Source organism: Duganella fentianensis (genome assembly GCF_009857835.1).
Lineage (GTDB): Bacteria > Pseudomonadota > Gammaproteobacteria > Burkholderiales > Burkholderiaceae_D > Rugamonas > Rugamonas fentianensis.
This window is the reverse complement of sequence record NZ_WWCL01000002.1, coordinates 399445-630130: the sequence shown is the minus strand read 5'-3', so window position 1 is coordinate 630130 and position 230686 is coordinate 399445. Positions and strand designations below refer to the sequence as shown.

The following is a 230686-nucleotide window of genomic DNA, read 5'->3' as shown; positions in this document are numbered from 1 at the left end:
GTACCGGGACGGAATTTGACTTCCTTCACGGAGATGACTTTCTGCTTCAATTTCGCTTCGTGAGCCTTCTTCTGCTCCGAATACTTGAACTTGCCGTAGTCCATCAAACGGCAGACCGGCGGGACCGCAGTAGGTGCGATCTCGACCAGGTCAACGTTTGCCTCTTCCGCCAGGCGGAAGGCTTCGGCCAGACTCACGATCCCGAGCGGCTCGTTATCAACCCCGGATAAACGCATTTCAGGGTGAGTGATTTCGCCATTGATGCGATGCGACTTGTCAGTAGCTATGGTGATTCCTTTTAATGTCTGATGAAATGCTGCGCACTCAGGCTTTGTTGGCGACGTCTTGCTGGAGTCGCTCGATCAGGGCTTCGACGGACATGACGCCCAGATCGACATTGCCCCGTGCCCGCACAGCAACGGTATTGGCATCCCGCTCTTTGTCGCCTACCACTAAAATGTAAGGCAGTTTTTGGACGGAATGTTCGCGTATTTTATAGGTAATTTTCTCGTTGCGCAAATCGGTCTGCACGCGGAACCCGCACCGGCGCAGCTTTTCAGCCACTTGTGCCACATATTCGGCCTGCGCGTCGGAGATGTTCAGAACCGAAACTTGTACTGGCGACAACCAGGTTGGCAGTGCGCCCGCATAGTTTTCGATCAGGATACCGATGAAGCGCTCCATCGAACCAACGATGGCCCGGTGCAGCATGACCGGTACCTGACGGCTGTTGTCAGCGGCCACGTATTCGGCGCCCAGACGCTCAGGCATGAAGAAGTCCACCTGCATGGTACCGACCTGCCATGGACGACCCAGCGAATCCTTCAGGTGGTACTCGATCTTAGGACCGTAGAACGCACCCTCACCCGGCAGCTCCGTCCACGTCACGCCGCAGGCGCGCAGGCCGGAGCGCAGCGCTTCTTCCGCTTCGTTCCAGATTTCGTCGGTACCGATACGGTTGTCCGGACGCAGGGCCAGCTTGACTTCGATGTTGTTGAAGTCGAAGTCTTTGTAGACTTCCATGGCCTGGGTGTGGAAAGCCACCACTTCCGGCTCGATCTGCTCTTCGGTACAGAAGATGTGACCATCATCCTGGGTGAAGCCGCGCACGCGCATGATGCCGTGCAGCGCGCCCGAAGGCTCGTTGCGGTGGCACTGGCCGAACTCGCCGTAGCGCAGCGGCAGATCGCGGTAGGAGCGCATATTGCTGTTGAAGATCTGCACGTGACCCGGGCAATTCATAGGCTTGAGCGCATAGGAACGGTTTTCCGATTCCGTCACGAACATGTTTTCGCGATAGTTATCCCAGTGACCGGTCTTGCCCCACAGGCTGGAATCGAGAATCTGCGGTGCTTTGACTTCCTGATAGCCATTCACCTGATACTTGTTGCGCATGTACTGCTCCACCTGCTGCCAGATGGTCCAGCCTTTCGGATGCCAGAACACCAGACCCGGCGCTTCGTCCTGGAAGTGGAAGAAGTCCAGCTGCTTGCCCAGTTTGCGGTGGTCGCGCTTTTCCGCCTCTTCCAGCTGGAACAGGTACTGCTCCTGATCTTCCTTCTTGGTCCATGCCGTGCCGTAGACACGCTGCAGCATTTCGTTCTTGCTGTCGCCGCGCCAGTAGGCACCGGCCAGCTTCATCAGCTTAAACACTTTCAGCTTGCCCGTCGATGGTACGTGAGGGCCACGGCACAGATCGGTGAAATTGCCTTCCGTGTAGAGCGACACATCCTGATCGGCAGGAATCGATGCGATGATCTCGGCTTTATAAGCTTCGCCGATGGACTTGAAATAAGCCACGGCTTCATCACGTGGCAGTACTTTGCGGGTGACCGGCTCGTCTTTCTTGGCCAGTTCCGTCATTTTCTTTTCGATCGCTACCAGATCGTCCGGGGTGAACGGACGCTTGTAGGAGAAGTCGTAGTAGAAACCATTGTCGATGACCGGGCCGATAGTCACTTGCGCATCAGGGAACAGCTCCTTGACGGCGTAAGCCAGCAAGTGGGCGGTCGAGTGACGGATCACTTCCAGACCTTCCGGATCCTTGTCGGTGATGATGGCCAGATCGGCATCCTGCTCGATCAGGAACGAGGTATCCACCACTTTGCCATTGACCTTACCGGCCAGTGCGGCTTTCGCCAGACTGGTGGCGATGCTGCCCGCCACTTGAGCCACGGTTACCGGGCCGTCGAATTGACGGGACGAACCATCAGGAAGGCGAATTGAAAGCATAGTGATCTCCATTACGGCGCACAGGCCAGGGTGTCAATGAATTTATACGGACGAAAAAAAACGCGGACTAGCCGCGTTTTCTCTTTTTTTGAGCAAAAGGATCCCGTTCGACTAGCGTCACTCACCAATACTGGTAGTAGTTCGCGGTGTCATAACCGGATTGCCTTTCTCGCTCTTACATGTTCTGGTGGGCGGTGCAGAATTCGAATCTGCGACCCCTTGGATGTCGACCAAGTATTCTAACCAGCTGAACTAACCGCCCGAGGTACTTCTATCGTTATAGTGATGTACTGCCTGCTCCACTACCTACTGCTTATTCTGGTGGGCGGTGCAGAATTCGAATCTGCGACCCCTTGGATGTCGACCAAGTATTCTAACCAGCTGAACTAACCGCCCGAAGACCAGCATTATAGAGAGCGATGCGAAGAAACACAAGGGCATGGATGCGAAACATTTACAGAAAGCACTATCTTGCTGATTTGACTGCGCGCTGGCGGCATAACCAGCCGCCATAGCGGCAGGAAAGCGCGTGATCCATTAAACTACGGTTTTCCCTACACTCCGCCTCAACCCATGCCCCAGAATTCCGTGGCTGGCAGCCAGCTGCCCGACTCCCCTTCCGCCCACCTGCACGCGCACCGCGATGGTGACGCCCTGCACGTCCACTACACAGAACAGCGCAGCCAGTCCGTACTGGCATGGTCGCTGGTGCTGACGCTGGGCTTCGCCGTGGTGGAGGTGGTGACGGGCTTTATCTCGAATTCGCTGGCCCTGATTTCCGACGCCGGCCACATGGTGACGGATGCCGCCGCACTGGGGCTGGCCCTGCTGGCCCAGCTGATCGCCAAACGCCCGCCGTCGGCACGCAACTCCTTCGGCTTTGGCCGCGCCGAAGCGCTGGCCGCCTTCGTCAACAGTCTGGTGCTACTGGTACTGGTGGGCTGGATCGTGGTGGAAGCCATGCACCGCTTCTCGCAGCCGGAACAGGTGCAGGGCGCCATGGTCACGGTGGTGGCCGCCATCGGCCTGCTGATCAATGTGGTGCTGGCCTACATCCTGTCTCGCGGCGAGAGCAATATGAATACGCGTGCCGCACTGGTCAATGTGATCGGTGACCTGCTCGGCTCCGTGGCCGCACTGGCGGCCGGTGCCGTCATCTATTACACGGGCTGGATGCAGATCGACCCGCTGCTGTCCATCTTCGTCGCCATGCTGATCCTGAAATCCACCTGGAGTGTGCTGCGCGAGTCCTACCACTTCCTGATGGAAGGCGTGCCCGAACATATCGACTATCTGCAGGTGGGTGCCGATCTGGGCCAGATCGATGGCGTGCTGTCCGTGCACGATCTGCACGTGTGGGATATGTCACCGGGCCAGCCTGCCCTGATCGGCCATGTGGAAATCACCGACTTGTCGCGCTGGCCTGCCATCCTGCAGAATATCAAGACCATGCTGCTGGATAAGCATGGTATCGACCACATCACCCTGCAGGCAGAAGTCCCCCACGATGCATAATTTCGAGAAACGCCGTGACCGCTACAACGGTTACACCCAGTTCGCCAACCCGCTGATCAACCTGAGCTTCACGCTCACCGTGCCGGATCTGCGGCCCTACTGCAAAGCGCAGCAGCTGCCACCGTTCCACGTATTCCTGTATTGCGTGCTGCGCGCTGTCGCCAGCATCGACAATTTCATGTACCGCGAGCTCGATGGCGAAGTGATCCGCATCAAGGACTTCATGGCCTCGTACACGGTGCTGAATAGCGATAACAACCTGAATTTTGCCCGTTTCGATATGACGGACGATCTGGCGCTGTTCGTCGAACGCAGTCTGGCAGCGAAAAAAGTGGCGGAAGCCAGCGCAGAACTGATCAACACCAGCGCCGGTCTGAGCCCGCTCGACCACAAACGCAATGTCTACATCACCTGCATGCCGTGGCTGGAACTGACGGCTATCGAGCACCCCATCTACCTGCACAAAACGGCCGATATTCCCGCCCTCGCCTGGGGTAAATTCGGCCCGCCGCAGGACGACGGCATGATGCGCCTGCCCTTATCGGTACAGGCCCACCACGGTTTTGCCGACGGCTACCACATCCACCTGCTGGGCGAGGCTATCAAAGCCCAGCTCGCCCAGCTGATCGAAGCTTAAAGCCATCAGGCGCGGCGTGCTTCCTGTACGCCGCTCACTTCCGTAATCGCCGTCAAGGCCTTCTGCAACTGCGCCGTGGCGCCGATTTCAGCCGTGAAGGTCATGCGCGCGAAACCTTTGGCGCTCTGGGTATTCACACCTATCACATTGATTTTCTCGCGCGAGAATATCTCCGAGATATCGCGCAGCAGACCCTGACGGTCACCGGCCAGTATGAAGATATCGACCGGATACACGGTATCGGCGGCCGTGCGCCCCCATTCCGTGACGATGACGCGCTCCGGTGCCTGCGCCCGCATTTCGGCAAAGTTCTTGCAGGTGGTGCGGTGGATGGATACGCCTTTGCCACGCGTGACGAAGCCGACGATGCCATCCGGCGGCGCCGGCTTGCAGCACTTGGCCAGCTGCGTCATCAGGCCATCCGTGCCGACCACCAGCACGCCCGACTTGGCGCCCTGCTCCACACTGGAAGCACGGCTGCGGTTGAGCACCACGGCATCTTCCGGCTCGACCGGCTCGCCCGTATCGTTGAGCGCCTGCTCGACCTGACGCAGACTGAATTCATCCTTGCCCACCGAGAGGAACAGATCGTCCACCTTGGCGAAGCCCAGCTTGTTGGCCAGCGCTTCCAGATTGACGGCCGTCTTGCCTTCGCGCTGCAAGGTCTTTTCCACCATGGCGCGGCCATCGGACAGCGTCTGCTGCATGTCGATGGCGTGGAACCAGGCGCGGATCTTGGAGCGCGTGCGCGTCGCTACCGTGTAATCGTTATTCAGCCAGTCACGCGAAGGCCCGGCCGTACCGGGCGCGCCTTTGGCCGTGATGATTTCGCAGGTCTGGCCGTTTTTCAGCGGCGTATTCAGCGGCACCATCACATTGTCTACGCGCGCACCACGGCAGCGGTGGCCCACATCCGTATGCAGGTGATAGGCAAAGTCCACCGGCGTCGCACCCACCGGCAGTTCCAGCACGCGCGCCTGCGGCGTCAGCACGAAGATGCGGTCATCCAGCGCGGCTGATTTGAGCTTCTCTACCCATTCGCGCTGCTGCTGTTCTTCCTGCCCCACCACGGCATCGGCCACGTCGGTTTTCCACGCCAGCAGCTGGCGCAGCCAGGCGATCTTCTCGTCGTACTTCTGCCCCTGGAAGTTGGAACCGCCTTCTTCCTTGTAGCGCCAGTGCGCCGCCACGCCGTATTCGGCGAAGTTGTGCATTTCCTGCGTGCGGATCTGCACTTCCAGTGGCCGGCCATCTTCCGCCGTCACCACCGTGTGCAGCGACTGGTAGCCGTTAGGCTTAGGACGGGAGATATAGTCGTCGAACTCTTTCGGGATCGGCGTCCAGATATTGTGCACCACGCCCAGCACCGTGTAGCAGGTCTTGACGTCGGCCACGATCACGCGGAAGGCGCGTACATCGTACAGATCGGTGAAGTCCAGCTCCTTGCCCTTCATCTTGTTCCAGATGGAGTAGATATGCTTGGGCCGGCCGAACACGTCGGCCTGTATGCCGGCGGCCGCCATTTCCGACTGCAGGCGCGCAATCGCCGAGGTCACGAAGCCCTCGCGCATCATGCGCTTCTCTTCCAGCATCTTGGCGATACGCTTGTAGGTATCCGGTTCGATGAAGCGGAACGACAGGTCTTCCAGCTCCCACTTGAGCTGCCAGATACCGAGGCGGTTGGCCAGCGGTGCGTACAGATCCAGCGTTTCGCGCCCGTAGGCACAGGTCATCTCGTTGAACAGTTTGATCTCGGCGAAATAGCGCAAGGTGGTCACGCAGGACGCCAGCCGCACCAGCACCACGCGCATATCCGAGGCCATGGCCAGCAGCATCTTGCGCAGAGTTTCCACCTGCGCCACCGCCTGCTGCGCCGCATTGCGCCCGCGCGCGGCGGCCTGCGGGTCCTTCTGGCCCAGCGTCAGTTCGCGCAGCCGGATCAGCTGGCGTACGCCGGAAGCCAGATCGCACACATCCTTGCCGAAGCGCGGCTCGATCAGCGGCGCATGGGCCGGATCGAGCAGCGTCAGCTCGAACATCAGACCGGCAATCCGTGTCTCGACGTCGGTACGCATGAAGGCCAGCGTGCTGGCCACGCCCACGGCGAAGTCGAAGGCAGCCTGCCCGGTGCTACATATCCGTTCGCCGTAAGCGTCGCCGGCATAATCCAGAGCTGCCAGCATGCGGGCGCCGTCGTCGACGGACAGGCCCTGCACCAGATGTTCCGAGGTGGCGCTGGTAATGGCGGTGGTGGAAACCATGGGACTCCTAGCGCTGTGCAGCGATGACGACGATCTCGACGCGCCAGTCGGGATCGGCCAGCTTGGCCTCCACCGTCGCACGGGGCGGCGTGTGGCCGTTCGGCACCCACGCATCCCACACTTCGTTCATGCCGGCGAAATCGGCCAGATCGGCGATGTAGATCTGGCAGCTCAGGATGCAGGTCTTGTCGCTGCCCGCTTCGCCCAGCAGGCGGTCGATATGGGCGAGCACTTCACGCGTCTGGCCCTGGATATCCAGGGTTTTATCGTCGGCGATCTGGCCCGCCAGATACACGGTGCCGTTATGAATCGCCACTTCGGACAGGCGTTTGCCCACATGCAGTCGTTTGATTTCCATACTCTTCTTCTTGGTAAATTCTGCTCAAGCCAGTACGCGAGCATACTGTTTATTCTTTAAATGCCGCTTAGTGCAGCTTACGGTGCAACTCAGCCCAGCAGGAACTGGCGCACGATAGCGATCTGGTCTTCATGCACAAAGGTCGGCGCATGGCCCACACCGGCAATCTCCACCAGTTTTGCGCGCGGGCCGCGCTGGCCCATCTGCTGCGCCGTCTCGGCCGACAGCAGATCGGACTCGGCGCCGCGGATCAGCAAGGTGTCGCAGCGGATCGCATCATAGGCAGCCCACAGCGCGGCCTGATCGGCATCGACGGATTCCGGCGTGGCCGAGCGGAAGGGCTGGGCCAGTCCCATATCGTAATGGCGCACCCATTTCCCATCCTTGTCCTGACGCAGCACATCCCGCGCCAGCTTGTCCCATTCCGCTTCCGTATGCGGGCCGAAAGTAACGGAAACATCACGGATGAACTGGGCCGCTTCTTCATAGGTATCGAAGCGCATGTCCTGACCGATGTAGTCGCCGATGCGCTGCAACGCGGCCGGTGCCAGCACGGGACCGATATCGTTGAGGATCAGTTTGCCGATAGGGTTGCCGGGCAAGGAGGCCAGGCCCAGACCGATCAGCCCACCCATGGAAGTGCCGAACCAGTCCACCTTGGCCGCGCCATGGTCGGGCAAGACGCGCGCCAGCAAAGTCACGATGTCGCTAACATACTGGGGAATGCGGTACAACTGGGGGTTGAGCAGGCGGCCCGAACGGCCACGGCCCACGATATCAGGGGCGATTACGCGGTAATCGGCGGCCAGCACCTGCGCCATTGCATCAAAATCGTCGGAAACCCGGGTGACACCGTGCACACATAACAACACACGGGGATTGTCGGCATCGCCCCACTCCTTGTAGGACATGGTATGCAGACCGGCCATCGACAGGCACTGAACAGACTTTATTTTTGCTTCGAACATGCGGCTTCCTTGGTGATTTTTATTCGATTTATGTAATGATGTTCTGAACTAACATTTTACTGGGCAATGCGCTTAAAATCCTACACAAGTGTAGCGCAGCGCGACTTTAATCTTCAACCCTGCAGAGGAACTATGGCAAACAAGACTTTGAGCGGCAAAACGGCACTGGTGACGGGATCGACTTCCGGCATCGGGCTCGGCATCGCACGCACGCTGGCAGCGGAAGGCGCCAACGTACTGCTGAACGGTTTCGGCGATGCAGGCGAAATCGCCCAGCTGCAGAAAGATCTGGCCAGCGAATTCGGTATCAAAGTGGACTACCACCATGCCGATATGTCCAAGCCCGACCAGATCGAAGCCATGATCGCCTACGCCGGCGAGAAATTCGGCGGCGTCGATATCCTGGTCAACAATGCCGGCATCCAGTATGTGGCCAATATCGATGAATTCCCCGTTGAAAAATGGGATGCCATCATCGCCATCAACCTGACTTCGGCCTTCCACACTACCCGTCTGGTGCTGCCGCGCATGCGTGCCAACAACTGGGGCCGCATCATCAATCTGGCATCGGTCCATGGTCTGGTGGCGTCGGCCGGCAAATCGGCTTACGTGGCCGCCAAGCACGGCCTGATCGGCCTGACCAAGACCACGGCGCTGGAAACGGCCAGCACGGGCATCACGGCCAACGCCATCTGCCCCGGCTTCGTGCTGACGCCACTGGTGCAGAAACAGGTGGACGACCGTGCCGCCAAGGATGGCATCAGCAATGAGGAGGCCAAAAAAGCCCTGCTGGCCGACAAACAGCCCTCGCACGAATTCGTCACGCCGGAAGAACTGGGCGCCATGGCCGTATTCCTGTGCAGCGAAGCAGCCCGTCAGGTACGCGGTGTAGCGTGGAATATGGATGGCGGCTGGGTGGCCCAGTAAAGCCGGATCCGGTAAGCCGCCCTTGCGCGCAGGGGTGGCGCTGCTGGCAATACGTGTTATCACCAATCCCCACGAGGATTTCCACAATAGTGATGACAGTTATTTTCACGGATGATAAACGCTTGACCTTGAAGCGTGGAGACACCCGTGAAAAAACCTTTCTATAAAATCCTGTACGTGCAGGTGCTGTTCGCGATTGCGTGCGGTGTGCTGCTCGGCATGTACTACCCCACTGATGCCGTGGCCATGAAACCGCTGGGCGATGGTTTCATCAAGCTCATCAAGATGGTCATCGCACCCGTGATCTTCTGCACGGTGGTGTCCGGCATCGCCGGCATGCAGGATGTGAAGAAAATCGGCCGCGTGGGCGGCAAAGCCCTGCTCTACTTCGAAGTCGTCTCCACCTTCGCCCTCGTCATCGGCCTGTTCGTGGCCAATCTGATGCGTCCGGGCGCCGGCTTCAACGCCGATCCGGCCACGCTCGACACCAAATCGATCGCCCAGTTCACGGAAAAAGCCAAGCAGCAATCGACCATCGATTTCGTGATGAACATCATCCCGAACACCATCGTCGATGCTTTCGCCAAAGGCGATATCCTGCAAGTGCTGCTGATCGCCATCCTGTTCGGCTTCTCGCTGTCGCTGCTGGGTGAGCGCGGCAAGCCGGTAGCCAAGCTGATCGACGAGCTGGCTTCGGCCATCTTCGGCATGGTTGGCATGGTGATGAAAGCTGCTCCTATCGGTGCTTTCGGCGCCATGGCTTTCACCATCGGCAAATACGGCATCGCTTCGCTGAAACCGCTGGCCGCGCTGATGGGCTGCTTCTACCTGACCTGCGGCCTGTTCGTCTTCATCGTACTGGGCGCCATCGCCCACTTCACCGGCTTCTCGATCTTCAAATTCCTGCGCTACATCCGCGAAGAACTGCTGATCGTGCTGGGCACCAGCTCCTCGGAAAGCGCGTTGCCTTCGCTGATCACCAAGCTGGAACGTCTGGGCTGCTCCAAATCGGTGGTCGGTCTGGTAGTCCCTACCGGTTACTCCTTCAATCTGGACGGCACCAACATCTACATGACCATGGCCGCTCTGTTCGTGGCACAGGCCACCAACACCGACCTGACGCTGACGCAGGAACTGACCATCCTCGGCGTCGCCATGCTGACCTCGAAAGGTGCTTCCGGCATCACCGGCGCCGGCTTCATCACGCTGGCAGCGACGCTGGCCGTGGTACCGACCATCCCTGTGGCCGGCATGGCCCTGATCCTCGGCATCGACCGCTTCATGAGCGAATGCCGCGCCCTGACCAACTTCATCGGCAACGGTGTGGCCACGGTGGTCGTCTCGAACTGGGAACACGAACTCGATCACGACACCCTGCACAAAGAGCTGAACCATCCCGGCTCGACCGTGACCGATCCTGATCTGATGCCGCTGCACCGCGCCCACTAAGCGCAGCTGGCACAATAAAAAAGAGCACGCCGCGGCGTGCTCTTTCTGTATCTGCGATCAGCGTTTACACGGCCGACAGGTCGAGCGGCACGCCCGTGGCAGCCTGTATCTGTTCCTTGTTCACGCCCGGTGCCAGTTCGATCACTTTCAGGCCGGCCGGCGTCACTTCCATCACGCCCAGATCCGTCACGATCAGATCGACCACGCCTACGCCCGTCAGCGGCAGATCGCACTGCTTGAGCAGCTTGTGCGAAGTGGAACCATCCTTGGCCGTGGCCACGTGCTCCATCAGCACCACCACGCGTTTTACGCCAGCCACCAGATCCATGGCGCCGCCCATGCCTTTGACCATTTTGCCCGGAATCATCCAGTTGGCCAGATCGCCTTTTTCCGACACCTGCATGGCGCCCAGAATGGCCAGATTGATCTTGCCGCCGCGGATCATGCCGAAGGAATCGGCCGAGCTGAAATAGGCCGCGCCGGGCAGCGCCGTCACGGTCTGCTTGCCGGCGTTGATCAGGTCCGCATCGACCGCATCATCAGTCGGGAACGGGCCGATACCGAGCAGGCCGTTTTCCGACTGCAGGAATACTTCCATCCCGGCCGGCACATAGTTGGCCACCAGCGTAGGCAGGCCGATGCCCAGGTTCACATAGAAACCGTCCTGCAGTTCCTTCGCCGCACGCGCGGCCATTTCATCACGAGTCCAAGCCATAGTTATCTCCGTTATTCTTAGTTGGCGCGCACGGTGCGCTGCTCGATACGTTTTTCCGGCGTCGCGTTGACGACGATGCGGTGCACGAAGATGCTAGGCAGATGCACGGCATCGGGATCGATCTCGCCCACTTCCACCAGCTGTTCGACTTCGACGATGGTGATCTTGCCGGCCATGGCGGCATTCGGGTTGAAGTTGCGCGCCGTTTTGCGGAACACCAGATTGCCCGCCTTGTCGGCCTTCCACGCTTTCACCAGCGACACATCGGCCACCAGCGAACGTTCCATCACATATTGTTCGCCATCAAATTCGCGGATTTCCTTACCTTCGGCCACGATGGTGCCCACGCCCGTCTTGGTGAAGAAGGCCGGAATGCCGGCGCCGCCAGCGCGCAGCTTCTCGGCCAGCGTGCCTTGCGGGGTGAATTCCAGTTCCAGTTCGCCGGCCAGATACTGGCGTGCAAATTCCTTGTTTTCGCCCACGTAGGAAGCAATCATCTTCTTGATCTGGCGGGTTTCCAGCAGCTGGCCCAGACCGAAACCGTCCACGCCGGCGTTGTTGGAAATCGCCGTCAGGCCTTTTACGCCGGAGTCGCGCAAGGCAGCGATCAGCGCTTCAGGAATACCGCACAGACCAAACCCGCCCACGGCGATGGTCTGGTTGTCCTGTACCACACCAGCCAGAGCGGAGGCGGCGTCCGGATATACTTTATTCATGGGTCTCCCTTTTTATGGAATGTTGCAAATTTCAGTGCCCAACTTATGAAAAATGAATCGGCAGCGTAGCGTGTCAGCATAGAATAGGCACATCAAAAGTACAATACCGTAGAAATACCTGCCGCCTTGCCCATGACTGCTGCCCCTGCCATCGACTACGAATCCATCTTTCTGCATGCCCCCGTCGGCATGTGTATTTCGGACCACCGCACCATACAGGCCAGCAACGATGCACTGGCCCAGATGTTCGGCTACACGCGTAGCGCCATGAACGGCATGTCGTTCCAGCAGTTATACCCCACCATGGACGAATTCCTGCGCACGGGTGACCGCATCATCCCCATCATGAATGCCAAAGGCCGCTACTCGGACGAGCGCATCATGCGCCGCGCCAGCGGTGAACTGTTCTGGTGCCACGTGACGGGCCATGCCATGCGTGCGAGCGAGCCGCTGGGCCCGGGCATCTGGACGTTCGAGGATGTGAGCGAGAAGCGCCCCGTGACGGCCGAACTGACGCCGCGCGAACGGGAAATCGCCGCGCTGCTGGTGGAAGGCAAGACCAGCAAGGCGATAGGCCGGCAGATCGACCTGAGCCCGCGCACGGTGGAAATGCATCGCGCCAAGCTGATGCGCAAATTTGCTGCTGCCACCTCGTCCGAACTGGTACACAAGCTGGTCGGGTTGCAGCAGCTGTAGGACTCCAGGATTGCCCTGTCAGGCTGCCGTCATGCCGTCGTCGGCGGAAATGATGGCGCCATTGATGAAGTTGGAGTCTTCACCGGCCAGCAGCAACAGCAGACCGTCGAGGTCTTCCGGCTTGCCCGGACGCTTGCGCGGCAGCATATCGATCAGCTTGCGCCCCTGTTCGCTGGCGAAATAGTCTTCATTGATCTCGGTCGAGATATAGCCGGGGCAGATGGCATTGGTATTGATGCCGTACTTGCCCCACTCGACTGCCATGGCCTTGGTCATCTGCACCACCCCGGCCTTGCTCATGCAGTACACGCCGATCTGCGGCAGCACGCGCAGGCCCGCCACGGAAGCGATGTTGATGATGCGGTGTTTCTTGCTCGGATCACCCTTGGCGCGCGCGATCATGCGCTTGGCCGTCTCCTGCGCCACGAAGAAGCCGCCGCGCAGATTGGTATCCATCACGAAGGCATAATCGTCCGGCGTCACATCGACCAGACGTTGCGTAGTTGATACGCCCGAATTATTCACCAGAATATCGATGGGGCCGGCTTCCGTTTCCGCATGGGCGATGGCCGATTTGATGCTGGCATAGTCCGTCACATCTAGACTGACCACGTGGGCCGCACCACCGTCCGCTTCGATTTCAGCGCGCAATTCCTTCAGCCGGTCGATGCGGCGCGACGCCAGCACCACCTGCGCTCCAGCCTGAGCCAGCACTTTGGCAAACCGGGCTCCCAGACCGCTGGAGGCGCCCGTAATCAGCGCAATTTTTCCCTCAAAGTTGACTTCTATGCCCACGAGCTACTCCTAAATAATTTTGATGGTAACAAACGCCAGCCTAAGGGGTCTAAGCGGGAATGTCTATCCATAATCATTACATAAATCGCCAGTATTAGATTGCGGTGTCTAATAATGTCCCTCAAAATGGCGCCACAATTGCATTTCGGACGAAAAAGAAGCACACTCGTGCTAAAATTTTTTTGATCCTTTCATTCACCACTATAAGAAGAGACTATGACACAGCCTCAAACCCTCCTTGAACAGTATGGCCCACGCGATGCGATGGAGTATGACGTCGTCATCGTAGGCGGCGGCCCTGCAGGCTTGTCGGCAGCAATCAAGATTAAACAGCTGGCCGCCGCGCAACAGCGCGAAGTGTCCGTCGTCGTGCTGGAAAAAGGCGGCGAACTGGGCGCCCACACCCTGTCCGGCGCCGTGATGGACCCGAAAGCGCTGACCGAACTGATTCCTGACTGGAAAGAAAAAGGCGCGCCGCTGAATACCCCGGTGACGGAAGACCGCGTACTGTTCCTGACCGAAACGGGCGCCCACAAGACTCCGAATGCGCTGCTGCCAGCCTGCTTCGAGAACCATGGCAACTATGTGATCTCGCTCGGTAACGTGGTGCGCTGGCTGGGCCAGCAGGCCGAAGCGCTGGGCGTGGAAATCTTCCCCGGCTTCGCGGCAGCCGAAGTCCTGTACAACGACGATGGCTCCGTCAAAGGTGTAGCCACCGGCAATATGGGCGTCAAGCGCGACGGCGAAGCCGGCCCTGACTTCCAGCTCGGTATGGAACTGCACGGCAAATACACGCTGTTCGCCGAAGGCGCACGCGGCCATCTGGGCAAGCAGCTGATCGCCAAATTCCATCTGGATCAGGGTAAAGATCCCCAGTCCTACGGCATAGGTATCAAGGAACTGTGGGAAATCGATCCGGCCAAGCATCAGCCCGGTCTGGTGGTGCACACCACCGGCTGGCCGCTGGACAGCAAAACCTATGGCGGCTCCTTCCTCTACCATCTGGAAAACAATCAGGTGGTGGTCGGCTACGTGGTCGGTCTGAACTACGAAAACCCGTATCTGTCGCCATACGAAGAATTCCAGCGCTACAAGACCCACCCGGCCATCAAGCCTTTCTTCGAAGGCGCCAAGCGGATTTCCTACGGCGCGCGTGCGATCGCGGCCGGCGGCCTGCAATCGCTGCCCAAGCTGGTCTTCCCCGGCGGTGCACTGATCGGTTGCGATGCCGGCTTCCTCAACATGAGCCGTATCAAGGGTAGCCATGCCGCCATCAAGTCGGGTACGCTGGCCGCCGAAGCCGTGTACGAAGCACTGGTAGCCGAACGTCAGGGTGACGAGCTGAGCAGCTTCAGCACGGCCTTCGAACAATCGTGGCTGCACGAAGAACTGCACGTGGCCCGTAACGTCAAGCCATGGCTGAGCAAAGGCCTGTATCTGGGTTCCGTCATGACCTGGATCGATCAGAAGATCCTCAAAGGCAAAGCCCCGTGGACGCTGCACCACAGCTATGCCGACCACGAGTGCCTGAAGCCGGCCTCGCAGTTCAGCCCGATCAACTATCCTAAACCGGATGGCAAGCTGACCTTCGACCGTCTGTCCTCGGTGTTCATCTCCAACACCAACCACGCAGAAGACCAGCCTATCCACCTGACGCTGAAGAACGCCAGCGTGCCGGTGGACGTCAATCTGGCCAAGTATGCAGGTCCGGAAAGCCGTTATTGCCCGGCTGGTGTGTATGAATTCGTCAAGACCGACGAAGGCGCAGACCGCCTGCAGATCAATGCGCAGAACTGCGTGCACTGCAAGACTTGCGATATCAAGGACCCGACCCAGAACATCGTCTGGATCACGCCGGAAGGCGGCGGCGGCCCTAACTATCCCAACATGTAATACCACCGCCCGGGCTTACCCCCGGGTATGCAGTCCGGCCTGCTCAGAAGTGATCGAGTTCAGGCAGGCCGGCTGCGCACAACTGCTCGAACTGTGCCGGCGCCAGCGCGCCCGCATACACATAGCCCTGCACAAAGTCGCAACCCGTCAGCCGCAGCAGCGAACACTGGGCTGCTGTCTCCACCCCTTCCGCTACCACCCGCAAGCCCAGCTTGTGCGCCATGACTACCAGCGCTTCGCACATGGCCAGCTCACCGCTATCACTGACGATGTCAGTGAGGAAGCTGCGATCGAGCTTGAGCTGATCGATGCCGAACTGCTTGAGGTGCGAGAGCGAAGCGTGGCCATTGCCGAAGTTATCCAGTGCCACCTGCAAACCCATTTCGCGCAGGCAGCGCAGGCGCTCCACCACCCGCGTCACGCCATCGGCCAGCACGCTTTCCTTGATTTCGATGACGATGCTGTGCGGGCTGAGCTGTAGCTGCTGCACATAGTCGCACCAGCCGCTGTACAGGTCCGCATCGCCGCGCAGCTGGGCCGCGGAAAAATTCACGCTGATCTGGAACTCGCTGCCATAAGCCTGCTGCCATTGCTGCACCTGACGCGCGGCATGGCGGAACACCCAGTCGCCCACTTCCAGCATCATGCCGCCCGATTCGGCCTGGGACAGAAACTCGGCCGGTCCCAGCAAGCCCCGCTCCGGATGGCGCCAGCGCAGCAGCGCTTCGGCCCGCTCGATTTTACCCGTGGCCAGATTCACGATGGGCTGGTAATGCAGCTCGAACTGCTGGGCCGCCAGTGCGCCGCGCAAGTCCAGCGTGGTCTGCAGGCGCTGCTGGGCCGCCTGCTGCAGCTCGGCCGTGAAATAGCTGTAGCGGTTGCTGCCGCCGGACTTGGCCGCGTACATGGCCTGATCGGCATTGCGCAGTAGCTCTTCCGGTGCGTGGCCATCACTCGGATACAGCGCTATGCCTATGCTGGCCGAGATGCTGGGCACGCCCGTCTCCAGCAGGAAGGGACGGGTAAGCTGGCCCAGCATGTTCTGGGCAATCCGCTCTATGCCGGTAGTCTGTTCCAGACCGGACAGGATCACGGTGAATTCATCGCCGCCGAGGCGGGCCACGGTGTCGGAAGTGCGCACGCAATTGCTGATGCGGCGCGCCGCTTCGATCAGCACGCAATCGCCCTGCTCGTGGCCCAGCGTATCGTTGACCTGCTTGAAATCGTCCAGATCGATGAACAGTAGCGCCAGCTGCAGGCCTTCGCGCTGGGCCTTGCGTACTTCATAGTTCAGGCGGTCGTGGAACATATGCCGGTTGGGCAGGGCCGTGAGCGCGTCGTAATTGGCTTTCTGCCAGATCAGCTCGCTATTCGCGCGGTCGGCCGTGACATCCGTGACCAGCGCCAACGCGCCCAGATAAGCGCCGTCGGCGTCATAGATGGGATTGGTGACCAGCGAAGTCCACAGCTCGCTGCCATCCTTGCGCAGGAATTTGAATTCGTGGCGCTCGGCCACGCCGCGCTGGCGCCGCGCGATATTCTGCTCCAGTATGCCGCGTCCTTCCTCGTCCATGAAGGCCACCAGCGGCTGGCCCAGCATGTCTTCGATGGCATAACCGAGCATGCTGGCCATTTTCGGATTGACGAAACTGGTGCGGGCCTTGGCATCGATTTCCCAGATGCCTTCTTCGGCCGTATGGACGATGCGGCGGAAGCGTTCTTCGCTGCGTTCCAGCGCGGCCAGCTTGCCTTCGGCCAGTTCCAGCACCACGCGGATGGCTTGCGAGCTGGCATCGGCGCTGGCGCGCAAGGTGGCGGCAAAGCCCTGCTCATCCGGATGGCGGCAGATCTGCACGCCGCATTGCTGGGCCTGGCTGGTATTCAGGGCGTTACGCACCATGGCATCGAAATCGTCATGGAAACGCGGCGCCACGAACTGGCGCAACGGCAGCCGTGCGGGATTGCTGCGCGGGACGCCCAGCACATCGGCGCCCACCACATTCATCTGCAAGATGGTGGTATCGAAGCCCAGCACGAAATAGCCGACCGGGGCCAGCAGGTAGATGTCGTTGAAATAGGTCTGTTCCGCGCTCAGCTGGTCGGCGCTCAGGCCTGTGCGTAGGGCCGCAGCCATGGCGCTGCCCTCGAGGCGCTCAATCTGGCCCCGCTGCCCTTCGCCGGTCCCGACCACAGACCGGCGTACTGCCGTCAGCTCTGTCAGCGGCACACGCTTGTCCATACCATTCCTTTGTGAACAGTAGCAAGACTATCATTTTAGCAAGGGAGTGTCGAGCGCCGCGCGAGCCTTTAGCGGTGGGCGCGATTCAAACGTTGTTCGGCGCGCCGCTGCAGGGCTTCGAACAGCAGGCTAAGCACCCAGTAGATGGCGGCCGCAGCGATGTACAGGGGCAGCGGCTGGAAGGTGGTGGCAATCACCTCCTTGGTCGACAGCATCAGTTCCGTCATGGTGATGACGGAGACCAGCGAAGTGTCTTTGATCAGGCTGATCAGAGTGTTGCTCATGGCCGGCACGGCGATGCGCAGCGCCTGCGGCAGCACTACCTCGGCCAGCGTGGCACGGTAGCCCAGCCCCAGACTGTAGGCTGCCGCCCACTGGCCCTTGCTGACGGCGCCGATGGCACCGCGCAGGCTTTCCGACAGAAACGCACCCGAATTCAGGCTCAAAGCCAGGATGCCGGCCGTGACCGGCGTGAATTCTATGCCCACACTGGACAGGCCATAATAGATCACGAACATCTGCACCAGCAGCGGCGTACCGCGCATCAGGCTGACATAGACACTGGCCGGCCAGCGCAGCAGACGGTAGGGCAGCAGCCGCATCAGCGCCACGGGGAAGCCGATGGCCAGCCCGCCCAGCATGGCGGCCAGCGCAAACAGCACCGTGTAGCCGGCGCCGCGCAACATGACCGGTGCGGCTTCCTGCAGCAGTGCGTAGAGTCCCTGCCAGTCCATGCTCAGGGCGCTTTGCTGACGTCAGTGCCGAACCACTTGATGGAAATGGCTTTGAGGCTGCCATCGGCCGCCGCAGCGGCCAGCGCCTGATTCAGCGCCTGCTTGAATTGCGGATTACCCTTCTGGAAAGGGATGCCCATGCGCTCGACGGCCCCCACCTGTGCACCGGCCTTGATGGGCAGCCGCGAAGTTTTCAGCAGATAGGCCGACATCAGGCTATCGTTCAGGGCCGCGTCGATGCGGCCGGCCGCCAGATCAGCCATATTGTCGGGCGCGGCCGGATAGCTGCGCACTTCGATGCCGGGCACGGCCTTGGCCTGCTGCTCGTACACGCTGCCCTGCCCTACACCCAGTTTCTTGCCCTTCAGATCGGCCAGCGATTTATAGTCGGCCTTGTCGTCCTTGCGCACGATCAGCTGCGGCATGGAATAGATATACGGCTGGGAAAAGTCGAAAGCCTGTTCGCGCTTGGGGTTGATGCCCACCTGCGAAATGATCACGTCATAGCGGCTGGCGGCCAGACCGGCCAGTATGCTGGCCCATTCGCTGCTGACGAATTCCACTTTCAGACCCAGCTTCTGGCCCAGCATGCGGGCCACATCCACATCGTAGCCGGCCAGTTCGCCCGTCTTCTGGTCCTTGTAGTTAAACGGCGGATAGGTGCCTTCCATGGCCACGCGCAGGGTGCCGCGCGCCTTGACGGTGTTGAGCAGATCGGCCGCACTGGCTGGCAGGGTCGTCAGCGCCAGCAAGGCCAGCGCGGTGCCCAGCAGTCGAACTGAAAATAGGCGTTTTTGCATAACTTTCCTTGGTCAGGGACTTACCACGCGCCCATGCGCTGTGGCCGGCCAAAACGGTGCCCGACCACCAGCATGGAACTGGCGATCAGGCTGCTCAAGCCCAGCATCAATTGTATGAGTTTATCGTCCGGCAGCACCCACAGCCGTCCGGGCGGCGCTTCATCGAGCTGCGCGGCCGCCATGATCAGCGGTGCGATCCATTCGGCTTCGGGGGTCAGGTCCAGCACTAGCGCGCCATCGGTGGTCTGCAGATACACTTCGCCGCCAGCCGCCAGCGTAAAGCACACGCCATAGCCCGTTTCATTGCGGCCTACGTGTTCCTGCAAGGCCAGATTGTGTTCGGCGATCCAGAGTTCGACATCGGCCGGCGTTTCCAGCGCATGCCATGGCACGGGACGGAAACGGGGCGCATCAGTTTGGTCTTGCATGGAATTCCTGTTTTGAAAAACAGACGCCAGTGTAACCCAGCCTCAGCCTTTCCACGTACGGTTCAAGCCCGTGTCGGTATGAATCCAGCCGCCCTTGGGACCGCTGCGGTAGTAGAAGCCCACCCCGCCCTGACGGAAACTGCGCACCAGCCCGCCCAGCACTTCGGAATTCAGGTTGGCCAGACGGATGTCGGCGGCCCGCCCTTCCATGTGCAGCGACTGGCGCGCGGCCGGCACGCCGGCTTCGCGCAGCTTCTGGTTGGACGCGGGCGTGCGGTAGCCGGACAGGATTTCCAGCGGGGTGTCGATGCCGTAACGGGCCACGAAAGCCTGGGTGCCCCACAGCGTTTCGAACAGTTTGGGATCGATGGCGATGGTTTCCTTGCCATTCACATCGCGCATCAGATGGCACAGGTCCTGATAGGCCGACTGTATCAGCTCGCCATCACGCCAGTACAGCAGCTTGGCCCGTTCGCCGCTGGCCGGACGCACCACTTCGATGGTACGGGGGCGCAGCCAGAACTCCAGATCGAGCGCCTGGGCGTCGAATATATCGGGCGGTGGCGCCAGTTCCGTACCGGACGGCGCACTCTGCTCGGATGCACGGGCCATGGACTTGCTGGCCGTCGCCGGCGGTACCGCATGGCTAGCCGGCTTGCTGACCGATACAGTGCTATGGGGCGCAACGCTGCGGGCAGCACACCCTATCAGCGGCACGGTACACAGACCAGCCCCGACCACACCTAAACCCTGCTGTAAGAAATCTCTGCGCGTTGCCATACACTACCTGTCAAAAGCAATATGGGTACTATAGCCTATGCAGAGGGAATAAAAAACCTCCCCGATACCGATATTGCCTGCTCAGGTTCAGGCGGCCACCGCCCCGACTGCATTCAGCTCCGCCAGCTGCGCGCCCGGCTGGTCCAGCAGATAGCCCTGCCCCAGCACCGCGCCCCCGGCGTCGGCCGCCAGTGCACGCAAACGCTCCAGCGTTGCCGCCGTCTCTATGCGTTTGAATACCAGCGCCACGCCGGCCGCGCGGCAGCGCGCGAACAGGGCCAGTAGCTGGTCCTCATCGGTCGCCACACCCGCATCGAGCTTGAACGCGGCCGGCTGCAAGCGCTCCAGTATCTGCAAGGCTTCCGCTGGCGCCGCCACATTGATGGCGAGGCGGAAACCGTTGCGGCGGTAATTGTCGGCCACATAGTTGAGCAGCCAGCCCTGCTGCGGCGTGGCTGCCGGCAATTGCAGCACCACCCGTGCCAGCGGCAGTTCCAGCGCATCGAGTATGCGGCGGAAGGCGTGGCCGTGGTTGCTGCTGACGGCGCTGAGCAGGCGGTCATGCACGTTCAGATACAGGTCCGGCCCGCCGTCTGCCGCCTGACGGAAGAAGTTCAGTGCATGCAGCAGACGGCACAGGCGGTCCAGCTCCACGGATTCGTCATCGCTGGCTGCGTGGTCGAGCAAGCGCCATAGCGACAGGCCCTGATCCTGCGCCGCGGCGCTGCGCGCCAGCCCTTCGTAAGCCTGTACGCCACCGTCCTGCAAGGCGCGGATAGGATGGAAGGCGCTGCTCAGCGTGCAATTGAAGAAACGCCCCTGCGCGCGGCCCTCGTGATCGAGCCAGATGCTGGACGTGTTGCCGGCCGCACCGGATAGGCGGGCCAGATAGTCCTGGAGTACGGAGAATGACATGCTGCACCTTGTCGTATAGGTATAACAGCGACAGCCTAGCGGAGCGGCAGCAAAAGCTGAACGAATGCTTGCAGCTATGAATATGCAAAAAGCTTCCTTCCCCCGCAAGCAGACGGACGCTATCGTTAGCCATCGTCACTGACTACGGAAGCCCCATGTGCCAATTACTCGCCATGAGCAGCAAACAGCCCGCCGCGCTGGACTTTTCTTTCACCGGCTTTGCACGGCGCAGCGCCGAACATGGCGACGGCTGGGGCATCGCCCTGCACAATGGCAGCGACTGCCAGCTTTACACCGATGCGCTGGCCTGCAGCAGCTCGCTGCTGGCGCAGCAATTCCGCAGCCAGCCCATCAAGGCACGCAATGTGATCGCCCATATCCGCAAGGCGACGCAGGGCCGCGTCTCGCTGGAAAACAGCCACCCGTTCACGCGCAAGCTGTGGGGCCAGACCTGGTCGTTCGCCCATAATGGCGATCTCAAACTATTCCAGCCGCGCCGTGGCCTGTATGCCCCGTGGGGCGATACGGATAGCGAGCTGGCGTTCTGCCACATCCTGTCCGAGCTGGCGCTGCGCTATGAACACCGGCCAGCGCGTCACCAGCTGTTTGCCACGCTGCAGATACTGGCTGCCGGCATCGCCGAATACGGCAGCTTCAATTTTCTGCTATCCAACGGCGAACTGCTGTTCGCCTATTGCAGCACCGAGCTGCACAGCGTGCAGCGCCAGTATCCGTTCAGCGTTGCACAGCTGGTCGATTGCGATCTCAGCATAGACTTCAGCCAGCACAACCAGCCGGATGACCGCATGACGGTGATCGCCACCCGCCCGCTGACCAGCAACGAACAGTGGCAGCGCTTCGCACCGGGCGAACTGAAACTGTTTATACAGGGTGAGGAAGTGGGCGCACAGCCGGTGCGCCAGCAGGAATGGGACTTGCAGATCTGCGCCTAGCGCAGCGGGAAATGCAGGCCTGCATCTAGGCCTGCATCTAGGCCTGATTCAGGTCGGGCTCAGGCCGAATTGCAGTTGCAGAAGCGCTTGCGTTTGCTGCCATCGGCTGCCGGCGCACCCGCTTCGAGCTGCTTCCAGAAGAACACTGTTTCGACGCCGTAGGGCGAGCGTACCTTGCCCGAATCGATGTAGCCGCATTTGGCAAAAAAGCCCTCGCCTGTCGCCGTGCTATGCAGTTGCAGCGCTTTCACGCCCCAGCTGCAGGCCTGCGCTTCGACCCGCTCCAGCAGCGCCTTGCCCACACCCTGACCGCGCACTTCGGGCAGCAGATAACACAGGGCCAGTTTGCCGGCGCCTGTCAGCAGGGCCACGCCGACCACCACGCCATCCTGTACGGCCACCACGGAATAGTTGGTGGGTGAAGCAAACCAGCTGGCCACCATCTCCGGCGTCTTGTTGCCCAGCCATGCGGCCAGTATGGCCGGATCCTGCTTGTGGTCCACGCCACAGCATTCGGCAATGGAACGGCGCAGCACCGTACAGGCAGCGACCGCATCGCTGACCTCGGCCGGTCGGACTTCAAGACTGCGAATTTCAGAACTCATGTACGCTCACAAACATTTCTATTAGCAAAAATGAAGCGTTTAAACGCCTTCTTCAGTGCCTGATTCGACTATACACCAAGCCATGAAAGTCGTTGCGGGCGCCCCCGTTTCTGCGCCGTTCCTGCCTTCACAGCCTAGTAGCTGGCCCTGCTTTTGCCCACGAATCATTCCGGAATTCCTTATGCGGAAATCGAGGAACTGTCGTGCATCTCCTTAAAAATAAGCATATAACGAAAAATTCGTATCTTTTCGGCGCGGAATTTTACACTATGAGCGTCCGTTCATCAGAAAGCCTGCCATGACTACGCACCAAGCTACCCGCCGCCTGTTCACCACCGCCCTGCTGGCCACCAGCGCCGGCCTGTTCGGCCTGTCCATGCCTGCCCATGCGGCCGATACGGTGCTGCTCAATGCCTCCTATGACGTGGCACGTGAACTGTTCAAGGATATCAACCCGCTGTTCGTCGCCGACTGGAAAAAGAGCACGGGTGAAACCGTCAACGTCAACCAGTCCCATGGCGGCTCGTCCAAACAGGCCCGCTCGGTGGCCGATGGCATGGAAGCGGCCGTGGTGACCATGAATCAGGCCAACGATATCGACATGCTGGCCGAGCGTGGGCTGGTGGTACAGGACTGGGCCAAGAAATTCCCCCACAATGCGGCGCCGTTCTACTCCACCATGGTATTTCTGGTGCGCAAAGGCAATCCGCAACAGATCAAGGACTGGGGCGATCTGGCCAAACCGGGCGTGAAAGTCATCATCCCCAATCCTAAAACGGCCGGCAATGGCCGCTACACCTATCTGGCCGCCTGGGGCTCGGTGCTGAAAAAAGGCGGCAATGAAGCACAGGCGCGCGAGCTGGTGACGAAAATCTTCAAGAACGTACCGGTGCTGGACGCCGGTGGCCGTGGCGCTACCACCACCTTCACCCAGCGCAGCATAGGCGACGTGCTGGTGACGTTTGAAAACGAAGTGAATCTGGTACGTGCCGAATTCGGCGACAACTTCGAAGTGGTCTATCCTTCGCTCTCGATACTGGCCGAATCGCCCGTCGCCGTGGTGGACAAGGTGGTAGACCGCCGTAATCTGCGCAAGCAGGCGACCGGCTACCTGAACTTCCTGTACACGGAACAGGCGCAGGACGTGATCGCCAAACACTATTTCCGTCCCCGTTCGGAAGCGGCTTTCAAAAAATACAAGGCCAACTTCCACCAGATCAGTCTGTTTACGGTGGATGATGTGTTCGGCGGCTGGAAAGCGGCGCAGAAAAAACACTTTGATGACGGCGCCGAGTTCGACCGCATTTATCAGAGCAAATAAACCACAGGCTGTATGTCGCCAGCGCAGCGACTGTACTCCCGGTACAACAAGGCCCCGCCACGTTTGCGGGGCTTTTTTTCGCCTGCCTGAGCGCGCCCGGCAGAGTGGGGCCGAAGTGCGCCTGAGCGCGCAGCGGCCAGATTTGCCCGGATTTGCTCAAAATTACCAATAAGCCTAGTGGAATCCGACAGTTACATTCAATAGACGAGAAAGCACTTTAATGTTATCTTCCAGCCTGAGAGAGTATTGCCGTACAGATAGAGGCAATCCGTGGTGTTAGACGCCTGCTCTGCCGAATTTCGCCAGATTTAACCGAATATTGAAACTATGCTCAAAAAAATTGTCGCTGTATTACTGAGTTCTGTCACGGCCGCCGCGCTGGCAGTGCCGCTGGGCTCGCAGTCCGTGCTGGTGGTGGAAGATGACACCGGCAAAGTCCTGCTGGAAAAGAACTCCACCGTACAAGTGCCTATCGCTTCGCTGACCAAGCTGATGACGGCCATGGTGGTGCTCGATTCGCGCGCCGATCTGGAAGCGCCTATCAGCATCGACAAGACCGATGTGGACACGCTCAAGCACAGCACCTCGCGCGTGCCGGTCGGTGCCGAACTGTCGCGCCGCGATGTGCTGCAACTGGCCCTGATGTCGTCCGATAACCGTGCAGCCGCCTCGCTGGCACGCACCTTCCCCGGCGGTCCGGCAGCGTTCAAGGCTGCCGTGAATGCCAAAATCCGCGCGCTCGGCATGAGCCAGACCGTGATCGAAGAACCGACCGGCCTGTCGCCTAACAACCGCTCCACCGCCACCGATCTGGTGCGCATGGCCAGCGCCGCCTCGGCCTATCCGGAAATCCGCCGTATCACCACCGATACCAAGGACATCATCAATATCAAAGGCCGCAAGGTCGAGTACCACAACACCAACCGTCTGGTCGGTGCCAAGGGCTGGGATGTGGGCCTGTCCAAAACCGGCTACACGGAAGAAGCTGGCCGCTGCCTGATCATGCGCTTCAAATCGGCCGGCAAGAACGCCACGCTGGTACTGCTCAATGCCAAGGCCAATTCGGCCCGCATGATGGATGCGCTGAATATCCGCCGCTTCGTGGCCGGCCCTGATGGCGAACCCAAAGTCATGAAGGTCGCCGCCAAAGGCAGCCGCAAAGCCGCCAAGAGCAGCAAGCACCACCGCCGCGCGGCCTGATCAGGCCCGCTTCAAACCGTCAGCAGCGCGCGCAGGCCACTGGCGCGCTGGGTACGCTGGGCGATGGCGTCCAGCAGCACCTGCTGATTCGGCGTCAGCAAAGTAAAGTATTCGCGGGCGCGCGTGATGCCGGTGTAGACCAGCTCGCGCGCCAGCGTGCCATTGCTCTCGCGTGGCAGCACCAGCACCGTGTGCTCGAATTCCGATCCCTGCGATTTGTGTACCGTCATGGCGAACGCCGTTTCGACGTTGCGCAGGCGCGTGGCCAGTACGCTGCGCACCGCATCGCCGTCCGAGAAATACACGCGCATGGCGCCGGGCCGTAACGGGTCCGGCAGCGTCAGGCCGATATCGCCGTTGAATACCCCGGTCGCATAGTCGTTACGCGTGACCATCACAGGCCGGCCCGCATACCATTCGCCGTAGCGGCGCAACAGGCCCGCACTCTGCAGGCGCTGTTCTATGGCTTCGTTCAGCCCCTGCACGCCCCACTCGCCATCGCGCACGGCGCACAGGATGCGGAAGCGTTCGAACGCCACGATCAGGGTTTTCACCCAGTCCAGATAAGCGGCGCCCTCGCCCTCGGGCGCACCGGCCCTGAGCAGCTGCAGATAGCGGCTGTAACCACCGGGCGCGCCGTCGCGGCCCGCCAGCGCCAGTTGCAGCGCATCGGCCGGCAGGGCCGGATCGGTCCACGCCAGCTTGCCATCCGAAGGCTGGCGCAGCACCTGCACGGTGGCCGCACCATCGCCGCGGTTGACGGCCAGCGCCAGTGCGCCGATAGGCCCGCCGAAGCGGCGGCTTTCGCGCAGCATCACAGTCTGCTGGGCGATGGGGCCGGCCTGCCCGGCGTATTCGTCAGGGATGCTGATGCCGCTGGCATCGCGCACATAGCTGAGCGTTTCGGCGTGGTAGCCGCCCGCCTCGGCATCAAAGCACAGATCACCCAGCACGGCGCCCGCTTCGACGGATGCCAGCTGGTCCTTGTCACCCAGCAGTATCAGGGTGGCCTGCGGCGGCAAGGCGGCCAGCAGCGCGGCCATCATTTCGAGGTGGATCATCGAGGCTTCATCGACGATCAGCACATCCACTTCCAGCTGGTTGCCCGCATGGTGGCGGAAGGCGCGCGTATCGGGCCGCGCCCCCAGCAGGCTATGCAGGGTACGCGCGGCGCCCATGCGGCCGGCCAGTTCACGCAGCGGCAGTTCGGCGCCCACTTTCTGGTCCAGTTCTTCCAGCGCCGTGTCGATCGATTGCTTGAGCCTAGCAGCAGCCTTGCCGGTCGGCGCGGCCAGCGCCACGCGCAGGTTGTCGCGGCCATTGCCGGCGCTGGCAAACAGCAATGCCAGCAGGCGCGCCACCGTATAGGTTTTGCCCGTACCGGGGCCACCGGTGATGATGCCCAGCTTGCCCCGCACCGCCACGGCGCAGGCGATCTTCTGCCAGTCCGGGCCTCCGCCACGGCTGGCGTGGGGGAAGAGCAGGTCCAGCCAGCGGCGGATGCCGGCAATGTCCGCGCTGGCATCGCCGGCCAGCAGTTCGCCCAGCGCGCGCTGGCGCACGGCCAGGGCCACCAGTTTTTCATCGCGCCAGTAGCGGCGCAGATAGAGGCGCTCGCCATCGAGCACCAGCGGCTGGTCGAAATCCAGATCGCCCACAGCCCACACCTGTTCGCTGGCGGCCAGCAGCTTGCGCCACCCTGCCCCATCCTGCGGCCAGCCCGCCACGCTGTCGCGCAGGCCGCGCCACAAATCCGGCTGCCAGCCCAGCTGGGTGCTCACGGCACCGGACAAGTCGTCCAGCTTCATGCAGCTATGGCCGCGCCCTTCCAGTTCGGCCAGCAGCACGCAGGCCGCCAGCAGCGGTGCCGTATCCTGCCCCAGAGTGCCGATGAAACGGGCGAAAGTACCGCTCAGGCGGCGCAGATGGCCGGCTTCGGTCAGCACATCGAGCTGCGCCAGCAGTGCTTCGGAACGGCTAGTCAGCATGGTCAACCTCATCCTGCGCCGCAACGGGCGCCTCCAGCAATAGATCCAGACCGTCCAGCAGGCCGAGATCGGGGGTAATCAGATAGCAGCCGCGCGTGTGCTCGTTGGCGATCCCGCGCAGGAACAGGAATAGCGTGCCGCCCAGATGGCGCGCTGCGTCGTAGCACGCACCGAGCCGGCTTTGCAGCAGCCGGTGCAGCGCCAGCAGGTAGATGGCGCCCTGAATGTCGTAGCGGTGTTCGGCCATGGCCGCCACCAGCGCCGCCGTATGGTAAGAAGCATCGCTGCCGCCCAGCGCATTCGATTTGTAATCGAGCACCCAGTAGCGTCCTTCGTGCTCGAACACCAGATCGGCAAAGCCTTTCAGCATGCCGTGCAGCTCGCGTTCGGGCAGTGCTGGCCGGGCCACGCCATCCAGCAGGTATTGCACGCACAGGGCGTCGAGCGCCGTGGTATTCAGCCGCTCGCTGGGGAACCAGAATTCCATTTCGGGCAGCGGCTGGCGGATGGCACTTAGCGGCGCCTGCAGATGGGGCAACGGCGTGCTGACGATCTGGCGCAGCCAGGTCTCGGTATCCTGCAGCCGGTTGCCCCAGCCGGCCCGCTCGACGCGGCGCGCCAGCCGGCTGGCAAAGCTGTCCTGCGCCACCATGGCGAATCCTTCTTTGCCCAGCCATTCCAGCTGCTCGTGCAGGAAGTTGCCCGGTACGGAGCCGCGCGGGAAACGGTGCCAGGCCACGTCATCCACCTTCTGCACAGCGCCGGCCGTGGCCACTTCACCCTGCAGCAGATCTTCCTGCGCGCTGTCGCGCGGCACCGGCAAGGCCTGGCCTATGCTGGCAGTGGGGCCGGTGCGGCGTGCCAGCGAACTGAAACTGCCCACTGCCCAGTCACGTTCGAACGCCGCCGCATAGCCTTGCGGTTCCAGCAGCGCGGGGCGCTGTTCCACCCGCTGCAAACGGGTGACGGGCGCCGTCGCGGTGGCTGCCAGGGTTTGCAGCTCGATGCTGTCGCAGCCGGCGATCGCATGCTGCCAGCGTTCCAGCATCAGCTCCGACGGCAGCGCAGCGCCGCCCGTCAGCAGATAGCCGAGCGCCGATTCGTGCAGCGTGTTTTCGCCTTCCTTGCGGGCCGCCTGCGCTGTCACGCCCAGCCACAGGTAGTGGCGCGCCCGCGTCAGTGCTACGTACAGCAGGCGCAGGTCTTCCTGCAAACGGGCCTGTTCCATCAGGGCCAGCGCTTCGTCGGTGAGTGCCATGTCGATATGGCGTTCACCCTGCGTATCGCTGTATTCGAAGAAGCTGCGGTTGCGCCGCTCCACCTTGCGCGCGGTGACGGCAAACGGCAGATACACGAGCGGATATTCGAGGCCCTTGGATTTGTGCACGGTGATGACTTTCACCAGCTCGGCATCACTCTCCAGCCGTAGCACGCGTTCGTCGCCGCCCGCTTCGCCGCCTTCTATCTGCTCCGCCAGCCAGCGGATCAGCGCCTGTTCGCCATCGAGCTGGCGGCTGGCGGTCTGCAGCAGTTCGGCCAGATGCAGCAGATTGGTCAGGCGGCGTTCGCCGCCGGGCTGCTGGATCAGGGTGGCCGGCAGGTTGAGGTCATGGATGAAACGGCGCAGCATGGCCAGTACGCCCTGCCGCTGCCACACCGCGTGCCAGCCCTTGAGCTGTTCCACCCGGCTTTCCCATGCCAGCTCGTCGGACGAAAGCCGTGCCAGTTCCGCCAGCGACAGGCCGCAGGTGGCGGTGGCAAACGCAGCGCGGGCCAGCGCGCCATCGAGCGGCGTGGCCACGGCCGACAGCCAGCGCAGCACATCGGCCGCTTCTTCGCTGTCCGTCACGGCATCCTTGTCCGACAGGTAGACGCTGGCCACGCCGCGCCGCTGCAGCGCCGTGCGGATGGCCGTGGCTTCGCGCCGGTCGCGCACCAGCACGGCGATATCGGCCGGCTGCAAACGCTGCTGCCCGTGCGGGCCGGCAAAGCCGGTGGCCGCATCGTTAAGCTGGCTGACGATCTGCTCGGCGCACTGCCAGGCAAAGAACTCGCGGTAGGCATCGGCCTTCAGCGGCATGGCGCTACAGGCCAGCACCATGGCCGGCAGCGTGCCGGCGCCATTGCGCAGCTGCTCTTCGCGCCCGCGCGCACCGACCGCTTCGAACGGCAGCGGATTGAAGCCGTCGGCCGGATTGCGGAAGCGGAAAGCGCCTCGGGCAAAGCCAGTGCCACCGGCGCCGCTTTCCGCATGCAGGAATAGCTGATTGACGGCCGCCACCAAGGCCACCGTGGAACGGTAGTTGGTGCCGAGCTGGTAATGGCGCCCCGCCGTGGCAGCGCGCGCGGCCAGATAGCTGTGGATGTCGGCACCGCGGAATCCATAGATGGACTGTTTGGGGTCGCCGATCAGGAACAGGCCCGTGGCCGCATCGTTATCGGCCACACGGTATAGCTGGTTGAAAATCTGGTACTGGTTGGGCGCAGTATCCTGGAACTCGTCCACCAGCGCCACCGGATACTGGCTGATGATGCGCTGGCGCAGCGCCGGCCCATTCTCGCCCTGCAGCGCAGCGTTGAGCCGGTCCAGCATGTCGGCAAAACCGAACTGGCGGTTGCGCAGTTTGAGTTCCGCCATGCGCGCGGCGATCAATCCCACTGCGTGGCGGTAGAGGGCGAACGACAGCGGCTCGATCTGGTCCAGCGCTGCTTTCAGCGGAGCGATGGCGTCAAAGCAGTCCGGCACTGCGGCGCTGAAATCTTTGGCAAAGGCATCGGCGATACCATCTGGCGTCAGGCGGCGCCACGCCGTATCCTTCAGATCGGGATGGGTGGCATGGGCATCGGCCACCCAGGCACGCAGGCTATCGAACCAGCCGGCCACGCTTTCCGGCTTCATCTTCACGCCGTTGAAGCATTTGGGTGCGATAGCGCGCTGCTGATTGATCCACTGCTCCATGGCGGCGATGCGCTCGTCCCAGCCCTGCTTGAGCTGACGCAGCGTGGCCTGCTGCTGTTGCTGCAACTGGACGATCAGTGTGCCCAGCGGCGCATCGCTGCAGCCGGCCGCACGGCTAGCGCCTATCAGGTCGGCACGGCGGGTCAGCTCGCGCAGGCTTTTTTTCAGCGCGCCCACATTGGCCCAGCAGGCCAGCAGTGGCTGCAGAGCGGCCGCATTGAGCGGATACACCTGCTGACGCCAGTAGTCGTGCGCTGCATCTTCGTACAGGGTCTGCTCGTCGCTGAGCAATTCTTCGTCGAACAGGCTGCCGCTATCGAAAGCATGTTCGCGCAACATGCGCTGGCACCATGCGTCGATCGTGAAGATGGCCGCTTCGTCCATGGTTTCTGCGGCCAGCATCAGCCGGTGCGCGGCCTGCTGCTGGGCGGCGGCATCGGGATAGTCCTGCAGGATTTCGTCCAGATAGGCATCACGCGTGCCGGCCAGCGGCATGGCGGCGTAGGCACGGAAGTACGCGGCTGCTTCCACCAGCCGCTCGCGCACGCGGTTGGACAGTTCGCGCGTGGCCGCACGGGTAAAGGTCATCACCAGTATTTCCGATGGCAGCAAGGGGCGCTGATAGCCCTGGGCACCGCCGTGGCCCAGCACCAGCCGCACATACAGGGCGGCGATGGTCCAGGTCTTGCCGGTACCGGCGCTGGCCTCGATCAGGCGCGAGCCATGCAGCGGAAACTCCAGTGCCCTTAACGGGATTGCGCTGCTGCTCATGCTGCCCCTTCCTGATCCAGTGGATGTATGGTGATCGCCGTCCCCAGCCACATCAGCAACGGGCCGTACAGGCGCTCGGCCACGTCGGCAAAACCGGCCTGCGCTTCCAGCTGGGCGAACTCGGGCCACAAGCGGGCCAGACACAGGTCCGCCACTTCGCCGGCCAGTTCGAAACCGCCATCGTAGATAGCGCGTGCATCTTCGTCTTTGAGCAGTGCCAGCGCGGTCTTGCAGGCCGTGGGCAATGGCTGGTCCATATTGCTGCGCCATAGCGCTGCCAGTTGGTCCAGCACGGCCAGAGCGGCCGGCTGCAGCATGGGCTGCATCTGCACGTGGGCGTCGCGCGCGATCAGATGGGCCGCCACGGGCGTGCCGCTGGCGGCCAGCGCCAGCTGGCGCAGCCAGATCTCGATCAGCTTTTCCGCCCGCAGGCCGCCCTGCTTGTCCAACACCTTGGACGATATTTGCCCCAGCCACACGGTGCCATGGCCATCGCTGCGCAGCTGGTCCACCCAGTCTTCCAGCTGCAGGCCGCCCAGTTCCAGCGTCACGGCTACCTTGGGGGCCGGCCGCGGATATTGCTGGCGCAGCTGCAGCCATGCGCTGCGCACGGGCAGCAGTCCGGCCACTAGCTGCTGCTGGTACTGCTGGCCGATCAGGCCTATCGGCAGCCGCCCTTCGCGCGCCAGCCGCGCCGCACGCAGGGTCAGTTGCTCGGCCACCTGTTCGGGCAGTTCGTCTTCGCCTTCATCGGCCAGCAGCTGGTCTTCCAGCTGGTAGCGTTCCAGCCCGTCCAGCGCGAACGGTTCTTCGTCCTCGCCCACCTGCGCGGCATCGCCGAACACCACGCCCAGGCGCTGGCGGAAGAAGTAGCGCACGGGCTGGCGCATGAAGTTGACCAGATCGGCCAGTTTCAAGCGGTGGTCCGGCTCGAGTTCATAGGGCGCCAGCGCGCTGGCGGCGTCCGCAGCGGGCTGTTCGCCGTGTGCTATGCGCCATTCGCGCGCATAGGTCAGCAGACCGTCCTGCTCGAAATAGCGCCGGCTGAATGGCTGCAGCGCGTGTTCGGTGGTCAGCTGTTCCAGCGCAATCTGCCAGCCCGCGCGCAGGTAGTCGCACAGCTGCGCTACCAGCACGGAAGGCGGCTGGGCCGAGTTGTCGCGCACATTGCGTCCCACCCAACTGATGTACAGCTTGTCGCGCGCGGCCAGCACGGCTTCCAGCATCAGGTAGCGGTCATCGTCGCGGCGCGAGCGGTCGCCCGGTCTGGCCATGCCGGCCAGCGCCAGCAGGTCGAAGTCGGCGCGCGGTGCGCGACGGGGGAAATCGCCATCATTCATGCCCAGCAGGCAGACCACGCGGAACGGTACGGCGCGCATCGGCATCAGCGTACAGAAGGTCACGCCGCCAGACACGAACTGGTGGTTCAACGTCGGCTCGTCCAGCAGGCTTAGCCACGCTTCGCGCAATACGGCCAGCGGCACGGCTTCGTCAAAGCCGGCGTTCTCGCAGGTTTCCAGCCAGCGTGCCAGCGCTTCGTCGAGCTGGGCCAGCGTCAGGCGGTCGCCCTCCTCGCCTGCGCTGAAGAAGGCTGCCAGCAGGGCGCGCGCCTGCACCCCCCATTCGGCCGGCGTACGCTGCTGCGCCAGCACGCCGCGCCAGTGCAGCAAGTCCGTCACCAGCTGGGCCAGCGAACCGGCCAGCGCGGCATCCAGCCCGCCCACTTCGCCATACGGTTCGATACCGCCGAAGGCCGCGCCATTGCCGCTGGCGTAACCGAGCAGCATGCGGCGCACGCCGAACAGCCAGGAATTCTGCTCGCCCGCAGCGCCCAGCCCCAGCCCGCTGCGGTGCTCGGGGTCCAGCCCCCAGCGCACACCCACGCCTTCTATCCACAGGCCCAGCGTGGCCATGTCCTCGCTATCGAGGCCGTAACGGCCGGCCACGGCCGGCACGTCGAGCAGATCGCGCACTTCGCTCTGGCGGCAGCGCTGCTGCGGCAGGCGTAGCAGCCACTCCAGCGCCACCAGCAGCGGATTCACGCTGCGGTCGTTGACGTCGCCGATTTCGAACGGAATGTAGCGCGCATCGCTGCGCCGGTACTGGGCGAACACGGCATGGATGGCCGCCGTAAAGGTATCGATGTCGGGCACCATCACCACCACGTCGCGCGGGCGCAGCGTGCTGTCGGCCGCCAGCATGGCCAGCAGCTGGTCGTGCAGCACTTCCACTTCGCGCTGCACGCTGTGGGCAATGTGGAACTGTACCGAGCGGTCGCTGGCCGGCGGCGGCAGACCCGGATGCTCGGACAGTGGCAGCAGGTCACGCACGGCGCCCTGTATCTGCTCCAGCAGGGTGTGGCCGGCGCCATCGCTGAACAGGTCGACCCGCAAAGGCTGGCCATCGCCGTCGCGCAGGCTGGCGCTGGCGGTGTCGAATTCGTCCAGCAGGCGGATGAAGTCACGCCCCTGACGTCCCCAGCTGGCCAGCAGCGGATGGCTGTGCGCATGCAGCTGTTCGAGCGGCAGCGCACCCAGATCGTGGCCATTGCGCGGCTGCTGGCGCTTGTGTGCGGCGCGCAGCAGCTCGCGCCCTTCGATGATGTCGCCCCAGTAGTACTGGCAAGGGTTAGGCACGGCCAGCAGCACCTGGGTGTAGGCCGACAGTGCGGCCAGCGCCTGCAGGGTCTGGAACGGCAGCGCCGAGACGCCGAATATCACGATGCGGCGCGGCAGCCGGCCTAGCGGCGCCTCGCCCGCTGCGACAGCACGGACGAATTCCGTATGGATGGTGGCCCGTCCCAGTTCGCGCTGGTCCGGAGCTACATCGGCGATCACGGCGCGCCACAACTGCGCCTGCCAGCGCTGCTCGGGCGTTAGCGCCAGCGCGGCGCCGGCATCGCCGGCACGGCGCAGCTGGTCGCGTCCGTGCGCCCAGTCGTCCAGCCAGTCGGCGCGGTAGACCTGATACTGGTCGTACAGGTCGGCCAGCCGTTCGGCCAGCTGCAAACGCCGCTCGGGCGCACCATCGGCCAGAAAATGCCGTAGCGGGGCAAACACCGGGTCGGCCAGCAAGCCGGGCAGCAAACGCATCAGACGCCAGGTCAGCGGGCCCTTGTCGAAAGCGGAAATGGCGGGCACCTGCTCGTGGCCCAGCATGCCGCGGTAGGTCTCCCACAGGAAGCGGGCCGGCAGCGCCACGCGGGTGGCGGCGCAGATGCCCAGTTCCTCGGCCAGCGCAATCTTCAGCCATTCCGCCACGCCGTTGGACTGCACCAGAAATACTTCCTGCTCCAGCGCGCCCAGCGGTTGCTGGCGCAGCCACTGGAACACGGCGCTGCGCAGCATTTCCAGCTGGTTGCCATGCAAAACTATCAGTCCGGGCGTTACGCTTGCTTCCATAGGGCTCATCAAGGGAAAGGAGCGTGTATTATCGCTCTAGCTCTCCGAGTAGGCCAGCAGTTCCTGCGTCATCAGCGCTTCCAGCTGGGCCAGCATGGTATGTAGCTGCTGCACCAGCTGCCGGGCTAGCGCCGGATCGCTATCGTGACGCTGCTGTTCCAGCGCCAGACACAGGGCGCCAAAGCGCATCGCCCCCACTGCCCGTGCCGACGACTTGATGCGGTGCCCCAGTTCGGCCAGCTGGGCGCTGTCCTGCCGGGCCAGCGCGGCATCGAGTTCGCGCAGGCCATCACGCGCCGCATCGAGGAATAGCAAGGCGAATTTATGCATCTTGTCGGCCCGGTGGCCGAAGGTCTGGGCCAGCACGGCCAGATCGAACATGGGCTGGGCCAGTACGTCCTCCCCCACCACCGGCTGCTGCGGCAGCGCATAGTAGGATGGCGAGGACGACAAGGACCGCGCGCGCGCCTGCCCGCTGGGTGGACGCTGGCGCATCCAGCGCGCCAGCATATTGAACAGCAGCGTAGGCGCCACCGGCTTGGCAATGAATTCATCCATGCCGGCCGCCAGACAGCGCTCCTGATCAACGATGCCGGCATTGGCCGTCATGGCGATGATCAGGGTGCCCGCCAGCTTGGGGTGGGCACGGATCAAACGGGTGGCTTCGTAGCCATCCATCACCGGCATCTGCACATCCATCAGCACGCAGTCGAAACCTTCCTTGAGCAGCAGATCGATGGCTTCCTTGCCGTTGTTGGCCACGCACACGGTAGCACCGGCATCTTCCAGCAGTTCGCGCCCCACCTGCTGGCTGAAGACATTGTCCTCCACCAGCAGGATGGAACTGCCGCGTATGCTGTCCAGCACCTCCGCCTGCACCTGATCATCGCTATGCTGCAGCAGGCTGCTGGCACAGGCCAGCCGCGCCGTGAACCAGAAGGTGCTGCCGGCACCGGCGCGGCTTTCTACCCCGACCGTACCGCCCATCAGTTCGGCCAGCTGCTTGCTGATCACCAGCCCCAGTCCCGTGCCGCCATAACGCCGTGTGGTGGAAGTGTCGGCCTGATGGAAGGACTGGAACAGCTGCTCGAGCTGCTCCGGCGTCATCCCTATGCCCTGGTCGGACACTTCGAAGCGCACTTCCAGCCCCTCTTCGCAACGGCCACGCAAGCTGGCGCGGATCTGCACCGTGCCCTGCTCGGAGAATTTGATGGCGTTGCTGGTGAAGTTGAGCAGCACCTGTTCCAGCCGCAGCGGGTCGCCGCGCAGCTGGGGCGGCATGCCTTCGGCCACGGCGATTTCCAGCGTCAGCCCGCGCGCAGCGGCGCCCTCGCCCAGCTGGCTGACGATGTTATTGAGCAGTGCATCGAGCGCGAAGTCCAGCACTTCCAGCTCCATCTTGCCGGCTTCGATCTTGGAGAAATCGAGGATGTCGTTGATGATGCCCAGCAGATGGCGGCCGGAATGGAAGATCTTTTCCAGATAGTCGCGCTGTTTCGGGTCGTTCACCGATTTCAGTGCCAGATGGGACATGCCGATAATACTGTTCATCGGCGTGCGGATTTCATGGCTCATATTCGACAGGAACTCGCTCTTGGCCTGATTGGCCGTATCGGCTTTTTCCTTCAGCTCGTGCAGCTCCGTCACGTCGGTCGACAGGCCGATTACGGCCGTCACGCTACGGTCTATCACCACCGGCGCCTTGATGGTCCAGCGGTAGTGGGCACCGCCATCGGCATCGACCTGACGCACTTCGCCGGAACGGGTATGGCGATCGGCAAATACCTGCTGCTCCTGTTCCCAGGCCTCGTCGGCCACGCTGGCCGGCATCAGATCGCGATCAGCCCTGCCTATCATCTGGTCGGCCGTCATGCCCATGGCTTCGGCCATGCGCGCATTGACGTAGATGAAGTGGCGCTTGATATCCTTCATGTAGACGTGGGCATCGACATTGTCGAGCACCGTATCGAGCAACAGACGCTGTTTGATGGCGCGGCGGCGCGAGGAGTACAGTACCAGCACATAGCTGTACAGCAGCACGCTGCCGGCAAAGCCGGTGGCGCCGGCCACCCAGGGCAGGGCGCGGTCGAACGGGGTCAGCAGCTGATCCTTGTGCACGAAAAACTGGGCCTTCCACAGGCTGCCGTGAAAATCGATAGGCAGCACGGCGACAAAATACTCTTCCCGCGCATTCATCAGCTCACGCCTAGGCTGCAGCGAGCCATCATCATTGAACAGCACATGGTCGGCCGCTTCCAGTTCCAGCCGGCGCTGCTCGGCATCGCGGCTGGCATCGGCATACAGCACCAGATGCAGCTGGCGCACCGCCATTTCATCAATCGCCCCCTGCAGCAGGCGCGGTACGCTGAAGCCCACGCCCACCGAGCCCACATAGGCCGCACGGCGCTGGGCCACATCATCCTGCGGCATGCCGGAGCGGTACACGGGCAGCCGTATGCCCATGCCGATATGCGGCAGCGGGTGTTGTACCATCACCGGCTGGCCCGAGGCCATCACCTGTCCGCTATCGCGCGCGGCCATCACCACCCGCGCCACGGCCGGATCGGCGATCACGTCCACCCCCAGCTTTTCCCGCAGTATCAGGGCCGGCTCCAGATAGGTCAGCGGCATGTACTCGGGCCGCCGCCCGGCCGGCCGGATATCGAAAGCAGGATAGCCGCGTGCATCGAGGCTGGTATCGGCGCGCACGCCGGCAATGAAGGCAGCGCGCTGCTCGTCGCGCACCTGCGGCGCCCAGTTCAGCGTTTCGATGGCGGGGAAGTGGCGCGCAATATCGAGGCTGGCCACATACTGGTGGAACTGCAGGCGGCTGATCTGCGGGCCGGTCTGGAACAGCGCCACCAGTCCGCGCGTGATATCGGAATACGATTTGATGCGGGCGGCGATACCGTACTGGGTATTGCGCGCCAGATTATCGAAGCGCAGTGCCGCATTGGCGTCCACCGTGCTGGCAGCCGAGCCATACAGGCCGGCGCCTATCAGACTGGCCAGCACGGCGCCGCCCAGCCAGATCAGCACACGCTGGCTGCGCGTTGCAGATCGGACCTTGGCGTCCCTGAACATGCGCAAGGGTTTAATATGCTGCCTGCGCACCGGGGCGGGCCGCGATGCGGTCGCGCCATGCCTGCAGGTGGGGCATGGCCTCGTCGCCGGGGCGGAATTTGAGCAGGCCGCGGCCGAATTCCAGCGCGCAGAAAGCCGTGATATCGGCAATCGTGTAACGCTGGCCGGCGATATACGGCTGCTGCGCCAGTTGCTGGTCCAGCCAGCGCGCCGTCACGCGCATGCGCTCGCCCTGGGCGGCGCCGAACTCGGGAAACTGCGGCTGTTCCAGCGGCGCCAGTGCCGGATGGGTATGGCGCGCACAATCGGCGATGCCCTGTAGCAGATACAGTTCCACCCGACGGTCGGCCATTTCGATAAAGGCCCGTTCATCATAGCCCTCGCCCATCAGATTCGGTTCCGGCACGTAGCCTTCCAGCCAGCTGCAGATGGCACGGGTTTCCGTCAGTATGCGGCCATCATCGAGTTCCAGCGCCGGCACCCGTCCGAACGGATTCTTCTGCAGATAGCCGGCACTGCGCTGCTGGCCCTGCAGCAGATCGAAGGACAGCAGCTCCACATCCGTGATGCCTTTTTCAGCCAGGAACATGGCCACCCGGCGCGGGTTCGGGGCGCGCGGTGCGGAATACAGTTTCATCTAACACTCCCTTGATTCGGATTACGGCAAGACTGCTGCAGCAACGGCTCAAAACTAGCAAAATACTAGCCAATCAGGCGGCATGCCGCGTAGCGCATGATACGCCGGATTGGCCTGGCGATGTCGTTCCACGTGTACAGACTATCCAGCAAATATTGACATTATGACCAGATCCACTAAGATTGCGCGTTGGCTCACGAAGCCATCCGGACCATTCGTCAGCTCACCGGCTCACTCTCTACAAGGATCCCATGCAACGCACACTGATTTCGCTGGCCGTCATGCTGGCGCTGGCCAGCACCCTGCCCGCCAGCGCGCAGGCCGCCGCGGCCAAACAGACGGCCAGCGCGCCTGTCCAGACCACCACCCAGCTGCCCCGCAACGCCGTACCCAGCCACTACGCGGTTTCGCTGGTGCCCGATGCAGCCCAGCGCAGCTTCAGCGCCAGCGTCACCATCGCGCTCGATGTGGTGCAGGCCAGCGACAGCCTGACCCTGCATGCGGCCGACCTGAGCTTCCGCGGCGCAGCCATCAGCGCCGGCCCCGGCCAGACTGTGCTGGCAGCAGACCATATCAGCATCGATGCCAAGACCCAGACCGTCACCCTGCACTTCCCGCGCACGCTGGCCAAGGGCGGCTACCAGCTCAAGCTCGATTACGACGGCAAGATCAGCACCCAGGCCAGCGGCCTGTTCTCGCTCGACTATGAAAACGGCGGCGCGAAAAAACGCGCGCTCTACACCCAGTTCGAGAACTCCGATGCACGCGCCATGATTCCATCGTGGGACGAGCCGGCCTACAAAGCCACCTTCACGCTGGAAGCCACTATTCCGGCCGGCCAGATGGCGGTGTCGAATATGCCGGTGAGCAGCACCAGCACACTGGCCGACGGCCGCCAGCTGGTGCGCTTTGCCACCTCGCCGAAAATGTCCACCTATCTGCTGTTCTTCGCCATGGGCGAATTCGACCGCGCCAGCAAGGTGGTCGATGGCACGGAGCTGGGCATCATTACCCAGAAAGGCATGGTCTCCCAGGGCCAGTTCGCGCTCGATTCTTCGGTCGCCGTGCTGAAGGAATACAACGACTACTTCGGCGTCAAATATCCGCTGCCCAAACTCGACAACATCGGCGCACCGGGCAGCAGCCAGTCCTTCAGCGCGATGGAAAACTGGGGCGCCATCTTCACCTTCGAAAATGCCATCCTGCTTGATCCGCGCATCGCCACCCAGGACGACCAGCAGACCTCCTTCCTGGTGGCTGCGCACGAAATGGCGCACCAGTGGTTCGGCGATCTGGTCACCATGGCCTGGTGGGATGACCTGTGGCTGAACGAGGGCTTTGCCTCGTGGATGGAATCGCGTACCACCAACCGCCTGCATCCGGAATGGCAATGGTCGCTGCGCGCAGTCGATACGCGCGAACAGGCCATGGGCCAGGATGCGCTGGCCACCACCCATCCCGTGGTGCAGAAAATCGCCACGGTAGAACAGGCCAGCCAGGCTTTCGACAGCATCACCTACCAGAAAGGCGAAGCCGTCATCCGCATGCTGGAGGACTACGTGGGCGAGCAGGCCTGGCGTAGCGGCGTGCGCAACTACATGGCCAAGCACAAGTACGGCAACACCGTCTCCGACGACCTGTGGCGCGCCGTCGAACAGGCCGCCCACAAACCGGTCACGGCGATCGCCCACGACTTTACCCTGCAGCCGGGCGTGCCCATGATCCGCGTTGCCGCAGCCAGCTGCAGCAAGGGCCAGACCCGCGTCACCCTGACGCAGGAAGAATTCAGCAAGGACCAGCCGGACAAACAGCCGCTGCGCTGGCGCGTGCCCGTGATCGCGCAGACGGTGGGTGGTGCGCCCGTGCGTACGCTGGTCAGCAACGGCAAGGCCAGTGTTACCCTGCCCGGCTGCGGCGCTGTCCTGGTGAATGCCGGTCAGACCGGTTACTACCGCACCCTGTACGCGCCGCAAGCCTTCGCCAGCCTGGCCAGCCAGTTCCGCCAGCTACCCACCATCGATCAGCTGGGACTGCTGGGCGATAGCCGCGCCCTCGGCATGGCCGGCCAGATGCCGGCCAGCAGCGCCCTCGATCTGGCCAGCAACGCGGCCGTCGACGCGGCGCCGCAAGTCTGGAACAGCATTGCCGGCGTTCTGCTCAGCTTGCACGGCCTGTATGAAGGCAAGCCGGACCAGCAGGCGGCGCTGGACCGCTATGGCCGCCAGCGGCTGGCGCCCGTACTGGCCCATCTGGGCTGGCAAGCCCGTGCCGGCGAGAGTTCGGCCGTGGCCAATCTGCGCGAAACGCTGGTGGTGGCGCTGGGTGCCATGGGCGACGAGAGCGTGACGGCCGAAGCACGCCGCCGCTTTGCCGCCGTGGGCCATGATGCGCGCGCCCTGCCGCCGGAACTGCGCCGCCCTATCCTCGGCGTGCTGGCGGAAAACGCCGACACGGCAACCTGGGAGCAGCTGCACAAGGCGGCACAGGACGAGCCGACCCCGATGATCAAGGCCGAGCTGTATGGCCTGCTCGGCATGGCCAAGGATGTGCAACTGGCCCGGCGCGCGCTGGAACTGGCACTGGCGGACGAGGGCGGCGTGACAACCAGCGCGGCCATCGTCGGCCATGTGGCGGGCAACCATCCGGACATGGCTTACGACTACAGCATCGCCCACTACGCCGAGTTCGAGAAGAAAGTCGATGCCAGTGCGCGCAGCCGCTATTTCGCCCGTCTGGGTGGCCGTTCTTCCGATCCGGCCATGCTGGACAAGCTGCGTGCCTATGCCGGCAAATATCTGGCACCGGAGGCGCAGGGCGATACCAATATGGCCATCGCGGCCATCCAGTACCGCATCAAGGTCAGAACCACGCGCCTGCCCGAGATCGACGCCTGGCTGGCCAAGCACCCATAAGCGCGCCGCCAGACGGCAAAAAAAAACCAGCGTCATCGTGTGATGATGCTGGTTGTAAAACGCTCGAAGGCGTGGGGATGTCGGGGGTCTGGCGGCTAGCGTGCCGCCTGGACGGTAACTGTGCCGGGCTTGCAGGTCCGGCAACCGGGCGCGGGGCTCAGGCCGCGCGCTACAGGTGTTACTTTGCCAGCGATCCGGCCAGCTAGGCTTAGGGGATGATTAAGGTAGATGAATTTGTCCGGCGCGGCCAGCGCAGGGCCGAGAGAGAGGATGGTGCCGGTGTTTCAGGCCACCGGCCAGCCTGCCGAGTCATGCGCCGTGAATTCCCGCACCGGCTTGGGTGCGGCGACCAGCTGGCGCATGCTGGAATCAGCGAAACGGATCATAATCAAGCTTTGTGACGCCGCCGTGACGGCCGCCAACGATGACAATAAAACCAGTTTCCGCCACTGTACAGCGCCGCTCAGTCGCGCTGCTCTGCGCCCTCGTTTGCAGTCTGGCGCTGAACGCCTGCAGTCCCGTGGCGCCCCTGCCGCCCGCCGCGGCCACACCTGCCATCGGGGCGGACGCCGGCAATAGCAGCGCCGGTACGGCGCCTGCCGGCACGGCCGCCGTGGCCGATACTCTGGCTGCCACGGCCGAACTGCCAGTCCTGAACATCGACGATGCAGCTTCGCAGATCACCATCATCGTGCGGCGCGGCGGCCTGCTGGCCCGCCTGGGCCATGACCACCTGATTCTGGTGCGTCAGCTGAGCGGCAGCGTAGACCAGCGCAACAACCGCGCCACCCTGCAGTTCCGCCTCGACGACATGCTGGTAGACCCGCCTGAACTGCGGCTGGCGGCCGGCTTGCGGCCCCAGCCTTCGGCCGACGCCATCGCCGGCACCCGCCACAACATGCTGCAGCGCACGCTGGACGCAGAGCGCTATCCGCTGGTGCTGGTACAGGCCGAACGCCATCCGGACGGCCAGAGCCTGCAGCTGGCGCTGACCCTGCATGGCGTTACGCGCCAGCTGCGCGTGCCCGCCAGCTTACAGAGCGAGGGGCGCAGTTTCGCGGCCGAAGGCAGCTTTACCATCCTGCAGAGCGATTACGGCATCACCCCGTTCGCCATCATGGGCGGCGCACTGGCTGTGCAGGACCAGCTGGAACTGCACTACCGTCTGCAGGCCCGCTAGCCGCCAGCAAAAAAAAAGGCCCGTGGATGAGCACGGGCCGAGGAAAATTTCAAATCGGGAGAGACTTGAAAGAGCAGAGACAGTATCGCTGCTCAACGTGACAGGGTGATGACAGCCGGGCAAATTTATCGGCTAACCAGCAGTTTCACGCCCAGCCCCACAAAAATCGCCCCGGCCACGCGGTCCATCCACATGCCGGCACCCGGATGGCGGTTGATCCAGCTGCCCACGCTGCCGGAAAAATAGCCGAGCAGGCCGAAGATCACCACCCCTTGCAACGTGAACAGCACACCCAGCTGGGCTGTCTGCCAGCTGGCGTCGCCCCGCTCGGCCAGCACGAACTGGGGCAGGAAGGACAGGAAGAACAGCACTACTTTAGGATTGATGGCGTTGGCAAACAGGCCCTTGGCAAACAGCTGGCCCAGACTTTCTTCCGGCAGGCCGCTGCCTTCCACCCGGGCACCGCCGCGGCTACGCAAAGCACCTATGCCCAGCCAGACCAGATAGCCACCGCCCAGCAGCTTGAGGGCGCCAAAAGCCAGCGGCGAGGCCTTGATCAGGGCGCTCACGCCCAGCGTGGCCAGCAGCGTATGACTGAGGCAGCCCAGCGCACAGCCCAGCCCGAACACCATACCCTGACGGCGGCCGCGTGACATGCCCACGCTGAGCACCATCAGGTTATCCGGCCCCGGCGATACCGTGATCAGCATGGCCGCCCCTAGAAATCCGATCAACTGTTCTGGCGTAATGAGCATAGTGGCTTTCCCGCAGCAAAAACCACCATCTTACCTGCCCAAATGCGACAGTGACAACGTGCTAAAGATCAATTTTTACTTTCTGGCACTAAGTTCTCGTTTAAAATGCACTCTCCTTGCCAACTCCACCGCCGTCGCTACCCCGCCCCTTTATGAGCTTTGCGCGCCGCCTATTGCAGCCACCGAGCACCGGCCAGACTTGCGCGCTGACGCAGCTGCGGTGCTGGCTGGCGCATGGCGGGTTCGGACTGTTCCGGCTGCTGGCCCTGCTGCTGCTCTGGGCCAGCGTGCTGGCGGGGCCGGCGCAGGCGCAGACCATCAGCCCCATCATCGGGCTGAACGGCAGCAGCATCGATCTGCTGCGGCATGCGCGCCTGTATAGCGACGAGGGCCAGCCTTTCCCCGTCGACGCTGCCAGTCTGCCCCAGTTTGTCAGCCAGCTCAAACCGGCCAGCAAGGTCGACCTGCTGGGCGGCCACTACTGGCTGGTGGCGGAACTGCGCAACGATAGCCAGCAGGCCGCCTGGGTCATCGATCCCAACGACACCCTGATTGATCTGGTCGACATCCAGCTGTATGGTCCCGATGGCAGCGTGCGCCAGATGCTGACCGGCTATCGCCAGCCCCATGCCTATCTGATGCACTATGGCCGCGACATGGATCTGCTGCCCGGCCAGCGCTACCAGATTCTGATCCGCTTCTCCAGCCCCTACTACGCCCGCACGCCCGTGATGTCGGTGCTGCCGCGGGTCCAGTACCAGCAGCTGGTGGCCTCGGAAAATGTGCTGATCATCGGTTCGCTGGGTGCGCTGCTGGCGCTGACGGTGTTCAATTTCTTCATCTATTCCATCACGCGCGACCGCTCCTCGCTGTACTACTCGCTGTATGTGCTGTGCTATGCGCTGGCCTGGGGCATGACTTTCCACCTGTCGGCCGACCTGTTCGACTGGCATAATCTGCACTGGCACTATGTGCCCTTCTTCCTGCTGCCAGTGCTCAGCACGCTGTTCTACACCAGCTTCCTGCGCCTGCAGGACTATGCGCCCCGACTGTACCGCTATAGCCGCATCAACCTGATCCTGCCGCTGCTGACACTGCCCAGCTGCTTCTTTGCGCTCAGCTATGCCCACACCATCGCCACCATCGTCATCAGCATCTGGATGACGCTGGCCCTGATCAGCGGCATCGTGGTGTGGCGGCGCGGCTATTATCCGGCGCGCTTTTTCGTACTGGGCTTTGTGGCGCTGATGGTGCCGGGCTTGCTGATCCTGCCTGCCAACGTAGGCCTGATCCCTGCCATGGTCAGCAATGCGCAGCTGTTCACGCTGCTGGGCGGCACCCTGGACGGCGTGCTGCTGGCCTTTGCCCTGGCCGACCAGATCCGCCTGCTGCGCAACACGCTGGAACAGCGCGTGCAGGAACGCACGGCCCAGCTCAGCGTCGCCAAGGAACATGCGGAAGTGGTGAGCCGCCACCGTATCGACTTCCTGTCGGCCATGAGCCACGATATCCGCACCCCGCTGGCCGGTGTAATCGGCATGATCAAATTCGCCATGCGCGATCAGGCCGTGCAGGGCCGTACCGAGGAGTATCTGCGCATCGGCCTGCAGAACAGCGAATCGCTGCTGGCCATCCTCAACGATATTCTGGACTTTTCCAAAATCGATGCAGGCCGGCTTACTATCGAATCTGTCGATTTCGATCTGGTCGAGCTGCTCGACGATGCCGTGGGCATATTGCAGACCCAGGCCGATGCCAAGAGCCTGCTACTGCGTACCAATCTGGCGCTGGACCTGCCGCGCTATGTGCGCGGCGACCCTACCCGTTTGCGCCAGATACTGCTCAATCTGCTGGGCAACGCCATCAAATTCACCGACCGTGGCGAAGTCAGCCTGCGGGTTTCGACCATCCTCACCCAGGAAAACCAGCACTGCATCAGCTTCGATGTCAGCGATACGGGCCCCGGCATTCCGGCCGCCGCCCTGCCGCGCCTGTTCCAGAAATTCGAGCAGGCCGACCAGTCCACCACGCGCCGTTACGGCGGCACGGGGCTGGGTCTGGCCATCTGCAAGGAACTGGTCGAACTGATGGGCGGTTCAATCGCCGTCCAGAGCCAGCTGGGCGTAGGCTCCACTTTCAGCTTTACGCTGGCCATGGCACTGGGCAAGGCGCCGCTGGCCGATACGGCGCGCCAGCCGCGCAGCGAACGGCATAGCTACCGCCTGCGCATACTGTGTGCAGAAGATGTGCGCACCAACCAGATCATCGTCAGCACCTTGCTGGAAAACATGGGCCACGAAGTGCGCATGGTGGAAAACGGCCTGCAAGCCCTGCATGCGCTGAGCAACAGCCAGTACGATCTGGTGCTGATGGACGGCCGCATGCCGATGATGGATGGCGAACAGGCTGCGCGCCTGATCCGCAACGGCGGCAGCGACGATTACCGTGTGCTCGATGCCAGCGTCCCCATCATTGCGCTCACCGCCAATGCCAGCGAGCACGACCGCCAGCGCTATCTGGCCGTGGGCATGGATGGCTTCCTCAGCAAGCCGGTGGACGAGCACCTGCTGTACGACCAGATCGAGCTGATCATCGCGCGCCACCTCAGCAGCGGCAAGCCGCTGGCGCTGGGCCAGCACAGCTATCGCGTCGTTCCCAGCGTAGAAGCGCTCGATGCCCAGTTCGACGTGGCGCCAGCGGCCCGGCGCGCTTCGGCCCAGATTATCAGCGCCGCACAGCAGGCAGCCAGCCAGACGGGCAGCAACAGCGCGGCCATCCACATCCAGCCCCTGTCGGGCATGTCCTCCAGCCATATGCAGCGCATCACCCAGGCATTTCTGGAAGAGGCGCCGCGCCGGCTGGAAGCGGCACGCAGCGCGCTGGCAGCGGGCAATCCGGCCATGGCAGCCGCCGCCATCCATGCGCTCAAAGGCAGCGCCAGCTATCTGAGCGACAACCGCCTGCACACGCTGTGCGCCAGCATGGAAGAAGCCGCCATCCGCAGCGACCTGGCCGCAACACTGGCCTTGCTGCCGGAAGTCACGGCGGCGCTGCAGCAGGCTTGCGCCGCGCTGGGCGATGCAGGGCTGGCGGCGGAAAAGGAAATTTAACTTTATCCCCGTACAAGGCTAAGATGCAGGCACGGGCAACGGTTTGCCCCACCACCCTGCAGCACAAGGACACACCATGGCCAGTACCGACGCACGCGCCTGGGTGCGGATGCCCTCCGCCCGCCGGCTAGACCTGCTAGACCCCACCCCGTTCGACTGGGACGACAGCGATCTGGCACTGGGGCTGGCGCGCACCTACCGCTGGGGCGGCCATTCGGCCTGGACGCGCCCGCTGTCCGTGGCCCAGCATTCGCTCAGCGTCATGCATCTGCGCGCCGCCGACAGTCTGGCCAGAGGCAAGCCGCTGGCACCGCTGGAAGCGCTGCGCGAGCTGCTGCACGATGCAGAAGAAGGCCTGCTGGGGTTCGACTGCATTTCGCCGCTCAAGCCCTTTCTGGGCGAAGGCTTCAAAGCGCTCAGCCAGCGGCTGGAGCAGGCGGTGTTCCTGCGCTACGGCCTGCCGCGCTGGAACCAGCGCGACTATGCCGCCCACAAGCGCGCCGACCATCTGGCTGCTGCCAGCGAAGCGGTCCATGTGGTGGGCTGGTCGGCGGCCGAAGTGCGGCGCACGCTGCAGATCCGTACGCCGCCGCTGGCAGCCGACCCGCTGGTGGCCATCTACGGCGGGACTGCCTGGGAACCGTGGGAAGCGACACTGGCCTGCGAACGCTTTCTGGCCCAGCTGGAGCAGCTGAAAACCCGTACTGCCTGATAATCAACCTTATCTTTATGCGCTAAAGTGATGCAGCGTAAGCACTTTTTACAGATATCCACACCAACTGTGGATAAGCTTGTGAATAAGCCCCACTTGACAGCAGAGAACGCCTGTAACGGCGCCTGCTAGAACAAATTGCCCATTCTTCGGGCATTTTTTTCACCTAATAAAATCAAGCACTTAGCGCAGGCCCCGACAGCCCGCGCGGGCCCGCTTCCGCGTCTGAAAAATATTTTTTGGCAGCGCCAGTATAATGCGCGAGACAGTGGCTTTTCCGAACACGCGAAATCTTTGACAAACCTTGCAGCAAGGAATAGTGTGGCCATACAACCGCTATTCTTTCTTCGACTCACCGTGGGATTGATGCATGAATCACAACGACGAAGACACTGACTGGATCATAGAAGACGAAGCGGAGTCCGGCACAGAGACCGCTCTGGCCAGCAAACCCGAGGCCCCGGCCGGCCCGCCACCGTGGCGCATCCTCATCGTCGATGACGATGTGGACGTGCATGTGGTGACGAAATTTTCGCTCAGCAATGTCTGTTTTCAGGGCCGCCGCCTGAGCTTTCTGCACGCCTATAGCGGCGACGAAGCACTGGCCGTATTGACCGACAATCCCGATATTGCGCTGGTGCTGCTGGACGTCATCATGGAAACCAGCGATGCCGGCCTGATCGTGGCGCGCCAGATCCGCGAGACCCTGCATAACCAGCTGGTCCGCATCGTGCTGCGCACGGGCCAGCCCGGCCAGGCGCTGGAACACAGCATCATCCTCGATTACGACATCAACGATTTCTGGTGCAAGACCGACCTCACCACCCGCAAGCTGTTCACCACCGTGATCGCCTCGCTACGGGCCTACGAAGGACTGCAGCAAGCCCATCAGCAAACCCTGCAACTACGTGCCGAACTCGAGTTGGCGCGCCAGTTGCTAGCCGCATCGAAACAGCCCTCGAACGCCTGATTTCCCCTTAAGTCTCGCTTAAGTATCGGATTGTTAAAGCACTTTTGCCGATATCCACAGAGGCTGTGGATATCTATGTGGAAAAGCCCCTCTTGACAGCCCACAAAGCCTGTAACCATGCGGTTTTCAACAAACTGCCCATGAATCAGGCAAAAATAAATCCCTTAATAATCAATGACTTGAAATCTCACTGATTGTCACGCAAATTTATTTGAAAAAAATTCTTGCTAACATGCTTTGTGTATAAGTAAACATCAAAAACCCGCTAGCTGCTGCAGTTTGCGGCGCAATTCCGGTTCCAGCAGCACCCGCTCTATCACTTCGGCGGGGATGTTATGGGACTTCATGTACTCGATAGCGCACATGGTATTGAAGTTGCTCTGGACCAGGATGCCGCGATCGACGGCGGCACTGACAAGAGCATTACGGCGGGGTTTGAGCAAATGGGTAGTGGCTGTCTGATTCATGGTTGTCCTGGTGCCTGTTAAAGGAAGAAAAACTGCATGATCGCAAACCGATGCTACGAGATTATTAACCAGTCACGACAAAAGTCAATGTCAGGCTCCCATCGCCGGCAAATATAGTTTTCATGCGTGGAAACCGACATAGACACAGGGCAAGAGCGGCGCGATAATGCCTTATGACCCGCCCGCCCGACCACCCGCAACCCACTTCCCTGCTCGATCTCTTCGTATCCTTCACCCTGCTGGCCCTGCAAGGCTTTGGCGGCGTGCTGGCCGTGGTGCAGCGCGAGCTGGTGGAACGCAAGCGCTGGCTCACCAAGGAAGAATTCATCGAAGAATGGGCGGTCGCGCAGATCATGCCCGGCCCCAATGTGGTCAATCTGGCCCTGATGATAGGCGGACGCTATTTCGGCCTGCGCGGCGCCCTCACGGCGCTGGCCGGCATGCTGGCCGTGCCGCTGCTGGTGGTGCTGGCTCTGGCCGTGCTGCATGCCCAGTTCGCTGATGTGGCCGCCGTCACGGGCGCGCTGCGCGGCATGGCTGCCGTTTCGGCCGGCATGATCGCCGCTACTGGCCTCAAGCTGGCCGCCTCGTTGCGCAAACATCCGCTGCGCTGGTGGATTTCCGCCCTGCTGGCCGTGTTCTGCGTGATTTTCGTGGTGTTACTGCACCTGCCGCTGGCCTACACTCTGCTCAGTCTGGGCAGCATAGGCGTGGCCTGTACCTACCGCACACTGAAACGGGAGCAGCCATGACGGACACGCCCCTGCAACTGGCCCTCACGCTGGGCGACTGGCTCAATCTGTTTGGACACTATCTGCTGCTATCGCTAATGTCGATAGGCGGGGCCATCTCCACCACCTCGGAAATGCACCGTTTTCTGGTGGAAGAACACCACTGGCTGACGCAGGCCCAGTTCAACGATGCCATCGCCATTGCGCAGGCGGCGCCGGGACCGAATGTGCTGTTTGTCGCCCTGATGGGCTGGAAAGTGGGACTCAATACGGGTAGCTATCTGGCTGCTTTTGCCGGCGTGGGCGTGACCATGCTGGGCATACTGATACCCTCCACCACCCTCACCTATCTGGCGGCGCGCTGGGGCCATGAAAACCGCGAACTGCTGGGTGTACGCGCCTTCAAGCAGGGCATGGCGCCGGTGGTGGTGGGGCTGATGGTTTCGGTGGGGATCATCCTCGGCAGTGCGCATCGCGACTGGCAGCAGGACTGGAAACTGTGGTCCCTGTCGGTGCTGGCAGGACTGCTGATCTGGCGCACCCGCATCCATTTGCTATGGCTGCTGGCTGCAGGTGCGCTGCTGGGCGGATTACAGCTGGTGTAATCAGTCCTTGATGGCTTCGACGGCGAAGGTCAGGGTCACATCGTCACCCACGTAAGGCGCATATTTACCGGCATTGAATTCGGTACGCTTGATGGTGGCGGTGGCATTGGCGCCGCAAGCCAGTTTCTTCATCATCGGGTGATCCATGCACTGCAGATGGGTCACGGTCAGGGTCACCGGTTTGGTCACGCCCTTGATGGTCAGATTGCCATCGATGCTGGCCAGCGTATCACCATTGAAGTTGAACTTGGTCGACTTGTAGGTAATGGTCGGGTATTTGGCCGTATCGAGGAAGTCTTCGCCCTGGATGTGACCATCGAACAGTTTCGAACCGGTATCGACCGATTTGGCATCGATCACGGCTTCTACCGAGCCGGATTTGCCGGCACGGTCCAGCACGATCTTGGCGCTGGTGTTGTTGAAACGGCTTTGCTGGGTCGAATAACCGAAGTGGCTGTATTCGAAACGGGCAAAGGTGTGGTTGGCGTCGGAAGAGAAGTTTTCCGGTGCCGCGGCGGCGGACAGCGAAACACCAGCAGCGATCAGCAGAGCAAGGATTTTTTTCATGTGAGACTCCGGTAAGAAATACGATTAGTCAGAACTCGACCGGACAGGAGAGCTGGCCGGTGAATATCTTCGAGTGCTAGCGATTATGCTTGCGAGTTTCTCACTTGTAAAACGCAAAATTTACCGTTTTACTATCGAAAAAATCGATCATATCGCCCGCTGCATCGGCTGGCGGCGGCCATACATCAGCGTACGCCAGCACCATTCGATAGGGCCAAAACGGAAATGGCGCAGCCAGATCCGGCTCAGCGCCAGCTGTAGCGCATACACGCCCACACCCAGCACAAACACGGGCGCAGGCGCCAGCTTGCCGAATTGTCCCAGACCGTAGCCGAAAAAGATCGCGCCGAAGATCAGCGACTGCAGGATATAGTTGGTGAAAGCCATGCGGCCCAGCGCCGCAAACGGCAGCAGGCCGCGTTGCACGGGCGCCGATCCGGCAGCCAGCACCAGCAACGCCGCACAGGCCAGCGCCAGGCAGACAGGGGCCAGACCGGCCAGCAGCCCTGCTTGGCCGGCAGCCGTCAGGATCACCCCCGCTGCGCCCAGCAAGCATCCTCCCAGCAGCAGCCTGCCACGCTGGGCCGCCGCATCAGCAAACAGCCCGCTACGCCATGCCAGCATACCCAGTACGAATAGCGCCAGCGTGCGCGGGAAAATATACACATGCAGCGGCAGCAGCGCCGGCAGCTCGCTCCAGCCGAACTGCAGCACCTGCCACCAGCTGCCCGCAGCATAGACTGCATTGGCGCGCCCGATATGCTGTGCCAGCCATTGCTCATCGGGCCAGCCCAGCGGCAACGGCAGCCCGGGCAGAATAAGATAGAGTGCCAGCAGCGCCAGCGCTGTCCATGCCAGCGCGCTGCGGCGCGCACCCAGCAAAGGCAGCACCAGCAGGCCGGCCAGCGCGTACTCCGTCAGAATGTCGCCATTCCAGATCAGTAGCAAATGGATCAGCCCCAGCACCAGCAGGATCAGCAGGCGGCGCGTCAGCCAGTAATAGGCTCGCCCCGTGGGCGACAGGCGCTCGAACTGCATCGCCAGCCCGACGCCGAACAGAAAGGAAAACAGGGCAAAGGCCTTGAGTTCCAGCGCCTCGTGGACGAAGCCGAGCACCGCGCGCTGCAACAGCTGCGCCTCGGCCGGCTGGGGCAGAAACTGCTGGAAGATAGAGACGCGGAATTCCGTGATCAGGTTCACCATCAGCACGCCGAACAGCGCCAGTCCGCGCAGGATATCGATCGAAGCCAGCCGGTTCTGGCTGGCAGCAGCCGCCACGCCCTGCGCAGGCAGAGAGGATTCAGAATAGTTCATCGAGCAGCAGATAGAACGTCAGCTTGGCGTGGTCCAGCGTGGTCAGCCGGTGCAGGCAGATAGAAATGCACATCGCCATCCTCCTCGCGCGCCCTGCACCAGCCCTGCGCCGCATAGAAACGCTCGGCTCTGGTGCCGCCGCCGGTACTCAAGATCACCCGTGCGTGGCCCTGCCCGAACAGCCAGTCCGTGGCCAGCCGGAGCAAATGCCCGCCCAGTCCCTTGCCTTCATGCCCGGGCAGGATGAACAGGGCCCAGATCGACGCATCGGTTTTGTCCGCGTAGGCAAAACCCACCACCTCGCCGGCCAGCTCTGCCACCCAGCCACGTCCCAGCGCGGCCAGATAATCGTGATACATCTGGTAGGTAATGCGGTCCGGCCGGGACAGCACATTCTCCCGCACCGACAGGCGTATCTGCGTCATGGCCGGAATATCGTCGACCACGGCCTGACGGAATAATGGCCCGCCTGCAGCTCCCACAATCCCGCTACAGCCGCTACAGTTTATGGCACTGAAATGCTCAGACATTCAGTCCTCGTGGCGGGTCAGCTCGTCGCGCTCGTTGTCGGTCTTGCGCATCCAGCGGTTATGCAGATGCCGTTCCAGCGGATGGCCCAGCACGAACAGCGCCAGTACCAGCACCAGTGCCATGGCCGCGATGCGCCAGCCACCCATGCCGCAGACTATGCCTATGCAGGCCGTAACCCAGATCGAAGCGGCCGTGGTCAGGCCCCGTACCTTGGAAGAATTCCGGTCCAGCACGATGACGCCCGCACCGAGAAAGCCTATGCCCGTAATCACACCCTGTACGGCGCGGCTCAGCGCTTCGCGGCTGTAGCTGCCGGGCGCCGTGACGAACTCCATGCTGGCCATGGTCACTAGCGCGGCGCCCAGCGCCACCAGTCCCAGCGTCTTCATGCCCGTCTGCTTGCCATGCAGGTTGCGATCCAGTCCTATGATGCCGCCAAAAATCAGCGCTATCACCAACCGCGCCAGCACGTCCAAGTAATCAATCATGTCCGCCATGTTGTGCCATACCGTGTATTCCGAATGGCTGCATTCTACTCTTCGGGCCAGCGCCGATGCAAAAACGGCAAATCGCGTAAAATGTCGCCTTAACTCCTCGATACACCCCACATGAATACTCTGCTGACCCTGCTGTTGGCCGGCCTGTCCATGGTCGGCCCGCTGGCCATCGATACCTACCTGCCTTCCTTCCCGGCCATCGCCCGCAGCCTCGATGCCAGCCCGCTGCTGATCCAGCAGACGCTGAGCATGTTCCTGTTCTGCTTTGCCTTCATGATGCTGTTCTACGGCACCCTGTCCGATTCCTTCGGCCGCCGTCCCGTCATCCTGATTTCGCTGCTGCTGTATATCGCCGCCTCCATCGCCGGTGCGCTGGCGCCATCCATAGGCGTGCTACTGGTCTGCCGCATCGTGCAGGGTCTGGCCGCCGGTGCCGGCTCGGTGGTGGGCCGCGCCATCATTCAGGACCGCTTCTCGGGTGCCACGGCACAGAAGATCATGTCGCACGTGATGATGATCTTCGGCCTGTGTCCGGCCATTGCGCCCGTGCTGGGCGGCTGGCTGCAGGTGGGCTTCGGCTGGCGTTCCGTGTTCTGGTTCCTTGCCGCTTTCGGCGTCCTGATGTTCGTGGCAGTGCAGCGCATGCTGCCGGAAAGTCTGGCGGAAAAAGACCGCCACCCCTTCCACCCCGGCGTGATCGCTGCCAATTACTGGAAAGTGCTGTGCCACCGCCAGTTCCTGCTGCTGTCGGTCGCCGTAGGCACCAGCTTTGCCGGCGTGGCGCTGTACATCGGTTCGGCCGCCTACTTCGTGATGGATATCCTGCACCTGCCGGAAACGGCGTTTGCCTGGATGTTCGTGCCGCTCATTAGCGGCATGGTGATAGGCTCTGGCCTGTCGGGCAAATTCGCCCATCGCACCTCACGTGCAGCGCAGGTCTGGGCCGGCTTTGCCATCATGCTGACGGCCGGCGTCATCAACGTGGCCTACAACAGCTATTTCACCGCCACCGTGCCGTGGGCAGTGGCACCCCTGTTCATCTACACCTTCGGTCTGGCGCTGGCCATGACGCCGCTCTCGCTGCTGGCCCTCGAGTACTTCCCCAACAATAACGGGCTGGCCTCGTCCCTGCAGTCCTTCATCCAGATGATATTGTTTGCGCTGGTTTCGGGCCTGGTCGCGCCGCTGCTGTTCGACAGTGCGCTGAAGCTGGCCTGGGGGGTGCTAGTGAGTCTGGTGGTCAGTCTGCTGGCCTGGGTCTGGGCCCAGGCCGGGCAGGCCAAAATACCGGCCGGAGCCAGCTTGTAATAGAATAGCAGGCTGATCTGTCTAATCTGCCCTGCTTATGCGTCTGACCTCTTTCACCGATTATTCTTTGCGCACCCTGCTCTTCCTCAGTGCGCACCGCGATCGTCTGGTGACGATACAGGACATCGCCGACTCCCACGCCATCTCGAAAAACCATCTGATGAAAGTGGTGTACCAGCTGGGGCAGGCCGGTCTCATAGAAACCGTGCGGGGCCGCAATGGCGGCCTGCGGCTGGCGAAAGAACCCAGGGACATCAATATCGGCACCCTGGTACGCAGCACGGAAAACGATTTCTTCGTGGCCGAATGCTTCGACCGTGCCAACGATACCTGCGCCATCACTCCTGAATGCGTGCTCAAGCATTCGCTGCACGACGCCATGGAAGCATTTCTGGCAGTACTCGACAGGCAGACCTTGCAGGATCTGCTGCCGCCCGCCCAGAACGCGGCCCGCCCCATCAAGCTGCAGCGCGGCGCCGCTGCCTGAGCCGGCATCAGGCCGCGAACAGCTGTAGCTGCGGCAGCGACGCCATCAGATCCGAGAAACGCTGGCCCTGTATCATCACGTGCTCGCGCAGCAATTGCGCAGCGCGCTCGCCATCGCCATCGATAATCGCCTGCACCACCCCATCATGTTCGCGATAGGAATTCGATAGCCGGTCGCGCACGCGCAACTGCAGGCGCCGGTATGGCCGCAAACGCCGGTACAGCGCCCGGGTCTGCTCGATCAGGAACTGGTTGTGACTGCCCGCATAGATGGCTTCATGGAATAGCTCGTTCTTGTAGTAATACACGTCGGGCTCTTCCGCTTCCATGGCTTGCATACAATCCTGATGGGCAGCCAGCAGGGCCTGCTGTTCTTCGCGCGTCATGCGCCGTGCCGCCAGCCGGCCGCAGGTGGCTTCCAGCTCCGACATCATTTCGAACATTTCAACCAGCTGCTGCGGGCCCAGTTCGGCCACGATGGCGCCGCGCCGTGGGCGGATTACAACAAGCCCCATCGAGGCAAGCTGGATCAGGGTTTCGCGGATAGGCGTACGCGACACGCCGAAGCGGGCCGCCAGTTCGGTTTCATCCAGATGCTGGCCCGGCTTGAGCGTGCCAACAGCAATCATTTCTTCGATTTCTTCGCGCAGGGTGGCGGAATGGGTAGTCATAGCGTTTCGAACCTTGTGTATAACAAGCTTCATTATAAGTGTTCAAAATCGCTAGCCAACTGTATTCAGACAGGATATTCTTGTATACACAAAAAACAGCGTTGCATAATAGACCCATCCCTTGGAGGAAACATGAGTACCATGAGTAAGATAAGCCGCCGCTCCGTGCTGGCCGCACTAGCCGCCAGTCCCCTGCTGCTGCAGCCTGCCTGGGCCCAGAACACCACGCTCAAGATCTCCCACCAGTTCCCCGGTGGCACCATCAACGACGGTGATTTCCGCGACCGCCTGACCCGCATGTTCGCCGCCGAAGTGGAGAAGCGCAGCAAGGGCAGCCTCAAGTTCGAGATCTATCCGGGTTCGTCGCTAATGAAAACCAACGCGCAGTTCTCGGCCATGCGCAAGGGCGCACTTGATCTATCGCTGGTTCCGCTGTCGTATGCAGGCGGTGAAGTACCGGAAGTGAACATCGGCCTGATGCCCGGCCTCGTCACTTCCTACGAACAGGCTTATGGCTGGAAGAATGCGGAAGTGGGCAAGGAACTGAGCCGCATCCTCAACGAAAAAGGCATCGTGTTAATTAGCTGGATCTGGCAGGCCGGCGGCGTGGCTTCGCGCACCAAGCCCGTGATCGAACCGGAAGATGCCAAGGGCATGAAGATCCGCGGCGGCTCGCGCGAAATGGACCTGATCCTGAAAGCAGCCGGTGCTGCCGTGGTCTCGCTGCCGTCCAACGAAATTTATGCAGCCATGCAGACGGGCGCGATGGAAGCCGCGCTGACTTCATCTACCTCGCTGATCTCCTTCCGTCTGGAAGAAGTCTCCAAAGCCCTGACCACGGGCCGTGCCGGCGCTTACTGGTTCATGTTCGAACCGCTGATGATGTCGAAAGCCGTGTTCGACCGCCTGAGCAAGGAGCAGCAGGCCACCATCATGGCTGTCGGCGCCGAGATGGAAACCTTCGCCCTGAATGCCGCCAAGGCTGACGACGTGGAAGTGGCCAATGTCTACACCAAGGCCAAAGCCAAGGTGGTGGACCTGAATCCGGCCGCGCTGAAAAAATGGCAGGCCATCGCCCGCACCACGGCATGGAAAGACTACGGCGAACGCAATGAAAACTGCGCCAAACTGCTGAAACTGGCGGAGAAAACCCTGTGAGCCACGGCTTCGAACTGGAACCGGCACGCGCCGCCGCCGTGCCGGACAACCGCGCCATCGCTGCCGCCATGGCGCTGCTGGCCACCATCAACCGTGGCCTGATGCGGCTTTCCATGATCGCGCTGGTGCTGACGGCCGTGATCCTGACCTACTCGGTAGTGTCGCGCTACTTCTTTCAGGCGCCTACCGACTGGCAGGATGAAGCATCCGTCTTCATGCTGGTCGGCGTGACCTTCTTCTGCACCGCGTATGTGCAGTCGCAGCGGGGGCACATCGGCATCGAAGCGATTGCCGGCCTGCTGCCGCCGCGTGTCAATGCGGCCCGCTTGCTGCTGGTGGATCTGGTGTCGGCACTGTTCTGCTGCTTCTTCGCATGGAAATCGTGGGCACTGTTCCACGAAGCCTATGTCGATGGCCAGACCACCTCCTCCACCTTCGCTCCGCCGCTGTGGATCCCCTACGGCATGATGGCACTGGGTATGAGCCTGCTGGCGCTACAACTAGTGCTGCAGACGCTGGCCCGCATCACCAACAAACCTGTCACGGAGCGTGCCGCATGAGCGATCTGACTCTGGGCGCGCTGTACGGTCTCGCCACCCTCGTCATCATGTTTTCCGGCCTGCCCATCGCCTTCGCACTGGGTGTGGTGGCCACCGGCTTTATGTACTTCTGCATGCCGCCTTCTTCGCTCGACACCATCACCCAGAACGTGTACGAGGAAATGGCATCGATTACCCTGCTGTCGATACCGCTGTTTATTCTGAAGGGGGCGGCCATCGGCAAATCGCCGGCCGGTAAGGATTTGTATTCCGCCATCCACACATGGATGCACAAGATACCGGGCGGGCTAGGCATCGCCAACGTGTTTGCCTGTGCCCTGTTCGCGGCCATGGCCGGTTCTTCGCCAGCCACCTGCTCGGCTATCGGTTCGGCCGGCATCCCGGAAATGCGCAAGCGCGGCTACTCGCCCGGTTTCGCGGCCGGCATCATCGCTGCCGGCGGCACGCTGGGTATTCTGCTGCCACCATCGATCACCATGATTCTGTACGCGGTAGCGGCCGAGCAGTCGCTGGGCCGATTGTTCCTGGCCGGCATAGGCCCCGGCGTGCTGCTGGTGGTGCTGTTTGCCGGCTATGCCGTGTACCGCGCCCGCAAGGAATACCGCATGGCGCTGGAAGTCTACAACAACGGTGGTGCCAAATCGGCCTATCTGGAAGACGAGCACTTCACGCTGGCGCAGAAAGTGGAAATGCTGCCGCGCGTACTGCCCTTCATCATCCTGCTGATCGGCGTGATGGTGGCGCTGTATGGCGGCTTTGCCACGCCGTCGGAAACCGCCGGTCTGGGCGCGCTGCTGGCCATGCTGCTGCTGGCCGTGATCTACGGCGTGTGGCGCCCGAGCGAACTGTCGCCCATCCTCAGTTCCTCGATCAAGGAATCGACCATGCTGCTGCTAATTATCGGCATGTCGCTGTTCTATTCGTATGTGATGAGCTATCTGCACATCAGCCAGTCCGCTGCCGCATGGGTGGTCAGCCTGCACCTGTCCAAGTGGCTGCTGCTGGCCGTGATCCTGCTGATGGTGGTGGTGTTCGGCTTCTTCCTGCCGCCCGTCTCCATCATCCTGATGACGGCGCCCATCATCCTGCCGCCGCTCAAAGACGCGGGCTTTGACCTGATCTGGTTCGGCATCGTCATGACGGTAGTGATGGAAATGGGCCTGATTCACCCGCCCGTGGGCCTGAACATCTTTGTGATCAAGAACATCGCACCGGACATTCCGCTCAAGGATGTGGTGTGGGGCGTGTTCCCCTTCCTGATCCTGATGCTGGTGGCCGTGCTGCTGCTGTGCTTCTTCCCTGCCATCGCCACCGGCCTGCCTGACATGATCATGGGAGCAAAATAATGGACTGGAACACCCTACAGCAGAACCGCACGGCGCGTTTGCAGCGTGCCGCCACGGTGCTGGGCGCCGAGCTGGCAGGCAAAAGTCTGCCGGCGGCGCGCATTGCCGATCTGCTGCATGCCGTGCTCGAATGCGGCGACCGCGTCTGCCTCGAAGGGAATAACCAGAAACAGGCCGATTTCCTCGGCCATGCCCTGGCCAATCTCGATCCGGCCCGCATCAACCAGCTGCACATGCTGCAATCCGTGCTGGCCCTGCCCGAACACCTCGATGTGTTCGAGCGCGGCATCGCGGCGCGGCTGGACTTTTCCTTCTCCGGCCCGCAGGCCACACGGGTGGCGCGACTGGCTTCGGCCGGCAAGCTGAATATCGGCGCCATCCACACTTATCTGGAACTGTTCAGCCGCTACTTCGTCGACCTGCCACCACGCGTGTGCCTGATTGCTGCCGAAGCGGCCGACCGCCACGGCAATCTGTACACGGGGCCGAACACGGAAGACACGCCGGCCATCGTCGAAGCCACCGCGTTCAAGCAGGGCATCGTGATCGTGCAGGTCAACCGCATCGTCGACCAAGTACCGCGGGTTGACGTACCGGCCGACTGGGTAGACTTCGTGGTGCAGTCGCCGCGCCCCTACTACATCGAACCGCTGTTCACACGCGATCCGGCACAGATTTCGGAGATACAGGTGCTGATGGCGATGATGGCCATCAAGGGCATCTATGCCGAATACCGCGTGCAGCGCCTGAATCACGGCATCGGCTTCGACACGGCAGCGATCGAACTGCTGCTGCCCACCTATGCCGAATCGCTTGGGCTGCGCGGCAAGATAGGCCAGCACTGGGCACTCAATCCGCATCCAGCCCTGATCCCGGCCATCGAAGCGGGCTTCGTCAAGTCGGTGCATTCCTTCGGTTCGGAACTGGGCATGGAGAACTACATTCACGCCCGCCCCGACGTGTTTGCCATCGGCCCCGACGGCAGCATGCGCAGCAACCGCGCCATGTGCCAGGCCGCCGGCCACTATGCCTGCGATATGTTCATCGGCTCGACGCTGCAGATCGATTTGCAGGGCAATTCCTCGACCGCCACGGCCGGCCGCATTTCCGGCTTCGGCGGTGCTTCCAATATGGGCGCCGATGCACGCGGCCGGCGCCACGCCAGCCCCGCGTGGCTCAAAGCTGGCGCACAGGCACGCGCGGGCCGCAACACCATCCCGCGCGGCCAGAAGCTCGTCGTGCAGATGGTAGAAACCTTCCGCGAGCACATGCAGCCAGCCTTCGTCGAGAAACTCGATGCCTGGACGCTGATGGAGCAGGCCGACATGGCCATACCGCCCGTAATGATCTACGGCGACGATGTGACCCATATCCTGACGGAAGAAGGCATCGCCAACCTGCTGCTGTGCCGCAGCGACGAGGAGCGCGAACAGGCCATCCGTGGCGTGGCCGGCTACACGCCGGTGGGACTGGGGCGCGACCAGCGCATGGTGGAAAATCTGCGCGATCGCGGTATCATCCAGCGCGCCGAAGATATCGGCGTAGACAAGCGCATGGCCACGCGTGATCTGCTGGCAGCACGCAATATGAAAGACCTGGTGCGCGCTTCGGGCGGGCTGTATCAGCCGCCCAAACGCTTCCGCAACTGGTAAGGAGCACAGCATGGAAACTCTCAATTATCGATACGAACAGGGCACGCGCTCGCTGACGGCACAGCCGCAGATAGTCGGTGTGGTCGGCTCGGGCAATCTGGAAGTGCTGATCGAGGCGGCCGACCTGAATGGTGCCTGCAGCATCGAAATCCAGACTGCCGCCGTTGGCTTCGGCGCCATCTGGCAGGCTGTGATGCAGGACTTCCAGCAGCGCTGGCAACTGGCCAATGCACGCATTTCCATCAACGACATGGGCGCCACGCCTGCAGTCGTCAGCCTGCGCATGGATCAGGCGGTGCAGACCATGCTGGGAGATGCCGCATGAGCCGCCCTGTCAGCTATCAGGAAGCCAGTGCGCGCGAACGGCTGCAGCAGCTGTTCGATGCAGACAGCTTCGAAGAATTTCTGCCGCCGTCGGCACGCGTGATCAGTCCCCATCTGGGCCAGCTGAATGCGCCGGTGGCATTTGACGATGGCGTGGCCGTGGGACGCGCGCGCCTGAACGGCGTCACCATCTACACGGCGGCACAGGAAGGTGGCTTCATGGGCGGTGCCGTGGGCGAAGTGCATGGCGCCAAACTGGTGGGCCTGCTGCGCCGCGCCGTGCAGGATCAGGCCGCGGCCGTCGTGCTGCTGGTGGAGTCGGGCGGCGTACGCCTGCATGAAGCCAATGCGGGCCTGATCGCCGTCTCCGAAGTGATGCGCGCCCTGCTCGACGCACGCGCCGCCGGTGTGCCCGTGATCGTGCTGGTAGGCGGCGCCAATGGTGCCTTCGGCGGCATGGGCATCGTGGCGCGCTGCGCCAATGTAGTCATCATGTCGGAAGAAGGCCGGCTGGCCATGTCCGGGCCGGAAGTGATCGAAACAGCCAGCGGGGTGGAAGAATTCGACGCGCGCGACCGTGCGCTGGTATGGCGCACCACGGGTGGCAAGCACCGCTACCTGATGGGCGACTGCCACGCCATCGTCGCCGACGATATCGCGGCCTTCCGCACAGCAGCTGCACAGGCTATCGCCACGCTGACGGAAGCGCAGGGACAGCCAGTGCAACTGAGCCTCGAAGCACTGGAAGCGGAACAGCAGATGCTGGCGCAGCGCATCGCGCGCTTTGGCCAGTTGCGCGATCCCGTCGAAATCTGGAGCGCCATGGGAATCGCCGATGCTGCCAATCTCCCCATGCTGGACATCGATCAATTCATAGCTGTAGCCGGCCAGTGCCGCATGGGAGCCTGAGATGCAAGCCAAGAACGACTGGAAAAGTATCGCCGCCGCGCTGTTCCCCGAAGGGCATAGCATCACCGAACAGGATTGCTTCCTGAGTGGCTATGGCAAATTCGACGGCCAGCAGATCGGCGTGATCGGCACCACCGAGCATACGCCGATAGGGGTAGAAATCGCACTGGCGCAGGCGCAAGCCATATTGCGCATCGTGCGCGAGCATCCGGCCATGCCCATCCTGATGCTGATCGATACGCAAGGCCAGCGCCTGCGCCACCGCGACGAAATGTTGGGCATCAACAGCTATATGGCCCATCTGGGCAAATGCGTCGATCTGGCGCGCCGTCAGGGCCACCGCATCATCGGTCTGGTCTACGATCAGGCGCTATCGGGCGGCTTCATTACCAGCGGGCTGATGGCCGACGCCTGCTATGCCCTGCCCGATGCCACCATCCGCGTCATGGGCCTGCCGGCCATGGCGCGCATCACCAAGGTGCCGGAAGAACGCTTGCTGGAACTGGCGCAAAGTAATCCCGTGTTTGCGCCGGGGCCGGAAAACTACCAGCGCATGGGCGGTCTGGGCGCCATCTGGGAAGGCAATCTGGCAGCCCATCTGCGCGCCGCACTGGCCCAGCCACTGGCCGGCGATATACGCAGCGGGCTGGGACTGGAGCGTGGCGGGCGGCGTTATGCCCAGACTGTCATCAACGCAGTGCAGCACGGCAGCGCCGTGCAGATAAACTGAGCGGCCCATGCCTGCTACCAGCACCCAGCGCACGGCACGCCACCAGCTAGTCTGGCTGGACGCCTGCGGCTGGCAGGCGGCCCTTGCCAGCGCCCGCCCCGAACACCAGCCAGCCTTGCAGCAATGGCAGCACCAGCAGGCGCCGCTGGTGGTGCGCCGGCGCGAGCCCGATGCACGCGCCGACCAGATCTGTCTGGGCTTGCCGCTACCGCCCGACGCCGTCAGCGGCAACAAGCTGCGCATAGGCCTGAGGGCTGCGCGCCAGCATATCGCCCGCATCAAGCCTGCCTTGCCGCTGCACCTGGCGCTGGGCGTGGACATGCCGTGGCAGCCCGTGCTGCTGGAATTTGCCCGCGCCGCGCAGCCGTTCAGACTGCAGGTCTACGGTTCGCTGGCCATGCAGGTGATCACCGGCCTGCCCTATCTGAGTGCGCGTTCCGACATCGATCTGCTGTTCCATCCCCGTAGCGCAGCGCAGCTCGAGCAGTGCATGGGCGTGCTGGCGCAGTATGCCGCGCGCTTGCCGCTGGACGGCGAAATCGTCTTCCCCGGCGATCAGGCCGTGGCGTGGAAAGAATGGCAGCTGGCGCAAGCCAGCCGGGCCAAGGTGCTGGTCAAGGCCAGCGATGGCGTACGCCTGAGCGATACGGCCAGCCTGCTGGCCACACTGGAGCAGCACTGATGGCCCTACTCTATACCGAACCATCCGCCTTCCCTGTCCCCGCCGCTGGCCTGCTGCGCCGTGGTGCCGCAGCGCTGCAGATGGCAGGCATGGCCCGGGCAGCGCGTCCAGAGAAAACGCCGGCGCAGATCTATGCCGCACAGGTAGCCCGTCTGGCCGTGCGCAGTCTTTACCATGAGCTGTGCCTGTATCCGAAACCGGGACTGGTGTCGCTGGTCGACAATGGCAGCCATGACGACATGGACGCGCTGACTTTCATGCGCAGCCTGTTCTCGCTGCGCCACTACTTCCGCAAAATCTGTCTGGCCGGCTGGGACAACGCGCCGTTCGCCCAGTTACGCCAGCTCGGCATCGATGCGGAAGCCGCCATGCTGCGCGCCACGCGCGGCATCAACACGCATCGGGGTGCCATCTTCAGTCTGGGCCTGCTGTGTGCCAGCGCTGGTCGCGCCCGTGCCCAGGGCATGGCCAGTGCGCCGGCCAGCCTGCGCGCCGTGCTGCTGATACGCTGGGGAGCGGAACTGGCCAGCCATGCAGCCGTCCGGCCGGCCGAGCAGCACAGCAGCAACGGGCTGCGCGTGGCCGCCCGCTATGCCGTCAGCGGCGCGCGCGAGGAAGGCGCGCTGGGCTTGCCCTCCGTGTTCGAAGTGGGCGTGCCTGCCCTGCAGACGGCCACGGCACGCGGTGCCAGCCGTCGCTGCGCCCGCATCGATACGCTGTATGCACTGATGGCTCACGTCAGCGACAGCAATGTATATCACCGCGCCGGACCGGAAGGCGCGCGACTGGTGCGCCAGCATGCGCAGCATTTTCTGGCACTGGGCGGCACCCGCCATGTGCGCTGGCATGCGCTGGCTCTGCAGGGCCACCGCAGCTTTGTCAGCCTGCGCCTGTCGCCGGGCGGTGCTGCCGATCTGCTGGCGGCCAGCTGTCTGGTGCAGGCACTGGGCGCAACGGGGCAATGAGCGCTACCGCCCGTCTGCTGCTGCTCTGCCCCGGTCAGGGTGGCCAGCATGCCGCCATGTTCGATCTGGCCCGCAGCGATGCAGGCGCATCTGCCCTGCTCGACAGTCTGGCCCTGCCCTCGGGCGGCGACCTGTATGCCAACCGCCATGCCCAGCCCCTGATCGTGGCGGCCACGCTGGCCATGTGGACAGCGATACGCGAGCATGCGCCCGCACCGGCGCTGGTGGCTGGCTATTCCATCGGCGAACTGGCGGCGTATGGCGTGGCCGGGGCCTACAGCCCGGCCACCACCGTGCAGCTGGCAGCGGCGCGGGCGGAGCTGATGGATCAGGCGGCACTGAACGCACCCGACCAGACGCTGCTGGCCGTGTCCGGCATGGCGCTATCCCGCGCCCAGCCTCTGCTGCAGGCCCATGCTTACGAACTGGCCATCGAGACGGGCGAGGATAGCTGCATCGCCGGTGGTCCGGCCAGCCAGCGCGCTGCACTGGAACAGCTACTGGCGCAGCACGGTGCACGCTGCACCCACCTGCCCGTGGCCGTGGCTTCCCATACGCGCTATATGCAGGCCGCCGTGGCGCCCTTCGCCGCCCTGCTGCAACAGACCCCGTTCCAGCCTGTGCAGGCGCCCGTACTGGCCGGCATCAGCGCCATCAGCGTGCGCGATCAGGCCACGGCCGCAGACCAGCTGGCACGCCAGCTGGCCGCGCCTATCCGCTGGTCCGCCTGCATGGATGCGGCGGCCGAAGCGGGCATCAGCTATGCGCTGGAGCTGGGGCCGGGATCAGCCCTGTCGCGCATCCTGCAGCAACGTCACCCGCAGATCAGCACCCGCTCGGTGGCCGATTTCCGCACGCTGGACGGCATACTGCGCTGGCTGGAACGCTGCAACGAAGCCTGAGCCAGCAACATAAGGTCCCCTCAAACGACAAGGGATGCAACAGCGTTGCATCCCTCTAGCAAGCTCAGCCGACTAGCCACTAACTAGCCCACGCAGGCCACGGCCAGCAGTATGTGCGGGCTGTGCGGCTTAGGTTTCTTTACGGGCACCCGTCTGTTTGGCGCTGGCCGTGCTCTGGGCGCTGCTGCCGCCCGTGGACGAGGACGCCTGCGCTCCCTGCATATTGCCTTCACGGCTGTCGCTGCCATGCTGGCCGGCGCTCTGCATGGTGGACGTGCCGCGCATTTCGCTGCCGCGCGACTGGCGCATGCCATCGTTATAGCTGGTGAACGGATCACTGAATTTCTCCAGCGCATCCTGATGGTTACGCATGGTTTTTTCCGTTTCTTCCGACGTCACGCGGGCCACTTCATCGGCCAGTGCCTTGGCCGTACGGCTGGTTTCCTGTACATGTTCTTCCGCCACTTTGGACAGGTCCACCTGCGTATCGGCGGCTATGCGCGACAGGTGCTGCTGGTAGGCACGGACTTTTTCCGCCGTCGGCTGGGCATGGGCGGCCACGGCGGCAAACGCTTCGGTAGGACGATGCGACGTAATCATTTGCTGGCCAGCCTTGGTGCTTTCTTCCAGCATGGTCTGGGCCAGCTGGATGTTCAGATCGCTATATTGCTGCAGAGTGCGGAACAGCGATTTCGACATGTCGTTAAAGAACGACAATTGCGCTTCCATATGAGTCTTTGCTGCGGGGGTGACGGATTGGGAATATGGATACATAGATTTACCTCAATAGTAAGATGTGTGCCTGAGAGAAATTGGGACTGTTTCAACGCCGCGAATGCAGCGCGAGTGACAAGGCTACGTGACACACGGGTGACACATCTGATCTAGATCAAAGGTGCGCCCCTAGAATTGAGGGAACTTTTTAAATCGGAATTTTCTGATGCTTGCCTTGGAACTATACTCAATGCAAGCGCTTCAGGTCTGCCAGACTGAACCACAATTCCTTGCGCTGCAGCGGTGTCTGCGGCGACAGCAGAGGATTCGGCAGTTCGATCAGCACCCGTTTGTCCAGCTGTGCGCGGCGTATGCCGGGACCGTAGTGCAGATAGAACAGCTGCTCAAAAGAACCGTCAGCCAGCGCCAGCTCCAGGCCCTGCCGGATATTCTCCGCCAGCGCAGGATTATTCTTATTCACGAAAAAATAATCGGCAGTGGGATAGTGCAGCAGGATGTGCTGGTCCACCACCAGCTCGGGATGACGGCGCGCTTCGCCCCAGATTTCATTCAGTGACCGGGGCGCCCAGTCATAGCGGCCCGCATTGAGCATGCCGAACAGGCTGCTGTAGACCGCCACCGGATAGACCAGAATGCCGTTATGGCGCAATATGGTTAGATCGGGCCAGTCGTGACCCTGCCCGGTGGAAAACTTTTTGAGATCAGCAATATTGTGTACATCGCGCAGCAACTCCTGACGATCGGCGCGCAGCAGCCCCAGCCGCCAGCCTATCAGCCCGCGTGACATCGGTATGCGCACCGGCAGCAAAGCCGCTTCGCGCTCGATGGAAGTCATGGTGCCGACGATGTCGATACGGCCCGCCCCCGACTGCAGTTCCACCAGCGCACGGTTCTGCTGCATGCTGGTCTGCGACAGCACGGCGCGGTAGTGATTGCCAGCCTTGGCCAGCGCCAGCTGCAGCAGCGCATAACCATATTCGCCGCGTTCGTCATCAAGGCTTTCCGCCCGCGGGTAACGCACTTGTATCGGTTCGGCCCGCACCCCATTCATGGCGCACAGGCCTAGCAGTAATAGACAGTACAACAACTTCCGCATAATCCTCATTTCCAGCAGGTTTTCACTTCGACAATACGCACCCCACGCACCGTCGTCAAGCCTGCCTTTTTTTTCATCACTGCCGTGCACAGGGTCCCGCATGGGTGTACACTGCTCATCAATTACCTTGGAGAAACTTCATGGCCATTGCTGTGCTCAGTTCCGGCATCACCGGACTCAACGCTGCCGAGCGCGCGCTGGGCAATAGCGCCCATGCCATCGCCAACATCGGCACCCAGGGTTTCCAGCCTTCCCAGGCCTATTTTACGGAAAGCCAGCCGGCCGGTAGCGGCGTCAGCGTGTCGTTTCAGGCCCAGCAACTGCAGCAGGTAGACGGCCCAAGCCAGACCGATCTGGCCAAGGAAACCACCAATTCCCTGGTCTACGAAAAGCAGTTCGATTTCTCGGCCAAAGTGATCCAGACGGCCGACCAGATGCTGGGTTCGCTCATCGACATCAAAGCCTGATTGATCTAGGCGTCTATACAACAATGCGGTAGTCGGTATCGTCATAGCAGTGTAAGCTCTATGGATATTCCTGATGAGGCCGTTCATGCTGCGTTTCCGTATTGCCAAGATCTGCGCCATACTCTGCACACTCGCCGGCGCTGCGCAAGCCCATGAACCGACCGTACAGGTGCTGTACAGCGAACGTCCGCCCTATCTGATGACCGCGGCCGAAGGCGGTCCCGGCGGCCTGACGGGTGCACCTGCCACGCGCGCTTTCCGGCTGGCCGGCATCAGCGCCCGCTGGCTCAACCTGCCCACCAACCGCCAGCTGCTGACCGTACGCGACAGCAAATTACCCGCCTGCGCCATCGGCTGGTTCCGCACCCCCGAGCGCGAGATCTACGCCAAATTTACCAAGCCCCTGTACCACGACAAGGACTGGACCGTGCTGGCCCACGTCCATCTGGCCGAGCACGGCGACGGCAGCCTGCAGGAACTCATGCAGCGCAAGGATGTGCGCATCCTGGTCAAGGACAATTACTCCTACGGCAGCGAACTGGACAAAATGCTGGCCCGTACCCAGCCCATACTCGCCATCTCCACCGCGCCCACCGCCAAGATGGTGCAGTCGATCAGCAAGGGGGCGGCCGACATGATGTTTGTCTCGGAAGAAGAAGGCAGTTACATCATGGAGCACCACCCCGCCGAGCAGACCCGCCAGCTGCGCCTGCTGCGCTTCAAGGATCTGCCCCATGGGCCGGAGCGCTACCTGATGTGCAACAAGGCCACGCCCGACGCCTATATCGAACGCCTCAACAGCGCCATCGCCAGCCCCGCCCACTGACTAGCCGCTGCGGAAGCGCTGGATGGCGGCTGCCACCATGCCTTCGGCGCTGCCGCTGCGGGCAAACTGCTGGCGCAGGAAATGCGCATCGCTGCCCTCGTGCGTGACCGCCACCAGATGTTCTAGGCCGGCCGTACCGCCCAGCGCCGCACCATACGGCGCCATCTTGCGCAGCGTAGTCAGGATGTCTTCGCGCAGCGACAGGCTTTCGTATGTCTGCGGATGAACCAGCGTGCCATCCAGACCGAAGCGGCAGGCCTGGAAGCGGTTGTAGTTGTACACCAGATAGTCGTCTTCCTGCGGTGCCGGGCTGCGCCGTTCCAGCAGATAGGCACACAGGGCCTGCAGATAACTGGCCAGCGCCGCCGCCCGCGCCACCGTCAGCGGCGTATCGCACACGCGCAGTTCGATGGTGCCGTATTCGGGCTTGGGGCGGATATCCCAGTAAAAATCCTTCATGCTGTTGATCACGCCCGTGTGCTCCATCTTGGCAAAATAATCGCGCTCGAAGCTGGCCCAGTCCAGCAGAAACGGTGCCCGCCCGCTCATAGGGAAAGCGAACACGGAATTCAGCCGCGCCGAATTGAACAGCGTATCGTTGGCCTGCACGAACGGCGAGGACGACGATAGCGCAATGAAGTGCGGCACGTAGCGGCTCAGCGCATGCAGCAGGTACAGCGCATCGTCGCCCGAGGCACACCCGATGTGCACATGCTGGCCGAAGATGGTGAACTGCTTGGCCAGATAGCCATACAGCGCCGACACCTGTTTGAAACGGGGCTTGGCATAGATGCGCCGTTCGGTCCATTTCTGGAACGGATGGGTGCCGCCGCCGCAGATGCCGATATTCAGCCGCTCGCCGGCCTGCACCAGCGTGTCGCGCACCAGTTCCAGCTGGGCCAGCAAGGCATCGTGCTGATGCTGCACATCGCTGTTTATCTCTATCATGCTCTCGGTGATCTCGGGCGTGACGTTGCCGGGAAACGGCTTGCGCCCCAGCAGGTGCAGTAGGTCGGGACTGGAGGCCGTCAGATCGTAATCGGACAGGCTGACCAGCTGCAGCTCCAGCTCCACCCCCATGCTGAGCGGGGTGGATGATTTAAACGGTGGCAAAGGCATTCAGGCTTCCTCCTCTTCAGGGGTTTCGCGCGCCCAGATCAGGGCACGCTGGGTCAGCACAGGGCCCAGCACTTCCAGCAGCAGCGTCATGGCGGCAAGTGCCGCCAGTTCGTCCACCAGCACGATGCCCACATAGCGCGTCTGCTCCAGCAGCAGAGTGACGAACACCGACATGGGCGCCAGCGCCACGCCCGTCAGCAAACCTTTGCGCCAGGTGATGCCGCCGGCGCGGGCAAACAGCATCACCATGCCGGCCTTGACCAGAAAGCGCGCCAGCACCAGCACTGCGCCCAGCGCAGCGCCGGCCAGCACACGCTCCCATTCCAGTGCCGAGGCAGCAAACACGAACAGCAGCACGGCCAGCAATTCGCCGATGGCGCCGAAATTGCGTTCGGTGCGGCTCAGCATCACGCGGCTATGGCGGGCTGCCAGTCCGAAGGTCAGCGTGGCCAGCACGGGCGAGACATCGAGCGCATGGGCCAGCAGCACCAGCAGCATCACGCCCATGGCAAACGCCAGCGTGCCATCGCGCGCCAGCGCACCGAGCTGGCGCAGCAGGGCCGGCACCAGCCAGCCCAGCAGCCCGCCCAGCAGGGCCGCGCCGCCCAGTTCGATCAGGCTGTGCGACACCGCCTGCGGCAGGCTGCCCGACGTCTGGAACACCCAGAATCCCACCACCACCTTGAACACGAACAGCGCTAGCACGCAGTTGATGGCTACCAGATGCAGCACCCGTTCCGTCACCTGTCCGGCACTATCGGTCTCGTTAATCACGCGCAGCACGCCCGCCGGTGACGTCGACATGGCCAGCGAGGCCAGCAGCAGCGAAGTCAGCGGCGGCATCTGGGTCAGATGGGAAATCAGGTAGACCACGCCGAAGGTGGCGGCCGATTCCGCCAGCCCGCTCACGGCGATCCACGGATTGATGCGCAGCCAGTGCAGATTGATGCGATAGCCGAACTCGAACAGAATCAGGCCAAAGGCCAGATTGGCCAGCAGCGTCACCGTGCTCGATGCGCCGCTGGCAAAGCTATCCGGCATCACTTGCGCCATCAGAAAACCCACCAGCCCGTACATGCTGATACGCGGCAGCCGCGTCCAGCGGTGCAGCAGCTCGCCCGCCAGCCATGCCAGGATGATGGCCAGCGGCCAGCCCATAGCCGTGACGATGCGCGAAAAATCCGCCATGCCCACCTCCTCGTATTGGAAACTTGTACAATTCTGGCGGGGCGGCAGGGTTTCTACTGTGCGCCAGAATACATATAGAACACGGCTGAGATTAAAGGGTAGCCCATGCTTGAACTATTGAGCGAACACGTCTGCTTTGGCGGCGTCCAGCGTTTTTACCGTCATACCTCGCAGAGCACGGGCCTGCCTATGCGCTTCGGCGTGTTTCTGCCGCCGGCCGCGCACAAGGCTGACGCCCAGGTGCCGGCGCTGTTCTTTCTGGCCGGGCTGACCTGCACCGAAGAGACCTTCATGATCAAGGCCGGCGCCCAGCGTGCCGCCGCCGAAGCGGGCATGGCGCTGATTACGCCCGACACCAGCCCGCGCGGGGCCGGCATCGAGGGCGAAAGCGAACACTGGGATTTCGGCGTGGGCGCCGGTTTCTATCTGGATGCCAGTGAACAGCCATGGGCCAGCCACTACCGCATGGAGAGCTATATCCACGAACTGCAGCAACTGGTGGTGAAGGAACTGCCGATCCATCCGCGCCGCATCGGCATCAGCGGCCACTCCATGGGCGGCCATGGCGCGCTCACGCTGGCTTTGCGCCGGCCCGACATCTTCCGCTCGGTGTCCGCGTTTGCGCCCATCGCCGCACCGTCGCGCTGCCCGTGGGGCATCAAGGCCTTCAGCGGCTATCTGGGCGAGGACCGGCGCAAATGGGCCGCGCACGATGCCAGCCTGCTGATGGAACAGGAACAGACGCCCTTCCCGGACGGCATACTGATCGATCAGGGTCTGGGCGACAAATTCCTCACCGAGCAGCTCTATCCCGAGGAATTCGAAGCGGCCTGCATCAATGCACGCCAGCCCATCCAGCTGCGCCGCCATGCCGGCTATGACCACGGCTATTACTTCATCGCCAGCTTCATCGACGACCATATCCGCTTCCACGCGCGCAATCTGGCCGGCTGAAACGGCAGGCCCAAAGCAACAGGGGCCGTGACGTCGCCGTCACGGCCCCTGTTATTTGCTGGCTGGCAGGCTTACAGCGCTGCCTTGCTCAGTACATTGCGGATGGTGCTGGCCAGATCTTCGGCCGAGAATTTGGCCACATAGGCGTCCGCGCCCACGCCCTTGACGTGGTCTTCGTTGGTCTTGCCCGACAGCGAGGAGTGGATCACCACCGGAATCTTGGAGAAGCGCGCATCCTGCTTGATCAGACGGGTCAGGGTGAAGCCATCCATTTCCGGCATTTCGAGGTCGGTCAGCACCATGGCGATGCGGTCCTGCACCTGTATGCCTTCGGCCTTGGTGCCTTCGTAGATCGCCTGCAGGCGATCCCAGGCTTCCTTGCCGGACTTGGTCATGATGAAGTGGGCGCCCATCGCTTCCAGACCTTTTTCGATCAGGTTACGTGCCACCACCGAGTCATCCGCTGCCAGCACGACAGCGCCCTGCTTCATATGCAGTTTAGGACCGATGGTTTCAGGATCGACATCGTCGCTCTCGGACGGGGTCAGGTCGCGCAAGATGGTTTCCACGTCCAGCACCTGGGCCAGACGGGTGTTCTGCACATCGCCGTCGACGCGGGCGATACTGGTCACCTTGCCGCCGGCCGTCCCTTCGGCCGTCAGCACCTGGCTCCAGTCCAGACGCACGATTTCGTCCACCGATTCCACCGCAAACGCTTGCGTGGTACGGGCAAATTCCGTCACCAGCATGATGTTCAGGCCGGTCTTAGGCTTGACGCCGACGATGCCCGGCAAATCGAGCACGGTGATGATCTGGCCGCGCAGATTGACCACGCCCAGCATGTGCTCGGGCGAACCGGCCACGGCGGTGACTTCCGGCATCGCGACGATCTCGCGGATTTTGAAGACGTTGATACCAAACAACTCAGAATGTTCGCCATTCGCATCAGCGCCAAGGCGGAACAGTAGCAGTTCGAATTTATTGGAGTTGGTCAGATTACTGCGCTCATCAACTTCCTGCTGAACTGATTTCATAGATTTCGTCTCCGAAGGTGGTCCGCTAACCAGCAGTCGCCCTGATGGGGCAACCCTGCCATTACGTCTCAGTATAACGTTTGCAAGTGGGATAAGTCACATTTTGACCTGCAAAGTATTGATTTACAGCACGATTTACAACGCTGGCCAGAAAAATGGCCAAAAAAAAAGAAGCCGGAAGGCTTCTTTTTTGATGTACCGCTGAATTCTGGAGCGGGAGAAGAGTCTCGAACTCTCGACCTCAACCTTGGCAAGGTTGCGCTCTACCAACTGAGCTACTCCCGCAGAAGGCAAGATTATGACAGATGCCAGAAAAAAATACCAGTGCCTTTTGCCACGCCGGCTGACGGCCGCTTGCGGGGCGCCGCTGCATGGCAGCAGCAACTGTTTCGCTCAGTAATCATGGTGTAAAGTAAGACTGGTTTTGCAATATTGAAAGTAGTGAAATGGATGCTGTTGAAGTCATACTCATCATGCTGCTGGCAGTGGTGGCCAGCGCGTATATTTCGCGCCTGCTGCCGCGCGCCGTGCCGCTGCCGCTGGTGCAGATCACGCTGGGCGCCCTGATCGCCGCCAAATCCAGCCACGGGGTGGAACTGGAACCGGAACTGTTCTTCCTGGCCTTCCTGCCGCCCCTGCTGTTTCTCGATGGCTGGCGCATCCCCAAGAGCGGCCTGCTGCGCGACAAAGGCATGATCCTCGAACTGGCGCTGGGACTGGTGGTGTTCACCGTGATCGGCGCCGGCTTCCTGATCCACTGGCTGATCCCCGCCATGCCGCTGGCCGTGGCGTTTGCGCTGGCCGCCATCGTTTCCCCCACCGATCCGGTCGCCGTCAGCGCCATTGCGGCCAGCACGCCTATCCCGAAACGCCTGATGCACATCCTCGAAGGCGAATCGCTGCTCAACGATGCCAGCGGTCTGGTGTGCTTCCGCTTTGCCGTGGTGGCCGCCCTCACAGGCAGCTTCTCGCCGGCCAGTGCGGCCATGACTTTTGGCTGGCTGGTGCTGGCCGGTATCGCTGCCGGCGTCACCGTCACGCTGCTGGTCACGGGCGTGCAGCGCTGGCTGACGCGCCACTTCGGCGAACCGGTCGGCTCGCCCATACTGGTCAACCTGCTGCTACCCTTCGGCGCCTATCTGGTGGCCGAGCGCCTGCATGGTTCGGGCATACTGGCCGCCGTGGCAGCCGGCATCACCATGAGCTACGTTGAACTGAGCGGCCATGCGCTGGCCCATACCCGCATCCAGCGTTCGGCCGTGTGGGACACCGTGCAGTTTGCTCTCAACGGCGTGATGTTCGTACTGCTGGGCGAGCAGCTACCCGATGTGTTCCACGATGCCCGCGCCACCATCGAAGAGAGCGGCCACCTTAATCCGTGGTGGCTGGCCGTGTACGCGCTGGCCATCAATGCCGGCCTGCTGCTGTTGCGCATGCTGTGGGTGTGGGCGTCGCTGCGCCTGACCATCTTCAAGCAGCGCATGCGCCACCAGCCGCGCATCAAGATCAACCCGCGCCTGCTGCTGGCCACCACGCTGGCCGGTGCACGCGGCACCATCACGCTGGCCGGCGTGCTGACGCTGCCCCTGCTGATGCCGGACGGCCGGCCCTTCCCTGCCCGTGCACTGACCATTTTTCTGGCCTGCTCGGTGATACTGGTGTCGCTGCTGATCGCCAGCATAGGCTTGCCGCGCCTGCTGGCCGGGGTGAATTTCCCCGCCGAGACGGAAGAGCAGCGCGAAGAAGACACGGCCCGCCGCATGGCCGCCAAGGCAGCCATCACGGCCATCGAGCAGACCCAGATCACGCTGATGGAAGCGGAAAGCTGCGTCGATCCGGAAGTCTACCCGCAGGCGGCAGCGCGGGTCATCGCCTTCTACGAGCACCGCCTCAAGGAAGTCGATCCGGCCAGCGAACAGGCCTGGCGCAAGACCGACCACGCCGAACAGGAACTGCGCTTTGCTGCACTGGAAGCGGAACGGCGCGCCGTATGGGATCTGGCACGGCACGACCACATCTCCGACGAAATTTCGCGTAAGCTGGTGCGTGAAATCGACCTCATGGAAGCACGCTACCGCTAGCGCTATGCAGAAAACACGGACCATCATTGCCATCGCGTGGTTATTGTTCTGGAGCCTGATGATCTCCACCTCGGTGCAGGAATATCTGCGCGAGCATGATCACGGCCTGTGGAAGCCCGTGCTGTGGGAAACCTCGTCGGCGCTGACCGGCACCCTGCTACTGCTGCTGCAAAGGTGCTACACGCGCCAGTACGACGCATGGATAGCGACGCCGCTGCGCTGGTTCCTGCGCCAGCTGCCCTGGCTGTTCGCTTACTGGCTGCTGTTCGTACCTATCGCCTTCGGCATGCGCCACGCCGTCTACGCACTGATGGGCGAGAGCTATACGCACGATAGCTGGTCGCGCGTGTTTCTGTACGAGGACATCAAGATGACGGTGTTCTTCTCGCTATTTACCGCGATTACCTTTGGCGTGCTGTCCTTCCACGCCATGCTGGACCAGCGCGTGCGGGTGGAACGGGCCAACGCATCGCTGCGTCAGGCCCAGCTACTGCGCCTGAGCCAGCAGATGCAGCCGCACTTCCTGTTCAATGCACTCAACACCATTTCCTCGCTGATGCACAGCGACGTGGCCCGCGCCGACAGCATGCTGGTGCAGCTATCCGATGTGCTGCGCGCCACGCTGGACGTGGGCGAACGCCATCTGGTGCCGCTGCAGACCGAACTGCGCATCGTGCGCGGCTATGCCGCCCTGATGGGCGAACGCTTTGCCGACCGTGTCAGCATCAGCTGGGAGATCGACGATGCTGCGCTGGCCTGCGAAGTGCCGGTGATGAGCATGCAGCCACTGCTGGAGAACGTCTTCAAGCATACGGTGGAACGGCGCCGCCAGCCGGTTGCCATCCATGTCTCGGCCCTGCGCCAGCAGGATATGCTGCTGCTGCGCGTGCAGGACGATAGCGGCACGCTGACTACGGCGCGTGCTGAAGGTGGCAGCACAGCCGATAGCACAGCCGGCATCAGCCTGCGCAATCTGCGCGAACGCCTGAGCGCACTGTATGGCGAACGTGCCAGCGTCGAATTGCACCAGCTTGCTCCCGCAGGCGTACTAACCGAGATCCGACTGCCATGCGCATCCTGATCGTTGACGACGAACGGCCGGCGCGCGAAAAGCTGCGCCGCATGCTGGCGGCCGAACCGGATATCAGCGCCATCGAGGAAGCGCGCGATGGGGTCGAGGCACTGGAACGCCTGCCCGCCTTCGCGCCCGACCTGCTGCTGCTGGACATCCAGATGCCGGAAGTCAGCGGCCTCGATGTTGCCGCTTCGCTGCCCACACCCGCGCCCTGCGTGGTGTTCGTCACCGCCTACGACGAATATGCGCTCCGCGCTTTCGATGCCAACGCCATCGACTACCTGCTCAAACCCTACGACCAGCCGCGCCTGCAACGCGCCCTTCAGCGCGTACGCGAGCGGCTTGTGCAGCAGCGGCTGGCCGCAACCGTTGCCGGCACCGACGCGCAAGCCGCGGCAGCCACGGCGCAGCAAACTGCAGCTACCCGGCCGCCGCTGCCCGCCGTCACCCAGCTACTGGTGCCCGAACGCAGTGGCACGCGCATCGTCAAGGTCGAGCAGATACTGTGGATAGAGACCGCCGATAACTACGTGATCCTGCACACGGCCGAAGGCGAACCGCTGATGCGCCAGACGCTGGCCGGCCTGCTGGAAAAGCTGGGCCCGCGCTTCGTGCGCTGCCACCGGCGCGCCGCCGTCCGGCTCGATGCCATTGCCAGTATCGCCAATCTCGACAAGGGCGACGGCGAAATCATGCTGCACGATGGCAGCCGCGCGCCTCTCAGCCGCCAGTACCGCGCCGAACTGCAAGCCCGGCTGAACTGCGGCTGAACTGTGGTTAAGCTGCGGCCGCATCCCATCCGCCCCCGTCCGGGGTACCGGACTATCCGGTTCGCCCCATGCCACACCCGTTTCGCCCCATCCTGGTAGACGCCGGCGGCAGTTCAATTTAATCTTGCTCCATTAACAAGGAGCTAACGATGAACCACAACCGTCTCTACTTCCTCGACTGGATACGCATCTTCGCCTTCTGCGTGCTGATCTTCTATCACACCGGCATGTACTATGTAACCTGGGACTGGCACGTCAAGAGCCCGTTTGCCAGCGACGCGATTGAACCGCTGATGATTTTGTCCTCGCCATGGCGTCTGGGCCTCCTGTTCATGATTTCCGGCGTGGCCACCGCCTTCATGCTGCAGAAAGTGCGCATCGGCGCTCTGCTGCGGCAACGCAGCTGGCGTTTGCTGCTGCCGCTAATCTTCGGCATGTTCGTCATCGTACCGCCGCAAGCGTATTTCGAAATCGTGGAAAAAATCAGCTATCAGGGCGGCTATGCGGAATTCATGCGCCTGTACGTAGAGGGCTACCACGGCTTCTGCCGCGGCAACGACTGCCTGCGCCTGCCGACCTGGAACCACCTGTGGTTTGTCGCCTACCTGTGGGCCTACACCATGCTGGGCGGGCTGCTGGTCTGGCTGCTGGGAACACGCTGGCGTGCGCTGTCGGATGGGCTGGGCCGTTTGCTGAGTGGCTGGCGCATGGTAGTGCTGCCGGTCGCCGTGCTGGCGGCTGCACGCTTCGGTCTGGCCGACCGCTACCCCAGCACCCATGCACTGGTGGACGACTGGTATAACAACGCCCAGTACTTCTTCCTGTTTGCCCTCGGTGCGCTGCTGGCCACGCAGGCGGCATTCTGGCGTCAGGCGGAAGCGCTGCGCTGGACCAGCCTGGGTCTGTGGCTGGCCAGCTGGGCGCTGATCGTCTGCTACTGGTCGATACCGGAAGCACTGGCCGGCAGCGCCGAAGTCCGGCAATGGAAGCCGGTCATGCGCACCATTTACTGCCTGTGCCAGTGGGCGCCGATACTGACCGTGTGCGGTTTCGGCCACCGCCATCTGAACTTCGACAGTGCCAAGCGGCGCTATCTGACCGAGGCCGTGTTCCCCGTCTACATCCTGCACCAGACCCTGATCGTCTGCATGGCGCACTGGCTCAAACCAGTCAAACTGGCACCGGCCACCGAAGGCCTGATTCTGATCGTGCTGACCTTCAGCATCAGCTTCGCTGTGTTCGAAGTGGTGCGCCGCATCGCAGTGCTGCGCCCACTGTTCGGACTCGCTGCGCTTACTTCACAAACGTCAGCGTATGCTGGGCAGGCCCCGGCAGCAGCGGCGTCGGACGGCCATGTACCCAGTCGTCACGGCCATCAAGGAAATATGGCGACAGCGGATGGCCGCTCTGGCCACCTGGCAAGTTAAAAATACCCTGCTCTTCATGACCAGGCGAGACCGACAGCCGCTCGGACTGGCCAAAGGTCGGGCCGGAGACACGCGGCATATGCTGGTCGCCGGGCAGCATGTCCGGCGCCACTTTCAGGAAGCGGCCCAGCAGCGGCACGGCAGAGGCAAACGGGTGGGCACTCACGGCAGTATTGCGCTCACCCCAGCTGGCACTGGCCAGCGGCTTGCCATCCTTGGTCAGGCTGGCGATCACCCGGTCTATCGCGGCCAGATGCAGTGCCTGCCAGTTGGCATACTGGGGCGGCAGCCATGCCGCCGGCTGCTGGTCCAGCACGCGCGCCACCACGACCGGCCAGCGCGACGTAATCGAAGCCATGCTGGCTTTCGGATCGATCGCCGCCAGCTGCTCATTGGCGCTTTCGAACAGCAGATCGTACAGCGCATACATATAGCCGCGCGTAATGCGGTAGCCCACCGAATCCACGCTGGCCTTGCCGCTCCAGCTCTCCTTGAGCAGCTTGAGCACTTCGGCCCGCTGCGGCTGGCCAGCAAGCGCCTTGGCGTCGAGTGCGGCCATGGCACGGTCGCGCCAGCCCGCCATGAAGATGGCACGGTCATCCAGACCGATCTCGTAGACTTTCTTCACATCGGTTTTCGCGCCCAGTGCCGTCAGGTCGTCGCGCACCTGATGGGTACGGGCGCCCAGATCGAAACCGCCATCGCCCAGCTTTTCCGAGCCGGCGTTGAGCAGCTGGCGGCTATTGGCCGTGTACAGCTGGCCGGAAGCCGGGTTCACCACTTTCGGATAGTCTTCCGGCGCCAGCCAGCCATTCCATACACCTGCCGCTTCGCTGACCGGCATAGGATAGGTGCTGACAACTCCGCTGGCGGCACGGCGCGGCAACGGACCGGCGATGGTCCAGCCGATATTGCCCTTGTCGTCGCCGCCAACGAAATTCTGCGCCGGTATGCCCAGCGTCGGCGCGATGGCCAGCGCCTGATCCAGCGAATCGGCCCATTCCAGCTTCTGCGCGTTGACGTTCACTGCACGCGCCGTGTGGGCGACCCAGTGCACGGCATAACTGCGGCCACGCGATACACGGATAGGACCGAGCGACGTCTCGCGCACGGCCAGCTTCTCGGCTGCCGCACCTTTAACGAGGATGGTTTCTTCATGCAGCACCGGGGTTTCCCAGCCCGCCTGGGTGCGCACCTGCCCCGGTCTGGCCGCATCGGTATCGAGTGCAATCAGGTCGGCGTAATCGCCATAGCTGTTGGTGAAGCCCCATGCCACATGGCCGTTACTGCCGACCACCACCACCGGCGCACCGGGCAGGGTTACGCCGACGATGCGGCGCTGGCCGCCCTTCCCGTCCGGGAATTGCAGCGCGGCGCGGTACCAGATGGCGGGCAGCGAAATCCCCAGGTGCATATCGTCGGCCACGATGGCGGCGCCCGTATCGCTACGGCTGCCGGCTACGGCCCAGTTATTGCTGCCTACCGTGTTAAGAAAATCGGCGCTCGCTACTTTGCTGTCGAACAGGGCGCGTATGCTGGCCGCTTTCGGATCGGTCAGAGTGGGTACGCCGGCTGCTTTAGGCTTGCCCCACCAGACTGGCGGCATATCCGGGATGGTGGCCGTGCCGGCGATAGGCGAAACGTCGTCCAGCGGTGCATCCCAGTGGGTGGCTTCCGGTGCGAGGAAGCTGCGCTGGGCCGGGCTGGCGTTTTCGGCCAGCCAGCCGCGCGCCAGTTCGCGCGCTTCCTGCCCGCCCTGCAGGTCGAAGTACATGGCCCAGATCACCAGCAGCGAGTCATCGGCCGACCATGCACGTGGTGCCATTCCCACCAGAGCATATTCGAAGGGACGGCTGCGCAGTTGCGCCAGACCGGCATTCACGCCGGCGGCATAGCGCTCCAGCAGCGCACGATCAGCGGCTGGCAGTTCCTTCAATGCCTGCGCGGCGCGCGCGCGGAAGCGGTGCAAGCGGTGCGATTTATCGACCGACAGCGCGCGCTCGCCGAACAGTTCCGACAGTTCACCGGCGGCCACACGGCGCAGCAGATCCATCTGGAAGTAGCGTTCCTGCGCGTGCACGAAGCCAGTAGCGTAAGCCACGTCCAGCCGCGAACCACCGCTGATCAGCGGCACGCCATGCGCATCGCGCGCCACGCTGGCCGTGGTCTCCAGTCCCGCTGCCTGCTGCGTGCCGTCCAGCTGCGCCAGACTGCCGCGTAAATACAGCCAGCCACCTGCGACCGACACGGCCACCAGCCCTGTCACACCCACAGCAAGCCGCTTGGACCAGCGCGCCACTTTGCTTCGATTCATGCTTACCCCATCCGTTGTCTAAGTTACATGACGGTGAGTTTGCCAGAAGCGGCCGGCATGGCGCAAGCATGCAGTTTCAGATCAGGCCAGTTCGCGCGCCACTTCCCGTACGGACTTCAGCAGCAGGCTGGCGCCGGGCGACATGATGTGGCCTTCCACCGTGATGATGCCGTAAGCATCCATGCGGCACGGCAGCTCGATCGGCAAGATATTCAGCACGCCCTGCGATTCGTAGTATTTGGCCACAGCGACCGGCATCACGTTGAGCGCGTCGGTCTGCTGCAGCAGCGGCGTAATCAGCAGCACGGCGGTGGTGTCAATTACGTTGACAGGCACTTCCAGCCCCGCGCGGCGGAACATCAGTTCGCAGCGGGCGCGCAGGATACTGCCTTGCGGCGGCAGTATCCACGCCTGACTGGCCAGCTCGCGCAGACTCAATTTGCGCGCCGACAGCAGCGGGTGGCCGGGGCGCACCACGGCGCATGCCGGCTCGTCGCCCAGCTCTTCATAGGCCAGGCCTTCGGAGCTATGCCGTTCCGGAATACGGCCTATCATGAAGTCCAGCCGTCCCCGCTGCAACTGCTCCAGCAGGATGTTGGACTGCTCCATCTCCACGCCTATGCGCAGACGCGGCGCCTGCTGCTTGGTGCGGGTGATCGCCTTGGGCAGCAGTTCTATGCCGGGCGTCATGATGGTGCCGATATCCACCTGCCCTGCCAGACCAGCCTTGATGGCGACGATATCCTCGTGCGCCAGCGACAGGCTGGTAAGCGCCATGCGGGCATGGCGTATCATGGTTTCGCCATAGATGGTCGGTTCCATGCCGCGCGGCAGACGCTCGAACAACTGCACGCCCAGCATCTCCTCCAGATCCTTGAGCTGCTTGGAGGCGGCCGGTTGTGTCATGTGCAGCTCTTCCGAGGCACGGTGAATATTGCGTTGTTCGTCCAGCGCGATCAGCAGCAACAGCTGGCGCGTTTTCAGGCGCGCGCGCAGGAACCAGTTCGGGTTAGTATCCATGGAAAAATGATATCACAATCAGTATTACTACAAGCCTCAACTAGATTGATTGAATATCACTTGCATGCTGACGAAGGATTTGCGGCCGGACCTTCTTTAGTCTGCGGAATGAACGGTATCGTGCCGTCGGCGTTGTACTTGAATTCTTCCACTGCCACGGAACGACGGAACTCGCCGCCACCAGGCAGCTTGGCGTTGTGGTAGAAGATGTAGGACTTGCCGTTAAAGTCGACGATGGCCTGATGGATAGTCTTCACCCTGGCATTCTTGGACATGATGACGCCGCGATAGTGCCATGGCCCGGTCGGGCTAGGCCCCGTCATATACGCCGTCTCTTCGGGGAAGTTGCGCGAGTAGGACAGATAGTAGATGCCGTTGTGCTTGTGCAGATAAGACGCTTCCGTGAACATGTCCATGCCCACGGTCTGGATAGGGCCGTCGAATTCGATCATGTTCGGTTTCAGCTTGGCGTACTTGAGCACTGTGTTGCCCCAGTACAGATAGGCCTGACCATCGTCATCCTGGAACACAGCGGGATCGATATCGTCCCATGCAATCGGCGCCTGCAGCGTCATATCGTTGGTCACCAGTGCCGAGCCGCGCGCATCGACAAACGGGCCTTCCGGACGATCCGCCACGGCCACGCCGATAGCATGGCCGGGGATGGTGGCATGATCCACCGTGGAATAGAAATAGTACTTGCCATCGCGCTTGGTGATATCGGCCGCCCATGCGTGGCCCTTGGCCCATTTGAAGGTGGCAGCCTGCACGGGCGAGCCGCGGTCGGTCCAGTTCTTCATGTCGCAGCTGGTGTACAAGCGCCATTCGTTCATCACGTAGTCGGGGCTCTTAGGCGTAGCCTCATCGTGGCCGACGTACAGGTACACCGTACCGTTTTCTACATAGGCCGAGGGGTCGGCCGTGAACAGTTTGGGGAACAGCGGATTGGCCGCTTCTGCCACCGGCGCGGCCAGTGCAGCCATGCCTAGGGCGGCCATGGCCAGCGGTTGCAGATACGATTTCATATGTTTTTTCAAAACAGTCTCCTTGTAAATCTTAACGGCGTGCGCCCAGCGCCAGTGCGCGCTGAACCACACAGAATACGAACAGCAGTGCACCGATCACGATCTTGGTCCACCACGAACTGAGCGTGCCGTCGAAAGCAATCAGGGTCTGGATGGTGCCCAGCACCAGCACGCCGGACAGCGCACCGGCCACATAACCGTAGCCGCCACTGAGCAGCGTGCCGCCTATGACCACGGCAGCAATGGCATCGAGTTCCGTGCCCTGCGCATGCAGGCCGTAGCCGGACAGCATATAGAACGAGAACAGCACACCGGCCAGCGCCGCGCAGAAACCGCTGAAGGCGTAGATCAGCACCTTGGTGCGGGCCACGCGCAAGCCCATCATGTGGGCCGACTGCTCGTTGCCACCCACCGCGTAGATCGCGCGGCCAAACGGTGTGCAGTGCGCCACATAGATGGCAGCGGCCAGCGTCAGCAAAGCAATCAGGGCGGACGGCGACAGATAACCATCCAGCACCGGCAACTGGGTCTGCGACATGCTGACGAACAGCGGCTGGTCGATGGTAATCGAGTTAATGCTGATCAGGTAGCATAGACCGCGCGCCAGAAACATGCCGGCCAGCGTGACGATGAAAGGCTGCAGCTTGAAGTAATGGATCATGGCCCCCATCAGCGCGCCGAAGCCGGCACCGGCCAGCAGCACGATGGCTATCGCCAGCAGCGGCGGCCAGTGCCACACCTGCACCATCCATGCCGCCATCATGGTGGTCAGCGCCAGCACGGAACCGACCGACAGATCGATGCCGCCCGAGATAATGACAAAGCTCATGCCCACCGCAATCACCAGCAGGAAGGCATTATCGATCAGCAGATTAAGCAGCACCTGCAGCGACAGGAAGCCGGGATAGGCCGCGCCGCCCGCGCCCAGCAGCAACACCAGCAGCACGACCGTAGCCAGCGAAGTGAAATATGGCGACGCCATCGCCGCGCGTCCGCGCATTACCAGACTGCTCATGCTGCGCCTCCCTGCACGGCACGCCACATGGTTTTGAATTCGGCCGACTGCGACAGGCAGACCAGGAATACCACCACCGACTTGACCACCATATTGATCTCCGGCGGCAAGCCTAGCGAATAAATGGTGTAGGTCAGCGTCTGGATGATCAGCGCCCCCACCACGCTGCCGACCAGACTGAATTTGCCACCGGCCAGCGAAGTGCCGCCCAACGTCACGGCCAGAATCGCATCGAGTTCCAGCAGCAGGCCAGCGTTGTTCGCGTCGGCGCTCTTGATATTTGCGCTGATGATCAGCCCTGCCAGACCGGCACAGGCGCTGCAGAACACATACACAAAGAAGATCAGCACCGCCGTACGCAGGCCAGCCAGCCGCGCTGCCACCGGATTGATGCCGACCGTCTGGATAAACAGGCCCAGTGCAGTCTTACGCATCAGCAGTGCAGTCAGGGCAAACACGCCAGCCACCAGATACAGCGAGAACGGCAAACCAAACAGATAGCCGCTGCCGAGGAAGAAGTAAGGCTGGTAGTAGACGGTGATGATCTGGCCATCCGTGAACAGCTGGGCCAGACCGCGCCCCGCCACCATCAGAATCAGCGTGGCGACGATGGGCTGCAGGCCCAGACCTGCCACCAGTATGCCGTTCCACGCGCCGCATAACAGCGCCGCGCCCATGGCCGCACACAGCGCCCATACCATCGGGGTGTTCGCCACATAGGTCGGCACGCCATCCTGCATGACCAAGGTACCGCCTATCAGCATGGCCGCTACCGTAGCGCTGATGGCCACTACCGCACCTACCGAAATATCGATGCCGCGTGTAGCGATCACCAGTGTCATCCCTAGCGCTGCCAGTATCAAAGGCGCGGCGCGGTTGAGGATGTCGATCAGGCTGCCGTACAGATGGCCGTCCTTGAGTTCGAGGTGGAAGAAGCCGGGTATCAGCATCAGGTCCAGCAACAGCAGCAGGGCCAGCGCCGCCACAGGACGGAACAGGGGATGGTGCACAAACATGATAGAACTTCCCGCTTTCGGCACAGCGGCAGGCCGCTGCAAAATCAGACTAGACATGGTTTGCTCCCGCTGCGATCACCTGCAGCACCGAGCTTTCATCGAGTGCATTGCGTGCATATTCGCCCGCCGTCTTACGGTCGCGCATGACCACGATGCGGTCGCTCACACGCAGCACTTCAGGCAGCTCGGACGAAATAAACAGAATCGACATACCTTTGCGGCACAGGCCCGCTACATAATCCATAATCTCCTGCTTGGCCCGTACATCAATGCCGCGCGTAGGCTCGTCGAGGATCAGCATTTCCGGCTCATTCACCAGCCAGCGCGCCAGCAGCACTTTCTGCTGGTTGCCACCCGAGAGCGCACCGATAGGCGTTTCTATACTAGCCGTCTTGATGCCCAGCGCCTGCACATAATGCTGCGCGAGTTCCTGCTGACGTTTGAGCGGAATCGCGCGCAGTATGCCCAGACGGGCCTGCAAAGCCAGCATCATGTTCTCGCGCACGGACAGTTCCAGCACCGCACCTTCGTGCTTGCGGTCTTCCGAGCAGAAGCCTATGCCGGCAGCAATCGCATCGCGCGGCGTGGCGATCTGGCGCTGTTTGCCATGGATGGCGACTTTTCCGCTATCGGCGCGGTCGGCACCGAACAGCAGGCGCGCCAGCTCCGTGCGGCCCGAGCCCAGCAGACCGGCCAGCCCGAGCAACTCGCCCTTGCGCACTTCCAGATCGACCGGCGCCAGCGAACCGCGCCTCCCCAGCCCCAGCGCACGCAGGAAAGCTGGCAAGCCAGCTGCCTGATTCTGGCCGTGGCCTTGACCTTCAGCCTCGCTTGGGCTCTGGCCCTGACTTGCATTAGCGTTCGTACTCGTGCCGGCAGCGGGCGCCCCCACCATCTTGTTGACCAGTTCCACACGCGACAATTCGCTGCAGGCATACTCGCCTTCCCGCTCGCCATTACGCATCACCGTGATACGATCGGAAATGGCGTAGGTCTGATCGAGGAAATGGGTGACGAACAGGATGGCCATCCCCTGCTGGCGCAGATCGCGCAGCACGGAGAACAGCAGTTCGACCTCTTTTTCATCGAGGCTGGAAGTAGGTTCATCGAGTATCAGCACCTTGGCCGAGCCTAGCAAGGCGCGCGAGATGGCGACCATCTGCTGCACCGCCAGCGGATAGCTGGCCAGCGAGCGGCTCACATCGATGCGCACCTGCAGGCGCTCCAGCAGCGCACTGGCCTGCTGGCTCATGCCCTGCCAATCGATGCGGCCAGCTTTCTGCGGATAGCGACCGATGAAAATATTCTCCGCCACCGACAGATTCGGGCACAGATTCACTTCCTGATACACCGTACTGATGCCCAGATTCTGCGCATCGAGCGTGGAAGCAGGACGAATGGCGCGGCCTTGCAGCAGTATCTCGCCCTGATCGGGCGTATGCACGCCCGTCAACACCTTGATCAGAGTGGATTTTCCGGCGCCGTTCTGCCCCATCAGCGTATGCACTTCGCCCGGGTAAAGCGTGAGCGAGACGGCATTCAGCGCCTGCACACCTGTGAAAGCCTTGCTGATACCGCGCAGTTCTAGCACTGGCGCTACAGTTGGTGCAGTCGCCGCAGTCATTGAGCTGCTCATAGCGTCAGTATTTACGGTTCGGGAATTCTTTGGCCGCCACTTCGGCAGGGAATACGCCCTCCACCGTGGTGATACGACGCGGTACCGGCTTGCCCGCGACGATATCGCGTGCCAGCTGCATCAACTGTGGCCCCAGCAGCGGGCTGCATTCCACCGTGACGTTGAGCTTACCGGCCAGCATGGCTTCAAATGCGCCTTTCACGCCGTCGATGGAAATCACGAGGATATCCTTGCCCGGCTTGAGGCCAGCTTCCTCGATAGCCTGTATGGCGCCGATCGCCATATCGTCGTTATGCGCATACAGCACGTTGATCTTCTTGCCTTCCGCCTTAAGGAAGGCTTCCATCACTTCCTTGCCTTTGGCACGGGTAAAGTCGCCCGTCTGCGAGCGGATCACCTTCAGTTTGGGATTGCCCGCAATGACTTCCTCGAAGCCCTTCTTGCGATCCAGTGCCGGCGCCGAACCCACAGTGCCCTGCAGTTCGACGATGTTGATGACAGGATTAGGCAGCTTGGCAGTACGCTCCACCAGCCAGCGGCCGGCGCGGCGGCCCTCTTCGACGAAATCGGAACCGATAAAGGTCACGTACAGACTAGGGTCGCTCACGTTCACGGCACGGTCGGTCAGCACCACGGGGATTTTGGCTGCCTTGGCTTCCCGCAGCACCGTGTCCCAGCCCGATTCCACCACCGGCGAAAACGCGATCAGATCGACGCGCTGCGCGATGAAGGAACGGATGGCTTTAACCTGATTTTCCTGCTTCTGCTGGGCGTCGGCGAACTTCAGCGTGATGCCGTCTTTCTTCGCAGCGTCCTTGATGGACACGGTATTGGCAGTGCGCCATTCGCTTTCGGCGCCGACCTGGGAAAAGCCGATCACCAGCGGTTTGGCAGCGAACGAGGCGGGGCTGGCGAAACAGGCGGCCAGACAGGCAGCCGCCAGCAGGGTTCTGCGTTTGGATTGCATAGCAAAGTCTCCAGATGGATTTTTATGTATCTTCTGCCATCCATACTATGAGAATCTCGAATATCTATCCAATCACATTTTCGCCAACTTCGATAACAATTTCGATATCATCGCAACAGGCGCAAACCGTACAAACCGCCCGCCATGGAACCGGCGCGCGCCTCGAAGCGCACTTCCCATTTTCCATCGTTGAGCAGATCCGCAGGCAGCGCATAGTCCACTGTGTAGAACTCCTCGGCCGCGCTGGCTGTCAGCGTCACTTCGGCCAGCAGGTGGCCATTGATGCGGATATCGAACCGCCGGCCCGCATCGCCTCGGGCATAGGTCAGGCGCAGCACGCGCGCCTCGCGCTTGACGTCGTTGAGCTGATAGCTGAACCAGCCGCTCGCGTGGCGCCAGTGGCGTCCCTGATTGAGCCCCGCATCGGCACCTTCGCCACGGAAGCCGTGATCGGACTCCGGCTGCTGTTCACCCGGCGCCACCTGATCGATGGTGCGCGCATCGAGCGCCAGCCGCGCCGCCTCGCTCTGCGCTGTCTTCTGTCTGAGCGCATCCAGATTGGCAGGCGTGGAATACGGCCAGTAGATCACATAGCGCGAATCGTGCAGGCGGTAGAACGGAATAAAGGTGACGCTGCTGTCGCGCGCGCCGCTGCCCTGCCCCTGCCCCGGCTGCTGTACCAGCCCAGTAGCGCTAAAGGTCAGCGGCTGGCCCGGCACAGGGCGCAGCCGCTGCAAGAAGTCCTTGCTATCGCTAACCAGCATGGGGCTGGCCTCCAGCGGACACACCGGCCCCTGCGCCACATGACCCATGCGCGATTCATCGGCGAGGAAATTCAGCTTCTCGTCACCGAACGGCCGGGTTTTCGCCGCCAGCACGACAGGACCATGCAGCAGCGCGTAGTAGTTCGATTGATCCGGCATCTGCTCCAGCCGTGTCGTCATCGGCAGCTGCACTTCGACCTGATCGCCATCGCGCCACTGGCGCCGCAGACTGAGGTAATGATCGCTACCAGTCTGCACCTTCACTAGCTGGCCATTCACCCTCACCTTCATGGCGCCCGCCGCCACCCACGCGGGATAACGGATTTTCAAAGTAAAGCTGGCGTTACCGGCTATCCGCAGCATGCTACGGTCTTCCTCGGGGAAGCGGCCGTACTGGGTCACGCTGATGCCCCGCTCACGCCAGTTCAGCGTGGAAGGGATGAACAGGTTGACATACAGTTCGTCGCCACGATGGGCGTAAATAAACTCGCCATACTTGGCATGGCTCTCGATGCCGGAGCCGACACAGCACCACATACCCTTGTCCACCTGCGAATACACGCGATAGTGGTTGGGCCGCATGGGCGTGAAATACACGAAGCCGCCCGTATCGGGCCGCTGCGAAGACAGTATATGGTTGTACAGCGCGCGCTCGTAGTAGTCGGCATAGCTGGCGCGGCTATCTCGCTGGAACAGCAGCGCCGTCAGCTTGAGCATATTGTAGGTGTTGCAGGTCTCGGGCCCTTCCACCTCATTGATCATGGGCGAGAAGCCCTGCACATCATGGAAATGCTCCTTGACGCTATTGCCACCTATCGCCACCGTACGGTGGTCGTGCACGGTTTGCCAGAAGAACTGCGCGGCCTGCTGCCATTCGGCGCGGCCCGTCATGCTGCCTATGCGCTGGTAGCCTATCACCTTGGGGATCTGGGTATTGGCGTGCATGCCCGTCAGCTGGTCCTGTCCCTGCGCCAGTGGCTGCATCAGCCCCGGCTGCGAAAAGCGGATCGCAAGATCCAGATATTTGCGCTGGCCCGTCATCTGCGCCACATCGGCCAGCACTTCGTTCATGCCGCCATGCTCGCTGCGCAGCATGGCCTGCATCTGCTCTTCGCTCAGATGGCTGGTCAGTACCAGCGCCCAGTCGGCCATGGCGACCAGCATGTCACGCGCATCGGCATTGCCACCATACTGGTAAGCGTCGCGCAGGCCTGCGTAAAGCTTGTGCAGGTTATACCAAGGCACCCATTTGCCATTGACGGAGAAATTATCCGCATGCAGTTCGCCACGGGCGATGGCCTGCCAGGCGGCGCTGCCATCGGGGATGCCGCCGATATAGCCATTGCCGTTCTGCTGCTGGCAGCGTTTCAACTCGGCGACAAAGTAATTCATCCGGCGCAGCACTTCGGCGTCACCAGTAGAGGCATACATCAGCGCCAGTGCGGACAGATAATGGCCGCCGAGATGGCCATCGAGGCCGCTGGATTCCCAGTTGCCGTAGCTGGCCTGTTTGGGCGGCAGGCCCGCTTCGCGCAGGAACGGCGCCAGCAGACGGTCCGGCTCCATTTCGAGGATGTAACGCAGATCGGTGCGCTGGGCGTCGAGAAACGGGCTGGCACCGAGCCGCACATCGGCAAGGGGGAACAGTTGCAACGGCGCGGAAGGCGTGGAAGCTGCCGCAACGCTGCTCCCCGCAGGCAGCAGCGCAACCAGCAGCCAAACCGTTCGCACCAGGTGACGGCTGAACGGCAGCATCATTTGGGGGCGATGATGCTGCTGCGGTAGCGATCAAGGTCGGCGGCATCAACCGCTGGCCAGCCAGCGCTATCCCAGCGGATTTCCATGACTTTCAGCTTCTGCAGGAAGTCGTCGGCTGTCTCGTAGGCGTGCATGACCAGATAGTCCTTGCCGTCAAAGGTATAAGTGCCGTTGTGGCCCAGACCGCGCCAGCCCTTGGTTCCCGCGATCAGCGTGGTGCCGCCGCCCTTCATCATATCGACGCCGTTCTTGTCCAGATACGGACCGCTGACGCTGTTCGACCGTCCGACCACCACGTGGTAGGTGCTATCGCCCTTGCGGCAGCAGTAGCCGAAGGAAGCAAACAGGTAGTAGTAGTCGCCCTTACGGAAGATGAACGGCGCTTCGATGTCGTCACTGCCAGCCGCTACCCCTGCAGCCGCCGGTACCGTCGTGCGGCTGGCGATGGCATGCCATTCCTGCGGCTGGGCCAGCGCGGTACGCTGTTCGTTCAGTTTCACCAGCTTGATGCCGCTCCAGAACGAACCGAAAGCCAGCCATGCACTGCCCTTGTCATCCTCGATGATGTTCGGGTCGATGGCATTCCAGTTATCGCGCAGCGGCACCGATTGCAGTACCAGCCCCTGATCTTCCCAGCGATAGTCGGGCGAGCGCGGGTCTAGCGTCTTGTTGACCGTCACAGCGATGCCGGAGGTGTTCTTGCCGAAGCCGGAGACAGAGTAGTACAGATAGTAGCGGCCGTTGTGGAAATGCACATCGGGGGCCCAGATATGCCCATCGAAGCTGGGCGCTACCGTACGTGCCCAGGCTGGCGGCTGGGCAAAAACCTGCCCTTCCGGCTGCCAGTCGCGCATATTCTTCGAGCTATAGAACGGTATGCCCGGCCCCGTGCTGAACAGATACCAGGTATCGCCCTGCTTGATCATGACCGGATCATGCACGCTGACCTGCTGGCCGACAGCGTTAGGCTGCGTGGCGGCGTGGGCAAACATCGCACTGGCGACCCCTATGCCCAGCACGACGCCCAGACTAAACAGCAGGGCCAGCGACGGCCGTGCCGCCATGAGTTTTTTTCCGATTTTCGTAAACATCCTAGTTCCCCGTCCGTGCGCCCCAGATGGACACGCCATCCACTGATTGCGCTGTCCATGTGACGACAAATGCGCTGGCATTGCTGTTCCACTGGCGCGATAGCACGCCATTGAAAGTACCGCCGCTACCCAGCACGATGGTGATCCTGTTCCCGCCATTATGCTTCCATGTGCCGCTGGCCGCACCGGAGACGGTGCCGTCGGCCGCCAGCCGGATGTTCTGCGAAGGCTTGATGGTGGCAGAAATGTCCTTGCCGTGGTTGATCATCTTGTAGGCGCCGGCCGCTTCTGCCGCCGTCACTTCGGTGGACAGCGGCGTCGCGTTCTTGCTCAATGGCGCATAGCGGAACGGAGCCACGACCATCCAGCCATCCTCGTTGACGAACATTTCATGCACACGGATCTGATGCAACTCGCCCGTACCGGGGAAGCGGGTGTGGAAGATCAGGAAGTACTGGCCACTGGCCGCATCATAATAGGCCGAGTTGTGACCGGGCGAGACATAGCCCAGCGGCGTACCCGTTTCGCCATCAGCTAGCGCGAACTGGTGGTTGCCCATGATTTTCTGGCCATAGGGTGCGATGCTGGCATCGTCGAACAGCGGCAGCGCCGGATTCGACTTTACGTTGGCCATGTCGTTGCCCTTGGCGTCCACATAGGGGCCGTCCGGATTGAGCGAACGGGCCACCCGCATATTGTAGGCGCCGTTGGCATCAAGCCCGCCGAAGGACGTGAACAGGTAGTAGTACTTGCTCTGCGGGCTGTACAGAATATACGCGCCTTCGATGCGGCTATGATTACCGCCCATCAGCCGCTTGCCATAGCCCTGCCCCGGTTTCTGCAGGCCGGTGGCCGGATCGAGCGCGAGGATGAAGATGCCGCCAGAGTACGAGCCATACACCATCCACAGCTTGCCGTCCCTGTCGAAGAAGGTCGCCGGATCCACCGTGTTGGGCATGGTCAGAGCGTCGTAGACCTTGACGCCATCTTCGCTGATCTGGCCCCACATGCCGGATTTGAGCATGATCTGCTTGTTGACGTATGGCCCTTCTATCTTGTCGGCCACGGCCAGCCCCAGCGCGGAGCGGGGCGAATCACCTTTGCAGGCGTCGTAATAGAAGTAGTACTTGCCGTCTGCGAGGCGGATCACGTCGGGCGCCCACAGGTCCGTAACCTGCGCCCACGCGAAGGTGTCGCTCAGCGCCGTAGTGACGTTGCTGAACAGCGGGTTGCTGTTGTTGACGCCATCGGCGATTTTGGTCCAGTTCATCAGATCCGTGGACTTGGCGGCTGCCAGATGGGAACCGAACACGTAGTAAGTGCCATCGACGCGGATCACGGCCGGATCATGCACCGAGGCGTCCGTGAAGCTGATGCTGGTCGGAGTGGGCGTCGGCGTAGGGGTTGGCGTAGGCGTAGGCGTCGGTGTTGGCGTCGGGCCGGGCACCGGCGTAACGGCCGCCGTGCTGCCACCGCCCCCGCCGCCGCAGCCGGCCAGCAGCAGTGCAACGCCGCCGGCGATCGCCTTGCGGCGCGAGATGCTCACATCATCCAGTTTCATATTCGCGCTCATCGTTTTACTCCACTGCTACCACAACCACGGACTTGGCCGGAATCTGCACACTGAGCTTGCCATCGACCGCCTTGGCGCTGAAAGGCGCAGGCTTGACGGCTTGCGGAGCAGCGAAAGTATTATGCGCATCCATCGCAGCGGCCGTCAGCACACGGCCACGCACGGCCTGTACCTGCTGGCCCGGCAGCGAAATCGCCACGTCGGCCGGCTGGCGCGGATTGGTATTGACCAGCGCCAAATAGACCTTGCCATCCGTTGCGCGGGCTGCCGTGGCGCTAATCTCCGGTATGCTGGCGCCGTCCAGCGCGTATTCACGGTTGTTACTCAGCGTCAGAGGCAGGAAGGTGGCGTTCTGGAACGGCACATACATTTCGAATGCATGATAGGTAGGCGTCAGCAGCATCTTGTCCTTATCGGTGATGATCATGGCTTGCAGCACATTGACCATCTGGGCGATGTTGGTCATGCGCACGCGGTCAGCATGGGCATGGAAGATGTTGAAGTTAAGCGCTGCAACAAGCGCATCGCGCAGGGTATTCTGCTGAAACAGGAAGCCGGCATTGGTGCCCTTCTCCACGTCGTACCAGGTGCCCCATTCATCCACGAACAGACCCAGTTTCTTCTCCGGATCGTGCTTGTCCATGGCTGCCGAGTTGCGCTGCATGTGCTGCTCCATGCGCAAGGTATTGGCCAGCGTGGAGATCCATTCCTGCTCGGCGAAGCCGGTGGCGGCACCCTTCACTTCCCATTTGCCGGTCGGGATGGTGTAGTAGTGGAAGCTGATGCCGTCGGTCTGACGCTTGAGCTGCTTGCTCAGCACATCGGACCAGCTGACGTCATTATCATTGCCACCGCTGGCGATCATCTTGGGACGGTAAGGCGCTGGCGCACGAAGGAAAGTCTCGACGTTGCGGTACAGGTCAGCGTAATGTTCTGGCGACATATTGCCACCGCAGCCCCAGGCTTCGTTACCGATGGCGAAATAGGCGACCTTGAACGGTTTGTCGCGGCCATTCTTGCGGCGCAGATTGGCCAGCGTGGATTTGCTGTCCGAGGTCATGTACTCGATCCACTCCGACATTTCCTGCGCACTGCCCGTGCCCAGATTGCCGTTCACATAGGCGTCGGCGCCCAGCATTTCCACCAGATCGAAGAATTCGTGGGTGCCGACGGCATTCGATTCCTCTACCCCGCCCCAGTTGGTATTGACTTTCACGGGCCGTTTGTCGCGCGCACCTATGCCGTCTTTCCAGTGATACTCGTCAGCGAAGCAGCCGCCCGGCCAGCGCACCAGCGGCACATGCATGGCTTTCAGCGCCCCCACCACATCGTTGCGCCAGCCTTTGGTGTTCGGGATTCTGGAGTTGGGCCCGACCCACAGACCACCATAGATGCCGCTGCCGAGATGCTCGGCAAACTGGCCATAGATATCCTTGTTGATCACCGGACCGGGCTTGCTGGTATCGATGCTCACGCTCACCGGCTCGGCAGCGAATACGGAAGCTGCGGCCAGCAGCGACAGGGCCCATACACCAGGCTTCAAATAGTTCATGCTTGTCTCCTTATGGATATTGTCTAGCTGTTTTTAAAGTTGAATCAGGAAGCCGCCACGCGGCCGGATGGTAAGTTCTATGCGTTTGCCGGCCGTGAGCGGGCGCTGTTCGAAGCTGCGCTCGGCCGCGCCATCGCCGATGATGCTGCCCTGCTTATGCTGGGCGAACGACAGGTCCAGCGTTACCGTGCGCGCGCTGTCGCCAGCGTTGATGCCGGCGATGTACCAGTGCTGGCCGGCGCGGCGTGCCATCACCACGTACTGGCCCGGATAGCCATCGAGCAGACGGCTATCGTCCCAGCTACGCGGCAGTTCCTGCAGCAGCTGCTTCACGTAGGCAGGCACGCCAGCCATGCCCTCCGGCGTTTCGGCAAAGTGCTGGATGCCGGATAAGTAGAGTACCGAGGTGGCCAGCTCGAAACCATTGCTGGCGCTGCGGCGGATATTCGGTATGGTGCCAAACACCATGGGCGTGAAGTCCATAGGATCGAACAGATTGCGGGTGAACGGCAGCATGGCCGCGTGGGCCGGCATACGGTCTTCATCGACCTGTTCGAAGGTAGTAAATTCCAGCCCGCGCACGGCTTCCATGGTCATCAGGTTGGGATAGGTGCGACTCCAGCCGCGCGGCAGCGTGGCGCCATGGAAGTTGACCAGCAGGCCGGCCGCAGCGGCATCGCGCAGGATGTCCGTGTAGTAGGCGATCATGGACTGACCGTCGCCGCCAAAGAAATCTATCTTCACGCCTTTCACGCCCATGGCGCGCAGGCGGTCAAATTCGGCCACCCGCTGGGCATGCGTGAGCAGCTGGCTCTTGGGCGTATATTCGGTGGTGTTCCATGCGCCCGATGAGTTATACCAGAGCAGTATGCCGACCTGCCTGGCCGCTGCGTACTGCACCAGCTCGCGCACCTTGTCGTAGCCTATCTTGCGGTCCCAGTCGGCATCGATCAGGGTATAGTCCCAGTGCATGTCAGCCGCATAGTCGATGAATTTCTTCTGCACCTCGTACACGGTGGCATCATCCTTGAGCAGCGCCCAGCTCCACGAAGCGTGGCCCGGCTGCACCAGCGCAGGCGGGAACGGGATGGCTGGCGCGGCCAGATCGGTGCCCAGCGTGGAGTCCGTAACGGTCTTCAGCGAGCCCACAGCCAGCACGCGCCATGGCGTGGTCAGCGTGCCTGCCACGTCGGCCAGCAGGCCGCCGCCGGTGTAGACCTCGGCCGCCATGGGCTGGCCGATGCGGTACTCGGCGCCATCGGAACTGGGCGCCAGACGCGAGGCCTGATAGCTGCCATCCATGCCCGCTTCGCTGATCGCCAGCCAGTTGGCACCGGCCCTGAATAGCGCGGGGAACACCCAGCCTGCTCGCGTCGGCGCTGCGCTGCCGGCAGCGATGTCCATCTGGTAGTGTTCTTCGTAGGATGGGTTGGTGCCGTTCCAGCCTGTCTGCGCCACTGACATCGGCTGCAGCCATGCGCGGGTGGCAGCGGGCAGCGCGAAGCTGGTCTGTTCTGCCAGTAGCTGTTTGCGCGCCAGGGTCTCTTCGCGCACGCGGTAGCGGAAGGCCACGCCGTCATTCGACACGCGGAAGCTGATCTCCATGCGGTGCCCGGCCGGATTGCTGACCGTGGTGGTCTGTTCCAGCGCACGGTAGTTGATCTGGCGCCGCTTGCCGACTGCCATGCTGTACTGTTCATGCACGGCCAGCGGGCGGCTGATGCCGCACACGCTGAGCTGCTGCGACAGGTCCGCGCCCTGCAACTGCAAACCTAGCTGCGATGGTAGCAGCACGGGCTGGCCATCGCGCGCGATGCTATACCGCAGCGTGCCACCGGCGCCGGCCTGCAACGTCACGCTGATATGCCGGTCGGGGCTACGCAGCACGGCCACTTTCCGGACGGCGCCGGCGGTGCTGTCGGTGCTGATAGTGCTGTTAGTGTTTCTAGCGCTGCTAGCGCTGTTCGCGCCATCTGCGCAGGCCGCGGCGGCGGACTGCACAAAGCTACAGGCGGCCAGCATCAGCACGGAGAATCCTGTCTTCACCATGTTTTCACCCAGATAGAGAGAGCTACCGTCCGCTACTGACTGGTACCGCAAAGGGTGTACAGCGGACGGCACTACTGCTTAGGAAAGCCCGCAGGCTGCCAGCGCCTAGACCCAGCCTGCATCAACGATGAATTCCTGCGCCGTACACATGGCGCCATCATCGGCAGCAAGGAACAGCACCATCGAAGCGATATGCTGCGGCATCAGCTTGGTCGGGATGCACTGGTTGCGCTTGATCTCAGCTTCGCCCGCCTCGTCCAGCCACAGGTCGATCTGGCGCTGGGTCATCACCCAGCCCGGTGTGACCGTGTTGACACGGATGCCGTGCGCACCGAATTCGCGCGCCAGCCCGCGCGTCAGGCCATGCACAGCCGCTTTGGCCGTGGCATACACGGGATAGCCGGCATTCTTCACATGCCACGAAATCGAACCGACGTTGATGATGGAACCGGCGCCCTTCTTCTTCATGCCTTCGAATACGGCCTGGCAGGTAAAGAACATGGGGCGCTGGTTGATGGCGATGCGTTCGTTCCAGTAGTCGGGCGTGACTTCGCTGGTTTCGTGACGCTGGTCGTTGGCGGCGTTATTCACCAGAATATCGAAGTCGCCAATGGCAGCGGCCAGCTCGGCCATGGTGGCCTGCAGCGCTGCGATATCGGTAATGTCGCACTGACGGAATAGCGGCTCGGGATAGCCGGCTTCCTTGACGCGGCGGACCAGTGCCAGGCTGGCATCGCGGGCGATATCGACAAATGCCACCTGGGCACCCTGCTCCGCAAACGAGATCACCATGGCTTCGCCTATGCCGGTGCCACCACCCGTAATGAACACGCGCTTGCCGCGCAGGCTGCCGAATTTGGCCAGTTGAGTCATACAGTCTCCAGAAATTTTATTATCGTTACGGGCCAGTTCAGGCACGCGTCAGCACGCCGTCGCGCCGGTGCCAGCGACCGGCATTTGTGCCTGCGCCAGTGTCAGCCTCGCTATTGTCGCGCAAAACCGGCGGCAGCAGCGCCTGTGCCAGATTCTGATAGCACACAGGGCGCAGGAAGCGGTTGATCGCACCGGTGCCCACCGAAGTGCTGCGGCCATCCGAAGTGGACGGGAACGGGCCACCGTGCACCATGGCGCTGCATACTTCCACGCCGGTCGGATAGCCGTTCGCCAGTATCCGGCCTGCCTTGCGTTCCAGCAGTGGTAGCAGCGCTTGCGCCGTGTCGAGATCGGCCGCATCCATCTGCAGCGTAGCGGTCAGCTGGCCTTCCAGACTTTCGGCCACCTGATGCAGCTCGGCCAGATCACGGCAGGCCACCACCAGCGAGGCGGGGCCGAACACTTCTTCCGACAGTGCGTGCTGCGACAGGAAGGCCGCTGCCGTGGTGCGGAACAGCGCTGGTGCGCCTTTGCCCGCCTCCTGCCCGGCCAGTGCCAGCGTGCTCACATCGGCATGCTGCTCCAGTTGATGGATACCGCGTGCATAGCTGCCGGCGATGCCGGACGATAGCATGGCGCAGGCAGCACCACCGGCCAGCGCCTGCGCTGCCGTGGCAGTGAAGCGGGCCAGATCGGGGCCATCTATGCCTATCACCAGACCGGGATTGGTGCACATCTGCCCCACGCCCAGCACCAGCGATGCAGCAAAACCTTGCGCGATGTCTTCGGCGCGCGCGGCCAGTGCCTGCGGCAGCAGGAACACAGGATTGATCGAACTCATTTCCGCATACACTGGAATGGGCACAGGGCGCGCGGCGGCCACCGCCATCAGCGCCGTACCGCCGCTACGCGAGCCGGTAAAGCCAACCGCCTTGATGGCCGGATGGCGCACCAGTTCCTGACCTATGCCGTTGCCGCTACCCGTCAGCAGCGCAAACACGCCAGCCGGCAGGCCGCACAGTTCCACAGCCTTGACGATGGCGCGGCCTACCAGCTCGGACGTGCCGGGGTGGGCCGAGTGGGCTTTCAGCACCACAGGGCAGCCGGCAGCCAGTGCGGACGCCGTATCGCCACCGGCGACCGAGAAAGCCAGCGGGAAATTACTGGCCGCGAATACGGCCACAGGGCCGACAGGAATCATGCGCATGCGCAGATCGGGACGGGGCGGCGTACGTTCAGGCAGGGCCGGATCGATGCGCACATCATGCCACGAGCCTTCGCGCAGCAGGCTGGCGAACAGTTTCAGCTGGCCGACAGTGCGGCCACGCTCGCCCTCGATGCGCAGGCGCGGCAGGCCGCTTTCCGCCATCACGCGCTCGACCAGCGTTTCACCCAGCGCCATGATCTGCTCGGCGATGGTTTCGAGGAAGACGGCCCGCTGTTCGTCGCTAAGGGCACGGAACTGGTCGAAAGCAGCATCGGCCAGACGGCAGGCCTGATCGATCTGTTGCAGGTCCACCGCGTGGAAAGCCGGCTCCATCTGCTGCTGCAAGCCGGGGTTGTAGGCATAGATAGCGCTGCCGCTACCCTTGACGGCCACGCCGCCTATCAGTGCTTCACCGGTAATGGCTAAAGTGTTCATCATAATGGCAGCACCTTCGCCACTTCCGTGGCATACACCGAGAGCCGGTTGCGCAGCGCAGGGCCGAACTGGGGCGCTTCGATTTCGAAGGTCTCGCCGGGCTGCACCACGATGTTATCGGCCACGCTCAGGGTGGCGGTACCGAAGAAGTGGATGTGCACATCGCCGGGGCGCTTGAACAGCGGGTATTTGAAATGGTGGTGTTCCAGATTGGCCAGCGTGTGCGACATATTCTGCTCGCCGCTGAAGAAGGCTTTTTCCCAGCGCAGCTTGCCCTCTTTGTCGTAGATGCGCGAGGTGCCTTCGATATGGGCCGGTGCTTCGCCCACCAGCAGGGCCGGGCCCAGGCCGCAGGCGCGCAGCTTGGAGTGGGCCAGGTACAGATAGTTCTGACGCTCGGTCACGTGGTCGGAAAATTCGTTACCGATGGCATAGCCCACGCGGTAAGGCTGGCCATCGTCGCCGATCACGTACAGGCCGGCCACTTCCGGCTCTTCACCACCATCGAGCGCAAAGTCCGGCATGGCCAGATCGGCACCACTGGCTGCAACGATGGAGCCATCGCCCTTGTAGAACCATTCCGGCTGCACGCCCGCTTCACCGGCCGCCGGCTTGCCGCCTTCCACACCCATGCGGAACATCTTCATGGAGTCGCTCAGCGATTCCACATCGCCGCCGATTTTCTTGTGCATGGCATCGCGCGTATCGGCGCTGCCCAGATGGGTCAGACCCGTGCCCGTCACATAGCAGTGGGCCGGATCGGCGTGATCGATAGGCGGCAGCAGCAGGCCTGCTGCCTGCACCACGTCGAACGCCAGCTGCACCTTGCCCACGGCTGCACTAGCCAGTGCAGCCAGACTGGCTTTCTGGCGGATGGCGTCCTGCGCCAGCGCATAAGTGGTTTCGTAATCTTCGATGACGCGGATGGTATTCTGTTCCAGCACGCCGATCTGGCGGCCTCCCTGAACATTCTTGAATTGCACGAGCAGCATGGCTTCTCCGGATTTCTGGGTTCTGTTAATTCGTTTGAGATAGAGGTGCAGCGCGGACCCGCTGCACTACCGCAGCGGGCCCGCCGGAATCAGCACTTAGTGCGAGTGGCGCGGTACGGCCGAACCGCGATTCCCGACCAGGAAGTCGAAATCGCAGCCTTCGTCGGCCTGCAGCACGTGTTCGATATACAGCTGCTGATAGCCCGTCTTCGGTCCCGGCGCGCTACCGCGCTGGCGCGCCGCCTGACGCTGGGCCATTTCCTCGTCGGAGATCTCCAGATTCAGCACGCCGCCGGAGCAGTCCAGCGTGATCCAGTCGCCGTCCTTAACGATGCCCAGCGGGCCACCGGCCATGGCTTCCGGCGCCACGTGCAGCACCACCGTGCCGTAGGCCGTGCCGCTCATGCGCGCATCGGAAATGCGCACCATGTCTTTGACGCCAGCGGCCAGCAGTTTCGGTGGCAGGCCCATATTGCCCACTTCGGCCATACCGGGATAGCCTTTCGGGCCGCAGTTCTTCATCACCAGCACCGAGTTGGCATCCACTTCCAGATCAGGATCGACGATAGATGCCTTGTAATGCTCGAAGTCTTCGAACACCACGGCACGGCCACGGTGCTGCATCAGTTCCGGCGTGGCGGCCGATGGTTTCAGCACGGCGCCGCGCGGTGCCAGATTGCCGCGCAGGATGCAGATGCCGCCATCCTTGAGCAGCGGCTTGTCCAGCGGACGCACCACTTCATCGTCATAGATAGGCGCGTCCTTGCAGTTTTCCCACAGGGTCTTGCCGTTGACGGTCAGTGCATCGGGATTCGGCACCAGATTACCGTCGCCCATGCGGCGGATCACGGCTGGCAGGCCGCCAGCGTAATAGAACTCTTCCATCAGGAAGCGGCCCGAAGGCAGCAGATCAACGATGGTGGGCGTGCCGCGGCCGATGCGGGTCCAGTCTTCCAGTTCCAGATCCACGCCAATGCGGCCGGCAATGGCTTTCAGGTGGATCACGGCATTGGTCGAACCGCCGATGGCAGCATTGACGCGGATGGCGTTTTCGAAGTTCTCGCGCTTGAGCACTTTGGACAGCTTGAGGTCTTCCTTGACCATGTCGACGATGCGGATGCCGGACATGTGGGCCAGAATGTAGCGGCGCGAATCCACGGCAGGAATCGCGGCATTGTGCGGCAGCGAAGTGCCCAGTGCTTCGGCCATGCAGGCCATGGTGGAAGCCGTGCCCATGGTGTTGCAGGTACCGGCCGAACGCGAGTGGCCCGATTCGGCCGACATGAATTCGTGCATGGAGATTTCTCCAGCCTTGACCTGTTCGTGCAGCTGCCAGACGGCCGTGCCGGAACCGATGTTCTTGCCGTTCAGCTTACCGTTCAGCATAGGGCCGCCGCTCACCACGATAGTCGGGATATCGACCGAAGCAGCACCCATCAGCAGTGCCGGAGTGGTCTTGTCGCAACCGACCAGCAGCACCACGCCATCCATGGGATTACCGCGTATCGATTCTTCCACATCCATGCTGGCCAGATTACGGGTCAGCATGGCGGTAGGACGCAGATTCGATTCACCGTTGGAGAACACGGGGAATTCGACGGGGAAGCCACCGGCTTCCAGAATACCGCGCTTGACGTGTTCGGCCAGCTTGCGGAAATGTGCATTGCAAGGGGTCAGCTCGGACCAGGTGTTGCAGATGCCGATAATCGGTTTGCCCTGGAATTCGTGATCAGGGATGCCCTGATTCTTCATCCAGCTGCGGTACATAAAGCCGTTCTTGTCCTGCGTACCAAACCACTCGGCCGAGCGTAACTTGACCTTTTTGTCGTTCTCAGACATGCATATCTCCTCAGTATGTTCCTGTACGGGGACGTGCTTGTCATGCCCCCGCATCGATAAGCCATACTAAGATGTACAGAGATATCTTTCCAATAAATTATTATTCGACTTCGATACCGAAATCAGTATCTCAGCGCGACTACTGGCCTGCCGCGTTATCGGTACTGAAACGGTATTCCATGCGGCGACGGTATTCGGCACCGGGGCGCAGTATGGTGGCGGCAAATTGCGGCTGGTTCGGGGCATCAGGGAAATACTGTGGCTCCAGGCAGAAGCCTGTGCGGAAGTCATAGACCCTGCCCTTGCCCTGCACCGCCTCCGACAGGAAATTCCCGCTGTAGAACTGCACACCCGGCCCTTGCCCCCACACTTCCAGTACCCGGCCCGAGACAGGCTCGCGCACCCGCGCGGCCAGTGCCAGCGCGCCTTCCTGCCAGCCGCTGAGGGCGAAGTTGTGGTCATAGCCGCTGCCATAGGCCAGCTGCGGATCGGTAGCGCCGATACGGGCACCTATCGCGTGCGGCGTGCGGAAATCGAACGGCGTACCCTGCACGGCACGCAGCTCGCCCGTGGGGATCAGGCCTGCATCGACGGGCGTGTAGGCATCGGCGGGAATGGTCAGCTCGTGCGCGAGGATATCGCCCTGCCCCGCCAGATTGAAATACGCGTGGTTGGTCAGGTTGACGGGCGTGGCCTGATCGGTGACCGCGTGGAAATCGATACGCAAAGTGTTATCGCTACCCAGCTCATAGCGCGCCGTCACGTCCAGATTGCCGGGGTAGCCCTGTTCGCCGTCGGGACTGCGGTAGCGCAGCGTCAGCGTCGCTGCATCGTCAGTGCTGGCGGGTTCCGCCTGCCATAGCCTGCGATGGAAGCCATCGTAGCCGCCATGCAGGTGATTGATGCCATTGTTGATATCGAGCTGATAGCGCTTGCCGTCAAGCTCGAACTGCCCGTTTGCGATGCGGTTGCCGTAGCGGCCTATCAGCGCGCCGAAATAATGCGATTCGCCCATGTAGGCCGCCGCATCGTCGAAGCCCAGACACACATCGGCTAGCAGGCCGCAGCGGTCAGGCACCAGTATGGACGTAATCACGCCACCGAGGTCGCTGATGCAGACCTGCATGCCATGCTGATTGGTCAGCGTATAAAGAGTCGCGGCGCGACCATCCGGCAGCTGGCCGAAAGGAGAACTGGAAATACTTGCTTGCATAGGGAGCTTTCTGGGAGGTCGCGACAGCAGGCCGCGACCTTGGGTCAAATGAATGCGTGAGGCATTCATACTCGTTTGTAGGTCTCGTTCTGTCTCGTTCTGTCTCGTTTTGTCGCGCCGGCCCCGCTGCACTGTGAGCGAGGCCAAACGAGACAAAACGAGTACAAACGAGACAGCAAAACGAGACAGGATAGAGGCGCGCTGATTGCGCCGCCCCACCTGCATACTACCGCCAGACTAGGCGATGGAAGGTTTGCCGAACACCGGCATGCCCTGCGCATCCCACTTGAGCGGCTTCACATAGGTATGGCGGTCAGGATTCCACAGCGGATCACCGACGATTTCCGTATAGGTACGGGCATGGTAGACCAGCAGCGTCTCGCCATCTTCGCCCACGGTAAAGCTGTTATGGCCGGGGCCATACACGCCATGCTCGAAGCAGGTCTGCAGCACCGGTTGGGGCGATTTGGTCCACGCAGCAGGATCGAGCAGGTCGGCATTTTCATCTGCCCACAGCAATCCCATCGCATAGTTTTCATCAGTGGCGCTGGCCGAATAACTGATGAAGATCTTGCCGTTCTTTTTCAGCACGGACGGCCCTTCATTGACCCAGAAGCCGCGGATCTCCCAGTCGAATTCCGGCTTGCTCAGCATGACAGGCGCGCCGCCCAGCTGCCAGGGCGTTTTCATGGGCGCGATATACAGATTCGAATTGCCTTCGATGGCGACATCCTTCTGCGCCCACAGATAATACAGCTGGCCCTTGTGGGTAAAGGTGGTCGCATCGAGGCAGAAGGTGTCTATGCCAGTATCGATCTGGCCCATGAACTCCCACTGCCCTTCCAGCGGGTTGGGATTGGTATTGCGGATCGCATACATGCGGTGCTGGAACAGCTTGTACTTGATTTCACGGCTAGGCGCTGCGGCAAAATACACATACCACGCACCCTCATTGAAATGCAGCTCGGGCGCCCATACCAGCTCGCTGTAAGGCCCCGTTTCCGGCTTGTGCCAGACATCGACCTTCGCGGCATCGACCAGACCGGCCAGCGTGGCCGCGCGGCGCAGTTCGATACGGTCATACTGGGGCACCGAGGCCGTGAAGTAGTAATAGCCATCCGTATGGCGGTAAATATGGGGATCGGCACGCTGTTCGATCAGCGGCTTAAGGACGTTCACAGTTTCCATGCTAGGCAAAATAAAGAAGTCAGAGAGAACAGCAGATTCAGTGGGTGGCATAGCCGAGCTGGCGCATTTCTTCCTTGACCTGCCCGTAGTAGCTATCGCTGATGCGGTACTTGAACATCAGCAGGCCCATAATCAGGTGGAAGCAGCCCGGTATCACCGTCAGCATCAGCGCGATGCCGCTCATGGCCAGCTGCGACTGCGGCTGGTTAGGCACGTAGTGGAAATAGGTCAGTAGCACGCCCACCATGCCACCGGCCACCGCCATCCCGGCTTTCTGGCAGACGGAAATGCCGCCAAAGGCCAGCCCCGACACGCGTTTGCCGCTCTGCACCTGACCGTAATCGATGGTCTCGGCAATCGAGGACCAGAATACGGGCGCATGCAGATCGACCACGAAGGACAGCGCAAAATACAGCACATAGGCCAGCAGAATATCGCCCGGCTTGACCAGATAGAAAATCGCGATGCTAATCACGAACACCAGCAGCTGGGTATTGCGGAACAGCTTGACCTTGCAATAGCTCTTGGTAATCCAGGTGGATGCCACCATGGACAGGATGGCCGCCACCACGCCCAGCGACAAAAAGGTGGACTGCACCGACACATCGCCGCCCAGATAGTATTTGGCGTAGTACAGCGCGACCGAACCACGGATCACATAGCCCACCGTGCCCGTCACGCAGGCGCCGGCCAGCAGTAGCCACTGGTCGTTTTTCATCAGCAGGCGGAACTGGGCCAGCAGCGAAGTGCGCTCGACCTTGTGCAGCACCCGTTCACGCGTACCGAACACGCAGAACAGGAACAGCAGCACGCCCATGGCCGCCATCACGCCCATCGCGGCCTGATAGCCGGTCGCGGCCTTGCCTTCGCCCCAGTATTCGGCCAGCACGGGCACTACGATGGTCACCATGAATGCGCCTATCTTGGCGAAGAACAGCCGGTAGCCATTGGCCGACAGGCGTTCCTGCGGATCGCTGGTCAGGCCCGAAATCAGGGAAATATATGGTACGCCTACGCCCGACGTCATCAGCGTCATCAGAATATAAGTGCTGTAAGCCCACACCAGCTTGGCGCTGTAGGCCCAGTCCGGCGTAGTAAACACGAAGAATACGCTGATCCCGTAAGGCAGCGCCAGCAACAGCAGCCATGGCCGGTAGCGCCCCATGGCGGCAGCATAGCGGTCGGTCAGCTGGCCCACGGCCAGATCGGACACGGCGCCCACCACTTTCACCAGCACGAACAGCAGCGCCAGATCCTGCGTATGCAGGCCATAGATGTCCGTGTAGAAGAACGTAATAATCAGCATCATCGACGAGATGACGACATTCAGGGCCATATCGCCGGCACCGAAAGCGATTTTTTCCACCAACGATAATTTTTGATTCGACATCAACTACTCCACCAGATAGTCATTCCCGCTCGCGGGTAGACGTTAACACAACAAAGCGGGAATGCTCAACCACCACGCAGAAGGCAAACGGGGCGTTGCGGGTATCAACCGAGCAACGCCCTGTCTGGCTAGCGGGTCTTCCTAAACGCCTGGGCTTACATCTGCCAGCGCAAGGCAGCCGAAACCGAACGTCCGATCTGGAGCGTACCGAAGTTGGTCAACTGCGGAGTACCCGCGGTGCCGAAGTGGTAGTACTGCTGCTGCATTTCGTTGGTCAGGTTCACCCCACTGATATCGACCGACATGCGGTCGTTGATTTTGTAGGAGATCTGCATGTCTATGCTCTTTTCCGGACTACGCCAGATACCGATCGGATTGGCAAACAAGGCCGCTTCGTTCTGCGCCAGGAAGCCGGAGCGCCAGACATAGGACAGACGCGCGCTGATCGGTCCCTTTTCGTAAGCCAGCGTGGCGTTGTAGGAGCTGTGCGACACGCCGAAGAATGGTGTCTCGAGCTGCGAGACGATCACGCCGGCATCATTGGCGTCAGGCACGTTCTGCGACGAGCTCAGTCGCGTATAACTACCCTGGAAGCCCAGACCATCGAGCAGGCTAGGCAGGCCTTTAGGGAAGTAGATCAAGCCCAGCTCGCCGCCCTGGATGTTGCCGTTGGAAGCGTTGACCGGCGAGTTGATCACGTAGTCATAGCCATTCGCATGATTGCCGCCCGAGGTCGAGTTGCGGAACGGATCGTTGGCCGGATCCACGTGTACCTTGTGACGCAGGCTCACCACCAGGCCGTCGATCTTACGCTTGAACAGCGTGCCATAGACCGCACTGTCCTTCTGGAAATACCACTCGCCCGTCAGATCGAGGTTGGTGGAACGCGTCGGTTTCAGGTCAGGATTGCCGCCGGAACCCGAACCATAACCTACCTTCGACACGTCGTCGGCAAGTTGCAGGACTGGATTCAGATCACCGAAGTTGGGGCGGCGCAGGGTCTGGCCGTAGTTGGCGCGCACCACCACGTCCTTGGATGGATCGTAAATCAGGGTCATGCTAGGCAGGAACTTGCTGGTCGACTTGCTGGCACTGGACGGCGTCACGGCCTTGCTGGTGGCATCGACCTTGTAGAAGGTCATGTCGGTATCGACCTTCACGTAGCGCATGCCGAAATTGCCGCGCAGGCGATGACCGAACAGTTCGTTCTCGGTGTTGCCCATCACGAACAGGTTGTTGGTTTTTTCATCGATCTCGAAGGTCTTCTGCAGGCTCAGCTTGTCCGTCGTCAGGAAGTTCGCGTCGACCGAGTTATACAGCTTGCGCCACTCATCGATATGGTCACGGATGTAATAGGCATTGGGCTCTATCCATGCACGCGGAACGTCCGAGATGGCCGTGCCGAAGTTCGAGTTGGTCGAGGAATATGCCGCCCCCAGCGTGGCCAGGTTGCGGCCCAGGAAGGCCGATTGCGTCCGGTTAGCTTCCGACGCCTTGCGGTCGTCGAAGCGCAGGCCGAAGTGTACCGACTTCAGCGCGCCCCAGTCGGCATCGTAGACGCCGCCCAGGCTGGCCGTCGCTGCGCTACCCTTGTTACGGTTGGCGTTATCGTAGAACTGTGCAACGTTCCACTTGGTCGGGTCGGTCAGGTCGGCATTGTTATTGAAGCGGAATGCCGTGTTGTTGCCACCGGCGTTGAAATCGACGGCAATCGACGGTGCCGTACGGTCAATACGGGTAGCGGTGAATTCCGAGTGATAGGTACTGGTCTGGTAGGACAGGTCGCCTTCCAGTTTCAGTCGGTCGCTAATGTCCCACTTGCCGTTCAGCGCATATACATAGGAATCGGTTGCCGACGTGGTGTAATCGCCGCTGTTGAAGCCATACACATTGTTGACGTTGCGGCTCTTGATGATATTCGTACCAGGGAAGGTCGTGATCGAGCTCGCAGGATTGCTGCCGAGATCACCCCACCAGTCGACAAAGCTGAACAGCAGCTGGTTGAAGGTCTTGTCACGATAACCGTTGTACATCGATTCGAAGGTGTAGACCGCATCGCTGTTCGGTTTCCACTGCAAGGCGACATTCGCGGCTGGGCGCTCGCGCTCGCCCTTGAGGTCGCTCTGGAACACGGCGTCGCGCGCCAGATAGTAAGGATAGGCCTTGCCGTTGAAATCGAGCGTAGATCCCGCTGCCGTCGGCAAACCGGTATGAGTGCCGGGGGTCCAGATGCTGTTGTCGAAGATACGCTGCAAAGGCGTGTAACCAGCAGGAACTTCGGCAGCGTTCGGGCTGGTGAACGGCACCATGGCACCCGGCGTCACGCTTTCGTTGCGGTATTTGGTCTTCACCTCGGACAGGTTGACCAGGGCACCGACCTCGCCTATGCCCGTTTCCCAGCGGTTGCTGAGCATGGCGCTGAGCTGAGGGTTGGCTTTTTTGGCGGGATCGAGATAGGTTTCACGGGCCGCCAGCGAAATTTTCTGGCCCTTGAAATCGAATGGCCGCAGCGACTTGACGTCGACCTGGCCGGCAATACCGGTTTCCAGCTGGCTGGCGTCACGTGTCTTGTAGACGTCAATCTGGCGCACCAGAGTCGACGGAATGTCCTGCAGCGCGACTTGCTGGCCGGAAGCCGTGAAAATCGTGCGGCCGTTCCAGGTGGTCTGGATATCGGGCAGACCGCGAATGGACAGGGCGCCGACTTCGCCGCCGGAGCGGTTGGTCACCTGGATACCCGTCACGCGCTGCAGTGCCTCGACGACATTGTTGTCGGGCAACTTGCCGATATCTTCAGCAACGATGGACTCCACCACCTGGTCATTCGTGCGCTTGATGGCCAGGCTCTTGATCAGCGATGCCTTCACGCCTGTCACGATCACCGACGGGGCTTCGACCGGCTCCGCTTTTTCGGCGGCCGTTTGGGCCCACACCGAGGCACTGCTCAGCAGGCCGGCCGCGGCCAATGCGGCCACTCCGGTTTTCAGGACAAGGCGGTGCTTATTCTGGGACATGGAAGTCCCGACGATAAAGTCGTTCATACGTCTCCTGTGTTATCTGTTTTATAGTGATTTGCGGCTAACTCGGAATTCATCTTATTGGTTGAACAAAAAACAAACCAATCAATTTTTTCCGGTTTTTGATATCGAAAAAGATATCAACGCAGGAGTGCTGTAGATCAAAAAAGCCCGCTCGCGGCGGGCTAATTCAGGCCAGAACGATACCACGCTACTGGAAGGCCACTTCCGTGAAACTGCGCAGTTTGCGGCTATGCAGCTTATCCACCCCCAGCGCCCGCAGCAGATCGAGCGCCCGCATACCGATGCGCAAATGCTGGTCGACGCGGTCGCGGTAAAACTGGTTAGCCATGCCCGGTAACTTGATTTCACCGTGCATGGGCTTGTCGCTCACACACAACAGCGTGCCATACGGCACACGGAAACGGAAACCGTTGGCGGCGATGGTGGCGCTTTCCATATCGAGCGCAATCGCGCGGCTCTGGCTGAAGCGGCGCTCCGGCGTACGCTGCGGCAGCAGCTCCCAGTTACGGTTATCGGTGCTGGCCACAGTCCCCGTGCGCATCACCCGTTTCAGGTCATGCCCCGTCAACTGGGTGACTTCCGCCACCGCCGCTTCGATCGCCACCTGCACTTCGGCCAGCGGCGGGATCGGCACCCACAGGGGTAGATCTTCGTCCAGCACATGGTCTTCGCGCACATAGCCGTGCGCCAGCACGTAGTCGCCCAGTTCCTGCGTGGTGCGCAGGCCGGCGCAGTGGCCCAGCATCAGCCAGGCATGGGGGCGCAGCACGGCAATGTGGTCGGTAATGGTCTTGGCATTGGCCGGCCCCACGCCGATATTCACCATCGAGATGCCGGTGCCATCGGCGCGGATCAGGTGGTAGCCCGGCATCTGCGGCAGCCGTGGCGGCGCCGCGCCCAGCGCATCGCTGGCCTGTACGGCCTGCCCCACGCGGCGCGTGACCAGATTGCCCGGCTCGACGAAAGCGATGTAGTCGTCATCGCCAGCGACCGGACTGGCCATCAGCTGGTGGCCCAGCTTGACGAATTCGTCGATATAAAACTGGTAATTGGTGAACAGTACAAACTTCTGAAAATGCTCGCACGACGTGCCCGTGTAATGGCGCAGGCGCTGCAGCGAATAGTCTACCCGCGGCGCCGTGAACAGCGACAGGGGCAGCGCCTCGCCGGCACGCGGCTCGTGGGTACCGTTGGCGATGCCGTCATCCATCGCCGCCAGATCGGGCAGATCGAACACATCGCGCATCAGCAGGCGGCGCTCGGCCGTCAGGCTGCCTTCCAGATGCTCATGCTCGGCAAACGAAAAATGGATGGGGATGGGCTGGGAACTGGTGCCCACTTCCAGCTTGAGACGGTGCTTGCCATGGTTTTTCAGCAGCAGGTGGAACTGCTGCTGGTAGTAGCGGGCAAACAGGTCGGGGCGGGTCAGCGTGGTTTCGTAGGTGCCGGGACCGGCCACGAAACCGAAAGCCAGCGTGGAATCGGCCCGGGCCACCGTATCGGTATGTACCCGCACGAAGGGATAGCAGGCGCGTACATGCTCGCCCACATTTTCACCGGCCACGAAGCGCTTCATGGCATCGCGCAGATGGGCGATATTGGCATCGTAGATGGCCACTACCTGTTCGTAGGCAGCCTGCGGATCCTCAAACTGCATGGGGGCGATAAACGGGCCACTCAACGATGGACGACTCATAACCATAGCACTCCTAGAAAACTCGCCCTGCGGCGCAAAACTGCTGTTGCCCCCATTGTAAGGGCTAGCCGCCGAGTTTGCATGCCCTGCGGCCCAACATGCTGCGTACGCTTGCCGCCTAACTAGAGCAACTGGCGGCCGTGCCGTACAATGGCGCCATCCACGCAAAATAAAGTATCAGCATGAATCAGCCTGTATCGACGCAACAACCGCCAGCACATCCCGACATTCTGTTCGGGCCAGCACAGGGCGAGCTGCTGCGCGAGGAAATTCTGGCCGATCTGCTGCAGGCCAGCGCCGCGCGTCATCCTGACCATCCCGCCCTGCTGTGCGGCCAGCGCAGCCTCAGTTATGCCGAACTGGATGCCCAGGCCACAGTGGTGGCGGCCCGCCTGATCGCCGATGGCGTGGCGCCCGGCCAGATCGTCGGTCTGTGGCTGCCGCGCGGCATAGAACTGCTGGTGCTGCAGGCCGGCATCGCCAAGGCCGGTGCGGCCTGGCTGCCCGTGGACGAAGATACGCCGGTCGAACGCCTGCAAGTCTGTCTCGACGACGCCAGCGGCGCGGGCGTGCTGACCTGCGCCGCCTTCGCACCGCGGCTGGCCCAGCTGGGCCGCCCCGTGTGGACGGCCGAAGCCCTGCTGGCCGGCCAGCCTGACGCGGCGCCGCCGCATGCGTCCGCCGCTGCCGCGGAACTGGTACGCGCGCGCCGCGCCGATGTCACGCCCGATATGCCGGCCTATGTGATCTACACCTCGGGCTCCACGGGCAAGCCGAAAGGCATACTGATCAACCAGCGCAGCATCTGCCACTTCCTGCGCAGCGAAAACGCCGTGCTGGGCGTGCATGCGGACGACAAGGTGTATCAGGGCTTTTCCGTGGCTTTCGACATGTCGTTCGAAGAAATCTGGATTGCCTATCTGGTCGGCGCCACGCTCTGGCTGGGCCCCAAGGAAATCAGCGGCGATCCGGAAACCCTGCCGCGCATGCTGGCCGAACAGCAGGTCACGGTGCTGCATGCCGTGCCCACCCTGCTGGCCCTGTTCAATCAGGAAGTACCCAGCCTGCGCCTGATTAATCTGGGCGGCGAGATGTGTCCGGAAGCGCTGGTGGAGCGCTGGTCGCGGCCGGGCCGGCAGATGTTCAATACCTACGGCCCCACGGAAGCCACGGTGTCGGCCAGTCTGGCGCGTTTGCAGCCGGGCCAGCCCGTCACCATCGGCACGCCGCTGCCCAACTACGGCCTGCTGGTGATTGATGCGGAAGCGGCAGCCAGCGAACCGCCGCAGCTCAAGCTGCTGGCGCGCGGCGCCACGGGCGAGCTATGCATCACCGGCCCCGGTCTGGCCGCCGGCTATCTGGGCCGGCCCGACCTCACGGCCGAGAAATTCCTCAGCAATCCGTGGAGCTGCGGCCAGCATGATGCGCGCCTGTACCGCACGGGTGATCTGGCCCGCATCGGTGCCGATGGCGAAGTGGTTTGTCTGGGCCGCGCCGACGATCAGGTCAAGATCCGCGGTTTCCGCGTCGAGCTGGGCGAAATCGAAGCCGTGCTGGCCCAGCAGCCCGGCGTGGGCACGGTCGCGGTATTACTGCGCAAGGACGACGGCATCGACCAGCTGGTAGCCTATCTGGTGGCCGACGCTGGCACCGGTGCTGGCATCAGCGCTGGCACTGGCACTGTGCCGGAGGCCGGCACGGGTGCGTCCGCAGGCGCCCCGGCGCCGCGCATGCTGCGGGCCGCACTGACAGCCAGCCTGCCACCGTATATGGTGCCGGGCCGCTACCAGTTCCTCGACGCCATGCCGCGCCTGACCTCGGGCAAGATCGACCGCAAAGCCCTGAAAGCCCTGCCGCTGCAGCCTGACAGTGCCGGTGCAGGTGCCGGTACCTGCAGCGATGCCGGCGCCGATTCCGATCTGGCCGAGACGCCAGCCGAGCAAGCCCTATTTGCGGCCCTGGCCACCCTGTTCCCGGGCCAGCCCATCCTGCGTCAGGCTGATTTCTTCAGCGATCTGGGCGGCCACTCCTTCTTCGCCGCGCGGCTGGCTTCGGCCCTGCGTGCCGATCCCCGCTTTGCCCACATCACCGTGCGCGACATCTACCAGCAGCGCCAGATCGGCAAGATCGCGCAGGTGCTGGCCGACGCGCCGGCCGCCGCGGCAGCACAGGAAGAAGCACCATGGAGCCCGCCATCTACCCTGAAACGCTGGACCTGCGGGCTGGCACAGGCTGCGGCCATGCCGGCACTGGTGGCACTGCGCATGGCGCAGTGGCTGGCGCCCTTCTTCACCTACCACTTCTTCACGGGCGATCCGGGCGACTCGGTAGCGCGTGCCATCGCCGCATCGGTAGCCGTATTCCTGCTCGCCACGCTGGCCGAATTCGCCATCGCCATCGCCGGCAAATGGCTGATCGCCGGCCGCCTGCAAGCCGGCTCCTACCCGCTGTGGGGCTGGACCTATTACCGCTGGTGGCTGGCCGACCGGCTGGTGGAAGCAGCACCGGCCTATCTGCTGTCCGGCTCTTCGCTCAGTAGCTGGTGGCTGCGCGCACTGGGCGCCAAGATCGGCAAAGAAGTCATCATAGGCTCGATGACGCTGCGCGCCCCCGACCTGCTGGAAATCGGCGACAACGTCAGCGTCGGCAATGCCGTCAACTTCGAAAACGCGCGCGTCCAGCGCGGCCGCCTGCTGCTGGGCCGCATCACGCTGGAGCAGGATGCCTGCGTCAGCTCCTTCGCTGTCCTCGAAGGGAATACCCGCGTTGAGGCGCTGGGCCATCTGGAAGGCCAGTCGGCACTGGCCGATGGCCAGACCGTGACTGCAGGCCGGGTTTGGGCCGGCTCGCCGGCGCGCGATGTGGGCCCCTTCGACAGCAGCCTGCTGCCACCCCGTCCGCACGCCAGCGCCCTGCGCCGCACCGGCGAAGCACTGTTCTTCCTGTTCGGCATACTGCTGATCGTGACCCTGTTCTTCATGCCCGTGTTCCCCAGCTTCGTGCTGATCGACTGGTTCGACGAAGCGGGCTGGCTGCCATGGATACAGGGCGACGACCTGCGCATCCAGCTGCTGCGCTACTTCCTGCTGGCCTTCCCGGCCAGCACCGTGCTGATCATCCTGACCGCCCTGCTATCGGCCGGCATACGCTGGAGCGTGCTGCCGCGTCTGCGGCCGGGCCGCTTCGCCATCCACAGCCGCACCTACTGCGCCAAATGGCTGGTCAGCCAGATTCAGGAATCCAGCCTGAATGTGCTGCACGGGATCTACGCCACCGTGTTCGCGCCCAACTGGTACCGCCTGCTGGGCGCCAAGGTGGGCAAGGATGCAGAAATCTCCACCGCGCTGGGCGTGGTGCCGGACATGCTGACGCTGGGCGACGAAACCTTCATCGCCGATGCGGTCATGCTGGGCGACGAGGAAATCGACGGCGGCTGGATGACCATGCAGCCCACCGTGGTATCGCACCGCAGCTTCGTCGGCAATGGTGCCTACATTCCGGACGGCACGGTGCTGCCCGAGCATGTGCTGATCGGCGTGCATTCGCGTGCGCCCGACAACAGCCGCATGCAGAGCGGCGACACCTGGCTGGGTTCTCCGCCTATCAACCTGCCCGCACGCGAACAGACCAGCGGCTATCCCGAATGGCTGACCTTCCACCCGTCGCCACTGCGCCGTCTGGGCCGCGGCCTGATCGAAGCCTTCCGCATCGTCGCACCCCATGCACTGGTAATCGCAGTCGGCTATACGCTGGTGCTGGCCGTAATGCCGGCCGCCGGTGCAGGCCGCTGGGCTGAAGTGACCTGGGATCTGACGCTGGCCGGCCTGGCTTACGGCATGGGCAACTACGTGTTTGTGGTGCTGCTCAAATGGCTGCTGATCGGGCGCTACCGCAAACAGTCGGAACCCATGTGGACACCGTTTGTCTGGCTGTCCGAAGGCGTGACCAATCTGTATGAAGGCATCGCCGTGCCCAACTTCATGCGCTATCTGCGCGGCACGCCGTGGCTGCCGCTGGCCTTCAATCTGCTGGGCTGCCGCATCGGCAAAGGCGTGTATCTGGACACCACCGACATCACGGAATTCGATTGCGTGCACATCGGCGACCATAGCGAACTGAATGCGCTGACCTGCCCGCAGACCCACCTGTTCGAAGACCGCGTGATGAAGATCGACCACGTGCAGATCGGCAGCAAAGTGTATATGGGACCGCGCAGCGCCGTGCTGTATAGCGCCGTCGTGGGCGATCAGGCCCGCCTCGGTGCACTCACGCTGGTGATGAAGGGCGAGCAGATTCCGCCGCGCAGCTACTGGGCCGGCTGCCCCGCCGCGCCTGCACGCTAGGCACACGACCGGCAAGGCCGCCATGCCAGCGCCCGCACTGCAGCCGCCCGTCACGGTCCAGCCCTGGCCGGGCACACTGCAGCTGTCGCCGCAAGGCATACTGGTGCTGGGCCTGTGCTTGCCGCAGGCCGGCACTGGTGATGCCCGTCCGCAGGCCCGGCTGGCCATCCGGCAGGCGCTGACCCAGGCACTGGCCGGCCCGCTGCAATGCCAGCCTGCCGATATCTACATCGACAACCAGCGTGGCCAGCCCGCGCAGATCCGCGTCGCGGCCAGCACCACGCCAGCGCCCCACTGCTCGTTTGCCTACAGTGATGGCTATGGCGTGGCCGCAGTGAACCTGCACGGGCCTGTCGGCGTCGATCTGACGCCGGTGCTGGAAATACCTGATTGGGCCGCGCTGGCGCGCGATTATCTGGGTCCGCCCACACTGGCACGGCTACAGGCGTTGCCTGCGTCGCAGCGCGCACTGGCGCTGGCGCAGGCCTGGTGCCGGCTCGAAGCGCTCTGCAAATTCCGCGCCGAAGCGCTGACGGAATGGCAGGGCGAGCAACCGGACGATGCCCTGCATGCGCAGCTGATTCTGCCGGCGCTGCCACCACCACTACTGGCGGGCCACGTCAGCTGGCGCCAACCTTAAAAGCGGAACGCGGCCAGCGCGATGCGCGTCGCTTCGGCGATCACTTCGTTGCGCGCCTTGTCATCCTTGCCCGGCTGGGTAAAGTACACGGCCAGTACGATGGGCTCCTGCCCCGGTGGCCAGATCACACCGATATCGTTGGTACTACCGTAATCACCCGTGCCCGTCTTGTCGGCCACCAGCCAGCCACCGGGTACACCGGCGCGGATGCGGGTGTCGCCCGTGGTATTCCCCAGCAGCCAGTCTTTCAGCTGCTTGCGCGCCGCTGTCGTCAGCGCACTACCCAGTACCAGCCGGTTGAGCGATTCGGCCATCGCCGCCGGCGTGGTGGTGTCGCGCAGATCGCCGGGCAGTGCCGTATTGAGCTCGGTTTCCATGCGGTCCAGCCGGAACGCCTGATCGCCAATCGAACGGGCAAACGCCGTCACGGCCGCCACCCCGCCCAGCCGTGCGATCAGCAGATTGGCTGCCGCATTGTCGCTGTACTGTATGGTGGCAGCGCACAGCGCCGCCACCGTCATGCCGCGCCCCACATGCTTGCCCGTGACGGGCGAGTGTGGCAGCAGATCAGCGTTGCTGTAAGGGACGCGCTGTGCCAGCAGCGCCGGACCGCGTGCCAGTACGGCACCTGCCAGCATCATCTTGAAAGTGCTACAGAACGGGAAGCGTTCGTCGGCGCGGTGCTGCACATGCTGGCCATCGGCCGTATTCAGGGCAAACACGCCCAGGCGGCCGCCCGAGTCACTCTCCAGCCGTGCCAGCAAGGCTGCAGCCGACGACGGTGCGCCGGCCGCGGGGTTTTCGAGCAGTTCGGCCGCACGCACCAGCGGCGTGGCGGCCAGCGCCAGTAACAGCGCGCGGCGATGGGGGAAAGGCATCTTCGACATAAATTATTGCCAACATTTGATTAACATTTCGATCATACACGCACAATCTTAAGAAAAGCTAAAGAGCAGCCGAGAGCAGCTACCGGATTGACAGGCGGCGATGGAAACGCTAAGTTCCGCTTCGCGCCCAAACACAGCGCCCCCGCCCACACTGAGGAAGCCATGAACCCTATGCCATCAAGTCTGTCCCGCCGCGAACTGCTGCTGTCCGCCCTGTCTGCCACTGCAGTGGGTGCTCTCCCGCTACTCGCGCAAGCACAGACGCCTGCCACTGCCGGCACCCCGGCCGATGCCGCACTGGCGCAGTTGCTGGCCGGCTTTGCCGATGAGATTCTGCAGCTGACGCCCACCACTGCCAGCTCGCTGGGGCTGGACAAAGGCGAGCGCGCCGCCCTCAAGGGCAAGCTGGAAGATGCTTCGCCAGCCGGCGACGCCGCATGGGCAGCGCAGGTCCACAGCATGCTGCAGCGCCTGAACGCCATCGACCGCAGCGCGCTGGGCGCCGATGCGCAAGTGCGTTACGACACCGTGCGCTATGCCGCCAGCGAAGGCGAGGCCGGCATCCGCTTCAGTTTCGGCGGCGCCGCCAGCGGCTTCTTCGGCGGCACTGCGCCCTACCCTGTCACCCAGCAGGATGGGGCTATCGTGCGCATCCCCGAGTTCCTCGACAGCCAGCACCAGATCGCCAGTGCTGCCGATGCCGAAGCCTATCTGGAGCGCGTGGCCGCACTGGCCAGCGTGCTCGATCAGGAAACCGCCCGCATCAAACAGCAGGCCAGCCAGGGCATCATGCCGCCCAACTACATCGCCCGCACGGCACTGGGCCAGCTGCAGGACTACCGCAAAACTAAGGTGGCCGACCAGAAGCTGGTGACATCGCTGACGGAACGTACGGCCAAACTGGGCCTGGCCGGCAACTGGCAGCAGCGCGCGCAGAAACTGGTGGAAAGCGCCGTCTATCCGGCGCTGGACCGCCAGATCGCAGCCTTCCGCAAAGCCACCGCGCATGCCCCGGCCACGGCCGGCGTGCACCGCCTGCCAGACGGCGCCGCCTACTACGAGTGGGCACTCAAGCTGGGGACTTCGACCAGGCAGAGTGCACGCGAAATTCACGCCATCGGCCTGCAGCAGATCCGCGAAATTCAGGCCCGCATCGACGGTATCCTGAAATCGCAGGGCATGACGCAAGGCAGTGTAGGCGCCCGCCTGCAGGCGCTGGCCAAGGATCCGGCCCGCTTCTATGCCGACGACGACGCAGGCCGCGCCCAGCTGATCGCCTATTGCAACGAGCGGGTGGAAGCTTTCCGCGCACTGATGCCGCAGATCTCTAAACTGGGACTGAAAGTGCCGCTGCAGATCAAGCGCGTGCCGGCCGATATCGAAGCCGGTGCAGCACTCGGCTATATGAACTCGGCCTCGCTCGACGGCACGCGTCCGGCCATCTACTACATCAACCTGAAGAGCACCAAGCTGTGGGCCAAGCATGAACTGTCCTCGCTGACGGCGCACGAAGGTCTGCCCGGCCACGCCTTCCAGCTGGCCTACATGGCCGAACGCCAGAACGAACTGCCGCTGATTACTTCGCTGATCGGCTTCAATGCCTTCGTCGAAGGCTGGGCCCTGTATTCGGAACAGCTGGTCGACGAATTCGGCCTGTACCAGAACGATCCCTTCGGCCAGATCGGCTACCTGCAGGGCCAGTTGTTCCGCGCCGTGCGACTGGTGGTCGATACCGGCATGCACGCGCTGCAGTGGACGCGCCAGCAGGCCATCCGCTTCGCCGTCGAGAACACGGGGCGCGGGGTACAGGCCATGACCAGCGAAATGGACCGCTACGCTGTCTCGCCCGGCCAGGCTTGCGGCTACAAGATGGGCCACAACGAAATCCTGCGCCAGCGCGAACGCGCCAAGGCTGCGCTGGGCAGCAAGTTCGATCTGGCCGCCTTCAACGATGCGCTGGTCAGCAGCTGCGGCGTACCGCTAACGGTACTGCCCACCGTGGTAGACCGCTATATCGCCCGCGCCTGATGGAGCAGAATACCGATCTGGCGCGCCTGCCGCCGCGTGTGCTGGAAGCCGAAGCGCACGCACCGGAACTGGCGGCCGTACGCCAGCAGGCACGCGCCCAGCGTGATGCGGCCGTGCGCGGCGTCACGTCGGTGGCGGCCATGCGCGCCGCCATCCAGCAAGCCACCAGTACGCTGCCGCTGATCAGCAGTGTGCCGCGCTACCGCAATCTGGATGCTGCCGAATTCCGCGCACTGGCCGCACAGGGCCAGCCGTTCCTGCTGACGGAGCCGGTGACACGCTGGCCGCTGGCCCGGATGGATGCCGCCGTGCTACGCCAGCAGTATGCCGGCATGCCCGTGCGCGCACGTGTGGGCGACTATATCAACACCGCCTTCGCGCCGGACCGCGCCATGCAGGACATGACCATGGGCGCCTATCTGGACCTGATTGCGGCGGGCGACTACAGCCTGCCGCCCTATCTGGGCAATCTGGAGCTGCGTGAGCTGAACCGGCTATGCCACTGGCCGACCTACTTCGACAAAATGGGGCCGCCGCGCTTCTGGATAGGACCGGCCGGCACCATCACGCCGCTGCACGCCGATTACGACGACAACATCTTTGCCCAGATCTGGGGCAGCAAGCGCATCATGCTGGCGCCGCCCCATCACGAGCCCTATCTGTACGTGAAGCCGGCCAATGAAATCCTGATCGGCTCCCCCGTCGATGCCGAAGCGCCGGACTACCAGCGCTATCCGCTGGCGCAGCAGGCCAGCCTGATCGAATGCGTCGTCGAAGCCGGTCAGCTGCTCTACATTCCGGCCGGCTGGTACCATCAGGTGCATGCGCTGGCGTTCTCGCTGTCGGCCAACCGCTGGGCGCGCGCCATGCCGCTGGTGCTCAGCCACGACGATCACGGCGTACGCGCCTGAACCGCTGCCGGCAGCACAGACAGCGCTGGTGTGGCCGCAGATTTTGCTGTAAGCTGCCGGTTTTGCAAGATGGCCAAAAGCCAACGCCGTATCGGGAGAGCCTGTAGCGAACCCGCATCCTACAGCGCCGAAGGAGCAACCGCCCCGGAAACTCTCAGGCAAAAGGACCGATACCGCATTTCAAACTCTGAAGAGCAACCGGGCTAGCCGTCGCCCGCTGCACCGAAGGAGCAAGCGACGTCGCTACCCGTGGCCGTCGTGAATCTCTCAGGTCCCGAACAGAGGGGGTGTCGATCCGCATGTCGCGCGTCGACCACACCCTTTGACGAGTCTGGAGTCCCGCATGAAACACATCGCCATCATCGGCGCCGGCATCACCGGCGTCACCACTGCTTACGCGCTGGCCCGGCGCGGTTTCCGCGTCACCGTACTGGAACGCCACCGCTACGCCGCCATGGAAACTTCCTATGCCAACGGCGGCCAGTTATCCGCTTCGAATGCCGAAGTCTGGAACCACACCAGCACCATCCTCAAAGGCCTGAAATGGATGCTGAAGAACGATGCACCGCTGCTGGTCAACCCCAAACCGGGCTGGCACAAACTGTCGTGGTTCGGCGAATTCATCGCCGCCATTCCGCGCTACCAAGCCAACACTATCGCCACCGCCAGGCTGGCCGTGGCCGCACGCGAACATCTGTTCAGCTGGGCCGAGCAGGAAGGCATAGAGTTCGATCTGAAACGTCAGGGCATCTTGCACATCTACCGCGACCAGGCCGGCTTCGAGCATGCAGGTGCCGTCAGCCGCCTGCTGGCACAGGGCGGCCTGCCGCGCCGCGCCGTCACACCGGACGAAATGCGCGCCATCGAACCGACACTGGCCGGTCAATACTACGGCGGCTACTACACGGAAAGCGACAGCAGCGGCGACATCCACAAATTCACTACGGGGCTGGCGCAGGCAGCAGAAAAACTCGGCGTGCAGCTGCGCTACGAGCAGCAGATCAGCGCCATGCAGGCCGATGCCACCGGCGCCGATATCACGCTGGTGCAGGATGGCGGCAGCGTGACGGAGCGCTACGACGCCGTGGTGGTATGCGCCGGTGTGGCCAGCCGCGCGCTGGCCGCCATGTTCGGCGACCGCGTCAACGTCTATCCCGTCAAAGGCTATTCCATCACCGTCCACCTCAACGACGAGGCCAGCCGCGCCGGCGCGCCCAATGTCAGCCTGCTGGACGACGCCACCAAGCTGGTCGCCAGCCGCTTCGGTGCGGACCGCTTCCGCGTTGCCGGCACGGCCGAATTCAATGGCTACAACCGCGATATCCGCGCCGACCGCATCGCCCCGCTGGTGGCCTGGGTGCAACAGTGCTTCCCCTCCGTCAGCACACGCAACATCACGCCCTGGGCCGGCCTGCGCCCCATGATGCCGGACCTGATGCCACGGGTGGGCCGCGGCAAGCTGCCGACGGTGTTCTACAACACCGGCCACGGCCATCTGGGCTGGACCCTGTCCGCTGCCACGGCCGATATGATCGCCGCCACCGTGGCCACGGCGTTCGGTTCACCAAACGTTACAATTGCCGCCACACAAGACTTGAAATTGGCATAAACTAGCCCCACTTCGGGCCTGTCCCACTTTGGAGATCTGACATGACGGCAAAATCTTTCGCACGTATGACTCTGCTGGCTAGCGCTCTGGCGCTATCCGTGCCAGCGTTCGCGGCTGAACCGACCATACACGAGGTTTATCTGGCCGCCGAAGCAGGCAAATTCACTGAGGCTCAGGCCATGATGGATCAGGTGCTGAAGGCTCACCCCAACAGCGCCACGGCCCATTTCGTGGAAGCGGAACTGCTGGCCAAACAGGGCAAGTTTGTGCAGGCACAGGCCGAACTGGCCCGGGCCGAGCAGATTGCTCCGGGCCTGCCCAAGGTGGATCCTAAAGCGCTGAGCAAGCTGCGCACGCTGCTGGTAGAAGGCCAGAAACCTGCCACCAGCTACAGCCAGCAGGCACCGCGTAACAATGCTGGCTACAGCAACAGCAATTACGGCGCACCGAAAAGCAGCGGCATCCCCTGGGGTACGGTGCTGATACTGGGTGCCGGTCTGCTGGGCTTTATCTGGCTGGCCACCCGCTTCATGGCCAGGCGTAATCAGGAAGCGCAAGGCTACCAGCCCGGCGCAGCCTATAACCCCGGCGCGCCAGCACCGGGCTATGCACCGGGCGCCGCCTACCCGCAGCAAGGCTATCCGCAACCGGGCTACGGCCAGCCGCAGCAGGGACCAACCATGGGCTCGCGCATCATGGGCGGTCTGGCTACCGGCGCTGCCGTGGGTGCCGGCATAGTGGCCGGCGAAGCGCTGGCCCGCCAGTTCACGGGCGGCAGCCACGATAACGCCAGCAGCCAGCCACGCAACGACATCGTCTACGATGATCCTTCGCGGGACGAACTGCTGCGCCGCGACGACATGGGCGGCAACGACTTCGGCACCAGCGGTGGCTGGGACGATGGCGGCAGCAGCGGCGGCGATAGCGGTGGCGGCGGCGACTGGGATTAACCAGCATCCTGCAGCACAGAAAAGAGCGGCACTGCCGCTCTTTTTTATGCCCGTCCGGCAGGCTGCACAGGCCGGTGTTAGAATCGCCGCATGCAGACACTCCTGACAGGCACCCGGCAGAATACGCGCATGCAGCGCGTGGTGATGCTGTGCGTGCTAGTGTTCCTGTCGCTGCAACTGCTAGGGGCTGGCTCGCACCAGCACGCCTACACCGAACAACAGAACGATTGCGCGGCCTGCGTGATCGGCCATATGCCGTCGGATATCCCGCCGCCGGCGCTGGCCCTGTTGCCGCTCACGCTGCTCGTCAGCCTGGCCCTGCCCATCTTGCAGCCCACCGTGCGCGTACAGCGCACTGCCTACTTCACGCCCCCTGCCCACGCGCCGCCCGGCGTTGCGATGATTTCCTAAGCCCGTCATTTTTCGCTAACCGATAGACCGGTCGCCCGACTGTCGCTGGCCGCGCCGCGCGCTGCCAGCGCACGTGCACGTCCCTACTTTTTTCAGGAATTCATATGCAACACCAGCCACAACTCCGTACCCTGCCACTGCTGCTGGCCGCCGCCTTTCAACTGCATGCGGCACGCGCCGACGAAGCGCCCGTGCAGCAGGTAGAAGTCACTGCCACCGCGCTCAGAAATGCCCGCATCGACCTGTCGCCCAATGTGGGCACCACCGTGTACTCGATAGACCGCCACATGATAGAGCAGCTGGCGCAGGGCGATAACACGCCGTTCAACGAAGTGCTGCTGCGCCTGCCCGGCGTCAGTCAGGATTCCAGAGGGTCGGGCGCACTGCACGTGCGCGATGACCATGCCAATGTGCAGTACCGCATCAACGGCGTACAGCTACCGGAGAGCATCAGCGGCTTCGGCCAGTCCATCGATACCCGTCTGGTGCAGAGCACGGATTTCATCACAGGCGCCCTGCCCGCCCAGTACGGCCTGCGCACGGCCGGCATCGTCGACATCCAGACGCGCGAAGGGAACATCAAAGGGGGTGGCCGCATCGGCGTGCTGGCGGGCAGCCACGATCATGTCGAGCCTAGCGCGGAGCTGTTCGGCACACAGGGCGCCGTCAACTACTACCTGTCCGGCAGCTATCTGGCGAATGCGCAGGGCATAGAAAATCCGCTGCCCGCCCGCACGGCTTTGCATGACGAGACGCGCCAGTCCAAGTCCTTCGGTACCCTGTCGTGGTTCCTCGACGAACAGACCCGCCTCGGCCTGATGTTCGGCAGCTACCATGGCCGCTTCCAGATCCCCGACAATCCCGCCCAGACGCCCGCCTTCAGCCTGAACGGGGTCAGCGATGCGGCGGCCGGCAGCAGCACGCTGGCCTCGGCCCAGCTCGACCAGCAGCAGCGCGAAAGCAACCGCTTTGCCGTGCTGTCGCTGCAGAAAAGTCTGGGCGCGCTCAACTACCAGCTGTCGGCCTATCAGCAGACCTCGGAACTGCATTACCTGCCCGATCCGCTGGGTGATCTGGTCTACACGGGCGTGGCTTCCGACACCCTGCGCAGCAACCGCAGCAGCGGTCTGCAGTTCGATGCCAGCTACCAGCTCAACCCGCAGCACACGCTGCGCGCCGGTCTGGCCTACAACCGCCAGCGCAGCCGCAGCGACAACGCCGTCCGCGTGTTCGACACGGATGACAGCGGCGCGCAACTGGGCACGGTGCCGCGCCTGATCAGCGACAACAGCAGCATGACGGGGCGCACCGGCAGCCTGTATCTGCAGGACGAATGGCATATCGCCACGCCGCTGACGCTGAACTACGGCCTGCGCTACGATAAGGTGGCCGCCTATATCCATGAACAGCAATGGAGTCCGCGCCTGAATCTGGCCTATCAGCTGAGCAAGGACACGGCGCTGCATGCCGGCTATTCGCGCTACTTCACGCCACCGCCGCAGGAACTGGCCGCACAGTCCAGCATCGACCTGTATGCCGGCACCAGCAATGCGCCCGAAGTCGCGCACTCCGATCCCGTGCGGGCCGAACGCACGCGCTACTACGATGTGGGCCTGCGCCACCAGCTCAGTGCTGACCTGACCCTGACGGCCGACGCCTACTACAAGAAGATCAGCAATATGCTGGATGAAGGCCAGTTCGGTCAGGCCCTGATCCTCACGCCGTTCAACTACCAAACGGGCTATGCCAAAGGAGTGGAACTGTCGGCCATCTACGACCGCAGCCAATGGGGCGGCTTCCTCAACCTGACGGCGCAGCAGGCCAAGGGGCGCAACATCGTCAGCGGCCAGTCCCTGTTCGGCGCCGCTGAACTGGCGTATATCGCCAGCCATGCCATCTATGTCGACCACGACCAGACCTACACCGTGTCCGGCGGCGCCCACTACCACTGGGGTGCCAGCCGGCTGGGCGCGGATTTCCTCCACGGCAGCGGCATGCGCATGACGCCGGACGGTGGCGCACCCAACTCGGGCACGCTGCCGCACTACACCACGGTGAACTTCTCGCTCAGCCACGAATGGCGACTGGCGGCAGCCAGCAAGCTGGAAGCCCGGCTGGCGCTGATCAATGCCTTTGATCAGGTCTATCTGCTGCGCGACGGTTCCGGTGTGGGCGTCGGTGCACCCCAGTATGGCGCGCGCCGCAGCGTTTATGCGGGCCTGTCGTATAGCTTCTGATAGCGGAGCGCTGCAGCTGGCCGTCACTAGCCCGACCGGCTACGGCGGCCAGCTAAAACTGGATTCATTAGCGATGCCAAACTGACTTTATCTGACTGCATTTGTGTGTCATAAACGTCAGTATTGCTGCTAATTCTTGTGCATTTTGCATGGATATAGGCATAATCGTTTCGACCTAAACAATCGTCACGCCTATGAATCCCATCGTACTGGCCATACCGGTTTTTATGCTCACCATCCTGCTCGAGGCATGGATAGCGTATCGCCGCGGACTGGCCGTGTACGATACTGCCGACGCGCTGACCAGCCTGCATCTGGGCATCGTCAGTCAGGTCATCGGCGTGCTGGTCAAGCTGGTCATGCTGGGTACTTACACGGCCGTGTACCAGCACTGGAGCCTCACCACCCTGCCCACCGATAGCCTTTGGGTCTGGCTGGGCGCGCTGGTCGCCTACGATTTCTGCTACTACTGGGCGCACCGCATGGGCCACGAAGTCAGTGTGCTGTGGGCCGCGCACGAAGTCCATCACTCGTCCGAGTACTACAACCTCGCCACTGCCCTGCGCCAGACTTCCAGCGGCTGGCTGCTGGGCTGGGTGTTCTATCTGCCGCTCGCGCTGGCCGGCGTGCCGCCGCTGGTCATGGCCGTAGTGGCCATGATCGATCTGCTGTATCAGTACTGGGTGCACACGGAGCTGGTCGGCCGGCTGGGCTGGCTGGACCGCGTATTCGTCACGCCGTCCAACCACCGCGTGCACCACGGCCAGAATGACTACTGCATAGACCGCAACTACGGCGGCATCTTCATCCTGTTCGACCGCCTGTTCGGCACCTTTGCCGACGAGCGCGACGACGAACGTATCACCTACGGTGTACGCACGCCGCTGCGCAGCCTGAATCCGGCCTGGGCCAATCTGCACTACTACGCGGCGCTGTGGCAGGCCACGGGACAGGTACGGGGCTGGCGCAAAAAACTGCAGGTGTGGTTCGGCGCACCGGGCGCCTGGACGGGCCAGCCGCTGGGCCACTTCGAGCCGGCCAGCTTCCAGTACTACCGCCCTGCCACGCCGCCCGGCGCCCAGCTGTATGCGATGTTCCAGTTCGCCCTGCTGGTGCCCTGCATCTCGCATTTTCTCGCGCTGGCGCCCACGCTGGCCGCCGCGCCGCTGCTGGTCTATGCCGCCTTCATCATCGGCAGCACGCTGTCGCTGTCGGCGCTGCTGGAAGGCCGGCCATGGATCAAACGGGTCGAACAGGCACGGGCGCTCGGTGCCGCCATCGCCTTTGCCCTGCTGCCCGACTGGTTCGGCTACGCCGCCCCTCTGATAATAAAACTGGCGACGCTGATCGCCATGGTAATTGCCGTAAGCTGCCTTGAGAAAATCATAAAGACGACACAATGGAGACCCACATGAGCAAGCCGAATCGCACCATCCTGTCCGCCAGTCTGGCCGCCGCCTTTTTCGTCCCGCCCGCATGGGCTGCCGACGAAATCCAGTCGGTGGTAGTGACGGCACAATCGCGCAAACAGCTGGTGCAGGATGTGCCCATGACCATGGCCGTGCTGACCAACAAGGATATCGATGCGGTCGGCGCCAAGGATCTGGCCGACCTGAACGGCTACATTCCAGGCCTGTCGGTGGATGCCACCGAACCGACCCAGCCTTCGTTCGGCATCCGCGGCGTGCAGGCGGCCGATTTCGGCATCGCCACCGATTCGCCGGTCGGCATCTATGTCGATGGCGTCTACACGGGCAAGACCGGCGGCGCCCTGATGAACTTCATCGACGTGCAGCGCATCGAAGTGGTGAAAGGCCCGCAGGGTACGCTGTTCGGCCGTAACAGCGCGGCCGGTGCCATCGCCATCACGGCCAACGAACCGGGCAAGGAACTCGATGCCGCCGGCCACCTCAAGCTGGGCCGCTTCGGCCGCGCCAATGCCGATGTGATGTTGAATCTGCCCATCAGCGACACGCTGGCCGCCCGCGTGGTGGCCGTGCGCTCGGGTAGCGAAGGCTGGGTCGAGAACACCACCACAGGTAAAAAATCGGGCGGCGATAAAGACTGGGCTACCCGCATCACGCTGCGCAAGGATTTCGATGCCGCCAAGGTGATCTTCGGCTGGGAGCATGAAAACATGGAGCAGTACGGCCGCCCGGCCTTCGGCGTACTGAAAGATCCGCGCCTGCCACTGAACGGTTACCTCGGCGTGTATGACGCCAGCTACACGGCCAACTTCGTCGATCCGTTTACGGCCAAGCTGGAGAACGACCAGCCCGGCTCGGAAGGCCGCCTGTTCGATGGCGCGACGCTGCGCATCGAAGCCCCGCTGGCCGGCATGACCTTCAACTCCACCAGCGCCTACCGCCGCTTCGACACCCACAACCTGACCGACAATGATGGTTCGGCCCGCCCCACCCTGCGCCTGACCACGCAGGATGCCAAGCAGGCGCGCAGCTTCCAGCAGGAGTTCAAGCTGTCCGGTAAAAACGAGAAGCTGGACTGGATCGCCGGTCTGAGCTTCTACAACAATAACGAACATCAGGATGCCGGCGCCTACGTCAGCACGGGCACCCTCGATACCCTGAGCCAGTTCGCCGGCGGCCAGCCCAACTTTGCCATGCTGTTCGGCGGCCTCGGTGCAGCCGGCCTGCCCGGCATCAGCAGCAGCACCATGTTCAACTGGGATGAAACCCATTACAGCGATGTGCACACGCGCTCGTCCTCGATCTATGCCGACACCATCTGGCATCTGTCGCCGCAGACCAATGTCACGGCCGGTCTGCGCTACACCCGCGACCACAAGGAGATGCGATGGTTCGTGCCGGGCCGGGTTTCGCCCCAGCTCGATAGCTTCCTGAATACCTACGGTCCGCTGGCCGGCCTGAATGCTGCGGCCTTCCCGTCCAACGTGATCTTCGCCACGGCCGCCCAGCTGGCCGCTACGCCCGTCAGCCGCGGCAAGGACTGGACCGACTTCAGTCCCCGTCTGGTACTCGACCATAAACTCGACAAGGACACCCTGCTGTTTACTTCGCTGGCACGCGGCTATCAGGCGGGCGGCTTCAATATCTTCACGCCGCCCAATCCTGCTTCCAGCACCAGCACGGGTAAAGACCCCAGCTTCGAACCGGAGAAAATGACCAACTTCGAAGCAGGTGTGAAAATGGGCCTGCCACAGTACCGCGCCACCATCAACGCCTCGCTGTTCGCCTACAAGTTCAAGAACCTGCAGGACGTGCAGCTGTATAGCGTGGGCACGCTGCCGACCTATAACGTGGTCGCCAGCGACCAGAAAGCCCATGGACTGGACCTCGATGCGCGCATCCGCCTGTCGCCGCGCGTGACCCTGTTCGGCGGCATGGAATACATCGACCAGACCTATACCCGCTACCAGCGTCTCGACGCCAGTGGCAAGGTCACACTCGATCTGGGCGGCCAGCCAGTGGGCACGCCGCGCCTGACGGCCATGGGCGGCATCAACGTCAACTGGGAAGCCTTCGAGGGCCGCAGCAGCATCAACTTCCAGGGCACCCACGCCAGCGCCCTGCGCTGCAACAGCGATACGGCGGCACTGAGCTGCCTGAGCACGGCCAAACTGAAGACCGGCACTGCCACCAGCAAGTTCGATCTGCGCCTGGCCTGGGATAGCCCCAGCTCGCGCTATGGCGTAGCACTACTGGTCAACAATGTGTTCGACCAGCGCTACATCCAGAGCCTCGGTGGCCAGACCGAACAATATGGTGCACCATACGCCTACATCACACCGCCGCGCAGTGTGGCCGTGGAATTCCGCGCCAGCCTCTGATCAGTCTTTATTCATGCCGAAAAAAATCATCCAGCGTACTGCCATTGCCGCCCTCCTGCTGGTGGGCGGCGCCAGTGCCGCACTGGCGTTGCAACCACCGGAACTGCTGCGCGTGGGCGCCAATTACAGCGCCAAAATCGTCTGCTCGAATGTCTTTATCGCGGGCCGCGATGCGCAGGCCGTACTGGCCGACGATGTGCAGGCACCGGGCCATCCGCTGCTGAAATTCCTGCGCATCAAAGTCGATAAGGAAAAGCAGACCGTCAGCGCCAGGCTGCTCGGCCTGTTCGGCAACGGGCTGGCCGTGTACCGCCCCGGCACAGGCTGCGCCGCAGTGCCCGATGGCGATGTCGAACAGGCGCGCCGCTACCAGTTCGCACCGGAGCCAATCAAACCGGGCGCCGTCGATGCGCCCTGGCCGGAAGGCCACGAAGTCGATTTATCGCTGGTGCCACTGGCAGCCCTGCAACAGCCCGAACTGACGGGCCCGGGCGCACGTGCGGTGGTGGTCATCCACAAGGGGCAGCTGGTCGGTTCGTATTATGCCCACGGTTACAACCACAGTACACCGTTGCTGGGCTGGTCGATGACCAAGACCGTCACGGCCGCGCTGGTCGGCATGCTGATCAAGGATGGCAAACTGTCGATGGCGCAGAATGGCTTCTGGCCCGGGCAGAGCGACCCGCGCCATGCGATTACGCTGGCCCAGCTCATGGGCATGAGCAGCGGGCTCGAATATAACGAAGGCTATGGCGACGTTTCCGACGTCACCCGCATGCTGTATCTGGAACCGGACATGGCCAGCTACACGGCCAGCAAGCCGCTGGCGCACGCTCCGGGCAGCCACTGGAACTATTCCAGCGGCACCACCGTGGTGCTGTCACGCATCTGGCAGCGCGCTGCGGCCGGAGCAGGCAGCGCCACTGATGCGACCGTCCTGTCCTTCGCCCACGACAGGCTGTTCACGCCGCTGGGCATGCGCACAGCCGTACTGGAAGCCGATGCGCGCGGCAATCTGGTCGGTTCCAGCTATATGTACGCCAGCGCGCAGGACTGGGCCCGCTTCGGCCAGTTCCTGCTGCAGGATGGCGTGTGGCAGGGCCAGCGCCTGCTGCCCGAAGGTTATGTCCGGATGATGCAGCAGGTGGCGCCTGCATCCGGCGGCCAGTATGGCCAGGGCCAGCTTTGGCGCTGGGGCCCGTCCGGTGCCAGCTCTGGCAGCGGCAATCCCGATGCGCCCTTCCAGCTTCCGGCCGATACCTACTGGATGGAAGGACACGATGGCCAGAGCATTACCATCATCCCGTCACAGGAGCTGGTGGTGGTGCGTCTGGGCCTGACACCATCGTCCCTGCATTACCAGCCGCAGGCGCTGGTGGCCGCCATCCTCAAGGCTTTGCCGGTGGTGACGCTGGCCGATAAAGCCCGTGCCCGGCCATAATCCGGCCGCTGGCCGTGGCTGAGATTGCGCCGCTGCAACACTGCTTTGCTGCGGCGCCACAAGGTGGTTTCCCCGCCTATCTTGCGGGCTGAAGGGGCGGCTTCAAGGGTAGCTTTAAGGGCCATTTTAAGGGCTGCTTTGAGGTCCGATTCCGGTACGGCATAAATCACGGTTTTCCATGCTGCGCCGCACAGAATCAGGCCTGCAGAATAAGTTGAATCTGACATGCATTAATGTTGCAACGCCGGTAAAGCCGGTGTATCTTTTATCAACGCTAACGCATAACAGGGGACGCTCATGGAATTCCTCATTCTGGGCTTGATGATGTTTCTAGGCCTCCACTCGACCCGCATCTTTGCCGATGGCTGGCGCTCTTCCCTGCGCGCCAATATCGGCGAGCCACGCTGGAAGTGCATCTACGGACTGGGCTCGATCGCCGGCTTTGCCACCTTCCTGCGCGGCTTCTTCGAAGCAGGACGCGACCCCGAAGTGCTGTGGGTGCCGCCCTCGTATATGCACCACGTGGCCGCCGTGCTGATGATGGTCTCCTTCATCCTGCTGACGGCCGCCTACATCCCCCACAACAGCATCAAGGCCAGACTCCATCATCCGATGACGCTGGGCGTGATGGTCTGGTCGCTGGCCCACCTGCTGACCAATGGCCATCTGCATGAAGTAATCCTGTTCGGCAGCTTCCTCGTGTGGTCGGTCATGCTGCTGCGTTCGGCCATCCAGCGTGATGCCGCCGCCGGCACCAGCTATCCGGCCGGCACCACCGGCGCCACGGTGACCACGGTACTGCTGGGCGGCTTCATGGCACTGGCCTTTGCCCACTGGATCCATCTGGCCCTGATCGGCGTTAAACCATTCTGACCGCTCTACCCTGCCCGCGCTAGCGGCACTTGCCTCGCAAGGCCGCAGCCACCACCCACGGCAGGGACAACGGCCCCACCACCGCAAACGGACCTATATAGGCGGGCTGCAGTTTCAGAGCATCGCCATGCAGGCAGTCCGGCACCTTGGCCTGATTGAAGGCCGTCGTCATCCTGTCCTGTACCGTCAGCGTCGCTGCACCATAGGCTGCCATATTGCGCGCTGCCAGCGCCTGCGGGTGGGGATCTTCCGCCACCGTGTCGCGCACGGCCTTGCGTATCAGTTCATCCGACAGCACAGGCGCAGCCTGCAGATCGAGCGTCACATCGGCCACCACCAGTTCCGCCGGGGCAGCTTGCCCTCGCTCGGCAGCAGCGCGGACGGACACAGCGGCCTGCGCGGCTTGCTGCGGGGTGCCATGCTGTGCATCAGCTTGTGCCAGTACCGGTCCCGGCAGCGCGCCGCTGCCCGCCACGACAGCCGCCAGCAGCCACACCAGCGGCTTGCGCCCTGCGGGCACGCTTTCCTTTAAACCCATCACGCCTCCCTGTACGGCGCTACCCGCACGGTATTGCGCCCTGCTTCCTTGGCCCGGTACAGCATCTGGTCGGCCTGCACCAGCCATTCTCTGGGCGAGGTACGCTTGTCCATCAGCGCAACGCCTATCGATACCGTCACGGGGCGCTGCTCGAGCAGCTGGGCCAGCGAGACGGCCACGCGCAGATTCTCGGCCAGACGCAATGCGGCATCCGGTTCGGCACCGCTGGCGATGATGGCAAACTCTTCGCCGCCGTAGCGGAAGATGCGATCCGAAGCGCGCGTATGCTGGCGCAGCACGGTGCACAGGCGTACCAGCACGGTATCGCCCACGGCATGGCCGTATTCGTCATTGACGGATTTGAAGTGGTCCAGATCGAGCAGCAGCAAGCAGGAATCCATATGCGGACGGCGCTCGTCGGCATAGTCGCCCAGCTTGCGGTCCAGCGCACGCCGGTTCAGCACACCGGTGAGGAAATCGCGCTCCACTTCCGTGTGCAGGGCACGGGTCTGCAAGCCCGTTCGGTAGGCAAAAATATACGCAAACAGGTTCACCAGCCCTATCGTCACCACGATGGTCAGCAGATTGAGGGTGACCAGATGGCGGCTCAAAATCACTACCAGCGCCAGCAGCGCCACCGTATTGATGGCCAGCGCTATACGCGGACGCAGGATGAAATATGCGGCAATGGTGGTCGGGTAGATCCAGTACACCATGGGCACGCCGCGCAGATACACGGTGGCCAGCATGCCGGCCGAATAGAATAGCGTGACCAGCAAACTGGCAACTCGATGCCGGCCGGTGCGTAGCACATGCACGATCACGGCCGCAAACACCAGTACCAGCGACAGATCCACCGTGGCCGATAGCCAGCTGCCTTCCCACAGCCGGAACAGCCCAAACGGCAGCACACTGGCGATGCTTATCATGCACAGCAACACCAGTATCACTTCTTCCAGACTACGTTTATTGTCTCCATGTAGCCAGCGCAAAGAGCTGGCTACCGTTTTTACTTGTTCTACCATCTTCACTTTCTGTTACGTCGTCGGCTCCGCCGCGTGACCATGTCCGCCGCCGTGGGCTGCCGCTGCCTGTGCCTGCGGATCAACCTTGTGCTGGCCGGACAGGAACAGATACATGGCGGGTACCACGAACAGCGTGAACAGCGTGCCGATAGACAGACCGGTAAAGATCACCAGCCCCATGGCATGGCGACCTGCGGCACCTGCACCTGAAGCAATTACCAGTGGCACCACACCGAATACCATCGCCGCCGTCGTCATCAGAATCGGCCGCAGACGCGTCGCTGCCGCTTCTTCGATGGCTTCACGCTTGCTCTTGCCGGCCGCGCGCAGGTGGTTAGCCACTTCCACGATCAGAATACCATGTTTGGATATCAGCCCCATCAGCGTTACCAGCCCCACCTGGGTGTAGATGTTGACAGAAGCGAAACCGAGGAAGATGAAGGTCATGGCGCCGAACAGCGCCATCGGCACCGAGAACAGGATCACTACCGGATCGCGGAAGCTCTCGAACTGGGCGGCCAGCGCGAGGAACACGATGATCACGGCGAACGCCATGGTCACCATGAAGCCGCCCGATTCGCTCATGTACTGGCGCGACGCGCCCGAGTAGTCCACCGTGTAGCCCGATGGCGCCACTTCTTTTACCGCGTTGCGCAGGTACTCCAGGATCTCGCCCTGCGAGGCACCCGACACGCCCGAGATGGTCGCCGAGTTGAGCTGCTGGAAGCGCGTGACCGATTCCGGCTGCACCGAGTACTTGATGGTGGCCACGGTGGAGGCAGGAATCATGCTGCCGTTCGGTGCCTTGATATAGAAGTTCAGCACATCGTCGGGATTCAGGCGGTCTACCTGCTGCACTTGCGGGATCACCTTGTAGGAGCGGCCCGAGATCGAGAAGTAGTTAACGTAGCCGCCACCGAGCGCGGCGCCCATGGCATTGCCGAAGTCCTGCTGGGTCAGGCCCAGCGTGGCCAGCTTGTCGCGGTCGACTTCTACCCGCGCCTGCGGTGCATCGATTTTCAGATCGACGTCGGCGAAGTAGAACTTGTTGTCCTTCTGCGCCTTGGCCAGCACGGCCTGCGCCACCGTGTTCAGATTCTCGAAAGGCTCGGTGGTGGTGATCACGAACTGCACGGGCAGGCCCGAGCTGCCGGGCAGCGGCGGGAACTGGAAGGCCGCCACGCGGCCACCGGCCACACCATTCCACTTCTGCTGCAGTTCCTGCTGGATTTCATGGGCCGAGCGGCTACGCTTTTCCCACGATTTGAACAGCACCCCGCCGAAGCCGGCATTGGTAGTCGGCACGCCGGTAATCTGGAACATCTGCTCGTATTCCGGCAGCGCGCGGGCGACATCGAAAATCTGCTTGGCATAGGCCTGCATCTGGTCCGAAGTGGCTGTCGGCGCGCCCACCACCTGCGACAGCACGATGCCCTGATCTTCTTCCGGTGCCAGTTCCGACTGCGACATCTTGAACATCAGCGCCAGCAGCAGGCTCAGTATCACGCCCATCACGATCAGCACGGGCCAGGTATTGAGCAGGTTGTGCAGCAGGCGCAGATAGCCATGGTGCACCTTGTCGAATACGCGGTCGATGGCTTTGACGAACTTGCCTTCATCCTGCTTGGGATCGAAGAAGTGGCCGCACATCATGGGCGACAGCGTCAGCGCGACGATGCCCGACACGGCCACGGCACCGGCCAGGGTGAAGGCGAACTCGGTGAACAGCGCGCCCGTCAGGCCGCCCTGGAAGCCGATCGGCACATACACGGCCACCAGCACCACCGTCATGGCCAGAATCGGGCTGCCCAGTTCGCGCGCCGCGATGATGGCCGCATCGAACGGCTTCATACCCTGCTTCATGTGGCGGTCCACATTTTCCACCACGATGATGGCGTCATCCACCACCAGCCCGATGGCCAGCACGATGGCCAGCAGGGTCAGCAGGTTGATCGAATAGCCGAGCAGCAGCATCACGAAGAAAGTACCGATCAGCGACAGCGGCATGGCGATCACGGGCACGATTACGGCGCGCAGGCTGCCCAGGAACAGATAGATCACCACCGTCACGATCAGCAGTGCTTCCACCAGCGTTTTCACCACCTCGTCGATGGAGGTGTTGATGAACTCGGTGGAGTCGTAGACGATTTCCCCCGTCAGGCCATTCGGCAGCTGCTCCTTGATGGCGGGGAAAGCCTGGCGCACACGTTTGGCCACGTCGAGAATGTTGGCCTCCGGCGCCACCTTGATACCGATGAACACCGAGCGCACGCCGCTAAAGGCCACGTTGAAATCGTAGTTTTCCGAACCCAGCGTGACGTTGGCGATATCCTCCAGATGGACGATGGCGCCGCCCGATTGCTTGATGGCCAGCGCCTTGAATTCGTCCACCGTATGCAGATCGGTTCCGGCCGTCAGCGGCACGGTCACCATCTGGCCTTTGCTGGCGCCCAGCCCCGTCAGATAGTTATTCTGCGCCAGCGCCGCGCTGACATCGGCCGCCGTCACCCCGTGCGCGGCCATCTTGCCGGCATCGAGCCAGGCGCGCAGGGCGAACTGGCGCGCACCGAGCAGCTCGGCCGTCTGCACGCCCTGGATGGAATCGAGCTTGGGCTTGACCACGCGCGCCAGGAAGTCCGTCACGTTATTGGTCGGCAGCGTATCGCTGTAGAAGCCCATGTACATGGCGTCGGTAGTCTGGCCCATCTGCACCGTCAGCACCGGCTGCTGGGCTTGCTGCGGCAGCTGGTTGCGTACCGAATTCACCTGCGTGGTGATTTCCGTCAGCGCGCGGTTGGAATCGTAGTTGAGCCGCAGCGTGGCCGTAATGATGGACACCCCGCTATTGCTGGACGAGGACAGGTAATCGATACCCTGCGCCTGCGCAATGGCCGATTCCAGCGGCTGGGTGATGAAGCCGGCCACCGTGGCGGCATCGGCACCATAGTAGGTGGTGGAGATGGTCACCACCGCATTCTGGGTTTTCGGATACTGGTTGATCGGCAGGCTGAACAGCGAACGCAGGCCCAGCACGACGATCAGCAGGCTCACCACGCTGGCCAGTACGGGCCGCTTAATGAAGATGTCGGTAAAATTCATGGCGCGGCTTTCCTTAGTGTTCCTGCGGCGTCGGGCTAGGATTGTTGGCCGGTTGCACCTTGTTGTCGATTACGGCCGGCGTGCCATTCTTCAGCTTGAGCTGACCGCTGGTGACCACTACCTGCCCCGCTTTCAGGCCCGTCAGCACGGCCACCTGATCGCCCCGGGTCGGGCCTGTCGTAACGAATACCTGCTGGGCCACCAGCTGGGCATTGCCCTTGTCATCCTTGGGACCATCCTTGGCCGTCGATGGTGCCAGCACGAACACGGTGGCGCCATACGGGTTGTAGGTAATCGCCGTCTGCGGCAGCGTCAGGTATTCCTTTTTCTCGCCCTGATCGAGGCTGACACTGGCGAACATACCGGGCAGCAGCTGGCGTTTGCCATTCGGCACGGTCGCTTCCACCTGCACATTGCGCGTCGCGGCATCGACTTTCGGGCTGATCGACGTCACCTTGCCGGCGAAGGTGACGCCGGGATAGGCATCGGCCGTCAGGCTCAGCTTCTGGCCCAGCGACAGGCCGGCCAGCTGGCGTTGCGGCACAAAGAAGTCCACATACACGGTATCGATGGTCTGCAGCGTCACCAGCTTGTCGCCCGCGTTGAGGAACTGGCCCGGATTGACGGACGTGATGCCCAGCTTGCCGGCAAACGGCGCGCGTATGGTTTTCTTCTCCACCAGCGCCTGCGCCTGCGCCGCCTGTGCCTTGCGGCTCTTCAGGTCGGCCTCGTCGGCATCGAGCTGGGCCTGGCTGATGGCCTGGGCGGCGAACTGCAGCTTGTCGCGCTTGAGCACGGAAGCGGACAGTTCGGCCGCTGCCTGCAGGGCCTGCAGCTGGGCCACATCGGCTTCCGCATTCAGCGTGAACAGCACCTGGCCGGCGCGTACTTCTTCGCCCGAACGGATATGCACCTGCCGCACCATGCCGGCCAGCTCGGTACTCACATCGACACCGCGCACGGGCACCAGCGTGCCCACCGAGTTGATCTGCGGCTGCCATGCGGACAGCTCGGCCTTGATCGCCGTGACCGTCTGGGCACCGGGCTTGGGTGCAGAAGCAATCAGCTTCTGGATCTGCATATATTTGCCGAACGCCAGTACGGCGATCAGCACGACTACGCCGCCTATCATGATGAACATGCGCTTGGTCATGAATCAGTCTCCTGCCTGAAGATCAAAGGAATAGTTGTCCGGCGGCGTATGCGCCCCCGGCCTGATGGGAATACGGATTAACGGCCACTGCTGCCGTACACGGGCGCGGCCGACACGGTGCTGGCTGCAGCGGCCCCGTCATTGCGGTTCCACCAGCCGCCTCCGAGTGCCTGGAACAGCGCAGCCGTATCGGCATAGCGGGCCGACTGCGCCTGCACCAGCGCCACGTGGGCTTGCTGGTAGCTGCGCTGGGCATCCAGCAGCGCCAGATAGCTGATGCCGCCCAGCTTGTACTGCTGGGTGGCCAGTGCCAACGCTTCGGCCGCCAGCGCATCGGCTTCCGCCTGCGCCTTCAGCGCCGCGGCATCGCTATCGAGCGCCCGCAGGCTATCGGCCACATCCTGGAACGCAGCCAGCACGGTAGCGCGGTACTGCGCTGCCGCACCGTCGTAAGCCGCTTCGGCCGCACGTTTTTTCGCACTCAGCGCGCCGCCATTAAAGATGGGCGCCGTCAGATTGCTGGCCAGACTCCAGGCCGTGGTTTGCGCATCGAACAGCTTGCCGAAGCTCTGCGCCGACGATCCATAGCTGCCGCTCAGCGTCAGCTGCGGATATTGCGCTGCCGTGGCCACGCCGATGGCAGCGCTGGCTGCATGCAGCAATTCTTCGCTGGCGCGGATATCAGGCCGCTGGCGCACCAGTGCCGACGGCAGCGACACGGGCAGTTGCTGCGGCAAAGTCAGCGATTCCAGCGTGAACTCGGGCAGCCCGCCCTCGCCTGGCAGACGGCCGGCCAGCACAGATAGCTGGTGGCGGCTCTGGGCCAGGGCTTTTTCCAGTGGCGGCACGCTGGCGCGCACCTGGGCCAGCTGGTTGCGCTGACTGAGCAAGGTGGTACGGGGAATGGCGCCCAGCTCGAACTGTTTCTCGATCACGGCCAGCTGCCTGGCCAGCGCATCCTGTACTTCCTGCGTGGCCTTGAGCTGGGCCTGCAGCGAAGCGCTACGGATGGCCGTCGTCACCACGTTCGCGCTCAGTGCCAGATAAGTGGCTTCCACCTGGAAGCGCTGGTAATCGATCTGGGCCTGCGCGCCTTCCAGCGTGCGCCGGCTGGCGCCGAACACGTCGGGCGTGTAGGCCACGGCCACGGAAGCGTTATACAGCGTGAACACGCCGGCCCCATTGCCGGAACTGGCGGGCTGCTTTTCCCGCGCCACCCCGAGCTGGCCATTCACCGAGGGATAGTTGAGGCTGCCCGCCTGTGCCTTGTAGGATTCCTGTGCCTGACGCAAACTGGCTTCCGCTGCGGCCATGCTGGGGTTGCCGGCCAGCGCGGCACGCACCAGCTCATCCAGTGCCGGCGAACCGAACAGCTGCCACCACAGGGCCGGCAATTCCTGGCCGGCGACGAACTGCTGGGCGGCACCGCCCGTGACGCCCGCTGCGCTAGCCGTCTGGGCCGGTAAAGCCGTCGCGGTATAACTGTTGCCTGCTGCTGCCGGCACTTCCGGCCGTTTGAAATCCGGACCTAATGCGCATCCGCTCAGCGCTGCTGCGGCCAGCAAGGCCAGCGCCGTTTGCTGCTGTACATATTTTCGTCTCACAGGTGCCCCCACAAAATGGCCGCAACCCGCCGGCCAGCTAGCTGAACAAATCCTTAGGGGCACATATTCTCATTTTTTGCTCCATTAGTGTGCATTTTCACAATCAATTCCGCGTCCCATCGATTTGCTCAGGCGCTGAGCAGCTGTAACAGCCGCCCGCCCACGGGGCTGCCCCAGCCGCTACCGGCATCCCAGCCCGGCACGGCCGCCATGGCCCCGTTCGTTCCCTGCGCCACATCGCGCGTGGCGCCCTGCCCGCGCAGCGCGCCATACAGCAGCGGGTGCAGAAAGCCGACCGGATAGCCCAGTTGCTGGTTGATACGCGCCAGCAAGCCAGCCCACAGCGGCGCGACGGCGCTGGTACCGCCCACGATCTGCTCCTGACCATTGACCCGTATGCAATAACCGCTGGCCGGATCGGCATGGCCCGTCACATCGGGCAGACCACGGAAATTCGCCGTACCGGCCAGCGTGGCCTGATAGCCGGGGCGGCTGAAATAGCGGCTGTAGCCGCCGCCTGAAGCCAGCGCCGGCCCGCCATTCCACACCACCTCGCACAGTTCGCAATCGGGATAGACGGCGATACGGGTGCCGCCGCAGGCCAGCGCATGGGGTGCGGAGGCAGGAAAATCCACATGCAGATCGCCATCCGCCACGCCATCGGTGGCACCGTTATCACCGGCCGCGCACAGAATGGTCACGCCCATGCTGGCGGCCAGACCGAAGACCTGCTCGATGGCCCCCATGGCCTGCTCGGTCCAGGCTGATTCGGGCGCGCCCCAGCTGATGGAAATGATGGACGGCTTGTGCACATCGTCGTGCACGGCAGCCGTGACGGCATCGAGAAAACCCCGCTCGCTATTCGGCGCGAAATACACGGCGATCTGCGCACCGGGCGCCAGCGCACCGGCAATTTCGATGTCCAGCATTACTTCGATATCGGCACTGGCATCATGGCCGGGCCGGTTGGCGCCGTGATCAATGGCGATGCTGCGCACCCGTGGCGCTTTCAGTCCCAGCGATTTGAAATAGGCGCGCAGGTCGGCCGCACGGCTGCCGCCACCCAGTTCGATCAGACCTATGCACTGGCCGCTGCCGTCCAGTCCGGGCGGAAACTGGTACATCTGCGCCAGCTGCGGTGGCGTGTAGGCCACAGGGAAGGGCCCTGCAGCCGGATTCTGCGCCGCGCGCTGGCGAAAGCGCGGTGTGGCGATGGGCCGGTCGTCCAGCCCGAACACCCCTTCCACCACATCGGCCAGCTCGGCGGGCACCGTGAGTTCGCCCGTGCGGCCACGGAAGCTGCCGTCACCGGTCTGGTATTGCTGCAGCTGGGCGCCGAACAGCTGCGCCATCTGCTGCGCCGTGCCGGACAGCACCACGCGGCGCTGGGCCACACTGGACGACAGCATGTGCAGCCCTTTGCTGGCGGCAAACTCACGCACCCGCACAATATCGGCTTCGCTGGCGCCATGGGCTTGCGCGCACTGGCTGCGGCTCAGGTACACGCGCTGGCGCGGCAGCTGATCGCCGCGCGCGGCCGCATCGTCGTTCGCATCGGTGACGGCGGCGCGCAGGCGCAGGGTGATCTCCAGCGGCAGCGTGCCATCGACCGGACCCAGCGCACGTGCACCGGGCACGGCAGACTGTGCGCTGCCTGGCAGAATACGGGGTAGGCTGATGGTCGGCATGGCGGGCTCCTCGGATTTTAGACCTGCACTCAGGCTAAGCCGACGATACTGCGCCGCCGCGCCCGGCGGTTGACACAGCACAGAGGTGCCGGCGATGAGCGCAGCAGCAGGCCGTCCTGTCTGGCCTGAGCCGGCTTGTCATCCTGCCGTCACAAGTGGAGGCTAACATTTGCGCCACAACGTGATACGCTATGTGCCGCTTTATCTTTAAAACCTACAACCACTGCCCATGATCAAGCAACTGTCCCTGCCTGCCCTCGTCCTTGCCAGCGCCCTGCTGGCACAACCTCTCGCCATCCACGCTGCCCCGGCCACCGCAGCCCATCCTGCCCAGCCCAAGCTGGTGGTGGTGCTGGTGGTTGATGGCCTGCCCAACGAGCAGGTGCTGCGCTACCGCGAGCAGTTCGGTCAGGGCGGTCTGCGCCGCATGCTCGAACAGGGCGCCTCCTTCAACAACGCCCATCAGGCGCATGGCATCACCGTTACCGCCATCGGCCACAGCGCCGTGCTGACAGGCGCCTACCCCTATGTGCACGGCATCATCGGCAATAACTGGATCGATCCGCAGACGGGCAAATCGGTCTACTGCACGGAAGACACCAACTACCATTACCTGAACGAAGAAACCAAGCCTAGCGACGGCACGGCACCAACCCGCCTGAAAGTCGATACGCTGGGCGACCAGCTGCGCTATGCCACGGGCGGCCAGTCCAAGGTGGTGGCCGTATCGGGCAAGGACCGCGGCGCGATTCTGCTGGCCGGCAAGACCGGTACGGCGTATATGTACATGGACAAGACCGGCAACTTCGCCAGCAGCAGCTACTATATGCAGCAGCATCCGGCCTGGGTGCAGCAGTATCAGGCCGGCAAGCCGCAGGACCGCTACTACGGCAAGACCTGGGCGCCGCTGCTGCCAGCCGCCGCCTATGCCGGCGACGCACCGGAAGAACTGAATCAGGTCAAGGCCGGCACGCATAACCGCCTGCCGTTCAGCTACTACAGCGAAAGCGGCAATATCGATGCCGACTACTACAACCTGCTGAAGACCGGCCCCTATCTCGACCAGCTGACGCTGGACTTCGCGCGCGCCGCCGTGGAAGGCGAAAATCTGGGCCGCAATCCGGCCGGTGTGCCCGATCTGCTGGGCGTCAGCCTGTCGGCACACGATTATGTGAACCACGCCTTCGGCCCCGAAAGCAAGCTGTCGCACGACCACCTGCAGCGGGTCGACCGCATGCTGGCCGAATTCTTCAACTACCTCGATAAGCGCGTAGGCATGGACAATGTGCTGGTGGTGCTGACGGCCGATCACGGCTTCCCCAACACGCCGGAATTCTCCCGTACCCAGCACATCGACGCCGAACGCATCGACGGCAGCGCCATGATGAAAGCACTGGACAAGCACCTGAGCGACAAATTCGGCGGCGCCAGGCTGCTGGGTGCATGGTCGCTGCCCAACATCCACCTCGATTACCAGCAGATCGAAAAAAGCGGCCTGAAACGCGAGGAAGTAGAAACAGCTGCGGCCCGCTTCCTGCTGGCGCAGAAAGGCATCGTCGAAACCTACACCCGCACCCAGCTGGAAAGCGGCGCTGCCAACACCACCCGCATGGCCACCCTGATGCGCCGCGCCTGGAACCGCGAAGCGTCGGGCGACCTGATGGTGGTCACCAAGCCTTACTGGTACTTCGGTACGGGCAGCAGCGGCACCTCGCACGGCTCGCCTTACGCCTATGACACCAACGTTCCCCTGCTGATCATGGGCAAACGCTGGATTAAGCCGGGTGCCTACGGCCAGTATGCCGAAGTGGTGGACATTGCGCCTACGCTGGCCCACCTGCTGCGCGTGCGCCCGCCGGCTGGTGCAGAAGGTCGCGTGCTGACGGAATCGCTGCAATAACTAGCGCCGCTGCCCGCGTCCGCGCCCGTAGCGGGGCCGGACCCGGGCATCATCCCCACTGTGACTTAGTTTGTATTTTATTGTATCAGCCAGTTAATCTTGGAAAGATTGCTATACACTAGCTTTTTTTCTTTGGGTAAACATAGGAAATACAAACTATGCGCAAGACTTTTGGCTATCTGGCCCTGTGCCTGACGGTTTCCGCCTACGCGGCCGAACCTTTCGACGATAAATTCCGTCAGCTCGACGAAGTCCTCCCTACTCCGAATACCTACCGCACGGCTTCCGGTGCGCCCGGCGCCGCCTACTGGCAGCAGCGTGCCGACTACACCATCCGCGCCACGCTGGACGAAAGCAAGCGCGCCATCAGCGGCAGCGAGCAGATCCGCTACCACAATAATTCGCCCGACACCCTCAGCTATCTGTGGGTGCAGCTGGACCAGAACATCTACAAAAAGGATTCCGATGCGCGCAAGATGCTGACCCAGCCTTCGCGTGAAGCCTGGGCCAAGGGCCGTACGGCGGAAGACGGCTTCAAGTTCGAAGGCATGCGCAGCATCCTGGCCGGTATCGATTTCGACGGCGGCTTCAATATCAAGGCCGTTACGGCCGGCGGCCAGCCGCTGAAATACGTCATCAACCGCACCATGATGCGCATCGACCTGCCCACCCCGCTCAAGCCGGGCCAGAGCTATGCCTTCAATATCGACTGGTCCTACAACATCAACGAACAGAAGGTGCTGGGTGGCCGCTCCGGCTACGAGCACTTCGAGGAAGACAAGAACGACCTGTTCGAGATCGCCCAGTGGTTCCCGCGCATGGCCGCCTATTACGACGTGATGGGCTGGCAGCACAAGCAGTTCCTCGGTTCGGGCGAATTCACGCTGGAATTCGGCGACTACGATGTACAGCTGACAGTACCGTCCGACCACGTGGTGGCGGCTACCGGCGAACTGCAGAATGTGGGCGAAGTGCTGACGGCGGCCCAGCGCGAGCGCTTTAACAAAGCCCGCACGGCCAGCGCGCCGGTCGTCATCGTGACGCAGGAAGAAGCGGAAAAAGCCGAGAAGTCGGTCAGCAAAGCGTCCAAGACCTGGCACTTCAAGGCTGCCAATGTGCGCGACTTTGCCTGGGCTTCCAGCCGCAAATTCATCTGGGATGCGCAGGGCTACAAGAAAGACGGCAGCAACCTGATGGCCATGTCCTACTATCCTAAAGAAGGCAATCCGCTGTGGGGCAAGTACAGTACCCAGGCCATCATCCACACCATCGAGCAGTACAACAAGTTCAGCTTCGGCTATCCGTATCCGACTGCGATCTCCGTCAACGGCCCCGTGGGCGGCATGGAATACCCGATGATTTCCTTCAACGGCCCGCGCCCCAGCAAGGACAAGAAGACGGGCGAGCTGACCTGGTCGCAGCAGACCAAATACGGTCTGATCGGCGTGATCATCCACGAAGTCGGTCACAACTACTACCCGATGATCATCAACTCGGACGAGCGCCAGTGGACCTGGATGGATGAAGGCCTGAACACCTTCGTGCAGTATCTGGCCGAGCAGGCATGGGAAGACAACTACCCGTCGCGCCGTGGCGAGCCGCGCAACATCGTCGACTACATGCGCAGCCAGAATCAGGTGCCCATCATGACCAATTCCGAATCGCTGCTGCAGTTCGGGAACAACGCCTATGCCAAACCGGCCACCGGCCTGAACATCCTGCGCGAAACCATTCTGGGCCGTGAACTGTTCGACCACGCCTTCAAGGAATACGCACGCCGCTGGAAGTTCAAGCGCCCTACCCCGGCCGACTTCTTCCGCACCATGGAAGATGCGTCCGGCACGGACCTCGACTGGTTCTGGCGCGGCTGGTTCTACACCACCGATCCGGTCGATATCAGCATAGACGGCATCAGCGAATACGGCGTGAGCACCAAGGATCCGGAAAAAGAGAAAGCCTGGAAGAAGGCCCAGAAAGACGCCCAGCCTGTCTCGGTCTCCGAACAGCGCAACAAGGACCTGCCCAAGCGTCTGGACAGCCATCCGGAACTGAAGGACTTCTACAACGACCATGACGAATTCACCGTCACCAACAAGGACCGCAACACCTATGCGGAAGCGGTCGAGAAGCTCGAGCCCTGGGAAAAAGCGCTGCTGGATCAGGGCAAGCACCTGTATCTGGTGGACTTCTCCAACCTCGGCGGTCTGGTCATGCCGCTGATACTGGAAATCGAACTGAAGAGCGGCAAGAAATACGTCGAGCGTATTCCGGCCGAAGTCTGGCGCTACTCGCCCAGGAAGATCACCAAGCTGATCGTCACGGACGAGCCCATGGTAAGCCTGACCCAGGACCCGTACTGGGAAACGGCCGACATCGACACCAGCAACAATAGCTGGCCGCGTAAAGTCACCCAGTCGCGCGTGGAGCTGTTCAAGACCGAGCGTGACCGCAACAATCTGATGCGCGACTTCAATACCCCGCTCAAGACCAAGGACGGCAAAGACGGCAAAGACAGCAAGGAAGCTGCCAGCGAATGAAACGGCGTCTACCGGCTCTGAGCCTGCTGGCCAGCACCCTGTTGCTGGCTGGCGGGCTGCTGGCGGCGAGCAGCGCGGCAGCCCACAACTTTCACATGGGGCTGGCCGACATCCGCTATAACGCCCGCAGCGGCAACACCGAGATCGTGCACACTTACACGGCGCACGATCTGGCCACCCTGCTCACCGATCTGTATGGCCGCAATCTCGATCTGGGCCAGCCGGACAGCGAAGCGGCCATCCGCAAATATGTCGAACGCCAGTTCTATCTGGAGGATGCCGGCGGCCGGCGCCTGCCGCTAGAATGGCTGGGCGTGAAGGCCGATGCAGATAGCGTCACCATCTATCAGGAAATCGCCGGCCGCAAGCTGGCACCGGCCACCCGCATTCACAACACCGTGCTGATCGACTTCCAGCCGGCGCAGAAAAATACCGTCAATGTACAGACCGATGGCCCCGTCCAGACGCTTATCTTCGACCAGCAGCACGTCCAGCTGGAAGTCCGCTAGTCCGGCCACACTGGCCATCGCCGTAGCCCTAACACTGAGCAGCACGGCGCTGGCCGACGATCTAGTAATGCAGCGCGTGCTGGTCGATGGCAGCCGCAGCAACCCGCTCGGCGTAGCCGATGCAGCCAGCATGGGCAGCATAGGCCAGCAGGAACTGGCCCAGCGCAGCGTGTATCGCGCGGCCGAAATGCTGGAAGCCACACCGGGCCTGATCGTCAGCCAGCATAGCGGCGAAGGCAAGGCCAACCAGTTCTATCTGCGCGGCTTCAATCTCGATCACGGTACCGACCTGCGCACCACGGTGGACGATATGCCCGTCAACCAGCGCAGCCATGCCCACGGTCAGGGCTGGACCGATCTGAATTTCCTGATCCCCGAACTGGCCGTGCGGCTGGACTACAAAAAAGGCCCGTATTCGGCGACAGAAGGCGATTTCGCTTCGGCCGGCGCCGTCTCGGTGCAGTATGCCAGCCGCCTGCTGCAAGGCGTGGCCAGTATCACGGGCGGGCAGACTGGCTATGCCCGCACTTTGCTGGCCGACTCCGTCGATATCGAACGGGGCACCGCTCAGGGCAGCCTGCTGTACGCGCTGGAACTGCAGCACAATGATGGCCCCTACACGCGTCCGGACGACTACCAGAAACTCAATGCCGTGCTGCGCTACAGCGAAGGCTATGCCAGCAATGGCTTCCATGCCGGCCTGATGCTCTACCGCGGCAACTGGAACGCCACCGACCAGATACCGCTGCGCGCCGTGCAAACCGGCACGCTGGGCCGCTACGACGGCATAGACCCGAGCGACGGCGGCAGCGCGCACCGCTACAGCCTGTCCGGCGGCTGGCGCCGCAGCAGCGACGATAGCGCCAGCAGCGTCAGCGCCTACCTGATCGCCAGCCAGCTCGCGCTGTATTCCAACTTCACCTATTTCATGGCAGACCCGCTGCACGGCGACCAGTTTGCCCAGCCCGATAAACGCGTGACTAGCGGCCTGCAGGCCAGCCAGAGCTGGCACCAGCACGGCAGCAGCGGCAGCATCAGCAGCACCACCACACTAGGCCTGCAGCTACAGAACGACAATATCTACAACGCCCTGCTGCGCACGCAGGCGCGCCAGACGCTGGCCGTCACGCGGCAGGATCACATCGTTGAATCCAGCGCCGCCCTGTATCTGCAGCAGCTGACGCGCTGGAGCGACAGCCTGCGCAGCACGGCCGGCGCGCGCTTCGATTACTACCGCTACGATGTACGCAGCGACCGCGCCGCCAATAGCGGCAAGGCGGACGACCATCTGCTCAGCCCCAGTGTGAATCTGGTCTACAGCCCGTGGCAGCACAGCGAGTTCTACGCCAATGCCGGCCAAGGCTTCCACAGCAATGATGCGCGCGGCACCACGCTGCACGTCGATCCGGCCAGCGGCGCGCAGGCCGATCGCGTCACGCCGCTGGTGCGCTCGCGCGGACTGGAACTGGGCGCTCGCAGCAACTGGCTACCCGGCCTGCAAAGCGTGGTATCGCTATACCGGCTGGACTTCGATTCGGAACTGAGCTTCGTCGGCGATGCCGGTACTACCGAGGCGGGACCGCCGAGCCGCCGCTACGGCATCGAACTGTCGCACTACTACCAGCCGCTGCGCTGGCTCTCCATCGATCTCGATCTGGCGTATGCGCGGGCGCGTTCGCGCGGCGTGGCCGCGCCGGACGACCGGATAGCCGGCGCCATCGAAGGCACGGGGCAGCTGGCCATCAGCGTGGATAATGGCGGGCCGTATTCGGCCGCGCTCAAACTGCGCTACTTCGGCCCGCGCCCGCTGACGGAAGATAACAGCGTGCGCTCGCGCAGCAGCATGACACTGAATGGCCGTATGGGCTGGAAACTCAGCAAACAGCTACGACTCGAACTGGAAGCCTACAATCTGACCAACCGGCGCGATTCCGCCATCGACTACTACTATGCTTCGCGCCTGCAGGGCGAGGCGCAGGCCGTCAGCGATGTGCATTTCCATCCCATCGAAGCCCGCTCGCTGCGCGCTACCCTGAGCCGGCGCTTCTAAGCCAGTTCAGCTGGCGACGTAGCAGCTGCCGGCGCGCCGCTCGACGGCACTGCGGTCCAGCACCACCACCGTGCCGCGCCGGTATTCGATCAGGCCATCATCCTGCAATTTGCCGGCGCAACCCGTAATGCTTTCGCGCCGCACACCGAGCAGGCTGGCAATCATTTCCTGCGTCACTTTGAGTTCGTTGGAAATCGAACGGTCGAGCCGGTCCAGCAGCCAGCGGCACAGACGCTGTTCTATGCTGCCGTGGCGTACACCCGCCACCGTCTGCGCCAGCTGGGCAAACAGGGCGCTGGCATGGCGCATCAACTGCTGCGCCAGTGCACCGCCATCAAAGAACGCCGTACGCAGCACGGCGGCGCGGATGCGGTAGCCATAGCCGGCCGTCTGCACCACGGCCGTACAGTTGGCGCATTCGCCTTCATACATCGACACGCCCACCACACCTTCGCGCCCCACTACGGCAATCTCGCTGGCGCCGCCATCTTCCGTCACGTATTGCAGCGAGACGATGGCATTGGTGGGAAAGTAGGCGCTGTCGAGCTCCTGCCCCACATCGAACAGGTGTTTGCCCGCCGCCAGCGGCATCAGTTCCAGATGGGAGAACAGCGCGATCAGCTCTTCGCGCGACAGTGCGCGCAGTAATTCGTTTTGCTGGGCACCCAGCAGGCTGATGGTGCCAGTGGCGGAACCGGTGTGTGCAATCATGGCGGACCTCTTTGTGCGTTGCCGGTCTATGCGACCTGATGAACACAACTATAGCCACGCCCTGTGCCTCAGCTTATAGGCGCACGACACAGTGCTATGTAGGCGAGGAACATAAGGCCATGTCGTCCGTGTCCTACAGCACTGAGGTCAGCGACAGCCCGGCTAGACCTTGTATTTGTAGCGCGAGGCAGTTTCCAGCAGGCGGTCATCACGCCCGCGCAGACGGCCGGGATTGCGCCGGTGTTCCGGCTCTGTCAGCACCCGCTCGATCACATTGGCGGGCACGCCACGGGTGCGCAGATAGGCGGCAGCACTATCGACGCCCTGCCGGTCAGCAACCTCGATACCGGCTTCTACAATTTCTGCGCCCGCATCATCGGGCCGGAAAGTGTGCTTGGTAGACATTGTGAACTCCATAGGTTCTACACGTCTCCTGATTGTAGACGGCTACGCGCGCGCTGCAAGGTGAGAATGCAGGCCGCTCGCACTACAACTAGCGCTCGGGCAATTGCTGCTTCAGGAAGGCAATAGTCGCATCCACTGTGGGCTGTAACCACGGATCAAACATCCAGAACGAATGCGGCGTTTCCGGCAGCACCAGCATGGCGCTGGCCACGCCCACCTGCTGCATGCGCGCCATCATGTCCTCGCGCCCCACGGAAAAGCGCGCTTTGCTGCTGCCGATGAACAGGATGGGCGGCATGCCGGCCCGCACATACTGCACGGGCGAAGCTGCACGCCAGCGCGCCGGCTGCTCGGCGTAGCGGCCACCCAACCACGCGCCGGCGGCGGAAGGCTGCTTGGCCGGATCATCTTCATATTGCAGCGCAGCCGGCGCGGTAAAGTCGGACAGGCCATCGATATTGACGATCGCCTGCACGGCGCTGGAAACTTCGCTGTCCGCTGCGCCCGCATCGAAGGCCGGCAGATGGCCCGTCACTCCGGCCAGACTGGCGATCTGCCCGCCCGCCGAACCGCCGGCCAGAGCAAAGCGCTGCCCGTCGAGCTGATAGTCCGCGGCATGGCTGCGCAGCCAGCGCACGGCGGCGCGCACATCATGGATGGCGGCCGGATAGCCGGCCTCGCCCGACAGCCGGTAGCTGATGGTTGCCGCGGCCCAGCCCTGCTGCGCCAGCCGTACGGCCATGGGCGCGAATTCCGCACGAAAACCGGAACGCCAGCCGCCGCCATGCACCAGTACGACGAGGGGATGGGGACCCGCTTTGCTCGGCAGAAACAGATCGAGCTGCAGACAGCGGCTGCCATATTGCACATAGGTCAGGCTGTCCAGCCTGCGCACGTTTTCCGGCAGGTCTGCACTGGCGATGCGGATGAACGGGTAATCCTTGTGCAGTTTGGCGTAGGTGTGCGCCGCATCATAGGTATTGTCCGGATCGGCCGCAGGCAGCACGCAGGCGGGCGCGGAAGGTGTCGCCGACGCAACACCGGCCAGCCCGGCCAGCCACACGAAATTCAAGCGCCAGATTGCACGATGCCAGCCTGCCAGAACCATGGAAAACCCCGTAAAAATCAGGGCTGCCAGTATGCCATATGCCCTGAACGAAGGCTGGGAATTTTGATCCAGATCAATCAAATACTGCCTTGAAATCCCTAGGATGACCGTATAGCACAACACAGGAGGCCTCAATGTCGTACAAGACCATACTCGTTCACGTCGATCAGTCCCGCCATGCAGAAAAACGTATCGCCCTCGCCGCCGAAGTGGCGCGCACCTTCGATGCCCATCTGGTAGGCGCAGCGGCCAGTGGTTTCACGCGCGAGTTCTATCGGAATAGCAGCGTCATGTACGCAGGCCCGATTCCCCTGCCGGAACTCGATGTGCTGACCAAGGCTGCCCAGCTGGCACTGGAAGGCTTCGAACAGCAGGCGCAGGCTGCCGGCGTCAGCTCTTACGAGCGCCGCATCAGCGACGACGAGACCGAAGTCACCCTGCTGCAGCAGGCCCGCTATGCCGATCTGGTGGTACTGAGCCAGACCGATCCGGCCGATGACGCCAGCAAGCTGCTGCGCGGCCTGCCGGAAAGCATCACCCTGAATAGCGGCCGCCCTGTGCTGCTGGTGCCGTATGCCGGCGAATTCAGCAATATCGGCCAGCGAGCGCTGGTGGCATGGGATGGCAGCCGCGCCGCCACCCGCGCCATTACCGACGCCCTGCCTCTGCTGCGTCGTAGCGCTGCCGTGACGCTGGTGGTCTACAACGCCGACCAGCAGGCCGGCGTGCATGGCGAACAGCCGGGCGCCGATATGGCGCTGTATCTGGCCCGCCATGGCGTGAAGATCGAAGTCATGTCACAGAAAACCCCGCCCGGTCTGGATGTGGGCAATGCCCTGCTGTCGCTGGCGGCCGATCTCGGCAGCGATCTGATCGTAATGGGCGGCTACGGCCATATGCGCTGGCGCGAAATGATCATGGGCGGCGTCACCCGCACCCTGCTGCAGACCATGACCGTTCCTATTCTGATGTCGCACTGAGGTTCCGTATGAGCTATCGCACCATCCTGCTGCATGCCGATATGGCGCACCACGCAGCAGCACGTTATGCGCTGGGCTGCCGGCTGGCAGCCCTGTTCGATGCCCACCTGATAGGCGCGGCCGCCACCGGCATTTCGCGCTTTGCACCGGTGGCCGTGGCTGCCGGTATCTGGCCGCTGACGGCAGAGCACATGACGCAGATGAGCGATAGCGCCAGCAAGGCGCTGGAAAACTGCGCCATCAGCGCCACCACGCATGCGGTGAATTCCTACGAAAGCCGGCTGCTCAGCGACGATGCGGCCAGCGCCCTGCTGCTGCAATCGAGCTGCGCCGACTTGCTGGTGCTGAGCCAGGATGATGGTAACGAAACACTGGCCGACCGCGCCAGTGCGCTGGTGCCATCACTGCTGCTGCACGGTGCACGGCCCATCCTCGTAGTGCCCAAGGTGAGCCGCGTGCCGCTCGATGTGACGCCTTGCCAGCATCCGCTGCTGGCCTGGGATGGCAGCAACCACAGCGCCCGCGCCCTGCTCGATGCGCTGCCGCTGCTCAAGCTGGCACGCAAGGTCACGCTGCTGGTGCTGAACGCCGGCCAGCATGCGGGTCAGCACAGCCAGCAAGCCGGTGCCGATATGGCCCTGTTCCTGGCCCGTCATGGTGTTCCGGTAGACCTGATCGCCGACAGCACCGAGCTGCCCGTGGCCGAAGCCATACTGGGACAGGCCTGCGCGCTCGGTAACGACCTGCTGGTGATGGGCGGTTACGGCCACACCCGCTGGAGCGAGGCCGTGCTGGGCGGCGTCACCAGCACCATCCTCGATACCATGGATATCCCCGTGCTGGTGGCCCACTAGGGCGCCGCTCAGAACTTCAGATGCAGGCTGGCGCGGATCGCACGCGGCGAACCGGGCGTGATGTTGTTATCGCCATTGGCCGCTGCGTAGTAGTGGCGGTCCGTCAGATTCTCGATATTCAGCTGCGCCGTGCAGCCGCCATGGATGGTGTAGTACAGCGCCGCATCGATGCGGGTAAAGCCGGGCAGCACCACCGCATTGCTGGTCGAGGCGTACATATCGGTTCTATGGATCAGCCCCAGCCCGGCACCCAGTTTGTCATTCAGATCGTAGCGGTTCCACAGCGACAGGGTCTGGCGCGGCACCGCGTTGACGGTAGCGCCATTCAGCGCCGTGGCCGATACACTGGCCAGCAGCTTGGCATCCTGATAGGCATAGGCGCCCTGCACCTGCCATGCCGCGCTCAGCTTGCCGCTGACCGACAGTTCCAGCCCGTTGGTACGCTGCCCGTCCACTAGCTGGTCCGCGATACCCGTGGCCGGATTGGTGACTGCTACGTTGTTGCGGTTAAGCCGGTACAGCGCCAGTGTGGCCAGCAGATCGGGGCTGTACTGCAGCTTGGCACCGGCTTCGTAGTTGGTGAATTTCTCCGGCTTCAGACTCTGGTTCACCACCGTCAGGCTACTCAGCTGGTCGCCACCACGGGGCACGCTGGCCACGCTGTAGTTGGCATACAGCGAGAGCAGCTCCAGCGGCTTGTACACCAGTCCCATACGGGGCGACAGCAGATTGTCGCGGCTGGACAGATCGGCCGCAGCCGGCAGCAAGGCGCGTACGCCCGCCGCTACATTGTTGTGGTAATCGAGCCGGAAGGCGTCATAACGCAGGCCCGCCACCAGCTGCCATTGCGGATTGAAGCTGATCTGATCCTGCAGGTACAGTGCTGCCACGCTGGCTTTGCTGCGGCCATCGCGGTCCGAATTACTCCCGCCCAGCACATAGCTGACCGGCAGTGCCGCATCGGCCTGCGCCAGCGGCACGCTGATGCTGCTGGCCTGATTGGCGAACAGGCCGGTCTGGCGCAGATAGTCGGTCTTTTGCTGCCCCAGTTCCATGCCCGCCAGCAGTTGGTGGCTGATGCCGCCCTGCTGCAGCAGCATGGTCAGATCGGTCTGGTTAAACAGGTTTTTACGCCACTGGTGGTTGTTGTAGGCGCTCAGCGTGACACGGCTGGTGGCCGCATTCACGGCGCCGGGCGAGATGTTCTGATACAGCTTGTCGTAGCTGGTGTAGCGCGTCTTGTTGGACAACTGCAGGCCGTTGGCGAAGCGGTGTTCGATCTGGCCGCTGACGGTATCGGCCAGCACCCGCGCCGGACGGGTCTCGGGGTCAGGATTGCCGAAGAAGGCATCGACCGGCACATCCAGCGGCCGCCCGTTCAGTGCAGGCACGCCGCGATCGGCCGTGCGGTAATCCTCGAAATGCTCGTAGCCCAGCACCACGCTGGTAGCCTTATCGGCACGGATGGCGAGCGTGGGATTGATGCCCTTGCGCTGCAGGCTGTAGGCGCGCTGGTAGCCGCCCGAGTCTTCCGCCAGCGCGGCCACGCGCACGGCCAGCGCCTCGTTGATGGCCTGGCCGAGATCGGCCGTCATGCGGCGCTTGCGGTAGTTCCCTGCCGTCAGGTCGAGCGCGCGTATGGTGCTGAAATTGGCCTGCTTGCTGACGCGGTTGATCACGCCGCCGGAACCGCCGCGGCCGAACATCATGGCGTTCGGCCCCGTCAGCGCATCGACCTGTTCGACGTTGTACAGATCGCGGTAATACTCGGCATCGTCGCGCACGCCGTCCATGTAGAAATCGCCGGAAGCGCTGGTGCTGCCACGGAACACGGGCGCATCGCGGTTGCCCTCGCCGCTAGTCATGCCTATGCCGGGCACATAGCGCACCACATCGGCCATGCTCTGCATGGATTGGTCACGTATCAGCGCTTCGCTGATCACGGTGACCGCCTGCGGCAGATCGGCCAGCGCCGTATCCGTCTTGGTGGCAGTACTGACGGCCTTCGTCAGATAGCCCTGCGCGTCCGCCGTGGCATTGACATTGATGGTAGGCAGACTGACGGGTTCCGTCCCGGCCGCAGCATTAAAGGCCAGCGACATCAGCGCTGCCAGCAGGGTAGGACGGGGAAGACGGCGAGAATTCATGGCTAACTCCGGAACTTAAAAGATAATGAGAGTCATTATCATTTGGAGTTTGAGCACGCAGCAAATATGCTGCGGTTTTTCATGATCTATCTTAAGAATCGCCCCGCTCCCGCCCCTAGCGCGCTGGCCGGGCTACCTGTGCGCGCAGATACAGGTAGAGCGGCAAAGCCAGCGAAACCCCCACCAGAAACAGGCTGGCGACGGCCCACCACACGCCGCGCACCGCCTGCTGGCGCTGCTCGTGCCACATGAACGCCAGCAGCGCCAGCGCGGACACCAGCACATCGGCCCAGGCGAAGGCAGCGACGGGCTGCTCCAGTATCTGCGCCAGCAGCAGATTCAGCGCCAGGCCATGACTGGCCAGCCAGGGCATGAATGCTGCCAGCGGCAATACGCTGCCCAGCAGGCAAAGTAGCAGATACAGTCGGTGCAAAATTTTCTCCCTAGATGAATGGCGGCCAGGTGCGCGCCAGATGCGCAAATGTGGCATATTTTGCATCATTTCGGGCAAAAAAAACGACCGCATCATGCTTCCCCTGCTGGTGAAGCGCGATGCGGCCAAAACACTGTGTTTATTTGCGGCTGGATTCGATACGCTGGCGCATGGCTGGCGTCAGATAGACCTGCCGCTGGCTATCGACCAGCAGCACTTCCTTCAGGCCCAGCTGCCCCGCCATCGCTTCCCAGCCTGCTGCGCCGGTAATGAACAGGGGTTTGGAATTGCCGTCCGAACGCAGGCCAGGCGCACTGCCGCCGCTGGTGATGATGGTGACGGAAGCCACCAGATCGATGGGATAACCGGTGCGCGGATCGATGATGTGGGGACGGCGTTTGCCATCCTTCATGAAGTAGCGCTCGTAATCGCCGCTGGTGCCTATGGCTTCGTTATCGTTGAGCGCCACGCTGGTCAGCGTGCCGCTGCTGCGCGGATCGCGTATGCCCACCTGCCAGGCGTGGTTGCCGGGCCGGCCTATGGCCAGCACATTGCCGCCGATATTGATCAGGGCCGCCTTGACATGGCCTTCGCGCAGAATGGCGGCGGCGCGGTCCAGCGCATAGCCTTTGGCATAGCCGCCCAGATCGATCATCACGGCGCGATTCACGCTGCTGATGGTATTGCCCTTGTAGCGCAGATTGGTCAGGCTGGGATGGGCCGCCACCCAGCGGCGGATTTCCGCTTCATCGGGTTGCTGAGCCTCGATGGCGCTGCTCTGGAAGCCCCACAGGCGGATCAGATGGCCTATGGTGGGATTGAATAGTTCGCCGGAACGCACCGACAGCTGGGTGGCCGATTTGAGCAGACTGACCATTTCGGCATCGGCCACGAAAGGCTCGCCCCGTGCGATGGCATCGTTTAGCCCCGTCAGCATGCTGGGTTCCCACGCATGGTATTTGTGGTGCAGGCGGTCGAATTCGGCCAGCACCTGAGCGCTGAGCAGATCGGCACGCTGCTGCGAACCGCCGTAGATGGTCACGGCCACCGTAGTGCCGAACACATGGCCCGTGGTCTGGTACGTGCTCTCGTTGCTGCTGCATGCTGCCAGCAGCCCCGCCAGCAAGCCTATCACCGGCAGCATGCGCAGCCAGCGCCATAGCATCCGGTTCAGCCTCACCCTGTCCATACACTCTCTCCTGAAACCTGTGGCCGCCACTACGGGCGGCCGCTTACTGCTTATTTGCTCTTGCTAACCATGAAGTCGATGGCGGCTTTCATTTCATCGTCCTTCAGGCCGGGATTACCACCGCGTGGCGGCATCATCTTGAAGCCCTTGATGGCGTTGCCGTACACGGTAGCCATGCCTTGCGCCACGCGCGGTTTCCAGGCAGCGGCATCACCGACTTTCGGTGCGCCCATCACGCCCGTGCCGTGGCAGGCCATGCAGGTAGCCTGATAGATTTTTTCGCCATTGGCAGCAGGTGCTGCGCTGGCAGTGGCGGTAGCGAAGACCGCCGGCAGCAAGGCTGCCAGTAGAATGGTGTGTTTCATGTGTACTCTCTCTGATGTCGAAATTGGCCAGCGCCGTGCTGCGACGCTGGTACTGCTACGGGCCGTTGCCAGCCCGGATACGTTGCCGGCTGTGCCGCGTTCTGCTAGTGGCCCATGCCGTTGTCATGCATGCTGTCGGCCGAGCGGTTCAGCATGGCCGTGGTGATCTGCTCGAAGCGCAGCACCTTGCCGCCAGCCTTCTGCACCAGCGCTTCGGCGTCGGCCTGCACGGCGAACGGCACGATGGTCGGGCCCATGGAACCCTGGGCGCTGCTGCCCACCACGTACACGGCATCGCGTGCGGCGATCCAGTTGCCGCGCGGGTGCTGCCAGTCAGCCTTGCCCATGTCCTGCACGTAGTAGCCGCTGACGGCGCGGCGCTGTTCCGGTGCCAGCATGGCACCCAGCAGTTCCATCACGTCGCAGAAGTATTCGGTCTGGTTATCGGCATAGCGCACCTGTGCCTTGGCACCGGGGAAGTCGCGCAGCAGCATGCCATCGAGTGCGCACGCAGCCTGATCGTCCGGTTCCAGCGCCTGCAGCGGTGCGGTAGTACGCGAGCAGGCGGCCAGCAGCACGGCGGCCAGCAGCATAGGCCAGCGCGCACGGCGCTTAGCGGTAAGGGAAACGGGGTGCATCATGAAAATCTCCTGTGAGCGAAATAGAATGGCAGCAGCATCCAGCCCAGCATCACGGCCACCAGCACGCCCGGATGGGTCCATGCGGAAGGCATGACAGTGGCCAGGCCATACATGCCCTGTGCCTGATCGGAGCTGAACACGTTCAGCAAGCGGAATACATCGGCCGGATTGAGCATCAGCAGTGCCGCAAACACGCCGCTGCTGATGCCGCCCTGACTGGCGACCAGTGCGCCCATCAGCAGCAGATCGAATACCAGCACGAAGAAGAACCACAGCGCCAGTGCCGTACCGCTGGCGCGCACGCGGTCGCGCGCCCACACGGAGATCAGCATGGCAATGCTGAGGAAGGCCAGCCCCATCAGCACGGCACTGCCGACAAAGCCGGCATAGCGCCAGCCTTCGGCCACGCTCAGTTCGGAAAATAGCGGCAGCAGGCCGGCGCCGAAACCGATGGCGGTCGCGCTGGTCAGCGCGGCCGCCAGGCCCAGATATTTGCCGAGCAGGACTTCGAGCCGCGAGATGGGCATGGTCAGCAGCAGTTCCAGCGCTCCCCGCTCGCGTTCGCCGACGATGGTGTCATAGCCGAGAATCAGGGCGATCAGCGGCACCAGATAGATCACCAGGCTGGCCAGACTGGCGATGGTGGCTTCGATGCCATGGAAGCCCACCTGCCCCTGCTGGGCCGCGCCGAAATAGGCGATGGCCAGTGCGAACACGGCAAACACCAGCGCCACAGCCAGCACCCAGCGGTTACGCAGACGGTCGCGCCACTCTTTGCTGGCGATCACCGCCACCTGACGCCATTCAATGGACATGTGCATATGCCGCTCCATAACCGAGAAATACCTGTTCCAGTGTTGATTCGTGGACTGCCACATCGCTGGCCACGGGCAGCAAGGCTGTCAGCACGGCCATCTTGTCGGCTGGTGCGCAGCGTACGCTCAGGCGCTCGGCCTGGGTGCTGACATTCAGCACCTCGCTGCTGCCGGCCTGCACGGCTGCCAGTGCTGCCAGCGCCAGCGGCTGCTGCAGCGGTGCGACGCTGGCCACCACCGTCAGCGGCAAGGCCATGCCCTGCCGCAGTTCGGCCAGCGTGCCCTGCGCGGCCACGCGGCCACCGTGCATGATCAGCAGATGATCGACGCGTTCCTGTATCTCGGCCAGAATGTGCGAAGTGATAACTATGGTGGCACCGCGCGCGCGCACGCTGTCGAGAATCGCGTAGAAGTCTGCGATGCCCTGCGGGTCCAGCCCGTTGGTGGGTTCGTCGAGGAAGATCAGCTGCGGCTCGCCCAGCAGCGCCTGTGCCAGACCAAGGCGCTGACGCATGCCCTTGGAATAGGTCTGTACATGGCGGCCGGCGGCGGCCGTCAGCCCCACCAGATCCAGCAGATCTGCGCAGGTGCTGCGCGGCACCTGCTTCAGATCGGCGAACAGTTGCAGCACTTCGGCGCCGCTCAGATTATCGTAGGTGACGAAATTCTCCGGCAGGTAGCCGATCTGGCGCCGGGTCTGGCGGAAGGCGGCGGCGCCGGTATCCTGGCCCAGCACTTTGATGCTGCCGCTGGCGGGCGTGAGTAGGCCCAGCATCAGCTTGAACAGCGTACTCTTGCCCGCGCCGTTATGGCCGATCAGGCCGAACATTTCACCGCGGCCGATGTCGAAGCTGACATCCTGCAAAGCCGTAAAGGCGCCAAACTGATGGCTGACGCCACGCAGGCTGATGGCGCTCATGGCAGTTTCAGCGTGGAGTGATTTCATTCCATTTCTTCCAGTTCTGGTTATAAGGCTGCATGCGCGGGTGGCGGTCGATCACGCTCGGTGCGCGCAGCAGGGGGAACTGGCGCGCCACAAAGCGCAGCGTGCGCAGCGATGGGCTGGCCGCCAGCAGTTTGAGCATGGGGTATTGCCAGTTCAGGCGGTCCACCAGATCATTGGCTTCGTAAGGCACATCGCCCTTGCCGTCGCCATCCTGATCCCAGCCGCTGTAATTGCTCCAGTAATTGGCCTTGCTGCGGCCCCATTCCACATCCTTGGCCGCCACGAAGCGCACCTGTTCCTGATTGCCGATAAAGTCGTTACCGTCGATCTGGTTGTTGGAGGAACCGGCCGACAGGTGCACGCCGGTGCGGTTGTTCAGCACCAGATTGTCGCGCACGATGTTGTACTCGGCGTCGTAGATGAAGAAGCCGCGGTCATTACCGACCACCACATTATTTTCGATCAGCGAATCCTGTATGGTGCGCAGCATGATGCCGTGGTCCGTATTGCCCCATGCCAGATTGCGCCGCACCACCAGATTGCGCACTTCCATCAGCGCCAGACCGGCGCGGCTCAGATAGACTTCATTGTCTTCCCAGGTACTGTGGTTGGTGTTCATATAGTGCGTACCGTAGCGCACGTGATGTATGCGGTTCTCGCGGAACAGCGCCTGGCGCGACACGTCGACATAGATGCCGTCGCGGGTGGAGCTGATCTGGTTGCCGATCACCTGCACACCCGTGGTGTCATAGATCTGAAAACCGTTGCCACGCTGCGCCGATTGCAGATCGCGCCGCCCCGTCACAATATTGCGCAACAGGCGCGCATCATCCGAGCGCTCCAGCCACACGCCGAACAGATTGGCCACCAGCGTGCAGTCGGCCAGCTGGAAGCGGTGCGAACCGGGCAGCACATAGATGCCCGCGTTCTGCGCCGTCAGATCGCTGCCGCTGTCGCGGATGATCAGATCCTTGAGGTTAACATCGGCCGCGTGCACGCGGATGGTGTCGCCCTTGCCCTGCCCGCTGATCACGGGATGGCCCACGCCCTGCAGCGTCAGCGGCTTTTCGATCAGTAGATTTTCACGGTAAGTACCAGCTTCGATGCGCAGCGTATCGCCGGCATGGGCACGGCCTATGGCGGCGGCGATGGATTCGCCGGCCCGCACAGGCAGCACGGCAGCTTCGGCCAGCGAAGCTGCCAGCAGCTGCGCACAGGCCAGCGCCAGTGCCAGTGCCAGCCTACAGCGCAACATCGAAGCCGGTTTCATGCGCCGTCCCCGCCTTGCTGCGGCTTGGCCGAACGCAGACTATCGCGCAGGCTGTCGAGCGAAACAAAATAGCCATCGGCACCGATGCGCGTCAGCGCCTGGCCGGCATTGGTGCGGCGCTTGCGCTCCTGCACCAGCGGTGGGCAGGCATGGTCGTCGTAGTACATCACCATGCAATCGAGGCACAGCATGCATTCGGTCTGGTCGATGCGCCCTGCACTATCGATGGCATGCGAACCGCAACCGGCAGCACAGGCGTGGCAGCTCGTGCATTCGGCCTTGCGTTTCAGGCCGAACAGGCGGAAGCGGCCCGGCAGTGCCAGCCCTGCGCCCAGCGGGCAGATGTACTTGCAGTATGGCCGCTCGCTGAACAGCGACAGCAGCAATATGCCGCCGATGAAGATCCAGAACGGCCAGCTACGGTTCCACACGCCCACCAGGAAAGTAGTCTTGAACGGCTCGATCTCGGCCAGATGTTCGGCCGTTTCCATCGACACCAGCGACACTGCCAGCAGCGCAAAGAACACGCCATATTTGACCCACTTGAGGCGGTCATGCCAGCGCTTGGGCAGCAAGCCCTGGAAGCGCTTCAGGCCGATCACGCTGCCGAGCTTCAGCATCAGATGCTGGAGCGAGCCGAACGGGCACAGCCAGCCGCAGAAGAAGCCGCGGCCCCAGATCAGCACAGTGATGATGATGAACCACCACGACAGGAAGATGAAGGGATCGGACAGGAACAGCTCCCAGCGCCACTGGTGCAGCAGCGAATGCACCCACGTCATCACCTGCGTGATGGAGGGCTGGGCTTTCAGATAGAAGCCGACAAAGCCGACGCTGAGGATCCAGATGGCCAGACGCGGACGGCTGATCCATGGCTTGTGGCGCCGCGTGGATGCCCGCACCAGACGGTCGCGCTGCGAGTACAGCAACGCCGTCACGGCCAGCAGCGTGACGAACACGGCGATCTGCCACCACTGGCCCTGCCAAATTAGCTGCCAGGCCGGTTTGGCCGTCACCACCACCGGGTGGCCGCCTTCCAGATAGCGCTCGGGCAGCCAGTAAGCCTGCTCGAAACGGGCGAAGCTCTTGACGCCATTGGCATCACGCTTGTTGGCCAGGATGTTCATGGACCATGGCCAGGCCGGATTGAAGCTGGCCGAGCGGATGATGAAGATGGCCGATTCCTTGAACTCCGGCACATCGCCGGGTTCCACATGGTAGAGATTCAGATAATCGGTATCGCGGAAGGTAAAGCTCTGCGGATCCTGCCGTACCTGCAGGCGGTCGTAGATACCGCCACGTACGAAGCCGGAACCCTTGAACGAAGTCTGGCCCCGGGCGATCAGGAAGATCGCATGTTCATCCGGACGCAGGTCCTGCATCAGGCGCTGGTAGCCATGTTCGCCCAGCACGCTCTTGCCCAGGGTAGGCGTATTCAGATAGCCGAAATACACATCGATGTAATCGCCGCCAGCGGGATCGACGCCCACTTCGGAGGCAGGAATCACCAGCCGCTGGATGGCGCCTTCGTCCTGCAGCTTGCGCCAGTTCAGGCGCTCGTCGATAGGCGTGAAGCGGGCCGGCGGCCGTGCGGCCGTGGTGAAGATGCCGACCTGACGGCCGATTTCGTAGGCGCTGCGCGAAATCACCTGATTCTCGGCGATGGCCGTCACGGTGGCGCCGCTGATGGCGTCCAGCCCTACGCTGCCGTCGCCGCCACGGCCGATTTCCAGCTTGGCGTCGCCGCGCTGGCCTATGTACTGGCCGATGAAATCAAGCAGGGCTTTTTCCGGAATGCCGGCCAGCAGAATAGGCTCGGAGTGCTTGAGCACGCGCACGCCCGTGATGATGCCCTTGGTATCCATACCGATCAGGGTAATCACGGGTTTGCCGGAATAGGCGGGAATGTCGACCACGTCGGTCGATAGGAAAACATAGCCGACCAGCTGTTCGGCGCTATTCGCCGCAGCGTTAGCCGGATGGCCAAACGCCTGTACATACTGGGGCGAGCCCATGCGCTGGGAGAAGCGCGTGGCCTGCGGCATCACGTCCTTGCAGGCCGCGTGTGCGCACAGATCGGGGCCGTGCATCAGCCCTGCGGGCAGCTCGGCGTCATAAACGGTGGCCTGTGCCACAGGCAGCAGGCAGATGGCCAGCATCAGGGCGCACAGCCCGCTGTACCACCTGGAGAAAACTTGGAAGTATGAATTCATGTCGTAACGGGCATGCCGGTCTTGCGGCCGGCATGCCCTGCTAGCTTAGGCTTCTACCAGGAAACGGCTACGCATTTCGAGGTGCAGCGCGTGACAGAAGTGGGTGCAATACAGCCAGAACGCCCCTGCATGATCAGCCTTGAAGGTGACCGATTTGGTCTCCTGCGGGTTGACGATGAAGTTGATGTTATAGGTCGGCAGTGCACAGCCGTGTGCCAGATCTTCCACCTTGTCGTGGTTGGTCAGGGTGATGGTGACTTCATCGCCTTTTTTGACCTTGATGACAGGCATGCTGTACGCCGGTGCGACCGACATCAGACGCACGTGGACCTTGTTACCTTTGCGCTCGATACCGGCGGTTTCCGGTTTCACGGCATTCGGGAAGTCGTCCATGTTGTAGATCTGGCGCGTCTTGACCACGTCGCGGCGGACGATGATGCCGTCGTGCGGTTCCGAGTAAGCCGTGTGATCGGCGATCAGCTTCATGTTGGCGCCACTGATGTCGATCAGCTGTTCGGTTTCCGGATGCAGCGGGCCGATAGGCAGGAAGCGGTCTTTGGAGAACTTGTTACCCGAGTTCAGGTACTTGCCGTCGGCCTGCTTGGTTTCGCCCATGGACGAATAGTTGTGGCCTGGCTGGTAGTGCACGTCGAGTTTTTCCAGAATGACTTTGGCATTCTTGTCGCCTTTGAACTGGGCGATCGCAGCATCCACATTCCATTTCACGCACTGGCTGTCGAGGAACAGCGAGGTGTAGGCATTGCCCTTGCCGTCGAAGGCGGTGTGCAATGGGCCCAGACCGATTTCCGGTTCAGCCACGACGGTGTCGCGCGGGGTTTTTACTTCGCCGGCGAACCACTTGGCCACCAGCGCCAGATCGATCACGGTCGCCGTTGGCGACAGTTTGCCCGAGCAGACGAAGTACTTGCCGTCCGGGCTGGCGTTGACGCCGTGCGGGTTTTTACCCACTGGTACGTAGCAGGTGATTGCCGTTTTCGGATCACCGTTGGCAGCAGCGCGGCCATCGACCACTGGCACTTTGGAGCCGCCGATGGTGCTGAACTTGCCATCCTTGACCAGCTTCTCGATACGTTCCACGTTGAAGAACACGCAGGCATCGCGCTCGGACGACATCATGCCGCTCAGGTCAGCTGCGTTTTCCGTGTTGTACTGGTTGGAAGCGGCCAGCTTGCCGTCGTAGGAAGTGGCCACCAGGTCCATATTGCCGTCAACGCGCACTTGCCACATCAGTTCCATGGTCTCGGCGTTGACGCAGCTGAACAGCGCGCCCCATTTGCTTGGATCTTCCAGATCGCGGCCATCGTTAGGCAGCGGGATGTGGAATTCGCCACCGCAGAATACGCGGGTGGTGTAGTTGATTTTGCTGTCGACCGGATCGCACTTGTCCGGGAACATGCCGTGGAAGCCCATCACGTTCGGCAGTTCGACGATCTTGTCGCATTCCATGGTATCCATGCGTACACGGGCCAGACGCGAGTGGATCTTGTCGTTGACGAACAGCCAGCGGCCGTCATAGGTGCCGTCCTTGTAGCTGCCGTGGACGTGGTGGGTGTCGCCCGTGGTGTACTTGAGCGAGCCATCGGCCTTGGTGCCCATGATGGCTTTGGATTCGTTGGTCACGCCCCAGCCGACCATGCAATCCATGTTAAATACGGGGATACGCTTGAGCGTACGGCCCGAAGGCAGACCCAGCGCGCGCATTTCGCCGCTATGGCCCGAGCTGATGAAAGCATAGTATTCATCGAGCTGGCCCGGTGCCACCTCGTGACCGCCGGCTGCCTTGGCAGCACCGGCTGCTGCGCCCTTGGCCGCGCCAGCGTCATCCTTGCAAGCCGTCAGGCCTGCAGCCACACCGGCCACGCCCAGTGCGGCGCTCTTGCTCAGAAAGCCGCGACGTGCGGATGTGGATTCGTCAGCCAATTCCTTATTCTTGCTGTCCATCAGAAGTTCTCCCTTGAATGCATCTATGTATGCGGTTGATGCCGAAGCTGCACCACGCAGCTCGCCGACACCGCGCATTTTGGGCGCAGGAAATAAATACAAGAATGATATGGATCATGATATTTCGATGCGGCATCACAAAGCGGCCTGCCATGCGCTCTGGCAGAGGGCAGCTTTGCGCACGCAAGTGATGCGAGATGGGAGCGGAAATGAAAAAAGCAGCCCGTGGGCTGCTTTTAGAATTCTGGAGCGGGAGAAGAGTCTCGAACTCTCGACCTCAACCTTGGCAAGGTTGCGCTCTACCAACTGAGCTACTCCCGCTTGGAGTGTTGTGCTGCACATGTCGTGAAGCGGGAAGAATTATAGCAGAGCCAGAGCGCTGGTCAAGAGCGAAATTCTGCCATCTGGCAAATTCTGCCTGACCGTCTGGCGCTGCACGGCGCGCCGGACACGGCAGCAACTATGCGTTTATGCGGCCTTCCGGTATCATTTGGCATGAACAAGATTTCTTACCAACCGTTTATTATTGGCGTCGCAGGCGGTAGCGGCAGCGGCAAATCTACCGTCTCGCAGCAAGTATTAGCGTCGTTCGGCGCCGAAATGGTCTCCGTCGTCATGCAGGACGACTACTACTGCGACCAGACCCACCTCTCGCCCGAAGTACGGCGCCAGCAGAACTACGACCATCCGCAAGCCTTCGACTGGCCGCTGCTGGTGCAGCACGTGCAGGCGCTGCGCAATGGCGAGACGATCAACATGCCCGAGTACGATTTCACCATCGACAACCGCTCGGACCGCACCATCCTCGTCAAGCCGGCTCCCGTGATCGTCATCGAAGGCCTGTTTGCGCTGTACGACGCCGATCTGCGCAAACTGATGTCGCTCAAGATCTTCGTCGACACGGCTTCGGATGTGCGCTTCATCCGCCGCATGCAGCGCGATATCACGGAACGTGGCCGCACCGTTGACAGCGTGGTCAAGCAGTACATGGAAACCGTGCGCCCCATGCACAAGCAATTCATCGAGCCGACCAAGCGCTATGCCGACGTGATCATCCCGCATGGTGCCAACGGCCCGGCAGTCGACGTGATCACCACCAAGGTGGCCAGCGTCATCAGTCAGCTTAAATAAACCGGCCAAGCCGCTGCGGCAGCTGGAACGACCATCTGCCGCACTGGAGGAAACTGCAATGAATGTGATCGCCGCTGCCGTCACCGCCGTGATAGCCCTGGCTATAGCTTCGAAAATGGCGACGGCACTGCCGCGCCGCTACCGCGCGCGCAACTGCCAGAGCAGCGCATGGCTGCAGGCTTTTCCCGATACCCGCTTGCAGGATGTGCGCGAGTTCCTGCTGCTGTGTACCCAGAGTTTCAGCTTCAAAGGCCGGCAGAAACTGCTGTTCGGTCCGGGCGACCGCCTGCAGGAAATCTATCGCAGCCAGTCCCGCCACCGGCGCGGTAATCGCCAGCCATTCGATACCTTGGAAAGCGAGCTGCTGGCCCGCTACGGTGTGGAGCTGGCCCCGCTATGGAGCGAGCACCTCACGCTGGGCGACCTGTACGCCCAGGTCAAGCTGCATCAGGGCGGCCGCCCGGCCTGAGCGCTGGCCGGTTCACTGCCCCGGCACGGGCTCCCACAGTTCGACTTTATTGCCCTCGGGGTCGAGCAGCCAGGCGAACTTGCCGAACTCGGATGGCTCGCCCACTTCCAGCACATTGCAGCCTTCCTCGCGCAAGGCCGCCAGCAGAGCGTCCAGATTGGCCACACGGTAATTGATCATGAAGCTGCTGGTGCTGGGCGCATATTCCTGCGCATGGTCGGCCGAAATCGTCCACGCCGTCGCCCCCGCCACAGGTTCGCCGCTGGCATCGGTCCAGTCGAACACGGCGCCGCCCCATGCCTGCACATCTACCCCCAGATGAGTCTTGTACCAGGCGCGCAGAGCGACCGGATCTTTTGCCTTGAAAAACACACCGCCTATACCTGTCACCCGTTTCATGCTGGCCCCGTGTAGTGATATGTCCCTAGTCTACACTGGCTGACCGAAAAGTTGGCTAGAACCATGAACTTCCTGACATGTTTGCCACAGCTAGCCACTAGCTGCCCTCCGCGCAAATAAATGTGTAAAGCTTGCTTGACATGTGCGAATATCCCTCCTAAGATGTAAAGCATACTTTACAACCGAATGGAGGCAATGATGCACAATCCCGCAGAACCCCGCTTTTCCGCCAATGAACGCAAGCACAGCCAGCAATATCTGCGCGAGCTCGGCGGTAGTATTGCCATCTATATGGCCCTGCTCATACCCTCGCTGTTGTACGGCCCGGGCATGGCCGACGGCATGGCGAAAACAGCAGCACTCACCGTTCCCGTACTGGGCTTCTTCCTGATGATCTGGGCCATCGCACGGCAGGTGCAGCGCATGGACGAATACCAGCGCAGCCTGACCCTGGAAAGCCTGAGCCTGGCCGCGGCCATCACGGCCGCCATCACTTTCACTTACGGTTTTCTGGAGAACGCCGGTTATCCGCGCCTGAGCATGTTCGTGGTCTGGGGCATCATGGGTAGCGCCTGGGCCATCACGGGGCTGCTGCGCTGCTGGGCGGCCAAGCGATGAACAACAGCATACGTACGCTGCGCGCCGAGCGCGGCTGGAGCCAGGCCCATCTGGCAGACCAGCTGGCCGTGTCGCGCCAGACCGTCAACGCCATCGAAACGGGGCGCTATGATCCCAGCCTGCCGCTGGCCTTCGCCATCGCCCGCCTGTTCGGTCTGACGATCGAAGATATCTTCAGCGTGTGAAGCTGCAAGCGGCCCGTCTCGATGCATCCACATACGGGCTGGCCGCCATCCGGTATATCAGGCCGGAATCAGTAGCGCAGACTGGCATCCGGCGCACTACCGCCCGCCAGCCATGCTGCAGCGCGCGGTTCGCCTAGTTGCTGTGCTTGTTGCAGTAGTTTCTGTCCACGAGGTAGATCCTGCGCTACATGGCTGCCACGGGTCAGTAGATAGCCCGCCAACGCCAGTGCACCGGCGTCGCCTCCGGCCATGCCACGCTGCAGATAGTGCCAGCCTTGCGCGTCACTCTGAGGCAGCACACCTCCCGCCAGAAACAGTTCACCCAGTGTTGCTTCCGCTTCCGGCCAGCGTTGCTGCGCCGCCTGCTCCAGCCATTTGCGCGCCTGCACCGCATCTGCCGCAAGCCCCTGTCCGTTCAGATAGGCCTGCCCCAGACGGGTCTGACCGAGCGCGCTACCGTTTTCCGCCGCCTTGCGGTACCAGCGCAAAGCCTCCTCGCTACTGGCTGGCACACCAGCTCCGCGCGCATAAGCCTCGGCCAGTTTTTCCTGCGCCACCACCGCACCCTGTTCAGCGGCTTTGCCGTACCAGAACGCGGCCTGCACCAGATCGAGCACATTGCTACGCTCGCCCGAATAGTGCATACCCAGACGCTGCTGCGCCTCGACGCTGCCCTGTTCGGCCGCACGGCGCAGCCAGCCTAATCCCTGCTCTACATCACGCGTAACACCCACTCCCAGATACAGCGCTATCCCCAGTTGATACTGGGCCTGGGCCTGCCCTCTTTGAGCGGCAGGCTGGAATAACTGCACAGCTAATTTCTGGTCTCTGACCTCGGACTCTTCCCAGTACATCATGCCTAGTTCGTACAGCGCATCCATGTCGCCAGCCAGCGCGCTCTGGCGCAATGCTTGCTGCTTATCGTTTCTGACCCGCGTCAGTTCCTCGGTTTCTAGCGTCCAGTAATAGTGGATAGGCGTCCACGCGCCAACCACGACACCATTTCGTCTGGCTGGCCGGAACCGGCAGGTCTGCAATACTCTGGCGGCCTCATCAAGCAAGTCGGAGCCGCTAGTCTTGACGATACGGCTATCGATCGCCCGACCTTCTTCATTGACGAGGAAGGACAGCATGACCTTCCCCGTGTAGCCACGCTCAAGTTCTGCTTTCGGCCATTGTGGCTTAGTGCAGCTATCGTCAAATTTCAGCACGGGAGGTTCGTATGCGGGCATGCCCTGCTGTGCAGCGGCGGCGCCGCAAAACAGCGCCAGAATAGCAACTGCCAGACCTAGCTTCATTTCTGGCTCTTGCTCGGTTTGATGGCGAGCGCCATTTTTTCTTCACCGTTGGTCCAGCGTATGGTCGAGGTCTCGCCCAGCCTGGCCAGCACGCGCGGCTGCGCCAGCACCTTGGCCCGGGCATCGGATGATTCGCGTATGGTGAGCGCCAGATCAACCGCATTGGCCGCATCCTTGCCCAGCAATTCGACCACCCAGCCATTGTCGAATGTAATCACGCTCTTTTTATCCAGATCCAGCAATACCTGCTTCGCGCTGCTCTGTACGTGGGTGATACCACCACCCACCGGGGCAACGCGCTCGACATCGAGTGCCAGATTGACCTGCCCGTCGCCAGCCCGGACACTGCCTGACACGGCCAGCATCAGACTGCCTAGCGTCACAATTTTCTTCAGCATATAAGTCTCCTGTTTTCTGATAACGCCCGGATCGCCATGATCGAAGCGTTGGCCTATGCTATAGCCAATTATGCAAGATAGCAATTTCAGCACGGGCACAGTATAAGCATATAGACAATTGCTTGTTGTTAAAATGATCCTATTGCTCGTAAGATCCTAGTTCGCTCTACACTAAGCAAGGAACTCACCATGCCCCACACTCTTCCGCCGCTGCGCCGCAGCGCACTCGCCGTGGCACTGCTGCTCGCCAGCCAGACCCAGGCGCAGGAATCCGCCAATCTGCCCACTACCACTACCAGCGCGGCCGCCATTGATCAGGTCACCGTGGTCGGTTCGCGCGCGCGCAACCGCACCGTGTTCGATAGCGCAGTGCCTATCGACCGTTTCGGCGCACGCGAAGTGGAAAATGCGCTGGCCAGCGGCGAACTGGGCGCGGCCCTGCAGGCGCTGGCGCCGTCGATCAACTTCGCCCGTATCGAATCGAGCGGTGCTGCCGACTCGGTGCGCGGCATCCAGCTGCGCGGCCTGGCACCGGATCAGGTACTGGTGCTGATCAATGGCAAGCGCCGCCACGCCAGCGCCGTGCTGGACACGGAAAGCAGCTTTGCCGGCACGGTGCCGGTCGACATCAATGCCATCCCGCCCGGCGCCATCGACCATATCGAAGTGCTGCGCGACGGGGCCGGCGCCCAGTACGGCAGCGATGCTGTGGCCGGCGTGATCAACATCGTGCTGAAGAATGCCCGCAGTGGCGGCTCCGCCTCGCTGGGCTACGGCGCCAACCACACCGACTTCAAGCCCACTAACGAAACCAAGACGGATGGCCAGACCAAGACCGCCAGTGCCGACTACGGCGTGCCGCTCGGCGATGCCGGCTTCCTGCGCTTCGGCGCCGACACGCGCAGCCGTGCCCCGACCCAGCGCGCCGGTTTCAGCGATGCAGGCTGGACTTCGTGGAACTCCACGCCGGCCGATCTGGCACTCGATGGCAAAGTCGTCTTCAAATCAGGCGATTCGCACAGCAATAACAACTACCTGTTCTACAACGCCCTGCTACCACTGGAAAATGGCGTCGATGCCTATTCCTTCGCCACCCTGAACCAGCGCAAGTCCACCGGCAGCGCATTCTTCCGCTATCCGGGCGACCCCAGCAATGTGCTGGCCCTGTATCCGCGGGGCTTCCGGCCCGATACCCATGGCGACATGAGCGATGTCAGCGCTGTCGCCGGTGCACGCTTCAGCGCGCAGGGCTGGAACTGGGATGTCAGCGCCCGCCACGGCGGCAATCTGTTCCACTACGATCTGAGCAACTCGGTCAATGCCTCGCTCGGTAGCAACAGCCCTACCCGCTTCCATCTGGCCAGCTTCGACTTCCGCCAGAACGCCCTCAATGCCGACCTGACGCGCGAATTCGATCTGGGCCTGCCCGCCCCTGTCAGTCTGGCCATAGGTGCCGAGTTGATGCATGAAACCTATCGGAGTTCGCCCGGCGATGCGGCGTCCTACGCGGCCGGTCCGCTCACCGATGCGCCACCCGGTGCCCAGGCAGGTCCCGGCTTGCGCCCGCAGGATGCCTTCGATGGCAGCCGTTCCATCCGCTCCGTGTATGCCGATGGCGAAACCAGTTTGAGCAGCCAATTGCTGCTGCAGGCCGCCGTGCGCTATTCCGATTACAGCGACTTCGGCCACGCCAGCACGGGCAAACTGGCCAGCCGCTATAAACTCAGCGACAGCCTGCTGCTGCGCGGTTCGCTGTCGAACAGCTTCCGTGCACCGGCGCTGGTGCAGACCGGCTTCCGCTTCTCCACCCTGAATTTCAACAGCGATGGTAGCGGCGTGCAGACCGCCTCGCTGCTGCCGGCCAGCGATGCGCTGGCGCGTGCCTTCGGTGCGCAGGCACTCAAGCCGGAAAAATCCACCAATCTGTCGCTGGGTCTGGCATGGCGGCCCGAGCGCCATACCAGTTTCACGCTCGATGGCTACCGCATCAAGATCCGTGACCGCATCACCCGCAGCAGCGATCTGCAAAGTGAAGCGGCCACCGCCTATCTGGCCAGCATAGGCCGCAGCGATATCCAGTCGGTGGCCTATCTGGCCAATCTGCTCGATACCAGCACGACCGGGCTGGACGCCGTGCTCAACCACGATCTGCCATTGGCGGGCGGCACGCTGAACCTGAACGCCGCGCTCAACCTGAACAAGACCCGCATCGATCAGGTGCATCAGGCGTCCGGCGCGCTGGCGAAAATCGATCCGGCGCTGACGCTGCTGACCGATAACAATCTGTTCCGCATCCGCCACGCTTCGCCGAAAAGCAAGCTGGTACTGAGCGCCGACTGGCAGGCTGCACGCTGGAATCTGCAGGCGCGCGCCACCCGCTACGGTGCGCTGCAGGACTTCTCGTTCGACGATAGCGCACCGCTGGTCGATGGCGTGCACGCCCAGTCGTTTGCGGCTGTGTGGTCAGTCGATCTGGAAGCGCAGTACAAGCTGAGCCGCCAGCTGACCCTGATCGCCGGTGCCGACAATGTATTCGACCGCTATCCCGAGCGCGTGCGCCAGACCAATAACGCCAGCTATGGCGGTGCCCTGCCCTACAACTTCATCAATCCTATCGGCGTCAACGGTGCCTACTTCTATGGCCGCGTACGCTACACCTTTTAAACGGGGAACCCTATGAAATTCAAACAACTGAGCAAACTGTTCGCCGCCGCCTGCCTGAGCACCGTGCTGGCCGCGCAAGCCCACGCCAGCAATGCATTGGTATTGCTGACCGACTTCGGCACGTCGGATGGCGCGGTCTCGGCCATGCATGGCGTGGCCTTCGGCGTCGACCCGAAACTGCAGGTATCCGACCTGACCCACAACATTCCCGACTACGACATCTGGCTCGGTGCCTACCGCCTGTACCAGACCGCCAACTACTGGCCGCAAGGCAGCGTGTTCGTGGCCGTAGTCGATCCGGGCGTGGGCACCAGCCGCAAATCGGTGGTACTGAAAACCCGCGCAGGCCGCTACTTCGTGGGGCCGGACAATGGCCTGTTCACCCTGATCGCCGAGCGCGACGGCGTGGCCGAACTGCGCGAGATCGACGAGAACGTCAACCGTCTGGCCGGTTCCGGCGAGTCCTACACCTTCCACGGCCGCGATGTATATGCCTACGTGGGCGCCCGCCTCGCTTCGGGCGCCATCAGCTTCGAGCAGGTCGGTCCCGTGCTGCCTAGCACCTCGGTGGTGAAGATCGCTTACCAGAAAGCCGTACGTCAGGGCGACACGCTGCGCGGCATCATCCCCGTGCTCGACGTCAAGTACGGCAATGTCTGGACCAATATTCCTAAGACCCTGTTCGACGAACTGAAGATAGGCGTGCACGACAAGGTACAGGTACGCATCCTGCACAAAGGCAAACAGGTGAACAAGGTAGTGGCACCGTTCGAGCACACGTTTGGCGGCGTAGCCCAAGGCAAGCCGCTGGTCTACCTGAACAGCCTGCTCGACGTGGCCGTCGCCATCAGCCAGGGCAACTACGCCAGACAGCACCACATCGACTCGGGTGTGGACTGGGAAGTGGAAATCAGCAAGGCCAAGTAAAAGCAGATAGGCAGGTCTGCCGTTGACACGGCAGGCCTGCCCCCGGCGCTACTCTCGCGCTCCGCCTAGTGACTATCAAATTGATATAATTGCGCCGATCCAACAAAAAAACCAATTCTAACGATTTTTTATATTTCTCCTGTACACTACCCGTATAGTCAGCAGAGCCGCAGCGCGGCAAGGCTATGTCAACAGGAGGGAGGTTGGGCAGTATGAGCAAAGGGGTCATCCTGTGCGTCGATGATGATTCGACGGTACTGAATGCATTACGGGTACTACTGAGTAAGATCTTCGGCAGCGACAACGTCATCGAAATTGCCGAGGGCGGCGAAGAAGCGCTAGAGATAGTCGAAGAGTATGCGGCCGAAGGCACCACGGTCAGTGTCATTGTTTCCGACTACATCATGCCGAATATGCGTGGCGACGCCCTGCTGGTGGCACTGCACGAGCGTAGTCCGAATACCATCAAGATCATGCTGACGGGCCAGAGCGATCTGGAAGGCGTAAAAAAAGCCATCAACCACGCCAATCTCTACCGTTTTCTGGAAAAGCCTTTCAATAACGCCGATCTGGTGCTCACCCTGCGCTCGGCCTTGCATGCCTTCCATCAGGAATCCCGGCTGCGCGATGAAATCCGCGCGCTGCAACAGGAACTCGCCGCCAGCGCCGCCGCACTGCAGGCCAAAGAGGCCGAGCTGGCCCAGTTGCGCGCGGGGCGTACATGAACGACACCTCCGCCAAGCGGGCGCCACGCCAATCCTTCCAGCGCGAAGCAGAGCTGGCCATCATTAACGATGTCCAGACGGCACTGGTGGCGCGCCTGCAGCTGCACGACATTTGCGATATCGTCGGCGAAAAGATCAAGCGCATCTTTGACGCCCAGGTGGTGATGATCGCCCTGCTCGACGATAAAGGCGAACAGCTGTACATGCCATATGCCATCGAGCGCGATGAACGCTTGCCCCCTACTTCGATCGGCGTGTTCGGCTTTCGCAAGCATGTGATCGAAACCAAACAGGCCTTGCTGTTCAACGAGAACATCGCCCAGGCTTCCATCGAATACGGCAATCCCGTGGCCATCCGTGGCGACATGGCGCGCAGCGCCGCCTTCATCCCCATGATTATCGGCGACCGCGTAACGGGCGTGGTCACGCTGCAGCATCTGGATCTGGAATTTGCCTTCTCCAGTGCCGATGTCACCCTGCTCAAAACCGTCACCAGCACGCTCGCCGTGGCACTGGAGAATGCCCGCCTGTTCGACGAAACCCAGCGTCTGCTCAAACTGTCGCAAGACCGTACCAGCGACCTGCTGATGCTCAACCAGATGCAGACGGCGCTGGCCAACCGTCAGCGCGAACAGAATATCTACGACATCGTCGGCGAACAGATCCACGCCATCTTCGATGCCCAGTCGGTCGATATCGCCCTGTATGACCGCGCCCGCGACTGTTTCGACTTCCCGTTCTCGATAGAGCGCAATGTGCGCTATCCTAAGATCTCCCTCAACAACGTCGGCTTCCGCAAGCACGTGCTGGAAACCGGCAAACCGCTGCTGATCAACGAGAATCTGGCTGCGCTGGTCGCCCAGTACGGCAACCCCGTGGTGATCTATGGCGAAATTCCCAAGGCCGTGCTGTTCGTCCCGCTGATGGTCAGGGAGCAGGCCGTCGGCGTGATCTCATTGCAGAATCTGGACCGCGAAAATGTCTTCACGGCGGCCGATGTCACCCTGCTTTGCACGCTGGCCAACAGCCTCACCGGCGCGCTGGACAATGCCCGCTTGTTCGACGAAACCCAGAGCCTGCTCAAGCTGACGCAGGACCGCGCCAATGATCTGGAAATGATCGGTAGCATAGGCCGCCAACTCACCGCCCATTTGGAACAGGGGCCGCTCATCAGCGCGCTGCGCGAGCATGTCCAGACCCTGCTGGAAGTGCAGGAATTCCGTCTGTTCCGTCTGGCCGAAAACCGGCAGACGCTGGATCTGGCGCTGGGCTGGCAGAATGGCAGCCCGCTAGCGGCCGAGCAACGCCAGATCAGGCCGGGCGATCCCTTCGAGCGCTGCCTGAACGAACAGGCCGAAGTGATCATCCAGAGCGAGCATGAAGGCTCGAGCATGTACATTCCCCTGATGACGGGTAGCCGGGCACTCGGCATACTGCACATCAGCTGCCCTGGCGGTGCCGTGTATGGCGAGCGCGATGCCGCCATCCTGCGCAGCCTGTGCGCTTACGGTGCAATTGCACTGGCCAATTCGGACGCGCTGGCCGCCCTCAAACAGGCGCAGGCCACCATCATCCAGCAGGAAAAAATGGCCACACTGGGGCAGCTGGTGGCCAATGTGGCACACGAAGTCAACACCCCTATCGGTGCCATCAAGTCCAGCGGACAAAGCATCGTCGGCGCGCTGGAACATACCATGGTCAGCCTGCCGCGCCTGTTCCAGCTGCTAGACCAGTCGCAGCAACGCCTGTTCATGGGGCTGATCCAGCATGCACGCAACGTCGTGTGCCTGCTCAGCACACGCGAAGAACGGGCCGTGACCCGTGCCCTGACCCAGACGCTGGAACAGCAAGGGGTCGGCAATGCGCGCGAAAAAGCCGCCATGCTGGTGCAGCTGTATGCGTACGAGCATACTCAGGACTATTTACCTCTGCTATGCCATCCCGCCAGCGACTTCATCATGTCGACTGCCGCTGCCATGTCGGCCATCATCCGCAGCGCCGACAATATCAATACGGCGGTAGAACGGGTCGCCAAGATCATCTTTGCGCTGAAATCCTATTCGCGCGTCGATACCAGCGGCACCTTCTGCGCCATCGATCTGGCGGAAAGCATAGAAACGGTATTAACGATTTACCACAATCAGATCAAACATGGCGTGGAAGTGGTACGGCAGTTTGAAGCGCTGGACGAATTACTGGGCCTGCCCGATGAACTGAATCAGGTCTGGACCAATCTGATCCACAACGCCCTGCAAGCCATGCAGGGCAATGGCACGCTGACCATACAGATAGGCCGGCGCGAGCAGCATGCCGTGGTTGCCATCAGCGACACCGGCTGCGGCATACCGCCCGAACTGCGCGAGCGCATCTTCGAAGCCTTCTTCACCACCAAACCGCCCGGCGAAGGCAGCGGTCTGGGACTCGATATCGTCAAGAAGATCATTGCCAAGCACAATGGCGAGATCAGCGTCAGCAGCGAAGTCGGTGTCGGCACCACGTTCACGGTGGCGCTACCGCTGGCGGCGCATGCAGAGGCGCTAGCCTAGCCCTGCCAGCAACGCCGGCCCGGCCAGTGCCTGCGCGGTGCTGGCCACTGGCGCTTACGTATTCAGTGCCAGCCTGCCATCAGATTCCACCTCCCATTTTCAGGGCAGCGGCCAGCAGCAAACATAACAGACAGCTCCAGCCCGAGAATACCCAGCGCAGCACGGGCTGCACCGGTATATAGCCTACCCCGCGTATCAGTCCCGTACTCATGGCGGCAAACAGCAAGGTCGCCAGCGCGTGATCGGCGCTGCCGTCGGCACGCTGGAACAAAGGCGGGTAGAGAGTCGCTACCAGCATCAGCAGCAGGCCGGCCGCCAGACTGCTTAAATGCAGCTGCGAGAACTGCAGCTGCTCCAGCTGGTCCGCCTTCACAACTGCCCTCCTTCTGCCTCATGCGCCGCGCGCGCCGCTGCATTCTCGCCCCACATGGCATTCAATATCGCCAGCGCCAGCGCAAAACCCACACCCAGTATCCAGGCAAAGTACCACATGATGTTCTCCTTCTTTAGCTTGCAGAATTTAATAAGCCGTGTGCTCGTGCGCGGCGATATGCGCTGCAGTCACCTTGCCACGCATGACGCGGTAGGCCCACGAGGTGTACAGAATTACCAGCGGCATGAACAGCAGCGTGGCCCAGAACATGATGGCCAGACTCAGATGACTGGACACGCTATCCCAAACGGTCAGGCTGGCCGCCGGCATGGACGACGATGGCATTACAAACGGGAACATGGATGCGCCCGCCGTGCCGATCACGCCCACCAGCGCCAGCGAGGACAGCACGAACGCTGACAGCGTGCGACGCTTGAGCAGCAACAGTGCGGCCAGCAGCGCACCGCCCAGCCCCAGCGCTGGCAGCAGCCAGAGTGCAGGCTGGCGCGCATAGTTGGCCATCCACGCTCCCGCTTCGCGCACCACGGTTTTGCCCAGCACATCGGGCAAGGCAGCCGGAGCGATCACGGAAGTAATCCGGTAGCCGGGTATGCTCTGCAGCCACACGCCGGCGCCGGCAAAGCTCAGGCATAGCAGCACGGCTGCCACGACGGCCGCGCGGATCGCGCGTGCCTGCAATGCGCCTTCCGTACGGTGCGCCAGATAGGCACCGCCCTGCATGGTCAGCATGGCGCTGCTGACCACACCGGCCAGCAAGGCAAAGGGATTGAGCAACTGCCAGAAACTGCCCGTGTAGGTCGATACCAGATACTGGTCGAAGTGGAACGGCACGCCCTGCAGCAGGTTGCCGAAGGCGATGCCGAACACCAGTGGCGGCACCGTGCCGCCCACGAACAGACCCCAGTCCCACACGCTGCGCCATAGCGGATGGTGGATCTTGCTGCGGTAATCGAAGCCGACCGGGCGGAAGAACAGCGCCCACAGCACCAGCATCATGGCCCAGTAGAAGCCACTGAACGCGGTGGCATAGACCACCGGCCAGGCGGCAAACAGTGCGCCGCCGCCCGTGATGAACCACACCTGATTGCCATCCCAGTGCGGGCCCACCGTGTTGATCACCACGCGCCGCTCCAGATCGCTGCGCCCCACATAGGGCAGCAAGGTGCCGACACCCATATCATGGCCGTCCATGATGGCAAAGCCCACCAGCAGCACCCCTACCAGCAGCCACCAGATAATTTTCAATGTGCTGTAATCAAGCATGCTGCAGCTCCTTGCGCGTCAGGTCATAGTCATAGCGGCCCGTACCCAGGCTGCCGGGGCCCTGGCGGGCGAACTTCACCATCAGGAACACTTCCACCACCAGCAGCACGGTATAGAAAGCCACAAAGCCGGTCAGCGATCCGTACAGATTGGCCACACTCAAAGTGGAGACGCTCATATGGGTAGGCAGCACGCCGTAGATGGTCCATGGCTGGCGCCCGTACTCGGCGACAAACCAGCCCAGCTCGCAGGCCAGCCATGGAGCAGGCAGCATCCACAGCGCCCAGCGCAGCAGCCAGCGCGACTGCCCGCACACCAGTTTGACGGTGCTCCAGAACGCCAGCGCGAACAGCAGCAGCATGGCCATGCCCAGCCCCACCATCAGGCGGAAAGCCCAGAACATGGGCAGTACGCGGGGCACCGTATCATCGACGGCGCGCTCTATCATGGCAGGCGTGGCTAGGCGCACATCGGCCACGTATTTTTTCAGCAGCAGGCCAAAGCCCAGATCACCCTTGTATTCATTGAAGCGGGCCAGCGCCGCCGCATCGTCGCGCTGCTGGCGCAAAGTTTCCAGCGCCAGCACGGCCTGTACGCCGCGCACGATGCGGGCGCGGTTGTTCACCTTGATGGCATGGATGCCGGGGATTTGCTTGCTGACGGAGCGGGTGCCGATCAGCCCCATCACCCACGGCAGTTCGATTTCCCAGTCATTGCGGGCCTGCGCTTCGTTGATGCCGGCCACCAGCGTCAGGCCGGCCGGCGCGGGCTTGGTTTCCCACATGGCTTCCATGGCAGCCAGCTTGGTTTGCTGCGCCTCGCCCACGGTATAGCCCGATTCGTCGCCCAGTACGATCACGCTCAGGGCCGAAGCCAGACCGAAAGCGGCGGCCACGCGGAAGCTGCGCCTGGCAAACTCCACATCGCGCCCGCGCAGCAGATACCAGCTCGACACCGACAGCACGAACATCGCCCCCGTGACATAGCCGGCCGAGACCGTATGCACAAACTTGGCCTGCGCCACAGGGTTGAACAGCACGGCCCAGAAGTCCACCATTTCCATACGCATGGTGATGAAGCTGAACTCGGCGCCGACGGGATTCTGCATCCAGCCATTGGCCACCAGTATCCACAGCGCCGACAGATTGGTGCCGACCGCCATCAGCAAGGTCACCAGCAGATGGTGTTCCTTGCGCAGCCTGTCCCAGCCAAAGAAGAACAGGCCTATCATGGTCGATTCGAGGAAGAAGGCCATCAGCCCTTCGATGGCCAGCGGTGCACCGAAGATGTCGCCCACGTAGTGCGAGTAATAGGCCCAGTTGGTGCCGAACTGGAATTCCAGCGTGATGCCGGTGGTCACACCGAGCGCGAAGTTTATGCCGAACAGCTTGCCCCAGAAGCGCGTCATGTCTTTCCAGATGACTTTACCCGTCATCACATACACGCTCTCCATGATCACCAGCAGCCAAACCATGCCGACGGTGAGCGGGACGAATAGAAAATGGTACATGGCTGTGGCGGCAAACTGCAGCCGCGACAAATCCACTAATTGGTCCGAAATCACTGTTTTTCTCCTGTAGTTCCGAGCGGCCCGCCCAGATGCCGGGCGACGGCCGTGGTGTCGACCTCGACACGCGCGTCCCGCACAAAGGCCCACCACAGCCCCGTCAGCAGCACCAGCTTGACAAGCACGGCGATGATCAGGTGGCGTAACAGGCGTTTATCGGACGTTCTCATGCCCACTGTTTCGCACATTCCGTGCCAGTGGTAACAGGAAGATAAAAATGATGCAGATCAAATACTTAGGCCAAACTGACATACTGCCAAGCACTGCCATGGCAGTGTTTTACTGCCAGCATGACAGTGTGGCAGCAGCTGTCAGTCCAGCCCCAGCTCCTTGAGCTTGCGGTACAGCGTACGTTCGCTCAGGCCCAGCGTGGCCGCCAGTTCCTTGCGCGTGCCCTGGAAGCTGGCATGCAGTTCGGCCAGCGTGGTTCCGGCCGCCTGCACACTGATGCGGCTGCTGGCAGTACGCGCCACGCCCAGCGCAGGCAGGTGCTCGACGCGGATCACGCCGTCGTCCGCAAACAGGCTGGCCCGTTCCAGCACATTGCGCAGTTCGCGCACATTGCCATGCCAGCTGCCACGCTGCAGCATGGCCATGGCGCTATCGGCCACGCTCAGCTTGCGCTTGGCATAGCTGTTACGCTGCAGGATGGAATTGACCAGCAGCGGGATATCGTCGCTGCGCTCGCGCAGCGGCGGCAGCACAATGGGAAATGCGTTGATGCGGTAGTACAGGTCCTGACGGAATTCGCCCTTTTCCACCATGCTTTCCAGCGGCTTGTGGGTGGCCGCAACCAGACGGAAATTGGCATACTGGGTTTCCACGCTACCCACCCGGCGGTAGGTGCCGGACTCGATCAGGCGCAGCAGCTTGACCTGCATGGCCAGCGGCACATCGCCTATCTCGTCGAGGAATAGCGTGCCGCCTTGCGCCGTCTCTACCAGCCCCGCCTTGCGCGCGATGGCGCCCGTGAAAGCGCCCTTCTCGTGGCCGAACAACTCGCTTTCGAACAGGGTCTCCGTCAGCCCCGAACAGTCCACCACCACGAAGGGCCCCGCTTCGCGCTCGCTGTTCTCGTGCACGGCGCGGGCAAACAGTTCCTTGCCCGTACCTGATTCGCCCAGCAGCAGCACGGGCAGCATGGAGGGCGCCACCCGCCGCATGGCCGCCAGCGCCTGATTGAATGCGGCCGAACGCCCCACCAGCCCTTCCCCGCTAGGCTTGGCGGACGCGCTGCGCACCACTTCCAGCCGTTCCACATAGGCCGTAATGGCACCGGCCGCATCGAAGATGGGCCGCAGTTCGACGGCCACGTGCTCGGGCCCGCGCGGCGTGTGGTGGATGTGCAGGATGCGGTCCGGGCCGCGCAGCTCCTGCGCCCGCTTCATGGGACAGTGTTCGCCCGCCTGATCGCAGGGCAGATCGTAGTGGTGCGAGACGCGGTAGCACTTGTGACCGACGATGGCCTGATCGCCATGGCCGAACTGGCGCTGATAGGCGATGTTCGCCGCCAGAATGTTGTAGTCGGGATCGAGCACGATCATGGGATGGGCTTCGTGCTCGAGGAAGGATATCAGCGTCTGCACGGCCGGCCGCGATGGCAAGGCCGGCATGAAGGGGATAGGGGTGGTAGGCATGGTATCTCCGGTTCAGCTTGCTATGCTGCCGCAGCACTGCCAAAGCGTCAAGTGGCAGTGCCAATTACTGCCAAATTCCTGCCATAAGTGGCACTGCCAGCCACACTCCCCACGAGCAGCGAATTTTTTCCCGAATCAAATCAATCACTTGCAAATAAAAATTGCTCTAGATCAAATCTGGCACAGCTTTTGCTGTGTATCACGGTGCAAGCGCCACTGTGAGCGCCACGAGGAGAAAATAATGACTGTTACGCCATTACATGTCGAAGGCTTTTTCGACGCCGCCACCAGCACGGTCAGCTATCTGGTGCTTGACCCTGCTACCCGCGCCTGCGCCCTGATCGACAGCGTCCTCGATTACGATCCCAAGTCCGGCCGTACCAGCACCACCTCGGCCGACCAGCTGATCGCCCGCGTGGCCGAACTGGGCGCCAGCGTCGCATGGATACTGGAAACCCATGTCCACGCCGACCACCTGACGGCAGCCCCCTATCTGAAAGACAAACTGGGCGGCAAGATCGGCATCGGCCAGCACATCACCACGGTGCAGCGCGTGTTTGGCGGCCTGTTCAACGCGGAGCCGGAAATGGCGCGCGATGGCAGCCAGTTCGACCATCTGTTCAGCGATAACGAAGAATTCCACATCGGCACTCTGAGCTGCCGCGCCATGCACACCCCTGGCCACACGCCCGCCTGCATGACCTATGTGGTCAGCAACGAGAGCCAGAGCGCTGCCTTCGTCGGCGACACCCTGTTCATGCCGGACTTCGGCACGGCCCGCTGCGACTTCCCCGGCGGCGATGCGCGCACGCTGTTCCGCTCCATCAACCGGGTACTGAGCCTGCCCGAGGATACCGTGCTCTACATGTGCCACGACTACCAGCCGGGCGGACGCGAACTGCGCTATGTGAGCAGCGTGGCCGAAGAACGCCAGTCCAACATCCATGTGCGCAATGGCATCAGCGAGGAAGAATTTGTCTCCATGCGCTGCAAGCGCGATGCCACGCTGGACATGCCGGTACTGCTGCTGCCTTCCGTCCAGATCAATATGCGCGCCGGCCACCTGCCGCCCGCCGAAGCCAATGGCACCCGCTACATCAAGATCCCGCTCAACGCCGTTTAAAACAATAACGAGGAACTGCCATGGAATTGCACACCCTGAGCGCCGAATTATCCGTCGCGCCCCAGATCCTGCCGGAGGATATGGTCCGCATCCGCGCCGCCGGTTTCCAGTCCATCATCTGCAACCGTCCCGATGGCGAAGCCGGCGACCAGCCCCTGTTTGCCGAAATCGAGCGGGCCGCACAGGCACTGGGGCTGCGCACTTACTACCTGCCCGCCGTGTCGGGCAAGGTGACGGACGAGCAGGGCCAGCTATTCGGTCAGCTGATGGCCGAACTACCCAAGCCCGTGCTGGCCTACTGCCGCACCGGCATGCGTTCCACCACCATGTGGGCACTGGCCGAAGCGCGCCATAAATCGCTGCCCGAGATCGTCGCCGTAGCGCAGCGCGCCGGCTACGACATGAAAGGCGTGGTCCGCCGCATCATCAATCAGGGCCGCACTCCCCTCGACGATGTGGAAGTGGCGCATGCCGTGGTCATCATCGGCGGCGGTGCTGCCGGCATTGCCACCGCATCGAGCCTGCTGGCGCGCGATCCCGAGCTGGACATCGCCATCATCGATCCGGCCGATGTGCACTACTACCAGCCCGGCTGGACGCTGGTGGGCGGCGGCGTATTCGATGCGGCCACCACCGCCCATACCATGGCGGCCACCATCCCGCGCGGCGTCAACTGGATCAAGGCGGCCGTCGCTGCCTTCGAGCCGGAACGCAATGCCCTGATACTCGACGGCTGCCGCGTCGTCAAATACCAGCAACTGGTGGTCTGCCCCGGACTCAAGCTGGACTGGCACGCCATCGAAGGCCTGTCGGATACGCTGGGCCGTAACGGCGTGACTTCCAACTACCTTTACCATCTGGCCCCCTACACGTGGAAGCTGGTCAATGAACTCGGTAAAGGCCGTGCCATCTTCACCCAGCCGCCCATGCCCATCAAGTGCGCGGGGGCGCCGCAGAAGGCCATGTATCTGTCGGCCGACCAGTGGAAACGCAGCGGCGCGCTGAACACCATCGACATCGAATTCTGCAGCGCCGGTGTCGCCCTGTTCGGCGTAGCCGACTATGTGCCGGCGCTGATGGAATACGTGAAGGCTTACGGCATCGAGCTCCATTTCGGCAATACGCTGGTGCGCGTCAATGGCCCGGCCAAGATCGCCACCTTCCGCCACATCGGCGCTAACGGCAAGGAAGAACTGATAGACCGCCCGTTCGACATCCTGCATGTGGTACCGCCGCAAGTGCCGCCCGACTTCATCCGTGTCAGCCCGCTGGCCGACGCAGCCGGATGGGTCGATGTCGATCCGGCTACGCTGCGCCACAAGACCTGGCCAAATATCTACGCGCTGGGCGACGTCGCCAATACGCCCAATGCCAAGACCGCCGCCGCTGCACGCAAGCAGGCACCCGTAGTGGCGCACAATCTGCTGGCCGCAATAGGCAAGCGCAATAGCAGCGCCCAGTACGATGGCTACGGCTCCTGCCCGCTGACGGTAGAACGGGGCAAAATCGTGCTGGCCGAATTCACCTACGGCGGCAAGCTGGCGCCTAGCTTCCCGCGCTGGTTCATCGATGGCACCCGCCCTTCGCGGCTGGCCTGGCTGCTGAAGGAACGCATCCTGCCGCCGCTGTACTGGAAAGGCATGCTGAAAGGCCGCGAGTGGCTGGCCAAACCGGAACTGGCCGACCTATGAGCGCGCGCTGGCGGGAGGGCAAGCGATGATGGTGGTCAGCCTGCTGGGCTTCACGGTCGGCATCATCCTGGCGCTGACCGGCGCCGGTGGCGGCATACTGGCCGTGCCGCTACTGGTGTTCGGTGCGGGCCTGAGCATGGCGCAAGCGGGGCCGATAGGCCTGCTGGCGGTAGCGCTGGCCGCTGCGCTGGGCGCCGTCATGGGCCTGAAGCAGGGAACGGTGCGCTACAAGGCTGCGCTGCTGATCGCCGGTGCCGGCATCCTGTGCTCGCCGCTGGGCCTGTGGCTGGCGCAGCGCACACCTAACCGGCCGCTCAGCATGGTGTTTGCTGCGGTGCTGCTATACGTGGCCTGGCGCGTCTACCAGCGCGCGAAAGCTGCTGCCGCTGGCAGCACAGCCTCCAGTGCTAACGCTGACCATGGCGCTAAAGTGGCTAACGCTGCCACTGGTGCGAATGCGGCCAACAGTAGCAGTAGCAGCGGCACGGGAAGTACAACGCAGGCTGCCCCACCCTGCCGGCTCGATATACAGCGCGGCAAGCTGAACTGGACCGCCCCCTGCGCGCGCGCACTGGCCATGTCCGGTCTGCTGGCGGGTGGTCTATCCGGTCTGCTTGGTGTGGGCGGCGGTTTCGTCATGGTGCCCGCCTTGCAGCGCTACACGGATCTGAACACCCAGTCCATCCTGTCCACTTCACTGGCCGTGATAGCGCTGGTATCGTTTTCCGGCGTCGCGGCCAGCGCTGCCACCGGCCACCTGCAGTGGGCCATAGCCCTGCCGTTTTCTGCCGGTGCACTGATCGGCATGACGAGCGGCCGGCTACTGGCCGCCAGACTGGCTGGCCCCGTTCTGCAGCAGGCATTTGCTCTGGTGTCAGCCGGCGTCGCCGTGGCATTATTCATACGGGCACTGTAATCGCCGCCGTGCCCCCTCTTTTCACGCCTACGCAGCAGGAGCCCGCATGAACCAGCCATCTGATACGCAAGCGCCAGCCGCCGTCTGGGATGCGCGTTACGCCAGCAGCGAATATGTGTTCGGCACCACGCCCAACGAATTTCTGCGCCAGCACGCCAGCGTCTGGGCGGCCGGCAGCCGCATCCTGTGCGTGGCCGATGGCGAAGGCCGCAACAGCGTCTGGCTGGCGCAGCAAGGCATGCAGGTGGAGGCCTTCGACATTTCTGCCGTCGGAGTAGAAAAGGCGCGCCAACTGGCCAGCAGCCAAGGTGTCACCGTGCAGTACGACGTGGCCGACTGCGACAGCTGGAGCTGGCCGCCAGCACGTTATGACGGCGTCGCCGCCATCTTCTTCCAGTTCGCCGATCCAGCCATGCGGGCCCGCATATTCCAGCACATACGGGACAGCCTGAAACCGGGCGGCATCCTGATCCTGCAAGGCTACACGCCCGGGCAGCTCGAATACAAAACCGGTGGCCCGCCCCAGCTCGATCGTCTGTACACGCGCGAACTGCTGACGCAAGCCTTTGCCGGCATGGATATCCTCGAACTGCGCGAGTACGAGGCCGAGCTCAGCGAAGGCGCCCGCCACACCGGCCGCTCCGCCCTGATCGGGCTGGTGGCGCGCGGCTAGGTGCGCAGGAGTTCCCTAATCTCAACCGAGCCGCCCGCCTCAAAAACCGGATTACCAGCCAAAAATTTTCTGGCTGCGTCCATATCTTCTGCCCGAATCCGGAGATAGCCGTTTAACGCGAGTGACGCTGCCGGATGGGCACCGTCCTGTTTGAAAACTGCGCCCTGCCCTATGGCGCTGCCGCCATCGAAATGTCCGGTCGATACCAGCTTGGTGACGTACTGCGCCCACCCATCATCATCATTCGCAAGCTCAGGATCCGGCGCATCATCGTGCATCAACAGAATGTACTCATTCATCCGAATTTCTCCTTCAAAGCTGGTTAGTTCAAACGTAACGATAAAAAGTGACAAATCCCACTGATATCAACGGCCAAAACGAACCGCACAAGAGTAGCACTGAATCGCCACGAGTTCTCTAGATACTCTCCTGCCTATTATTTAGGCCAATATGATCCACTTGGGTTCGCTAGACAGTTTTGAGGTTTAGTTTTCGACGTTCTTGGTTCGCATGGATTCTATGGAGCCTTTGAGGGCAAGAGTTCGGTCGCTTCAACTGTGGCCATATTCCTACCTTTTATTTATCGATACAACGGGATGCCGCATCCACGCTGCGGTAGTAATCTTGGATTCTTGAATCACTGTTCAAACGCGCTTTCAAACCAACGTCCACAACCTTAGGGCTATCATCCACATCGATCAAGAGATTCGTTTTCAGCGAAACACTGGAAAAATCGATTTCCTTTTCCTTCCAGCTGGACTCTGCAAGTACGTAACGCCGATACCGCATGCATCGACTTGGCTCTAACATCGCCGTATAAATCTCAGGTGATGCATTCTTAAAATCCACCACAATCGGCACTTCCGGAAAGCCGTAGTCAGAAAAAATGGTGGCGCTCCACTCAGGAAAATTGGATTTACCATCCTGCTTGGGTATCACGATGCTCGTGCCGGCGATGTGGCCGCCACTAAGATTAAACGCCAGCTCAGGTCCGCCTTTTACATATTGTGCAGTGCGTTGGACGACGACTACAGAACCGTCAACGAGCAAAACTTGCTCTTTCCAACGGTCGGTCTTTTCACCACTGCATCCGACAACGTTGCTAATGAACACAAGAGGCCAGAGCCATTTAAATATGGAGTACGGTTGGAGTTTTCTTAGACTGCTCATGTTCTTTGCACTTCATGCGAAAAAGTAGCGCTGATTTGATTGGACAAAGGCATGACCTAACGCTCTCTGGCCGCTCCTGCTACCGCTTTCTGGACGGGGGGGCACCAAGTAATCGATAACTGTGCGGCGGCCTTGGTGAATCTGGGCAGACACCTGCATCCCTGAAGCCGAAGGTGGTGCAATGCTGTCCGAGCAGCGTAGTTCTTGTCGGTCCAAGCGAACCAGGGCGCGCTACATTATCATTGCCGCGGTATTCCCTTCATCGGCCTGCATGCTCACTCCGGGCTGCACAGAGCTGCGGATAAACATGCCAACTCTCAGGTTATTTAACTGACAAATTCTAACTGGCATCAACGGCCAAAGCGAGCCGTTTCGAGGTGGCATTGTTACCAGCTCGAGGTAGCAATGAGGGAATTTCAGGCAAATCCAGCACGCCACGCAGCTAGCTACCTATGCGTAACTTGATGATATTATGGGGATTTTTTGGAGGCGAGGATCGGAGTCGAACCGACCTAGACGGCTTTGCAGGCCGCTGCATAACCGCTTTGCTACCTCGCCTGAGGTAATCTGACAGGAGTAACAGCGGGTTACGCACTGCTATCCGGAATTCTGGAGCGGGAGAAGAGTCTCGAACTCTCGACCTCAACCTTGGCAAGGTTGCGCTCTACCAACTGAGCTACTCCCGCGTAGGAGTTTGTACTACTTTTACTGCGCCATCCGTTTCCGGGGAAACTGGAGCGGGAGAAGAGTCTCGAACTCTCGACCTCAACCTTGGCAAGGTTGCGCTCTACCAACTGAGCTACTCCCGCATTGGAGTCCAACATTTTAGCACTCAGCTTTAAAACTTGCTAGTGCCACGTTATCGATGCTTTGGAGCGGGAGAAGAGTCTCGAACTCTCGACCTCAACCTTGGCAAGGTTGCGCTCTACCAACTGAGCTACTCCCGCGTCGTCGTCATCAACAACAGGCCAGCATTATAGAGGAACTACGCTGGCTGTCAATGGCAATCTTTTGTTTAAGCAAAAAGATGGAAAATCATTTAGCCCGTTTAGCCCGCCCTGCCCTTACAGCTGGCCGGACTTCTCCTTGATCAGCGGCCAGGCCAGACGCAGGTAGTAGAACATCGACCACACGGTCAGCACGGCAGCTACTTCCAGCAGGCGCGCGCCCCAGAACTGGCTATCGATGGCGCCCCACAGCACGTCATGGAACAGCAGCAGCGGAATCGCCATCATCTGCGCGGTGGTTTTGATTTTACCGATAGAGCTGACTGCTACCGACTTGGAAGCGCCGATCTGCGCCATCCATTCGCGCAGCGCGGAAATGGCGATCTCGCGGCCGATGATGATAAAGGACAGCACGGCATTGGCTCTATCGAGTTGCACCAGCACCAGCAAGGCGCCGGCCACCATCAGCTTGTCCGCCACTGGATCGAGGAAGGCACCGAAGGCCGAGGTCTGGTTCCAGCGCCGCGCCAGAAAGCCGTCAAACCAGTCCGTCACTGCCGCGACGATGAAGACCATGGTAGCGGCCAGATTCTGATCTGCCACCGGCAGCACCGTAGTGGGCAGATAGTAGACGCCGACTACCAGCGGAATCAGCGCCACGCGCAACCAGGTCAACAGGATCGGAATATTAAAAGGCATAAATAATCGGCTATCGTGAATTGGGCAATGCGCCGCTAGTCTACCTTGCTATGGCACATTAAACCAGCACACTGTAGAGACTGCGCATAGAGGCAGGCTTCAGTGTAACTGGCGGTAGATTTCCTCGGCCAGCGCCTGCGAGATGCCTTCCACCTGCTTCAGGTCCTCCACACTGGCATCCACCACGCCGCGCAAGCCGCCGAAGCGGGCCAGCAGGCGCTGGCGCCGCTTGGCGCCTATGCCCTCGATTTCCTCCAGACGCGAAGTCTGGCGCGTCTTGGCCCGCTTGGCGCGCATGCCCGTAATGGCGAAGCGGTGCGCCTCGTCGCGGATCTGCGCCACCAGCATCAGCGCAGCCGATTCCTTGCCCAGTTCCTGCGCCTCGCGGCCATCGACAAACATCAGCGTTTCCAGCCCCACGCGGCGGCCTTCGCCTTTAGCCACGCCGACGATCAGGCTGATATCCAGCCCCAGTTCGGCAAACACCTGACGCGCCATTTCGATCTGACCTTTGCCACCGTCGATCAGCACGACGTCCGGCATCACGCCATCGCCGTTCGCCACTTTTTCGTAGCGCCGCATCAGCGCCTGGCGCATGGCAGCGTAATCGTCGCCCGGCGTAATATCGTTGATGTTGTAGCGGCGGTACTCGCCGTTCTGCATCTGGTGGTGATGGAACACCACGCACGAAGCCTGCGTAGCTTCGCCCTGCGTGTGCGAGATGTCAAAGCACTCGATGCGCAGCGTGTCGATATCTTCCGGCTCCAGCGACAGCGCCTCCACCAGTGCGCGCGTGCGCGACTGCTGCGAGCCCTGCTCCGACAGCAAGCGCGCCAGCGAAATCTCGGCGCCCTTCTGCGCCAGCTCCAGCCATTTGCGGCGCTGGTCCTGCGGCTGGAACACCAGATGGATGCGGTGGCCGCACTGCTCCTGCAGCGCCAGCATCAGCGCCGGCTGGTCGAATTCGATATTGAGGATCAGCGTACCGGGAATGAACTTCTCGGTGTAATGCTGGACCAGGAAAGCGGCCAGCACTTCCACTTCCAGCGGCTGATCGGCAATCGCTGCCGCATCACCGATATGGTTGGGGAAGTAGGCGCGGTCACCCAGATGGCGCCCGCCCCGTACCATGGCCAGATTGACGCAGGCGCGGCCGCCCTGCACCAGCACGGCCAGAATATCCACATCGGCATCGCCCGTGGTTTCCATGCTCTGCTGGTGCAGTACGCGCGACAGCGACTGGATCTGGTTACGCACGGTGGCCGCCTGCTCGAACTTCAGCTCGGCAGCATAAGCGTGCATCTTCTTTTCCAGCTCGTCGAGTATCTCGGTCTGGCGCCCGCGCAGGAAGCGCGCCGCATTGTCGACGTCGGCCTGATAGTCTTCCTTGCTGATCAGGTCCACACAGGGGCCGCTGCAGCGGCCGATCTGGTTGAGCAGACAGGGCCGCGTGCGGTTGCTGTACACGCTGTCTTCGCAGGTGCGCAGGCGGAATACCTTCTGCAATATCTGCATGGATTCCTTGACGGCCCACGAACTGGGGAAAGGCCCGAAATACTGGCTCTTGCGATCCACTGCGCCACGGTAGTACACCATGCGCGGCGCCTCGCCGCCCGTGATCTTCAGATACGGGTAGGATTTATCGTCGCGGAACAGGATATTGAAGCGGGGGCTGAGCGCCTTGATCAGGTTATTTTCAAGGATCAGCGCTTCCGCCTCGCTATGGGTGACGGTGGTTTCCAGCCTGGCGATGCGCTCCACCATCATGGCGATGCGCGGGCTGCTCAGGTTCTTCTGGAAGTAGCTCGACACGCGCTTCTTCAGATCGCGCGCCTTGCCCACATACAGCACCTTGTCTTCCGCATCGAAATAGCGGTACACGCCCGGCAGATTGGGCAGCCTTGCCACTGTGGCCAGCACCTGTGCACGCGCATCAGGCGCGCTATCTTCCACTTCACTCATCTAGAATTCACCACACTCAAACCACCCACCGCACGCCGCTCATGCGGCCTGCTCGACGATCACAAAAGCCACCGCATACTCTTCTTCATCACTGATCGTCACCTGTGCCGACAGTCTATGCTGCTGCATGAATTCCTGCAGCGCGCCACTACAGACGATCACCGGCTTGCCGCTGGGAGCATTCAGCATCTGTGCCGCCGTCCACGTCATCGGCATGCGCATGCCCAGCCCTATGGCCTTGGAAAACGCTTCCTTGGCGGCGAAACGGGTAGCCACAAACCGCACCCCGCGTGACGCGCTTCTGGCTTTACGAGCCAGATACTTTTCCATCTCCTGCGGCCCCAGTATCTTGCGTGCAAAGCGGTCGCCATAGCGCGCCAGCGACGCTTCTATGCGCGGTATCTTGCAGATATCGGTGCCTATGCCGTAAATCATGCGCGCGTGCCCAGACGGGTGGCCAGCATGATGGCCTTCATTTCGCGCACGGCGTTTTCCCAGCCCACAAACACGGCATGGCCGACGATGGCATGGCCGATATTCAGCTCGGCGATTTCAGGGATGGCGGCTATCGCCTGCACATTGGTGTAATGCAGACCGTGACCGGCATTCACTTTCAGGCCTTTGGCCACGCCATACAGCGCGCCGCGCTTGATGCGCTCCAGCTCCGCCGCCTGCTCGGCGCCTGCCGTATCAGCATAGCGGCCTGTGTGCAGTTCGATCACGGGCGCGCCAATGGCGGCCGTGGCATCCATCTGCGCTTCATCCGCATCGATGAACAGGCTGACGCGTATGCCTTCGGCCTGCAGCTGCTTGACGGCCGCTTCCACCGCCTTGTAATGGGTCACCACATCAAGCCCGCCTTCGGTGGTGACTTCGGTGCGCTTTTCCGGCACCAGACAGACATCGGCCGGCTTGATGCGGCAGGCGAAATCGATCATTTCCTGCGTTACGGCCGCTTCCAGATTCATGCGCGTCAGCAGTTGCGGCGCCAGCGCGATCACGTCGGCATCCTTGATATGGCGGCGGTCTTCGCGCAGGTGCAGCGTGATGCAGTCAGCCCCGGCCTGCTCGGCCAGCAACGCAGCGCGGATGGGATCGGGATAGCTGGTGCCGCGCGCATTGCGCAGCGTGGCGACGTGGTCGATGTTCACGCCGAGGTCGATGATGGTGCCTACAGGTTGCAGAAAGCTCATGGTGGATACCGTTTATCTGGTTTATAACTGCAGCAGGTCGATCAGGATCTGCCGCGTATTCAGCGGTGCGCCGCCCAGATGGTGGGCCAGCAGGAACCGCATTAACTGTTTGCTCTGGGACTGCGTGGCGCCGTCCTGATAATCTTCACGCTCCATGTCGAGCAGGGTCTTACCCGCCACGCCAGGCCAGATATCGGCGGCGCGCTGTGGCCGCGGGCCCCGTTCGGGATCGACCACATACACCACCTCGGCCTGCACCGTGCTGCGGGTATCGGTACAACGGGTCAGATCTGCGGCCACCCCCGTCTCTTTCAATAGCGCGCGCTCGAATTTGCGCAGCACGATGGTGGGCGGTTCATTATGCGCCAGCTGGTTGAGGGTAGCCACGTAATGGTCGAACAGGGCCGGATGGGCATCATCGCGCGCCAGCAGTTTGACCAGCAGTTCGTTCAGATAGAAGCCGCACAGCAGCGCGGTCTTTTCCAGCGGCAGCATGCCGCCTACCCACTCGGCATCGGTCAGCGTGCGTAGTTCCGATTTACCTACCCAGCTGGAGGACAGCGGCTGGAAGGTCTGCAGCACGCCGCGCAGCTGGGAATGGGGCCGTTTGGCGCCCTTGGCGATCAGCGCCACGCGGCCATAATCGCGCGTGAACAGATCGATGATCAGGCTGGTTTCTTTGTAGGGATAGCTATGCAGCACAAAGGCTGGCTGGCCGGCCACCTTGGTGCCGACCGTACGCTCGCGCGCGGGCGCGCGGGCCGGCTTTCTGGCTGCAGGAACTGCGGCGGCGGCCGGAACTGCTGCAGCGGCAGCATGGGCGGCATAAGCCGCAGCGCTCTCGGCCACCTGCTCACGCTGTGCCACTGCCGGCGCCGCGCTGGCGCCAGCCGCTGTATCGTCGGCCTCGAGCGTGATGTTGGACATCGTCCCTCTGTTATTCGTAGCCGTAGGCGCGCAGCCCTGCTTCGTTGTCGGCCCAGCCGGATTTGACCTTGACCCAGATTTCCAGATACACGGGGCCGCCAAACAGCTTTTCCATGTCCAGACGGGCTTGCGTCGAAACCTCTTTCAGACGGGCGCCCTTGTTACCGATGATCATGGACTTGTGGGTATCGCGCTCGACCAGAATCGCGGCGAACACGCGGCGCAGATCACCCTCCTGCTCGAATTTTTCGATCATCACCGTGCTGGTGTAAGGCAGCTCGTCGCCGACGAAGCGGAACAGCTTCTCGCGCACGATTTCCGAAGCGAGGAATTTCTCGCTGCGGTCAGTGATATCGTCCGGTCCGAAGATAGGCTCGTTCTCAGGCAGGAAGCGCTTGATTTCCTTTTCCAGCCCATCGAGCTGGAAGCGCAGCTTGGCCGACACCGGCACGATGGCGGCGAAGTTGAACTTGGCCGCCACCTGCTGGGCGAACGGCAGCAGCACGGCCTTGTCTTTCACGCGGTCGGCCTTGTTAATCACCAGCAGCACCGGCACTTCGGTCGGCAGCAGATCGAGCACCTGCTGGTCGGCCGGGCCGAAGGTGCCGGCTTCGATCACGAACAGAATTAGGTCCGACGAGATCAGGGTATTGGTGACGGTCTTGTTGAGCGTCTTGTTCAGCGCATTGGCGTGACGGGTCTGGAAGCCCGGCGTATCGACGTAGATCAGCTGGGCATCGTCATAGGTCTGGATGCCGGTAATGCGGTGACGCGTGGTCTGCGCCTTGCGCGAAGTGATGCTGACCTTGGCGCCGATCAGGGTGTTCATCAGGGTCGATTTGCCCACATTGGGGCGGCCCACGATGGCGATATAGCCGCAGCGGAACGGAGCGTTGGTGTCGGTAGTCATAATGCCTCTTTACTTGTTGGCCGCTTTGGTGGTGCCTGCCGGTGCTGGGCCAGACGCGGGCGAGCTCGGTTCGCTCGACTGCACGGTGGCAATACCGGCCAGCTTGAGCTGGGCAGCGCGGGGCTTGGCCTTGCGCGCAGCGCCCGGGGTTTTCACCAGTGCCTGTTCGGCCACTTCCAGCGCCAGCTTGGCCGCAGCCTGTTCACCGGCACGACGGCTACCGCCGCGGCCAAATACCTGTATGCCCAGCTTGGGCACCAGACATTCGATTTCGAATTCCTGGCTGTGCGCGGCGCCATGGGTGGCCACCACGTTGTACAGCGGCAGGGAGATTTTTTTACTTTGCAGGAATTCCTGCAGCAGCGTCTTGGCATCCTTGCCCAGCGTCTGCGGGTCCACCGTATCGAGGATGGGGATGTAGAACGCGCGGATCACATCGCGTGCCGGGTTGAAGCCGCCATCGAGGAAGATGGCGCCCAGCAGCGCTTCCAGCGTATCGGCCAGTATCGACGGACGGCGGAAGCCGCCCGATTTGAGTTCGCCTTCACCGAGGCGCAGGAACTGCGACAGTTCCAGCTTCTGGGCGATTTCGAACAGTGATTGCTGCTTGACGAGGTTGGCGCGCAGGCGCGACAGATCGCCCTCGTCGATCTGCACATAGCGTTCATACAGGATGGACGCCACCACGCAGTTCAGCACCGAGTCGCCCAGAAACTCCAGCCGCTCGTTGTGCAAACTGCTATGGCTACGGTGCGTCAAGGCTTGCTGTAACAGCCCAGCATCCTGGAACGTGTAGCCTAGACGGGTTTGCAGTAACTGGAGATTCATTATGTGATTGGTCGGTTTTCTAATACGGTTTATTGGTCGGCTTTGGGCATGCCATTCTTGGCAGTACTGCCCTCGTATTCGAGCAGCAGGCTGGCCGGTCCGATCAGGGGAATTTTCTTCTCGTAGGCGAAGCTGATTTCCGTCTCGCCGTTTTCGCCGCGGCTGATGATCAGATCCTTGCCGTTGATGGCGCTGATGTAGCCCACGGTGGCGCTGGCATCGAAGGCTTTCTGCATCTGCAGCACCGTGCCACCGCCCGCCTTGGCGCTGACGATGGCATTCTGGATGGCGCGATATTCAGTGTAGGTGGGCACGATTTTCAGTGCCAGCACGGCGACAAAGCCGCCCACGGCCAGCAACACGATGAGCCCGACCAGTGAGATACCCTGCTGCCGCTGCTTCCCTGTGTGCATGACCGTTCCTTTCACCACAGCTTAGTGGATGGTGCCGATACGGCGCCAGTTACCGAGATTGAGCCAGACGAAGAATGCCTTGCCGACGATGTTCTTGTCCGGCACAAAGCCCCAGTAGCGGCTGTCCGCACTATTGTCGCGGTTATCGCCCATCATGAAGTAATTACCGGCTGGCACAACGCAAGTAAAGCCTTCATAACGGTAGGTGCAATTCTCGCTGTACGGGAACTGTTTCACGCCTTCCAGATTCAGCGTCGGAGCCGCTTCGTTATTCAGGATGCGGTGGCTCACGCCCGTCAGATTCTCCGTGTACTGCTTGTTGTACACCAGATGTTCGTCGTCCAGATAATCGTCCAGCGCAGTGTACTTCACTTCCACACCGTTCACGGTTAAGCGCTTGTTTTCATAGGTAATTTTATCACCGGGCACGCCGATCACACGTTTGATGTAATCCTGGCTCATATCCTGTGGATATTTGAACACCATTACATCGCCGCGCTGGGGATCGTTGATCTGGATGATTTTCTGGTTGATCACGGGCAGACGTATGCCGTAAGTGAACTTATTGACCAGTATCAGATCGCCTACCAGCAGGGTCGGCACCATCGACGAGGATGGAATCTTGAACGGCTCATACAGGAAGGAGCGCAGGAAGAACACCAGTGCGATCACGGGGAAGAAGCTGCCCGAGTACTCGATCCACGTGGGCTGGCGCAGCAGGCCTGCTTCGATGGCGGCGCGGTTGCCCTGATTGTCCACCTTGATGCCGTCGGCCGTCAGCTTGGCGTTGCGGGCGTCGTAATCGGCCAGCGCGCGGTCGGCCGCAGCGCGGCGCTGCTTGGCCAGATAGAACACATCGAGGAACCAGATCACGCCCGTCACCACCATCAGGATGAACAGGATTAAAGCGAAATTGCCCAGAATCACTTGCAGGTTCATTTCTCTTCCACTTGTAAAATTGCCAGGAAGGCTTCTTGTGGAATTTCCACCGAGCCCACTTGCTTCATACGTTTCTTACCGGCCTTCTGCTTCTCCAGCAGTTTTTTCTTACGGCTCACGTCACCACCGTAGCACTTGGCCAGCACGTTCTTGCGCAGCGCCTTGACGTTTTCACGCGAAATCACGGTGGCGCCGATGGCCGCCTGAATCGCTACGTCGAACATCTGGCGCGGAATCAGTTCGCGCATCTTGGCCGCCACCTGACGGCCGCGGTAGGCACTGTTGGAACGGTGCACGATGATGGCCAGCGCATCGACTTTTTCGCTGTTGATCAGCATGTCGACCTTGACCACGTCCGAAGAACGGTATTCCTTGAACTCGTAATCCATCGAAGCGTAACCGCGCGAAGTCGATTTGAGCTTGTCGAAGAAGTCCAGCACGATCTCGCCCATAGGCATTTCATACACCAGCTTGACCTGACGGCCGTGGTAGCTCATGTCCATCTGCACACCGCGCTTGCCGATACACAGGGTGATCACCGAGCCGACGTATTCCTGCGGCATGTACAGATTGACGGTGACGATAGGTTCGCGGATATCGGCGATCTTCGATGGTTCCGGCATGCGCGAAGGGTTATCCACCTTCAGGATGCTGCCGTCACGCATTTCCACTTCGTACACCACGGTCGGCGCCGTGGTGATCAGGTCCATATCGAATTCGCGTTCCAGACGTTCCTGCACGATTTCCATGTGCAGCAGACCGAGGAAGCCGCAACGGAAGCCGAAGCCCAGCGCCTGCGATACTTCCGGCTCGTACATCAGGGCCGCGTCATTGAGTTTCAGCTTTTCCAGCGAGTCGCGCAGCGCGTCGTACTGGTTGGCTTCGACCGGGAACAGACCGGCAAACACCTGCGGCTGCACTTCCTTGAAGCCGGGTAGCGGTTCCGGTGCCGGACGGCTGGCCAGCGTGACGGTATCGCCCACTTTGGCGGCCTTCAGTTCCTTGATACCGGCGATGATGAAGCCCACCTGACCGGCCGACAGCTGCGGCAGCGAGACGGAACGGGGCGCGAACACGCCGATGTCTTCCACCAGCTGCACCGAGTCGGTGGCCATCAGCTTGATCTTGTCTTTCGGACGCAGAGTACCGTTGACCACACGCACCAGCATCACCACGCCCACGTAGGCGTCATACCACGAGTCGACGATCAGGGCCTGCAGCGGCGCATCGGGATCGCCTTTCGGTGGCGGTACTTTGGCGATGATGGATTCCAGCACATCATCCACGCCCAGACCCGTTTTGGCCGAGCAGTGCACGGCGTCACCGGCTTCGATCCCGATCACGTCTTCGATTTCCGCAATCGCGCTCGGCGGGTCGGCATTCGGCAGGTCGATCTTGTTCAGCACAGGCACCACTTCCACGCCCAGATCGAGCGCCGTGTAGCAGTTGGCCACGGTCTGCGCTTCCACGCCCTGCGAGGCATCCACCACCAGCAGCGCGCCTTCGCAGGCCGACAGCGAGCGCGAGACTTCGTAGGAGAAGTCGACGTGGCCTGGGGTATCGATCAGGTTCAGGTTGTACACCTTGCCATCGCGCGCCTTGTACTGCAGGGCAGCTGTCTGCGCCTTGATGGTAATGCCGCGCTCGCGCTCCAGATCCATAGAATCGAGCACCTGCGCCTCCATCTCGCGCTCGGACAGACCGCCGCACAGTTGGATGATGCGGTCGGCCAGGGTCGATTTACCGTGGTCGATGTGGGCGATGATGGAGAAATTGCGTATGTTATTCATTAACAAATGGCCAAAAACAAGTCAAAAACGAGTCAAAACGGGTACAAAACAGCGGGCGCAGGCATAAAGCCGGCGCGCCATACAAAAAAAGCGCTCCGAGCGGGGCTGTTTGCCCTGGCGAGCGCCTTGATCACAGCTAGACTCAACACTTAACGTCCTGACAGGACGTCTTACCCCGTGCATTTTACCGGATTTCAGAGTGGAAAGCCCTACTTTGCGCGGCTAAATGCTGCACTGCGCTTCTCCGTATGCACAAAAACCCCAAGGCTTGCACAAATTTTCATCAGCGCGCCAGCAATTCCCGGACTTTTGCTTCATCCAGGAAATAGTGGCAAAGCTCGGGCTGGTCCAGATCGGCAAACAGCACGGGCACCAGCTCGTCGAAACGGGCCACCAGTGCCGGATCGTCATCGACATCGATGACATCGACCGTAATCGGCTGTTGCGGGGTTTGCATACGCATCAGGGCATCGAGCATGTCCTGACATAAATGGCAATAACTGCGGGAATACAGAGTGAAATGCATGGTTGGAACAGGATCTGCCGCCAGCGCTGGCGGCAGACCCTGCAGACTCCTTATTTGACGCTGGGACGGATGAAAATGAATTGCGACTGCTCGCCGCGCCGCACCAGCAGCACGACCGACTTTTTACTATCGAGCTTGGCCACGACGGCATGGAACTGGCGCGCATCGCGGATTTCCGTGTTATTCACTTGCAACAACACATCGCCCTCTTCCAGCCCGGCCTCGTCGGCAACACCTTCTGCCGCGTCCACCAGCACGCCACCGCCCACGCCCAGAACTTTCTTCTGCTCGGCAGTCAGATCGCTCACGCGCAGGCCCAGCACATCGGCCGCGGTTTTCGCCGCAGCGGCGCCTTCGCCCTTGCCCTTGGCAGCGCCGGCCTTGGCCTGCTTCTCGCCATCGAGGTCGGCCACACTGATAGGCAGTTCCAGCTGCTTGCCCTGACGCCACAGCGTAATCGTCAGTCTGGCATCAAGGGGCGTGCTGCCCACCAGACGCGGCAGGTCGGACGAGCGGTTTATCGGCGTGCCGTTAAATTTGAGGATGATGTCGCCCGGCTTGACGCCTGCCTTGTCGGCCGGACTGCCGGCCTCCACCTGCGACACCAGCGCGCCCTGCGCCGACTTCAGCCCCAGCGATTCAGCCACGTCCTTGCTCACTTCCGCAATCTTGACGCCCATGCGTCCGCGCGTGACCTTGCCGCTCTTCTTGATCTGCTCGGAAACACGCAGCGCTTCATCGATAGGAATGGCGAAGGAAATTCCGCTATAGCCGCCCGACAGGGTAGCGATCTGCGAATTAATGCCTATCACCTCGCCGCGCATATTGATCAGCGGCCCGCCCGAATTGCCGGGATTGACGGCCACATCGCTCTGGATCAGGGCCAGATATTCGCCCGTATCGCGCTGCTTGGCCGAGATGATGCCCGCCGTCACGGTATTTTCCAGATTGAAGGGCGAGCCGATGGCGATCACCCATTCACCGACGCGGATTTTCTCGGAACTGCCCAGCACCAGGAAAGGCAGATCCGATCCTTCGATCTTCAGCACGGCCACATCGGTACTGGCGTCGGCGCCCAGCACCTTGGCCTTGAATTCACGCTTGTCCGTCAGCGTCACCAGCACTTCGTCGGCGCCGTCGATCACGTGGGCATTGGTCATCACATAGCCGTCTGCCGACAGGATGAAGCCGGAACCCACGCCGCGCGGCACGGGTTCTTCGGACGGCGCCTGACGGCGTCCGCGCGGCACGGCCTTGCCACCGGGCAGGGGCAGCGCGCCGCCAAAATAGCGGCGCAGCAATTCCTGCAATTCTTCTTCGCCGATCTGGCCCTGGGCACCCATGCGCCCACTCTTGGGGCGCTCCAGAGTACGGATATTCACCACGGCCGGCCCCACCTGATCCACCAGATCGGCGAAATTCGGCAAGCCCACTACCACGCCGGTGGCAGCGGCAGCGGCCTGTACAGGCGCCAGCCCTAGCACGGCAGGAGAAAACCAGACACAGGCGCCTACAGCCAGCGCCCCCAGCATTTTACGATCTACAAAAAGTTGTTTTTTCATGGAAGGTATCGGTCTCTAACAGGTTGCGGAACGCAGCACACTGATGCAGGCCGGTGTTGCCGTCTCTGCATGCAGGATCGCCTATGGTAAGCGAAAACCTGTGCTCCGGCACAGTTCTGCCAGAGCGTGGCGCCACTCAGGACGAGATGGTGCTAGTCTGGGTGTCGGCATCAGGCGTGCCCGCTGCGCCATGGGCCGGCTCGGCGGCCAGCCGCTGCGCCAGCCGGGCCTGGAAGGCGGGGCTGGGCAATGCTGCTGCGGCCGCATCGGCCTGCAGTGTGTCACGCACCAGATGATAGGCGCGCCAGTGCTGCTGCCCTTCGGCGGTCGCCAGAGCGGCCAGAGCCAGCTCGCGCTCGCTCTCGTCCAGTTCGCCATCTGCCAGCGCGGAAAGATGTTCGCGCATCCGTCGTTGAATATCCATCGTGCCTTCCGCCCCGTAAAAACTCTCTAGCCCGCCTTAAGCCTTTCCCGACAGCACCATCATTGCTGCCCTACCAGCGCTTGTCAACCGGCATATCGAGCAGGGGCCGCAGTTTATCGGCGATCACTTCGCGTGCCCGGAAGATGCGGCTACGCACTGTCCCTATCGGGCAGGCCATGATGGCGGAGATTTCTTCGTAGCTCAGACCTTCGATTTCGCGCAGGGCGATCGCCGTGCGCAAATCCAGCGGCAAGGCATCCATGGCCGCATTCACGGTCTGGGCGATCTGCTTGCTTGCCAACATGGATTCCGGTGTATTCATATCACGCAGATGTTCGCTCTCGGCAAAGGTTTCCGCCTGCTCCGCGTCGATCTCGGTAGACGTGGGGGTACGGCGGCCCTGGGTAGCCAGAAAATTCTTCGCCGTGTTGATGCCTATGCGGTACAACCATGTATAGAAAGCCGATTCGCCGCGAAAGTGCCGCAAGGCGCGATAGGCTTTGATAAAGGTCTCCTGCACGACATCTTCGGCTTCCGTCTGGTCGTGCACGATGCGCGATAGCAGCCGCATCAGCCTGCGCTGGTATTTCGCCACCAGCATATCGAAGGCTTGCTTGTCGCCATCCCGCACCCGCTCGACCAGTCGCTCGTCACACTCGCGTTCAGTTGTCACTCCTGCATTCCTCGATGGTCTGCAACGCCGGCAACTCCGCTTCCTAAGCTATAGAGTTTGCCCGCTGCAAGAAGTTCCGGCTTTATTTGAGCGCGCTGCGCGCCGCCAGTGCCCGGCTAGCCAGCATCAGGGCACGCCAGTCCGCTGCACTCACGCTGTCCGGCAGCACGGGCAGGTAGCGGCCCGGCTGGCCTGGCACACCCAGATGCAGCAGCAACAGGCACGGCCAGATCAGCGTACCTGCCCGAAGATAGTGCGCGTCCGCCCTGCCCGCCGTCCGTACCGCAACGCACGCTGGCGCCGCACCGGCGGGAGCTGGCGGGTGCGGCGCAGTGCACTGCGCAGTGTACTGATATACCGACAAGTACCACTGGCCGCCAGCAGTTATATCAAGCTGCAGCAGCGCCGCCGGGACGCCACCGCGGGCCGCAGCCGCCATGACGATGCACAGCAAACTCCAGCATTGAGCAGGACAGACCAGCGCCGACAGACAGACGGCACAGCGCAAGCCGGCACACAGCCAGCGCAGGCGCAACGACGGGCGTAATACGACACTTGCGGCAATCGACATGGCTAGCAGCCTTGCGCAGCGTAATTGACATCAGTGGTGGAAAAAATTGGAAGCGCCGGCCGTCAGGCCGGGCAATTCTGGCAGCACCGAATAGCGCTACCGAATTGTCGCTCACCCTGTTTTGGACAGGGTGAGCGTTATTTAGTTCAGGCCGGAGCCGAACCGGGTATTACAGTTTGCCGAATACCAGACTGCCGTTGGTGCCGCCGAAGCCGAACGAGTTCTTGACTGCATACTCGATCTTCATATCGCGCGCCACGTTGGCACAGAAGTCCAGATCGCAGGCCGGGTCCTGGTTGAACAGGTTGATGGTCGGCGGCGACACCTGATGGTGTACTGCCAGCACCGTAAACACTGCTTCCAGACCGCCGGCACCGCCCAGCAGGTGGCCAGTCATCGACTTGGTCGAGTTGACCACCATGTTTTTGGCGTGCGCACCAAAGGTACGCTTGATGCCCTGCACTTCGGCCACATCGCCCTGAGGGGTCGAGGTACCGTGGGCATTCAGGTACTGCACCTGATCCGGATTGACACCGGCATGGGCCAGTGCGGCAATCACGGACTTGCTGCCGCCGCTACCATCTTCCAGAGGCGAAGTCATGTGATAAGCATCGGCACTCATGCCGAAGCCCAGCAGCTCCGCGTAGATTTTGGCGCCGCGCGCTTTGGCGTGCTCGTACTCCTCCAGCACCATCACACCGGCGCCTTCGCCCAGCACGAAACCGTCGCGATCCATATCCCACGGACGGGAAGCGGTCGCTGGATCATCGTTGCGGGTGGACAGAGCACGGGCCGAAGCGAAGCCGCCCAGACCCAGTGGCGATACGGTCGATTCCGCACCGCCTGCAACCATCACATCGGCATCGCCGTATTCGATCAGGCGGGCCGCCATGCCGATGCAGTGCAGGCCGGTGGTGCAGGCCGTCACGATCGACAGGTTGGGACCGCGCATGCCGTACTTGATCGACAGATTGCCCGAGATCATATTGATGATCGACGCAGGCACGAAGAATGGCGAGATACGGCGCGGACCGCGCTTGTCGTAGTCTTGCTTGGTTTCTTCGATCAGCGGCAAGCCGCCGATACCGGAACCGATCATCACGCCGATACGATCGGCGTTCTCTTCGGTTACGACCAGGCCGGCATCCTGCACCGACTGTATGCCGGCGGCCATGCCGTAATGGATAAAGGTATCCATGTGGCGCGCTTCCTTAGCGGGGATGTACTCCTCGATATTGAAGCCTTTGACTTCACCGGCGAACTGGGTGGTGAAAGCTTGCGCATCAAACTTGGTGATGCTGGCGATCCCCGATTTACCTTCGGTGATGGCGGCCCACGAGTCGGCAATGGTATTGCCGACCGGGGTCACGCAGCCGAGGCCGGTGACGACAACACGACGGTTTTTAGAACCTCTCAAGCGATTCTCCTAGAGTCGATCGGGCAGAATTAGGCCTTGACGTGGGCAGTAGCGTAGTCAATCGCTTGCTGCACGGTCGTGATCTTTTCTGCTTGTTCGTCAGGGATTTCCATTTCGAATTCGTCTTCCAGAGCCATTACCAGCTCTACGGTGTCCAGCGAGTCAGCGCCGAGATCGTCAACGAACGAGGACTCGGTCTTGATGTCTGCTTCAGCGACGCCCAGTTGTTCAGCGACGATTTTCTTAACGCGTTGTTCGATATCCGACATGTTATGGCTCCATTATGTTTGTTACGGAAAGCGCGCATTTTATCAGGTTTGCGCGCCTAAAAACGATTTTCGGCGTCTGCTGCTAAATCAGCCGAAAACACTGCTAAAAGACGGGAACCGGTGAGTATTTCCTCACCGGAACACATCAATTCATATACATCCCGCCGTTCACGTGCAGGGTAGTACCGGTAATATAGGCTGCCTGTGGCGAAGCCAGGAAAGCCACCGCCGCAGCGATGTCTTCCGGCTTGCCCAGACGGGCCAGCGGAATCTGGGTCAGCAGGGCGGCGTGCTGCTCTTCGCCCAGCGATTTGGTCATATCGGTATCGATAAAGCCCGGCGCCACGCTGTTGACGGTGATGTTGCGGCTACCGATTTCACGTGCCAGCGCGCGCGTCATGCCTTCTACGCCGGCCTTGGCAGCGGCATAGTTCATCTGGCCCGGATTGCCCGACGAGGCCACCACGGAAGTGATGTTGATGATGCGGCCAGTCTTGGCTTTCATCATGCCGCGCAGCACGCCGCGCGACATGCGGCCTACGGCGCTCAGATTGGTGGCGATTACCTGATCCCACTCTTCATCCTTCATGCGCATGGCCAGCTGGTCCATGGTGATACCGGCGTTGTTGACCAGAATGCCCACGGCGCCATAGGTCTTGCTGATCTCGTCGATCAGACCCGTGCAGCGCTCGGCGTCGGTGACGTTGAGTACCACGCCCTTGCCTGCTTCGGCACCGACTTCGGCCAGATAGGCGGAAATCGCTTCGGCACCGGCTTCGCTGGTGGCCGTGCCGATCACGCGCGCACCCTGACGGGCCAGCTCGAGGGCGATGGCTTTACCGATGCCGCGCGATGCGCCCGTAACGAGGGCAACTTGGTTTGCTAAATTCATGTGTTTCCTTTGACGTGTAGGGAGTGTGCCTGAAGACCTGCTTACTTACCTGCTTAATTATTTGAGCAAGGTCAACACGCGTTCCAGCGATGCTTGATCGGTAATGGCGTCGCCCACCAGATTGCCATCGATGCGTTTGGTCAGGCCCATCAGCACCTTGCCGGGACCGCATTCGATCACATTGGTGATGCCTTCGGCTGCCACTTTCTGCATGGTTTCCACCCAGCGCACAGGCGCGGCGGCCTGACGTACCAGCGCATCCTTGATGGCGGCAGGATCGTTCAGCACGGCCACATCGACGTTGTTAATCAGCGCAATCTGCGGCGCGGCAAAGCTCAGGTCAGCCATGTAGTCACGCAGACGGTCCGAAGCCGGCTTGAGCAGCGAGGAATGGAACGGTGCCGAGACGGGCAGCTTCATGGCGCGCTTGGCGCCCTTGCCTTTGGCAATTTCGCAGGCGCGTTCGACGGCTGCCGTTTCACCGGCGATCACCACCTGTGCCGGTGCGTTGAAGTTGACCGCTTCCACCACGCCGCCAGCGGCAGCGGCTTCGCTGCACGCGGCGCGTACCTCATCGTCGCTCAGACCCAGTACCACGGCCATGGTGCCCTGCCCGACCGGCACGGCTTCCTGCATGGCTTGCGCACGGAAGCGCACCAGCGGTACGGCATCCTTGAACTGGATCACACCGGCCGCAACCAGCGCCGAGTATTCGCCCAGACTATGACCGGCCACCAGCGACGGCAGCGGACCGCCGGCAGCCAGCCAGGCGCGGTACACGGCCACGGCGGCCGTCAGCATCACAGGCTGGGTATTGGTGGTCAGATCGAGCTCTTCTTTCGGGCCTTCGGCCATCAGCTTGCCCAGATCGAACTGCAGCGCGTCAGACGCTTCTGCAATGGTTTGAGCGACCACAGGATTACCGGCAAAGCCTTCCATCATGGCGATCGCTTGCGAACCTTGACCAGGGAAAACAAAAGCAAATTTAGTCATTACTTCATCCATCAGATTATGTAGATCGCTACGCTAGCATGTCATCGTGACATCTGCACTACTGGCGAGTTCGTTAGAACTCTAATTCTAATTCAGGGCCTAAAGATCAGCCTTTTTATCGCCTACCTCTGGCAAACCGCTCATTTTGACCAGAACTGCGCCCCAGGTAAAGCCACCACCCACGCCTTCCATCATCACATTGTGGCCATTTTGGATGCGGCCATCGCGCACGGCCACGTCCAGCGCCAGCGGAATCGAGGCCGCCGAGGTATTGCCATGCTGGTCGACCGTGACCACCATTTTTTCCGGCGACAGGCCCAGTTTCTTGCCCGTGCTGCTCATGATGCGGATGTTGGCTTGATGTGGCACCAGCCAGTCGATCTGGTCCTGCGTCATGCCCGCCTTCTCCAGCGTTTCGTGCGCCACCTTCTCCAGCACGGAAACGGCCAGCTTGAACACGGCAGGCCCGTCCATGTACAGGAAGGCGCTACCGGCCACGGCACCACCATCGACGCTGCCCGGAACGCTCAGCACATGGGAATTGCGGCCATCAGCGTGCAGCTTGGTGGCCAGCACACCCGGCTCTTCCGATGCCGTCATGACGATGGCGCCAGCGCCGTCGCCGAACAGCACGCAGGTCGTGCGGTCTTCGAAATTCAGAATGCGCGAAAATACTTCGGCACCGATCACCAGCACGTTCTTGTGCACGCCGGCGCGGATGAAAGCGTCCGCCGTCGAGACGGCATACACAAAGCCCGAGCATACGGCCTGCACGTCGACCGCTGCGCCGTTGTTGGTGATGCCCAGCTTCTGCTGCACGATACAGGCCGTGCTGGGGAAGCTGCCGAAGAAATCCGGCGTCGAACTGGCCAGGATGATCAGGTCGATATCGTTAGGTTGCAGCTTGGCCATCTCCAGCGCACGCTGCGCGGCGATCACGCCCAGATCGGAAGATTTCTGATCAGCTTCGGCGAAGTGACGCGCCGAAATGCCGCTACGGGTGACGATCCACTCGTCGGAAGTTTCAATACCGTTGGCTGCGAGCTGATCCGCCAGTTCCTGGTTGGTCACGCGCTTTGCTGGCAGATAACTGCCAGTGCCGATAATTTTGCTATACAAAGTCATGCCCTCTCGTCGTCCACTACTGATTATTTTGAGGCCGGTGCTTCCGGCACTTCGGCATTGCGCGGCATGAGCTCGGAAATCAGGGTCGAGATATGCGGCAACACATCATTTTTTGCAGCATCATACGCGCGCTTGATCGCCCATTCAAACGAATATGCATCAGCACCGCCATGACTCTTGAATACCAGACCACGCAGACCGAGCAGACTAGCACCGTTATAGCGCGATGGCGACAGGCGTTTCTTGACATTGTTCAGTGCACCACGACCGATCAGCGCGCCCAGCATGGTGAGCGGATTGCGGGTGAATTCCGATTTGACCGTATCAGCAAAGAAGCGTGCCACGCCTTCTACTGCTTTGAGTGTGACGTTACCCACAAAGCCGTCGCAAACGACGATATCGGTCGTGCCTTTGAAGATGTCATTGCCTTCCACATTGCCGTAGAAGTTGAGCGCGCCACGTTCGTGGTCGGCCTGCAGCAGTTTGCTGGTGGCTTTCACCACATCATTGCCCTTGATGTCTTCCGTGCCCACATTGAGCAGACCCAGCGTAGGACGGGGGATATTTTCCATGGCCGAAACCATGACGGAACCCATGATGGCGAACTGGTGCAGGTGGTGCGGTTCGCAATCCACGTTGGCACCCAGATCCAGCATATAGGTAGGGCCGCCCTTCTGGTTAGGCATGATGCTGCAGATGGCCGGACGATCCACGCCCGTCATGGTCTTCAGCACATAGCGGGCGACAGCCATCAGCGCGCCCGTGTTACCGGCCGAAACGCAAGCCTGGGTCTTGCCATCCTTGACCTGCTCGATGGCCACGCGCATCGAGGAGTCTTTTTTACGGCGCAGCGCCACTTCCAGCGGATCATCCATGGTCACCTGCTCGGAGGCGTGCACGATGCTCAGACGCGGATGGGCTTCTGCATGATGTTTTTTAAGTTCTGCGCGTAATACGTCTTCCAGACCGACCAGTACCAGTTCGGCATCAGCATGTTGCTTGAGGAAGGAAATTACTGCGGGGATAGTGACCGATGGACCATGGTCTCCGCCCATGCAGTCGATAGAGATTTTGATTGTCATTTGGGTTGATTCAGTACCACGCTCGAGCCCGGATAGGACCAGCGGCGGCCGGCGGCGGACCATACAGCGGTCGGTCTACGCGATTCAAAATGACGGTGTGCAAAGAGGATTGCAGCCGATGATAAAGAAAAAGCGATGCTGCGCGCCTTATACACGTAGCACCGCCTATTTCAGAGTCCAGCAAAAGCGTCGATTACTCGTCGTTTTTGGTTTTCAGGACTTTACGACCACGGTAGAAGCCGTTAGGGCTGATGTGGTGACGCAGGTGGGTTTCACCGGTGGTTGGCTCGATACCCAGTTGTGGAGCAACCAGGAAATCGTGCGAACGGTGCATACCGCGCTTCGATGGGGACTTCTTGTTCTGTTGAACTGCCATGTTAATGACTCCTAATACTAAGTTCTAAAATTTTAACACATTCGACCAGCAAATACATGCGAATCGAGTATCCTACCAGCAAAATTACTTGCAGGCATTAGTGTATTGCTTTACTACGGTTCACTGCTAACTTGCCATACTCGATTACTACACGCGTTTGACACGTTCTTTACAACACTACTTATTCGGGGTCAGGCCCTTGAGGGCTTCGAAAGGCGACAATTTCGCGCTTTTTGCCTTGTCCAGCAGAGCGGTATCGGGGCAGACTTCGTGTTTCGGCGTATGCGGCAGGGCCAGCAACGCTTCGTCTTCCACCATATCCATCAGCTCCATGCTGCGGCTACCGACGATCACATCGATCGTCTCGTCATTAATCATTTCCTCGATTTCGTCCGCCTGCTCGTCGTCTTTACCGAGCATTAACAGCGTAGCCGAATCGATGGTGTGCGCGTAAGGCGTCAAACAGCGCTGGCAAACCAGTTGCACGGTACCGGCAACGGACAGCGTCATCTGCGGGAAGCCCAACTTGCTGGTGCTTCCTACGGCACTCCAGGTAATCGTGCCGGACGGGTCCGCACATTCCTTGGCCAAACGGGTCATTTCGGCAACAGGCGTTACGCCTTGCTGGCTGCCGTTGCTCCGACAAAAATCAAAGGCGTCGATCACAATAGCATTCATTACAGAAAATTTCCCCGGAAAACCTGCGATAATAGCAGGGTTTTCAGTCGTTCGTCAAAGGATATGCGTAATTCTCCCTGATTTCAGGCGCTTACGCTACCGGCGACAGAGCATATAACATTCCCCTCATGACCACAAGTTTACCCTGCACCCCTGCACTGCCGCGCCTGATACTGGCTTCCAGTTCGGCCTACCGCAAGGAATTATTGTCGCGCCTGCAATTACCGTTCGAAGTGGCCGTACCCGATATCGATGAAACCCCGCTGGCCGGCGAAGGCCCGGCCGATACTGCACTACGGCTGGCACGCGAGAAAGCCGCCGCCGTGGCCGCCCGCCTGCCCGGCTGTCTGGTGATAGGTTCCGATCAGGTCGCCACCCTCGATGGCGCCCAGATCGGCAAACCGGGCGACCACGCTCGCGCTTTGGCACAATTACAACAGATGCGCGGCCGCACCGTGGTATTCCATACGGCCCTGTGCCTGTGGGACGGCCGCGACGGCAGCTACCAGCTGGACGAAGTGCGCGCCCATGTCAGCTTCCGCGACCTGCCTGATGCCGAGCTCGATGCCTATCTGCGCATCGAACAGCCGTATGACTGCGCCGGCAGCGCCAAAAATGAAGGGCTGGGCATCGCCATCCTCGAACGTATCGAGAGCGATGACCCGACCGCGCTGACAGGCCTGCCGCTGATCGCCCTGACCGGCATGCTGCGCAAAGCCGGCCTGCCGTTTTTTAAATAATGCACCACAACAATCTACTATGACCGGCACCCTCTTTCTCATCCCTAACACGCTGGGCGATACGGAAACCCTCGCTTCCGTCCTGCCCGAACAGGTGCAGCAGCTGACCTCGCAGCTCGACTACTTTGTGGCGGAAAACGCCAAGACCGCGCGCGCCTTCCTGAAACTGGTGCATGCACGCCACCCGCTGGCCAAGCCGCTGCAGGAAATCCGCATCGCCGAACTGAATGTGAATACGCCGGCCAGCGCGCTGGCTGGTCTGCTGCAGCCCCTGCTGGCAGGGCAGGATGGCGGGCTGGTGTCGGAAGCGGGCGTACCGGCCGTGGCCGACCCCGGCGCCGATCTGGTGCGGCTGGCGCACCAGCACGGCATTCCCGTGCGTCCGCTGGTGGGCCCATCCTCGCTGCTGCTGGCCGTGATGGCTAGCGGCCTGAACGGTCAAAGCTTTGCCTTCAACGGCTATCTGCCTACCGACGCAGCCCAGCGCGCCAGCCGCATCAGGGAGCTGGAACAGCGTTCGCGCAAGGAAAAGCAGACCCAGCTCTTCATCGAGACGCCCTACCGCAACGGCGCCATGCTGGAAGCCCTGAGCGCCGCCTGCGCGCCCGGCACGCTGATCTGCGTGGCCACCGATCTGAGCCTGCCTAGCGAATCCATCCGCACCATGACGGCCGCCAAATGGAAGAGCGCACCCGCGCCGGACTTCCACAAAAAACCTACCGTGTTCCTGCTGCTGGGACAGTAATCAGATGCCGCGCGCGTAATCGTTGACCCAGTCGATGGCGGCCAGCTGGATGGCATACAGCGCCGCCGGGCTCAGCTGCAGGGCATGCAGGCGCTGCGCCAGATGCTGGCCATTGCCGCCCTGCTCGATCTGCTCGATCAGGCTCAGCATGCCGCCATAGTCGCCCGCACGGTATAGCAAAGCCGTGCGGACTTCATCCAGCACCTGCACGCTGTCCAGCACTTCATTCATGTGCATGGAAAACAGCGTATCCATCAGCGACATCACCCCCACCGTGAAGCCGATATCGGCATTCACGCGCTGGCCCGGACGCAGATGCTCCATCATCAGTTCCAGCGTCTTGCCGCGTGTGGTGGCCAGCTGCAGCAAGGGCGACGTGAACTCCTGCGCCGCACCGTTTTTCACATACAGCAGGATCTGCAGCCAGCGCCGGAACTGGCGCCGTCCCAGCACCATCAGCGCATGGCCGACCGAATTGACGCGGCAGCGCGCGCCCACGGCCGGCGTATTAACCAGCCGCAGCAGATTGAGCGTAATCAGGGCATCATGTTTGACGCTGCGCTCGATATCGGCGCTGGGCGCGTCATTGCTGATCAGGTCCAGCAGCTGCAGCACGCTGCGCTGGGACGGTGAAATCTTCTTGCCGCTAAGGATCATGGGGCGGGCAAAGTAATAGCCCTGAAAGTATTCGAAGCCGAGATCCATGCACTGCTGGAACTCGTCCATGGTTTCGACTTTTTCCGCCAGCAGCTTCTGGCGCGGATTCTTGAACTGGCGTGCCAGCGCCGGCAGTTGTTCCAGCCCCATCTGGTGGATATCGATCTTGATCACATCGCACAGGGGCTGCAGCTGGCGCACATCGTCGGTCTGGCTGATCACATCGTCGAGCGCAAAGCGGAAGCCCGAGCGCTTCAGTTCATGGATGCGGTCCAGCAGTTCCGGCGTGGCCTTGACGGTTTCAAGGATTTCGAGGATGACCTTGTCCGGCGGCAGGAAGCGGATGAAGTCGCTCATCAGGCCGGCCGCATCGACATTCACGAAGGCCATCTGCTCACCCACCACCTGCCCCATGCCCAGCTCGGAGGCATGGGCTATCACGGTCGCCGTGGCGGCGGTATCGTCCGTCACCTGCGCATCATTGCGCAAACGGCCATCGCGGAACAGCAATTCATAAGCCACCAGCCGCTGCCCCCGGTTGAGGATGGGCTGACGTGCGAGAAAGAAGTTATCGAACGGTCTGGCCTCTGGCGGCGACGGCGCTAGCATCATGGGTCCACCCCATCTGGTAATCAGCCTGCTGAGGGCAACCCGTCGCAAACGGGTTGCTGCTGAATATCAGACTATACCCATCATGTCTCGCTGACAACTTATTTCTGGCGATTAACAGGTCGACGTGGCCCCGTCGTACGCCCGGCCGTTGCGCCCTCGCTACGGGGCGCTACCGGCGTAGGCCGGCGTGCCCTGGCTGCCAGCCCCTCGCGGCCTGCGCCGGAGCGCGCTTCGCCAGCACCCGTACGCACGCCAGCACCGCGCGGCCCCTGTCCGGCCGGGGCACGCGGGCCCTGCGCTGACGCGGAGCGCGGCCCAGATGCGCCAGCGGAACGCGGCGCCTGAGCAGCTGCATTGCGCAGCGAAGCCGTGCCGCCATTGCCGCGCACGGGCGTGGGCGTACCCGATTCCAGCGTAAAGCGCGCACCGCTATCGACCCCGAGCGCCTTGACCAGATACGGCATCACCTGCTTGAGCATGGGCTCCAGCGTGTACGGCGGATTGAGAATGAACATGCCGCTGCTATGCAGGCCGAAACCATCGGGCGTCGGCTCGCGCGTGGTTAGCACCACATTCAGCCACTCGCTGCACTGCAGCTGCTTGAGCTTGTCGGCAAACTGGCGCGATTCCATGCGCTGCAGCAGCGGATACCAGACGGCATAAGTGCCGCTAGGGAAACGCGTGAGCGCTTCGGCCAGCGCATCCTTGACCTTTTTGTAGTCCTGCTTGTCTTCGTAAGGCGGGTCGATCAGCACCAGGGCGCGGCGCGACGGCGGCGGCAGCAGCGCCTTGAGCGACTGGAAACCATCGCTGCGCGTCACCATCACGCGCTTGCCGCGCACGGTAGGACGGATGCCCTGTTCGGCCGCATGCTCTTCCAGCTTGCGGAAGTTATCGGCCAGCAGCTTGGCATCGGCCGGATGCAGCTCGAACAGACGCAGACGGTCTTGCTCGCGTGCCACCTGCTCGGCGATATAAGGCGAGCCGGGGTAGTAGCGCATCTTGCCGCTGGGGTTCATGGCGCGGATCAGGTCCACATATTCCTTCAGCTGGGGCGGCATATCGTCGCGCTCCCACAGCGGGCCTATGCCGGTATCGTATTCGGCATTCTTGGATGCAAACGTGCCGTCCAGCGCATACACCCCGGCGCCCGAGTGGGTGTCGATATAGGTGTAGGCCGTATCTTTCTGGTTCAGATACTGCAGCAGCTGGATGGTGATGAAGTGCTTGAGCACATCGGCGTGATTACCCGCGTGAAAGGCGTGACGGTAACTAAACATAGGAGGGACTTTCTTAAGCGATTCGGGCGCAGGCTTGCGCAAACAAGCCGCATTATCGCCCAGAACGGCCGCACCGCCAAAAATAGGCCTGGCTTGCGGGCGATATGGCGGCCCATATCGAATGCGTCAAACTATGCCACCCGAGCCTGCCTAAGATGGAACTGCCGCGCCGCACCCGCGCGCGACGCTTACCATCGGAGGAGATTATGGCTTTCAATAATGTTGGCCCGCTGACCTTTCTGGCACCCGGTCAGACGGCGTTCTGGAACTATAGCTATCCCAGCGATCACGGCACCCAGTTTGCCTCGGCTGATGTGAAAGCACCCAATCAGGGCGCGATCCACATGGCCGACCAGCAAAGCAAGCGCAAGGAAAACAATGGCAACGCCACCTACTTTGTACAGATCCACAACAGGGGCATAGGCGGCGCTTTCCACAACCTGCAAGGCGGAGGCATGTCATGAAAATGACCATCATCACTGACGATCAGGACAACATCCTCGCTGCCGTACAGGGCCATTCGCTGACCGACCGTCAGGGTCAGATCGAAGCCACCGTGTCGTTCGCGCCGGGCCACCGCACCCACATGCTGGAAGTGGACGATGATCTGGCCACCATCGACGACCTCGACAGTTTCCAGGAACGCCTGAAACAGCACCTGTGCCAGCATCTGGGCAAGCCCTGATGCGCTAGCGCCGGAGCCGCCGCGACTGTCTGCGTGGCGGCTCCGCTTTGCGCGCTAGCGCCAACTCCTTACGTTCAGGCCACTTTCGGTTCGAAGAACTGCTCGTCTTCCGTCGAACCATGCAGGGCCGTGGTGGACGACAGCCCGCTCTGGATGCACTGGGTCACTTCATCGAAATAGCCGGTGCCCACTTCGCGCTGGTGCTTGACGGCCGTGAAGCCCCGCTCCGCCGCTGCAAATTCCGCTTCCTGCAATTCCACGAAGGCCGTCATGTGGCGGCGCGCATAGCCGTGCGCCAGATGGAACATGCTGTAGTTGAGCGCATGGAAGCCGGCCAGCGTAATGAACTGGAATTTGTAGCCCATGGCCGCCAGTTCACGCTGGAAGCGGGCAATGGTGGCGTCGTCCAGATTCTTTTTCCAGTTGAAGGAAGGCGAGCAGTTATACGCCAGCATCTTGCCGGGGAAGCGAGCATGCACGGCTTCGGCAAAGCGCTTGGCATAGGCCAGATCGGGCCGGCCCGTCTCGCACCACACCAGATCGGCATACGGGGCATAGGCCAGCGCCCGCGCCACCGCCTGATCCAGCCCCTTGCGCACCTTGTAATAGCCTTCCACCGTGCGCTCGCCCGTGCAGAAGGGCTTGTCGTTGTCATCGATATCGGAAATCAGCAGATCGGCCCCTTCCGCATCCGTGCGGGCGATCAGCAGCGTGCTGGTGCCCATCACATCGGCCGCCAGCCGCGCTGCCGTCAGCTTCTCGATGGCTTCGCGCGTAGGCACCAGCACCTTGCCGCCCATGTGACCGCACTTTTTGGCCGAGGCCAGCTGGTCTTCAAAATGCACACCGGCCGCACCGGCTTCTATCATGGCTTTCATCAGTTCGAACGCATTCAGCACGCCGCCGAAACCCGCTTCCGCATCGGCCACGATGGGGGCAAAGTAATCGATGTCGTCGCGCCCTTCCGACCACTGAATCTGGTCGGCCCGCTGCAGCGTATTATTGATACGCTTGACGGCCATGGGCACGGAATTGACGGGATACAGCGACTGGTCGGGATACATTGCGCCCGCCTCGTTGGCATCCCCCGCCACCTGCCAGCCGGACAGATAGATGGCCTTCAGCCCTGCCTTCACCTGCTGCAGCGCCTGATTACCCGTCAGCGCGCCCAGCGCATTTACGTGGGCTTCCTGGTTCAGCAGCTGCCACAGCTTGTCGGCACCGCGCTGGGCCAGCGTGTGGCTGATGGGCAGCGAGCCGCGCAAACGCACCACGTCGGCAGCGCTGTAAGTACGCCGCACGCCGGCCCAGCGCGGGTTGCACTCCCAATCCTGCTGAAGCTCGGCAATTTGCTGTTCACGAGTGGCCATGATGTTCTTCTCCTGCAAAAATTAAAATCCGCTGACTCCATGATAGACCTTTTGTGCCGCGCACAACGAGTCTTATATAAGACACATGATCAGTTTTAAATTATTACAAATCAGTGACTTAAACAATATTTTTCAGGATGCGGAAAGCAATTTCTCAAAATGGAAGAAATGCCGCGACTGTTGGCGCGGCGCATGCCGTAATGTGAAACGAAGATTTCGCCAGATGAAAAAAACACCCCGGATACACTAGGCATGCGGGGTGTCTGCGCTAGCCGGCAATAAGCCGGCCCTGCCTACTGGCGCCGGCGCCGCGCGGCGAAGCCGAGCAAGCCCAGCCCGCCCAGCAGCATGGCATAGGTGGAAGGTTCCGGCACGGCCAGAACCGTGAAATCGGTGGCAGCGATGTAGGCGCCCGACATCACGAAATAGCTGATGCTGGCCGTGCTTTCGCGGAAGCCGTAAAACGCGCCCTGATTCACACTATCGGCCGGCAGATTGATCTGCAGCACCAGCGATTCGATCAGCTGATGACTGGCATCATAGGCCGCGATGGTGGCATTGCCGTAATTGCGACCATAGTTGAACAAAGCGCCTACCGCCATGACCGGCTTATCGAAGGCCAGCTGCATCTTGCTGAAGCCATCATTCGGCGAAGCCAGCGGCATGCCCTGCCACTGGCCGTTGAGGTTGAAGCCGAACGCATTGGTATAGCCGAACACCGAGCGCTCGCCATCACTGCTCCATATCACACCATCCGCCAGCGTCTGGGGTGGGATGCCATAAGCGCCATTGGCTGCCATGGGCAGCACCGTACCGTCGGACAAGGACGACACCACGCCAGCCTGGGCCGACAGGGCCGCACCCGCACAGGCAACCGCAATCAGAAGTTTTTTCATGGCAATTCCTGTCGGTCAACTTTGTTTGCTGTTTTACATCGACAAGCTTAGCACGCCAGTGCCTGCTGCGCTACCAGAACTCCGTCCGCATCCGCATAAATCCACGCGCCGGGGCGTACGGCCACGCCCTGTATCGTCACCTGCACCTGACGGTCGCCCTCGCCTTTTTTGCTGCTCTTGCGCGGGTGGGCGGCCAGCGCACGCACGCCGATCTGGCAGGCATTGATTTCGTCCGTGTCACGGATACAGCCATCCACCACGATACCGGCCCAGCCGTTGTTTTGAGCTAACAGTCCCAGCTGGCCACCCACCAGCGCGCGGCGCAGGCTGGCTCCGCCGTCGATCACCAGCACCTGCCCCTGCCCCGGCGTTTCCAGCACGGCCCGCACCAGCGCATTGTCCTCATGCACGCGCAAGGTGTAGGCCGGACCAGCAAAACTGCGCAGCTGGCCATAGGACTGTAACACGGGCGGCAAGACTGCCAGCCGGCCGTCATCGAGCAGCTCGGCGTGGTCGTCGCATAAATCGGTGGTGGCAAATTTCATTATCTGTCCTGATCTGGTAGGGAAAAGAACGTTAATTCTATGCCCTAGGCTAGCCAGCGCACAGCCTGAGTGTGGCAAAAAGTGAATTTCCTCATAATATCTTCTGTCCAGTACAGAAATACGTTACATTTAATCTTTTCCTAACCCAGAGCGCGTGTATGGCTGACGTGTCCCTGTTTTCCCACGATCAAATCGTCGGTCTGTTGGCGGCGCTGCCGGATCCCGCTTTCATCTTTACCCGTAGCGGCCGCTACGCTGCCCTGTTCGGCGGGGCCGATAACCGCTACTACCACGACGGCAGTTCACTGGTGGGCAAGACCATCGCCGACGTACTCAGCGACGAACGGGCCGGCTGGTTTATCCAGCAGATTGCCATCGCCCTCGACCAGCCCGGCATGCACGTGGTGGAATATCCCCTCAGCGGACGCGATGTGCGGGGACTGGACAACGACGGGCCGCCCGACGTGATCTGGTTCGAAGGACGGGTCCGGGCATTGGGCTATCAGGTACAGGGTGAGGATGCCGTGCTGTGGATCGCCAGCAATATCACCGCCAGCAAGCGGCTGGAAAAGCAGTTGCGCATGTTCAGCGAAACGGATGCACTGACGGGGCTGGCCAACCGGCGCAAGCTGATGCAGATGCTGAACGAGCACTACGAGATGCACGCGCGCTACGGTACGCCCAGCGCCGTGCTGATCTTCGACATCGACGAGTTCAAGGGCATCAATGACCGCTACGGCCACCTGTGCGGCGACCAAGCCTTGCAGACCACAGCCGAAGTGTGCCGCGCCGTGCTGCGCAGCACCGATTTTCCGGCCCGTCTGGGCGGCGATGAATTCGTCGTGCTGATGCCGCATACCACACGCGAACTGGCCCAGCCCATTGCCGAACGCCTGCGCCTGCGGGTGGCGGAAGAATTACGCCTGCTGCAATCGCTCGGTGACGGCGCCACCATCAGCGGCGGCCTGAGCGAAATGCTGCCCGGTGATCATTCCTTCGAAGATGTGCTGAAACGCGCCGATGTGGCGCTCTACAATGCAAAACGGCAGGGACGCAATCGCATCGCCTGCCATTTCCCCGTCAGCCTGGACGCTGAACTTTAAGCCGCCCGACGGCGCGCAGCAGCGCGCCGCCAGACTCAGTTAAAACTCAGCTCGCCATTGCTCACGTCCACGCGGATAGTGTCTTTGGGGCCGAAGCGGCCTTGCAGGATCAGCTTGGACAGCGGATTTTCGATCTGCTGCTGGATCGCCCGTTTCAGCGGCCGCGCCCCGTACACAGGATCGTAGCCGGCTTCGGCGATTTTCTGCAGCGCCTGATCCGTCACCGTCAGCGTCATGTCCATGCGCGCCAGCCGCTGTTCGAGTATCGCCAGCTGGATCTTGGCGATGGCACCGATGTTTTTCTCGTCGAGGCCATGGAACACCACGATTTCATCGATACGATTGATGAACTCGGGACGGAAGTGCGCCCGCACCTCGGCCATCACGGCCAGTTTCATCACGCCCGGATCAGCATCTTCCATCGCCTGCATCTTATGCGAGCCGAGGTTGGACGTCATGATGATCACGGTGTTCTTGAAGTCCACCGTGCGGCCCTGCCCGTCCGTCATGCGACCATCATCGAGCGCCTGCAGCAGCACGTTGAACACGTCGGGGTGGGCCTTCTCCACCTCGTCCAGCAGGATCACGCTGTAAGGCTTGCGCCGCACGGCTTCGGTCAGATAGCCGCCTTCGTCGTAGCCCACGTAGCCGGGCGGCGCGCCGATCAGACGGGCCACCGAATGCTTCTCCATGAATTCGCTCATGTCGATGCGGATCAGCGCATCTTCCGTATCGAACAGGAAGCCGGCCAGTGCCTTGGTCAGCTCGGTCTTGCCCACGCCCGTAGGACCAAGGAACATGAAGGAGCCGTATGGACGGTTAGGATCGGCCAGACCGGCGCGCGAACGGCGGATCGCATCGGCCACCGCCGCTATCGCTTCGTCCTGCCCCACCACGCGCTCATGCAGCTTGGCTTCGATGTGCAGCAGCTTGTCACGCTCGCCCTGCATCATGCGCGAGACAGGAATGCCGGTGGCACGCGACACCACTTCGGCGATTTCTTCCGCCCCCACTTCGGTGCGCAGCAGCTTGGGCTGGCTGGCGCCGGTCTTGCTGGCCGACGCGGCTTCGGCCTGTTTCAGCTGGGCCTCCAGTTCCGGCAGGCGGCCATACTGCAGCTCCGACACACGCTGCCAGTTGCTGTCACGCGTGGCCTGCTCCATCTGCAGCTTGATGCGGTCGATTTCTTCCTTGATGTGGGTACTGCCCTGCACCACCGACTTCTCGGCCTTGAGGATTTCCTCGTAGTCGTTCAGCTCGCGCTGCAGACGGCTGATCTCTTCCTCGATCAGCTCCAGCCGGCGGCGCGAACCTTCGTCCTTCTCCTTCTTCACGGCTTCCTTCTCGATCTTCAGCTGGATCAGACGGCGTTCCAGCTTGTCCATCACTTCCGGCTTGGAGTCGATCTCGATCTTGATCTTGGAAGCCGCTTCGTCGATCAGGTCGATCGCCTTATCGGGCAGGAAGCGGTCCGTGATATAGCGGTGCGACAGTTCCGCCGCAGCGATGATGGCCGCATCGGAAATCGCTACCTTGTGGTGCAGCTCGTACTTGTCCTGCAGCCCGCGCAGGATCGCAATAGTGGCTTCCACCGAAGGCTCGTCCACCAGTATCTTCTGGAAGCGGCGCTCCAGCGCAGCATCTTTCTCGATGTATTTGCGGTATTCGTCCAGCGTGGTGGCGCCCACGCAATGCAGCTCGCCACGGGCCAGCGCAGGCTTGAGCATATTGCCCGCATCCATGGAGCCTTCGGCCTTGCCGGCACCGACCATGGTGTGCATTTCGTCGATGAAGACGATGGTCTGGCCTTCATCCATGGCCAGTTCCTTGAGCACGGCTTTCAGGCGCTCTTCGAACTCGCCGCGGAATTTGGCACCGGCCACCAGCGCCGCCATGTCGAGCGACAGCACGCGCTTGCCCTTGAGCGAATCCGGTACTTCGTTGTTGACGATACGCTGGGCCAGCCCTTCCACGATGGCGGTCTTGCCCACGCCCGGTTCGCCGATCAGCACAGGGTTGTTCTTGGAGCGGCGCTGCAGCACCTGGATGGCGCGGCGGATTTCATCGTCACGGCCGATCACGGGATCGAGCTTGCCGGCGCGGGCCCGCTCGGTCAGATCCAGCGTATATTTTTTCAGCGCTTCGCGCTGGCCTTCGGCATCCTGATTATCCACTTTGGCACCGCCGCGCACGGCGGCTATGGCCGCTTCCAGCGCTTTGCGGGTCAGGCCGTTTTCGCGCGCCAGCTTGCCGGCATCGGATTTATCGTCGGTCAGCGCCAGCAGCACCATCTCGCTGGAGATGAACTGGTCATTGCGCTTCTGCGCTTCCTTGTCCGACAGATTGAGCACGGCGATCAGCTCGCGGCTGGCCTGCACATCGCCATTCGTACCCGAGACTTTGGGCAGGCGTTCGAGCGCGCTGCCCAGCGCCTTGGTCAGGCCGCCTACATTCACGCCGGCGCGCTGCAGCAAAGAGCGGGCACTGCCGTCGTCCTGATTCAGCAGCGCCGTCAGCAGGTGTACGGGCTCGATATATTGGTTGTCATTACCCACCGCCAGACTTTGCGAGTCCGACAGGGCTTCCTGTAACTTGGTCGTGAGTTTGTCCTGACGCATGGTGGTGCTCCCATCAATTTAACTTATCGCCCAAATAGGGTTGATCAATTACATTTCAAGGATTCACCGATTTATTTCATACTTCCATGAGCTAGATCAAGTCTGCTCATTTCGACAACTTATTTCGACCACTTTTCTAAAGCGACATCGTCACTGACGCGGGCATCCACCCAGCGTCCGCCATCGGGCGTCTGTTCCTTCTTCCAGAACGGTGCTTCCGTCTTGAGAAAATCAATGATGAATTCGCAGGCGGCAAAGGCCTCGCCCCGGTGCGCCGAGGTGACGGCCACCAGCACAATCTGCTCCATCGGTTTGAGCGGGCCCACCCGGTGAATCACCAGCGCACCGAAGATATCCCAGCGCCCCCGTGCCTGTTCGATGATGTTCTGGATGGACTGCTCCGTCATGCCCGGATAGTGTTCCAGCTCCATCTCGGCCACGCTGGCGCCTTCGTTCAGATCACGCACCGTGCCGACAAAGCTGACGATGGCGCCTACCCCGGGCTGGGCGGCGCGCAGCAGCGCCACTTCCGTACTCAGATCGAAATCCTGCTGCTGTACCCGTACGCTGTAGCTAGCGGCCGCCATCAGCGTTCTCCCCCGCCGATGCGGCGGAACAGCGCTTCGATGCGGCTCACCGTGCGGTCATCGGCCAGCGCCGGCATGGCGCATAGCTGCAGATAGGCAGCCGTGGCGCTTTGCGGCTTCTGGCCCGATTTCAGCGACGATTGCAGCACTTCCACCTGCATTTTCAGGCGCTCGCGGGCAAACTCGGCACCACTATCGACGCCGGCGACGATTTCCAGCCGCAGCACTTCATCGAGCAGGCGCTGACGGTTGGCTTCCAGCTGCGCCAGATAGTTAGCCGCATCACTGCCCAGCAGCGCCAGCGCAGCGTTGTAGCGGCCGCTCAGCGCTTTTTCGTATTCGCCGCCCAGCTTGGGGATGGCTACCCAGCGCGCCTGCCATTCGTCGGCAGTGGCGGCGCCGTTCGCTGCGCTAGCCGGCACCAGCTGGCCTTCCAGCGCCTGGCACAGACGCAGCTTGTCGCGCAGGGCATGGGCTTGCGCTGCGCCGCTACGGCGCCGGATCGCATCGGCCTGGGCCTGCACCTGCGCCTGCGCGGCCTGATAGCGCTGGCTGATACGGGCTTCGGCGGCACGCGGCACTGTGCCCGCATGCTGCCATGCGCTGGCCGTCTCGCGCAGCAGTGCCGCTATCGCCGCCAGCTGGGCCTTGTCATCGCCGCTGAACGTGGCCGTTTCCAGCTGCGCGCACAGCGCTTCGCGTGCATGCAGATGGGCTTTGCGTTCATGGTCGGCCGCATGGGCCACTTCCTTGCGCTTGCTGTAGACGGCATCGCAGGCCGCGCGGAAGCGCTGCCACAGCGCCTGTTCCGCCTTGCGCTCCAGCGGCAGCGCCTTGGCCTGTTCCTGCCAGCGCTCCTGCAGGCGCTTGAGCAGGTCGAGCGCATGGCGTTCGGTCGGCTGCAGCTGCTCGGCTTCCTGGATCAGCTGCTCGCGCCGCGTCACTTCGATCTTGCGCTGCTGGGTCAGCGGTGCCAGCATCTGGCCCAGCGCCTTGTCGAAAGCCTGTTCCAGCTTGCGCTTTTCCTTGCGCTCCATGGCACCGAGCCGGCTCCACATCTGGCGCAGGCGCTGGCCTGCTGCCGCCACGTTCTTCAGGTCGACGCCTTCGGCCGCTGCCTGCGCCATGGCGCGGGTTTCTTCGATCAGGGCTTGCGCCTTGGCCGCATTGGCGTGGCGCTCGTCGGCCAGCTGCTTGAAATGGGCGGCGGCCGGCGCATAGGCCGTGGTGCAGGCGCGGTCGAAGCGCTCCCACAGGCTGCGCGGCGCGTGGCCGGAGACGGCATCGAGCGCCTTCCAGCGCTCGCGCATGCTGCCCACTTTCTTGGCCAGTTCGCTCATCGCCAGACCCAGTGCAGGCAGCTCTTCCACCACCTTTACCAGTTCCTCGCGCGAGACATTGCCACTCCAGCGCGCCCAGTCGCTCAGGCGTTTGAGTTCGGCGCGCAGGTGGTTGAGGCGTTCCGTGACGGCTGGCGCCAGACGGGCCTTGTGTTCCTTGAGCCATTTATCATGTTCGGCGGCAGCGTGCAGCAAGCCCTGCTCGAGCGCCTGTTCCAGCGCATCAAGGGTGCTGAGAAATTGCGGATCCGGCGCGGCCGGCTTGGCGGCACGGCCAGCTGGCGCAGCCTTGGCTGGCATCGTGCCGGCGGCAGCGCCTGCGCTAGCATTTACCAGCGCATCTTCCGAGCTATTGGGGCCGCTTGCTGCAGCACCACCCGCCTCGACATCGTCGCTGGTTGCGCCATTAAGCCTGGCGGCATCAGCGCCAGCACTGTCAGCGACGGCAGTAGCGGCCTGCTGCTGCGCCGGCGCCGGTGCAGCTTTGGCGGCAAGCGCTGCCTGTCCTGCGGCCAGCGCGGCACGCGTCTGATTCAGGGCGGCGGCAAAATCCGTCAGCAGATGCTTGGGCAGAGTGGCATGCTCGGCGTCCTGCTGGCAGCGCTCGAACTGCGCAGCATACTGGTCCAGCGCAGCTTGCGCGGCGGCCTTGTCGTCCATGCTGGCAGGCAGCTGGCGCAAGGCCGCCAGCGCATCGATCATCTGGCGCTGCAGCTGCACCTGCGCCTGCAGGCGCGCATCGAGCGCCATGCGCTGGCTGGCAAAGCTGATGGCCTGTGCGGCATCGGCCGTAGTAATGCTCCATTGCCGGTCCAGCTCGGCCACCTGATTCGGCGTGAGTTTTTCATCGGCCAGCATGCGTGCCGCCAGTTCCAGACAGACCGCTGCTTTGCGCTGTTCAGCTTCGTGATAGCGGATCGCATCGAGCCGGCTCTGCATCAGCTTGGCCACACGCCGGTCGGTATTGCGCATCGCCTGCAGCACCTGTTCCAGCAGCGGCAGGCTGCGCACATGTTCGGCGGCCTGCAGCCGCACGCCGGCAAACTCGCTCTGCAGGATCAGCGCCACGGCGGCCGCTTCGTCACCGGCCAGCGCGGCCGCCTGCCGGGTCTGTTGTTCGCGTCGTTCGGCCGAAGCAGCAGCAGCCGCACCGGCTGCAGTCTCCGTTGCGGCAGGTGCTACGCCAGCGCTTTCGCCGTTGCGCTTGAAGATGAATTCGAACATGGTGCGCTATGAGGTATCTAAAACCACCATCATAGCAAAGCAGAGAATATTTGCCTGTTACAGAGCGCTTATTTCGGCGCTGGCACTTCCCGCTCGGCCCGGGCACGCAAATGCGGCACGCTGCTGATGGTGTCATCCTGAACCAGATTCATATCGATCATCGGCAATACCTGCAAACGCGGCATATTGATGGCGGCAGCATCGGGCAGCACCGCCGGTGGCGCGCTGCGTTTAAGTTCCTCGACCCGCTTGTCATGCAGCATCAATTGATTCGCGATGGAAAACCAGGCATCGCCGGCAATGCTGTTGCGCGCCAGCGCAAACAGTTCGTGCTCTTCTTTTTCCAGCTTTTGCAGCATGGCTGTGCAGAACGCTTCGATGTTGTCGCTGATGCGCTGCACCTGCCCTTCGCCCGCATCGGCCAGCACTTCGGCCTGTTCTTGCAAGGCTCGGACGGCGGCCAGGGCTGATTGATTGAGGCGGTTCAATTCGTCGAGCAGCTGGTCGGCCCGCTCGGTGGCTGCGCGCAAGGCAGGTATCAGATAGCGATCCGTCTTGCGCCACTGGCAGGCCTGATACAGGGTGTTCAGGCTGTTGCAGGCGTATTCGAGCTGGGCCAGCGTAACGCTGTTCTGCTGCATCAGAGTCGTACGCACATATTGCTGGAAAGCCAACAGATTAAGGCGAACACTTGCTTGTTCGACCGAAAGAGCGACCAGGGCATATGTGGCGGTTAACATTCTGACTCCCAAAGCTATGGTATGACCAGACCGGATGGCTGGCAAAAGCGGAAGTAAAAGTGTAAATAAAGCCGACAACCACGCTTTGACTTAAAACAAAACGGCGCGCTTCCCCAATATAGCGCAAACAGAGGGCGAACGCTATCGTAATGGCAATTGCAGGCGCACCAGTCCCGTTTCCGGATGCGGCAGCACGCTGCCGCCGAAATGCCGTACCAGTTTCTGCACACCGAGGTTCTCGGCCAGCGCATCGCCTACGATCTGCGCCGTGCCATGGCTGCGGAAGTAGTCCACCAGCTTCTGGAACAGGATGTAGCCCAGCCCATGCCCTTTCAGGTCGGAGCGGATGATGATGGCAAATTCGGCCGCCTGATTATCGGCATCGGCAATCGCGCGCACCACGCCCAGCGTTTCCGGCTCGCCGTTGGCGCCCGTGCGGGTGGCGATAAAAGCCATGGCGCGGTCGTAATCGATCTGGGTCAGGCGTGCCAGCTGGCCCGGTGGCAGTTCGCGCATGGCCGTGAAAAAGCGCAGGCGCACATCGTCGGGATCTAGCGCGGCGAAAAAAACCTGATGCTGGGGTGCGTCCTCGGGCCGTATGGGGCGCAGCAATATCCGCCCGCCACCCCACTCGAGCTCCTGCTCGAGTTCCTGCGGATAAGGCCGGATCGCCATGGCCCGGTGGCTGCGCGCCGGGCCCAGCACCAGCGTCGCGCCCAGCGCCACCACGCTGCCGTCCAGCACCAGCAGCGGGTTCAGGTCCAGTGCCGCCAGCTGCGGCAGATCGGCCACCATATCGGCCACCTGTACCAGCGTGCGGCACAGCGCATCGGCATCGGCGGCTGTTTGCGCCTGCTGCAGCAGACGGGCCACGCGGGTGCGGCTGACCATATCGCGCGCCAGCACCATATTCAAGGGCGGCAGGCCGGCAGCACGGTCGGCGGCCACTGCGGCCGCCAGCCCGCCCTGACCGAAATACAGCACGGGGCCGAACACGGCATCGGTACTGATTTCGATGCGTGCGGCCGCCAGCGTGGTGCCGGCCTGCGCGGCCTGCTGCGGCGTGGCCAGCGCAATGCCGTAAGCCGCCAGCAAACTGCGCAGATCGGCGTCCGCCAGGCTGCTGTGGCCACTGGCCTCGGCCGCCGCCACCAGAGCCTGCGCCGCAGCCCGTTCCGGCGCCGAGGTGGCCGGCAACTGGGCCGGCACTTCCATCAGCAGATCCTGATTGCGCCGGTACTGGGCAATCTGCAGGAAACCGTGTACGGCTTTTTCCGGCGTGTCGTAGGTCGGCAGGCCTGCTTCGGCAAACACCTGCCGCGCCGCCGCCACGGCGCTGCCGCCCAGCCAGCAGCTCAGCACATTCTTGTTGGCACTACGCAGCAGCGGTGCGATCGCCGTGGCGATCTGCTGGCTGTCCACCATGGCCGTGGGCGCGTGCAGGAATAGCAGCGCATCGGCATTGGTTTCATGCAGCAGTGCTTCCACGGCCGCCTGATAATGGGCTACCGGCACATCGGCCAGCAAGGCCACGGGATTGGTAGGCTGGGCGCAGGTACGCTTGAGCAGCAGCTGCGATTCGGCCGACAGCGGCGCCAGCTGGGCACCGCCGGCCGCCAGCGCGTCCGCCGCGATCAGGCCCAGCCCCACGCCATTACTCAGCACGGCCAGCCGTTCACCGCGCTGGGGACGCTGGCGCGCCAGCGTTTCCACCGCATCGAACAGGTCTTCGATGGAACTCACGCGCAGCATGCCGGCACGCCGTATCGCCGCATCGAACACCAGATCGGCATCGGGCTGGGCGTCGCGCCCCACTTTCAGCACGATCACCGGTTTGCCGCGCGCCGCCAGCCGGCCGGCCGACATGAATTTGCGCGCACAGCAGACCTGCTCTATGCACAGCAGGATGGCTTCGGTGGCGCTATCGGCCGCCAGATAATCGAGCAGGTCGCCAAAATCCACATCGGCGGTCTCGCCCATGGTGAGGAAACGGGAAAATCCGATGCCGTGCAGGCTGGCCCAGTCCAGCATGGCGGTGCCCAGCGCGCCCGATTGCGCCACGAAAGCCAGCTTGCCGGGCATGGCGGGAATATGGGTGAAGCTGGCATTCAGGCCCAGCGCCGGGGTCTGCAGGCCCACGCTGCCCGGCCCCAGTATGCGCACCTGATGGCGCTTGGCGGCAGCCAGCATGGCCTGCTGCAGATTGCGCCCGCCGCTGTGGATCTGTTCCAGTCCGGCCGTCATGACGATGGCCGCGCGGGTGCCGCGCGCCCCCAGTTCGGCGATCAGATTGGGGATGGTGGCGGGCGGCGTACACAGTATCGCCAGCTCCGGTGCAGCCGGCAAAGCGGCCACCCGGGCATAGCAGGGCAAGCCCTGCAGGCTCTGGTGGCGCGGGTTGAGCGGCCAGATGGCGCGCCCGCTGCCGCCCTGCGCCGCGTGGGCCTGCAGCAGATTGGCCAGCACGCGCGTGCCGATGCGGTGCGGCTTGTCGGACGCGCCGATCACCGCCACCGAACGGGGCTGAAACATACGGTCGAGATATTTGATGCTCATAATGCCCGCACTCCCGCGCTACCAGCGCGAAGCATGATCTTCCGTCACCCCGGCCAGCTGCTGCACGGCGCGCCGTGGCTGGTCGGGCGCGCTGCGCACCCAGCCGCTGAAGGTGCCGATGGGCTGCACATAGCGGCTGGCCGCCACCAGCAGGTTCTTGTCGCCGCGCCGTTCTCCTTCCGGCATGAAACTCAGTTCCAGCAAACCGTCATCGGTGCTGATCTGCCACGGCGCGCGGCTATCGTTGCGGTCATACTCGAAACGGGCCGCCCCCAGCGGATACAGCCTGCCATCGAGCCAGAGCGCATTTTCCTGCGCGCCGAAATAGCCGGCCTGCAGATTGAAGCCCATGCTCAGATCATGCGCCGACGCCCAGCGCCAGGCCGTATTGCGCGCCAGCAGACCATTCGAATAATCGAAGCTGGCAATGCCGCCATCGAGTGCCAGCGTGCGTCCGCCCACCCGCAACTGGCCCTGCAGCGGCATACCGCCCGACTTCTGGGTCGCATGCACCGCGCCATCGGCCACCGGCCCTGCCGCCAGCAGCAGCGGTGCCGGGGCCGGACCAAAGCTGGCATCGATGGCAAACTCGCCACAGCGCAGCGTCAGGCTGCTGGTGCCCTGATCCGCCGTATTGATGTGGATCTGTTTGCCCAGCAGGCGGAACTGGCTTACACCAGTCGGCCGGTGCGGCAGGCTGGCCGTGCAGCCGGGCAGACCGTCCTGCGAAAATTCGGCCAGCATGCGGCCGCTCTGGCGCTCGAAAGCATAGGCAAACGCGGTATTGGTCCAGCCCACATCGACAATCGCCACGGCGCAGAACACCTGTTCCGTGTACAGCGCCACATAGTGCCAGCGCTTGTGGTGGAAACGCCGCCACAGCCGGCTGCGCGCATACGGCGGTGCCAGCTGGCGCCAGTCGATCGCACCGGTCTGGCCGGCAAACCGGCCAAAGATGGGCTGGCCATCTGTGCCGGGCAGGCGTGGCGGTGCGGCGGACAGTGTGGTTTGCTTCATGCGGCCAGTTCCTGTGGGTGTTGCCGGCAATCGCTGCCGGTGTCGCGGCGGGTAGCGACGCGACGGTTCAGCAGCTATTCTAATAAGAAAATCAATATTGCCTGTGCGCGCAGCACGGTTTTTTTTACATTTGCAGCCACAAACGAGACATTTCCATGCAGAATTAGATCGATGGCATTCTGCTGCAAATTAGTGGACAATATTGCCCCTCAATGAATAATCCTGCCCAAGCTACGTCCCGCAGCGTTTTACGCCGGCTGTATCGCGCGATACTGCTGCCGGCGTTCGCGCTCGCATTGCTGGGCGTGATGTGGGCGGCCGTGCTGTATCAGGTGCGGCAGGAGCGGGTTTCAGCCCACTACGAGGCGGTGCTGCACAGCCAGTCGCTGGCCCGTACCCTGGCCGAACATACCAACCATCTGTTGCGCCAGAGCGACCATGCTACCCAGCTGTTCAAGCTCAAGTTCGAAGAATCGGGCGGCAGCCTGCGGCTGGCCGAATTCAGCAAATCCAATGGCCTGCTCGATTCGCTGCTGCCTTCCAAACTGGATTTGCCGCTGGCGCTGGTGGCGGCCGACGGCACCCTGATCGATAGCCGCTCCGGCTACTTCGCGCCCCATCTCGGCCAGCAACCGTTCTTTTTACACCACGTCCAGAACAGCTCGGACACGCCGCTGATCACCACGCCCATCGTCGAGCCCCGCACCAAGAAATGGCAGATCCAGATCTCGCGCCGGCTCAACCAGCGCGACGGCAGCTTCGCCGGGGTGATTGTGATGATGATAGACCCGGCCACCTTTGTAGAAGACTACGACCGCCTGAATCTGGACCCGGGCGGCGCCGTGATGCTGATCAGCCGCGAAAACGGCATCGCCACGGCACGCGTCGACGAGCAGCTCATCATCAGCGACGCCATCGATTTCACTGCTGCCCAGAGCGGCGGACGCATAGGCACGCTGGATGAACTGCTGCTGGCCCGCCCGTTCGACGCGGTGGAACGCATCTACGGCTACGCCGAAATGCCGCGCTATCTGCTGCTGGCCGTGGCTGGCAATCCCCTCAAAACGGAGATGACCGGTTTCGAACTGCGGCGCCAGCGTTATCTGGTGGCCGTCAGCCTGGCCTCCCTGATGGTGCTGCTGTTTGTCGGCCTGCTGATGCAGCAGGCGCACCGGCTGCGCCGCAGCGCACTGATGGTCAGCGAAGCGCAGGAAATGCTGCGCGCCGCCGCCGAAGCCAGCATGGACTGCGTCTATCTGCTCAAAGCCTGCCGCCTGCGCAGCGCCGATAATGCCATCGCCGACTTCACGCTGGTGGGCCTGAACGACCGCGGTGCTGCCCTGCTGGGCATGACGTCCGAACAGGCCCGCGGCAAGCGCCTGCAGGAACTGATGCCGGACCTGCATACCCACGGCTTCTTCGACAAGTACAAAAACGTACTGCTGACGGGTCGCCCGCTGGACGAAGAATTCGAAGTCGACTTCCTGCCCAGCGGCGAGCATTACTGGTTCCACCACCAGATCGTGCCCATCAACGAAGGCGTGGCCGTCACCACGCGCGACATCACGCCGCGCAAGAAGAGCGAACTGGCGATCCGCAAGAGCCAGGCCGAACTGGCCGCCGTCAACGACGTGTCGCCGCTTGGCCTGTTGCGCGCCGACGCCCATGGCCAGTGCACCTACGTCAATCGCACGTTTGAATTCGTCACCGGCCTGATGCGCTCGGAAGCGCTGGGCGAAAACTGGCTGCGCGCCATCCATCCGGGCGACCGCGCCAATCTGAAGGCGGCGCTCAAGCAGATGGCCGTCACCCGCCTGCCCTATCAGGACACGCTGCGCTGCGTCCATCCCGATGGCACCATCGTCTGGGTGATGTTCAAGATCGCCGCCATGATCGTCGACAAGCAGATCTATGGCTACGTCGGCACCGTCGACGATATTACCCACGTGCGTAAGTCCGTCATGGCCCTGCGCGAGAGCGAAGCCAGGCTGCGCACCATCGCCGACAGCCTGCCGGCCATGGTGGCCTACATCGATAGCGAGGAAGTATTCCGCTTCCATAACATCGCCTACGAGCGCGAATTCAACCGCTTCGGCACCAGTGTGCTGGGCAAGACCGTCGTCGAGACGGTGGGCGAGGCACGCTACAGCTATCTGTCGCCCTACATCAAGCGCGCGCTGGCCGGCGAGACCCTGACCTTCGAAGAAGAAGACAATAGCGATACCACCCTGCGCACCTACGAGGTGGTCTACATTCCGCAGATCGACGAAGATGGCAGCACGGTGATAGGCTTCCACGTCATGCGTCAGGACATCACCGCGCAGAAGCGCGAAAAACAGCGCCTGCTGCGGCTGACCCAGATCGACACCCTGACCGGGCTGACCAACCGTGCCGGCTTCCTGCAGAAGCTCAGCGACAGCATGCATGCGAGTGCCGAGAACCACCACCTGATGGCAGTGATGTACATGGATATCGACCGCTTCAAACCGGTCAACGATACCTATGGCCACAGCGTCGGCGACGCCCTGCTGCGCGCCTTCTCCACCCGCCTGACGCACACCATGCGGGCCAGCGACACCATTGCCCGTCTGGGTGGCGACGAGTTCACCATCATCATGGAGCGCATCAACCGCGCCGAAGACGCCACGGCGCTGGCCGCCAAAATCGTCACGGCCATGCAGGCACCGTTCGATCTGGATGGCACCATGGTGTCGATTTCGGCCAGTATCGGCCTGACCTTCTACCGTAACGAAGACATCACACCGGCCGAGCTGCTGCATCAGGCCGACCTGCTGCTGTATCAGGCCAAGCAGAATGGCCGCAATACTTACCGCGCCGGGCCATCCCACACGACGGCCGGCGACTACGCCGCCTGAAGCCGGCAACCGCCGCCGCTGCCGCTGCTGTAAATCGCAGCTGTAAATATATCAAGCTCGCACCCGGCAAGTTGCGCTATATTGTGCGCTTCCCGCTGTTCTGACCTACACATTCCATGCGTCTGCTGCACACCTCCGACTGGCATCTGGGCCAGACCCTGCATAACTACGAGCGCCATTACGAACACCAGCAGTTTCTCGACTGGCTGCTCGATACGCTGGAGCAGCAGCAGGCCGACGCCCTGCTGATCGCCGGAGACATCTTCGACAACGCCAACCCGTCGGCCGCCTCGCAGCGCCAGTTCTACCAGTTCCTGCGTGCTGCGCGCGAACGCGTGCCCCATCTGAACCTGATCGTCATCGCCGGCAACCATGATTCGCCGGGCCGGCTGGAAGCCCCGGCGCCCCTGCTGGAAGCCCATGGCACGCGCGTGATCGGCCATGTGCCGCGCCTGGCCGATGGCAGCATCGACGTGGGCGCCATGGTGCTGCCGCTGACGGATCGCAGCGGCGCCGTGCAGGCCTGGTGTCTGGCCGTGCCCTTCCTGCGCCCGGCCGACGTACCACGCCCAGAAGGGCAGAGCAGCAGCGCTGATCCCTATCTGGCCGGCATCGCCCTGCTCTACCGTCAGGCGCTGGAACAGGCACTGGCCTGCCGCAGCGCCGGCCAGCCCATACTGGCCATGGGCCACTGCCACATGGTCGATGGCCAGATGTCGGAAGATTCGGAGCGCCGCATCGTCATCGGCGGCACGGAAATGCTGCCGGCCGGGATCTTCGGCCCCGACATCAGCTATGCCGCGCTAGGCCACCTGCATCTGGCCCAGAGTGTGGGCCAGCAGCGCCATATCCGTTACTGCGGCAGCCCGTTGCCCCTGTCGTTTGCCGAAATCGGCTATCAGCATCAGGTGCTGCAGATCGATCTTGAGGGTAGCGCGCTTGGCGAAATCACCCCGCTGCCCGTACCGCGCGCCGTGCCCCTGCTGCGGGTGCCGCCGCGCCCTGCGCCGCTGGCCGAAGTGCTGCAGCAGTTAGCCGCACTGGCGCCGCAAGCTGCACCGGCCGAGTGCCAGCCCCTGCTGGAAGTGCGGGTGCTGCTGGATGCGCCGGAACCGGGCCTGCGCGCCAAGGTGGAAGCGGCACTGGAAGGCAAAGCCGTGCGGCTGGCGAAAATCGAAACTACCAGCGCGGCCCGCAACGGCGCGGCCGAAGCGGCAGCGCTGACGCTGGACCAGCTGGAACGCATGCAGCCCGATGAAATCTTCCGTCAGCTGTATCGCCAGCGCTACGATCAGGATGCGCCGCCCGAGCAGCTAAGCGCTTTCGCGGAGTTGCTGCTGCCATGAGAATACTGCGCATCGCCGGTAAGAATCTGGCCTCGCTGGCCGACGAGTTCAGCGTCGATTTCGAGCAAGCGCCGCTGGCGGCCAGCGGCCTGTTTGCCATCAGCGGCCCCACCGGAGCGGGCAAAAGCACACTGCTCGACGCCCTCTGTCTGGCCCTGTACGACGCCACCCCGCGCCTGCTGCGCGTGGCCGGACGCAACTATCTGGCCGACGTCGGCAACGAAACCATCACCACCCAGGACACCCGCAACCTGCTGCGCCGTGGCGCGGCAGAAGGCTATGCCGAAGTGGATTTCGTCGGCAGCGACGGCGCCAGCTACCGTGCACGCTGGAGCGTGCGGCGCGCCCGTACGCGGGCCGAAGGCGCACTGCAGCCCACCGCCATGACGCTGCACCGCCTGCCCGCACTGCAGCCGCTCGGGCATACCAAGACCGAGGTCAAAGGCGAAATCGAAAAGCGCATCGGCCTGTCGTTCGAACAGTTCACCCGTGCCGTGCTGCTGGCGCAGAACGAGTTCTCCGCCTTCCTCAAGGCGGAAGACAATGAACGGGGCGAGCTGCTGGAAAAGCTCACGGGCAGCGCCATCTACAGCGAAATTTCCATGCGTGCCTATGCCCGCGCCAAGCAGGAACAGGAAGCGCTGCAGCGCCTGAACGACAGGCTGGCCGACCAGAAGCCGTGCAGCGCGGAACAGCGGCAGGAGCTGGAAAGCCAGCACGCCGCGGCACTGGCAGCGCAGCAGGAACTGGAGCTGCGCACCGCGGCGCTGGAACAGCAGTTGCAATGGCACCAGCAGGCGCAGCGGCTGGCCGAGGCCGAGCAGCAGGCCACGCTGGCCTGTGCCGCCGCCACAGCCGCTATCGATGCAGCGGCACCGCAGCGGGCCAGTCTGGCCCAGCTCGACGCCATCCAGCCGGCCCGCCCGCTGGCAGCCGAATGCCAGCGCCTGACGCAGGAAAGCGCCCGCACCGCCGAACAGATCGCGGCGCTGGCCGTGCAGGCGCAGCAGGCCGCTGCTGCGCTGGTCCGGCACCAGAGTGCGCAGCACAGCGCCAGCGTACAGCTGCAAAGCGCCGAGCAGGCGCAACGCGATGCCGCCCCCCAGCTGGATCAGGCCAAGGCGCTCGATGCCCGCATCACCGCCCTGCTGCCCGCATTCCGGCAGGCTGCCGCCGCCTGTGCCGAAGCCGATCAGGTCGACCAGGCTGCGCGCGCGGCCCAGCAGACACGCAATGACGAGCGCCTGCAGGTCGCGCAGCAGCAGGAAGCCAGCAGCCACTGGCTGGCACAGCACCAGCAATGGGCTGCGCTGGCGCAGTCGTGGGAGCGCTGGGAAGTGCTGTTCGTGCAGGCCGGCCAGCAGGCCGCGCAGGCCGAACGGCTGAACCAGTCGCTGACAAAACTGCAGCAGCAAATCCGGCACCAGCAGGAACAGCAGGCACAGGCCCAGTCCGGACTGGCGGCCAGCAGCCAGCGCCTGCAAGTGCTGGAGCAGCAGCACCAGAACACGGCCAGCACGCTGGCGCAATATGCGCCGGAACAGCTGCAGGCCAGCCGCCAGCAGCTGGGGGCAAGGCGCAACCTGCTGGCGCAGGGTGAAAAGCGGTGGATAGACTACGATGCGCGCCAGTCGCGCCAGGCCTATCTCGCGCAACAGGCGGCCGAGCTGCGTGCTACCGCCGCACAGGCCGATGCCGAACTCAAAGCGGCCCAGCAGCAGGCTGGCACGCTGCTGGCGCACAGCACTCAGGCCGAACGTTCGCTGCAACTGGCGCAGGCAGCCTGCACGGCCAGCGTGCAGGATCTGCGTGCCACGCTGGAAGATGGCCAGCCTTGCGCCGTGTGCGGCGCTACCGAGCATCCGTACCACCATGACGACAGCCGGCTGCTATCCATGCTGGCCGGACTGGAAAGCGAAGTGGCGCACTGGCGCCAGCAGGTGGAAGCCAATCTGGCCCTGCAAACGGCACGCCGCACCACCGAACAGGCCTGCCTCGATCAGTTGCAGGCGCTGGCGCGCGAAACGGCCACGCTGGCACCCGCCCTGTCCGAAGCAACGCAGGCATGGCAGGCCATGGAAGCGCAGCTGGCCACCGAACAGCTACCCGCAGCCGCTGCCCGCACGGACTGGTTTGTCGGCCAGCTCGAACAGCTGGCCGCAGCGCTGCACACTGTCGAAGCGCAGGAACAGGCGTGGCATCAGGCACGTCAGGCCCACGAACAGGTGCAGGAAGAACTGGCCCGCAACCATAGCGCCCACCAGCAGCTACAGCAAGCCGTGGCCAACCAGCAGACCGCACTGGCCGAAAGCCGCAGCGAAGCCAAGGCGCTCGATGTGCAGCGGGTCGATCTGGCACTCACGCTGGGCAGCCTGCTGGCCGACCTCGATCCGGCCTTCAGCGGCAGCGAGCTGCCCAGCGATGACTGGAAAGATGCATGGCGCGCCGCCCCGGCCCGTTTCTATGCGGCCCGTCAGGCTGAAGCCAGCCAGTGGCTGCGCCAGCGCAGCAGCTACGACGAACGCCAGCAGCGCCTGCAGGCGCTCGATATCGAACTGCGCGCCGGACAGGAAGCACTGAGCAAAGCCCAGCGCGATGCGGTTCAGGCGCGCGTCGCCTACAGCAGCGCCGAAGCGCAGTTACAGGGCTTGCAGCAGCAACGCCAGCAAATGTGGGGCGGCAAGGAAGCCAGCGCCGTCGAAGCCGCATTCAACGAGGCCGTCCACGCGGCGCGCCAGCAACTGGCGCAGCGCCAGAGCGCCGCCCAGCAAGCCGCACAGGATGGCGCGCGCGCCGAGGCCGCGCAGGCGCAAGCGCAGCTGCATCTGGCCAGCCTGCACAGCGCCAGCACCAGTGCACAGCAGGTGCTACAGCACTGGCTGCAAGCCTACAATCAGCAGCAGCCACACGCAGCGCTGGACGATCTGGCACATCTGCAGGCCCTGCTGGCCGTCACACCGGAGGCCATCAGCCAGCAGCGCGCCGCCATGCAGGCGCTGGAACGTCATGCAGTTACCGCAGCCACCGTGCTGGAAGAACGCCAGCACCAGCGCCAGCAGCACATGACCACGGCGCCGCAAGCCACGCCCGATACGCTGCAGGCACTGGCTACGACCGAGGCAGAGGAGGAGGACAAGCCGGACGAGGTGGACAAGGTGGACGAGACGGACCACACCGCCACGCAAGTACAGCTGGCCGACGCCATCGCCGCCCTGAGCCGCGCGCTAGCGGCCTTGCAGCAGGCCTTCCGCAGTGCTCGCGAGCAGGCCGTAGCAACCCAGCTGGCGCTGGCGCAGGACGACGCCCGCCGCAATCGTGCCCAGGCCATGCTGGCCGAAATCGCTGCCCAGGAAGCCAGCGAGCAGCGCTGGGCGCGCCTGAGCGAACTGATAGGCTCGGCCGATGGCAAGAAATTCCGTAACTACGCCCAGCAGTACACGCTCGATGTGCTGCTCGGCTATGCCAATGCCCATCTGCGCCATCTGGCGCGGCGCTACCAGCTCGAGCGCATCGTCCATCCGGCCAGCCCTTCGCTCGCCCTGCAGGTGCGCGACCGCGACATGGGCGATGAAATGCGCTCGGTGCATTCGCTGTCGGGTGGCGAATCCTTCCTCGTTTCGCTGGCGCTGGCGCTGGGACTGGCCTCGCTTTCCTCCAACCGGGTGCGGGTGGAGTCACTCTTCATCGACGAAGGCTTCGGCAGTCTGGATGCGGAAACCCTGCGCGTGGCCATGGATGCCCTCGACGGCCTGCAAGCCATGGGGCGCAAGGTGGGGGTCATCTCCCACGTGCAGGAAATGACGGAGCGCATCGCCACCCGCATACTGGTACAGCCGGCAGCCGGTGGCCGCAGCAGCGTCAGCGTGCAGGGCTAGCCCTGGCGGCATGCTGTCTGTCGCCACCATGGCCGGCGATGTTGCGCTATAAATTTGCTATCATTTAGCTGAGCCGTCGTCCGGACCCCAGCCCATGAACCTGAGCGCGATTCCGCCCCGCAGCAGCCAGCCGGCCACGCCCAGCGTGGCGCCGGTG

The 230686-nt window shown here is 62.3% G+C and carries 191 protein-coding genes, 8 tRNA genes, 1 pseudogene and 1 riboswitch (2 of these 201 running past the window's edge); of the genes and pseudogenes, 74 read left to right on the top strand and 126 right to left on the bottom strand.

Annotation, left to right across the window (positions count from 1 at the left end):
• The 4 genes from infC to GTP23_RS10665 form a co-directional block, all read right to left on the bottom strand.
• Positions 1 to 293, bottom strand: partial view of a translation initiation factor IF-3 gene (gene infC, locus GTP23_RS10680; protein ID WP_371865902.1) — the 5' portion only. 235 nt of this gene lie to the left of the window's left edge; 293 of the gene's 528 nt are visible here — the first part of the coding sequence; it begins with the start codon at positions 291 to 293; the stop codon falls past the left edge of the window.
• Between the two features lie 31 nt (positions 294 to 324).
• Positions 325 to 2232 carry a threonine--tRNA ligase gene (gene thrS, locus GTP23_RS10675; RefSeq protein WP_155435257.1) on the bottom strand — a complete coding sequence of 636 codons (1908 nt, stop codon included), beginning with the start codon at positions 2230 to 2232 and terminating at the stop codon, positions 325 to 327.
• Positions 2233 to 2417: 185 nt separating this feature from the next.
• Positions 2418 to 2494 (bottom strand) — tRNA-Val (locus GTP23_RS10670).
• A 57-nt stretch (positions 2495 to 2551) separates the two neighbouring features.
• Positions 2552 to 2628: transfer RNA gene (locus tag GTP23_RS10665), tRNA-Val, on the bottom strand.
• A gap of 177 nt (positions 2629 to 2805) precedes the next feature.
• On the opposite strand from GTP23_RS10665, the gene GTP23_RS10660 reads away from it, so the two are divergent.
• Positions 2806 to 3747: a cation diffusion facilitator family transporter gene (locus GTP23_RS10660; RefSeq protein WP_161035119.1), complete on the top strand. Its 942-nt coding sequence runs from the start codon at positions 2806 to 2808 to the stop codon at positions 3745 to 3747.
• Complete coding sequence (locus GTP23_RS10655; protein ID WP_161035118.1) at positions 3740 to 4384, top strand: CatA-like O-acetyltransferase; 645 nt, start codon at positions 3740 to 3742, stop codon at positions 4382 to 4384. Before GTP23_RS10660 ends, GTP23_RS10655 begins: the two co-directional genes overlap by 8 nt.
• Positions 4385 to 4389: 5 nt before the next feature.
• Here GTP23_RS10655 and GTP23_RS10650 read toward each other — a convergent pair whose 3' ends face one another.
• The 3 genes from GTP23_RS10650 to GTP23_RS10640 all read right to left on the bottom strand — a co-directional run bounded on the left by GTP23_RS10650 (position 4390) and on the right by GTP23_RS10640 (position 7971).
• Positions 4390 to 6645, bottom strand: a complete 2256-nt coding sequence (locus tag GTP23_RS10650; RefSeq protein ID WP_161035117.1) for a RelA/SpoT family protein — start codon at positions 6643 to 6645, stop codon at positions 4390 to 4392.
• Between the two features lie 7 nt (positions 6646 to 6652).
• Positions 6653 to 7003 (bottom strand): RidA family protein, encoded by a 351-nt coding sequence (locus tag GTP23_RS10645; protein ID WP_161035116.1) that lies wholly within the window; start codon positions 7001 to 7003, stop codon positions 6653 to 6655.
• 89 nt (positions 7004 to 7092) lie between these two features.
• Positions 7093 to 7971, bottom strand: a complete 879-nt coding sequence (locus tag GTP23_RS10640; RefSeq protein WP_161035115.1) for an alpha/beta fold hydrolase — start codon at positions 7969 to 7971, stop codon at positions 7093 to 7095.
• A gap of 132 nt (positions 7972 to 8103) precedes the next feature.
• On the opposite strand from GTP23_RS10640, the gene GTP23_RS10635 reads away from it, so the two are divergent.
• Complete coding sequence (locus tag GTP23_RS10635; protein ID WP_161035114.1) at positions 8104 to 8898, top strand: 3-hydroxybutyrate dehydrogenase; 795 nt, start codon at positions 8104 to 8106, stop codon at positions 8896 to 8898.
• A 147-nt stretch (positions 8899 to 9045) separates the two neighbouring features.
• Positions 9046 to 10347: a dicarboxylate/amino acid:cation symporter gene (locus tag GTP23_RS10630; protein ID WP_161035113.1), complete on the top strand. Its 1302-nt coding sequence runs from the start codon at positions 9046 to 9048 to the stop codon at positions 10345 to 10347.
• 64 nt (positions 10348 to 10411) lie between these two features.
• Here the strand turns inward: GTP23_RS10630 and GTP23_RS10625 are convergent, their stop codons facing one another.
• The gene (locus tag GTP23_RS10625) at positions 10412 to 11062 is read right to left on the bottom strand and encodes a CoA transferase subunit B (protein WP_161035112.1); all 651 of its coding nucleotides are present in this window, start codon (positions 11060 to 11062) and stop codon (positions 10412 to 10414) included.
• 17 nt (positions 11063 to 11079) lie between these two features.
• Positions 11080 to 11778, bottom strand: a complete 699-nt coding sequence (locus GTP23_RS10620) for a CoA transferase subunit A (protein WP_155435248.1) — start codon at positions 11776 to 11778, stop codon at positions 11080 to 11082.
• 132 nt (positions 11779 to 11910) lie between these two features.
• Between GTP23_RS10620 and GTP23_RS10615 the strand changes: the two genes are divergently transcribed.
• On the top strand, positions 11911 to 12474 hold the full coding sequence (locus GTP23_RS10615; RefSeq protein WP_161035111.1) for a PAS and helix-turn-helix domain-containing protein: 564 nt from the start codon (positions 11911 to 11913) through the stop codon (positions 12472 to 12474).
• Positions 12475 to 12492: 18 nt separating this feature from the next.
• Here the strand turns inward: GTP23_RS10615 and GTP23_RS10610 are convergent, their stop codons facing one another.
• Positions 12493 to 13269 (bottom strand): SDR family oxidoreductase, encoded by a 777-nt coding sequence (locus tag GTP23_RS10610; protein WP_161035110.1) that lies wholly within the window; start codon positions 13267 to 13269, stop codon positions 12493 to 12495.
• 216 nt (positions 13270 to 13485) lie between these two features.
• Between GTP23_RS10610 and GTP23_RS10605 the strand changes: the two genes are divergently transcribed.
• Entirely contained in the window at positions 13486 to 15162 is a 1677-nt protein-coding gene (locus GTP23_RS10605; protein WP_202412125.1) for an electron transfer flavoprotein-ubiquinone oxidoreductase, read from the top strand.
• 43 nt (positions 15163 to 15205) lie between these two features.
• Here GTP23_RS10605 and GTP23_RS10600 read toward each other — a convergent pair whose 3' ends face one another.
• From GTP23_RS10600 to GTP23_RS10575, 6 genes are all read right to left on the bottom strand, one after another.
• A complete protein-coding gene (locus GTP23_RS10600) occupies positions 15206 to 17401 on the bottom strand; it encodes a putative bifunctional diguanylate cyclase/phosphodiesterase (protein WP_161035109.1) in 2196 nt (731 codons plus the stop codon).
• Positions 17402 to 17469: 68 nt separating this feature from the next.
• Positions 17470 to 18135, bottom strand: a complete 666-nt coding sequence (locus tag GTP23_RS10595) for an amino acid ABC transporter permease (RefSeq protein WP_161035108.1) — start codon at positions 18133 to 18135, stop codon at positions 17470 to 17472.
• A gap of 2 nt (positions 18136 to 18137) precedes the next feature.
• The gene (locus GTP23_RS10590; RefSeq protein WP_161035107.1) at positions 18138 to 18935 is read right to left on the bottom strand and encodes a transporter substrate-binding domain-containing protein; all 798 of its coding nucleotides are present in this window, start codon (positions 18933 to 18935) and stop codon (positions 18138 to 18140) included.
• A 20-nt stretch (positions 18936 to 18955) separates the two neighbouring features.
• Positions 18956 to 19363 (bottom strand): hypothetical protein, encoded by a 408-nt coding sequence (locus tag GTP23_RS10585; RefSeq protein WP_161035106.1) that lies wholly within the window; start codon positions 19361 to 19363, stop codon positions 18956 to 18958.
• A gap of 42 nt (positions 19364 to 19405) precedes the next feature.
• The gene (locus GTP23_RS10580; protein ID WP_443093189.1) at positions 19406 to 20143 is read right to left on the bottom strand and encodes a YcbK family protein; all 738 of its coding nucleotides are present in this window, start codon (positions 20141 to 20143) and stop codon (positions 19406 to 19408) included.
• 87 nt (positions 20144 to 20230) lie between these two features.
• Positions 20231 to 21058 carry an EAL domain-containing protein gene (locus GTP23_RS10575; protein ID WP_161035105.1) on the bottom strand — a complete coding sequence of 276 codons (828 nt, stop codon included), beginning with the start codon at positions 21056 to 21058 and terminating at the stop codon, positions 20231 to 20233.
• Positions 21059 to 21213: 155 nt separating this feature from the next.
• Here GTP23_RS10575 and GTP23_RS10570 point away from each other — a divergent pair, with 155 nt between their 5' ends.
• Positions 21214 to 22011 carry a class II glutamine amidotransferase gene (locus GTP23_RS10570; RefSeq protein ID WP_161035104.1) on the top strand — a complete coding sequence of 266 codons (798 nt, stop codon included), beginning with the start codon at positions 21214 to 21216 and terminating at the stop codon, positions 22009 to 22011.
• 59 nt (positions 22012 to 22070) lie between these two features.
• Here GTP23_RS10570 and GTP23_RS10565 read toward each other — a convergent pair whose 3' ends face one another.
• Complete coding sequence (locus tag GTP23_RS10565; protein ID WP_161035103.1) at positions 22071 to 22616, bottom strand: GNAT family N-acetyltransferase; 546 nt, start codon at positions 22614 to 22616, stop codon at positions 22071 to 22073.
• Between the two features lie 298 nt (positions 22617 to 22914).
• Between GTP23_RS10565 and GTP23_RS10560 the strand changes: the two genes are divergently transcribed.
• Both GTP23_RS10560 and GTP23_RS10555 read left to right on the top strand, forming a co-directional pair.
• Positions 22915 to 23937 carry a sulfate ABC transporter substrate-binding protein gene (locus GTP23_RS10560; RefSeq protein WP_161035102.1) on the top strand — a complete coding sequence of 341 codons (1023 nt, stop codon included), beginning with the start codon at positions 22915 to 22917 and terminating at the stop codon, positions 23935 to 23937.
• Positions 23938 to 24264: 327 nt separating this feature from the next.
• Positions 24265 to 25137, top strand: coding sequence for a serine hydrolase (locus GTP23_RS10555; protein ID WP_161035101.1), 873 nt, complete (start codon positions 24265 to 24267; stop codon positions 25135 to 25137).
• 11 nt (positions 25138 to 25148) lie between these two features.
• On the opposite strand, the gene recD is transcribed toward GTP23_RS10555, so the two are convergent.
• The 5 genes from recD to GTP23_RS10530 are packed head-to-tail and all read right to left on the bottom strand — an operon-like array spanning position 25149 to position 37977.
• Positions 25149 to 27125, bottom strand: coding sequence for an exodeoxyribonuclease V subunit alpha (gene recD / locus GTP23_RS10550; RefSeq protein ID WP_161035100.1), 1977 nt, complete (start codon positions 27123 to 27125; stop codon positions 25149 to 25151).
• Positions 27115 to 30855, bottom strand: a complete 3741-nt coding sequence (gene recB / locus GTP23_RS10545) for an exodeoxyribonuclease V subunit beta (RefSeq protein WP_161035099.1) — start codon at positions 30853 to 30855, stop codon at positions 27115 to 27117. Before recB ends, recD begins: the two co-directional genes overlap by 11 nt.
• Positions 30852 to 34256 (bottom strand): exodeoxyribonuclease V subunit gamma, encoded by a 3405-nt coding sequence (recC, locus tag GTP23_RS10540; protein WP_161035098.1) that lies wholly within the window; start codon positions 34254 to 34256, stop codon positions 30852 to 30854. The genes recB and recC overlap by 4 nt, the downstream gene beginning before the upstream one ends.
• Positions 34257 to 34292: 36 nt before the next feature.
• Entirely contained in the window at positions 34293 to 37340 is a 3048-nt protein-coding gene (locus tag GTP23_RS10535) for a CHASE domain-containing hybrid sensor histidine kinase/response regulator family protein (protein WP_161035586.1), read from the bottom strand.
• 10 nt (positions 37341 to 37350) lie between these two features.
• Complete coding sequence (locus GTP23_RS10530) at positions 37351 to 37977, bottom strand: glutathione S-transferase family protein (RefSeq protein ID WP_161035097.1); 627 nt, start codon at positions 37975 to 37977, stop codon at positions 37351 to 37353.
• A gap of 251 nt (positions 37978 to 38228) precedes the next feature.
• On the opposite strand from GTP23_RS10530, the gene GTP23_RS10525 reads away from it, so the two are divergent.
• Both GTP23_RS10525 and GTP23_RS10520 read left to right on the top strand, forming a co-directional pair.
• On the top strand, positions 38229 to 40889 hold the full coding sequence (locus tag GTP23_RS10525; protein ID WP_161035096.1) for a M1 family metallopeptidase: 2661 nt from the start codon (positions 38229 to 38231) through the stop codon (positions 40887 to 40889).
• A 424-nt stretch (positions 40890 to 41313) separates the two neighbouring features.
• Complete coding sequence (locus tag GTP23_RS10520) at positions 41314 to 42069, top strand: YceI family protein (protein WP_161035095.1); 756 nt, start codon at positions 41314 to 41316, stop codon at positions 42067 to 42069.
• A gap of 125 nt (positions 42070 to 42194) precedes the next feature.
• Here GTP23_RS10520 and GTP23_RS10515 read toward each other — a convergent pair whose 3' ends face one another.
• Positions 42195 to 42824, bottom strand: a complete 630-nt coding sequence (locus GTP23_RS10515; protein WP_161035094.1) for a LysE family translocator — start codon at positions 42822 to 42824, stop codon at positions 42195 to 42197.
• A 152-nt stretch (positions 42825 to 42976) separates the two neighbouring features.
• On the opposite strand from GTP23_RS10515, the gene GTP23_RS10510 reads away from it, so the two are divergent.
• The 3 genes from GTP23_RS10510 (at position 42977) to GTP23_RS10500 (ending at position 47616) form a co-directional block, all read left to right on the top strand.
• Positions 42977 to 45934 carry a hybrid sensor histidine kinase/response regulator gene (locus GTP23_RS10510; protein ID WP_161035093.1) on the top strand — a complete coding sequence of 986 codons (2958 nt, stop codon included), beginning with the start codon at positions 42977 to 42979 and terminating at the stop codon, positions 45932 to 45934.
• Positions 45935 to 46010: 76 nt separating this feature from the next.
• Positions 46011 to 46646 (top strand): phosphohydrolase, encoded by a 636-nt coding sequence (locus GTP23_RS10505; protein ID WP_202412123.1) that lies wholly within the window; start codon positions 46011 to 46013, stop codon positions 46644 to 46646.
• Positions 46647 to 47016: 370 nt separating this feature from the next.
• Positions 47017 to 47616: a hypothetical protein gene (locus tag GTP23_RS10500; RefSeq protein WP_229256042.1), complete on the top strand. Its 600-nt coding sequence runs from the start codon at positions 47017 to 47019 to the stop codon at positions 47614 to 47616.
• A gap of 254 nt (positions 47617 to 47870) precedes the next feature.
• Here the strand turns inward: GTP23_RS10500 and GTP23_RS10495 are convergent, their stop codons facing one another.
• Positions 47871 to 48083: a hypothetical protein gene (locus GTP23_RS10495; RefSeq protein ID WP_155435228.1), complete on the bottom strand. Its 213-nt coding sequence runs from the start codon at positions 48081 to 48083 to the stop codon at positions 47871 to 47873.
• A gap of 173 nt (positions 48084 to 48256) precedes the next feature.
• On the opposite strand from GTP23_RS10495, the gene GTP23_RS10490 reads away from it, so the two are divergent.
• Positions 48257 to 48835 (top strand): chromate transporter, encoded by a 579-nt coding sequence (locus GTP23_RS10490; protein WP_161035092.1) that lies wholly within the window; start codon positions 48257 to 48259, stop codon positions 48833 to 48835.
• Positions 48832 to 49419, top strand: coding sequence for a chromate transporter (locus GTP23_RS10485; RefSeq protein WP_161035091.1), 588 nt, complete (start codon positions 48832 to 48834; stop codon positions 49417 to 49419). The genes GTP23_RS10490 and GTP23_RS10485 overlap by 4 nt, the downstream gene beginning before the upstream one ends.
• Here GTP23_RS10485 and GTP23_RS10480 read toward each other — a convergent pair whose 3' ends face one another.
• The 4 genes from GTP23_RS10480 to GTP23_RS10465 all read right to left on the bottom strand — a co-directional run bounded on the left by GTP23_RS10480 (position 49420) and on the right by GTP23_RS10465 (position 52319).
• Entirely contained in the window at positions 49420 to 49986 is a 567-nt protein-coding gene (locus tag GTP23_RS10480) for a YceI family protein (protein WP_161035090.1), read from the bottom strand.
• A gap of 147 nt (positions 49987 to 50133) precedes the next feature.
• Positions 50134 to 51300: a DUF418 domain-containing protein gene (locus tag GTP23_RS10475; protein WP_161035089.1), complete on the bottom strand. Its 1167-nt coding sequence runs from the start codon at positions 51298 to 51300 to the stop codon at positions 50134 to 50136.
• Positions 51297 to 51782, bottom strand: coding sequence for a GNAT family N-acetyltransferase (locus tag GTP23_RS10470; protein WP_371866888.1), 486 nt, complete (start codon positions 51780 to 51782; stop codon positions 51297 to 51299). Before GTP23_RS10470 ends, GTP23_RS10475 begins: the two co-directional genes overlap by 4 nt.
• A 48-nt stretch (positions 51783 to 51830) precedes the next feature.
• Positions 51831 to 52319 carry an MgtC/SapB family protein gene (locus GTP23_RS10465; RefSeq protein ID WP_161035088.1) on the bottom strand — a complete coding sequence of 163 codons (489 nt, stop codon included), beginning with the start codon at positions 52317 to 52319 and terminating at the stop codon, positions 51831 to 51833.
• Between the two features lie 120 nt (positions 52320 to 52439).
• Between GTP23_RS10465 and GTP23_RS10460 the strand changes: the two genes are divergently transcribed.
• Together GTP23_RS10460 and GTP23_RS10455 are read left to right on the top strand one after the other, a co-directional pair.
• The gene (locus GTP23_RS10460; protein ID WP_161035087.1) at positions 52440 to 53636 is read left to right on the top strand and encodes a multidrug effflux MFS transporter; all 1197 of its coding nucleotides are present in this window, start codon (positions 52440 to 52442) and stop codon (positions 53634 to 53636) included.
• Positions 53637 to 53673: 37 nt separating this feature from the next.
• Complete coding sequence (locus tag GTP23_RS10455) at positions 53674 to 54123, top strand: RrF2 family transcriptional regulator (RefSeq protein WP_161035086.1); 450 nt, start codon at positions 53674 to 53676, stop codon at positions 54121 to 54123.
• 7 nt (positions 54124 to 54130) lie between these two features.
• Here the strand turns inward: GTP23_RS10455 and GTP23_RS10450 are convergent, their stop codons facing one another.
• Complete coding sequence (locus GTP23_RS10450; RefSeq protein ID WP_161035085.1) at positions 54131 to 54793, bottom strand: GntR family transcriptional regulator; 663 nt, start codon at positions 54791 to 54793, stop codon at positions 54131 to 54133.
• A 141-nt stretch (positions 54794 to 54934) separates the two neighbouring features.
• On the opposite strand from GTP23_RS10450, the gene GTP23_RS10445 reads away from it, so the two are divergent.
• The 10 genes from GTP23_RS10445 (at position 54935) to GTP23_RS10400 (ending at position 64021) form a co-directional block, all read left to right on the top strand.
• Positions 54935 to 55951 (top strand): TRAP transporter substrate-binding protein, encoded by a 1017-nt coding sequence (locus tag GTP23_RS10445; protein ID WP_161035084.1) that lies wholly within the window; start codon positions 54935 to 54937, stop codon positions 55949 to 55951.
• Positions 55948 to 56511 carry a TRAP transporter small permease gene (locus GTP23_RS10440; RefSeq protein WP_161035083.1) on the top strand — a complete coding sequence of 188 codons (564 nt, stop codon included), beginning with the start codon at positions 55948 to 55950 and terminating at the stop codon, positions 56509 to 56511. The genes GTP23_RS10445 and GTP23_RS10440 overlap by 4 nt, the downstream gene beginning before the upstream one ends.
• Entirely contained in the window at positions 56508 to 57857 is a 1350-nt protein-coding gene (locus tag GTP23_RS10435; RefSeq protein ID WP_155435218.1) for a TRAP transporter large permease, read from the top strand. The genes GTP23_RS10440 and GTP23_RS10435 overlap by 4 nt, the downstream gene beginning before the upstream one ends.
• The gene (gene mdcA, locus GTP23_RS10430) at positions 57857 to 59509 is read left to right on the top strand and encodes a malonate decarboxylase subunit alpha (protein WP_161035082.1); all 1653 of its coding nucleotides are present in this window, start codon (positions 57857 to 57859) and stop codon (positions 59507 to 59509) included. Before GTP23_RS10435 ends, mdcA begins: the two co-directional genes overlap by 1 nt.
• A 10-nt stretch (positions 59510 to 59519) precedes the next feature.
• Positions 59520 to 59834, top strand: coding sequence for a malonate decarboxylase acyl carrier protein (gene mdcC / locus GTP23_RS10425; RefSeq protein ID WP_161035081.1), 315 nt, complete (start codon positions 59520 to 59522; stop codon positions 59832 to 59834).
• Positions 59831 to 60742, top strand: a complete 912-nt coding sequence (locus GTP23_RS10420) for a biotin-independent malonate decarboxylase subunit beta (protein ID WP_161035080.1) — start codon at positions 59831 to 59833, stop codon at positions 60740 to 60742. Before mdcC ends, GTP23_RS10420 begins: the two co-directional genes overlap by 4 nt.
• A gap of 1 nt (position 60743) precedes the next feature.
• Positions 60744 to 61472, top strand: coding sequence for a biotin-independent malonate decarboxylase subunit gamma (mdcE, locus tag GTP23_RS10415; protein WP_161035079.1), 729 nt, complete (start codon positions 60744 to 60746; stop codon positions 61470 to 61472).
• 7 nt (positions 61473 to 61479) lie between these two features.
• On the top strand, positions 61480 to 62154 hold the full coding sequence (mdcG, locus tag GTP23_RS10410; RefSeq protein WP_161035078.1) for a malonate decarboxylase holo-[acyl-carrier-protein] synthase: 675 nt from the start codon (positions 61480 to 61482) through the stop codon (positions 62152 to 62154).
• 80 nt (positions 62155 to 62234) lie between these two features.
• The gene (gene mdcB / locus GTP23_RS10405; RefSeq protein ID WP_161035583.1) at positions 62235 to 63119 is read left to right on the top strand and encodes a triphosphoribosyl-dephospho-CoA synthase MdcB; all 885 of its coding nucleotides are present in this window, start codon (positions 62235 to 62237) and stop codon (positions 63117 to 63119) included.
• Positions 63116 to 64021 (top strand): ACP S-malonyltransferase, encoded by a 906-nt coding sequence (locus GTP23_RS10400; RefSeq protein WP_161035077.1) that lies wholly within the window; start codon positions 63116 to 63118, stop codon positions 64019 to 64021. Before mdcB ends, GTP23_RS10400 begins: the two co-directional genes overlap by 4 nt.
• Before the next feature lie 129 nt (positions 64022 to 64150).
• On the opposite strand, the gene GTP23_RS10395 is transcribed toward GTP23_RS10400, so the two are convergent.
• Together GTP23_RS10395 and GTP23_RS10390 are read right to left on the bottom strand one after the other, a co-directional pair.
• Positions 64151 to 64750, bottom strand: coding sequence for a phasin family protein (locus GTP23_RS10395; RefSeq protein WP_229256041.1), 600 nt, complete (start codon positions 64748 to 64750; stop codon positions 64151 to 64153).
• 232 nt (positions 64751 to 64982) lie between these two features.
• On the bottom strand, positions 64983 to 65852 hold the full coding sequence (locus tag GTP23_RS10390) for a transporter substrate-binding domain-containing protein (protein WP_229256040.1): 870 nt from the start codon (positions 65850 to 65852) through the stop codon (positions 64983 to 64985).
• Between the two features lie 140 nt (positions 65853 to 65992).
• On the opposite strand from GTP23_RS10390, the gene GTP23_RS10385 reads away from it, so the two are divergent.
• On the top strand, positions 65993 to 66319 hold the full coding sequence (locus GTP23_RS10385) for a flagellar basal body rod C-terminal domain-containing protein (protein ID WP_161035075.1): 327 nt from the start codon (positions 65993 to 65995) through the stop codon (positions 66317 to 66319).
• 85 nt (positions 66320 to 66404) lie between these two features.
• A complete protein-coding gene (locus tag GTP23_RS10380; RefSeq protein WP_161035074.1) occupies positions 66405 to 67145 on the top strand; it encodes a substrate-binding periplasmic protein in 741 nt (246 codons plus the stop codon).
• On the opposite strand, the gene GTP23_RS10375 is transcribed toward GTP23_RS10380, so the two are convergent.
• Positions 67146 to 68264, bottom strand: a complete 1119-nt coding sequence (locus GTP23_RS10375) for a YbdK family carboxylate-amine ligase (RefSeq protein WP_161035073.1) — start codon at positions 68262 to 68264, stop codon at positions 67146 to 67148.
• On the bottom strand, positions 68265 to 69452 hold the full coding sequence (locus GTP23_RS10370) for a cation:proton antiporter (RefSeq protein WP_161035072.1): 1188 nt from the start codon (positions 69450 to 69452) through the stop codon (positions 68265 to 68267). It lies immediately after the preceding gene.
• 105 nt (positions 69453 to 69557) lie between these two features.
• Between GTP23_RS10370 and fghA the strand changes: the two genes are divergently transcribed.
• Complete coding sequence (gene fghA, locus GTP23_RS10365; RefSeq protein ID WP_161035071.1) at positions 69558 to 70406, top strand: S-formylglutathione hydrolase; 849 nt, start codon at positions 69558 to 69560, stop codon at positions 70404 to 70406.
• Between the two features lie 71 nt (positions 70407 to 70477).
• Here fghA and GTP23_RS10360 read toward each other — a convergent pair whose 3' ends face one another.
• The gene (locus GTP23_RS10360; protein WP_155435205.1) at positions 70478 to 71440 is read right to left on the bottom strand and encodes a chemotaxis protein; all 963 of its coding nucleotides are present in this window, start codon (positions 71438 to 71440) and stop codon (positions 70478 to 70480) included.
• A gap of 209 nt (positions 71441 to 71649) precedes the next feature.
• Positions 71650 to 71725 (bottom strand) — tRNA-Gly (locus tag GTP23_RS10355).
• Between the two features lie 161 nt (positions 71726 to 71886).
• Here GTP23_RS10355 and GTP23_RS10350 point away from each other — a divergent pair.
• The 4 genes and pseudogenes from GTP23_RS10350 to GTP23_RS10335 all read left to right on the top strand — a co-directional run.
• Positions 71887 to 73521: a Na+/H+ antiporter gene (locus GTP23_RS10350; RefSeq protein WP_161035070.1), complete on the top strand. Its 1635-nt coding sequence runs from the start codon at positions 71887 to 71889 to the stop codon at positions 73519 to 73521.
• A 4-nt stretch (positions 73522 to 73525) separates the two neighbouring features.
• Complete coding sequence (locus GTP23_RS10345; RefSeq protein ID WP_161035069.1) at positions 73526 to 74602, top strand: sensor histidine kinase; 1077 nt, start codon at positions 73526 to 73528, stop codon at positions 74600 to 74602.
• A complete protein-coding gene (locus tag GTP23_RS10340) occupies positions 74590 to 75366 on the top strand; it encodes a LytR/AlgR family response regulator transcription factor (RefSeq protein WP_161035068.1) in 777 nt (258 codons plus the stop codon). The genes GTP23_RS10345 and GTP23_RS10340 overlap by 13 nt, the downstream gene beginning before the upstream one ends.
• A gap of 149 nt (positions 75367 to 75515) precedes the next feature.
• Positions 75516 to 76592 (top strand): annotated as a pseudogene (locus GTP23_RS10335) (acyltransferase family protein); the annotation flags it as partial.
• Between the two features lie 67 nt (positions 76593 to 76659).
• On the opposite strand, the gene GTP23_RS10330 reads toward GTP23_RS10335, so the two are convergent.
• The 21 genes from GTP23_RS10330 to GTP23_RS10230 all read right to left on the bottom strand — a co-directional run bounded on the left by GTP23_RS10330 (position 76660) and on the right by GTP23_RS10230 (position 108447).
• On the bottom strand, positions 76660 to 79107 hold the full coding sequence (locus tag GTP23_RS10330) for a penicillin acylase family protein (RefSeq protein ID WP_161035067.1): 2448 nt from the start codon (positions 79105 to 79107) through the stop codon (positions 76660 to 76662).
• A gap of 81 nt (positions 79108 to 79188) precedes the next feature.
• Complete coding sequence (locus GTP23_RS10325) at positions 79189 to 80127, bottom strand: LysR family transcriptional regulator (RefSeq protein WP_155435200.1); 939 nt, start codon at positions 80125 to 80127, stop codon at positions 79189 to 79191.
• Positions 80128 to 80183: 56 nt separating this feature from the next.
• A complete protein-coding gene (locus GTP23_RS10320) occupies positions 80184 to 81125 on the bottom strand; it encodes a glycoside hydrolase family 43 protein (protein ID WP_161035581.1) in 942 nt (313 codons plus the stop codon).
• 58 nt (positions 81126 to 81183) lie between these two features.
• On the bottom strand, positions 81184 to 82167 hold the full coding sequence (gene yjfF, locus GTP23_RS10315) for a galactofuranose ABC transporter, permease protein YjfF (protein ID WP_161035066.1): 984 nt from the start codon (positions 82165 to 82167) through the stop codon (positions 81184 to 81186).
• Positions 82164 to 83183 (bottom strand): ABC transporter permease, encoded by a 1020-nt coding sequence (locus tag GTP23_RS10310; protein ID WP_229256079.1) that lies wholly within the window; start codon positions 83181 to 83183, stop codon positions 82164 to 82166. Before GTP23_RS10310 ends, yjfF begins: the two co-directional genes overlap by 4 nt.
• A 49-nt stretch (positions 83184 to 83232) precedes the next feature.
• Complete coding sequence (locus GTP23_RS10305) at positions 83233 to 84807, bottom strand: sugar ABC transporter ATP-binding protein (RefSeq protein WP_161035064.1); 1575 nt, start codon at positions 84805 to 84807, stop codon at positions 83233 to 83235.
• A gap of 16 nt (positions 84808 to 84823) precedes the next feature.
• Complete coding sequence (locus GTP23_RS10300; protein ID WP_161035063.1) at positions 84824 to 85786, bottom strand: ABC transporter substrate-binding protein; 963 nt, start codon at positions 85784 to 85786, stop codon at positions 84824 to 84826.
• Positions 85787 to 85893: 107 nt separating this feature from the next.
• A complete protein-coding gene (locus tag GTP23_RS10295) occupies positions 85894 to 88281 on the bottom strand; it encodes a beta-L-arabinofuranosidase domain-containing protein (RefSeq protein WP_371866885.1) in 2388 nt (795 codons plus the stop codon).
• A 23-nt stretch (positions 88282 to 88304) separates the two neighbouring features.
• Positions 88305 to 89372 carry an arabinan endo-1,5-alpha-L-arabinosidase gene (locus GTP23_RS10290; RefSeq protein ID WP_308494798.1) on the bottom strand — a complete coding sequence of 356 codons (1068 nt, stop codon included), beginning with the start codon at positions 89370 to 89372 and terminating at the stop codon, positions 88305 to 88307.
• 28 nt (positions 89373 to 89400) lie between these two features.
• Positions 89401 to 90972, bottom strand: coding sequence for a glycoside hydrolase family 43 protein (locus GTP23_RS10285; protein ID WP_229256039.1), 1572 nt, complete (start codon positions 90970 to 90972; stop codon positions 89401 to 89403).
• Positions 90973 to 90976: 4 nt separating this feature from the next.
• On the bottom strand, positions 90977 to 92524 hold the full coding sequence (locus GTP23_RS10280) for an alpha-N-arabinofuranosidase (protein WP_161035062.1): 1548 nt from the start codon (positions 92522 to 92524) through the stop codon (positions 90977 to 90979).
• A gap of 33 nt (positions 92525 to 92557) precedes the next feature.
• On the bottom strand, positions 92558 to 94573 hold the full coding sequence (locus GTP23_RS10275) for a glycoside hydrolase family 97 protein (RefSeq protein ID WP_229256038.1): 2016 nt from the start codon (positions 94571 to 94573) through the stop codon (positions 92558 to 92560).
• A gap of 105 nt (positions 94574 to 94678) precedes the next feature.
• Positions 94679 to 95446, bottom strand: coding sequence for an SDR family NAD(P)-dependent oxidoreductase (locus GTP23_RS10270; RefSeq protein ID WP_161035061.1), 768 nt, complete (start codon positions 95444 to 95446; stop codon positions 94679 to 94681).
• A 37-nt stretch (positions 95447 to 95483) separates the two neighbouring features.
• Positions 95484 to 97088: an aldehyde dehydrogenase (NADP(+)) gene (locus GTP23_RS10265; RefSeq protein WP_371866912.1), complete on the bottom strand. Its 1605-nt coding sequence runs from the start codon at positions 97086 to 97088 to the stop codon at positions 95484 to 95486.
• Positions 97088 to 98080, bottom strand: coding sequence for an AraD1 family protein (araD1, locus tag GTP23_RS10260; protein ID WP_161035059.1), 993 nt, complete (start codon positions 98078 to 98080; stop codon positions 97088 to 97090). Before araD1 ends, GTP23_RS10265 begins: the two co-directional genes overlap by 1 nt.
• A gap of 96 nt (positions 98081 to 98176) precedes the next feature.
• The gene (locus tag GTP23_RS10255) at positions 98177 to 99919 is read right to left on the bottom strand and encodes an IlvD/Edd family dehydratase (protein WP_161035058.1); all 1743 of its coding nucleotides are present in this window, start codon (positions 99917 to 99919) and stop codon (positions 98177 to 98179) included.
• A 139-nt stretch (positions 99920 to 100058) separates the two neighbouring features.
• Positions 100059 to 101132: an aldose epimerase family protein gene (locus GTP23_RS10250; protein ID WP_161035057.1), complete on the bottom strand. Its 1074-nt coding sequence runs from the start codon at positions 101130 to 101132 to the stop codon at positions 100059 to 100061.
• A 237-nt stretch (positions 101133 to 101369) separates the two neighbouring features.
• Positions 101370 to 102311: a glycoside hydrolase family 43 protein gene (locus GTP23_RS10245; protein WP_371866882.1), complete on the bottom strand. Its 942-nt coding sequence runs from the start codon at positions 102309 to 102311 to the stop codon at positions 101370 to 101372.
• 46 nt (positions 102312 to 102357) lie between these two features.
• Positions 102358 to 103710, bottom strand: a complete 1353-nt coding sequence (locus GTP23_RS10240) for an MFS transporter (protein WP_161035055.1) — start codon at positions 103708 to 103710, stop codon at positions 102358 to 102360.
• Positions 103711 to 103865: 155 nt separating this feature from the next.
• Positions 103866 to 106751 carry a TonB-dependent receptor gene (locus tag GTP23_RS10235; RefSeq protein WP_161035054.1) on the bottom strand — a complete coding sequence of 962 codons (2886 nt, stop codon included), beginning with the start codon at positions 106749 to 106751 and terminating at the stop codon, positions 103866 to 103868.
• 187 nt (positions 106752 to 106938) lie between these two features.
• Positions 106939 to 108447 carry an AMP nucleosidase gene (locus GTP23_RS10230; protein WP_202412120.1) on the bottom strand — a complete coding sequence of 503 codons (1509 nt, stop codon included), beginning with the start codon at positions 108445 to 108447 and terminating at the stop codon, positions 106939 to 106941.
• A 182-nt stretch (positions 108448 to 108629) separates the two neighbouring features.
• On the opposite strand from GTP23_RS10230, the gene GTP23_RS10225 reads away from it, so the two are divergent.
• Together GTP23_RS10225 and GTP23_RS10220 are read left to right on the top strand one after the other, a co-directional pair.
• Positions 108630 to 112790 (top strand): Pls/PosA family non-ribosomal peptide synthetase, encoded by a 4161-nt coding sequence (locus tag GTP23_RS10225; RefSeq protein ID WP_161035053.1) that lies wholly within the window; start codon positions 108630 to 108632, stop codon positions 112788 to 112790.
• A gap of 22 nt (positions 112791 to 112812) precedes the next feature.
• Positions 112813 to 113430 (top strand): 4'-phosphopantetheinyl transferase family protein, encoded by a 618-nt coding sequence (locus GTP23_RS10220; protein ID WP_161035052.1) that lies wholly within the window; start codon positions 112813 to 112815, stop codon positions 113428 to 113430.
• Here the strand turns inward: GTP23_RS10220 and bla are convergent.
• Positions 113427 to 114308, bottom strand: a complete 882-nt coding sequence (gene bla, locus GTP23_RS10215) for a class A beta-lactamase (RefSeq protein ID WP_161035575.1) — start codon at positions 114306 to 114308, stop codon at positions 113427 to 113429. The genes GTP23_RS10220 and bla overlap by 4 nt on opposite strands.
• Positions 114309 to 114479: 171 nt before the next feature.
• Here bla and GTP23_RS10210 point away from each other — a divergent pair, with 171 nt between their 5' ends.
• The 10 genes from GTP23_RS10210 (at position 114480) to GTP23_RS10165 (ending at position 128585) form a co-directional block, all read left to right on the top strand.
• Positions 114480 to 116345, top strand: coding sequence for a DUF885 domain-containing protein (locus tag GTP23_RS10210; RefSeq protein ID WP_161035051.1), 1866 nt, complete (start codon positions 114480 to 114482; stop codon positions 116343 to 116345).
• On the top strand, positions 116345 to 117256 hold the full coding sequence (locus GTP23_RS10205) for a cupin-like domain-containing protein (RefSeq protein WP_161035050.1): 912 nt from the start codon (positions 116345 to 116347) through the stop codon (positions 117254 to 117256). Before GTP23_RS10210 ends, GTP23_RS10205 begins: the two co-directional genes overlap by 1 nt.
• 82 nt (positions 117257 to 117338) lie before the next feature.
• Positions 117339 to 117436, top strand: a riboswitch (glycine riboswitch).
• Between the two features lie 163 nt (positions 117437 to 117599).
• On the top strand, positions 117600 to 118865 hold the full coding sequence (locus GTP23_RS10200; RefSeq protein ID WP_161035049.1) for a D-amino acid dehydrogenase: 1266 nt from the start codon (positions 117600 to 117602) through the stop codon (positions 118863 to 118865).
• Positions 118866 to 118906: 41 nt separating this feature from the next.
• Positions 118907 to 119815, top strand: a complete 909-nt coding sequence (locus tag GTP23_RS10195; RefSeq protein WP_161035048.1) for a tetratricopeptide repeat protein — start codon at positions 118907 to 118909, stop codon at positions 119813 to 119815.
• Positions 119816 to 119905: 90 nt separating this feature from the next.
• Complete coding sequence (locus tag GTP23_RS10190; RefSeq protein WP_229256037.1) at positions 119906 to 120226, top strand: hypothetical protein; 321 nt, start codon at positions 119906 to 119908, stop codon at positions 120224 to 120226.
• Between the two features lie 104 nt (positions 120227 to 120330).
• Complete coding sequence (locus tag GTP23_RS10185) at positions 120331 to 122463, top strand: TonB-dependent receptor (RefSeq protein WP_161035047.1); 2133 nt, start codon at positions 120331 to 120333, stop codon at positions 122461 to 122463.
• A 194-nt stretch (positions 122464 to 122657) separates the two neighbouring features.
• The gene (locus GTP23_RS10180) at positions 122658 to 123878 is read left to right on the top strand and encodes a sterol desaturase family protein (protein WP_161035046.1); all 1221 of its coding nucleotides are present in this window, start codon (positions 122658 to 122660) and stop codon (positions 123876 to 123878) included.
• Positions 123875 to 126271, top strand: a complete 2397-nt coding sequence (locus GTP23_RS10175) for a TonB-dependent receptor (RefSeq protein WP_229256036.1) — start codon at positions 123875 to 123877, stop codon at positions 126269 to 126271. The genes GTP23_RS10180 and GTP23_RS10175 overlap by 4 nt, the downstream gene beginning before the upstream one ends.
• Positions 126272 to 126284: 13 nt before the next feature.
• Positions 126285 to 127712, top strand: coding sequence for a serine hydrolase domain-containing protein (locus tag GTP23_RS10170; protein WP_161035044.1), 1428 nt, complete (start codon positions 126285 to 126287; stop codon positions 127710 to 127712).
• 297 nt (positions 127713 to 128009) lie between these two features.
• Positions 128010 to 128585 (top strand): NnrU family protein, encoded by a 576-nt coding sequence (locus GTP23_RS10165; protein WP_161035043.1) that lies wholly within the window; start codon positions 128010 to 128012, stop codon positions 128583 to 128585.
• 19 nt (positions 128586 to 128604) lie between these two features.
• Here GTP23_RS10165 and GTP23_RS10160 read toward each other — a convergent pair whose 3' ends face one another.
• From GTP23_RS10160 to GTP23_RS10135, 6 genes are all read right to left on the bottom strand, one after another.
• Complete coding sequence (locus tag GTP23_RS10160; protein WP_229256035.1) at positions 128605 to 129123, bottom strand: hypothetical protein; 519 nt, start codon at positions 129121 to 129123, stop codon at positions 128605 to 128607.
• Complete coding sequence (locus GTP23_RS10155; RefSeq protein ID WP_161035042.1) at positions 129123 to 130148, bottom strand: GGDEF domain-containing protein; 1026 nt, start codon at positions 130146 to 130148, stop codon at positions 129123 to 129125. The genes GTP23_RS10160 and GTP23_RS10155 overlap by 1 nt, the downstream gene beginning before the upstream one ends.
• Before the next feature lie 12 nt (positions 130149 to 130160).
• On the bottom strand, positions 130161 to 133247 hold the full coding sequence (locus GTP23_RS10150) for an efflux RND transporter permease subunit (RefSeq protein ID WP_161035041.1): 3087 nt from the start codon (positions 133245 to 133247) through the stop codon (positions 130161 to 130163).
• Positions 133248 to 133260: 13 nt separating this feature from the next.
• Entirely contained in the window at positions 133261 to 134400 is a 1140-nt protein-coding gene (locus GTP23_RS10145; protein ID WP_161035040.1) for an efflux RND transporter periplasmic adaptor subunit, read from the bottom strand.
• 77 nt (positions 134401 to 134477) lie between these two features.
• On the bottom strand, positions 134478 to 136004 hold the full coding sequence (locus tag GTP23_RS10140) for an efflux transporter outer membrane subunit (protein WP_371866880.1): 1527 nt from the start codon (positions 136002 to 136004) through the stop codon (positions 134478 to 134480).
• Positions 136005 to 136132: 128 nt separating this feature from the next.
• Entirely contained in the window at positions 136133 to 137692 is a 1560-nt protein-coding gene (locus tag GTP23_RS10135) for a S53 family peptidase (protein WP_161035038.1), read from the bottom strand.
• A gap of 229 nt (positions 137693 to 137921) precedes the next feature.
• Here GTP23_RS10135 and GTP23_RS10130 point away from each other — a divergent pair, with 229 nt between their 5' ends.
• The 4 genes from GTP23_RS10130 to GTP23_RS10115 all read left to right on the top strand — a co-directional run bounded on the left by GTP23_RS10130 (position 137922) and on the right by GTP23_RS10115 (position 144688).
• Positions 137922 to 139592: an alkaline phosphatase family protein gene (locus tag GTP23_RS10130; protein ID WP_161035037.1), complete on the top strand. Its 1671-nt coding sequence runs from the start codon at positions 137922 to 137924 to the stop codon at positions 139590 to 139592.
• A gap of 158 nt (positions 139593 to 139750) precedes the next feature.
• Positions 139751 to 142129, top strand: a complete 2379-nt coding sequence (locus tag GTP23_RS10125; protein ID WP_161035036.1) for a M1 family metallopeptidase — start codon at positions 139751 to 139753, stop codon at positions 142127 to 142129.
• Entirely contained in the window at positions 142126 to 142638 is a 513-nt protein-coding gene (locus GTP23_RS10120) for a DUF6702 family protein (RefSeq protein WP_161035035.1), read from the top strand. Before GTP23_RS10125 ends, GTP23_RS10120 begins: the two co-directional genes overlap by 4 nt.
• Positions 142580 to 144688 (top strand): TonB-dependent receptor, encoded by a 2109-nt coding sequence (locus tag GTP23_RS10115; RefSeq protein ID WP_161035034.1) that lies wholly within the window; start codon positions 142580 to 142582, stop codon positions 144686 to 144688. The genes GTP23_RS10120 and GTP23_RS10115 overlap by 59 nt, the downstream gene beginning before the upstream one ends.
• Before the next feature lie 6 nt (positions 144689 to 144694).
• On the opposite strand, the gene GTP23_RS10110 is transcribed toward GTP23_RS10115, so the two are convergent.
• The 3 genes from GTP23_RS10110 to GTP23_RS10100 form a co-directional block, all read right to left on the bottom strand.
• Positions 144695 to 145399 carry a Crp/Fnr family transcriptional regulator gene (locus GTP23_RS10110; RefSeq protein WP_155435164.1) on the bottom strand — a complete coding sequence of 235 codons (705 nt, stop codon included), beginning with the start codon at positions 145397 to 145399 and terminating at the stop codon, positions 144695 to 144697.
• A gap of 162 nt (positions 145400 to 145561) precedes the next feature.
• Positions 145562 to 145804 carry a hypothetical protein gene (locus GTP23_RS10105; RefSeq protein ID WP_155435163.1) on the bottom strand — a complete coding sequence of 81 codons (243 nt, stop codon included), beginning with the start codon at positions 145802 to 145804 and terminating at the stop codon, positions 145562 to 145564.
• Positions 145805 to 145892: 88 nt separating this feature from the next.
• Positions 145893 to 146912: an alpha/beta hydrolase gene (locus tag GTP23_RS10100; protein WP_161035033.1), complete on the bottom strand. Its 1020-nt coding sequence runs from the start codon at positions 146910 to 146912 to the stop codon at positions 145893 to 145895.
• Positions 146913 to 147046: 134 nt separating this feature from the next.
• Here GTP23_RS10100 and GTP23_RS10095 point away from each other — a divergent pair, with 134 nt between their 5' ends.
• Together GTP23_RS10095 and GTP23_RS10090 are read left to right on the top strand one after the other, a co-directional pair.
• The gene (locus GTP23_RS10095) at positions 147047 to 147892 is read left to right on the top strand and encodes a universal stress protein (protein ID WP_161035032.1); all 846 of its coding nucleotides are present in this window, start codon (positions 147047 to 147049) and stop codon (positions 147890 to 147892) included.
• A gap of 8 nt (positions 147893 to 147900) precedes the next feature.
• Positions 147901 to 148746 (top strand): universal stress protein, encoded by an 846-nt coding sequence (locus tag GTP23_RS10090; RefSeq protein ID WP_161035031.1) that lies wholly within the window; start codon positions 147901 to 147903, stop codon positions 148744 to 148746.
• 8 nt (positions 148747 to 148754) lie between these two features.
• Here the strand turns inward: GTP23_RS10090 and GTP23_RS10085 are convergent, their stop codons facing one another.
• From GTP23_RS10085 to GTP23_RS10035, 11 genes are all read right to left on the bottom strand, one after another.
• A complete protein-coding gene (locus GTP23_RS10085) occupies positions 148755 to 150893 on the bottom strand; it encodes a TonB-dependent receptor (RefSeq protein ID WP_161035030.1) in 2139 nt (712 codons plus the stop codon).
• A gap of 115 nt (positions 150894 to 151008) precedes the next feature.
• The gene (locus GTP23_RS10080) at positions 151009 to 151326 is read right to left on the bottom strand and encodes a DUF2834 domain-containing protein (RefSeq protein ID WP_161035029.1); all 318 of its coding nucleotides are present in this window, start codon (positions 151324 to 151326) and stop codon (positions 151009 to 151011) included.
• Between the two features lie 139 nt (positions 151327 to 151465).
• The gene (locus GTP23_RS10075; protein WP_229256034.1) at positions 151466 to 152515 is read right to left on the bottom strand and encodes an FAD:protein FMN transferase; all 1050 of its coding nucleotides are present in this window, start codon (positions 152513 to 152515) and stop codon (positions 151466 to 151468) included.
• Between the two features lie 50 nt (positions 152516 to 152565).
• Positions 152566 to 152880, bottom strand: a complete 315-nt coding sequence (locus GTP23_RS10070) for a c-type cytochrome (RefSeq protein WP_155435156.1) — start codon at positions 152878 to 152880, stop codon at positions 152566 to 152568.
• A 104-nt stretch (positions 152881 to 152984) separates the two neighbouring features.
• Positions 152985 to 153521, bottom strand: coding sequence for a nitrous oxide reductase accessory protein NosL (locus tag GTP23_RS10065; RefSeq protein ID WP_229256033.1), 537 nt, complete (start codon positions 153519 to 153521; stop codon positions 152985 to 152987).
• A complete protein-coding gene (locus tag GTP23_RS10060; protein WP_155435155.1) occupies positions 153518 to 154342 on the bottom strand; it encodes an ABC transporter permease in 825 nt (274 codons plus the stop codon). The genes GTP23_RS10065 and GTP23_RS10060 overlap by 4 nt, the downstream gene beginning before the upstream one ends.
• Positions 154326 to 155282, bottom strand: coding sequence for an ABC transporter ATP-binding protein (locus GTP23_RS10055; protein ID WP_161035028.1), 957 nt, complete (start codon positions 155280 to 155282; stop codon positions 154326 to 154328). Before GTP23_RS10055 ends, GTP23_RS10060 begins: the two co-directional genes overlap by 17 nt.
• A complete protein-coding gene (locus tag GTP23_RS10050) occupies positions 155263 to 156552 on the bottom strand; it encodes a nitrous oxide reductase family maturation protein NosD (protein WP_229256032.1) in 1290 nt (429 codons plus the stop codon). Before GTP23_RS10050 ends, GTP23_RS10055 begins: the two co-directional genes overlap by 20 nt.
• Entirely contained in the window at positions 156549 to 158765 is a 2217-nt protein-coding gene (locus tag GTP23_RS10045; protein ID WP_161035027.1) for a 4Fe-4S binding protein, read from the bottom strand. Before GTP23_RS10045 ends, GTP23_RS10050 begins: the two co-directional genes overlap by 4 nt.
• A 45-nt stretch (positions 158766 to 158810) precedes the next feature.
• Positions 158811 to 160727, bottom strand: coding sequence for a TAT-dependent nitrous-oxide reductase (gene nosZ / locus GTP23_RS10040; RefSeq protein WP_161035026.1), 1917 nt, complete (start codon positions 160725 to 160727; stop codon positions 158811 to 158813).
• A gap of 245 nt (positions 160728 to 160972) precedes the next feature.
• Positions 160973 to 161048: transfer RNA gene (locus tag GTP23_RS10035), tRNA-Gly, on the bottom strand.
• Positions 161049 to 161222: 174 nt separating this feature from the next.
• Between GTP23_RS10035 and udk the strand changes: the two genes are divergently transcribed.
• Together udk and GTP23_RS10025 are read left to right on the top strand one after the other, a co-directional pair.
• On the top strand, positions 161223 to 161858 hold the full coding sequence (gene udk / locus GTP23_RS10030; RefSeq protein WP_155435151.1) for a uridine kinase: 636 nt from the start codon (positions 161223 to 161225) through the stop codon (positions 161856 to 161858).
• A 58-nt stretch (positions 161859 to 161916) separates the two neighbouring features.
• The gene (locus tag GTP23_RS10025; protein ID WP_161035025.1) at positions 161917 to 162327 is read left to right on the top strand and encodes a hypothetical protein; all 411 of its coding nucleotides are present in this window, start codon (positions 161917 to 161919) and stop codon (positions 162325 to 162327) included.
• Between the two features lie 12 nt (positions 162328 to 162339).
• Here the strand turns inward: GTP23_RS10025 and GTP23_RS10020 are convergent, their stop codons facing one another.
• Positions 162340 to 162726, bottom strand: a complete 387-nt coding sequence (locus GTP23_RS10020; protein WP_161035024.1) for a VOC family protein — start codon at positions 162724 to 162726, stop codon at positions 162340 to 162342.
• A 198-nt stretch (positions 162727 to 162924) separates the two neighbouring features.
• Between GTP23_RS10020 and GTP23_RS10015 the strand changes: the two genes are divergently transcribed.
• Positions 162925 to 163344, top strand: coding sequence for a hypothetical protein (locus GTP23_RS10015; protein WP_161035023.1), 420 nt, complete (start codon positions 162925 to 162927; stop codon positions 163342 to 163344).
• On the top strand, positions 163341 to 163529 hold the full coding sequence (locus tag GTP23_RS10010; protein WP_161035022.1) for a helix-turn-helix transcriptional regulator: 189 nt from the start codon (positions 163341 to 163343) through the stop codon (positions 163527 to 163529). Before GTP23_RS10015 ends, GTP23_RS10010 begins: the two co-directional genes overlap by 4 nt.
• 68 nt (positions 163530 to 163597) lie before the next feature.
• Here GTP23_RS10010 and GTP23_RS10005 read toward each other — a convergent pair whose 3' ends face one another.
• Both GTP23_RS10005 and GTP23_RS10000 read right to left on the bottom strand, forming a co-directional pair.
• On the bottom strand, positions 163598 to 164827 hold the full coding sequence (locus GTP23_RS10005) for a TonB family protein (RefSeq protein ID WP_161035021.1): 1230 nt from the start codon (positions 164825 to 164827) through the stop codon (positions 163598 to 163600).
• Positions 164824 to 165225, bottom strand: a complete 402-nt coding sequence (locus GTP23_RS10000) for a hypothetical protein (RefSeq protein ID WP_161035020.1) — start codon at positions 165223 to 165225, stop codon at positions 164824 to 164826. The genes GTP23_RS10005 and GTP23_RS10000 overlap by 4 nt, the downstream gene beginning before the upstream one ends.
• Before the next feature lie 189 nt (positions 165226 to 165414).
• Between GTP23_RS10000 and GTP23_RS09995 the strand changes: the two genes are divergently transcribed.
• The 4 genes from GTP23_RS09995 (at position 165415) to GTP23_RS09980 (ending at position 172087) form a co-directional block, all read left to right on the top strand.
• Positions 165415 to 167889 (top strand): TonB-dependent receptor plug domain-containing protein, encoded by a 2475-nt coding sequence (locus GTP23_RS09995; protein WP_161035019.1) that lies wholly within the window; start codon positions 165415 to 165417, stop codon positions 167887 to 167889.
• A gap of 12 nt (positions 167890 to 167901) precedes the next feature.
• Positions 167902 to 168816, top strand: coding sequence for an SAM hydrolase/SAM-dependent halogenase family protein (locus tag GTP23_RS09990; protein ID WP_161035018.1), 915 nt, complete (start codon positions 167902 to 167904; stop codon positions 168814 to 168816).
• 212 nt (positions 168817 to 169028) lie between these two features.
• The gene (locus GTP23_RS09985; protein ID WP_161035017.1) at positions 169029 to 169541 is read left to right on the top strand and encodes a response regulator; all 513 of its coding nucleotides are present in this window, start codon (positions 169029 to 169031) and stop codon (positions 169539 to 169541) included.
• Positions 169538 to 172087: a GAF domain-containing protein gene (locus tag GTP23_RS09980; RefSeq protein WP_161035016.1), complete on the top strand. Its 2550-nt coding sequence runs from the start codon at positions 169538 to 169540 to the stop codon at positions 172085 to 172087. The genes GTP23_RS09985 and GTP23_RS09980 overlap by 4 nt, the downstream gene beginning before the upstream one ends.
• Positions 172088 to 172166: 79 nt before the next feature.
• Here GTP23_RS09980 and GTP23_RS09975 read toward each other — a convergent pair whose 3' ends face one another.
• The 6 genes from GTP23_RS09975 to GTP23_RS09955 all read right to left on the bottom strand — a co-directional run bounded on the left by GTP23_RS09975 (position 172167) and on the right by GTP23_RS09955 (position 176924).
• Positions 172167 to 172460, bottom strand: coding sequence for a cyd operon YbgE family protein (locus GTP23_RS09975; protein WP_371866878.1), 294 nt, complete (start codon positions 172458 to 172460; stop codon positions 172167 to 172169).
• Positions 172457 to 172579, bottom strand: a complete 123-nt coding sequence (gene cydX, locus GTP23_RS09970) for a cytochrome bd-I oxidase subunit CydX (RefSeq protein WP_161035015.1) — start codon at positions 172577 to 172579, stop codon at positions 172457 to 172459. Before cydX ends, GTP23_RS09975 begins: the two co-directional genes overlap by 4 nt.
• 28 nt (positions 172580 to 172607) lie before the next feature.
• Positions 172608 to 173744, bottom strand: coding sequence for a cytochrome d ubiquinol oxidase subunit II (gene cydB / locus GTP23_RS09965; protein WP_161035014.1), 1137 nt, complete (start codon positions 173742 to 173744; stop codon positions 172608 to 172610).
• On the bottom strand, positions 173737 to 175308 hold the full coding sequence (locus tag GTP23_RS09960) for a cytochrome ubiquinol oxidase subunit I (RefSeq protein ID WP_161035013.1): 1572 nt from the start codon (positions 175306 to 175308) through the stop codon (positions 173737 to 173739). The genes cydB and GTP23_RS09960 overlap by 8 nt, the downstream gene beginning before the upstream one ends.
• Positions 175305 to 175481 (bottom strand): cytochrome oxidase putative small subunit CydP, encoded by a 177-nt coding sequence (gene cydP / locus GTP23_RS22595; RefSeq protein ID WP_196308764.1) that lies wholly within the window; start codon positions 175479 to 175481, stop codon positions 175305 to 175307. The genes GTP23_RS09960 and cydP overlap by 4 nt, the downstream gene beginning before the upstream one ends.
• A gap of 141 nt (positions 175482 to 175622) precedes the next feature.
• Positions 175623 to 176924 (bottom strand): sigma-54 interaction domain-containing protein, encoded by a 1302-nt coding sequence (locus GTP23_RS09955; protein ID WP_229256077.1) that lies wholly within the window; start codon positions 176922 to 176924, stop codon positions 175623 to 175625.
• A 265-nt stretch (positions 176925 to 177189) separates the two neighbouring features.
• On the opposite strand from GTP23_RS09955, the gene GTP23_RS09950 reads away from it, so the two are divergent.
• The 4 genes from GTP23_RS09950 to GTP23_RS09935 are packed head-to-tail and all read left to right on the top strand — an operon-like array spanning position 177190 to position 181351.
• Positions 177190 to 178071, top strand: coding sequence for an MBL fold metallo-hydrolase (locus GTP23_RS09950; protein ID WP_161035011.1), 882 nt, complete (start codon positions 177190 to 177192; stop codon positions 178069 to 178071).
• A gap of 20 nt (positions 178072 to 178091) precedes the next feature.
• Positions 178092 to 179762, top strand: a complete 1671-nt coding sequence (locus GTP23_RS09945) for a bifunctional protein tyrosine phosphatase family protein/NAD(P)/FAD-dependent oxidoreductase (protein WP_161035010.1) — start codon at positions 178092 to 178094, stop codon at positions 179760 to 179762.
• Positions 179763 to 179787: 25 nt separating this feature from the next.
• On the top strand, positions 179788 to 180678 hold the full coding sequence (locus GTP23_RS09940) for a sulfite exporter TauE/SafE family protein (RefSeq protein WP_161035009.1): 891 nt from the start codon (positions 179788 to 179790) through the stop codon (positions 180676 to 180678).
• 46 nt (positions 180679 to 180724) lie between these two features.
• Positions 180725 to 181351: a class I SAM-dependent methyltransferase gene (locus tag GTP23_RS09935; RefSeq protein WP_161035008.1), complete on the top strand. Its 627-nt coding sequence runs from the start codon at positions 180725 to 180727 to the stop codon at positions 181349 to 181351.
• On the opposite strand, the gene GTP23_RS09930 is transcribed toward GTP23_RS09935, so the two are convergent.
• The 29 genes from GTP23_RS09930 to GTP23_RS09790 all read right to left on the bottom strand — a co-directional run bounded on the left by GTP23_RS09930 (position 181348) and on the right by GTP23_RS09790 (position 203717).
• On the bottom strand, positions 181348 to 181650 hold the full coding sequence (locus GTP23_RS09930; RefSeq protein WP_161035007.1) for a YciI family protein: 303 nt from the start codon (positions 181648 to 181650) through the stop codon (positions 181348 to 181350). The genes GTP23_RS09935 and GTP23_RS09930 overlap by 4 nt on opposite strands.
• 277 nt (positions 181651 to 181927) lie before the next feature.
• A complete protein-coding gene (locus GTP23_RS09925) occupies positions 181928 to 182521 on the bottom strand; it encodes a hypothetical protein (RefSeq protein WP_161035006.1) in 594 nt (197 codons plus the stop codon).
• Between the two features lie 484 nt (positions 182522 to 183005).
• A tRNA-Cys gene (locus GTP23_RS09920) sits at positions 183006 to 183079 on the bottom strand.
• A 52-nt stretch (positions 183080 to 183131) separates the two neighbouring features.
• Positions 183132 to 183207: transfer RNA gene (locus GTP23_RS09915), tRNA-Gly, on the bottom strand.
• A 47-nt stretch (positions 183208 to 183254) separates the two neighbouring features.
• Positions 183255 to 183330: transfer RNA gene (locus GTP23_RS09910), tRNA-Gly, on the bottom strand.
• A 62-nt stretch (positions 183331 to 183392) separates the two neighbouring features.
• Positions 183393 to 183468, bottom strand: a tRNA-Gly gene (locus GTP23_RS09905).
• Positions 183469 to 183585: 117 nt separating this feature from the next.
• Positions 183586 to 184167 carry a CDP-diacylglycerol--glycerol-3-phosphate 3-phosphatidyltransferase gene (gene pgsA, locus GTP23_RS09900; protein ID WP_161035005.1) on the bottom strand — a complete coding sequence of 194 codons (582 nt, stop codon included), beginning with the start codon at positions 184165 to 184167 and terminating at the stop codon, positions 183586 to 183588.
• 99 nt (positions 184168 to 184266) lie between these two features.
• Entirely contained in the window at positions 184267 to 186129 is a 1863-nt protein-coding gene (gene uvrC, locus GTP23_RS09895; RefSeq protein ID WP_161035004.1) for an excinuclease ABC subunit UvrC, read from the bottom strand.
• Positions 186130 to 186168: 39 nt separating this feature from the next.
• A complete protein-coding gene (gene acpS, locus GTP23_RS09890; RefSeq protein WP_161035003.1) occupies positions 186169 to 186564 on the bottom strand; it encodes a holo-ACP synthase in 396 nt (131 codons plus the stop codon).
• Complete coding sequence (gene pdxJ, locus GTP23_RS09885; protein WP_161035002.1) at positions 186561 to 187322, bottom strand: pyridoxine 5'-phosphate synthase; 762 nt, start codon at positions 187320 to 187322, stop codon at positions 186561 to 186563. Before pdxJ ends, acpS begins: the two co-directional genes overlap by 4 nt.
• Before the next feature lie 21 nt (positions 187323 to 187343).
• The gene (recO, locus tag GTP23_RS09880) at positions 187344 to 188249 is read right to left on the bottom strand and encodes a DNA repair protein RecO (protein ID WP_161035001.1); all 906 of its coding nucleotides are present in this window, start codon (positions 188247 to 188249) and stop codon (positions 187344 to 187346) included.
• A gap of 10 nt (positions 188250 to 188259) precedes the next feature.
• The gene (gene era / locus GTP23_RS09875) at positions 188260 to 189159 is read right to left on the bottom strand and encodes a GTPase Era (RefSeq protein ID WP_155435128.1); all 900 of its coding nucleotides are present in this window, start codon (positions 189157 to 189159) and stop codon (positions 188260 to 188262) included.
• 9 nt (positions 189160 to 189168) lie between these two features.
• A complete protein-coding gene (gene rnc / locus GTP23_RS09870) occupies positions 189169 to 189987 on the bottom strand; it encodes a ribonuclease III (protein ID WP_161035000.1) in 819 nt (272 codons plus the stop codon).
• 29 nt (positions 189988 to 190016) lie between these two features.
• The gene (locus GTP23_RS09865; protein WP_161034999.1) at positions 190017 to 190400 is read right to left on the bottom strand and encodes a DUF4845 domain-containing protein; all 384 of its coding nucleotides are present in this window, start codon (positions 190398 to 190400) and stop codon (positions 190017 to 190019) included.
• Positions 190401 to 190421: 21 nt separating this feature from the next.
• Positions 190422 to 191339 carry a signal peptidase I gene (gene lepB / locus GTP23_RS09860; protein ID WP_161034998.1) on the bottom strand — a complete coding sequence of 306 codons (918 nt, stop codon included), beginning with the start codon at positions 191337 to 191339 and terminating at the stop codon, positions 190422 to 190424.
• Positions 191336 to 193129 (bottom strand): translation elongation factor 4, encoded by a 1794-nt coding sequence (gene lepA / locus GTP23_RS09855; RefSeq protein WP_155435124.1) that lies wholly within the window; start codon positions 193127 to 193129, stop codon positions 191336 to 191338. The genes lepB and lepA overlap by 4 nt, the downstream gene beginning before the upstream one ends.
• 283 nt (positions 193130 to 193412) lie before the next feature.
• On the bottom strand, positions 193413 to 193655 hold the full coding sequence (locus GTP23_RS09850; protein WP_161034997.1) for a glutaredoxin family protein: 243 nt from the start codon (positions 193653 to 193655) through the stop codon (positions 193413 to 193415).
• A gap of 50 nt (positions 193656 to 193705) precedes the next feature.
• Positions 193706 to 195217 (bottom strand): Do family serine endopeptidase, encoded by a 1512-nt coding sequence (locus GTP23_RS09845; RefSeq protein WP_161034996.1) that lies wholly within the window; start codon positions 195215 to 195217, stop codon positions 193706 to 193708.
• Positions 195218 to 195353: 136 nt separating this feature from the next.
• On the bottom strand, positions 195354 to 195641 hold the full coding sequence (locus GTP23_RS09840) for a sigma-E factor negative regulatory protein (RefSeq protein ID WP_161034995.1): 288 nt from the start codon (positions 195639 to 195641) through the stop codon (positions 195354 to 195356).
• Positions 195642 to 195711: 70 nt separating this feature from the next.
• A complete protein-coding gene (gene rpoE / locus GTP23_RS09835) occupies positions 195712 to 196314 on the bottom strand; it encodes an RNA polymerase sigma factor RpoE (RefSeq protein ID WP_161034994.1) in 603 nt (200 codons plus the stop codon).
• An 82-nt stretch (positions 196315 to 196396) separates the two neighbouring features.
• Positions 196397 to 196885 (bottom strand): protein YgfX, encoded by a 489-nt coding sequence (locus GTP23_RS09830; protein WP_161034993.1) that lies wholly within the window; start codon positions 196883 to 196885, stop codon positions 196397 to 196399.
• A 169-nt stretch (positions 196886 to 197054) separates the two neighbouring features.
• Entirely contained in the window at positions 197055 to 198302 is a 1248-nt protein-coding gene (gene fabF, locus GTP23_RS09825; RefSeq protein ID WP_161034992.1) for a beta-ketoacyl-ACP synthase II, read from the bottom strand.
• 29 nt (positions 198303 to 198331) lie between these two features.
• Entirely contained in the window at positions 198332 to 198571 is a 240-nt protein-coding gene (acpP, locus tag GTP23_RS09820) for an acyl carrier protein (protein WP_055936274.1), read from the bottom strand.
• A 145-nt stretch (positions 198572 to 198716) separates the two neighbouring features.
• Positions 198717 to 199463, bottom strand: a complete 747-nt coding sequence (fabG, locus tag GTP23_RS09815; RefSeq protein WP_161034991.1) for a 3-oxoacyl-ACP reductase FabG — start codon at positions 199461 to 199463, stop codon at positions 198717 to 198719.
• 57 nt (positions 199464 to 199520) lie between these two features.
• Positions 199521 to 200456, bottom strand: a complete 936-nt coding sequence (gene fabD, locus GTP23_RS09810; protein WP_161034990.1) for an ACP S-malonyltransferase — start codon at positions 200454 to 200456, stop codon at positions 199521 to 199523.
• Between the two features lie 99 nt (positions 200457 to 200555).
• Entirely contained in the window at positions 200556 to 201581 is a 1026-nt protein-coding gene (locus tag GTP23_RS09805) for a beta-ketoacyl-ACP synthase III (protein WP_161034989.1), read from the bottom strand.
• A gap of 23 nt (positions 201582 to 201604) precedes the next feature.
• Positions 201605 to 202663 carry a phosphate acyltransferase PlsX gene (gene plsX / locus GTP23_RS09800; protein WP_161034988.1) on the bottom strand — a complete coding sequence of 353 codons (1059 nt, stop codon included), beginning with the start codon at positions 202661 to 202663 and terminating at the stop codon, positions 201605 to 201607.
• 193 nt (positions 202664 to 202856) lie between these two features.
• Positions 202857 to 203039 carry a 50S ribosomal protein L32 gene (gene rpmF / locus GTP23_RS09795; protein ID WP_008449924.1) on the bottom strand — a complete coding sequence of 61 codons (183 nt, stop codon included), beginning with the start codon at positions 203037 to 203039 and terminating at the stop codon, positions 202857 to 202859.
• Between the two features lie 177 nt (positions 203040 to 203216).
• Entirely contained in the window at positions 203217 to 203717 is a 501-nt protein-coding gene (locus GTP23_RS09790; RefSeq protein ID WP_161034987.1) for a YceD family protein, read from the bottom strand.
• A 128-nt stretch (positions 203718 to 203845) separates the two neighbouring features.
• On the opposite strand from GTP23_RS09790, the gene GTP23_RS09785 reads away from it, so the two are divergent.
• Positions 203846 to 204457, top strand: coding sequence for a Maf-like protein (locus tag GTP23_RS09785; RefSeq protein ID WP_161034986.1), 612 nt, complete (start codon positions 203846 to 203848; stop codon positions 204455 to 204457).
• A gap of 19 nt (positions 204458 to 204476) precedes the next feature.
• Positions 204477 to 205202, top strand: a complete 726-nt coding sequence (locus GTP23_RS09780; protein ID WP_161034985.1) for an SAM-dependent methyltransferase — start codon at positions 204477 to 204479, stop codon at positions 205200 to 205202.
• Here the strand turns inward: GTP23_RS09780 and GTP23_RS09775 are convergent, their stop codons facing one another.
• Together GTP23_RS09775 and GTP23_RS09770 are read right to left on the bottom strand one after the other, a co-directional pair.
• The gene (locus GTP23_RS09775; RefSeq protein WP_161034984.1) at positions 205203 to 206471 is read right to left on the bottom strand and encodes an EAL and HDOD domain-containing protein; all 1269 of its coding nucleotides are present in this window, start codon (positions 206469 to 206471) and stop codon (positions 205203 to 205205) included. It abuts the gene before it with no gap.
• 98 nt (positions 206472 to 206569) lie between these two features.
• On the bottom strand, positions 206570 to 207751 hold the full coding sequence (locus GTP23_RS09770) for a 23S rRNA (adenine(2030)-N(6))-methyltransferase RlmJ (RefSeq protein ID WP_229256031.1): 1182 nt from the start codon (positions 207749 to 207751) through the stop codon (positions 206570 to 206572).
• A gap of 206 nt (positions 207752 to 207957) precedes the next feature.
• On the opposite strand from GTP23_RS09770, the gene GTP23_RS09765 reads away from it, so the two are divergent.
• On the top strand, positions 207958 to 208215 hold the full coding sequence (locus tag GTP23_RS09765) for a hypothetical protein (protein ID WP_161034983.1): 258 nt from the start codon (positions 207958 to 207960) through the stop codon (positions 208213 to 208215).
• On the top strand, positions 208212 to 208436 hold the full coding sequence (locus GTP23_RS09760) for a hypothetical protein (protein WP_155435109.1): 225 nt from the start codon (positions 208212 to 208214) through the stop codon (positions 208434 to 208436). Before GTP23_RS09765 ends, GTP23_RS09760 begins: the two co-directional genes overlap by 4 nt.
• A 74-nt stretch (positions 208437 to 208510) precedes the next feature.
• On the opposite strand, the gene aceA is transcribed toward GTP23_RS09760, so the two are convergent.
• The 3 genes from aceA to rraA form a co-directional block, all read right to left on the bottom strand.
• The gene (gene aceA, locus GTP23_RS09755; protein ID WP_161034982.1) at positions 208511 to 209806 is read right to left on the bottom strand and encodes an isocitrate lyase; all 1296 of its coding nucleotides are present in this window, start codon (positions 209804 to 209806) and stop codon (positions 208511 to 208513) included.
• Between the two features lie 293 nt (positions 209807 to 210099).
• The gene (locus tag GTP23_RS09750) at positions 210100 to 210702 is read right to left on the bottom strand and encodes a PEPxxWA-CTERM sorting domain-containing protein (RefSeq protein WP_161034981.1); all 603 of its coding nucleotides are present in this window, start codon (positions 210700 to 210702) and stop codon (positions 210100 to 210102) included.
• 47 nt (positions 210703 to 210749) lie between these two features.
• Positions 210750 to 211247, bottom strand: coding sequence for a ribonuclease E activity regulator RraA (gene rraA, locus GTP23_RS09745; protein ID WP_161034980.1), 498 nt, complete (start codon positions 211245 to 211247; stop codon positions 210750 to 210752).
• A 158-nt stretch (positions 211248 to 211405) separates the two neighbouring features.
• On the opposite strand from rraA, the gene GTP23_RS09740 reads away from it, so the two are divergent.
• Positions 211406 to 212350 carry a sensor domain-containing diguanylate cyclase gene (locus GTP23_RS09740; RefSeq protein WP_161034979.1) on the top strand — a complete coding sequence of 315 codons (945 nt, stop codon included), beginning with the start codon at positions 211406 to 211408 and terminating at the stop codon, positions 212348 to 212350.
• Between the two features lie 35 nt (positions 212351 to 212385).
• Here the strand turns inward: GTP23_RS09740 and clpB are convergent, their stop codons facing one another.
• The 6 genes from clpB to GTP23_RS09710 form a co-directional block, all read right to left on the bottom strand.
• On the bottom strand, positions 212386 to 214968 hold the full coding sequence (gene clpB, locus GTP23_RS09735) for an ATP-dependent chaperone ClpB (protein ID WP_161034978.1): 2583 nt from the start codon (positions 214966 to 214968) through the stop codon (positions 212386 to 212388).
• Positions 214969 to 215087: 119 nt separating this feature from the next.
• Complete coding sequence (locus GTP23_RS09730; protein WP_161034977.1) at positions 215088 to 215555, bottom strand: molybdenum cofactor biosynthesis protein MoaE; 468 nt, start codon at positions 215553 to 215555, stop codon at positions 215088 to 215090.
• Positions 215555 to 218119, bottom strand: a complete 2565-nt coding sequence (locus GTP23_RS09725; RefSeq protein WP_161034976.1) for a DUF349 domain-containing protein — start codon at positions 218117 to 218119, stop codon at positions 215555 to 215557. The genes GTP23_RS09730 and GTP23_RS09725 overlap by 1 nt, the downstream gene beginning before the upstream one ends.
• Before the next feature lie 68 nt (positions 218120 to 218187).
• Positions 218188 to 218775: a hypothetical protein gene (locus GTP23_RS09720; RefSeq protein WP_202412116.1), complete on the bottom strand. Its 588-nt coding sequence runs from the start codon at positions 218773 to 218775 to the stop codon at positions 218188 to 218190.
• Positions 218776 to 219000: 225 nt separating this feature from the next.
• Positions 219001 to 221415, bottom strand: a complete 2415-nt coding sequence (locus tag GTP23_RS09715) for a bifunctional acetate--CoA ligase family protein/GNAT family N-acetyltransferase (protein WP_161034975.1) — start codon at positions 221413 to 221415, stop codon at positions 219001 to 219003.
• An 18-nt stretch (positions 221416 to 221433) separates the two neighbouring features.
• Entirely contained in the window at positions 221434 to 222432 is a 999-nt protein-coding gene (locus GTP23_RS09710) for a DUF2804 domain-containing protein (RefSeq protein WP_161034974.1), read from the bottom strand.
• A gap of 212 nt (positions 222433 to 222644) precedes the next feature.
• On the opposite strand from GTP23_RS09710, the gene GTP23_RS09705 reads away from it, so the two are divergent.
• The 4 genes from GTP23_RS09705 to GTP23_RS09690 form a co-directional block, all read left to right on the top strand.
• Positions 222645 to 225308: a sensor domain-containing diguanylate cyclase gene (locus tag GTP23_RS09705; RefSeq protein WP_161034973.1), complete on the top strand. Its 2664-nt coding sequence runs from the start codon at positions 222645 to 222647 to the stop codon at positions 225306 to 225308.
• 116 nt (positions 225309 to 225424) lie between these two features.
• On the top strand, positions 225425 to 226654 hold the full coding sequence (locus tag GTP23_RS09700; protein WP_161034972.1) for an exonuclease SbcCD subunit D: 1230 nt from the start codon (positions 225425 to 225427) through the stop codon (positions 226652 to 226654).
• Positions 226651 to 230529, top strand: coding sequence for an AAA family ATPase (locus GTP23_RS09695; RefSeq protein ID WP_161034971.1), 3879 nt, complete (start codon positions 226651 to 226653; stop codon positions 230527 to 230529). Before GTP23_RS09700 ends, GTP23_RS09695 begins: the two co-directional genes overlap by 4 nt.
• Positions 230530 to 230623: 94 nt before the next feature.
• On the top strand, positions 230624 to 230686 hold the beginning of the coding sequence (locus GTP23_RS09690; protein ID WP_161034970.1) for a putative metalloprotease CJM1_0395 family protein. Its footprint extends 528 nt past the window's final position; 63 of the gene's 591 nt are visible here — the first part of the coding sequence; it begins with the start codon at positions 230624 to 230626; its stop codon lies off the right edge, out of view.

Excerpts from the sequence above, each read along its gene's own strand:
- thrS (WP_155435257.1), bottom strand. The coding sequence starts at position 2,232 with ATGCTTTCAATTCGCCTTCCTGATGGTTCGTCCCGTCAATTCGACGGC.
- GTP23_RS10660 (WP_161035119.1), top strand. The coding sequence starts at position 2,806 with ATGCCCCAGAATTCCGTGGCTGGCAGCCAGCTGCCCGACTCCCCTTCC.
- GTP23_RS10655 (WP_161035118.1), top strand. The coding sequence starts at position 3,740 with ATGCATAATTTCGAGAAACGCCGTGACCGCTACAACGGTTACACCCAG.
- GTP23_RS10650 (WP_161035117.1), bottom strand. The coding sequence starts at position 6,645 with ATGGTTTCCACCACCGCCATTACCAGCGCCACCTCGGAACATCTGGTG.
- GTP23_RS10645 (WP_161035116.1), bottom strand. The coding sequence starts at position 7,003 with ATGGAAATCAAACGACTGCATGTGGGCAAACGCCTGTCCGAAGTGGCG.
- GTP23_RS10640 (WP_161035115.1), bottom strand. The coding sequence starts at position 7,971 with ATGTTCGAAGCAAAAATAAAGTCTGTTCAGTGCCTGTCGATGGCCGGT.
- GTP23_RS10635 (WP_161035114.1), top strand. The coding sequence starts at position 8,104 with ATGGCAAACAAGACTTTGAGCGGCAAAACGGCACTGGTGACGGGATCG.
- GTP23_RS10625 (WP_161035112.1), bottom strand. The coding sequence starts at position 11,062 with ATGGCTTGGACTCGTGATGAAATGGCCGCGCGTGCGGCGAAGGAACTG.
- GTP23_RS10620 (WP_155435248.1), bottom strand. The coding sequence starts at position 11,778 with ATGAATAAAGTATATCCGGACGCCGCCTCCGCTCTGGCTGGTGTGGTA.
- GTP23_RS10615 (WP_161035111.1), top strand. The coding sequence starts at position 11,911 with ATGACTGCTGCCCCTGCCATCGACTACGAATCCATCTTTCTGCATGCC.
- GTP23_RS10605 (WP_202412125.1), top strand. The coding sequence starts at position 13,486 with ATGACACAGCCTCAAACCCTCCTTGAACAGTATGGCCCACGCGATGCG.
- GTP23_RS10600 (WP_161035109.1), bottom strand. The coding sequence starts at position 17,401 with ATGGACAAGCGTGTGCCGCTGACAGAGCTGACGGCAGTACGCCGGTCT.
- GTP23_RS10595 (WP_161035108.1), bottom strand. The coding sequence starts at position 18,135 with ATGGACTGGCAGGGACTCTACGCACTGCTGCAGGAAGCCGCACCGGTC.
- GTP23_RS10590 (WP_161035107.1), bottom strand. The coding sequence starts at position 18,935 with ATGCAAAAACGCCTATTTTCAGTTCGACTGCTGGGCACCGCGCTGGCC.
- GTP23_RS10585 (WP_161035106.1), bottom strand. The coding sequence starts at position 19,363 with ATGCAAGACCAAACTGATGCGCCCCGTTTCCGTCCCGTGCCATGGCAT.
- GTP23_RS10580 (WP_443093189.1), bottom strand. The coding sequence starts at position 20,143 with ATGGCAACGCGCAGAGATTTCTTACAGCAGGGTTTAGGTGTGGTCGGG.
- GTP23_RS10575 (WP_161035105.1), bottom strand. The coding sequence starts at position 21,058 with ATGTCATTCTCCGTACTCCAGGACTATCTGGCCCGCCTATCCGGTGCG.
- GTP23_RS10570 (WP_161035104.1), top strand. The coding sequence starts at position 21,214 with ATGTGCCAATTACTCGCCATGAGCAGCAAACAGCCCGCCGCGCTGGAC.
- GTP23_RS10565 (WP_161035103.1), bottom strand. The coding sequence starts at position 22,616 with ATGAGTTCTGAAATTCGCAGTCTTGAAGTCCGACCGGCCGAGGTCAGC.
- GTP23_RS10560 (WP_161035102.1), top strand. The coding sequence starts at position 22,915 with ATGACTACGCACCAAGCTACCCGCCGCCTGTTCACCACCGCCCTGCTG.
- GTP23_RS10555 (WP_161035101.1), top strand. The coding sequence starts at position 24,265 with ATGCTCAAAAAAATTGTCGCTGTATTACTGAGTTCTGTCACGGCCGCC.
- recD (WP_161035100.1), bottom strand. The coding sequence starts at position 27,125 with ATGCTGACTAGCCGTTCCGAAGCACTGCTGGCGCAGCTCGATGTGCTG.
- recB (WP_161035099.1), bottom strand. The coding sequence starts at position 30,855 with ATGAGCAGCAGCGCAATCCCGTTAAGGGCACTGGAGTTTCCGCTGCAT.
- recC (WP_161035098.1), bottom strand. The coding sequence starts at position 34,256 with ATGGAAGCAAGCGTAACGCCCGGACTGATAGTTTTGCATGGCAACCAG.
- GTP23_RS10535 (WP_161035586.1), bottom strand. The coding sequence starts at position 37,340 with ATGTTCAGGGACGCCAAGGTCCGATCTGCAACGCGCAGCCAGCGTGTG.
- GTP23_RS10530 (WP_161035097.1), bottom strand. The coding sequence starts at position 37,977 with ATGAAACTGTATTCCGCACCGCGCGCCCCGAACCCGCGCCGGGTGGCC.
- GTP23_RS10525 (WP_161035096.1), top strand. The coding sequence starts at position 38,229 with ATGCAACGCACACTGATTTCGCTGGCCGTCATGCTGGCGCTGGCCAGC.
- GTP23_RS10520 (WP_161035095.1), top strand. The coding sequence starts at position 41,314 with ATGACAATAAAACCAGTTTCCGCCACTGTACAGCGCCGCTCAGTCGCG.
- GTP23_RS10515 (WP_161035094.1), bottom strand. The coding sequence starts at position 42,824 with ATGCTCATTACGCCAGAACAGTTGATCGGATTTCTAGGGGCGGCCATG.
- GTP23_RS10510 (WP_161035093.1), top strand. The coding sequence starts at position 42,977 with ATGAGCTTTGCGCGCCGCCTATTGCAGCCACCGAGCACCGGCCAGACT.
- GTP23_RS10505 (WP_202412123.1), top strand. The coding sequence starts at position 46,011 with ATGGCCAGTACCGACGCACGCGCCTGGGTGCGGATGCCCTCCGCCCGC.
- GTP23_RS10500 (WP_229256042.1), top strand. The coding sequence starts at position 47,017 with ATGAATCACAACGACGAAGACACTGACTGGATCATAGAAGACGAAGCG.
- GTP23_RS10495 (WP_155435228.1), bottom strand. The coding sequence starts at position 48,083 with ATGAATCAGACAGCCACTACCCATTTGCTCAAACCCCGCCGTAATGCT.
- GTP23_RS10490 (WP_161035092.1), top strand. The coding sequence starts at position 48,257 with ATGACCCGCCCGCCCGACCACCCGCAACCCACTTCCCTGCTCGATCTC.
- GTP23_RS10485 (WP_161035091.1), top strand. The coding sequence starts at position 48,832 with ATGACGGACACGCCCCTGCAACTGGCCCTCACGCTGGGCGACTGGCTC.
- GTP23_RS10480 (WP_161035090.1), bottom strand. The coding sequence starts at position 49,986 with ATGAAAAAAATCCTTGCTCTGCTGATCGCTGCTGGTGTTTCGCTGTCC.
- GTP23_RS10475 (WP_161035089.1), bottom strand. The coding sequence starts at position 51,300 with ATGAACTATTCTGAATCCTCTCTGCCTGCGCAGGGCGTGGCGGCTGCT.
- GTP23_RS10465 (WP_161035088.1), bottom strand. The coding sequence starts at position 52,319 with ATGATTGATTACTTGGACGTGCTGGCGCGGTTGGTGATAGCGCTGATT.
- GTP23_RS10460 (WP_161035087.1), top strand. The coding sequence starts at position 52,440 with ATGAATACTCTGCTGACCCTGCTGTTGGCCGGCCTGTCCATGGTCGGC.
- GTP23_RS10455 (WP_161035086.1), top strand. The coding sequence starts at position 53,674 with ATGCGTCTGACCTCTTTCACCGATTATTCTTTGCGCACCCTGCTCTTC.
- GTP23_RS10450 (WP_161035085.1), bottom strand. The coding sequence starts at position 54,793 with ATGACTACCCATTCCGCCACCCTGCGCGAAGAAATCGAAGAAATGATT.
- GTP23_RS10445 (WP_161035084.1), top strand. The coding sequence starts at position 54,935 with ATGAGTAAGATAAGCCGCCGCTCCGTGCTGGCCGCACTAGCCGCCAGT.
- GTP23_RS10435 (WP_155435218.1), top strand. The coding sequence starts at position 56,508 with ATGAGCGATCTGACTCTGGGCGCGCTGTACGGTCTCGCCACCCTCGTC.
- mdcA (WP_161035082.1), top strand. The coding sequence starts at position 57,857 with ATGGACTGGAACACCCTACAGCAGAACCGCACGGCGCGTTTGCAGCGT.
- mdcC (WP_161035081.1), top strand. The coding sequence starts at position 59,520 with ATGGAAACTCTCAATTATCGATACGAACAGGGCACGCGCTCGCTGACG.
- GTP23_RS10420 (WP_161035080.1), top strand. The coding sequence starts at position 59,831 with ATGAGCCGCCCTGTCAGCTATCAGGAAGCCAGTGCGCGCGAACGGCTG.
- mdcE (WP_161035079.1), top strand. The coding sequence starts at position 60,744 with ATGCAAGCCAAGAACGACTGGAAAAGTATCGCCGCCGCGCTGTTCCCC.
- mdcG (WP_161035078.1), top strand. The coding sequence starts at position 61,480 with ATGCCTGCTACCAGCACCCAGCGCACGGCACGCCACCAGCTAGTCTGG.
- mdcB (WP_161035583.1), top strand. The coding sequence starts at position 62,235 with ATGGCAGGCATGGCCCGGGCAGCGCGTCCAGAGAAAACGCCGGCGCAG.
- GTP23_RS10400 (WP_161035077.1), top strand. The coding sequence starts at position 63,116 with ATGAGCGCTACCGCCCGTCTGCTGCTGCTCTGCCCCGGTCAGGGTGGC.
- GTP23_RS10395 (WP_229256041.1), bottom strand. The coding sequence starts at position 64,750 with ATGGAAGCGCAATTGTCGTTCTTTAACGACATGTCGAAATCGCTGTTC.
- GTP23_RS10390 (WP_229256040.1), bottom strand. The coding sequence starts at position 65,852 with ATGCGGAAGTTGTTGTACTGTCTATTACTGCTAGGCCTGTGCGCCATG.
- GTP23_RS10385 (WP_161035075.1), top strand. The coding sequence starts at position 65,993 with ATGGCCATTGCTGTGCTCAGTTCCGGCATCACCGGACTCAACGCTGCC.
- GTP23_RS10380 (WP_161035074.1), top strand. The coding sequence starts at position 66,405 with ATGCTGCGTTTCCGTATTGCCAAGATCTGCGCCATACTCTGCACACTC.
- GTP23_RS10375 (WP_161035073.1), bottom strand. The coding sequence starts at position 68,264 with ATGCCTTTGCCACCGTTTAAATCATCCACCCCGCTCAGCATGGGGGTG.
- GTP23_RS10370 (WP_161035072.1), bottom strand. The coding sequence starts at position 69,452 with ATGGCGGATTTTTCGCGCATCGTCACGGCTATGGGCTGGCCGCTGGCC.
- fghA (WP_161035071.1), top strand. The coding sequence starts at position 69,558 with ATGCTTGAACTATTGAGCGAACACGTCTGCTTTGGCGGCGTCCAGCGT.
- GTP23_RS10360 (WP_155435205.1), bottom strand. The coding sequence starts at position 71,440 with ATGAAATCAGTTCAGCAGGAAGTTGATGAGCGCAGTAATCTGACCAAC.
- GTP23_RS10350 (WP_161035070.1), top strand. The coding sequence starts at position 71,887 with ATGGATGCTGTTGAAGTCATACTCATCATGCTGCTGGCAGTGGTGGCC.
- GTP23_RS10345 (WP_161035069.1), top strand. The coding sequence starts at position 73,526 with ATGCAGAAAACACGGACCATCATTGCCATCGCGTGGTTATTGTTCTGG.
- GTP23_RS10340 (WP_161035068.1), top strand. The coding sequence starts at position 74,590 with ATGCGCATCCTGATCGTTGACGACGAACGGCCGGCGCGCGAAAAGCTG.
- GTP23_RS10330 (WP_161035067.1), bottom strand. The coding sequence starts at position 79,107 with ATGAATCGAAGCAAAGTGGCGCGCTGGTCCAAGCGGCTTGCTGTGGGT.
- GTP23_RS10325 (WP_155435200.1), bottom strand. The coding sequence starts at position 80,127 with ATGGATACTAACCCGAACTGGTTCCTGCGCGCGCGCCTGAAAACGCGC.
- GTP23_RS10320 (WP_161035581.1), bottom strand. The coding sequence starts at position 81,125 with ATGGCCGCCCTAGGCATGGCTGCACTGGCCGCGCCGGTGGCAGAAGCG.
- yjfF (WP_161035066.1), bottom strand. The coding sequence starts at position 82,167 with ATGAGCAGTCTGGTAATGCGCGGACGCGCGGCGATGGCGTCGCCATAT.
- GTP23_RS10310 (WP_229256079.1), bottom strand. The coding sequence starts at position 83,183 with ATGTTTGTGCACCATCCCCTGTTCCGTCCTGTGGCGGCGCTGGCCCTG.
- GTP23_RS10305 (WP_161035064.1), bottom strand. The coding sequence starts at position 84,807 with ATGACTGCGGCGACTGCACCAACTGTAGCGCCAGTGCTAGAACTGCGC.
- GTP23_RS10300 (WP_161035063.1), bottom strand. The coding sequence starts at position 85,786 with ATGCAATCCAAACGCAGAACCCTGCTGGCGGCTGCCTGTCTGGCCGCC.
- GTP23_RS10290 (WP_308494798.1), bottom strand. The coding sequence starts at position 89,372 with ATGGCGGCACGGCCGTCGCTGGCCCTGCTGTTTAGTCTGGGCGTCGTG.
- GTP23_RS10285 (WP_229256039.1), bottom strand. The coding sequence starts at position 90,972 with ATGAGCGCGAATATGAAACTGGATGATGTGAGCATCTCGCGCCGCAAG.
- GTP23_RS10280 (WP_161035062.1), bottom strand. The coding sequence starts at position 92,524 with ATGAACTATTTGAAGCCTGGTGTATGGGCCCTGTCGCTGCTGGCCGCA.
- GTP23_RS10275 (WP_229256038.1), bottom strand. The coding sequence starts at position 94,573 with ATGGTGAAGACAGGATTCTCCGTGCTGATGCTGGCCGCCTGTAGCTTT.
- GTP23_RS10270 (WP_161035061.1), bottom strand. The coding sequence starts at position 95,446 with ATGACTCAACTGGCCAAATTCGGCAGCCTGCGCGGCAAGCGCGTGTTC.
- GTP23_RS10265 (WP_371866912.1), bottom strand. The coding sequence starts at position 97,088 with ATGAACACTTTAGCCATTACCGGTGAAGCACTGATAGGCGGCGTGGCC.
- araD1 (WP_161035059.1), bottom strand. The coding sequence starts at position 98,080 with ATGCTGCTCGTGCAATTCAAGAATGTTCAGGGAGGCCGCCAGATCGGC.
- GTP23_RS10255 (WP_161035058.1), bottom strand. The coding sequence starts at position 99,919 with ATGTCTGAGAACGACAAAAAGGTCAAGTTACGCTCGGCCGAGTGGTTT.
- GTP23_RS10250 (WP_161035057.1), bottom strand. The coding sequence starts at position 101,132 with ATGCAAGCAAGTATTTCCAGTTCTCCTTTCGGCCAGCTGCCGGATGGT.
- GTP23_RS10240 (WP_161035055.1), bottom strand. The coding sequence starts at position 103,710 with ATGTCGAATCAAAAATTATCGTTGGTGGAAAAAATCGCTTTCGGTGCC.
- GTP23_RS10235 (WP_161035054.1), bottom strand. The coding sequence starts at position 106,751 with ATGAACGACTTTATCGTCGGGACTTCCATGTCCCAGAATAAGCACCGC.
- GTP23_RS10230 (WP_202412120.1), bottom strand. The coding sequence starts at position 108,447 with ATGAGTCGTCCATCGTTGAGTGGCCCGTTTATCGCCCCCATGCAGTTT.
- GTP23_RS10225 (WP_161035053.1), top strand. The coding sequence starts at position 108,630 with ATGAATCAGCCTGTATCGACGCAACAACCGCCAGCACATCCCGACATT.
- GTP23_RS10220 (WP_161035052.1), top strand. The coding sequence starts at position 112,813 with ATGCCAGCGCCCGCACTGCAGCCGCCCGTCACGGTCCAGCCCTGGCCG.
- bla (WP_161035575.1), bottom strand. The coding sequence starts at position 114,308 with ATGCCTTTCCCCCATCGCCGCGCGCTGTTACTGGCGCTGGCCGCCACG.
- GTP23_RS10210 (WP_161035051.1), top strand. The coding sequence starts at position 114,480 with ATGAACCCTATGCCATCAAGTCTGTCCCGCCGCGAACTGCTGCTGTCC.
- GTP23_RS10205 (WP_161035050.1), top strand. The coding sequence starts at position 116,345 with ATGGAGCAGAATACCGATCTGGCGCGCCTGCCGCCGCGTGTGCTGGAA.
- GTP23_RS10200 (WP_161035049.1), top strand. The coding sequence starts at position 117,600 with ATGAAACACATCGCCATCATCGGCGCCGGCATCACCGGCGTCACCACT.
- GTP23_RS10195 (WP_161035048.1), top strand. The coding sequence starts at position 118,907 with ATGACGGCAAAATCTTTCGCACGTATGACTCTGCTGGCTAGCGCTCTG.
- GTP23_RS10190 (WP_229256037.1), top strand. The coding sequence starts at position 119,906 with ATGCAGACACTCCTGACAGGCACCCGGCAGAATACGCGCATGCAGCGC.
- GTP23_RS10185 (WP_161035047.1), top strand. The coding sequence starts at position 120,331 with ATGCAACACCAGCCACAACTCCGTACCCTGCCACTGCTGCTGGCCGCC.
- GTP23_RS10180 (WP_161035046.1), top strand. The coding sequence starts at position 122,658 with ATGAATCCCATCGTACTGGCCATACCGGTTTTTATGCTCACCATCCTG.
- GTP23_RS10175 (WP_229256036.1), top strand. The coding sequence starts at position 123,875 with ATGAGCAAGCCGAATCGCACCATCCTGTCCGCCAGTCTGGCCGCCGCC.
- GTP23_RS10170 (WP_161035044.1), top strand. The coding sequence starts at position 126,285 with ATGCCGAAAAAAATCATCCAGCGTACTGCCATTGCCGCCCTCCTGCTG.
- GTP23_RS10165 (WP_161035043.1), top strand. The coding sequence starts at position 128,010 with ATGGAATTCCTCATTCTGGGCTTGATGATGTTTCTAGGCCTCCACTCG.
- GTP23_RS10160 (WP_229256035.1), bottom strand. The coding sequence starts at position 129,123 with ATGGGTTTAAAGGAAAGCGTGCCCGCAGGGCGCAAGCCGCTGGTGTGG.
- GTP23_RS10155 (WP_161035042.1), bottom strand. The coding sequence starts at position 130,148 with ATGGTAGAACAAGTAAAAACGGTAGCCAGCTCTTTGCGCTGGCTACAT.
- GTP23_RS10150 (WP_161035041.1), bottom strand. The coding sequence starts at position 133,247 with ATGAATTTTACCGACATCTTCATTAAGCGGCCCGTACTGGCCAGCGTG.
- GTP23_RS10145 (WP_161035040.1), bottom strand. The coding sequence starts at position 134,400 with ATGACCAAGCGCATGTTCATCATGATAGGCGGCGTAGTCGTGCTGATC.
- GTP23_RS10135 (WP_161035038.1), bottom strand. The coding sequence starts at position 137,692 with ATGCCGACCATCAGCCTACCCCGTATTCTGCCAGGCAGCGCACAGTCT.
- GTP23_RS10130 (WP_161035037.1), top strand. The coding sequence starts at position 137,922 with ATGATCAAGCAACTGTCCCTGCCTGCCCTCGTCCTTGCCAGCGCCCTG.
- GTP23_RS10125 (WP_161035036.1), top strand. The coding sequence starts at position 139,751 with ATGCGCAAGACTTTTGGCTATCTGGCCCTGTGCCTGACGGTTTCCGCC.
- GTP23_RS10120 (WP_161035035.1), top strand. The coding sequence starts at position 142,126 with ATGAAACGGCGTCTACCGGCTCTGAGCCTGCTGGCCAGCACCCTGTTG.
- GTP23_RS10115 (WP_161035034.1), top strand. The coding sequence starts at position 142,580 with ATGGCCCCGTCCAGACGCTTATCTTCGACCAGCAGCACGTCCAGCTGG.
- GTP23_RS10110 (WP_155435164.1), bottom strand. The coding sequence starts at position 145,399 with ATGATTGCACACACCGGTTCCGCCACTGGCACCATCAGCCTGCTGGGT.
- GTP23_RS10105 (WP_155435163.1), bottom strand. The coding sequence starts at position 145,804 with ATGTCTACCAAGCACACTTTCCGGCCCGATGATGCGGGCGCAGAAATT.
- GTP23_RS10100 (WP_161035033.1), bottom strand. The coding sequence starts at position 146,912 with ATGGTTCTGGCAGGCTGGCATCGTGCAATCTGGCGCTTGAATTTCGTG.
- GTP23_RS10095 (WP_161035032.1), top strand. The coding sequence starts at position 147,047 with ATGTCGTACAAGACCATACTCGTTCACGTCGATCAGTCCCGCCATGCA.
- GTP23_RS10090 (WP_161035031.1), top strand. The coding sequence starts at position 147,901 with ATGAGCTATCGCACCATCCTGCTGCATGCCGATATGGCGCACCACGCA.
- GTP23_RS10085 (WP_161035030.1), bottom strand. The coding sequence starts at position 150,893 with ATGAATTCTCGCCGTCTTCCCCGTCCTACCCTGCTGGCAGCGCTGATG.
- GTP23_RS10075 (WP_229256034.1), bottom strand. The coding sequence starts at position 152,515 with ATGGACAGGGTGAGGCTGAACCGGATGCTATGGCGCTGGCTGCGCATG.
- GTP23_RS10070 (WP_155435156.1), bottom strand. The coding sequence starts at position 152,880 with ATGAAACACACCATTCTACTGGCAGCCTTGCTGCCGGCGGTCTTCGCT.
- GTP23_RS10065 (WP_229256033.1), bottom strand. The coding sequence starts at position 153,521 with ATGATGCACCCCGTTTCCCTTACCGCTAAGCGCCGTGCGCGCTGGCCT.
- GTP23_RS10060 (WP_155435155.1), bottom strand. The coding sequence starts at position 154,342 with ATGCACATGTCCATTGAATGGCGTCAGGTGGCGGTGATCGCCAGCAAA.
- GTP23_RS10055 (WP_161035028.1), bottom strand. The coding sequence starts at position 155,282 with ATGAAATCACTCCACGCTGAAACTGCCATGAGCGCCATCAGCCTGCGT.
- GTP23_RS10050 (WP_229256032.1), bottom strand. The coding sequence starts at position 156,552 with ATGAAACCGGCTTCGATGTTGCGCTGTAGGCTGGCACTGGCACTGGCG.
- GTP23_RS10045 (WP_161035027.1), bottom strand. The coding sequence starts at position 158,765 with ATGAATTCATACTTCCAAGTTTTCTCCAGGTGGTACAGCGGGCTGTGC.
- nosZ (WP_161035026.1), bottom strand. The coding sequence starts at position 160,727 with ATGGACAGCAAGAATAAGGAATTGGCTGACGAATCCACATCCGCACGT.
- udk (WP_155435151.1), top strand. The coding sequence starts at position 161,223 with ATGAACAAGATTTCTTACCAACCGTTTATTATTGGCGTCGCAGGCGGT.
- GTP23_RS10025 (WP_161035025.1), top strand. The coding sequence starts at position 161,917 with ATGAATGTGATCGCCGCTGCCGTCACCGCCGTGATAGCCCTGGCTATA.
- GTP23_RS10020 (WP_161035024.1), bottom strand. The coding sequence starts at position 162,726 with ATGAAACGGGTGACAGGTATAGGCGGTGTGTTTTTCAAGGCAAAAGAT.
- GTP23_RS10015 (WP_161035023.1), top strand. The coding sequence starts at position 162,925 with ATGCACAATCCCGCAGAACCCCGCTTTTCCGCCAATGAACGCAAGCAC.
- GTP23_RS10010 (WP_161035022.1), top strand. The coding sequence starts at position 163,341 with ATGAACAACAGCATACGTACGCTGCGCGCCGAGCGCGGCTGGAGCCAG.
- GTP23_RS10005 (WP_161035021.1), bottom strand. The coding sequence starts at position 164,827 with ATGAAGCTAGGTCTGGCAGTTGCTATTCTGGCGCTGTTTTGCGGCGCC.
- GTP23_RS10000 (WP_161035020.1), bottom strand. The coding sequence starts at position 165,225 with ATGCTGAAGAAAATTGTGACGCTAGGCAGTCTGATGCTGGCCGTGTCA.
- GTP23_RS09995 (WP_161035019.1), top strand. The coding sequence starts at position 165,415 with ATGCCCCACACTCTTCCGCCGCTGCGCCGCAGCGCACTCGCCGTGGCA.
- GTP23_RS09990 (WP_161035018.1), top strand. The coding sequence starts at position 167,902 with ATGAAATTCAAACAACTGAGCAAACTGTTCGCCGCCGCCTGCCTGAGC.
- GTP23_RS09985 (WP_161035017.1), top strand. The coding sequence starts at position 169,029 with ATGAGCAAAGGGGTCATCCTGTGCGTCGATGATGATTCGACGGTACTG.
- GTP23_RS09980 (WP_161035016.1), top strand. The coding sequence starts at position 169,538 with ATGAACGACACCTCCGCCAAGCGGGCGCCACGCCAATCCTTCCAGCGC.
- cydX (WP_161035015.1), bottom strand. The coding sequence starts at position 172,579 with ATGTGGTACTTTGCCTGGATACTGGGTGTGGGTTTTGCGCTGGCGCTG.
- cydB (WP_161035014.1), bottom strand. The coding sequence starts at position 173,744 with ATGCTTGATTACAGCACATTGAAAATTATCTGGTGGCTGCTGGTAGGG.
- cydP (WP_196308764.1), bottom strand. The coding sequence starts at position 175,481 with ATGAGAACGTCCGATAAACGCCTGTTACGCCACCTGATCATCGCCGTG.
- GTP23_RS09955 (WP_229256077.1), bottom strand. The coding sequence starts at position 176,924 with ATGCCGGCCTTGCCATCGCGGCCGGCCGTGCAGACGCTGATATCCTTC.
- GTP23_RS09950 (WP_161035011.1), top strand. The coding sequence starts at position 177,190 with ATGACTGTTACGCCATTACATGTCGAAGGCTTTTTCGACGCCGCCACC.
- GTP23_RS09945 (WP_161035010.1), top strand. The coding sequence starts at position 178,092 with ATGGAATTGCACACCCTGAGCGCCGAATTATCCGTCGCGCCCCAGATC.
- GTP23_RS09940 (WP_161035009.1), top strand. The coding sequence starts at position 179,788 with ATGATGGTGGTCAGCCTGCTGGGCTTCACGGTCGGCATCATCCTGGCG.
- GTP23_RS09935 (WP_161035008.1), top strand. The coding sequence starts at position 180,725 with ATGAACCAGCCATCTGATACGCAAGCGCCAGCCGCCGTCTGGGATGCG.
- GTP23_RS09930 (WP_161035007.1), bottom strand. The coding sequence starts at position 181,650 with ATGAATGAGTACATTCTGTTGATGCACGATGATGCGCCGGATCCTGAG.
- GTP23_RS09925 (WP_161035006.1), bottom strand. The coding sequence starts at position 182,521 with ATGAGCAGTCTAAGAAAACTCCAACCGTACTCCATATTTAAATGGCTC.
- pgsA (WP_161035005.1), bottom strand. The coding sequence starts at position 184,167 with ATGCCTTTTAATATTCCGATCCTGTTGACCTGGTTGCGCGTGGCGCTG.
- uvrC (WP_161035004.1), bottom strand. The coding sequence starts at position 186,129 with ATGAGTGAAGTGGAAGATAGCGCGCCTGATGCGCGTGCACAGGTGCTG.
- acpS (WP_161035003.1), bottom strand. The coding sequence starts at position 186,564 with ATGATTTACGGCATAGGCACCGATATCTGCAAGATACCGCGCATAGAA.
- pdxJ (WP_161035002.1), bottom strand. The coding sequence starts at position 187,322 with ATGAGCTTTCTGCAACCTGTAGGCACCATCATCGACCTCGGCGTGAAC.
- recO (WP_161035001.1), bottom strand. The coding sequence starts at position 188,249 with ATGTCCAACATCACGCTCGAGGCCGACGATACAGCGGCTGGCGCCAGC.
- era (WP_155435128.1), bottom strand. The coding sequence starts at position 189,159 with ATGACTACCGACACCAACGCTCCGTTCCGCTGCGGCTATATCGCCATC.
- rnc (WP_161035000.1), bottom strand. The coding sequence starts at position 189,987 with ATGAATCTCCAGTTACTGCAAACCCGTCTAGGCTACACGTTCCAGGAT.
- GTP23_RS09865 (WP_161034999.1), bottom strand. The coding sequence starts at position 190,400 with ATGCACACAGGGAAGCAGCGGCAGCAGGGTATCTCACTGGTCGGGCTC.
- lepB (WP_161034998.1), bottom strand. The coding sequence starts at position 191,339 with ATGAACCTGCAAGTGATTCTGGGCAATTTCGCTTTAATCCTGTTCATC.
- lepA (WP_155435124.1), bottom strand. The coding sequence starts at position 193,129 with ATGAATAACATACGCAATTTCTCCATCATCGCCCACATCGACCACGGT.
- GTP23_RS09850 (WP_161034997.1), bottom strand. The coding sequence starts at position 193,655 with ATGCATTTCACTCTGTATTCCCGCAGTTATTGCCATTTATGTCAGGAC.
- GTP23_RS09845 (WP_161034996.1), bottom strand. The coding sequence starts at position 195,217 with ATGAAAAAACAACTTTTTGTAGATCGTAAAATGCTGGGGGCGCTGGCT.
- GTP23_RS09840 (WP_161034995.1), bottom strand. The coding sequence starts at position 195,641 with ATGGATATTCAACGACGGATGCGCGAACATCTTTCCGCGCTGGCAGAT.
- GTP23_RS09830 (WP_161034993.1), bottom strand. The coding sequence starts at position 196,885 with ATGTCGATTGCCGCAAGTGTCGTATTACGCCCGTCGTTGCGCCTGCGC.
- acpP (WP_055936274.1), bottom strand. The coding sequence starts at position 198,571 with ATGTCGGATATCGAACAACGCGTTAAGAAAATCGTCGCTGAACAACTG.
- fabG (WP_161034991.1), bottom strand. The coding sequence starts at position 199,463 with ATGAATTTAGCAAACCAAGTTGCCCTCGTTACGGGCGCATCGCGCGGC.
- fabD (WP_161034990.1), bottom strand. The coding sequence starts at position 200,456 with ATGACTAAATTTGCTTTTGTTTTCCCTGGTCAAGGTTCGCAAGCGATC.
- GTP23_RS09805 (WP_161034989.1), bottom strand. The coding sequence starts at position 201,581 with ATGACTTTGTATAGCAAAATTATCGGCACTGGCAGTTATCTGCCAGCA.
- plsX (WP_161034988.1), bottom strand. The coding sequence starts at position 202,663 with ATGACAATCAAAATCTCTATCGACTGCATGGGCGGAGACCATGGTCCA.
- rpmF (WP_008449924.1), bottom strand. The coding sequence starts at position 203,039 with ATGGCAGTTCAACAGAACAAGAAGTCCCCATCGAAGCGCGGTATGCAC.
- GTP23_RS09790 (WP_161034987.1), bottom strand. The coding sequence starts at position 203,717 with ATGAATGCTATTGTGATCGACGCCTTTGATTTTTGTCGGAGCAACGGC.
- GTP23_RS09785 (WP_161034986.1), top strand. The coding sequence starts at position 203,846 with ATGACCACAAGTTTACCCTGCACCCCTGCACTGCCGCGCCTGATACTG.
- GTP23_RS09780 (WP_161034985.1), top strand. The coding sequence starts at position 204,477 with ATGACCGGCACCCTCTTTCTCATCCCTAACACGCTGGGCGATACGGAA.
- GTP23_RS09775 (WP_161034984.1), bottom strand. The coding sequence starts at position 206,471 with ATGATGCTAGCGCCGTCGCCGCCAGAGGCCAGACCGTTCGATAACTTC.
- GTP23_RS09770 (WP_229256031.1), bottom strand. The coding sequence starts at position 207,751 with ATGTTTAGTTACCGTCACGCCTTTCACGCGGGTAATCACGCCGATGTG.
- GTP23_RS09765 (WP_161034983.1), top strand. The coding sequence starts at position 207,958 with ATGGCTTTCAATAATGTTGGCCCGCTGACCTTTCTGGCACCCGGTCAG.
- GTP23_RS09760 (WP_155435109.1), top strand. The coding sequence starts at position 208,212 with ATGAAAATGACCATCATCACTGACGATCAGGACAACATCCTCGCTGCC.
- aceA (WP_161034982.1), bottom strand. The coding sequence starts at position 209,806 with ATGGCCACTCGTGAACAGCAAATTGCCGAGCTTCAGCAGGATTGGGAG.
- GTP23_RS09750 (WP_161034981.1), bottom strand. The coding sequence starts at position 210,702 with ATGAAAAAACTTCTGATTGCGGTTGCCTGTGCGGGTGCGGCCCTGTCG.
- rraA (WP_161034980.1), bottom strand. The coding sequence starts at position 211,247 with ATGAAATTTGCCACCACCGATTTATGCGACGACCACGCCGAGCTGCTC.
- GTP23_RS09740 (WP_161034979.1), top strand. The coding sequence starts at position 211,406 with ATGGCTGACGTGTCCCTGTTTTCCCACGATCAAATCGTCGGTCTGTTG.
- clpB (WP_161034978.1), bottom strand. The coding sequence starts at position 214,968 with ATGCGTCAGGACAAACTCACGACCAAGTTACAGGAAGCCCTGTCGGAC.
- GTP23_RS09730 (WP_161034977.1), bottom strand. The coding sequence starts at position 215,555 with ATGGCGGCCGCTAGCTACAGCGTACGGGTACAGCAGCAGGATTTCGAT.
- GTP23_RS09725 (WP_161034976.1), bottom strand. The coding sequence starts at position 218,119 with ATGTTCGAATTCATCTTCAAGCGCAACGGCGAAAGCGCTGGCGTAGCA.
- GTP23_RS09715 (WP_161034975.1), bottom strand. The coding sequence starts at position 221,415 with ATGAGCATCAAATATCTCGACCGTATGTTTCAGCCCCGTTCGGTGGCG.
- GTP23_RS09710 (WP_161034974.1), bottom strand. The coding sequence starts at position 222,432 with ATGAAGCAAACCACACTGTCCGCCGCACCGCCACGCCTGCCCGGCACA.
- GTP23_RS09705 (WP_161034973.1), top strand. The coding sequence starts at position 222,645 with ATGAATAATCCTGCCCAAGCTACGTCCCGCAGCGTTTTACGCCGGCTG.
- GTP23_RS09700 (WP_161034972.1), top strand. The coding sequence starts at position 225,425 with ATGCGTCTGCTGCACACCTCCGACTGGCATCTGGGCCAGACCCTGCAT.
- GTP23_RS09695 (WP_161034971.1), top strand. The coding sequence starts at position 226,651 with ATGAGAATACTGCGCATCGCCGGTAAGAATCTGGCCTCGCTGGCCGAC.